This window comes from Streptomyces narbonensis (genome assembly GCF_014649015.1).
Lineage (GTDB): Bacteria > Actinomycetota > Actinomycetes > Streptomycetales > Streptomycetaceae > Streptomyces > Streptomyces narbonensis.
This window is the reverse complement of sequence record NZ_BMSF01000004.1, coordinates 224,413-445,009: the sequence shown is the minus strand read 5'-3', so window position 1 is coordinate 445,009 and position 220,597 is coordinate 224,413. Positions and strand designations below refer to the sequence as shown.

At 71.4% G+C, this 220,597-nt stretch carries 219 protein-coding genes, 2 tRNA genes, 3 pseudogenes and 1 riboswitch (2 of these 225 running past the window's edge); of the genes and pseudogenes, 116 read left to right on the top strand and 108 right to left on the bottom strand.

Annotated features, from left to right (window positions below; all coding sequences use genetic code 11):
* A protein-coding gene (locus IE124_RS10600) for a metal-sensitive transcriptional regulator (protein ID WP_150267860.1) crosses the window boundary here: on the bottom strand, window positions 1–148 show its 5' end (the start). Its footprint begins 218 nt before the window's first position; 148 of the gene's 366 nt are visible here — the first part of the coding sequence; the start codon lies at window positions 146–148; its stop codon lies off the left edge, out of view.
* A 193-nt stretch (window positions 149–341) separates the two neighbouring features.
* Between IE124_RS10600 and IE124_RS10595 the strand changes: the two genes are divergently transcribed.
* On the top strand, window positions 342–962 hold the full coding sequence (locus tag IE124_RS10595) for a DUF47 domain-containing protein (protein ID WP_015035093.1): 621 nt from the start codon (window positions 342–344) through the stop codon (window positions 960–962).
* 5 nt (window positions 963–967) lie between these two features.
* Window positions 968–1,966 (top strand): inorganic phosphate transporter, encoded by a 999-nt coding sequence (locus tag IE124_RS10590; RefSeq protein WP_189507154.1) that lies wholly within the window; start codon window positions 968–970, stop codon window positions 1,964–1,966.
* Window positions 1,967–2,061: 95 nt separating this feature from the next.
* Here IE124_RS10590 and pstB read toward each other — a convergent pair whose 3' ends face one another.
* From pstB to mshD, 11 genes are all read right to left on the bottom strand, one after another.
* Complete coding sequence (gene pstB / locus IE124_RS10585) at window positions 2,062–2,838, bottom strand: phosphate ABC transporter ATP-binding protein PstB (RefSeq protein WP_189507153.1); 777 nt, start codon at window positions 2,836–2,838, stop codon at window positions 2,062–2,064.
* A 24-nt stretch (window positions 2,839–2,862) separates the two neighbouring features.
* Entirely contained in the window at window positions 2,863–3,936 is a 1,074-nt protein-coding gene (gene pstA, locus IE124_RS10580; protein ID WP_189507151.1) for a phosphate ABC transporter permease PstA, read from the bottom strand.
* A complete protein-coding gene (gene pstC, locus IE124_RS10575; protein ID WP_189507149.1) occupies window positions 3,933–4,907 on the bottom strand; it encodes a phosphate ABC transporter permease subunit PstC in 975 nt (324 codons plus the stop codon). Before pstC ends, pstA begins: the two co-directional genes overlap by 4 nt.
* Window positions 4,908–5,011: 104 nt before the next feature.
* Window positions 5,012–6,157 carry a phosphate ABC transporter substrate-binding protein PstS gene (pstS, locus tag IE124_RS10570; RefSeq protein ID WP_189507147.1) on the bottom strand — a complete coding sequence of 382 codons (1,146 nt, stop codon included), beginning with the start codon at window positions 6,155–6,157 and terminating at the stop codon, window positions 5,012–5,014.
* Window positions 6,158–6,541: 384 nt separating this feature from the next.
* Window positions 6,542–6,985 (bottom strand): NUDIX hydrolase, encoded by a 444-nt coding sequence (locus IE124_RS10565; protein WP_189507145.1) that lies wholly within the window; start codon window positions 6,983–6,985, stop codon window positions 6,542–6,544.
* Window positions 6,982–8,025: a CHAD domain-containing protein gene (locus tag IE124_RS10560; protein WP_189507143.1), complete on the bottom strand. Its 1,044-nt coding sequence runs from the start codon at window positions 8,023–8,025 to the stop codon at window positions 6,982–6,984. Before IE124_RS10560 ends, IE124_RS10565 begins: the two co-directional genes overlap by 4 nt.
* The gene (locus IE124_RS10555) at window positions 8,012–10,456 is read right to left on the bottom strand and encodes an RNA degradosome polyphosphate kinase (RefSeq protein WP_370468747.1); all 2,445 of its coding nucleotides are present in this window, start codon (window positions 10,454–10,456) and stop codon (window positions 8,012–8,014) included. The genes IE124_RS10560 and IE124_RS10555 overlap by 14 nt, the downstream gene beginning before the upstream one ends.
* A 118-nt stretch (window positions 10,457–10,574) precedes the next feature.
* On the bottom strand, window positions 10,575–11,495 hold the full coding sequence (locus IE124_RS10550; protein WP_189507140.1) for an ABC transporter permease: 921 nt from the start codon (window positions 11,493–11,495) through the stop codon (window positions 10,575–10,577).
* A complete protein-coding gene (locus IE124_RS10545) occupies window positions 11,492–12,337 on the bottom strand; it encodes an ATP-binding cassette domain-containing protein (RefSeq protein WP_189507139.1) in 846 nt (281 codons plus the stop codon). The genes IE124_RS10550 and IE124_RS10545 overlap by 4 nt, the downstream gene beginning before the upstream one ends.
* Window positions 12,334–12,720, bottom strand: coding sequence for a GntR family transcriptional regulator (locus IE124_RS10540; RefSeq protein WP_141297796.1), 387 nt, complete (start codon window positions 12,718–12,720; stop codon window positions 12,334–12,336). Before IE124_RS10540 ends, IE124_RS10545 begins: the two co-directional genes overlap by 4 nt.
* 124 nt (window positions 12,721–12,844) lie before the next feature.
* Window positions 12,845–13,771 carry a mycothiol synthase gene (gene mshD / locus IE124_RS10535; protein WP_189507136.1) on the bottom strand — a complete coding sequence of 309 codons (927 nt, stop codon included), beginning with the start codon at window positions 13,769–13,771 and terminating at the stop codon, window positions 12,845–12,847.
* A 151-nt stretch (window positions 13,772–13,922) separates the two neighbouring features.
* Between mshD and IE124_RS10530 the strand changes: the two genes are divergently transcribed.
* On the top strand, window positions 13,923–15,773 hold the full coding sequence (locus IE124_RS10530; protein WP_189507134.1) for a bifunctional metallophosphatase/5'-nucleotidase: 1,851 nt from the start codon (window positions 13,923–13,925) through the stop codon (window positions 15,771–15,773).
* Between the two features lie 116 nt (window positions 15,774–15,889).
* Entirely contained in the window at window positions 15,890–16,741 is an 852-nt protein-coding gene (locus tag IE124_RS10525; RefSeq protein ID WP_189507132.1) for a phosphatidylinositol-specific phospholipase C, read from the top strand.
* Here IE124_RS10525 and IE124_RS10520 read toward each other — a convergent pair.
* From IE124_RS10520 to IE124_RS10500, 5 genes are all read right to left on the bottom strand, one after another.
* Window positions 16,706–18,118, bottom strand: coding sequence for a sensor histidine kinase (locus IE124_RS10520; RefSeq protein WP_189507245.1), 1,413 nt, complete (start codon window positions 18,116–18,118; stop codon window positions 16,706–16,708). The two genes, IE124_RS10525 and IE124_RS10520, sit on opposite strands and share 36 nt — an antisense overlap.
* Window positions 18,119–18,192: 74 nt before the next feature.
* A complete protein-coding gene (locus IE124_RS10515) occupies window positions 18,193–18,918 on the bottom strand; it encodes a response regulator transcription factor (RefSeq protein WP_189507130.1) in 726 nt (241 codons plus the stop codon).
* Between the two features lie 32 nt (window positions 18,919–18,950).
* A complete protein-coding gene (locus IE124_RS10510) occupies window positions 18,951–20,030 on the bottom strand; it encodes a S1C family serine protease (protein WP_189507129.1) in 1,080 nt (359 codons plus the stop codon).
* Between the two features lie 107 nt (window positions 20,031–20,137).
* On the bottom strand, window positions 20,138–21,163 hold the full coding sequence (locus tag IE124_RS10505; RefSeq protein ID WP_189507128.1) for a LacI family DNA-binding transcriptional regulator: 1,026 nt from the start codon (window positions 21,161–21,163) through the stop codon (window positions 20,138–20,140).
* A gap of 24 nt (window positions 21,164–21,187) precedes the next feature.
* A complete protein-coding gene (locus IE124_RS10500) occupies window positions 21,188–22,009 on the bottom strand; it encodes a response regulator transcription factor (RefSeq protein ID WP_189507127.1) in 822 nt (273 codons plus the stop codon).
* A gap of 304 nt (window positions 22,010–22,313) precedes the next feature.
* On the opposite strand from IE124_RS10500, the gene IE124_RS10495 reads away from it, so the two are divergent.
* Together IE124_RS10495 and IE124_RS10490 are read left to right on the top strand one after the other, a co-directional pair.
* A complete protein-coding gene (locus IE124_RS10495; RefSeq protein WP_306432389.1) occupies window positions 22,314–23,069 on the top strand; it encodes an alpha/beta hydrolase in 756 nt (251 codons plus the stop codon).
* 45 nt (window positions 23,070–23,114) lie between these two features.
* The gene (locus IE124_RS10490; RefSeq protein WP_189507125.1) at window positions 23,115–23,369 is read left to right on the top strand and encodes a MoaD/ThiS family protein; all 255 of its coding nucleotides are present in this window, start codon (window positions 23,115–23,117) and stop codon (window positions 23,367–23,369) included.
* Window positions 23,370–23,410: 41 nt separating this feature from the next.
* Here IE124_RS10490 and IE124_RS10485 read toward each other — a convergent pair whose 3' ends face one another.
* Window positions 23,411–24,610 carry an RNA-guided endonuclease InsQ/TnpB family protein gene (locus IE124_RS10485; RefSeq protein ID WP_189507124.1) on the bottom strand — a complete coding sequence of 400 codons (1,200 nt, stop codon included), beginning with the start codon at window positions 24,608–24,610 and terminating at the stop codon, window positions 23,411–23,413.
* Between the two features lie 149 nt (window positions 24,611–24,759).
* On the opposite strand from IE124_RS10485, the gene IE124_RS10480 reads away from it, so the two are divergent.
* The 6 genes from IE124_RS10480 to IE124_RS10460 all read left to right on the top strand — a co-directional run bounded on the left by IE124_RS10480 (window position 24,760) and on the right by IE124_RS10460 (window position 28,952).
* Window positions 24,760–25,884: a hypothetical protein gene (locus IE124_RS10480; protein ID WP_189507123.1), complete on the top strand. Its 1,125-nt coding sequence runs from the start codon at window positions 24,760–24,762 to the stop codon at window positions 25,882–25,884.
* A gap of 113 nt (window positions 25,885–25,997) precedes the next feature.
* Entirely contained in the window at window positions 25,998–26,684 is a 687-nt protein-coding gene (locus IE124_RS10475; RefSeq protein WP_189507120.1) for an LmeA family phospholipid-binding protein, read from the top strand.
* Window positions 26,685–27,115: 431 nt separating this feature from the next.
* Entirely contained in the window at window positions 27,116–27,196 is an 81-nt protein-coding gene (locus tag IE124_RS35615; protein ID WP_350497993.1) for a putative leader peptide, read from the top strand.
* Between the two features lie 164 nt (window positions 27,197–27,360).
* On the top strand, window positions 27,361–28,206 hold the full coding sequence (locus tag IE124_RS10470; RefSeq protein WP_189507118.1) for a sulfurtransferase: 846 nt from the start codon (window positions 27,361–27,363) through the stop codon (window positions 28,204–28,206).
* A 45-nt stretch (window positions 28,207–28,251) separates the two neighbouring features.
* Window positions 28,252–28,542, top strand: coding sequence for a DUF1416 domain-containing protein (locus IE124_RS10465; protein ID WP_030693674.1), 291 nt, complete (start codon window positions 28,252–28,254; stop codon window positions 28,540–28,542).
* A 149-nt stretch (window positions 28,543–28,691) separates the two neighbouring features.
* The gene (locus tag IE124_RS10460) at window positions 28,692–28,952 is read left to right on the top strand and encodes a DUF3099 domain-containing protein (protein ID WP_189507116.1); all 261 of its coding nucleotides are present in this window, start codon (window positions 28,692–28,694) and stop codon (window positions 28,950–28,952) included.
* 25 nt (window positions 28,953–28,977) lie between these two features.
* Here the strand turns inward: IE124_RS10460 and IE124_RS10455 are convergent, their stop codons facing one another.
* Entirely contained in the window at window positions 28,978–29,340 is a 363-nt protein-coding gene (locus tag IE124_RS10455) for a DsrE family protein (protein ID WP_189507114.1), read from the bottom strand.
* A 211-nt stretch (window positions 29,341–29,551) separates the two neighbouring features.
* Between IE124_RS10455 and IE124_RS10450 the strand changes: the two genes are divergently transcribed.
* The 6 genes from IE124_RS10450 (at window position 29,552) to ygfZ (ending at window position 34,477) form a co-directional block, all read left to right on the top strand.
* A complete protein-coding gene (locus IE124_RS10450; RefSeq protein ID WP_229832330.1) occupies window positions 29,552–30,295 on the top strand; it encodes a hypothetical protein in 744 nt (247 codons plus the stop codon).
* Complete coding sequence (locus tag IE124_RS10445; RefSeq protein ID WP_189507110.1) at window positions 30,292–31,083, top strand: hypothetical protein; 792 nt, start codon at window positions 30,292–30,294, stop codon at window positions 31,081–31,083. The genes IE124_RS10450 and IE124_RS10445 overlap by 4 nt, the downstream gene beginning before the upstream one ends.
* The gene (locus IE124_RS10440) at window positions 31,080–31,946 is read left to right on the top strand and encodes a hypothetical protein (protein WP_189507108.1); all 867 of its coding nucleotides are present in this window, start codon (window positions 31,080–31,082) and stop codon (window positions 31,944–31,946) included. The genes IE124_RS10445 and IE124_RS10440 overlap by 4 nt, the downstream gene beginning before the upstream one ends.
* Before the next feature lie 240 nt (window positions 31,947–32,186).
* Window positions 32,187–32,759: a heme-binding beta-barrel domain-containing protein gene (locus IE124_RS10435; protein ID WP_189507106.1), complete on the top strand. Its 573-nt coding sequence runs from the start codon at window positions 32,187–32,189 to the stop codon at window positions 32,757–32,759.
* A gap of 165 nt (window positions 32,760–32,924) precedes the next feature.
* Window positions 32,925–33,479 carry a Fur family transcriptional regulator gene (locus IE124_RS10430; RefSeq protein ID WP_229832327.1) on the top strand — a complete coding sequence of 185 codons (555 nt, stop codon included), beginning with the start codon at window positions 32,925–32,927 and terminating at the stop codon, window positions 33,477–33,479.
* A gap of 32 nt (window positions 33,480–33,511) precedes the next feature.
* Window positions 33,512–34,477 carry a CAF17-like 4Fe-4S cluster assembly/insertion protein YgfZ gene (gene ygfZ / locus IE124_RS10425; protein WP_189507104.1) on the top strand — a complete coding sequence of 322 codons (966 nt, stop codon included), beginning with the start codon at window positions 33,512–33,514 and terminating at the stop codon, window positions 34,475–34,477.
* Window positions 34,478–34,517: 40 nt separating this feature from the next.
* Here ygfZ and dtd read toward each other — a convergent pair whose 3' ends face one another.
* Complete coding sequence (dtd, locus tag IE124_RS10420) at window positions 34,518–34,943, bottom strand: D-aminoacyl-tRNA deacylase (RefSeq protein ID WP_189507102.1); 426 nt, start codon at window positions 34,941–34,943, stop codon at window positions 34,518–34,520.
* A 129-nt stretch (window positions 34,944–35,072) separates the two neighbouring features.
* Here dtd and IE124_RS10415 point away from each other — a divergent pair, with 129 nt between their 5' ends.
* A complete protein-coding gene (locus tag IE124_RS10415; protein ID WP_189507100.1) occupies window positions 35,073–35,708 on the top strand; it encodes an RsiG family protein in 636 nt (211 codons plus the stop codon).
* 170 nt (window positions 35,709–35,878) lie between these two features.
* Window positions 35,879–37,126, top strand: coding sequence for a GNAT family N-acetyltransferase (locus IE124_RS10410; protein ID WP_189507098.1), 1,248 nt, complete (start codon window positions 35,879–35,881; stop codon window positions 37,124–37,126).
* Window positions 37,127–37,135: 9 nt separating this feature from the next.
* Here the strand turns inward: IE124_RS10410 and IE124_RS10405 are convergent, their stop codons facing one another.
* The 6 genes from IE124_RS10405 to IE124_RS10380 all read right to left on the bottom strand — a co-directional run bounded on the left by IE124_RS10405 (window position 37,136) and on the right by IE124_RS10380 (window position 42,060).
* Window positions 37,136–38,236, bottom strand: a complete 1,101-nt coding sequence (locus IE124_RS10405; protein WP_189507096.1) for a helix-turn-helix transcriptional regulator — start codon at window positions 38,234–38,236, stop codon at window positions 37,136–37,138.
* Window positions 38,233–39,777, bottom strand: coding sequence for an MFS transporter (locus IE124_RS10400; RefSeq protein WP_189507094.1), 1,545 nt, complete (start codon window positions 39,775–39,777; stop codon window positions 38,233–38,235). Before IE124_RS10400 ends, IE124_RS10405 begins: the two co-directional genes overlap by 4 nt.
* 100 nt (window positions 39,778–39,877) lie before the next feature.
* Window positions 39,878–40,363, bottom strand: a complete 486-nt coding sequence (locus IE124_RS10395; protein WP_189507092.1) for a MarR family winged helix-turn-helix transcriptional regulator — start codon at window positions 40,361–40,363, stop codon at window positions 39,878–39,880.
* Between the two features lie 148 nt (window positions 40,364–40,511).
* Entirely contained in the window at window positions 40,512–40,976 is a 465-nt protein-coding gene (locus IE124_RS10390) for a DinB family protein (protein WP_189507243.1), read from the bottom strand.
* Window positions 40,977–41,160: 184 nt separating this feature from the next.
* On the bottom strand, window positions 41,161–41,580 hold the full coding sequence (locus IE124_RS10385) for a VOC family protein (RefSeq protein WP_189507090.1): 420 nt from the start codon (window positions 41,578–41,580) through the stop codon (window positions 41,161–41,163).
* Between the two features lie 84 nt (window positions 41,581–41,664).
* Window positions 41,665–42,060: a helix-turn-helix transcriptional regulator gene (locus IE124_RS10380; protein ID WP_189507088.1), complete on the bottom strand. Its 396-nt coding sequence runs from the start codon at window positions 42,058–42,060 to the stop codon at window positions 41,665–41,667.
* 302 nt (window positions 42,061–42,362) lie between these two features.
* Here IE124_RS10380 and IE124_RS10375 point away from each other — a divergent pair, with 302 nt between their 5' ends.
* The 5 genes from IE124_RS10375 to IE124_RS10355 all read left to right on the top strand — a co-directional run bounded on the left by IE124_RS10375 (window position 42,363) and on the right by IE124_RS10355 (window position 49,744).
* Window positions 42,363–43,124, top strand: a complete 762-nt coding sequence (locus IE124_RS10375) for a TnsA-like heteromeric transposase endonuclease subunit (protein ID WP_189507086.1) — start codon at window positions 42,363–42,365, stop codon at window positions 43,122–43,124.
* 233 nt (window positions 43,125–43,357) lie between these two features.
* Entirely contained in the window at window positions 43,358–44,971 is a 1,614-nt protein-coding gene (locus IE124_RS10370) for a hypothetical protein (protein WP_306432388.1), read from the top strand.
* Window positions 44,972–45,431: 460 nt separating this feature from the next.
* Complete coding sequence (locus IE124_RS10365; RefSeq protein ID WP_189507084.1) at window positions 45,432–46,697, top strand: TniB family NTP-binding protein; 1,266 nt, start codon at window positions 45,432–45,434, stop codon at window positions 46,695–46,697.
* Window positions 46,697–47,959, top strand: coding sequence for a TniQ family protein (locus IE124_RS10360; protein ID WP_268246713.1), 1,263 nt, complete (start codon window positions 46,697–46,699; stop codon window positions 47,957–47,959). Before IE124_RS10365 ends, IE124_RS10360 begins: the two co-directional genes overlap by 1 nt.
* Window positions 47,960–48,112: 153 nt before the next feature.
* The gene (locus IE124_RS10355; RefSeq protein WP_189507079.1) at window positions 48,113–49,744 is read left to right on the top strand and encodes a hypothetical protein; all 1,632 of its coding nucleotides are present in this window, start codon (window positions 48,113–48,115) and stop codon (window positions 49,742–49,744) included.
* 122 nt (window positions 49,745–49,866) lie between these two features.
* On the opposite strand, the gene IE124_RS10350 is transcribed toward IE124_RS10355, so the two are convergent.
* Window positions 49,867–51,612 carry an AIPR family protein gene (locus tag IE124_RS10350; RefSeq protein ID WP_189507077.1) on the bottom strand — a complete coding sequence of 582 codons (1,746 nt, stop codon included), beginning with the start codon at window positions 51,610–51,612 and terminating at the stop codon, window positions 49,867–49,869.
* 36 nt (window positions 51,613–51,648) lie between these two features.
* On the opposite strand from IE124_RS10350, the gene IE124_RS10345 reads away from it, so the two are divergent.
* From IE124_RS10345 to IE124_RS10330, 4 genes are all read left to right on the top strand, one after another.
* Complete coding sequence (locus IE124_RS10345) at window positions 51,649–52,962, top strand: TniQ family protein (RefSeq protein WP_189507075.1); 1,314 nt, start codon at window positions 51,649–51,651, stop codon at window positions 52,960–52,962.
* 118 nt (window positions 52,963–53,080) lie between these two features.
* Complete coding sequence (locus tag IE124_RS10340) at window positions 53,081–53,521, top strand: helix-turn-helix domain-containing protein (RefSeq protein ID WP_189507073.1); 441 nt, start codon at window positions 53,081–53,083, stop codon at window positions 53,519–53,521.
* Between the two features lie 35 nt (window positions 53,522–53,556).
* A complete protein-coding gene (locus IE124_RS10335) occupies window positions 53,557–54,147 on the top strand; it encodes a hypothetical protein (RefSeq protein WP_189507071.1) in 591 nt (196 codons plus the stop codon).
* Window positions 54,148–54,254: 107 nt separating this feature from the next.
* Complete coding sequence (locus tag IE124_RS10330; RefSeq protein WP_189507069.1) at window positions 54,255–54,596, top strand: DUF2516 family protein; 342 nt, start codon at window positions 54,255–54,257, stop codon at window positions 54,594–54,596.
* A gap of 114 nt (window positions 54,597–54,710) precedes the next feature.
* Here the strand turns inward: IE124_RS10330 and IE124_RS10325 are convergent, their stop codons facing one another.
* The 3 genes from IE124_RS10325 to IE124_RS10315 form a co-directional block, all read right to left on the bottom strand.
* Window positions 54,711–55,952, bottom strand: coding sequence for a PP2C family protein-serine/threonine phosphatase (locus tag IE124_RS10325; RefSeq protein ID WP_189507241.1), 1,242 nt, complete (start codon window positions 55,950–55,952; stop codon window positions 54,711–54,713).
* Window positions 55,953–56,416: 464 nt separating this feature from the next.
* Entirely contained in the window at window positions 56,417–57,466 is a 1,050-nt protein-coding gene (locus IE124_RS10320) for a C40 family peptidase (protein WP_189507067.1), read from the bottom strand.
* A gap of 227 nt (window positions 57,467–57,693) precedes the next feature.
* The gene (locus tag IE124_RS10315; RefSeq protein ID WP_189507065.1) at window positions 57,694–58,488 is read right to left on the bottom strand and encodes a class I SAM-dependent methyltransferase; all 795 of its coding nucleotides are present in this window, start codon (window positions 58,486–58,488) and stop codon (window positions 57,694–57,696) included.
* 357 nt (window positions 58,489–58,845) lie between these two features.
* Here IE124_RS10315 and mshA (IE124_RS10310) point away from each other — a divergent pair, with 357 nt between their 5' ends.
* The 3 genes and pseudogenes from mshA (IE124_RS10310) (at window position 58,846) to IE124_RS10300 (ending at window position 62,456) form a co-directional block, all read left to right on the top strand.
* Entirely contained in the window at window positions 58,846–60,213 is a 1,368-nt protein-coding gene (gene mshA / locus IE124_RS10310) for a D-inositol-3-phosphate glycosyltransferase (protein ID WP_189507063.1), read from the top strand.
* Complete coding sequence (locus IE124_RS10305; protein WP_189507062.1) at window positions 60,206–60,700, top strand: type III secretion system chaperone family protein; 495 nt, start codon at window positions 60,206–60,208, stop codon at window positions 60,698–60,700. The genes mshA (IE124_RS10310) and IE124_RS10305 overlap by 8 nt, the downstream gene beginning before the upstream one ends.
* 86 nt (window positions 60,701–60,786) lie before the next feature.
* Window positions 60,787–62,456, top strand: a pseudogene (locus IE124_RS10300) (glycosyl hydrolase family 28-related protein).
* Here IE124_RS10300 and IE124_RS10295 read toward each other — a convergent pair.
* Complete coding sequence (locus tag IE124_RS10295) at window positions 62,443–63,402, bottom strand: AraC family transcriptional regulator (protein ID WP_189507060.1); 960 nt, start codon at window positions 63,400–63,402, stop codon at window positions 62,443–62,445. The pseudogene IE124_RS10300 and the gene IE124_RS10295 overlap by 14 nt on opposite strands.
* A 107-nt stretch (window positions 63,403–63,509) precedes the next feature.
* Here IE124_RS10295 and IE124_RS10290 point away from each other — a divergent pair, with 107 nt between their 5' ends.
* The gene (locus IE124_RS10290; RefSeq protein WP_189507058.1) at window positions 63,510–64,439 is read left to right on the top strand and encodes an MBL fold metallo-hydrolase; all 930 of its coding nucleotides are present in this window, start codon (window positions 63,510–63,512) and stop codon (window positions 64,437–64,439) included.
* A 47-nt stretch (window positions 64,440–64,486) separates the two neighbouring features.
* Here the strand turns inward: IE124_RS10290 and IE124_RS10285 are convergent, their stop codons facing one another.
* Window positions 64,487–65,878 (bottom strand): MDR family MFS transporter, encoded by a 1,392-nt coding sequence (locus IE124_RS10285; RefSeq protein WP_189507056.1) that lies wholly within the window; start codon window positions 65,876–65,878, stop codon window positions 64,487–64,489.
* 125 nt (window positions 65,879–66,003) lie between these two features.
* Here IE124_RS10285 and IE124_RS10280 point away from each other — a divergent pair, with 125 nt between their 5' ends.
* The gene (locus IE124_RS10280; RefSeq protein ID WP_189507054.1) at window positions 66,004–66,762 is read left to right on the top strand and encodes a phosphoglyceromutase; all 759 of its coding nucleotides are present in this window, start codon (window positions 66,004–66,006) and stop codon (window positions 66,760–66,762) included.
* A 102-nt stretch (window positions 66,763–66,864) separates the two neighbouring features.
* Here IE124_RS10280 and IE124_RS10275 read toward each other — a convergent pair whose 3' ends face one another.
* Complete coding sequence (locus tag IE124_RS10275; protein ID WP_229832323.1) at window positions 66,865–67,092, bottom strand: hypothetical protein; 228 nt, start codon at window positions 67,090–67,092, stop codon at window positions 66,865–66,867.
* Window positions 67,093–67,401: 309 nt separating this feature from the next.
* Here IE124_RS10275 and IE124_RS10270 point away from each other — a divergent pair, with 309 nt between their 5' ends.
* Window positions 67,402–67,755: a hypothetical protein gene (locus IE124_RS10270; RefSeq protein WP_189507050.1), complete on the top strand. Its 354-nt coding sequence runs from the start codon at window positions 67,402–67,404 to the stop codon at window positions 67,753–67,755.
* A 52-nt stretch (window positions 67,756–67,807) separates the two neighbouring features.
* The gene (locus IE124_RS10265; protein WP_189507048.1) at window positions 67,808–68,275 is read left to right on the top strand and encodes a GNAT family N-acetyltransferase; all 468 of its coding nucleotides are present in this window, start codon (window positions 67,808–67,810) and stop codon (window positions 68,273–68,275) included.
* A 44-nt stretch (window positions 68,276–68,319) separates the two neighbouring features.
* On the opposite strand, the gene IE124_RS10260 is transcribed toward IE124_RS10265, so the two are convergent.
* The gene (locus tag IE124_RS10260) at window positions 68,320–68,472 is read right to left on the bottom strand and encodes a hypothetical protein (protein ID WP_189507046.1); all 153 of its coding nucleotides are present in this window, start codon (window positions 68,470–68,472) and stop codon (window positions 68,320–68,322) included.
* Between the two features lie 101 nt (window positions 68,473–68,573).
* Window positions 68,574–69,254, bottom strand: a complete 681-nt coding sequence (gene phoU, locus IE124_RS10255; RefSeq protein WP_189507044.1) for a phosphate signaling complex protein PhoU — start codon at window positions 69,252–69,254, stop codon at window positions 68,574–68,576.
* Window positions 69,255–69,519: 265 nt separating this feature from the next.
* Here phoU and phoR point away from each other — a divergent pair, with 265 nt between their 5' ends.
* On the top strand, window positions 69,520–70,749 hold the full coding sequence (gene phoR, locus IE124_RS10250) for a two-component system sensor histidine kinase PhoR (protein WP_189507042.1): 1,230 nt from the start codon (window positions 69,520–69,522) through the stop codon (window positions 70,747–70,749).
* Between the two features lie 5 nt (window positions 70,750–70,754).
* Window positions 70,755–71,426, top strand: a complete 672-nt coding sequence (gene phoP / locus IE124_RS10245) for a two-component system response regulator PhoP (protein WP_465270246.1) — start codon at window positions 70,755–70,757, stop codon at window positions 71,424–71,426.
* Window positions 71,427–71,647: 221 nt separating this feature from the next.
* Here the strand turns inward: phoP and IE124_RS10240 are convergent, their stop codons facing one another.
* Window positions 71,648–72,295, bottom strand: a complete 648-nt coding sequence (locus IE124_RS10240) for a DUF461 domain-containing protein (protein ID WP_189507040.1) — start codon at window positions 72,293–72,295, stop codon at window positions 71,648–71,650.
* Window positions 72,296–73,018: 723 nt separating this feature from the next.
* On the opposite strand from IE124_RS10240, the gene IE124_RS10235 reads away from it, so the two are divergent.
* From IE124_RS10235 to IE124_RS10210, 6 genes are all read left to right on the top strand, one after another.
* Window positions 73,019–73,501, top strand: coding sequence for a CarD family transcriptional regulator (locus IE124_RS10235; protein ID WP_003953493.1), 483 nt, complete (start codon window positions 73,019–73,021; stop codon window positions 73,499–73,501).
* Between the two features lie 369 nt (window positions 73,502–73,870).
* Window positions 73,871–74,620, top strand: coding sequence for a 2-C-methyl-D-erythritol 4-phosphate cytidylyltransferase (gene ispD / locus IE124_RS10230; RefSeq protein WP_150267747.1), 750 nt, complete (start codon window positions 73,871–73,873; stop codon window positions 74,618–74,620).
* Window positions 74,610–75,116: a 2-C-methyl-D-erythritol 2,4-cyclodiphosphate synthase gene (gene ispF, locus IE124_RS10225; RefSeq protein ID WP_189507038.1), complete on the top strand. Its 507-nt coding sequence runs from the start codon at window positions 74,610–74,612 to the stop codon at window positions 75,114–75,116. Before ispD ends, ispF begins: the two co-directional genes overlap by 11 nt.
* Before the next feature lie 86 nt (window positions 75,117–75,202).
* Window positions 75,203–76,603, top strand: a complete 1,401-nt coding sequence (gene cysS / locus IE124_RS10220) for a cysteine--tRNA ligase (protein ID WP_189507036.1) — start codon at window positions 75,203–75,205, stop codon at window positions 76,601–76,603.
* 80 nt (window positions 76,604–76,683) lie between these two features.
* Window positions 76,684–77,640 (top strand): 23S rRNA (guanosine(2251)-2'-O)-methyltransferase RlmB, encoded by a 957-nt coding sequence (rlmB, locus tag IE124_RS10215; RefSeq protein ID WP_189507034.1) that lies wholly within the window; start codon window positions 76,684–76,686, stop codon window positions 77,638–77,640.
* Window positions 77,641–77,756: 116 nt separating this feature from the next.
* Complete coding sequence (locus IE124_RS10210) at window positions 77,757–79,406, top strand: DoxX family membrane protein (protein WP_189507032.1); 1,650 nt, start codon at window positions 77,757–77,759, stop codon at window positions 79,404–79,406.
* Between the two features lie 131 nt (window positions 79,407–79,537).
* Here the strand turns inward: IE124_RS10210 and IE124_RS10205 are convergent, their stop codons facing one another.
* From IE124_RS10205 to IE124_RS10195, 3 genes are all read right to left on the bottom strand, one after another.
* On the bottom strand, window positions 79,538–80,254 hold the full coding sequence (locus IE124_RS10205; RefSeq protein ID WP_189507030.1) for a nucleotidyltransferase family protein: 717 nt from the start codon (window positions 80,252–80,254) through the stop codon (window positions 79,538–79,540).
* 49 nt (window positions 80,255–80,303) lie between these two features.
* On the bottom strand, window positions 80,304–80,714 hold the full coding sequence (locus IE124_RS10200; protein ID WP_055642202.1) for a hypothetical protein: 411 nt from the start codon (window positions 80,712–80,714) through the stop codon (window positions 80,304–80,306).
* Window positions 80,715–80,947: 233 nt separating this feature from the next.
* Window positions 80,948–82,045, bottom strand: a complete 1,098-nt coding sequence (locus IE124_RS10195; protein ID WP_055646120.1) for an ABC transporter ATP-binding protein — start codon at window positions 82,043–82,045, stop codon at window positions 80,948–80,950.
* 182 nt (window positions 82,046–82,227) lie between these two features.
* On the opposite strand from IE124_RS10195, the gene IE124_RS10190 reads away from it, so the two are divergent.
* A tRNA-Thr gene (locus IE124_RS10190) sits at window positions 82,228–82,301 on the top strand.
* A gap of 46 nt (window positions 82,302–82,347) precedes the next feature.
* Here the strand turns inward: IE124_RS10190 and IE124_RS10185 are convergent.
* Together IE124_RS10185 and IE124_RS10180 are read right to left on the bottom strand one after the other, a co-directional pair.
* A complete protein-coding gene (locus tag IE124_RS10185; RefSeq protein WP_189507028.1) occupies window positions 82,348–83,973 on the bottom strand; it encodes a site-specific integrase in 1,626 nt (541 codons plus the stop codon).
* Window positions 83,970–84,656: a helix-turn-helix domain-containing protein gene (locus IE124_RS10180; RefSeq protein ID WP_189507026.1), complete on the bottom strand. Its 687-nt coding sequence runs from the start codon at window positions 84,654–84,656 to the stop codon at window positions 83,970–83,972. The genes IE124_RS10185 and IE124_RS10180 overlap by 4 nt, the downstream gene beginning before the upstream one ends.
* 94 nt (window positions 84,657–84,750) lie before the next feature.
* Here IE124_RS10180 and IE124_RS10175 point away from each other — a divergent pair, with 94 nt between their 5' ends.
* From IE124_RS10175 to IE124_RS10150, 6 genes are all read left to right on the top strand, one after another.
* A complete protein-coding gene (locus IE124_RS10175) occupies window positions 84,751–84,981 on the top strand; it encodes a hypothetical protein (RefSeq protein WP_189507024.1) in 231 nt (76 codons plus the stop codon).
* A 237-nt stretch (window positions 84,982–85,218) separates the two neighbouring features.
* Window positions 85,219–86,406: a DUF3631 domain-containing protein gene (locus tag IE124_RS10170; protein WP_189507239.1), complete on the top strand. Its 1,188-nt coding sequence runs from the start codon at window positions 85,219–85,221 to the stop codon at window positions 86,404–86,406.
* Between the two features lie 344 nt (window positions 86,407–86,750).
* The gene (locus tag IE124_RS10165; protein WP_189507021.1) at window positions 86,751–87,695 is read left to right on the top strand and encodes a DUF2637 domain-containing protein; all 945 of its coding nucleotides are present in this window, start codon (window positions 86,751–86,753) and stop codon (window positions 87,693–87,695) included.
* Between the two features lie 108 nt (window positions 87,696–87,803).
* On the top strand, window positions 87,804–88,385 hold the full coding sequence (locus tag IE124_RS10160) for a MobC domain-containing protein (protein WP_306432387.1): 582 nt from the start codon (window positions 87,804–87,806) through the stop codon (window positions 88,383–88,385).
* 4 nt (window positions 88,386–88,389) lie between these two features.
* A complete protein-coding gene (locus tag IE124_RS10155; protein ID WP_189507019.1) occupies window positions 88,390–90,096 on the top strand; it encodes a relaxase/mobilization nuclease domain-containing protein in 1,707 nt (568 codons plus the stop codon).
* A 237-nt stretch (window positions 90,097–90,333) separates the two neighbouring features.
* Window positions 90,334–91,380 carry a phosphotransferase gene (locus IE124_RS10150; protein WP_189507017.1) on the top strand — a complete coding sequence of 349 codons (1,047 nt, stop codon included), beginning with the start codon at window positions 90,334–90,336 and terminating at the stop codon, window positions 91,378–91,380.
* On the opposite strand, the gene IE124_RS10145 is transcribed toward IE124_RS10150, so the two are convergent.
* The 10 genes from IE124_RS10145 to IE124_RS10100 all read right to left on the bottom strand — a co-directional run bounded on the left by IE124_RS10145 (window position 91,377) and on the right by IE124_RS10100 (window position 99,287).
* A complete protein-coding gene (locus IE124_RS10145) occupies window positions 91,377–92,408 on the bottom strand; it encodes a glycosyltransferase (protein ID WP_189507015.1) in 1,032 nt (343 codons plus the stop codon). The genes IE124_RS10150 and IE124_RS10145 overlap by 4 nt on opposite strands.
* A 6-nt stretch (window positions 92,409–92,414) precedes the next feature.
* Window positions 92,415–93,029, bottom strand: coding sequence for a hypothetical protein (locus IE124_RS10140; RefSeq protein WP_189507013.1), 615 nt, complete (start codon window positions 93,027–93,029; stop codon window positions 92,415–92,417).
* A complete protein-coding gene (locus IE124_RS10135) occupies window positions 93,023–93,940 on the bottom strand; it encodes a PIG-L deacetylase family protein (RefSeq protein WP_189507011.1) in 918 nt (305 codons plus the stop codon). Before IE124_RS10135 ends, IE124_RS10140 begins: the two co-directional genes overlap by 7 nt.
* On the bottom strand, window positions 93,937–94,668 hold the full coding sequence (locus IE124_RS10130; protein ID WP_189507009.1) for a glycosyltransferase: 732 nt from the start codon (window positions 94,666–94,668) through the stop codon (window positions 93,937–93,939). The genes IE124_RS10135 and IE124_RS10130 overlap by 4 nt, the downstream gene beginning before the upstream one ends.
* Entirely contained in the window at window positions 94,668–95,546 is an 879-nt protein-coding gene (locus IE124_RS10125; RefSeq protein WP_189507007.1) for an aminoglycoside phosphotransferase family protein, read from the bottom strand. Before IE124_RS10125 ends, IE124_RS10130 begins: the two co-directional genes overlap by 1 nt.
* The gene (locus IE124_RS10120; protein ID WP_189507005.1) at window positions 95,543–96,430 is read right to left on the bottom strand and encodes a glycosyltransferase family 8 protein; all 888 of its coding nucleotides are present in this window, start codon (window positions 96,428–96,430) and stop codon (window positions 95,543–95,545) included. Before IE124_RS10120 ends, IE124_RS10125 begins: the two co-directional genes overlap by 4 nt.
* Before the next feature lie 80 nt (window positions 96,431–96,510).
* Entirely contained in the window at window positions 96,511–96,642 is a 132-nt protein-coding gene (locus tag IE124_RS35330; protein WP_268246712.1) for a hypothetical protein, read from the bottom strand.
* A gap of 59 nt (window positions 96,643–96,701) precedes the next feature.
* Window positions 96,702–97,148, bottom strand: coding sequence for a hypothetical protein (locus IE124_RS10110; RefSeq protein WP_189507002.1), 447 nt, complete (start codon window positions 97,146–97,148; stop codon window positions 96,702–96,704).
* Between the two features lie 193 nt (window positions 97,149–97,341).
* The gene (locus tag IE124_RS10105) at window positions 97,342–98,544 is read right to left on the bottom strand and encodes a helix-turn-helix domain-containing protein (protein ID WP_189507000.1); all 1,203 of its coding nucleotides are present in this window, start codon (window positions 98,542–98,544) and stop codon (window positions 97,342–97,344) included.
* A gap of 89 nt (window positions 98,545–98,633) precedes the next feature.
* Window positions 98,634–99,287 carry an HAD-IA family hydrolase gene (locus IE124_RS10100; RefSeq protein ID WP_189506998.1) on the bottom strand — a complete coding sequence of 218 codons (654 nt, stop codon included), beginning with the start codon at window positions 99,285–99,287 and terminating at the stop codon, window positions 98,634–98,636.
* Between the two features lie 270 nt (window positions 99,288–99,557).
* Here IE124_RS10100 and IE124_RS34750 point away from each other — a divergent pair.
* A pseudogene (locus tag IE124_RS34750) lies at window positions 99,558–99,706 on the top strand (NUDIX domain-containing protein); the annotation flags it as partial.
* 26 nt (window positions 99,707–99,732) lie between these two features.
* On the opposite strand, the gene IE124_RS10095 reads toward IE124_RS34750, so the two are convergent.
* Entirely contained in the window at window positions 99,733–100,146 is a 414-nt protein-coding gene (locus tag IE124_RS10095; protein ID WP_189507235.1) for a MerR family transcriptional regulator, read from the bottom strand.
* A 425-nt stretch (window positions 100,147–100,571) separates the two neighbouring features.
* Here IE124_RS10095 and IE124_RS10090 point away from each other — a divergent pair, with 425 nt between their 5' ends.
* Window positions 100,572–102,062 (top strand): SulP family inorganic anion transporter, encoded by a 1,491-nt coding sequence (locus IE124_RS10090; RefSeq protein WP_189507233.1) that lies wholly within the window; start codon window positions 100,572–100,574, stop codon window positions 102,060–102,062.
* Window positions 102,063–102,221: 159 nt separating this feature from the next.
* On the opposite strand, the gene IE124_RS10085 is transcribed toward IE124_RS10090, so the two are convergent.
* From IE124_RS10085 to IE124_RS10075, 3 genes are read right to left on the bottom strand one after another with little or no spacing between them, the layout of a single operon-like run.
* Window positions 102,222–103,457 carry an MFS transporter gene (locus IE124_RS10085; protein ID WP_189506996.1) on the bottom strand — a complete coding sequence of 412 codons (1,236 nt, stop codon included), beginning with the start codon at window positions 103,455–103,457 and terminating at the stop codon, window positions 102,222–102,224.
* A gap of 7 nt (window positions 103,458–103,464) precedes the next feature.
* Complete coding sequence (locus tag IE124_RS10080) at window positions 103,465–103,932, bottom strand: ArsI/CadI family heavy metal resistance metalloenzyme (RefSeq protein WP_189506994.1); 468 nt, start codon at window positions 103,930–103,932, stop codon at window positions 103,465–103,467.
* Between the two features lie 36 nt (window positions 103,933–103,968).
* Complete coding sequence (locus IE124_RS10075) at window positions 103,969–105,348, bottom strand: FAD-dependent oxidoreductase (protein WP_189506992.1); 1,380 nt, start codon at window positions 105,346–105,348, stop codon at window positions 103,969–103,971.
* A 102-nt stretch (window positions 105,349–105,450) separates the two neighbouring features.
* Here IE124_RS10075 and IE124_RS10070 point away from each other — a divergent pair, with 102 nt between their 5' ends.
* The 3 genes from IE124_RS10070 to IE124_RS10060 are packed head-to-tail and all read left to right on the top strand — an operon-like array spanning window position 105,451 to window position 107,400.
* Complete coding sequence (locus tag IE124_RS10070; RefSeq protein ID WP_189506990.1) at window positions 105,451–106,494, top strand: flavin-containing monooxygenase; 1,044 nt, start codon at window positions 105,451–105,453, stop codon at window positions 106,492–106,494.
* Between the two features lie 46 nt (window positions 106,495–106,540).
* Window positions 106,541–106,903 carry an ArsR/SmtB family transcription factor gene (locus IE124_RS10065; RefSeq protein WP_189506988.1) on the top strand — a complete coding sequence of 121 codons (363 nt, stop codon included), beginning with the start codon at window positions 106,541–106,543 and terminating at the stop codon, window positions 106,901–106,903.
* Between the two features lie 11 nt (window positions 106,904–106,914).
* Entirely contained in the window at window positions 106,915–107,400 is a 486-nt protein-coding gene (locus IE124_RS10060) for a GNAT family N-acetyltransferase (protein ID WP_189507231.1), read from the top strand.
* On the opposite strand, the gene IE124_RS10055 is transcribed toward IE124_RS10060, so the two are convergent.
* Together IE124_RS10055 and IE124_RS10050 are read right to left on the bottom strand one after the other, a co-directional pair.
* Window positions 107,393–107,941, bottom strand: a complete 549-nt coding sequence (locus IE124_RS10055) for a DinB family protein (RefSeq protein ID WP_229832322.1) — start codon at window positions 107,939–107,941, stop codon at window positions 107,393–107,395. The genes IE124_RS10060 and IE124_RS10055 overlap by 8 nt on opposite strands.
* A gap of 75 nt (window positions 107,942–108,016) precedes the next feature.
* Window positions 108,017–108,997, bottom strand: a complete 981-nt coding sequence (locus IE124_RS10050; RefSeq protein WP_189506986.1) for an alkylmercury lyase family protein — start codon at window positions 108,995–108,997, stop codon at window positions 108,017–108,019.
* A gap of 85 nt (window positions 108,998–109,082) precedes the next feature.
* On the opposite strand from IE124_RS10050, the gene IE124_RS10045 reads away from it, so the two are divergent.
* A complete protein-coding gene (locus IE124_RS10045; protein ID WP_189506984.1) occupies window positions 109,083–109,481 on the top strand; it encodes a heavy metal-responsive transcriptional regulator in 399 nt (132 codons plus the stop codon).
* On the opposite strand, the gene IE124_RS10040 is transcribed toward IE124_RS10045, so the two are convergent.
* The 6 genes from IE124_RS10040 to IE124_RS10015 all read right to left on the bottom strand — a co-directional run bounded on the left by IE124_RS10040 (window position 109,468) and on the right by IE124_RS10015 (window position 114,214).
* Complete coding sequence (locus IE124_RS10040; protein WP_189506982.1) at window positions 109,468–110,469, bottom strand: arsenic resistance protein; 1,002 nt, start codon at window positions 110,467–110,469, stop codon at window positions 109,468–109,470. The genes IE124_RS10045 and IE124_RS10040 overlap by 14 nt on opposite strands.
* A 59-nt stretch (window positions 110,470–110,528) precedes the next feature.
* Complete coding sequence (merT, locus tag IE124_RS10035; protein WP_229832320.1) at window positions 110,529–110,864, bottom strand: mercuric ion transporter MerT; 336 nt, start codon at window positions 110,862–110,864, stop codon at window positions 110,529–110,531.
* Window positions 110,861–111,652: a MerR family transcriptional regulator gene (locus IE124_RS10030; RefSeq protein ID WP_189506980.1), complete on the bottom strand. Its 792-nt coding sequence runs from the start codon at window positions 111,650–111,652 to the stop codon at window positions 110,861–110,863. The genes merT and IE124_RS10030 overlap by 4 nt, the downstream gene beginning before the upstream one ends.
* Window positions 111,653–111,686: 34 nt before the next feature.
* Window positions 111,687–112,745 carry an ArsO family NAD(P)H-dependent flavin-containing monooxygenase gene (locus IE124_RS10025; protein ID WP_189506978.1) on the bottom strand — a complete coding sequence of 353 codons (1,059 nt, stop codon included), beginning with the start codon at window positions 112,743–112,745 and terminating at the stop codon, window positions 111,687–111,689.
* A 78-nt stretch (window positions 112,746–112,823) separates the two neighbouring features.
* Window positions 112,824–113,909 (bottom strand): ACR3 family arsenite efflux transporter, encoded by a 1,086-nt coding sequence (gene arsB, locus IE124_RS10020; RefSeq protein WP_189506976.1) that lies wholly within the window; start codon window positions 113,907–113,909, stop codon window positions 112,824–112,826.
* Window positions 113,906–114,214 (bottom strand): ArsR/SmtB family transcription factor, encoded by a 309-nt coding sequence (locus IE124_RS10015; RefSeq protein WP_189506974.1) that lies wholly within the window; start codon window positions 114,212–114,214, stop codon window positions 113,906–113,908. The genes arsB and IE124_RS10015 overlap by 4 nt, the downstream gene beginning before the upstream one ends.
* Window positions 114,215–114,293: 79 nt before the next feature.
* Between IE124_RS10015 and IE124_RS10010 the strand changes: the two genes are divergently transcribed.
* The 5 genes from IE124_RS10010 (at window position 114,294) to IE124_RS09990 (ending at window position 117,688) form a co-directional block, all read left to right on the top strand.
* Window positions 114,294–114,932, top strand: a complete 639-nt coding sequence (locus IE124_RS10010) for an arsenate reductase ArsC (RefSeq protein WP_189506972.1) — start codon at window positions 114,294–114,296, stop codon at window positions 114,930–114,932.
* Between the two features lie 50 nt (window positions 114,933–114,982).
* Window positions 114,983–115,402, top strand: a complete 420-nt coding sequence (locus IE124_RS10005) for an arsenate reductase ArsC (RefSeq protein ID WP_189506970.1) — start codon at window positions 114,983–114,985, stop codon at window positions 115,400–115,402.
* A 5-nt stretch (window positions 115,403–115,407) separates the two neighbouring features.
* Entirely contained in the window at window positions 115,408–116,406 is a 999-nt protein-coding gene (gene trxB / locus IE124_RS10000) for a thioredoxin-disulfide reductase (protein ID WP_189507228.1), read from the top strand.
* Window positions 116,407–116,670: 264 nt separating this feature from the next.
* Window positions 116,671–116,780: transfer RNA gene (locus IE124_RS09995), tRNA-OTHER, on the top strand.
* A 398-nt stretch (window positions 116,781–117,178) separates the two neighbouring features.
* Window positions 117,179–117,688: a hypothetical protein gene (locus IE124_RS09990; protein WP_189506968.1), complete on the top strand. Its 510-nt coding sequence runs from the start codon at window positions 117,179–117,181 to the stop codon at window positions 117,686–117,688.
* Between the two features lie 57 nt (window positions 117,689–117,745).
* On the opposite strand, the gene IE124_RS09985 is transcribed toward IE124_RS09990, so the two are convergent.
* A complete protein-coding gene (locus IE124_RS09985; RefSeq protein WP_189506966.1) occupies window positions 117,746–118,294 on the bottom strand; it encodes an SMI1/KNR4 family protein in 549 nt (182 codons plus the stop codon).
* A gap of 246 nt (window positions 118,295–118,540) precedes the next feature.
* Here IE124_RS09985 and IE124_RS09980 point away from each other — a divergent pair, with 246 nt between their 5' ends.
* The gene (locus tag IE124_RS09980; protein ID WP_189506964.1) at window positions 118,541–120,601 is read left to right on the top strand and encodes a restriction endonuclease; all 2,061 of its coding nucleotides are present in this window, start codon (window positions 118,541–118,543) and stop codon (window positions 120,599–120,601) included.
* Window positions 120,602–120,643: 42 nt separating this feature from the next.
* On the opposite strand, the gene IE124_RS09975 is transcribed toward IE124_RS09980, so the two are convergent.
* Window positions 120,644–121,126 (bottom strand): DUF6023 family protein, encoded by a 483-nt coding sequence (locus IE124_RS09975; RefSeq protein WP_189506962.1) that lies wholly within the window; start codon window positions 121,124–121,126, stop codon window positions 120,644–120,646.
* Between the two features lie 153 nt (window positions 121,127–121,279).
* Window positions 121,280–122,671 carry an NAD(P)/FAD-dependent oxidoreductase gene (locus IE124_RS09970; protein WP_189506960.1) on the bottom strand — a complete coding sequence of 464 codons (1,392 nt, stop codon included), beginning with the start codon at window positions 122,669–122,671 and terminating at the stop codon, window positions 121,280–121,282.
* Between the two features lie 105 nt (window positions 122,672–122,776).
* On the opposite strand from IE124_RS09970, the gene IE124_RS09965 reads away from it, so the two are divergent.
* The 3 genes from IE124_RS09965 to IE124_RS09955 are packed head-to-tail and all read left to right on the top strand — an operon-like array spanning window position 122,777 to window position 124,539.
* Window positions 122,777–123,670, top strand: a complete 894-nt coding sequence (locus IE124_RS09965) for an aminoglycoside phosphotransferase family protein (RefSeq protein WP_189506958.1) — start codon at window positions 122,777–122,779, stop codon at window positions 123,668–123,670.
* Between the two features lie 19 nt (window positions 123,671–123,689).
* Window positions 123,690–124,172: a GNAT family N-acetyltransferase gene (locus IE124_RS09960; protein ID WP_189506956.1), complete on the top strand. Its 483-nt coding sequence runs from the start codon at window positions 123,690–123,692 to the stop codon at window positions 124,170–124,172.
* Window positions 124,173–124,206: 34 nt separating this feature from the next.
* Window positions 124,207–124,539 carry a hypothetical protein gene (locus IE124_RS09955; RefSeq protein ID WP_189506954.1) on the top strand — a complete coding sequence of 111 codons (333 nt, stop codon included), beginning with the start codon at window positions 124,207–124,209 and terminating at the stop codon, window positions 124,537–124,539.
* Between the two features lie 169 nt (window positions 124,540–124,708).
* Here IE124_RS09955 and IE124_RS09950 read toward each other — a convergent pair whose 3' ends face one another.
* Complete coding sequence (locus IE124_RS09950) at window positions 124,709–125,713, bottom strand: zinc-binding dehydrogenase (RefSeq protein WP_189506952.1); 1,005 nt, start codon at window positions 125,711–125,713, stop codon at window positions 124,709–124,711.
* Between the two features lie 70 nt (window positions 125,714–125,783).
* Complete coding sequence (locus IE124_RS09945; RefSeq protein ID WP_189507227.1) at window positions 125,784–126,947, bottom strand: NAD(P)-binding protein; 1,164 nt, start codon at window positions 126,945–126,947, stop codon at window positions 125,784–125,786.
* Window positions 126,948–127,217: 270 nt separating this feature from the next.
* On the opposite strand from IE124_RS09945, the gene IE124_RS09940 reads away from it, so the two are divergent.
* Complete coding sequence (locus tag IE124_RS09940) at window positions 127,218–127,886, top strand: pentapeptide repeat-containing protein (protein ID WP_189506950.1); 669 nt, start codon at window positions 127,218–127,220, stop codon at window positions 127,884–127,886.
* A gap of 15 nt (window positions 127,887–127,901) precedes the next feature.
* Here IE124_RS09940 and IE124_RS09935 read toward each other — a convergent pair whose 3' ends face one another.
* The 5 genes and pseudogenes from IE124_RS09935 to IE124_RS09915 form a co-directional block, all read right to left on the bottom strand.
* On the bottom strand, window positions 127,902–128,402 hold the full coding sequence (locus IE124_RS09935) for a hypothetical protein (RefSeq protein WP_189506948.1): 501 nt from the start codon (window positions 128,400–128,402) through the stop codon (window positions 127,902–127,904).
* 13 nt (window positions 128,403–128,415) lie between these two features.
* A pseudogene (locus tag IE124_RS09930) lies at window positions 128,416–128,634 on the bottom strand (response regulator transcription factor); the annotation flags it as partial.
* 235 nt (window positions 128,635–128,869) lie between these two features.
* Window positions 128,870–130,093, bottom strand: coding sequence for an FAD-dependent monooxygenase (locus IE124_RS09925; RefSeq protein WP_189506946.1), 1,224 nt, complete (start codon window positions 130,091–130,093; stop codon window positions 128,870–128,872).
* 79 nt (window positions 130,094–130,172) lie between these two features.
* Window positions 130,173–130,793, bottom strand: a complete 621-nt coding sequence (locus IE124_RS09920) for a response regulator (RefSeq protein WP_189506943.1) — start codon at window positions 130,791–130,793, stop codon at window positions 130,173–130,175.
* Window positions 130,793–131,926 carry a sensor histidine kinase gene (locus IE124_RS09915; RefSeq protein WP_229832346.1) on the bottom strand — a complete coding sequence of 378 codons (1,134 nt, stop codon included), beginning with the start codon at window positions 131,924–131,926 and terminating at the stop codon, window positions 130,793–130,795. The genes IE124_RS09920 and IE124_RS09915 overlap by 1 nt, the downstream gene beginning before the upstream one ends.
* Before the next feature lie 368 nt (window positions 131,927–132,294).
* On the opposite strand from IE124_RS09915, the gene IE124_RS09910 reads away from it, so the two are divergent.
* Both IE124_RS09910 and IE124_RS09905 read left to right on the top strand, forming a co-directional pair.
* On the top strand, window positions 132,295–132,834 hold the full coding sequence (locus IE124_RS09910) for a GlcG/HbpS family heme-binding protein (protein WP_189506939.1): 540 nt from the start codon (window positions 132,295–132,297) through the stop codon (window positions 132,832–132,834).
* A gap of 146 nt (window positions 132,835–132,980) precedes the next feature.
* Window positions 132,981–134,639 carry a M1 family metallopeptidase gene (locus IE124_RS09905; protein WP_189506937.1) on the top strand — a complete coding sequence of 553 codons (1,659 nt, stop codon included), beginning with the start codon at window positions 132,981–132,983 and terminating at the stop codon, window positions 134,637–134,639.
* 85 nt (window positions 134,640–134,724) lie between these two features.
* Here the strand turns inward: IE124_RS09905 and IE124_RS09900 are convergent, their stop codons facing one another.
* Entirely contained in the window at window positions 134,725–135,300 is a 576-nt protein-coding gene (locus IE124_RS09900) for a TerD family protein (protein WP_189506935.1), read from the bottom strand.
* 115 nt (window positions 135,301–135,415) lie between these two features.
* On the opposite strand from IE124_RS09900, the gene arfB reads away from it, so the two are divergent.
* Entirely contained in the window at window positions 135,416–135,856 is a 441-nt protein-coding gene (gene arfB, locus IE124_RS09895; protein WP_189506933.1) for an alternative ribosome rescue aminoacyl-tRNA hydrolase ArfB, read from the top strand.
* Between the two features lie 30 nt (window positions 135,857–135,886).
* Here the strand turns inward: arfB and IE124_RS09890 are convergent, their stop codons facing one another.
* Window positions 135,887–136,453, bottom strand: a complete 567-nt coding sequence (locus tag IE124_RS09890) for a flavin reductase family protein (protein ID WP_189506931.1) — start codon at window positions 136,451–136,453, stop codon at window positions 135,887–135,889.
* A gap of 450 nt (window positions 136,454–136,903) precedes the next feature.
* On the opposite strand from IE124_RS09890, the gene cdgB reads away from it, so the two are divergent.
* Both cdgB and IE124_RS09880 read left to right on the top strand, forming a co-directional pair.
* Entirely contained in the window at window positions 136,904–138,682 is a 1,779-nt protein-coding gene (cdgB, locus tag IE124_RS09885) for a diguanylate cyclase CdgB (RefSeq protein ID WP_189506930.1), read from the top strand.
* 107 nt (window positions 138,683–138,789) lie between these two features.
* On the top strand, window positions 138,790–139,752 hold the full coding sequence (locus IE124_RS09880; RefSeq protein WP_189506928.1) for a CBM35 domain-containing protein: 963 nt from the start codon (window positions 138,790–138,792) through the stop codon (window positions 139,750–139,752).
* Between the two features lie 4 nt (window positions 139,753–139,756).
* On the opposite strand, the gene IE124_RS09875 is transcribed toward IE124_RS09880, so the two are convergent.
* The 3 genes from IE124_RS09875 to IE124_RS09865 form a co-directional block, all read right to left on the bottom strand.
* Entirely contained in the window at window positions 139,757–140,677 is a 921-nt protein-coding gene (locus IE124_RS09875; RefSeq protein ID WP_189506925.1) for a 1-phosphofructokinase family hexose kinase, read from the bottom strand.
* A gap of 133 nt (window positions 140,678–140,810) precedes the next feature.
* Window positions 140,811–141,965: an N-acetylglucosamine-6-phosphate deacetylase gene (gene nagA / locus IE124_RS09870; RefSeq protein WP_189506923.1), complete on the bottom strand. Its 1,155-nt coding sequence runs from the start codon at window positions 141,963–141,965 to the stop codon at window positions 140,811–140,813.
* Complete coding sequence (locus IE124_RS09865; RefSeq protein ID WP_189506921.1) at window positions 141,965–142,915, bottom strand: ROK family protein; 951 nt, start codon at window positions 142,913–142,915, stop codon at window positions 141,965–141,967. Before IE124_RS09865 ends, nagA begins: the two co-directional genes overlap by 1 nt.
* Window positions 142,916–143,201: 286 nt before the next feature.
* On the opposite strand from IE124_RS09865, the gene IE124_RS09860 reads away from it, so the two are divergent.
* From IE124_RS09860 to otsB, 3 genes are all read left to right on the top strand, one after another.
* Window positions 143,202–144,485 carry an extracellular solute-binding protein gene (locus IE124_RS09860; RefSeq protein WP_189506919.1) on the top strand — a complete coding sequence of 428 codons (1,284 nt, stop codon included), beginning with the start codon at window positions 143,202–143,204 and terminating at the stop codon, window positions 144,483–144,485.
* Between the two features lie 12 nt (window positions 144,486–144,497).
* Window positions 144,498–144,758 (top strand): DUF3263 domain-containing protein, encoded by a 261-nt coding sequence (locus tag IE124_RS09855; protein WP_189506917.1) that lies wholly within the window; start codon window positions 144,498–144,500, stop codon window positions 144,756–144,758.
* Between the two features lie 122 nt (window positions 144,759–144,880).
* Window positions 144,881–145,723 carry a trehalose-phosphatase gene (gene otsB / locus IE124_RS09850; RefSeq protein WP_189506915.1) on the top strand — a complete coding sequence of 281 codons (843 nt, stop codon included), beginning with the start codon at window positions 144,881–144,883 and terminating at the stop codon, window positions 145,721–145,723.
* A gap of 30 nt (window positions 145,724–145,753) precedes the next feature.
* Here the strand turns inward: otsB and IE124_RS09845 are convergent, their stop codons facing one another.
* Window positions 145,754–148,069: an immune inhibitor A domain-containing protein gene (locus tag IE124_RS09845; RefSeq protein ID WP_189506913.1), complete on the bottom strand. Its 2,316-nt coding sequence runs from the start codon at window positions 148,067–148,069 to the stop codon at window positions 145,754–145,756.
* Window positions 148,070–148,229: 160 nt separating this feature from the next.
* Window positions 148,230–149,111: an NAD(P)-dependent oxidoreductase gene (locus tag IE124_RS09840; protein ID WP_189506910.1), complete on the bottom strand. Its 882-nt coding sequence runs from the start codon at window positions 149,109–149,111 to the stop codon at window positions 148,230–148,232.
* A 97-nt stretch (window positions 149,112–149,208) separates the two neighbouring features.
* On the opposite strand from IE124_RS09840, the gene IE124_RS09835 reads away from it, so the two are divergent.
* Window positions 149,209–149,550 carry a winged helix-turn-helix transcriptional regulator gene (locus IE124_RS09835; RefSeq protein ID WP_189506908.1) on the top strand — a complete coding sequence of 114 codons (342 nt, stop codon included), beginning with the start codon at window positions 149,209–149,211 and terminating at the stop codon, window positions 149,548–149,550.
* 24 nt (window positions 149,551–149,574) lie between these two features.
* Here IE124_RS09835 and IE124_RS09830 read toward each other — a convergent pair whose 3' ends face one another.
* The 3 genes from IE124_RS09830 to IE124_RS09820 form a co-directional block, all read right to left on the bottom strand.
* Window positions 149,575–151,020, bottom strand: a complete 1,446-nt coding sequence (locus IE124_RS09830; RefSeq protein ID WP_189506906.1) for an alpha,alpha-trehalose-phosphate synthase (UDP-forming) — start codon at window positions 151,018–151,020, stop codon at window positions 149,575–149,577.
* Between the two features lie 136 nt (window positions 151,021–151,156).
* Window positions 151,157–153,004, bottom strand: coding sequence for a DUF7927 domain-containing protein (locus IE124_RS09825; RefSeq protein WP_189506904.1), 1,848 nt, complete (start codon window positions 153,002–153,004; stop codon window positions 151,157–151,159).
* 38 nt (window positions 153,005–153,042) lie between these two features.
* Window positions 153,043–154,011 carry a glucosyl-3-phosphoglycerate synthase gene (locus IE124_RS09820; RefSeq protein WP_189506903.1) on the bottom strand — a complete coding sequence of 323 codons (969 nt, stop codon included), beginning with the start codon at window positions 154,009–154,011 and terminating at the stop codon, window positions 153,043–153,045.
* Between the two features lie 149 nt (window positions 154,012–154,160).
* Window positions 154,161–154,356: riboswitch (SAM riboswitch) on the top strand.
* Between IE124_RS09820 and thrC the strand changes: the two genes are divergently transcribed.
* The 4 genes from thrC to groL all read left to right on the top strand — a co-directional run bounded on the left by thrC (window position 154,350) and on the right by groL (window position 158,527).
* Window positions 154,350–155,660, top strand: a complete 1,311-nt coding sequence (gene thrC, locus IE124_RS09815; RefSeq protein WP_189506902.1) for a threonine synthase — start codon at window positions 154,350–154,352, stop codon at window positions 155,658–155,660. (Overlaps the previous riboswitch by 7 nt.)
* A 14-nt stretch (window positions 155,661–155,674) precedes the next feature.
* On the top strand, window positions 155,675–155,950 hold the full coding sequence (locus IE124_RS09810) for a MoaD/ThiS family protein (protein WP_141297765.1): 276 nt from the start codon (window positions 155,675–155,677) through the stop codon (window positions 155,948–155,950).
* 399 nt (window positions 155,951–156,349) lie between these two features.
* Complete coding sequence (locus IE124_RS09805) at window positions 156,350–156,553, top strand: cold-shock protein (RefSeq protein WP_015035246.1); 204 nt, start codon at window positions 156,350–156,352, stop codon at window positions 156,551–156,553.
* Window positions 156,554–156,898: 345 nt separating this feature from the next.
* Window positions 156,899–158,527 carry a chaperonin GroEL gene (groL, locus tag IE124_RS09800; protein ID WP_189506901.1) on the top strand — a complete coding sequence of 543 codons (1,629 nt, stop codon included), beginning with the start codon at window positions 156,899–156,901 and terminating at the stop codon, window positions 158,525–158,527.
* A gap of 118 nt (window positions 158,528–158,645) precedes the next feature.
* Here groL and IE124_RS09795 read toward each other — a convergent pair whose 3' ends face one another.
* Both IE124_RS09795 and IE124_RS09790 read right to left on the bottom strand, forming a co-directional pair.
* A complete protein-coding gene (locus IE124_RS09795) occupies window positions 158,646–160,349 on the bottom strand; it encodes a hypothetical protein (RefSeq protein ID WP_189506900.1) in 1,704 nt (567 codons plus the stop codon).
* Window positions 160,339–161,964, bottom strand: coding sequence for a hypothetical protein (locus IE124_RS09790; RefSeq protein ID WP_189506899.1), 1,626 nt, complete (start codon window positions 161,962–161,964; stop codon window positions 160,339–160,341). Before IE124_RS09790 ends, IE124_RS09795 begins: the two co-directional genes overlap by 11 nt.
* A gap of 212 nt (window positions 161,965–162,176) precedes the next feature.
* On the opposite strand from IE124_RS09790, the gene IE124_RS09785 reads away from it, so the two are divergent.
* Window positions 162,177–162,647 (top strand): SRPBCC domain-containing protein, encoded by a 471-nt coding sequence (locus tag IE124_RS09785; protein ID WP_189506898.1) that lies wholly within the window; start codon window positions 162,177–162,179, stop codon window positions 162,645–162,647.
* A 16-nt stretch (window positions 162,648–162,663) separates the two neighbouring features.
* Here the strand turns inward: IE124_RS09785 and IE124_RS09780 are convergent, their stop codons facing one another.
* Entirely contained in the window at window positions 162,664–163,401 is a 738-nt protein-coding gene (locus tag IE124_RS09780) for a class I SAM-dependent methyltransferase (protein WP_189506897.1), read from the bottom strand.
* A gap of 387 nt (window positions 163,402–163,788) precedes the next feature.
* Here IE124_RS09780 and IE124_RS09775 point away from each other — a divergent pair, with 387 nt between their 5' ends.
* Window positions 163,789–166,893 (top strand): FG-GAP repeat domain-containing protein, encoded by a 3,105-nt coding sequence (locus tag IE124_RS09775; RefSeq protein WP_189506895.1) that lies wholly within the window; start codon window positions 163,789–163,791, stop codon window positions 166,891–166,893.
* A gap of 64 nt (window positions 166,894–166,957) precedes the next feature.
* Here the strand turns inward: IE124_RS09775 and IE124_RS09770 are convergent, their stop codons facing one another.
* Window positions 166,958–167,686, bottom strand: coding sequence for a transporter substrate-binding domain-containing protein (locus IE124_RS09770; protein ID WP_189506893.1), 729 nt, complete (start codon window positions 167,684–167,686; stop codon window positions 166,958–166,960).
* Window positions 167,687–167,690: 4 nt separating this feature from the next.
* The gene (locus IE124_RS09765; RefSeq protein WP_189506891.1) at window positions 167,691–168,653 is read right to left on the bottom strand and encodes an aldo/keto reductase; all 963 of its coding nucleotides are present in this window, start codon (window positions 168,651–168,653) and stop codon (window positions 167,691–167,693) included.
* Between the two features lie 137 nt (window positions 168,654–168,790).
* Between IE124_RS09765 and IE124_RS09760 the strand changes: the two genes are divergently transcribed.
* Window positions 168,791–170,326 carry an alpha/beta hydrolase gene (locus tag IE124_RS09760; protein ID WP_189506889.1) on the top strand — a complete coding sequence of 512 codons (1,536 nt, stop codon included), beginning with the start codon at window positions 168,791–168,793 and terminating at the stop codon, window positions 170,324–170,326.
* A gap of 79 nt (window positions 170,327–170,405) precedes the next feature.
* Here IE124_RS09760 and IE124_RS09755 read toward each other — a convergent pair whose 3' ends face one another.
* The 3 genes from IE124_RS09755 to IE124_RS09745 all read right to left on the bottom strand — a co-directional run bounded on the left by IE124_RS09755 (window position 170,406) and on the right by IE124_RS09745 (window position 173,904).
* The gene (locus IE124_RS09755; protein ID WP_189506887.1) at window positions 170,406–171,917 is read right to left on the bottom strand and encodes a PTS transporter subunit EIIC; all 1,512 of its coding nucleotides are present in this window, start codon (window positions 171,915–171,917) and stop codon (window positions 170,406–170,408) included.
* A 54-nt stretch (window positions 171,918–171,971) separates the two neighbouring features.
* The gene (gene murQ / locus IE124_RS09750) at window positions 171,972–172,910 is read right to left on the bottom strand and encodes an N-acetylmuramic acid 6-phosphate etherase (RefSeq protein WP_189506885.1); all 939 of its coding nucleotides are present in this window, start codon (window positions 172,908–172,910) and stop codon (window positions 171,972–171,974) included.
* Window positions 172,911–172,986: 76 nt separating this feature from the next.
* The gene (locus IE124_RS09745) at window positions 172,987–173,904 is read right to left on the bottom strand and encodes a MurR/RpiR family transcriptional regulator (protein WP_189506883.1); all 918 of its coding nucleotides are present in this window, start codon (window positions 173,902–173,904) and stop codon (window positions 172,987–172,989) included.
* Window positions 173,905–174,016: 112 nt separating this feature from the next.
* On the opposite strand from IE124_RS09745, the gene IE124_RS09740 reads away from it, so the two are divergent.
* Both IE124_RS09740 and IE124_RS09735 read left to right on the top strand, forming a co-directional pair.
* A complete protein-coding gene (locus IE124_RS09740; protein ID WP_189506881.1) occupies window positions 174,017–174,373 on the top strand; it encodes a DUF8819 family protein in 357 nt (118 codons plus the stop codon).
* 25 nt (window positions 174,374–174,398) lie between these two features.
* Entirely contained in the window at window positions 174,399–174,671 is a 273-nt protein-coding gene (locus IE124_RS09735) for a DUF4031 domain-containing protein (protein ID WP_189506879.1), read from the top strand.
* 28 nt (window positions 174,672–174,699) lie between these two features.
* Here the strand turns inward: IE124_RS09735 and IE124_RS09730 are convergent, their stop codons facing one another.
* Together IE124_RS09730 and IE124_RS09725 are read right to left on the bottom strand one after the other, a co-directional pair.
* The gene (locus IE124_RS09730; protein WP_189507226.1) at window positions 174,700–175,902 is read right to left on the bottom strand and encodes a Cmx/CmrA family chloramphenicol efflux MFS transporter; all 1,203 of its coding nucleotides are present in this window, start codon (window positions 175,900–175,902) and stop codon (window positions 174,700–174,702) included.
* Window positions 175,903–176,150: 248 nt separating this feature from the next.
* On the bottom strand, window positions 176,151–176,825 hold the full coding sequence (locus IE124_RS09725; RefSeq protein ID WP_189506877.1) for an HD domain-containing protein: 675 nt from the start codon (window positions 176,823–176,825) through the stop codon (window positions 176,151–176,153).
* A gap of 176 nt (window positions 176,826–177,001) precedes the next feature.
* Between IE124_RS09725 and IE124_RS09720 the strand changes: the two genes are divergently transcribed.
* The 15 genes from IE124_RS09720 to IE124_RS09650 all read left to right on the top strand — a co-directional run bounded on the left by IE124_RS09720 (window position 177,002) and on the right by IE124_RS09650 (window position 193,793).
* Window positions 177,002–178,438, top strand: coding sequence for an MFS transporter (locus IE124_RS09720; RefSeq protein ID WP_189506875.1), 1,437 nt, complete (start codon window positions 177,002–177,004; stop codon window positions 178,436–178,438).
* 126 nt (window positions 178,439–178,564) lie between these two features.
* Window positions 178,565–179,746, top strand: a complete 1,182-nt coding sequence (locus tag IE124_RS09715; RefSeq protein WP_189506873.1) for a trans-sulfuration enzyme family protein — start codon at window positions 178,565–178,567, stop codon at window positions 179,744–179,746.
* Window positions 179,747–179,844: 98 nt separating this feature from the next.
* Entirely contained in the window at window positions 179,845–180,387 is a 543-nt protein-coding gene (locus IE124_RS09710; protein ID WP_189506871.1) for a MaoC family dehydratase, read from the top strand.
* A gap of 150 nt (window positions 180,388–180,537) precedes the next feature.
* Window positions 180,538–181,380 carry a class I SAM-dependent methyltransferase gene (locus tag IE124_RS09705; protein WP_189506869.1) on the top strand — a complete coding sequence of 281 codons (843 nt, stop codon included), beginning with the start codon at window positions 180,538–180,540 and terminating at the stop codon, window positions 181,378–181,380.
* The gene (locus tag IE124_RS09700) at window positions 181,377–182,420 is read left to right on the top strand and encodes a class I SAM-dependent methyltransferase (RefSeq protein ID WP_189506866.1); all 1,044 of its coding nucleotides are present in this window, start codon (window positions 181,377–181,379) and stop codon (window positions 182,418–182,420) included. Before IE124_RS09705 ends, IE124_RS09700 begins: the two co-directional genes overlap by 4 nt.
* Window positions 182,421–182,498: 78 nt before the next feature.
* The gene (locus IE124_RS09695; protein WP_189506864.1) at window positions 182,499–183,392 is read left to right on the top strand and encodes a diiron oxygenase; all 894 of its coding nucleotides are present in this window, start codon (window positions 182,499–182,501) and stop codon (window positions 183,390–183,392) included.
* A 43-nt stretch (window positions 183,393–183,435) separates the two neighbouring features.
* Window positions 183,436–184,377, top strand: a complete 942-nt coding sequence (locus IE124_RS09690) for a class-II aminoacyl-tRNA synthetase family protein (protein WP_189506862.1) — start codon at window positions 183,436–183,438, stop codon at window positions 184,375–184,377.
* 1 nt (window position 184,378) lies between these two features.
* Window positions 184,379–184,870, top strand: a complete 492-nt coding sequence (acpS, locus tag IE124_RS09685) for a holo-ACP synthase (protein ID WP_189506860.1) — start codon at window positions 184,379–184,381, stop codon at window positions 184,868–184,870.
* 19 nt (window positions 184,871–184,889) lie between these two features.
* Entirely contained in the window at window positions 184,890–185,141 is a 252-nt protein-coding gene (locus IE124_RS09680) for an acyl carrier protein (RefSeq protein ID WP_141297789.1), read from the top strand.
* Window positions 185,138–186,358, top strand: coding sequence for a methionine adenosyltransferase (gene metK, locus IE124_RS09675; protein ID WP_189506858.1), 1,221 nt, complete (start codon window positions 185,138–185,140; stop codon window positions 186,356–186,358). The genes IE124_RS09680 and metK overlap by 4 nt, the downstream gene beginning before the upstream one ends.
* Window positions 186,359–186,361: 3 nt before the next feature.
* On the top strand, window positions 186,362–187,345 hold the full coding sequence (locus IE124_RS09670) for a carbohydrate kinase family protein (protein ID WP_189506855.1): 984 nt from the start codon (window positions 186,362–186,364) through the stop codon (window positions 187,343–187,345).
* A complete protein-coding gene (metH, locus tag IE124_RS09665; RefSeq protein ID WP_189506853.1) occupies window positions 187,342–190,821 on the top strand; it encodes a methionine synthase in 3,480 nt (1,159 codons plus the stop codon). Before IE124_RS09670 ends, metH begins: the two co-directional genes overlap by 4 nt.
* Window positions 190,818–191,681, top strand: a complete 864-nt coding sequence (metF, locus tag IE124_RS09660) for a methylenetetrahydrofolate reductase [NAD(P)H] (protein WP_189506851.1) — start codon at window positions 190,818–190,820, stop codon at window positions 191,679–191,681. Before metH ends, metF begins: the two co-directional genes overlap by 4 nt.
* Entirely contained in the window at window positions 191,674–193,122 is a 1,449-nt protein-coding gene (gene ahcY, locus IE124_RS09655; RefSeq protein ID WP_189506849.1) for an adenosylhomocysteinase, read from the top strand. Before metF ends, ahcY begins: the two co-directional genes overlap by 8 nt.
* Complete coding sequence (locus IE124_RS09650) at window positions 193,122–193,793, top strand: maleylpyruvate isomerase family mycothiol-dependent enzyme (protein ID WP_189506847.1); 672 nt, start codon at window positions 193,122–193,124, stop codon at window positions 193,791–193,793. The genes ahcY and IE124_RS09650 overlap by 1 nt, the downstream gene beginning before the upstream one ends.
* A 142-nt stretch (window positions 193,794–193,935) precedes the next feature.
* Here the strand turns inward: IE124_RS09650 and IE124_RS09645 are convergent, their stop codons facing one another.
* Window positions 193,936–194,436 carry a hypothetical protein gene (locus IE124_RS09645; RefSeq protein ID WP_306432384.1) on the bottom strand — a complete coding sequence of 167 codons (501 nt, stop codon included), beginning with the start codon at window positions 194,434–194,436 and terminating at the stop codon, window positions 193,936–193,938.
* A 91-nt stretch (window positions 194,437–194,527) separates the two neighbouring features.
* Here IE124_RS09645 and IE124_RS09640 point away from each other — a divergent pair, with 91 nt between their 5' ends.
* The 4 genes from IE124_RS09640 (at window position 194,528) to IE124_RS09625 (ending at window position 196,634) form a co-directional block, all read left to right on the top strand.
* On the top strand, window positions 194,528–195,091 hold the full coding sequence (locus IE124_RS09640) for a dihydrofolate reductase family protein (RefSeq protein ID WP_189506845.1): 564 nt from the start codon (window positions 194,528–194,530) through the stop codon (window positions 195,089–195,091).
* 291 nt (window positions 195,092–195,382) lie between these two features.
* Window positions 195,383–195,673: a hypothetical protein gene (locus IE124_RS09635; RefSeq protein ID WP_189506843.1), complete on the top strand. Its 291-nt coding sequence runs from the start codon at window positions 195,383–195,385 to the stop codon at window positions 195,671–195,673.
* Between the two features lie 44 nt (window positions 195,674–195,717).
* Complete coding sequence (locus tag IE124_RS09630) at window positions 195,718–196,026, top strand: DUF2087 domain-containing protein (protein ID WP_189506841.1); 309 nt, start codon at window positions 195,718–195,720, stop codon at window positions 196,024–196,026.
* On the top strand, window positions 196,023–196,634 hold the full coding sequence (locus tag IE124_RS09625; protein WP_189506839.1) for a LysE family transporter: 612 nt from the start codon (window positions 196,023–196,025) through the stop codon (window positions 196,632–196,634). The genes IE124_RS09630 and IE124_RS09625 overlap by 4 nt, the downstream gene beginning before the upstream one ends.
* Window positions 196,635–196,667: 33 nt before the next feature.
* Here IE124_RS09625 and IE124_RS09620 read toward each other — a convergent pair whose 3' ends face one another.
* Window positions 196,668–197,048: a PIN domain-containing protein gene (locus IE124_RS09620; protein ID WP_368858278.1), complete on the bottom strand. Its 381-nt coding sequence runs from the start codon at window positions 197,046–197,048 to the stop codon at window positions 196,668–196,670.
* Between the two features lie 23 nt (window positions 197,049–197,071).
* Window positions 197,072–197,290: a type II toxin-antitoxin system VapB family antitoxin gene (locus tag IE124_RS09615; protein ID WP_189506835.1), complete on the bottom strand. Its 219-nt coding sequence runs from the start codon at window positions 197,288–197,290 to the stop codon at window positions 197,072–197,074.
* A gap of 192 nt (window positions 197,291–197,482) precedes the next feature.
* On the opposite strand from IE124_RS09615, the gene IE124_RS09610 reads away from it, so the two are divergent.
* Entirely contained in the window at window positions 197,483–198,820 is a 1,338-nt protein-coding gene (locus IE124_RS09610) for an amino acid permease (RefSeq protein ID WP_229832318.1), read from the top strand.
* On the opposite strand, the gene IE124_RS09605 is transcribed toward IE124_RS09610, so the two are convergent.
* From IE124_RS09605 to IE124_RS09590, 4 genes are all read right to left on the bottom strand, one after another.
* Window positions 198,774–199,454 carry a TetR/AcrR family transcriptional regulator gene (locus IE124_RS09605; RefSeq protein ID WP_189506833.1) on the bottom strand — a complete coding sequence of 227 codons (681 nt, stop codon included), beginning with the start codon at window positions 199,452–199,454 and terminating at the stop codon, window positions 198,774–198,776. The two genes, IE124_RS09610 and IE124_RS09605, sit on opposite strands and share 47 nt — an antisense overlap.
* A gap of 109 nt (window positions 199,455–199,563) precedes the next feature.
* Complete coding sequence (locus IE124_RS09600; RefSeq protein WP_189506832.1) at window positions 199,564–200,061, bottom strand: cupin domain-containing protein; 498 nt, start codon at window positions 200,059–200,061, stop codon at window positions 199,564–199,566.
* A 105-nt stretch (window positions 200,062–200,166) separates the two neighbouring features.
* The gene (locus IE124_RS09595) at window positions 200,167–201,366 is read right to left on the bottom strand and encodes an MFS transporter (RefSeq protein ID WP_189506831.1); all 1,200 of its coding nucleotides are present in this window, start codon (window positions 201,364–201,366) and stop codon (window positions 200,167–200,169) included.
* Window positions 201,363–202,286 (bottom strand): pirin family protein, encoded by a 924-nt coding sequence (locus IE124_RS09590; protein WP_189506830.1) that lies wholly within the window; start codon window positions 202,284–202,286, stop codon window positions 201,363–201,365. The genes IE124_RS09595 and IE124_RS09590 overlap by 4 nt, the downstream gene beginning before the upstream one ends.
* Window positions 202,287–202,446: 160 nt before the next feature.
* Between IE124_RS09590 and IE124_RS09585 the strand changes: the two genes are divergently transcribed.
* A complete protein-coding gene (locus IE124_RS09585) occupies window positions 202,447–203,067 on the top strand; it encodes an NADPH-dependent FMN reductase (protein ID WP_189506829.1) in 621 nt (206 codons plus the stop codon).
* 106 nt (window positions 203,068–203,173) lie between these two features.
* Here the strand turns inward: IE124_RS09585 and IE124_RS09580 are convergent, their stop codons facing one another.
* The gene (locus IE124_RS09580) at window positions 203,174–203,491 is read right to left on the bottom strand and encodes a hypothetical protein (RefSeq protein ID WP_189506827.1); all 318 of its coding nucleotides are present in this window, start codon (window positions 203,489–203,491) and stop codon (window positions 203,174–203,176) included.
* A gap of 191 nt (window positions 203,492–203,682) precedes the next feature.
* On the opposite strand from IE124_RS09580, the gene IE124_RS09575 reads away from it, so the two are divergent.
* Together IE124_RS09575 and IE124_RS09570 are read left to right on the top strand one after the other, a co-directional pair.
* Complete coding sequence (locus tag IE124_RS09575) at window positions 203,683–204,255, top strand: dihydrofolate reductase family protein (RefSeq protein ID WP_189506824.1); 573 nt, start codon at window positions 203,683–203,685, stop codon at window positions 204,253–204,255.
* 29 nt (window positions 204,256–204,284) lie between these two features.
* The gene (locus IE124_RS09570) at window positions 204,285–204,932 is read left to right on the top strand and encodes a dihydrofolate reductase family protein (RefSeq protein ID WP_189506822.1); all 648 of its coding nucleotides are present in this window, start codon (window positions 204,285–204,287) and stop codon (window positions 204,930–204,932) included.
* A gap of 82 nt (window positions 204,933–205,014) precedes the next feature.
* Here the strand turns inward: IE124_RS09570 and IE124_RS09565 are convergent, their stop codons facing one another.
* The gene (locus tag IE124_RS09565) at window positions 205,015–205,554 is read right to left on the bottom strand and encodes a GNAT family N-acetyltransferase (RefSeq protein WP_189506820.1); all 540 of its coding nucleotides are present in this window, start codon (window positions 205,552–205,554) and stop codon (window positions 205,015–205,017) included.
* A 9-nt stretch (window positions 205,555–205,563) separates the two neighbouring features.
* Entirely contained in the window at window positions 205,564–206,451 is an 888-nt protein-coding gene (locus tag IE124_RS09560) for a helix-turn-helix transcriptional regulator (RefSeq protein WP_189506818.1), read from the bottom strand.
* Window positions 206,452–206,554: 103 nt separating this feature from the next.
* On the opposite strand from IE124_RS09560, the gene IE124_RS09555 reads away from it, so the two are divergent.
* Window positions 206,555–208,033: an MFS transporter gene (locus IE124_RS09555; RefSeq protein WP_229832343.1), complete on the top strand. Its 1,479-nt coding sequence runs from the start codon at window positions 206,555–206,557 to the stop codon at window positions 208,031–208,033.
* A 173-nt stretch (window positions 208,034–208,206) separates the two neighbouring features.
* Here the strand turns inward: IE124_RS09555 and IE124_RS09550 are convergent, their stop codons facing one another.
* Window positions 208,207–208,380, bottom strand: a complete 174-nt coding sequence (locus IE124_RS09550) for a hypothetical protein (RefSeq protein ID WP_189506814.1) — start codon at window positions 208,378–208,380, stop codon at window positions 208,207–208,209.
* A 191-nt stretch (window positions 208,381–208,571) separates the two neighbouring features.
* Here IE124_RS09550 and IE124_RS09545 point away from each other — a divergent pair, with 191 nt between their 5' ends.
* Window positions 208,572–209,216: a LysE family translocator gene (locus IE124_RS09545; protein ID WP_189506812.1), complete on the top strand. Its 645-nt coding sequence runs from the start codon at window positions 208,572–208,574 to the stop codon at window positions 209,214–209,216.
* A gap of 44 nt (window positions 209,217–209,260) precedes the next feature.
* On the opposite strand, the gene IE124_RS09540 is transcribed toward IE124_RS09545, so the two are convergent.
* Both IE124_RS09540 and IE124_RS09535 read right to left on the bottom strand, forming a co-directional pair.
* Entirely contained in the window at window positions 209,261–209,767 is a 507-nt protein-coding gene (locus IE124_RS09540; protein WP_189506810.1) for a DinB family protein, read from the bottom strand.
* 232 nt (window positions 209,768–209,999) lie between these two features.
* A complete protein-coding gene (locus tag IE124_RS09535; protein WP_189506807.1) occupies window positions 210,000–210,599 on the bottom strand; it encodes a TetR/AcrR family transcriptional regulator in 600 nt (199 codons plus the stop codon).
* A 148-nt stretch (window positions 210,600–210,747) separates the two neighbouring features.
* Between IE124_RS09535 and IE124_RS09530 the strand changes: the two genes are divergently transcribed.
* Window positions 210,748–211,752, top strand: coding sequence for a TIGR03620 family F420-dependent LLM class oxidoreductase (locus IE124_RS09530; RefSeq protein WP_189506805.1), 1,005 nt, complete (start codon window positions 210,748–210,750; stop codon window positions 211,750–211,752).
* A gap of 30 nt (window positions 211,753–211,782) precedes the next feature.
* Here IE124_RS09530 and IE124_RS09525 read toward each other — a convergent pair whose 3' ends face one another.
* Together IE124_RS09525 and IE124_RS09520 are read right to left on the bottom strand one after the other, a co-directional pair.
* Complete coding sequence (locus tag IE124_RS09525) at window positions 211,783–212,841, bottom strand: hypothetical protein (protein WP_189506803.1); 1,059 nt, start codon at window positions 212,839–212,841, stop codon at window positions 211,783–211,785.
* Between the two features lie 92 nt (window positions 212,842–212,933).
* On the bottom strand, window positions 212,934–213,674 hold the full coding sequence (locus IE124_RS09520; protein ID WP_229832316.1) for a PIG-L deacetylase family protein: 741 nt from the start codon (window positions 213,672–213,674) through the stop codon (window positions 212,934–212,936).
* A 275-nt stretch (window positions 213,675–213,949) separates the two neighbouring features.
* Between IE124_RS09520 and asnB the strand changes: the two genes are divergently transcribed.
* The 5 genes from asnB to mshA (IE124_RS09495) form a co-directional block, all read left to right on the top strand.
* Window positions 213,950–215,755: an asparagine synthase (glutamine-hydrolyzing) gene (gene asnB / locus IE124_RS09515; RefSeq protein ID WP_189506801.1), complete on the top strand. Its 1,806-nt coding sequence runs from the start codon at window positions 213,950–213,952 to the stop codon at window positions 215,753–215,755.
* A gap of 538 nt (window positions 215,756–216,293) precedes the next feature.
* Window positions 216,294–217,193 (top strand): 2-methylaconitate cis-trans isomerase PrpF family protein, encoded by a 900-nt coding sequence (locus IE124_RS09510; RefSeq protein WP_189506799.1) that lies wholly within the window; start codon window positions 216,294–216,296, stop codon window positions 217,191–217,193.
* Window positions 217,194–217,284: 91 nt separating this feature from the next.
* Window positions 217,285–218,031 (top strand): SDR family oxidoreductase, encoded by a 747-nt coding sequence (locus IE124_RS09505; RefSeq protein ID WP_189506797.1) that lies wholly within the window; start codon window positions 217,285–217,287, stop codon window positions 218,029–218,031.
* 37 nt (window positions 218,032–218,068) lie between these two features.
* Window positions 218,069–219,634 carry a class I tRNA ligase family protein gene (locus IE124_RS09500; RefSeq protein ID WP_189506795.1) on the top strand — a complete coding sequence of 522 codons (1,566 nt, stop codon included), beginning with the start codon at window positions 218,069–218,071 and terminating at the stop codon, window positions 219,632–219,634.
* Window positions 219,635–219,748: 114 nt separating this feature from the next.
* Window positions 219,749–220,597, top strand: the 5' portion of a protein-coding gene (gene mshA, locus IE124_RS09495; RefSeq protein WP_229832314.1) for a D-inositol-3-phosphate glycosyltransferase. It continues 465 nt past the right edge of the window; the window shows 849 of its 1,314 coding nt (coding positions 1–849); the start codon lies at window positions 219,749–219,751; its stop codon lies off the right edge, out of view.

Genomic DNA, 220,597 nt, shown 5'->3' with positions numbered 1-220,597 from the left:
TCTGGCCCTCGATCCGGCGGAGCCGCTTGAGGTGCTCGTCCTTCTGCTTGTGGTAGCCGTGCACGCCGTGGTCGTGGTCGGCAGGCTCGACGGCCCCGACAGCCTCGACGGGCTCGGGGGTGACCTGGTCCGCCTCGGTGGTCGTCATCGCGTCCTCCCGTTGTCCAGAAAGGGGGTGTATACCCCTCGTGGGTATATGGTACCGATCCCCGCCGATCCGGGCGGGGGCCCGTGCAGTTCACTGTGCCTGATGGGCGACACTGAGAGGACGCCGGTTAGCCGTGGCCGGATGATGCGCCTAGCATCAGCCTGACCGAAACCCAGCACCCCGAGGACCTCACGTGCGATTTCGTCTGACCCCCAGGGAGACGAGCTTCTACGACATGTTCGCCGCGTCCGCGGACAACATCGTCACGGGCTCCAAGCTCCTGATGGAACTGCTCGGAGCGGAGCCTTCCGCCCGGGCCGAGATCGCGGAGCGGATGCGGGCAGCGGAGCACGCCGGCGACGACGCCACCCACGCGATCTTCCACCAGCTGAACTCCTCCTTCATCACACCCTTCGACCGCGAGGACATCTACAACCTCGCGTCGTCCCTCGACGACATCATGGACTTCATGGAGGAGGCCGTCGACCTGGTCGTCCTCTACAACGTCGAGGAACTCCCCAAGGGTGTCGAGCAGCAGATCGAGGTCCTGGCCCGGGCGGCCGAGCTGACCGCCGAGGCCATGCCGAACCTGCGGACGATGGCCAACCTCACCGAGTACTGGATCGAGGTCAACCGTCTCGAGAACCAGGCGGACCAGATCCACCGCAAGCTGCTCGCGACGCTCTTCAACGGCAAGTACGACGCCATCGAGGTGCTCAAGCTCAAGCAGATCGTCGATGTCCTGGAAGAGGCGGCCGACGCCTTCGAGCACGTCGCCAACACGGTGGAGACCATCGCGGTCAAGGAGTCCTGAGCTTCGTGGACACCTTCGCTCTGATCGTGACCATCGGTGTCGCGCTCGGCTTCACCTATACCAACGGCTTCCACGACTCCGCCAACGCCATCGCCACCTCGGTGTCGACCCGGGCGCTGACCCCCCGGGCAGCGCTGGCGATGGCCGCGGTCATGAACCTCGCGGGCGCCTTCATGGGCAGCGGGGTCGCCAAGACCGTCAGTGAGGGGCTCATCGAGACCCCGACCGGTGACAAGGGGATGGGCATCCTCTTCGCCGCGCTCGTCGGCGCGATCATCTGGAACCTGATCACCTGGTACTTCGGCCTGCCGTCCTCCTCCTCGCACGCGCTGTTCGGCGGCATGGTGGGTGCGGCGCTCGCCGGCGGCACCGAGGTGCTCTGGGGCGGCGTCCTCGACAAGGTCGTCATCCCCATGTTCATCTCGCCGGTGGTCGGCCTCGTGGCCGGTTACCTGGTGATGTGCGCGATCCTGTGGATGTTCCGCAAGGCCAACCCGCACAAGGCCAAGCGCGGCTTCCGTATCGCGCAGACGGTGTCGGCGGCCGGCATGGCGCTCGGCCACGGTCTGCAGGACGCGCAGAAGACCATGGGCATCGTGGTGATGGCCCTGGTCATCGCCGACGTGCAGCAGTCGGGCGACGACATCCCGGTGTGGGTGAAGATCGCCTGTGCCGTGATGCTCTCGCTCGGTACGTACGCGGGCGGCTGGCGCATCATGCGGACCCTCGGCCGAAAGATCATCGAGCTGGACCCGCCGCAGGGCTTCGCCGCGGAGACGACGGGTGCGTCGATCATGTTCGGCTCGGCGTTCCTCTTCCACGCGCCGATCTCGACGACGCACGTCATCACCTCCGCGATCATGGGCGTCGGCGCGACGAAGCGCATCAACGCGGTGCGGTGGGGTGTCGCCAAGAACATCATCCTCGGCTGGTTCATCACCATGCCGGCGGCGGCCTTGGTCGCCGCCGCGAGCTTCTACGTGGTGCAGCTCCTGTTCGGCTGACGCATGGCCGAAAGTGGTCGGGCCCGGCTCCCCTGTGGGGGAGCCGGGCCCTTCGTCTTACGGTGGCACCGCCATGCAGCACCGCAGGACGAGCCTTATCCGAAGCGGCCCGAGATGTAGTCCTCGGTCGCCTGGACGCTCGGGTTGGAGAAGATGCGCTCGGTGTCGTCCAGCTCGATGAGCTTGCCAGGCTGGCCGACGGCCGCCAGGTTGAAGAAGGCCGTGCGGTCGGAGACGCGGGCGGCCTGCTGCATGTTGTGCGTCACGATGACGATCGTGAAGCGCTCCTTCAGCTCGCCGATCAGGTCCTCGATGGCGAGGGTGGAGATCGGGTCGAGGGCGGAGCAGGGCTCGTCCATGAGCAGGACGTCCGGCTCGACGGCGATGGCCCGCGCGATGCACAGACGCTGCTGCTGACCACCGGAGAGGCCGGAGCCCGGCTTGTTCAGACGGTCCTTGACCTCGTTCCAGAGGTTCGCGCCCTTGAGGGACTTCTCGACGATGTCGTTGAGCGCGGACTTCTTGTACTTGCCGTTGAGCCGCAGGCCCGCCGCCACGTTGTCGAAGATCGACATGGTGGGGAAGGGGTTGGGGCGCTGGAAGACCATGCCGACCGTGCGCCGCACGGCGACCGGGTCGACGTTCGAGCCGTACAGGTTCTCGTCGTCGAGCATCACCTTGCCCTCGACGCGGCCACCGGGGGTGACCTCGTGCATGCGGTTCAGGGTGCGCAGGAAGGTGGACTTGCCGCAGCCGGAGGGGCCGATGAAGGCCGTCACGGAGCGGGGCTCGACGGTCATCGAGATGTCGTCGATCGCCTTGTGGGCGCCGTAGAAGGCGGAGAGGCCGCTGACGTCGATGCGCTTGGCCATGTGAATCACTTCCAATTGCCGCGGTCAGCGGCCGGTCTTCGGGGCCTTCCAGCGGGCGATGCCGCGGGCCACCAGGTTGAGGATCATGACGAAGGCGATCAGGACGAGCGCGGCGGCCCAGGCACGGGCCACCGAGGCGTCGGTGCCGACCGCGTACTGCTCGTACACGTAGAGCGGCAGGGAGGACTGGGCGCCTTCGAAGGGGTTCGGGTTGATGAGCTTCGTACCGAACACGAGGAGCAGGACGGGGGCTGTCTCGCCGGTGATGCGGGCGACCGCGAGCATGACGCCCGTGGTGATGCCGCCGATCGCGGTGGGCAGGACCACCTTCAGGATCGTGCGCCACTTGGGGATGCCGAGGGCGAGGGAGGCCTCGCGGAGCTCGTTCGGGACGAGCTTGAGCATCTCCTCGGTGGAGCGGACGACGACCGGCATCATCAGGATCGCGAGGGCCATCGCGCCGGCGAAACCGGAGGGGCCGAAGCCCAGCATCAGGTTCCAGGTGGCAAGGATGAACAGACCGGCGACGATCGACGGGATGCCCGTCATGACGTCGACGAAGAAGGTGACGGCCTGGGCGAGCTTCCCGCCGCCGTACTCGACGAGGTAGACCGCGGTCAGCAGGCCGATCGGGGCCGCGATCAGCGTCGCGATGCCGACCTGCTCGATGGTGCCGAGGAGCGCGTGGTAGACGCCGCCGCCGGCCTCGGTGTCGAGGACGCCGTTCATCGAGTGGGTCAGGAAGTAGACGTCGAGGACGGCCATTCCCTTGCTGATCGTGACCCAGGCGAGGGAGAGCAGCGGGACGACGGCGAGGACGAAGCAGACCCAGACGAGGCTGGTCGCGACGCGGTCCTTGGCCTGACGGGCGCCCTCGACCTTCGTGGTGACGGCGTACGTCGTGAGGACGAAGAGCAGGGCGGCGAGCATGCCCCACTGGACCTTGCTGTGCCAGCCGGCGGCGAGGCCGATCCCGATGCCCGCGGCGATCGAGAAGGCGGCGACGGCGGCCGGGGTCCAGCGGGGGAGGCGGGCGTGGGAGAGGGGTCCGCGCCGGGGGGCGACGGAGACCGGACGTTCCTGAATGGCGTGGCTCATGCCGCGGCCCCCGAGTACTCCTTGCGGCGGCCGATGATCCAGCGGGCGGCGCCGTTGACCAGCAGGGTGATGACGAAGAGGACGAGACCGGAGGCGATGAGCGCGTCGCGGCCGAACTCGTTGGCCTCGTTGAACTTGGCGGCGATGTTCTGGGCGAAGGTGCCGCCGCCCGGGTCGAGCAGGTGGCCCGAGATGAGGAAGCTGGGGGAGAGGACCACGGCGACGGCCATGGTCTCGCCGAGCGCGCGGCCGAGGCCGAGCATGGAGGCGGAGATGATGCCGGAGCGGCCGAAGGGCAGCACCGACATGCGGATGACCTCCCAGCGCGTGGCGCCGAGGGCGAGGGCCGCCTCTTCGTGCATCTTCGGGGCCTGGAGGAAGACCTCGCGGGTGACGTTGGTGATGATCGGCAGGATCATGATCGCCAGCAGGATGCCCACGGTGAAGAGGTTGCGGGCGACGCCTTCGCCGGACTTGTCGAAGATGTACGTCCAGCCCATGTACTCGTCGAGCCACTGGTTCAGGCCGTCCAGGTACGGGACCAGGAAGATCGCGCCCCAGAGGCCGTAGATGATGCTGGGCACGGCGGCGAGCAGGTCGACCACGTACGCGAGCGGCTTGGCCAGCTTGCGCGGAGCGTAGTGCGAGATGAAGAGCGCGATGCCGATCGCGACCGGCACGGCGATGAGCATCGCGATGACCGAGGAGACGATCGTGCCGAAGGCGAGGACGGCGATGCCGAAGACCGGCGGGTTGCCGGCCGGGTTCCACTCGAAGGTGGTGAAGAAGCTGGTGCTGTCCTTCGAGATCGCGAGGATCGCGCGGTAGGTGAGGAAGCCGGCGATCGCGGCCATGATCACGAGGAGGGTGATGCCGGAGCCTCGGGACAGACCGCTGAAGATGCGGTCACCGGGGCGGGACGCGCTCTTGGCGCGCCTGTTCCTCTGTATGTCTGGTGTGGTGGTAGCCATCTGCTTCTCCGGTCTGCGGTGCTCGTACGGCTGTACGGGCTCCTGGCGGCGGTGCACCGGATGCCGGGGCCGGCCCCTGGGTCGGGGCCGGACCCGGCCGGGGGTCAGGACAGGGTGGGGACGATCGCGCGGACCTTGGCCGCGATCTCGGCCGGGAGCGGGGCGTAGCCGGCGTCGGAGAGGACCTTCTGGCCCTCCTCGCTCACGGTGTAGTTGAGGAAGGCCTTCAGGGTCGGCAGGGTCTCCGCCTTGTTGCCCTTGTCGCAGGCGATCTCGTACGTGACGAGGACGATCGGGTAGGCGCCGTCGGCCTTGGTCTTGTAGTCGAGGGAGAGGGCGACGTCGTTGCCCGTGCCCTTGACCTTGGCGGCGGCGATGGCCTTGGAGGCGTTCTCCGTGGTGGCGGCGACCGGGGCGGCGGCACCGGTGGCGATGCTGACCGTGGAGGACTTGTTGGCCTCGGCGTACGAGAGCTCCATGTAGCTGATGGAGCCCTCGACGTCCTTGACCGCGGTGGCGACACCGGAGGAGCCGTTGGCGGCCTGGCCGCCCTGGGCGGGCCACGACTTCGACTTCGGGTCGTGCTTCCAGTCCGCCGGGGCGGCGGTGGAGAGGTACTTGCCCAGGTTCTGGGTGGTGCCCGACTCGTCCGAGCGGTGGAAGGCCTGGATGGCGGAGTCGGGGAGCTTCGCGCCCGGGTTCAGCTTGGTGATCGCCGGGTCGTTCCACTTGGTGATCTTGTTGTCGAAGATCTTGGCGATGGTGGAGGCGTCGAGGATCAGGTTGTCCACGCCGTCCAGCTTGTACGCGACGGCGATGGGGCCGCCGACCATCGGCAGGTTGACGCCCTTGCCGCCGCCGGTGCAGATCTTCTGGGACTCGGCGACCTCTTCGTCCTTCAGGGCGGAGTCGGAGCCCGCGAAGGCGACCTGGCCCTGGTTGAACTTGGTGATGCCACCGCCGGAGCCGATGCCCTGGTAGTTGATCTCGACGCCCTCACAGGCGGCCTGGAAGTTCTTGACCCACAGGTCCATCGCGTTCCGCTGCGCGCTGGAGCCGGCGGCGAGCAGCTTGCCCTTGGCGCCGGCGCAGTCGATGTTCGACGCGGCGGACGTCTTGGCGGTGCCGCCGTCCTTCGCCGGGGTCTCCGTGTTGTTGTCCGAGCCACACGCCGAGAGGACCAGGGCGCCGGAGACGACGAGGGCACCGATCGCGGAGGCGCGAAGCCCGTTCTTGCGCGAAAGCTTCACTTTCGGGTGTTCCTTCCAGAAGCCGCCTTGCCGCGGACCCGATGTCCTGGTCGTTCTACGGCGGCGCGTGTGGGTTGGTGGTGCATCGCAGTGCTCCGAGCACCGTGTGAGTCCGAAATTAGGCAGAACAGGTGAAGCCGTCGACGGAAGAGAGTGAACGGGAAGTGAACCGTGCCGGAAGTGGCGGTGCGGGGGGTGCTCCGGATCATGGCGGTGGACAGGCGCGGCGCTCCGAGAACGCCGACACGATCGTGGAGCGCGAGCGGTGGGGTCGCCTGGGGGTGCGGGAGGAGCGTGAGGTGATCGCACGCGTACTCGCTTCGGTGCTCGTCCTCCCCGTGCCTGAGGGCGTCAGTGACAGGGCCCCCTTCGATCCCACCCTGCTCATTCCTTCGTGGTGCCGCGAGAAGGCTGTCCGGCTCTCAGGACCGTGAGGAGCATGTCGACCAGCTCTTTGTCGTGGTCCCTGGTGAGACGGGCCTGCGCGGCCGGCGGAGGGAGCCACAGCAGCCGTGAGACTTCACGGTTCGCTTCGAACGACCCGTCCGTGGCCTCGGCCGCCCAGTAGCGGACCTCTTTGGGGCGGCCCTGAGTCACATAGCGGACGGTGGCCAGTTCCATGCCGGGCTCGCAGGTCATGCCGGTCTCCTCCCGGACCTCGCGGAGGGCTCCCGGGAGCGCGCTCTCGCCGCGCTTCAGCTTGCCCTTCGGGTGGGACCAGTCCGACCACTTCGGACGGAAGATCACCGCGATCTCGATGCCGTGGCCGGAAGGCGACGGGCGCCACAGGACGCAGCCCGCCGCCAGGACCGGGGGCTTCCCGTTCATGAGACCGGGGCTGTCGCTCTTCGCCAGGCGTGCTGGAAGGCGAAGCGGGCGGCTTCCACCTCGTGGCGTTGGTCGGCGTGGAGGACCCCGAGGGCGTACGCCGTCGCCGGGGCGATCCGGGGGGTGCGGGCCGCCGCGGCGGCGGCCGCCGCGGCCTCGGCGGCGTCGCGGTGCCGGTCCAGGGCGCGGGCGGACTCGAACAGGACGGGGTCGGGCTCGCCGCCGGTGTGCAGGACCTCGGAGGCGTACCGGTGCAGGCGCAGCAGGTGCCGGGTCCGGTGCCAGGGCGCGTCCTGGGACTCGCCGGCCGCGAGGGCGAGGGCGTCGGAGTTGTACGGGTGGGCCGCCCGGGTCAGGGGGAGCGCGGCCACCGATTCGAGGAGGCGCCGCTCGGCGTCCCCGGCGGGCGCGTCGACGACCTCCGTGGCGGGGGCCGCTCCGGCCGGGCCGAGCGGTACCTCGGAGGCGAGGAGAGCGACGGCGTCGGCGACCGCGTGGAAGCGGGCGGAGCCGAGGGCCTGGAGCGCCGCCGAGTGGGCGCGGGTCCGGGCCAGGGTCAGCTGGCGTTCGAGGAGGGCGCCGGCGCGGGCGGCGCCCACGGTGAGGCCCGCTGCGGCTGCCCCGGAGCCTGTCTCCGTGCGGGCGCCCGGGTTCCTGCTTGTGGCCGTGGCCGTCCCGCCGCCGCGGGCCGCCGGGACCGGGCCGCCCGCGCTCGACAGGCGGGACAGGGCGTCCACCAGGCGGACGAGCCGGGACGTGCAGGCCTGTTCCAGGGCCAGGGTCCCGGAGAGCCAGGCCAGCTCGGTCCGCAGCTGGTCGGCCCAGGCCGCGTCGAGCAGCGGCCGGAAGGTGTGGAGGGTGCCGCTGATCCGGCGGGCGGCCGCCCGTAGCGTGCGGGCGGCCTCCTCCGCCCCGGCCGAGTCGGAGCCGCTCTCGCCGTGGACCCGCAGGCCGCGGAGGAAGTCCGCGGCCCGGGCGTGGAGATAGGGGGCCACGACCTCGCCCGCCGTGACGTCCCGCAGGGGGTCAAGGTTGTGCACGCCGGCGCCTCCGCGCGTCGATGAGCATCTCCTGGACGTGCCGCAGCGGCTTGCCCTCGGGGTCGGTCGCGTGCCGCGTCCAGTTCCCGTCGGGGCCGAGGTGCCAGGAGGAGGTGGTGTCGGACATCCCGGTCTCCAGGAGCCGGGTCAGGGCGGCCCGGTGGGCCGGGTCGGAGACCCGTACGAGGGCCTCGATGCGGCGGTCCAGGTTGCGGTGCATCATGTCGGCGCTGCCGAGCCAGACCTCGGGCTCGCCGCCGTTGCCGAAGGCGAAGACCCGGGAGTGCTCCAGGAAGCGGCCGAGGACCGAGCGGACCCGGACGTTCTCGGAGAGCCCGGTGACCCCGGGGCGCACGGCGCAGATGCCGCGGACCCAGATGTCGACGGGCACCCCGGCCCGGGAGGCCTGGTAGCAGGCGTCGATGATCGCCTCGTCGACCATCGAGTTGACCTTGATCCGCACGTACGCGGGCCGGCCGGCGCGGTGGTGGGCGATCTCCTTGGTGATCCGGGAGACCAGTCCGTCCCGCAGCGACTTGGGTGCGGTGAGCAGACGCCGGTACGTCTCGCGCCGCGAGTAGCCGGAGAGCCGGTTGAACAGGTCGGACAGGTCCGCGCCGACCTGGGGGTCGGCGGTGAGCAGGCCCAGGTCCTCGTACAGCCGGGCCGTCTTCGGGTGGTAGTTGCCGGTGCCGACGTGCGAGTACCGGCGCAGGAGCTCGCCTTCCTGGCGGACGACCAGCGACAGCTTGCAGTGGGTCTTCAGGCCGACGAGGCCGTAGACGACGTGGCAGCCGGCCTCCTCCAGCTTGCGCGCCCACTTGATGTTGGCCTGCTCGTCGAAGCGGGCCTTGATCTCGACGAGGACGAGGACCTGCTTGCCGGACTCGGCGGCGTCGATGAGGGCGTCGACTATCGGGGAGTCGCCGGACGTGCGGTACAGCGTCTGCTTGATCGCGAGGACGTCCGGGTCGGCCGCCGCCTGCTCCAGGAAGGCCTGGACGGAGGTGGAGAAGCTGTCGTACGGGTGGTGGAGCAGCACGTCCCGCTCGCGCAGCGCGGCGAATATGTCCGGCGCGGACGCCGACTCGACCTCGGCGAGGTCGCGGTGGGTGCCGGCCACGAACTTGGGGAACTTCAGCTCGGGCCGGTCCTGCCCGGCGATCCCGAAGAGTCCGGTGAGGTCGAGCGGGCCGGGCAGCGGGTAGACCTCGGCGTCGGAGACCTTCAGCTCGCGGACCAGCAGGTCGAGGACGTAGGGGTCGATGGACTCCTCGACCTCCAGGCGCACCGGCGGGCCGAAGCGGCGCCGCATGAGCTCCTTCTCCAGGGCCTGGAGGAGGTTCTCGGCGTCGTCCTCCTCGACCTCCAGGTCCTCGTTCCTGGTCACCCGGAACATGTGGTGCGCGAGCACCTCCATGCCGGGGAACAACTCCTCCAGGTGCGCCGCGATCACGTCCTCCAGGGGGACGTAGCGCTGCGGGGAGGCCTCCAGGAAGCGGGAGAGCAGCGGCGGCACCTTCACGCGCGCGAAGTGGCGGTGGCCGCTGACCGGGTTGCGTACGACCACGGCGAGGTTGAGGCTCAGGCCGGAGATGTAGGGGAAGGGGTGGACCGGGTCCACGGCCAGCGGGGTGAGGACGGGGAAGATCTGCTGGCGGAAGAGGGTGAAGAGCCGCGCCTGCTCCTTCTCCGTGAGTTCGGGCCAGCGGATGAGGTGGATGCCCTCGTCGGCCAGGGCCGGTGCCACGTCCTGCTGGTAGCAGGCGGCGTGCCGGGCCATGAGCTCGCGCGAGCGCGTCCAGATCTGCTCGAGGACCTCGCGGGGCTGGAGTCCGGAGGCGGAGCGGGTGGCGACGCCGGTGGCGATGCGGCGCTTGAGACCGGCGACCCGGACCATGAAGAACTCGTCGAGGTTCGAGGCGAAGATCGCGAGGAAGTTCGCTCGTTCGAGGAGGGGGGTGGTCGGGTCCTCGGCGAGTTCGAGGACGCGTTCGTTGAAGGCGAGCCAGCTTCGTTCCCGGTCGAGGAAGCGTCCCTGGGGCAGCTCGTCGCCGAGTGCGCCGTCGGCGACGTAGGTGTCGGGGTCGTCGTCCAGGGCGGCGGCGGTGGCCGCGTCGGCCGCGTCCATGCTGAGGGGGCGGTGTGCGGCTATGGAGCCGAGGGCCGCCTGGGGGGACGTCTTCGCGGTCGCCACGGTCTTCGCGGACGACTTCGCGGAGGCCTTCGTCGACGACTTCGCGGGGGCGTTCGCGGGCGTCTGGGCGGACGGCGTGGCGGAGGACTGGACCGGGACCTCGGCGGGCTGCTGGCTCATGGCCCCATTCTTCCGCGCGAAGAGGTCGTCGTGCGCGTCGGAGCGGGCCGTGGGGGAGGGCAGTCTCCCTTTGGGGAGGACCGCCCTGCCGGGCTTGATCACGGATCGCTTCATTGCGTGAGCGTCGCAAGCGCGTCTGAATGGCCGGTAACGACGACATGTCGTACGGGAATCGGGGGCGGGGCCGTGTCAGGGCCCCGCCCCCTTGATCGGTCTCGATCGGTTGAACGCTCTACGGGTGGCGGGCGCGCAGGACGCGGAAGGCGGCGTACAGCGCGACGGCGGCGAGGGCGAGGACGATGCCGGTCTCGATGAGCTGGATCGGCCAGTAGTGGGAGGAGGGGTGGTAGTCCACGTACTGAGCGACGACGTTCATGTCGGCAGGGCAGACGTTCCACACCTCGGTGCGCTGCCAGCAGGCATCGGACGGAAGCCGGTCGCCGGAGGCGGTGACGAGCCCGTACTCGTCCTGCCAGGAGGAGGCGGGCACGTTGGGGATCTCCATCCCCTCGGTGAGCGGTGCGGTCAGGGTCTGCACCGGCATGAGCGACCAGCGCAGCTGCCCGACGAGGAGCAGGACAAGCCCGGTGACCAGGCCGGTGAGGGCCATGGCGGTCACGGTCCGGCGGATCAGCTGGCCGATCAGGGCCCCGAGGCCGAGGGCGAGCAGAGCCTGCGCGACGAGGACGGGGCCGGTGGCCTCGTAGGTCCCCGCTTCGTACCACTGGAACGACCAGGTCCCGGCGACGTTTCCCCAGCCGAGGCGGTAGATGCCGATGAGCGCGACCGTGGCGGGGACGATCACCGCGCCGGCGGTCAGGAGCTTCGAGCCGAGCCAGCGGGAGGGGCTGACGGACTGGGTGAGGGCGAGCTTGTACGTGCCCGACTCCAGCTCCCGGGCGACCATCGGGCCCGCGACGAACGCGCCGACGATCAGGGGCAGCAGGATCATGGCCGAGGAGGCCCAGTCCATGGCGACCCGCAGGACGGTGTAGTCGAAGTTCCGGTCGGTGCCGGGGGTCGGGGTGTCGACGTACATGAGCGCGACCATGCTCGCCAGGCTGAGCAGGACGGCGCCCGCCACCAGCCACAGCGTCCGCCGGTACTGCCGGACCGTCACCCAGTAGGGGCCCTTCAGGGTGAGGGTGCTCATGCCGGGGCTCCTTCGGGGGTGGTGCGGAGGTGGGCGAGGAGGAGGTCTTCCAGGGAGGGTTCCTGGGTCTCCCAGGGGCCTTCGACCGGGCCCTCGTGGCGGATCAGGGCCGTGAGCTGACGGCCTGTCGTGCGGGACTCGACCACCGTGTGCGGGGCGAGGTCGGCGACGGGGCCGGTGAGCAGGGTGTGGGCGGCGAGGAGTTCGTCCACGGTGCCGTCGAGGCGGACCTGGCCGCCGCGGAGCAGGAGGAGGTGGTCGCAGGCGCCCTCCAGCTCGGTGAGGATGTGCGAGGACATGACGACGGTCGTGCCGTTCTCGGCCGCGTCGGCCATGAGCAAGCCCATGAGCTGGTGGCGGGCGAGCGGGTCGAGGTCGGCCATCGGCTCGTCGAGGAGCAGGAGTTCGGCGCGCTTGCCGAGGGCGAGCGCGAGGGCGACCCGGGTGCGCTGGCCGCCGGAGAGGTCGCGGACGAGCGCGTGCGGGTCGAGCTCGTCGGCCATCACGCGCTGCGCCGCGGTCTCGTCCCAGCGGCCCGGGTTGAGCTCGCGGCCCATGCGCAGGGTGTCGGCGACGGACAGCCGGGGGTGGAGCGGCTTGTCCTGGGCGACGTACGCGAGGTGCTCGCGGGGCGGGGCCTGGATCGTGCCCTCGGTGGGGCGCAGGAGCCCGGCGGTGAGGGCGAGGAGGGTGGACTTGCCGGCGCCGTTCGGGCCGACGAGGGCGCAGATCCGCCCGGCGGGGAGGGCGAAGGTGCAGCCCCGCAGCGCCCAGCCGCGGCCCCTCCCCCCGTATTTCTTGCCCAGGAGATCGGCCTCCAGCGCGATGCCGTCTCTCGTCATGCGTCGTCCCCCTCGAAGTGTTCCTTCAGTACGGATGTGAAGAGCGCGGACACGTCCTCGCGGTCCAGTCCGGCGGCGCGGGCGCGGCGGGCCCAGTCGGTGAGTTCGCCGCGCAGGGGCGAGTCGGCGGGGCCTGTGCCGAGCGTGGCGCGGACGAAGGTGCCGAGGCCGCGGCGGGCCTCGACGAGGCCTTCGCGTTCGAGCTCGCGGTAGGCCTTGAGGACCGTGTTGGGGTTGATGGCCGTCGATTCGACGACCTCGCGTGCGGTGGGCAGTCGGTCGCCGGGCTCCAGGAGGCCCATCCGGAGGGCCTGTTTCGTCTGCTGGACGATCTGGAGGTAGGTGGCGACGCCACTGCGCCGGTCGATGCGGTACTCGACCACGTTCCCTTCCACCACCCTTTCACTAATCAAGTAGTGAAAGGGTGGTGGAAAGAAGGGGGCGGTGTCAACCGCCCCCTGAGCAACAGGCGTTACAGAGCCCGTCGCGGAGCCCCTCGTGACCCTCCTACGACTCCGTGCGGTACATCAGGTCCACCTCGTGCGTCGTGAAGCCGAGGCCCTCGTAGACCCGCACCGCCGCCGTGTTGTCCGCGTCCACGTACAGCATCGCCGTCGGCAGTCCCTGCGCCGCCAGGTGCCGCAGGCCGATCGCCGTGAGCGCCTTGCCGAGGCCGCCGCCCTGCGCGTCGGGCAGGATGCCCACCACGTACACCTCGCCGAGCTGCTCCTCGGCGTGCGTCTTCGTCCAGTGGTAGCCGATCAGCTTCCCGTCCCGCTCCGCGAGGAAGAAGCCCTTCGGGTCGAACCACGGCTCGGCCGTCCGGTCGTCCAGGTCCCGCTGCGTGAGCGAGCCCTGCTCCGGGTGGTGTGCGAACGCGGTCGCGTTGACGGCGAGCCAGGCCGTGTCGTCCTGGCCGGGGACGAACGTACGCACGGTGACGCCCTCGGGCAGGACCGGCTCCGGGATGTCGAGCGGGGTCAGGGGCCGCCGCAGCTGGCGGAGTTCGCGGAAGAGCGTCAGGCCGAGGACCTGTGCGAGGTGCCGGGCCGCCGCCTTGCCGCCGTGCGCCCAGACGCGCAGCCGCTTGCCGGAGGCGGCGAGCAGGGCGGTGCCGAGTGCCCGGCCGTGGCCGCGGCCGCGGTGGGACGGGTGGACGACCAGCTCGGCGGCCGGGGCCTCGATCGGGTCGGTCTCCTCCAGCTGGGCGTAGCCGTAGAGGTGCGGGCCGACGGAGAGCAGGAAGTGGCGCACGCCCTCGCGGCGGCCGTGCCGCAGGTAGAGCCGCCCCTGCTCGGACACGGCGTGCAGCCCGTCGGTCCGGTCGGCGGCCTCGAGGAGCTCCAGTACGTCCTGGACCTGCTCGGGGGAGAGCTCGTCATACGTGTGGATCTGCCGTCCCGGTTCGAGGGCCGGCGCCGCGTCGGAAGTCATGGGTACGAGCCTACGGCGACAGCTCGTCAGCAAGAGGCAACTGTCTTGTAACCAGCTACCCCCTGTTGCGCTACGCGCGTTGACTCTAGGCTGCACGCGCAACGGGGAGTAGATCAAGGCCGCGAAACGGGGCAAGGGGACTAGGGGAGAGATGGCAGCGACACCGAGGAAGAACAAGACCGGGCGGCGGATTCTGGCCGCGGGCGCGGGACTGGCGACCGTCGGGGCGCTCTTCGCCGCGATGCCGTCGTCGGCGGGTGCCGCCGGAGACGGGTTCGCCGCCGAGGCCGCGAGCGGGAGCGGTTACGGGAACGGCAAGGGCTGGGGCCGCATGGTCGACGTCCAGCTCCTGTCCTTCAACGACCTCCACGGCAACCTGGAACCGCCGACCGGCTCGTCGGGCCGCCTCACCCGCCTCAAGGAAGACGGCACGACCGAGACCGTCAACGACGTCGGCGGCGTCGAGTACCTGGCCACGCACCTGCGGCAGGCCCGCCAGGGCAACCGGTACTCCGTCACCGCCGCCGCGGGCGACATGATCGGCGCCTCTCCGCTGGTCTCCGGGCTGTTCCACGACGAGCCGACCATCGAGGCGCTGAACAAGCTGAAGCTCGACGTGAGCTCGGTCGGCAACCACGAGTTCGACGAGGGCGCCCGCGAGCTGGCCCGCATACAGAACGGCGGCTGTCACCCGACCGAGGGCTGCTTCGAGGAGGGCAAGCGCTTCAAGGGGGCGAAGTTCCCGTACCTCACGGCCAACGTGACGGACGAGAAGAGCGGCAAGCCGCTGCTCGACCCGTACTTCATCTGGGAGCGCGACGGCGTCAAGATCGGCTTCATCGGCGTGACCCTGGAAGGCACGGCGAACATCGTCTCCGCCGAGGGCATCAAGGGCCTGAAGTTCGGCGACGAGGTCGAGACGATCAACAAGTACGCCAAGGTGCTGGAGCGCAAGGGCGTGAAGTCGATCGTCGCGCTGCTCCACGAGGGCGGCCTGCCCGCCTCCGGCGCGTACAACTACGACTGCGACACCCCGGGCGCCGGCGCCGGCATCTCCGGCCCGATCGTGGACATCGCCAAGAACGTGACCCCGCAGGTCGACGCCCTGGTCACCGGCCACACGCACCAGGCGTACGCGTGCTCGATCCCGGACCCCTCGGGCAAGCCGCGCACGGTCACGTCGGCGGCCTCCTTCGGCCGGCTCTACACCGACACGACGCTCACCTACGACCGTCGTACGAAGGACATCGTCCGCACCGCCGTCGCCTCCGCGAACCACGTCGTCACCCGTGACGTGAAGCCGGCCGACGACATGAGCAAGCTGATCAAGCGCTGGAAGGACCTGGCCGCGCCGATCGCCGGCCGTCCCGTCGGTCACATCTCCGCCGACATCGAGAACCCCCTCGATGCGACGGTGTACGAGAAGCCGCTGGGCAACCTGATCGCGGACGCGCAGCTGGAGGGCATGGCCCCGGCGGACAAGGGCGGTGCGCAGCTCGCCCTGATGAACCCGGGAGGCGTCCGCGCGCCGCTGACCCACAAGCAGTCCGGCGCCGAGGGCGACGGGGTCGTGACCTACGGCGAGGCGTACACCGTCCAGCCGTTCACCAACATGATGACGGCGGTCGACCTGACCGGCGCCCAGCTCGTCACCACGCTCCAGCAGCAGGTCAGCGGCCTCAACCTGGCGGCCCCGAAGATCCTCCAGGTGTCGAAGAACTTCACGTACACCCTGGACATGACGAAGGCCGGTGCCGACCGGATCGTGGTGGACTCGGTGCGGCTCAACGGTGAGGCGATCGACCCGGCGAAGACCTACCGGGTCGCGATGAACGAGTTCCTGTCCGGTGGCGGCGACGGCTTCGCTGTCCTGAAGGAGCACAAGAACAAGCTGGTCGGCGCGTCCGACCTGGACATGTTCACCGCCTACCTGGGGGCGCACTCCTCGGCCACCGCGCCGCTGACTCCGCCGGCGACGGGCCGCATCACGGTCGTCAAGTAGCCCTTCCGGGCCCCTGAGCGAGGGGGCGGCGGACCGTTCCGACGGGCCGCCGCCCCCTTTCGCGTACGTGCGGCAGACCTCTGGTGTGTTTGTCGTGACCCTGACATCATCCGCCCATGGAGCGACGACGTTTTCTCGTGGGGGCTCTCGCCGCCGGGGCCGGAGTGATGCTCGGGGCGCCCACCGCGTCCGCCGTGGACGTACGGGCCTGGATGGCGGCGCACGGGGACGGGACGGCCCTGCGGCAGCTGACCATCCCCGGCACCCACGACTCCGGCGCCCGCTTCGGCGGCCCCTGGTCCGAGTGCCAGAACACCACCATCGCCCAGCAACTGGACAGCGGCATCAGGTTCCTGGACATCCGGTGCCGGGTGACCGGCGGCTCCTTCGCCATCCACCACGGCCCCTCCTACCAGAACATGATGTTCGGCGACGTCCTCATCGCCTGCCGCGACTTCCTCGCCGCCCACCCCTCCGAGACCGTCCTCATGCGGGTCAAACAGGAGTACTCCTCGGACTCCGACGCCACCTTCCGCGCGATCTTCGACGACTACCTCGGCAACCGCGGCTGGCGGTCGCTGTTCCGCATCGGCGACACCCTTCCCGCCCTCGGCGAGGCCCGCGGCAAGGTCGTCCTCATCGCCGACAACGGCGGGCTGCCCGGCCTCAAGTGGTGGGACGGCGGGGCCATCGCGATCCAGGACGACTGGAACGCCCTGCCGAACGCCAAGTACCCCAAGATCGAGGCCCACTTCCGCGCGGCCGTCGAACAGCCCGGCAAGCTGTACATCAACTTCGTCAGCACGTCCGCGTCCCTGCCGCCGCGCTGGAACTCCGACAACCTCAACCCCCGGGTCCACGGCTTCCTGGACGGCACGGCGAACACCTGGAAGGGCCTCGGCATCGTCGCCATGGACTACCCGAACACCCGCTCAGGCCTCGTCGCGTCCCTCATCCGCCACAACTGACGGCGGCGGAGTCGGCGCGCCCGGCAGCCGGAGCGTCGCCACCGTGCCACCGCCCGGGGCCGGGGCGAGGATCGCCGAGCCGCCCGCCTGGTGGACCGTACGGGCGACGATCGAGAGCCCCAGGCCCGAGCCCGGCAGACTGCGGGCCGACGGGGAGCGCCAGAAGCGTTCGAAGACGTGCGGGAGCTCGTCCGGCGGGATGCCGGGCCCGTGGTCCCGGACCTTCAGCTCGCCCCGCATCAGGGTCACCTCGACCGCGCCCCGCGGCGGCGAGAACTTCACCGCGTTGTCCAGGACGTTGACGAGGGCGCGCTCGATCGCCGCCGGCTCCGCCCGTACGTACCAGGGCGCGAGGTCCGTGACGAAGGTCAGCTCCGGGCCGCGCAGCCGGGCCCGGTCCAGGGCCGAGCGGAGGATGCCGTGCAGCGGTACGACCTCCAGGGGCCCGGGCCGCGCCGTGTCCGGGCGGGCCAGCTCCTGGAGGTCGCCGATCAGCGCCGCCAGCTCCGTCATCTGCGCCTTCACCGAGGCCATCAGGGCCCGCCGGTCGTCCGCCGGGATCGCCCGGCCGGTCTCCTCGCTCCGCGCGAGCAGCTCGATGTTCGTCCGCAGCGACGTGAGGGGCGTACGGAGCTCGTGACCGGCGTCGGCGATCAGCTGCGACTGCCGGTCGCGGGAGGTCGCGAGCGCCGCCGTCATCGCGTTGAAGGAGCGCGACAGCCGGGCGATCTCGTCCTCGCCTTCCACCGGGATGCGGACGGTCAGGTCCTCGGTCGCGGCCACGTGCTCGACGGCCCCCGTCAGCCGGTCGACCGGTTCGAGACCGGTCCGTGCCACCCACAGGCCGGCCGCGCCGGCGCCGACGACGCCGATCCCGGAGACCAGGAGCAGCATCCAGCGCAGGGTGGACATCGAGTTGTCGACCTCGGCGAGCGGACGGGCGACGGAGACGGCGAGGGCGAGGCCGGGCGGGACCTGCTGCGGGTAGGTGTAGACCCGCATCTCCCGGCCGTCCTCGTCCTTCACCGTGTGCAGCGCGTACGTCAGCTGCCCGCGCGCCACCGCGAGGTCGGCGGGGCCGGCCGGGATCGGGGCCTGGCCGGAGGTACAGACGCTGCCGTTGGCGAGGATCACCTGCACCGTGTACGAGCCCCCCATCGGGGGCGGCGTCGTGCCCTGGCGGCACAGGGTGATCAGGGTGCCCACCGAGGCGTCGTCCAGCCTGCTGCTGCGCAGCGAGGAGTCCAGCTCGGCCTCCAGCTGGGCCCGCGTCACGAACCAGCAGGCCAGCGAGACCGCCGCCACCGCGACCGCCACCGCGAAGGCGGTGAGCAGCGCGAGCCGCGACCGCAGGGGCCGCGAGCGGAACCAGGCCAGGGGCCGGAAACGGGTCCTGGGAGGCGCTGAGCGGGCGCCACCGGTCCCGCTCACCGCGCCGGTCTCGGGGCCGGTCACTCTCCGCCGCCTCCCCGCAGGACGTAACCGACGCCCCGCACCGTGTGCACGAGGCGCGGCTCGCCGCCCGCCTCCGTCTTGCGCCGCAGGTACATCACGTACACGTCGAGCGAGTTCGAGCTCGGCTCGAAGTCGAAGCCCCACACCGCCTTGAGGATCTGCTCGCGGGTCAGGACCTGCCGCGGGTGCGCCAGGAACATCTCCAGGAGCGTGTACTCGGTGCGCGTCAGCTCCACCGTCCGCCCGCTCCGGGTCACCTCGCGCGTCGCCAGGTCCATCCGCAGGTCCTCGAAGGACAGCACGTCGTCGTCGGCCGGGGCCGCGGCGGCCGAGGCGTACGAGCTGCGCCGGAGCAGCGCCCGGATCCGCGCGAAGAGCTCGTCGAGCTCGAAGGGCTTCACGAGGTAGTCGTCCGCGCCCGCGTCGAGGCCGGTGACCCGGTCGCCGACGGTGTCGCGGGCGGTCAGCATGAGGATCGGCACGGTCGAGCCGGCCGCCCTGATCCGCCGGGCCGCGGTGAGCCCGTCCATCCGGGGCATCTGGACGTCGAGGACGACGAGGTCGGGGGCGTACGCCTCCATCCGCGCGAGTGCGTCGAGCCCGTCGACGGCGTCCTGGGTGTCGTACCCCTCGAAGGCGAGGCTGCGGCGGAGGGCCTCCCGCACGGCGGGCTCGTCCTCGACGATCAGGATGCGCTCGGCTTCGCTCTGCTGGCCAGTCATGGGCTCAGCCTCGCACGACGCCCGTTCGCCGGTCAGTTGTCGCCGCCCGCGCGCAGGCTGTCGAGGTCGGCCTTCACCGCGTCGATCGGAATGGCGAATCCGAGACCGACACTTCCGGCCGTGGAACCGTTCGAAGAACTGGGCGAATACATGGCCGAATTGATTCCGATGATCTCGCCCTTCATATTGATCAAGGCGCCGCCGGAATTACCCGGGTTGAGCGAGGCGTCGGTCTGGATCGCCTTGTACGTCGTCTTCGACGAGCCCGTGTCGCCGTTGAACTGCTGTCCGCCGAACTCGAACGGCCAGCCCTGCCGCGGGTCGTACCGCTGGCCCTGCTGCTGGTCCTGGCTGCCGCCGTCGTCGTCCTTGGCGACGGTCACGTCCCGGTCGAGCGCGGAGACGATGCCGCTCGTGACGGTGCCGGTGAGGCCCTCGGGGGAGCCGATCGCCACGACCTCCTCGCCGACCTTCACCCCGGACGAGTCGCCGAGCGTGGCGGCCCTGAGGCCGGAGGCGCCCTGGAGCTTGATCAGCGCGAGGTCCTTGTCGGGGTCCGTGCCGACGACCTCGGCCTCGTACTTCTTCCCGTCGCTGAGCTGGACGGAGATCGAGGAGGCGCCGGAGATCACGTGGTTGTTGGTGACGATCTCGCCGTCGGAGGTGATGATCACGCCCGAGCCGGTGGACTGGCCGGAGTTCGAGGTCGCGGAGATCTCGACGATGGAGGGGGAGACGGCCTGGGCGACGCCGGCGACCGTGCCGACGCTGCTCGCGGAGACGTTCGTGCCGTTCACGACCGAGGAGGCGGTGACGGGGCTGTCGGCGGTCAGCTGCTGGACGAGGGTCGCCGTGCCGCCGCCGACCGCCGCGGCCGCGATGGCCACGGCTGCGAGGAGCCCGACCCCCCGCTTGGCGCGACGGCGGGAGCCCGGAGCGGCGGCGGCCGCCGCGGTGGCGGCGACCGGGGGCTCGACGGGCGGCGGGACGTGCCCGCCGGACGGCCAGATCGTGGTCCCCGGCTCGGTGGTGATCGGCCGGGTCGGGGGGTACGGGGGCTGCGGCGGGTAGTACGGCTGCTGCTGTGGCTGCTGCTCCTGGAAGTCCGTCATGGCCACGACTCTCGGAGTCGTACATGAGAGCCGTCTGAGGACCGGCTGAGAAGCCCGACAGAACCCTGTATGCCCCATATAAACAGGGGGGTGGAGGGAGGGGCGGGTTACTCTCCGCAGCCGCAGGAGCGGCGGACGACGAGGGCCGAAGGGAAGAGCTTGAGCCGCTCGCGGCGCGAGCCGGCGACGCGCAGTCCGTCGTCCAGGACCAGGTCCACCGCCGCGCGTGCCATCGCCGGGCGGTCCGAGGAGACCGTGGTCAGCGGCGGGTCCGTGAGCGCCGCCTCCTTCACGTCGTCGAAGCCCGCGACCGCCAGCTCCGTGGGCACCTCGATGCGCAGCTCGCGTGCCGCCCGCAAGACGCCGAAGGCCTGGTCGTCGGTGGAGCAGAAGATGGCCGGCGGCCTGTCCGGTCCCGCGAGCAGCTTCAGGGCCACCTGGTAGGCGTCGTAGCGGTTGTACGGGGCCTGGAACAACCGGCCCTCGATCGACAGGCCCGCCTCCAGCATGGCCTGGCGCCAGCCCTCCTCGTGGTCGGCGACGGGGTCGCCGACGGCCGGGGTGTTCGGGACGCCGCCCAGGCAGGCCACGTAGGCGTGGCCGTGCTCCAGGAGGTGCCGGACGGCGAGCTTGGCGCCGTCGATGTCGTCCGTCACGACGGCCACGTCGTCGATCGCCTCGGGCCGCTCGTGGAGCAGCACCACGCGCGCGTCCCAGGCCTCGATCTCGCTCGCGGCCTGCTCGCTCATGCCCTGGCTGACCAGGATCAGTCCGGAGACCCGCATCCCGAGGAAGGCCCGCAGGTAGTGGATCTCGCGTTCGGTGCGGTAGTCGGAGTTGCCGACGAGGACCATCTTCCCGCGCTCGGCGGCGGCCTGCTCGACCGCGTGCGCCAGCTCGGCGAAGAACGGCTGCCGGGCGTCCGGGACGATCATGCCTATGAGGTCCGTGCGCCGGGACGCCATCGCCTGGGCCACCCGGTCGGGGCGGTAGCCCAGCTCCTTGATGGCGGCGAGGACACGCTCGCGCGTGGCCGGGGCGACCGGCCGGGGTCCGTTGTTGATCACGTAGCTCACGACCGCGGTCGAAGTACCTGCCAGTCGAGCTACGTCATCCCGCGTCACCTTGGCCACGCGCGGCAGTCTACGCGGGGTGACCTACCTACCGGCAGGTCGCACTGTGGCGTCCGCCACGTTCCTGTCCTCCGAAGGAGTGGCGTCCCGGTCGGCCTCCTTGACACGGGCGGTACGGGCGGCCTCCGCCGACCGGGTGTCCTTCGCCCGGGCCTCCTCGGCCTGACGCTCGACCTTCTCCGGGGTGACGAAGCGGTAGCCGACGTTCCGCACGGTGCCGATCAGCGACTCGTGCTCGGGGCCCAGCTTCGCGCGCAGCCGGCGCACATGGACGTCGACCGTACGGGTGCCGCCGAAGTAGTCGTACCCCCACACCTCCTGGAGGAGCTGGGCACGCGTGAAGACCCGGCCCGGATGCTGGGCCAGGTACTTGAGCAGCTCGAACTCCTTGAAGGTCAGGTCCAGGACCCGGCCCTTGAGCTTCGCGCTGTACGTCGCCTCGTCGACCGACAGGTCGCCGTTGCGGATCTCCATGGGGGAGTCGTCGGAGACGATCTGCTGGCGGCCCATCGCGAGCCGCAGCCGCGCCTCGACCTCGGCCGGGCCGGCGGTGTCGAGGAGGACGTCGTCGATGCCCCAGTCGGCGGTGACGGCCGCGAGGCCGCCCTCCGTGACGACGAGGATCAGCGGACAGCCGGGCCCCGTGGAGCGGAGCAGCTGGCAGAGCGAGCGGACCTGGGGGAGGTCGCGCCGGCCGTCGACGAGGATCACGTCCGCGCCGGGGGTGTCCACGAGGGCCGGGCCCTCGGCCGGTGCCACCCGGACGTTGTGCAGCAGCAGGCCGAGGGCGGGCAGCACCTCGGTCGACGGCTGGAGGGCGTTGGTCAGGAGCAGCAGAGAGCTCATACCGCGCCACCTGCCATCGGTCGGACGTGGTGCTGCGTTCGCTCGCTCATAACGTCGGTTCCTCCTCGGTCCCTGCGAGGACGTGCACTGCTTCGTACAGATCACTGACGGCTCTCGCGCCCTGAGAGCTTTTGTTCACCTATCCGTAACAACGGTCGGAAAACGCAAAAGGACCCGGGGGCTGCGTCGCCCGGATCCTCTGCCCAGCAGAATAGCCCACATGAGTTCAGAGGGAGAGAGTTGATTTCACATGGTGGATGTCTCGTCGCTCACTTCCGTCCATCCCGCTGATCCGCGGCGTGTGATGTTGCGTACGGATGACGGTGTCCGTATCGAGGCGGTTTACGAACCCCCTGCGGCAAGTGTCACCGATACGGCGGTCACCGGTACGGCCGTGGTCGTCGCGCACGGCTTCACCGGATCGGCCGACCGGCCCGCCGTCCGCCGCGCCGCCCGCGCCTTCGCGGAGCGCGGCGCGGCCGTCGTGACCTTCTCCTTCCGCGGGCACGGCGGCTCCGGCGGCCGCTCCACGGTCGGCGACCGGGAGGTCCTCGACCTGTCCGCCGCCGTCCGCTGGGCCCGCGCGCTCGGCCACGCACGCGTGGTGACGGTCGGCTTCTCCATGGGCGGGTCCGTCGTCCTGCGCCACGCGGCCCTGGAGCGGGGCACGGAGGGCCGGGTGGACGCGGTGGCGGCCGTCTCCGCCCCCGCACGCTGGTACTACCGGGGTACGGCCCCGATGCGCCGCCTCCACTGGGTGGTCACCCGTCCCACGGGCCGGCTGGTCGGCCGTTACGGGCTGCGCACCCGGATCGACCGGCGCGCCTGGGACCCCGTACCCCTCTCGCCCGTCGAGGCCGTCCCGCTGATCGCGCCCGTCCCGCTGCTGATCGTGCACGGCGACCGGGACGCGTACTTCCCGCTCGACCACCCGCGCACGCTGGCCGCCGCCGGGGGCGGCTCCGCGGAGCTGTGGCTGGAGCGCGGGATGGGGCACGCCGAGAACGCGGCCGACGAGGAGCTGCTCGCGCGGCTGGGGGACTGGCTCACGCGCCGATAGCCCATCATGGGGGGCGGCGCGCACACGAACGAAGGGAGCGCCGCTATGGCAGCGGGAACCATCCGCTACTGGGCCGCGGCCAAGGCCGCCGCCGGTGTAGCCGAGGAGCCGTACACCGCCGAGACCCTGGCGGAGGCCCTGGACGCGGCCCGCGAGAGGCACCCCGGCGAGCTCGTCCGGGTCCTCCAGCGGTGCTCGTTCCTGATCGACGGCGACCCCGTCGGCACCCGGAGCCATGAGACCGTACGGCTTGCCGAGGGCGGCACGGTCGAGGTGCTCCCCCCGTTCGCAGGAGGGTGAACCCCAGAGCTTGGCTTCTCTCCTCCGAAGGGAGGAGATTCCTACGGCTTGCGTCGTGGGGTTTTCTGCTTCGTCGCCGACTGCCCGCCCGGAGTTCTCCGTTGAGGTCTGACACCGGCTCCACAGACAGAGACCGCCAGCCCGGCGGCCTTGAGGTTCTTCGCCGCGTTCACGTCCCGGTCGTGGGTCGTGCCGCAGCCTTCGCACTTCAAGGTGCGGACGCGCAGCGGCATGCTCTTGGCGAGTTTGCCGCAGTGGGAGCACAGTCTGGAGGAGGGGAAGAAGCGGTCGACCGCGATCACTTCCCGCCCGTACCAGGCGGCCTTGTACTCCAGCATGCTCCGGAACTCCGACCACGCCGCATCGCTGATGGCGCGGGCCAGGCTCCGGTTCTTGACCATGGTGCGCACACTCAGGTCCTCGATCACGAGCGTTTGGTTCTCACGCACGAGTCGAGTGGTCAGCTTGTGCAGCCCGTCACGCCGCCGATCGGCGATGCGGGCGTGGATCTTCGCGACCTTCCGCCGGGCCTTTCGACGGTTGGCGCCATCACCCGGAGCCTTGCGTACAAGGCTCCGCTGGGCCCTTGCCAGAGCGGCACGATCACGGCGCTCGTGCCGGGGATTGGAGACCTTCTCTCCCGTGGACAGGGTGAGGAGGTGATCCAGGCCTACGTCGATCCCGACCGCTGTGTCCGTTTCCGGGAGCGGTCGCACCGACGTGTCCTCGCACAGCATCGAAACGAACCAGCGCCCCGCTTCGTCCTGCGAGATGGTCACCGTCGAGGGCTCCGCCCCCTCCGGCAGCGGCCGGGACCAGATGATGTCCAGCGGCTCGGACATCTTGGCCAGCGTGAGTCGGCCCTCTCGGAACCGGAACGCGGACGTGGTGTACTCGGCGGACTTCCGAGACCTTTTCCGCGACTTGAAGCGCGGATACTTGGCCCGCTTGCCGAAGAAGTGTGCGAATGCTGTCTGCAGGTGCCGCAGCGCCTGCTGCAACGGCACCGAGGAGACCTCGTTCAGGTAGGCCAGCTCCTCGGTCTTCTTCCACGCCGTCAACAAGGCCGAGGTCTGGTTGTAATTGACCCGCTCCTGCCGCGCCCAGGCCTCCGTGCGGGCCGCGAGCGCCAGGTTGTAGACCTTCCGCACACACCCGAACGTGCGCGACAGCTCGGCCGCCTGCGCCTCCGTCGGATGGAAGCGGTACCTGAACGCCCGCTTCACGTTACTCTCGGTCACGATCACAAGTTAGTGTCACTATGTGTGAACTGCAAATCTGCTGGTCGGAGGAGCGCGGTTCGCCTCAACGGTGAATCGCGGCCCTTGGCCCCGCCCCACGGGAGCCCACTCCCTGCCCTCACCCGGGGTTATCCACGGAGGAATCAAAGATGAGCAACGGCCAGCAGTACGACCCGTACGCGAACGGGCAGCAGGGACCCGACGTCACGCAGACGTGGGAGGGCCAGACCTGGGACACCCAGTTCCAACCCGTCGTCCAGCGGCAGCAGCCGCCCGTGACGTACGAGGCGCCCTACCAGGATCCGTACGCGCAGCCCGCGTACGAGCCCTCCTACGACAACACCGCGTATCTGCCGCCGCAGGGCGCCGTGGCGTACGACCAGCACCGGCAGCCGTACGCGGCGGCTCCGGCTGCTCCCGTGGGGTACGACACGCCCGTACCGGAGCCCGTGGCCGCGCCCGCCGCCCCCGCCACGTCCGCGGGCTACTCCTCGCCGACCACCTCCGGGAACACCCGGATCACCGACGCCCAGCGCGCGCGTGCCGAGGGCCGTTCGCCCGTCATCGAGCCCGGGTTCCAGCCGGCGGTCCTGACCGCCGTCCTCAGCCTCCTCCTCGCCGGCGGGGCCGCCCTCGGCTCGTACGGACTGGTCGTCCCGCTCGTCCTGCTCCAGGGCCTCACCGCCGCCGGCTGGTTCCGGCTCAACGGCATGTGGCCGGCCCGGCAGGGAATCGCCCTCGCCTTCGCCGGCGGTCTCGTCGCGGACGCCGCCCTGCTCGCCACCGGCCGGGAGCACGCGGCCGCCGCGATCCTGGGCACGCTCGGCGCCTGGGTCCTGCTCTGTCTCGTCCTCCAGCTCCGCAGCCACGCCGACCCGGACGAGCGCATGTACGGCCTGATGGCCTCCATCGCCTCGGCCGCGCTGACGGTCGTCGCCGCCGGGCACCTCGGCGCCGACCCGGACACGGTCGTCGTCGGCGGGATCGCGGTCGCCGCGACCGTCGTCGCCCGGGCGCTCCCGCTGCCCGGCCCGGTCTCCCTGATCGTCGCGCTCCTCGCGGGCGCGGGCGCGGGGATCGCGGCCGGCGGCCTGAACGACCTGGGCACCTCCGGGGCGCTGGTCGGCCTCGCGGCCGGGGTCTGCGCGCTGGTCGGCCTGCGGGTCGCGAGCTACGACTACCCGTCGCGCTTCGTCCACATGACCGCGGGCATCGCGCTGCCGCTGACGGCCGCCGCGCCCGCCGTATACCTGCTGGGCCGCGCGCTGGGCTGAGCCCGCCGGCAGCGGCCAGGGAACCAACCGGCCCCCCGACACGTCGATCTTCGTGTCGGGGGGCCGAACACTTATCCAGACACGCAACTGTCTACCGGGGAGACGCACAACCCATGCGAGCACTGCGGATTCTGTTGATCCTGGCCGTCGTGCTGGGCGGGGTGCTCGTCGGGATCGACCGGCTCGCCGTGGCGTACGCCGAGTCGGAGGCGGCGAGCAGGGTGAAGCTCTCGGGGGCGTCGAGTGATTCCTTCGAGGTCGACATCAAGGGCTTCCCGTTCCTCACCCAGGTCGCGGACAAGCGGTTCGGCGAGGTCGACGTGGTGGCGAAGGGCGTCAAGGCGACGGCGGGCAGCAAGCAGATCAAGATCGCCGAGCTGACGGCCTCGCTCCGGGACGTGACCGTGACCGGCGACTGGGCGGGCGCGCGGGCGGGCTCGGCCTCCGGCACGGCCCTCATCTCGTACGCGGACCTCACGGCCGCCTCCGACCGGGAGGCGACCGTCGAGTACGGGGGCGACGGCAAGCTGAAGGTCACGGGCGGGGTCGAGATCATGGGCCGCACGCTGACCCGCTCGGTCCTGTCCACCGTGACCATCGTGAACGGCGACACGATCAAGGTCCGCGCGGACGAGGTGCCGGGCGAAGGCATCCCGGGCGTGGAGGAACTGGTCCGGAAGCGGACCGACTTCGAGCGGCCGATCGGTCTGATCGCCGGGATGAGGGTGGAGAAGGTCGAGGCGACCCCGCAGGGCCTCGCGGTCGCGGTCTCGGGCAAGGACATCGACCTGGCGGGCTGAGAGTCCTGGCGGGCTGAGACGGCCCCGGGAACGCCACAGGACCTCGCTCGGCAGGCTGCTGCCCCGCTCGACGGTCCGGTCGCCCCACGGTGGGCCGGTCGCCCCGCTCGACGGTCCGGTCGCCCCACTCGGGGGGGCCGGCCGTCCCGCTCGACGGTTCCGGCGCCCCGCTCGACGGGCCGCCGCCCCTCTCAGCGGTCCGGTCGCCCCTCCGGGGCGCCCCCGGCGCCCCCTCGCGCGCTCCGAAAACCGCACGGTGATCACATGTTGAGACACCCCCGTCCGATCCGCAGAAACCGAAGCGGACACTGCTGTACGGAGGCGTCCGGAGCCCACTCGTGCGGTGATCGCGTCTCGCATCTCGGACGATCGCGTCTCAAAATACGACACACCGGTGACACGGCCGCCTGTCCGTCCCTACGATCGAGGGCATGAAGCGACAGGCGGATCTCACGAAGCGGCGGGCAGTAGACCTGTGCCGCGTCGCCGCCATGCTCTGTCGTTCAGTCTGAGCGGGAGCGCCGACTCCCGTATTCCTCAGGCCCTTCGACCGCGGTCGGGGCCGACCTGTGCAGCCGTACGTACGTCCGTCGTACGCCACGCGACGACGCGTACCGCATCACGAACCCGCACCAACCGCACCACACCGCCGCACACTGCCCCGGAGGAGAACAGCATGGCTCGCAGCGACGTCCTGGTCGACGCGGACTGGGTCGAGGCCAACCTCGACAACCCGCAGGTCGCCATCGTCGAGGTCGACGAAGACACCTCGGCCTACGAGAAGAACCACATCCGCAACGCCATCCGGATCGACTGGACCCAGGACCTTCAGGACCCGGTCCGCCGTGACTTCATCGACCAGGAGGGCTTCGAGAAGCTCCTCTCGGCCAAGGGCATCGGGAACGACACCACGGTCGTCCTCTACGGCGGCAACAACAACTGGTTCGCCTCCTACGCCTACTGGTACTTCAAGCTCTACGGCCACCAGGACGTGAAGCTCCTCGACGGCGGCCGCAAGAAGTGGGAGCTCGACTCCCGCGACCTCGTCGACGGCTCCGAGATCCCGGCCCGCCCGGCCACCGAGTACAAGGCCCAGGCCCAGGACTCCTCGATCCGCGCCTTCCGCGACGACGTCGTGGCCGCGATCGGTGCCCAGAACCTGGTCGACGTCCGCTCGCCCGACGAGTTCTCCGGCAAGCTCCTCGCCCCGGCGCACCTCCCGCAGGAGCAGTCGCAGCGTCCCGGCCACGTGCCGAGCGCCCGCAACATCCCGTGGTCGAAGAACGCCAACGACGACGGCACCTTCAAGTCGGACGCCGAGCTCAAGGCCCTCTACGAGGACGAGCAGGTCGACCTGGCGAAGGACACCATCGCGTACTGCCGCATCGGTGAGCGCTCCGCGCTCACGTGGTTCGTCCTGCACGAGCTGCTCGAGGTCACGAACGTCAAGAACTACGACGGTTCGTGGACCGAGTACGGCTCCCTCGTGGGCGTGCCGATCGAGCTCGGCGCCAACAAGTAGTACCGGTCGCGCGACCCCCGATTCCTCTAGGACAGGACAGAGAACATGTGTGGAGCTCAGGTCGGCGGCCCCGACGTCAGCACGCTCAAGCCCGGTGAGACGGCCATCCAGGGCCAGGTGACCAAGGACGGCGAGCCCGTCACCGGTTACGTGCGCCTCCTCGACGGCTCCGGCGAGTTCACCGCCGAGGTCCCGACCTCGGCCACCGGCCAGTTCCGCTTCTACGCGGCGACCGGCGAGTGGACCCTGCGCGCCCTGGTTCCGGGCGCCCAGGCCGACCGCAAGGTCGTCGTCACCGAGGCCGGCAGCCTGACGGACGTGGCCATCGCGGTCTGATCCGCGAACGCGGTGACACACCGCACCCGAACGGCCGGAGGGCCGTGCCTCCTGGGGGGTTGGACGCCATCACCAGGACTTGAGGCACGGCCCTCCGGTCTGTTCTCTTCGCTGCGCCCTCTCGCCCTGCCCGGACGTACGCTGAAGGTGTGTACGCACGCCGTCGTCACGTCTACTTCTGGATGATGGGCGCCTGCCTGGTGCTTTTCGTGGGCGCCTGGGCCGTCGTGCGGCTCTTCTCGATGCCGGTGGCGATCGGGATGTGCGTCGTCGCCATGGTCATCCCGCCGGTCGCCGCGATGGTCGCGAACCGCCGGGGCCCGGAGGACCGCTGGTGGGACGACCCCTCCGGGGACCCGAAGTCGGACGAGTGGTGGGACGAACTCGACGGCAAGAAGCGCAGGTCCTAGGGGGCGGAGCGGTACCTGCCCGTCCTCAGTAGACGAGGGCCTGCGTCCCGTCGGCCATGGCCTCCTGGACGAAGACCTGCGCGCCCGCGATGCGGATGCCGTCCAGGACGTCCTCCTCCGTGATCTCGCGACGGGCCGCGCACTGCGTGCACAGCGTCACGCGGCCGGCCGCCAGGATCGAGTCGATCAGGTCCGGCAGGGGCGCGGCGTGCGGCAGCTCGAACTCGGCCGCGCGGCCCGGGAGGGCGAACCAGGAGGACTCGCCGGTCAGCCACAGCGACACCTCGACGCCGCTGGCGACGGCGACGGCGGCCACCGTGAAGGCCTGGGAGCAGCGTTCGGGGGCGTCGGCCCCTGCGGTCACCTTGATCACGAGCTTCTTCGCCATATGCCGAACTGTAATGCGCGGCGCTGCAACCCCCTGCGCCTCTGGTGTGTCAGTTGGGTGCGCGGGTGACGGAATCCGCGCTTCAGGTCTCGTGGGGGGACTTTTGAGCATCGAAGAAAGTGTCCAAAATCCGGATACGGCACCACCGCCGGAGCCGGAGTCCGGGTCGGAACCGTCTCTTCCGGTCTCCCGACGGGACGACGCGCAGGATGTGTCCCCGGACACACCGCCGACCGTACGACCGCGCCGCCGTGCCCTCCGTACGGTCGGGCTGATCGCCGTGGCCGCCGTCCTCGGCCTCGTCGGCGGCACCGCCACCGGCTACGGCATCCAGGCCGAGCGCGAACCGACGCCACTGCCCGCGCTGAACCAGCCGGATCTCGCCTACCCGAAGCCGCTCCCGAAGGGGCAGGAGCCCGAGCCGCTCTCCGCCGCAGAGGACCGTCAGGTGAAGGCGAACGGCGATCTGCGGAAGCTGCTCCTGCCGCGTCCGAAGGGTGCGCGGGCCGACGGCGTGGACGGATGGCAGTCGCTGCCGGAGTACGTCACGGACTTCACCCGTCCTGGCGGAGCGCTGGAGGAACAGCTCGAATCGGGCATCCGGCGCATCGCGACGCGCTCATGGCGGACGGGCGAGCTCAAGTCCGTCACGATCAACCTCATCCAGTACCGCCCCGGCTCGCTGATCGGCGCTCAGGACTACGTGGAGGGCCAGCAGCTCATCGCGACGCGCGAGCTCGGGGCCGGCGCCGAGGGTGTGGAGGTGAAGGGCTCGGGCAACGGCCGGTACTTCGTCTACCCGGTGCACCGCAGGGCGGGATACCTGGACTACCACCAGGCCCGGGCCTTCATCCAGCGCGGGGACATCGCGATCGAGATCCTCATGTCCGACCAACGGAAGATCGCCGAGAAGGAGATTCGTTCTCTGGCCGAGCGGCAGCTGGAGCGCCTGTGACCGACAAGACCGTGAACCGCAAACGCCGGATCCTGGCGAACGTGCTGACCGGGGTGCTGGTGCTCGGGGCCGTCGGCGGCGGTGTCGCGTACACCGCCGTCACCGTCGACGGCGCCGACCGGACCGCCCCCACCGTGGCCTGGGCGGATCCGACCGCGACCGCGACCCCGGCGGACCCCGCCGCCGGCTTCGACAGGGGCCGCGGCTCCACACCGCTGAGCAAGCTCCTGCTGCCCGTTCCGGACGGCTACGCGCTCGGGGCGGACATCGACGGGGAGGGCAACGACCACGAGGTCTCGGCCGAGGAGGCCGTCGCCGTCCTCAAGCGGACGAACAAGGGTTTCTACGGCAAGGAGCGCCGCGCGTACGAGAAGAGCATCGACAAGCTCGGCATCAAGGGCATGGCGATGCGCTCGTACGCCTCGCGGGACAACCTCCTCCACGTCGAGGTGTTCGTCCTGCGCATGAAGGACAAGAAGTCGGTCCGGCAGCTCTTCGAGACGCAGAAGGACCTGGCCGAGGTCCTCGACCTCGCCAAGGGGCCGAAGATCAAGGACCACGCGAAGAACACCGCCTGCTTCGTGCTGCCCGATCCCCCGAAGCCGACGGACCCCGAGGACGAGGAGCAGTGGGACGACCGGCTGAGGGGCCTGACCTGCTCGGCGTACGACGGCGAGGTCCTGGTCTCCGCTTCGTCGGCCGGAGCCGACGAACACCACAGGAGGGCCGTGGCGGACCTCCTGGAGAAGCAGCTCAGCCACATCGAGTCCCCGGGGGAGTACGTATGACCGAGCCGCTGACCGAGACGACGGCGCCGACTCCGGCCCCGGAGCCTCCCCTCCTCGCCCAGGCGCAGGAGGTCCCTTCCGCTGACCCGACCCCGACCGCCCCTGGTCGGACCCGCCGCGTCCTGTGGGCGATCGCCCGCTGGACGGCCGCCGTCGCCGTGTGCGGCGGCGTGGGAGCCGGTACGGCGATGGGGATCACCGCACTCGACCGGACCGAGGTGCCCGGTCTCGCGACCGAGAGCGACGGCCGCTGGGAGTACCCGAAGCTGCGGCTGCCCGCCCTCCCGGCGGACCGGCCGCGGCCCTTCACCGCGGGCAACGAGGCCGAGATCCACTACGCCGACGTGCGGCAGCTGCTGCTGCCCGCCCCCGCGGGCGCCACCGTCGACCCGAAGGTGAACGGCGGCTGGGTCTCCGAGGACGCCTTCCTCGCGGGGTACGGGGAGGAGCAGCGGGCACGGGTGAAGCAGGCCCTCGCCGACACGGCCCTGCGCCACGTCACGGGCCGTGCCTGGACGATGCCGGACGGCACGAGGACCAGCGTCCTCCTGCTGAAGTTCTCCTCCGTCGGCTACGCCGACCAGTTCAGGGGCGACGCCCTGAAGTCCGGCGAGACGGACGAGGCGCTGCCCGTCGGGGTGGCCGAGGGCGAGATCCTCGAAGGGGTGTCGGGAGACGTCCAGGTGCCGGACGTGACGGCGTACGCGTACGGGGAGAAGAAGCCGCACGGTCCGGAGGAGACCCGCTGGGCCCACATCTCGGCAGGCGACACGCTCGGGGTGGTCACCCAGACCCGGAAGGGCGGGGCGCTCACCGTGCCCTTCCGGCAGACCGTCGTCCTCCAGGCGCAGCTGCTCGGCTGAGCCCGGCCGTGACGCCGCGTTGCTAGACCCACCTCACAGAGTGGGCCGGGCCCCCGCCCACTAAGCTGGGGTCCGGCCCGTTACGCCTTCACCGCTCAGTCGAGGAGCACCCCGTGATCATTTTCTTCGAAGCTCTGCTGGCCCTGGTCTGTGTCGGCGTGCTCGCCTTCACCGGTCTGGCCGTGAAGAAGCTGTACCAGGGCCAGCGCTAACCACTTCTAGAGAACGCCAGAGCTGCTCATGATCGAGATCCCGTCCGACCTCAACCCGGACCTCGTCCCCCTCGCGTTCCTGCTCGGTACGTGGGAGGGCGCGGGCGTCTCCGACTTCCCCGGCGCCGAGAAGTGCAACTTCGGCCAGTCCGTGACCTTCAGCCACGACGGCCGGGACTTCATCGAGTACCACTCGCACTCCTGGGTCCTCGACAACGACGGCAACAAGGTCCGTCCGCTGGAGAGCGAGAGCGGCTACTGGCGCATCGACAAGAACCGTCAGGTCGAGGTCGTCATGGTCCGTGACCAGGGCATCGTCGAGATCTGGTACGGCGAGCTCGCCGACCAGAAGCCGCAGATCGACCTCGCGACGGACGCCGTCGCCCGGACCGAGGCCGCCGACCCGTACAGCGGTGGCAAGCGCCTCTACGGCTACGTCAAGAGCGACCTCATGTGGGTCGGCGAGAAGGCGACCCCCGAGGTCCCGCTCCGCCCCTACATGTCGGCGCACCTGAAGAAGGTCGTGACGCCCGAGGAGGTCGCGGAGATGGCCCGTAACCTCGGCGACCTGCCGGACGACGGCATCGCCTTCTTCCGCTAGACCGGTCATCGCTCTCAGGGCGACCCCACGCCTTCCTCCTCCGGGCCCACCGACTGTCGATCGGTGGGCCCGGAGTGGCGTCGGGAGGGGCCATGGCATCGGGGCTGTGGACCGGTGACCGGACGGCCGGTTCGGTCCGGGGCCGTGACTCCTACACTGGGAGGCGTGGTGACCACCGACAGCACCGACTGGAAGAGCGATCTGCGGCAGCGCGGCTACCGGCTGACCCCGCAGCGCCAGCTTGTCCTGGAGGCCGTGGACAGGCTGGAGCACGCAACCCCGGACGGCATCCTCGCGGAGGTCCGCAAGACGGCCTCCGGAGTGAACATCTCCACCGTGTACCGGACCCTGGAGCTCCTGGAGGAGCTCGGTCTTGTGAGCCACGCGCACCTGGGGCACGGGGCCCCGACGTACCACCTCGCCGACCGGCACCACCACCTGCACCTGGTCTGCCGTGACTGCTCCGAGGTCATCGAGGCGGACGTCGAGGTGGCGGCCGACTTCACCGGGAAGCTCCGCGAGACCTTCGGCTTCGAGACGGACATGAAGCACTTCGCGATCTTCGGCCGGTGCGCCGAGTGCGTACGGAAGGCCGCGGACGCCGGGGGCGCCTCGGGCGCCGGGGTCACCGGGGCCACTGGGGCGGCCGGGGTCACCGGGGCCACTGGGGCGGCCGGGGTTACCGGAGCGGCCGGGACGGCCGCGGCCACCGGGACGTAAGGTCCGGCTCGGCGAGTCGTAGGCTGGCTCCTATGAAGAGCCCCCTGCTGTCCCTGCCCGGCGCCGTCGCCGCCGAAGGCCGCGACGAAGGCGTCGCCGCCCACTACGGCGATCTGTTCCGCGAGCAGCGCGCCCTCGCCGACGGCTCCGGTTTCGTCGACCTCTCCCACCGGGGTGTCGTCGCCGTCACGGGTGACGACCGGCTGAGCTGGCTGCACCTGCTCGTCACCCAGCACATGACGGACCTGGCGCCCGGGCGGGCGACCGAGGCGCTCATCCTCTCCGCGAACGGGCACATCGAGCACGCCCTCTACCTCGTCGACGACGGCGAGACCGTGTGGGCGCACGTCGAGCCGGGGACGCGGGACGAGCTCATCGCGTACCTGGAGTCGATGAAGTTCTTCTACCGCGTCGAGGTGGCCGACCGTACGGACGACATCGCCGTCGTCCACCTCCCGGCCGGCTCCATCGCCGAGGTCCCCGAAGGCGCCGTCGTACGGGAGACCCCGCACGGCCGCGACCTGTTCCTGGCCCGCGCCGACCTGGAGTCCTTCGCGGCCTCGCACGGCCCGGCCGCCGGCGTCCTCGCGTACGAGGCGCTGCGCGTCGAGGGTCACCGGCCGCGGCTCGGCTTCGAGACCGACCACCGGACCATCCCGCACGAGGTCGGCCTCATCGGCAGCGCCGTCCACCTCCAGAAGGGCTGCTACCGGGGCCAGGAGACCGTCGCCCGCGTGCAGAACCTGGGGAAGCCGCCGCGCCGCCTGGTCTTCCTGCACCTGGACGGCAGCGAGGTGCTGCTGCCCGCGCACGGCGCGCCGGTCCGGCTGGCCGCCGACGGCGAGGAGGGCCGGCAGCTCGGTTTCGTGACGAGCGCCGTCCGCCACTACGAGCTGGGCCCGATCGCCCTGGCCCTGGTGAAGCGGAACGTCCCGGTGGACGCGCCGCTGCTCGCCGGGAACACGGCGGCCGCGCAGGAGACGGTCGTCGAGCCGTAGGTGCTCGGACGTCCGGCAGTGCTCGGGCGTCCGACGGTGCTCAGACGTCCAGCAGTACGGTGAACGGGCCGTGGTTCGTGAGCGAGACGCGCATGTCCGCTCCGAAGCGGCCCGTCTCCACGTGCGCCCCCAGCTTCCGCAGCTGCGCGACGACCTCGTCGACGAGGGGCTCGGCGACCGGGCCGGGGGCCGCGGCGTTCCAGGTGGGGCGGCGGCCCTTGCGGGCGTCTCCGTAGAGGGTGAACTGGGAGATGACGAGCAGCGGCGCGTTCACGTCGGAGCACGACTTCTCGTCGTCGAGCACCCGGACGGACCAGAGCTTTCTGGCCAATTGGGCCGCCTTCTCGGGGGTGTCGTCATGGGTCACGCCGACCAGGACGCACAGCCCCTCGCCGACGATCTCTCCGACGGTCTCCCCTGCGACGACGACGCTCGCGCCGTCCACTCTCTGCACCACAGCTCGCATGCGTCCCAACGTACCGGCCGGGAACAGTAAGGGGCCGAACGGGTGCAGAGCGCCTGCACGTGCCCGGGTGGGAGTGGCACGATGCCTGTCAGGCGGTGCGGCTCCGCACCGGTCGAGGGGACGATTCTCATGAGTGCACCTGGCACCGGGCCGACACCGTCCGGCCCCGTACCGCTGTTCCGAGCCGGAAGCGTGGGGCGAAGCCCCGGCGGAGGCGTGGGCGGCAGCCCGATCACATCGCGCCCACCCGTGCAGCGGAGCGCGGAGTCCGCCCTCGCGGACCGGGCGCGGCCGGACCTCGGCGCGCTGCGGCTGCCCGAACTGCGCGCGCTGCGGCGCGAGGCGCAGAGCGACGAGGCCGACCTGAGTTACGTACGGCGGATGCTCCAGGGGCGCATCGACATCCTGCGGGCCGAGCTGGCGCGGCGGACCGATCCGGAGGCCCCGGTCCTCGACCGGCTCTCCGAGATCCTCGCGGACGTGCCCTCGCGGCACCGCAGCTCGGCCCGGCACGTGACGATGTCGACCCCGCGCGGCGACGAGTACCGGCGGCTGGCGGCCGAGATGCTGTCGGAGGTCGAGCTGTCGGACCTCACGGCCCGCACGGACGAGGAGCTGCACACGGCGATGGGGCGGCTCGCGGGGTACGAGCAGCAGATCTCGCGCCGCCGGCAGCACCTCCAGCGGACCGCGGACGACTGCAGCGGCGAGATCGCCCGCCGCTACCGCGAGGGCGAGGCGCAGGTCGACGACCTGCTGGCCTGAGGGATGCGGCCTGAGGGATACGGCCTGGGGGAGGCAGCCTCCGGGAGGCGGTGGGACACCCGACCCCATCAGGCCGGGTCGCCGGGCGGGCCCCCGACCCTGAGGGGCCGCCGGGCTGCGGCCCCGAAACCCGGGTGCGGTCGTGGGGCGGTGCTGCGTAGGGTCGGGGGATGAGTGTCGACGTGCGCGCGGTGACGGAATCCGACTTCCCCGGCTGGCTCCTCGCCCTGAAGACGGGGTTCCTCCGACCGCCCCGCGTCACCGACGAACTGGTCGCCGACCGCCTCGCGAACGTGGACCTCCCCCGGACGCAGGGTGCCTTCGACCGCGACCGGATCGTCGCCACCTTCCGGTCGTTCCGGCAGGAGGTCAGCACGGTCGGCGGCGGCAGCCTCACCGCCGACGCCGTCACCCAGGTCACCGTCTCCCCGACGCACCGGCGTCAGGGGCTGCTCAGCCGCATGATGGCCACCGACCTCACCGCCGCGAAGGAGCGGGGCGACGCGATCGCCACGCTGATCGCCGCCGAGTACCCGATCTACGGGCGGTACGGCTTCGGCCCGGCGAGCTGGACCACCGAGTGGAGCGTGGACGTACGGCGGGCCGGCCTCGACCCGCGGCGCACGGGACGCCCGGAGGGCGGGGGCCGGATCGACCTGGCCGACGGCGAGGAGATCCGCAAGATCGGCCCCGAGGTGTACCGCAGGCTCGCCGGGGTCCGCGCCGGGGTCACCGACCGCACCACGCGCGGCTGGGAGAAGGGCACCGGTCTCGGGTACCAGCTCGACCCGTGGACGGAGCCGTTCTACGCGGTCTACCGCTCCGACTCCGGTGAGGTGGAGGGGTACGTCGCCTACACCGCCGACGACAAGTGGGACGACGCCAAGCAGCCCGTGAACACCGCGTCCGTACGGGACCTGATCGCCGTCACCCCGGCCGCCGAGCGCGCCCTCTGGCAGTACGTCTGCTCGATCGACTGGATCACCACGGTCCGCTCCGGCTACCGGGCGCCCGACGAGATGCTGCCGCTGCTCCTTCCGGACCCGCGGGCGGCGAAGACGCTGACCTACGTGGACATGCTGTGGGTCCGGGTCCTGGACGTGGTCAAGGTCCTGGAGAGCCGGACGTATCCGGTGGAGGGCAGCCTCGTCCTCGACCTGCGGGACACGGCCGGCCTGTCGGGCGGGCGCTACCGCCTCGACGCCTCCCCGGCGGGCGCGAGCTGCGTCCGTACCACCAGCGACTCCGTCGATCTCGCCTTCGACATAGCGGAGTTGGGGACGCTGGCCTTCGGTGACGAGTCGGCCGTACGACTCGCCCGCCTCGGCCGCGTGGACGAGATCACCCCGGGCGCCGCGGCCCGCGCCGACCTGTTGTTCCGTACGCCGCTGCGGCCGTTCTCGCCCGACATCTTCTGAGTCCGCGGCTCACCCGGGCGGTGTCGCGGCCGGCACCGGTGCGCGTGGAGGAGCTTCCGGAGCTTCCGGAGTGTCCGGTGTTGGTGCCTGTGCCTGTGCCTGTGCCGGTGCCGGTGTCGGTGTCTGTGCCTGTGCCTGTGCCTGTGTCGGTGCCGGGGCCGGGGCGCCGTACAGCGCGGTGAGTTCGGCGCCGATGCGGGCGAGGGCCGTGCGGGTCTCCGGGGGGTCGAGGAGCTCCACCCGGGCTCCCAGGCCCGCCAGTTGCGCGGCGATCACCTCGGGGGTGGGGCCGTCGATCTCGACGGGGGTCCAGCCGTCCGGGGCAGGGTGCCCGTACCGTATCCGCGCGCCGAGGAGGCCTTCGAGGAGCGGTTCGGTGCCGGGGGCCGCCCGGCCCCGTACCGTCGCGGCGACCATGCGGTCCTCCATGCGGGCGGCGAGCGTGCGCCAGGCGGTGGGCAGGTCGAAGCCCTCCGGGCGTACGGCGGGGGCGCCGGTCTCGGTCGCCGAGGTGACCCGGTCGACGCGGAAGGTGCGCAGGCCGCGGTCGGTGTCCGCGACGAGGTAGCGGGTGCCGGACTTCGTGGCGATCCCCAGGGGGTGGACGGTCCGCTCGCTCGGTGCGCGGCCGGGGCGGGCGTAGCCGATGCGCAGCTCGCGCTCCTCGATCACGGCCCTTTGGAGGGGCGCCAGTTGGGTTTCCTCCGCGTCGGCGCCCGTCCAGTCGGTGCCGTCGGAGGTCCCGGCGCGGGCGGCGGCCTCGGCGCCCTCGCGGAGGGGTGCGGGGAGGGCCCGTACGAGCTTGCGCAGGGCGGTGCGGGTTCGCGGGTCCGTGCTCGCGGCGGCGGTGTCCGGGCCGGTGAGAAGGAACAGGGCGCGGACCTCGGGGGCGGTGAGGCCGGTCAGGTCGGTGCGGGCGCCGCCGACCAGGGACCAGCCGCCGCCCTGGCCGGCCTGCGAATAGACCGGGACCCCGGCGCTCGCGAGCGCTTCGAGGTCCCGGCGGGCGGTCCGTTCGGACACGTCCAGTTCGGCGGCGAGTTCGGCGGCGGTGATGCGTTGCCTGGTCTGGAGGAAGAGCAGGGCGGCGACGAGTCGGTCGGCTCTCATGCGGCCATTGTCATCCTGGGGGTCTGCTCGGAGTCCGGGGTGGTGGTGTCGGTGGTGGTGCCGGTGGTGGTGTCGGTGGTGCCGGTGGTGGTGTCGGTGGTCGGGCCGGTGGTGGTGTCGGTGGTCGGGGTCTTGGCCGGGCGCAGGACCGTGAAGGCGACCGCCAGGGCGGCGAGGACGAGCGCGGTGCCGACGGCGAAGGCCAGGTGGTAGCCGCCGGTCAGGGCCTCGGCGGTGGTTCGGCCGGCCGCCGTGAGCGACTCGGTGCGGGAGGCGGCGAGGGTGGAGAGGACCGCGATGCCGAGGGCCATGCCGATCTGCTGGGTGGTGTTGAAGAGGCCGGAGGCGAGGCCCGCGTCCTTCTCCTCGGCGCCGGACATGGCGAGCGAGGTGAGCGCGGGGAGCGCGAGGCCGAAGCCGGCGGCGAGCAGCATCACGGGGAGCAGGTCGGTGGTGTAGTCGGCGTCGACGGGGAGGCGGGTCAGCAGGCCGAGGACGCCGACGAGCAGGAGGAGGCCGGTGAGGAGGATGTTCCGCTCGCCGAAGCGGGCGATGAGCCGGGCCGAGACGCCGAGGGAGACGACACCGATGACGGCGGCGGCGGGCAGCATCGCGAGGCCGGTCTCGGCGGCGCCGTAGCCGCGGACCTTCTGGAGGTAGAGGGCGACGAGGATCTGGAAGGAGAAGAGCGCGGCGACCATCAGCATCTGGACCAGGTTGGCGCCGGAGACGCTGCGCGAGCGGAGGATCCGCAGGGGCATGAGCGGGGTGGCGGCCTTCGTCTGGCGGACGAGGAAGCCGGCCAGGAGGGCGACGGCGAGGGCGCCGAGGCCGAGGGTGTGCGCCGAACCGGCCCCGTACTCCTCGATGGTGACGACCGCGTAGATCCCGGTCATCAGGCCGGAGGTGACGAGCAGCGCGCCGAGGACGTCCGCGCCGGCCTTGAGGCCGAGGCCACGGTCGGCGGGCAGGGCGGGGAGGGCGAGGAGGAGGGCGGCGACGCCGATGGGGAGGTTGATGAAGAAGATCCAGTTCCAGGCGAGGGCGTCGGTGAGGACTCCGCCCAGGACCTGGCCGAGGGAGGCGCCGGCGGCGCCGGTGAAGCTGAACACGGCGATGGCCTTGGCGCGTTCGCGGGGTTCGGCGAAGAGGGTGACGAGGATGCCGAGGCTGACGGCCGCGGACATCGCGCTGCCGACGCCCTGGAGGAAGCGGGCGGCGATCAGGACCTCGGGGGAGGCGGCGGCGCCGGCGAGGAGCGAGGCGGCGGTGAAGAGGCCTGTGCCGAGGAGGAACATCCGCTTGCGGCCGATGAGGTCGCCGAGGCGGCCGGCGAGGAGGAGGAGCGAGCCGAAGGCGATGAGGTAGGCGTTGACGACCCAGCTGAGGGCGACGGGGGTGAAGCCGAGGTCGCTTTGGATCGCGGGCATCGCGACGGTGACGATGCTGCCGTCGAGGACGGTCATCAGCATGCTCGTGGCGAGGACGCCGAGGGCGAGGTGTCGGGAGGTGCTGGGGCGGGTGGCGGCAGGCGTGGACATGGCTCTCTCTCCTGTTCGGTGGAGGCAACAGGAGAGACGTTAGCAGATGGTTTTGTTGCGGACTATTTTTTACGGGAGGACTTGTGCGGTCCTTCCGCGGTCAGCCGCGCTGGCGCGCCCGGCGGGCGGTCCTCGGGCTCTCGACGGGGGTCTCCAGGTGGCCGGTGGCCAGGCGGTTCAGGGCGCGCAGCAGGGCCTCGCGCTCCTCGTCGGGCAGCGAGCCGAGGGTCTTCTCGTGGACCCCGTCGACGATCTTCTGGCTCTCCTGGGCGACCTTCGCCCCCTCCGCGGTCACGGCGATGATGCGCGCCCGCCGGTCGGTGCTCGACGGCTGCCGCTCGGCGAGCCCGGCCTTCTCCAGTGCGTCGACGGTCACGACCATCGTGGTCTTGTCCATGTCCCCGATCTCGGCGAGCTGCGCCTGCGTGCGCTCCTCCTCCAGGGCGTGCACGAGGACGCAGTGCATGCGAGGCGTGAGCCCGATCTCCCCGAGCTCGGCCGTCATGCGGGTGCGCAGGACGTGGCTGGTGTGGTCGAGGAGGTAGGAGAGGTCGGGCTCGGTGCGGGTGGGCGCCATGGCTGTCATGTCTGCCAGGGTAACCAAACTCGATCCGTGGCGGATTGTAAGGAAGTGGATGAGTTCGGGCCGGGGCAGACCGGACGTGGGTCGCCGCGCGGCACCCGACCCGGCCTGGTGAGCGCTGCTCACGCGGTCCGGGCCGGGTGGGTGGCGCTCAGACACCGGTCGTGCCGTCGATGCGTTCGCGGAGGAGGTCGGCGTGACCGTTGTGGCGGGCGTACTCCTCGATCATGTGGATGAGGACCCAGCGCAGGGAGACCGTTCCGCGCCAGGCGTCGTGGGCCGAGACGTCGAGGTCGGGGGCCTCCGCCGCGAAGCGTTCGGCGAAGTCCACGGCCGCGCGCCAGGCGTCCCAGGCCGCCGTGACGGCCGCCGGGTCGGAGGTCGCTCCGTCGAAGTCCCCGTCCGGGTCGGCGGGGGAGGAGAAGAGCGGGGTCGCGTCGGCCTGTCCGGCGAGGATCTCGCGGAACCAGTGGCGTTCGACGTCGGCGAGGTGGCGGACCAGGCCGAGGAGGGAGAGCGTGGACGGCTCGACGGCACGGTGGGCCAGGTCGTTAGTGATGCCCGCGCACTTCAGGACCAGCGTCGCGCGCTGGTCCGCCAGGAAGCCGGCGAGCATCTGCCGCTCGTCCCCGGTCGCGGGACGGGTGAAGCGGCGAGGCCCCGCGTGCGCCGCCTCTTCGAGGACGTCCGCGCGCCGCCGAGGGCCCGCCGCTTCCGGTGAATGCGTCTCAACTGTCAAGTGATCCCTCCCTGTTGACCTCCCGGCACGCTTGCACGCGGGGGCTCGGGGAGGGAAGCGGTCAGCCCTTGCGCGGCTGGGAGAAGCGGAGCATGTTGCCCGCCGGGTCACGGAAGGCGCAGTCGCGGACGCCGTACGGCTGGTCGACCGGTTCCTGCAGCACCTCGCCGCCGGCCGCCCTGACGTGCTCGAAGGTGGCGTCGACGTCGTCCGTGGAGAAGATCACGCCGCGCAGCATGCCCTTGGCGAGCAGTTCCGCCATGGCCTGGCGGTCGGCGGCGGACGCGTTGGGGTCGGCCAGCGGGGGTTCGAGGACGATCTCCACGTCCGGCTGCGCGGGCGAACCGACGGTCACCCAGCGCATCCCCTCGAACCCGACGTCGTTGCGGACCTCCAGGCCGAGGGCGTCGCGGTAGAAGGTGAGCGCCTTGTCGTGGTCGTCGACGGCGATGAAGCACTGCGAGAGTCTGACGTTGTTCATGGCTTCGACGCTACGGCGGCGGTCCGGAATCCGCTTCTCCGATCGTGACCGCTTGCGGCGCCGGAAGTGCTCAGAGGTTCGTGCTCAGTCGTTCCTGGTCGGGCGGGTGAGGACCTTCGCCACGCAGGCCGGGATCACCGCACCCGCCTCGTGGCACCGGGCCCGGTAGGCGCTCGGGCTCTCGCCCACCAGCTCCGTGAACCGCGAGCTGAAGGAGCCGAGCGAGGTGCAGCCGACCGCGAAGCAGACCTCGGTCACGCTCAGGTCGCCCCGCCGCAGCAGCGCCTTCGCCCGCTCGACGCGCCGGGTCATCAGGTAGCTGTACGGCGTCTCCCCGTACGCCGCCCGGAAGCTGCGGGAGAAGTGCCCGGCCGACATGAGCGCGACCCTGGCCAGCGCCGGCACGTCGAGCGGCAGCGCGTAGTCGCGATCCATCACGTCCCGCGCCCGCCGCAACCGCACCAGGTCCTCCAGCTTCACGCTCCCAGCATCGCACGTGTGACTGAGCACGATGGTTGTCACATGGGAGTCCTCCCGACGTCGGCTCTCACGACGGCGTGAGCGGGATTGTTGTCACTGGAAGTGCAGGATTCTTGTCACGCTGAGATCGTTTGCGGTCTTGTTGTCACCAGTACCGAAGATCGCCTACGGCGTACGCCGGGCTTCGCTTCCCTGGAGTCGTGGCGGACGTTCAAGGATCTGGCAGGCTGCCCGCCCGGACCGCTGACGGTGCGGCGCATGAGCCCTTGTGGTCGCATTCGTGTAGGTGGGAAGACCTGCTCGTGCCGGTCTCCCTCGGCTCGGGGCGTCATACGCTCGACCTGGACGAGGGCTGGACGCGACAGTGGACGGCTACCTGGCGGTACGCCGGGGGCGAGGTCACAAGCGCGGTGGCTGATCTGCCAGCCGTTCCGGTCACCAAGCTGGGGCCGATGCGGGGCTTCACCTGGCGGCGCGATCAGCGCCATCGTCCCGGCCTTGAGTACATGGTCAGTACCGGCCGCCTGCATGGCTTCGAGAGCCTGGAGGAAGCCGGGCTGCTGCTGGTTCTGGATTTCGCCGGCGATGTGGTCGAGGTCCTCTCACAGCCGCTTCGGCTGAAGTTCCGTACCGTCGACGGATGGCGCAGGCACACCCCCGACTTCCTTGTAGTAAGCCGCCTGGGCATCTGGTTGATCGACGTCCGCCCTGCTGATCTGATCGGTGATGAGGACCGAGAGTCCTTCGCCGCGGCGGCTGAGGCGGCGTTGGCCTGCGGCTGGCAATACACGGTGGCTGCGCGGTGGAAGCCGTACGTGCTGATGGCGGTGGAAGAGATGTCGGCCAGGCGTCGGCCGCTCGCGGACCCGCTGGGTGTCAGGCCGGGCCTGCTCGCCGGATCCGGTGCGGCGATGACCTTCGGGGAGATTGCGGCGGGAAGTGCGTTCGAGCCGGTCGCACGTGCCCAGCTGCTGCACCTGCTGTGGCACCGCCGCGTCGGCATCGATCTGGGCCGGCCTCTCGGGGATCGCTCCACAGTTGTCCTCGGATCGGAGTCGTCGTGAGTACCGCTCGCGCGCTGGACCTGTCCGTCGGGGCCGGGCTGGTGCTCGATGACGTCGAATGGATCGTCGAGCGGCGTGAACCGCATCTCGGGCGGGTCCAGTTGGTGGGGCCCGACGGTTCAAGGCAGCACCTGACGTTCCGCTTCCTGGTAAATCACCAGCGCTGCCGTCCTTCGTCCCGGACGTCGGGCTCGGGGGCGGGCCGTGGTCGGCAGCCTGCTTCGGCGGGGGACTTGAAGCCGGACAGGCGTCGGCTGGCCGAGCTGCGCGTGGCTCATCTGCTGGAAGTGAAGACGGGGTTCCGCAGTGGTGACCCGCTGATGCCGGGGCCGGGGGAGCCGAAGCCCGAGTACGACCCGGAGACGACCACGCTGACCGAGCGGCGCTTGGCGAAGGTCGCCGAACTCAAGGCCATGACCCGTGAGGAAGCGAAGCTGCTCGGCCTCGCGGAGGTGGGCTACCGCACGCTGATCCGTTGGGAGATGAACCGCAGCCGCTTCGGTCTGATCGGCTGCGCGGACGACCGATGGCTGCGGGAGAGCGGCGGGCATCCGAGCGTCAGTGAGGAGGTCCGGGAGGCGATCTTCGCGGTGCGGGCGGAGACGCTGCACCGCTCCCGGGTGGACGGCCGCACCCGCGAGGCCATGATCCACCAGTACGTACGGGAGACCTTCGGCCGAGACACCGCGGTCCCGGGCTATCACACCCTGCTGAGGGTCTGGAAGGAGTGGTTCGGCCCGGGCGGGGCACGTCAGCGCTATGAGCGCTCGGCCCAGCTGCCCACCAAGGCAGGTCATGTGGTGGTCCACCGCCCCGGGCAGGTGGTGGCGCTGGACAGCACGGTGCTGCCCGTCATGGTCCGGGAGGGAGTGTTCGGCGATCCGGTGAAGGTCCACCTGACTCTCGCCATGGATGTCTACACGCACTCGCTGTGCGCTTTTCGCCTCACCCTGGTCTCCGACACCTCGGTGGACGTGGCGATGCTGCTGCGGGACGTGATGCTGCCGCTGCCGATGCGGGCAGACTGGGGCGAGGACATGGAGTGGCCCTATCCCGGGCTGCCTGCTGCCGCGGTCGCCGAGTTCGCCGGCTACGAGGTCGCCGGGTTGCCGTTCTTCGCCCCGGAGACCGTGACCACCGACCACGGGTCGGTCTACCGCAATCACCATCTTGTCGACGTCCAGCGGGTGCTCGGCTGCAACATCCTCCCCTCCAGGGTCCTGCGTCCCACGGACAAGCAGGTGGTGGAGAGGGCCTTCGGCAGCATCCGGTCTCTGCTGTTCGAGCATCTCCTGGGCTACACCGGGGTTGATGTCGCCGATCGCGGGGCCGACCCAGAAGGCGACGCGACGTGGACCATCGAGCAGATGGAGCACGTGATCGCGACGTGGATCGTGAAGGTGTGGCAACAGCGCCGTCTGGGCGAGTACGCGCCGAGTTGGGACCCGGGTGGCGACCACAGCCCGAACTCGCTCTTCGCGGCCTCGTTCGCCCAGGGCGGCTTCGCGATGGAGATCCCCTCGCCCGAGCTCTACTACCAGCTGCTGCCTCAGCACTCGGTGACGAAGATCCACGGCCGTCGCGGAGTGAAATCCGTGGGCTCTGGTACGACGGCCCGGCTCTGGATCGCTACCGTGACCAGCGGTCCACCCGCGGCGGCAGACGCAAAGGGCAGTGGATCGTCCACCGCGAGCCCCGTGACCGCCGCACCGTGTTCTTCCAGGACCCGCTCACCCACGCATGGCACCCGCTGCGCTGGACCGGACTCCCGTCGGAGGGCAGGACGCCGGCCTTCGGCGACGCACGGGTGCGCGACCTCTTGCAGCGGGCACAGAAGGCGGGGCTGAAACCGAGGTCGGACGCCGAACTCCTGCCGCTTCTCCTCGACATGATCGGCCTGCACACACCGGTCGCGCACTGGCCGACGCGCCTGAAGAAGTCCCAGCGCACCGAATACGCCCGCGACGTCATCCAGGCCAACACCGCTGCCGCCGACCGTCCGGCTCCGCGGGCCGAGCAGGAGCCTGCCGCCCGGGCAGCAGGAGACACCGTCGTCCACCTGCACTGGCCGGAGCAGGCACGCAGGGCCGAGGAGAGCCTGGACGCCGAGCGTCGCCGACGCAGAGAAGAAACCGGGCCGACCCGACCCGCGCTGCCGCCCCCGCTGGGCCGGGCCGACCCGACCCGCGCTGCCGCCCCCGCTGGGCGCCAGCTACCGCAAGAGGAACTTGTTCATCCTGCCCGACGGGGACGAGAACGACGAGGACGAGCCGGGCGGCAGTTCGCTCCCGGCCGGAGGGGAATGACGTGGCCGATGGCCAGAGCGGACCGCAGGACAGTGTCGTCCCGTTCCTCCGGATCGGCCCCTCGCCGAACCGGGTCACCCACGAGGGATACCAGCAATGGCGGCAAACACGAGGAGCCTTCATCCCGGCACCGAAACTGACGCTGGACCAGTACCGGGCCATGAGCCCCCGCAAGCGCGGACTGCACGACCTGCACAGGGCGGCGACCCACGTGAACCTGCGGATGCAGGAAACCCCGATGAGCGCACAGGTCACCGCGCTGATGCGGGCCAGACTCCAGAACAGCGCACTGAAGCAGACCCCCGGAACCCGCGACGGACTGATGATCAACGGCGGCGGCTACCAGGGAAAGACGGAGACGGCCTGCGAGACCGCCGCCGAGTTCGAAGACTTCTGGCGCGACCTGCACCACCAGCTCAACCCGAACGCGATCCCCGGCACCCGGGACCTCTTCCTGCCGGTGGCCTACTGCCAGACGCCGGTCAAGGCCACGCCGAAGGGACTGTGCGAGGCGATCCTGGACTTCTACGGAGCTCCGCACGCCAAGACCCTGCGCGGGCTGATCCGCAACGTCCGCGAGTCCCTGCACGCGCACTGCACCACAGCGCTGCTGCTCGACGACATCACCCGCTTGAAGATGCACCGGGAAGACGACCAGGACACCCTCGACCTCATCCGGGACCTGATGAGCCTGAACGTCACGCTCGTCCTCATCGGCGTCAACATCCCCGGTTCCGGGCTGCTGCGGGAAGGCCGTCATGACCCGCGCACCGGGCAGACGGTGCTGTCGCCCGTCAGGCGAGGCAGAAGCCACAACGACGAGGCGGCCACCCAGACCGAACGCCGCTTCGACATGATCAACCTTGACCCGTTCCACTACGACACCCCCGACGGCATCGCCGCCTGGGTCAACCACCTCGCCGGCATCGAGGACCAGCTACGGCTCTTCCGCGCGGCGCCGGGCATGCTCACCGACGGCACGATGCCCGAGTACCTGTTCCGCCGCACCGAGGGGATCGTCGGACTGCTGAAACGCCTCATCGAGGACGGCTGCACCAAGGCCATGGAGAACGGCCAGGAGAACCTGACCATCGACCTGCTCCAGGAGATCCCCATCAATCTCGGCAACGTCCCCGGGCGGGACCCGGGCTCCGGTGAGGTCCCCGTGCTGAAGGACGAGGGAAGAGGAGCCGCACCCAAGCGCCGCAGGCGCGGCCGGAACACCGTCTTCGACGACCAGGGCGGCCGCCCCGCCGTCGATGCCTGATGGCAGGCCGACTGCGACTCCTGCCCCGGAGCCTGGACCCGTTGGAGGATGAATCGATCCACGGCTATCTGCTCCGACTCGCGCACCGGTTCGGCGCCGCACCCTTGGAGATCGCCGTCCGAACAGGGCTCGTTGTTCCGGGACGCGGTCGAAACGGCATTCCCGTTCGCCTTCTGCACGACCTGGACGAGCAGCGGCTCGACGCATTCGCCCGCGCCACTCGCCTCACGCATGACGAGGCCCGGGGGCTGCTGACCTCCCCGTTGGGCGAGCGCTACGGTCCGCTGAACGCACGTCTGCTGGCCGAGTTCCGTACGCCCACGGGAATGACCCACAACAACCGCTGGATTCTCACCAAAGCGACCCGGTACTGCCCGCGATGCCTCTCCGGTGACGGAACCGAGATCGAAGAGCGTCATGGCGGGCGTTGGCACCGGTCCTGGAGATTGCCTCCCGTCTTCGCCTGTCTGCGTCATCAGCGCCCGCTGCTGTACGGCTGCCCTCGCTGCGGGCAGGACATCAACGCAGCCCGCGCTGGCAGCCTGATCGCCCGAGCCTCCGAGGCAGGCCTCCACCCCGTTCAGTGCAGAGCCACCCTCCCTGACACGCGAGCGATCTGCGGTGCGGGTCTGGCCGGCGCCGAGGCGGACCGACTTCCCTACGCTCCCTCCGCAGTCGCCGCGTTGCTGAGGCTTCAGCACTACTTCGACAGGCTCTTGGACCCCGATGGGCCGAAGGAAGTGGGCAGCTTCGGATGGCTGATTCCAGCGGCCCAGTACTTCATTGATCTACGCGCTCTGAGTGCGTTGATCTTCATGACGTGGCCCCGCCCCAGGGAACTCGCCGACACGGAGGCCCTGGCCGTGTTGGTCGACCGGGAGGCAGGGAAACGGCACGCTGAGTTCGCCAAGTCCCGTGCTGAGGCCGAGGCCGGCCGACGGCGTCAGGCCTCGCACCACTACAGCGATCCGGCGGCGGATCCCGCCGTCGCAGGCGCGGTGCTGGGCATAGCCGCACGGCTCTTGTCGGCTCCGGACGAGAACGAGACGCACGAGTTGATGGCGCCGATCATTGATGGAGCAAAGGAGCTGAACTTTTCGATGAGTTACCAGTTCCGGCGCCTCAGCGGGACCTCCTACCCGCTCCAGACCATCCTCCTGACCTCGCGCCAGGACCGCGGCTCATTCCAGCGGATGGGGCAGCGGATCGAGAACAAGGGGTTCAGTCGAGTTGGCCAAAGAGCAGGCGGGATAACTGGCTAGGGCGTGACGATGTGGCCAACCTGCCCTTGGAGGGGTCTCCGCGACGAGATGCAGGTAGTTGTCAGCAAAGGGGCTGCGGGCTCCCGACGTTCATAGGAGAATTAAGGGGGCATGCGGGGTGACGGGTGTCAGTTGCTGCTGTAAGGAGCAGGAATGGTGACGAAGAATCGAGTCGACTGGACCGATGAGCGATTGGGGTCCAACGTTTATGAGGACATGGTTTCTGTTCTGATCAGCCGGCTTCACCCTCAAGCTGAACGCATTGATGGGGCGGGCGGCGACAAAGGCCGCGACGTCCAGGTCCCACTTCCTGCAGGACTGGAAATTTTCGAGCTCAAGAGCTTCACCGGGCGCCTGGACGAAAGGTCCGGGAGAAGGCGTCAGGTTGCCGACTCCCTCAAGAGGGCAGCCGAGCGCAATCCCACTGCTTGGCACCTAGTGGTTCCCATCAATCACACTGATGGTGAACTGGAATGGTTCAACGGTCTCGCAGCCAAGTATTCATTCCCATGCGATTGGCGCGGAAAGGATTGGCTGGATAGCCAGATGGCTTCCCACCCGGAGCTCCCGCGTTACTACCTTGAAGGCAGTAATGACGAGATTGTCAACATGATGCGAGAGCTCAATCAGGAGCAAGCTGCTCTTACCCGAGGGGTTTCTGATCTTGTAGAGCGAGTGCGTACCCTCAAGGATCGCCTCAACTCTCTTGACCCGCACTACGTGTTTGGCTTCAATGTTCAGCCCAACGGGTCGGTTAGTGTTACGACACTCCCAAGATACCCAGGCGCGCAAAAGGATCGGCCTATTCGCATCGGTGGAACATTTGAGTTCCCTGACACGGAGGATGGCAAGCAAGCGGCGCGAGCACTGCAGGATAGTTTTGACTATGGGGCGACCAGTGTTGTTTCAAGCGAGTTTGTCAAGAGTTTTGTCGTCGATGCGCCTGCAGAGTTTGGTGGAATTTTTGAAGGTGGTGAACTTCAAGTCGGAGGCGCCGTCGACAATGCACCCCTGATCGGTGCGCGATTCGCTCTGCGTATCCGCGATGCGCAAGGGGTCGTTAGGGCTCATCTGCCACTTGAAGCCAAAGAGAGGACGGCTGGTAAGCGAGGTATTGAACTGAGGCTTGAAGACCTCGGTGGGGTTGCGAGGGTAAAGGCTCGTTTTGATGCGCCAACCCATCGTGCGAAGATTACGTACTCATTCCACCTTCCGGAGGACAGTCTGCCCGGTATTCTGTTGCCGGCGGTCCGCTTCCTGGCTGAGGCGACTGAGGGTCGCGCGGCGTCCATGGTGCTTAACGGCAAGGAAATCGGCCCCCCGATGGATCTGTCTTCCTCCTACCCAGATGCTGGTGACTCAATTAAGCAGCTCCAGATCCTGGATGACATTCAGCGCATCAGTGGTGTGTACTTCCCTGTTCCGCAGTCTCTAACTGACGAAGAATTCGAATCGATCAGGGATGCGCATCGTTATCTGACCAGCGAGACATGCACTTTCCAGTGGAGCCGTGTTTCCTTTGCGATCCAGCGGGCAGGGTTGGATACTCCTGAGCTCCAGCAGCTTCAAGCGGGAGGAGCCGTATCCGATTTCGTCATCAGAAACGACATGATTCTCCGGCTGGGTGATGATTCCTTCAACCTTGGACGCCTCGACATGACGTTTTCCTCCGTGGTACTTGAGGTGATAGTTGATATCGATGCTGCCGAAGGGTCAGGTGGCATGATCAAGGTGACGATTATTCCCGGTGAAGACTCCTCCGTATCGGTTTCCCTGGTGCGGTAGGTAGCGGGAGGAGTCTGTCTGCTCCAGCCTGCTCGGTTGGCTGCTTTGCCGTCGGGCTCGGGCGGGATCGGAGGGCTGTCACCTTGGGTAGCGGTGTCCTGTGGACGGACCGGCGTCTGCGGTTACACGGTGACCCGGTCTGCGAAGAGTTCGTAGGTTTCCCTGTTGTGCTTTCGTGCCGCCACGACCTGCGAGCGGAAGTTGCTCAGTGCCTTGGTCACTGCAGGCCTGTTGCGCAGACTGGACGTCACCAATGGGTTCCGAAGTTGGTCCGGGGCGAAGGCAAGCAGGGTTTCGACGACAGGTTCCCATGTCTGGGTAGCCTTGGGCATGCTGAGGTTCTTCTTGAACCGCAGGGTGTACGGGTCACTGACGGCGGCTCCAATGACGGACTCACGCGCGTGCCCGATGGCTTCGACGGCCAGCATGATCGACCCTCGAAGGCCAAGCCAGTCGAACAGTTCTGCCTGGTCCTCTGTTCTCGCTGACGCGTCGATTTGACCCAGCTTCGTCTTTTCCAACTCGACGGCGCGCAGCAGACTCGCTACGAATACGATGTGCTCAGCTGTGACGCGCTCGGGGAAGACGCTGCTGTAAATGGCGTCCTGTTCCCAGATCTTGCTCTTCTCGTGGTAGGCGACGCCAGACTGCCCGTGAAAGGCGGCGAGCGCCTGGGCCGCGGCCTCGGCAGATAGCTGGTTTTCACCGGGGCGACGGATCACGTCCTCAGAGCCACCGCGCCGGCCGCCGCTGTATCCGACGACGCCCAGCTTCTGGAACTCCTGGACGAGACGCCTCTGGATTCCATCGTTACTGCGGAAGTCCGAGGCCTGCGTCGGATTCTGTCGATTATTGAAACGGACGATATTCCTGACGGTTTCAGGGTCATCGCAGCGAATGAACCGGGTAAGCACATGGCTCTCGTCGCCGATCTTCTCAGCCGGGACGGACCCAATCGCTCCCGTGGTCTGGGCGCCGTTGACGATCCCCAGTCCGGTGATCTCAAGACTGTACGCATCGAGGTTGAAGCTGTGAACTAGAGCCGTAATTCCGTTGTTGTAGGCCCACAGGTTCGCTGGCTCGTTGCGTACCGTCTCTTGGATTCCGTTGTTGATGTTGCTCTGTGACCGACGGCTGCCCAAGTAGTCGCGGACATTCGGGGAGAACAGATCGGCACCGTGCTGTGCATACCGCTCGTAAAGCCAGCTGATCGGGACGCTCGTGCACAAGGCGGTCCACTTATCGCCGCGCTCCACGAAGGCGCCCGGGACTTTGACCTTGAAAGTGTCCGACACAAGGATCGGGGTCTGTGAACTCTCGTAACGTCGGGACAGAACCGCTCGACCCAGCTCAGTCCCAGAGATGTCAATCTCGTTCCCCGGGTAGCCGTGGCCCAACTGGGCGTACGCGGCGTCGCGTGCCGCTTGGATCTCCTCGGCGACCTGCTTTGATTCCGGCAGATTGTGGACGTACCAGATCTCGACGTCGCCAATGGCGTCATCTTCGAGAGCATCGTGGAGCTCACGCCAGGCGCCGAGTAGTGCATCAGGCACCCCCACGGGCTGGCTCTTGTTGAACAACCAATTGACTGCCTGATGGAGGGTGGCGGCCTTGCCCGCAGGCGCCTGCTGCCTCGCTGCGTTCTCAGACTCGTACCCCTGGGCGAGAACAACGCGGCCTGCATTGCGGTCAATATAGAGCAGATCGCAAGCTTTATCATTGGAGGAGTCCGTGAGTGCCGTGGCGGCCACGGTATCGATGTCTTCAATGTCGAATGTGAGCTGCAGGGCGAACAGCAGCCGCTTGTTCGAACCGTATCGATCAAGGTCGACTCGCTGCTGGAGTGCCACTTCAAGGCTGTCTGTCACGCGGACAGGCTACTCGCCCTGCGCAGCAGGCAGGTCGTGTTTCAGCTGCTGCAATCGGAACACCATAAGGTCATGCGTCCGCTGCCCCGCAGCCTCGACCCTCTGACCGACGAGGCGCTGACCGGCTATGTGCTCCGTCTCGCGCACCGTCTTGGGGTGTCTCCCGGAGCGGTGACGATTCGGACCGGCCTGACCGGCGGCCGTAAGGAGAACGCGCTGTTCCGCGTTCCCATGCGGCTGCTGCACGATCTTGATCTCGAACGGATCCGGCACTTCGCCCGGACCGCCTGCCTCTCCCCGGATGAGGTCGGCCGACTGCTGACCTCCTCGCTTGCTGAGCGATATGGGCCGCTGAATGGGAAGTTCACCCCGCGCAGTAGCGCCGCGAGGATGGTCAACGGCAATGCGTGGCTGCTGACTCGCAGGCCCAGGTACTGCCCACAATGTCTCACCGGAGACGGGAGTGAGATCCAACAGCGCCACGGTGGGGCCTGGCGGCTTTCCTGGCGCCTCCCGCCGGTCTTCGCTTGCCCTCGGCATCGTCGTCTCCTTCGGATCAACTGCCCGGCCTGCCGTCAGCCCGTCCACGCGGTCGAGATGAACAGAATCATCGCCCGTCCCTGGGACGAGGATCTTCATCCGACGCAGTGCCGGACCACGATCGCGCCGCGCACCGTCGGGCGCCTCCAGCCGGCCTGCGGCGCGCAGCTCGCGGAGCCAGCCGGGGCTGGTCCGGAGATCGCCCCCGACCCGCAGACGCTGGAGCATCTCCTCGGCCTTCAGCGCCGGCTCCTGAGACTTCTCGACCCCGCCGGCCCTGCCGTGACCCCGAGCGTCGGCTGGCTAATCCGCGCCGCTGACTACTTCGCCGACCTGAGAGCGCTGCTCGGCCTTGTATTCCTCTCCTGGCCTGCGGCTCGCTCCTTCGCCGCGACCCCGGCGCTCGCGGAGGCCCTTGACCGGGAAGCCGAAGAGCGCCTTGCCCGAGCAGCGGCCCTTCGTGACCGGCCCGGGAAGAAGCACAGCTCGCGTCCTTTCACCGACCCACCGCTGGACCCGTTTCTCATGGGCGCGGTGCTCGGAATCGCCGAGCGGCTGCTCGACGCCTCGGACGAGGAACAGGCGCGGGAGCTCATGCTGCCGCTCATCCATCAAGCCGGCCGTGTCGATCAGGCGTTGTCGATCTACCTCCGACGCGAGGCGTGGGTCTCGTTCCCGCTGCGGATCGTCAGCATGAACCGCTCCAAGAGCATGATGGCCATGGGTGCCATCATCGCCCGCGGGCCGATCCCCAAGGGCGGTGGTAGCGGAGCGCGTCCGGAGGGGTATCGCCGACGTGAGCCCCGGTGACAGTTGTCCTGCTCAAGTGACAACCATCGTGCTCAGTCACAGCACGGCCCCTTCCGCGCCACGACACTGTTGCAAGCGCCTGCTTGCAATAGTTAGCAGAGGCTGGCATGGTCGGGGCATGGCATCGCTCAACGTCGGCAATCTCGGTGAGTACCTCCGCGAGCAGCGGAGGACCGCGCAGCTGTCCCTGCGGCAGCTCGCCGACGCGGCCGGCGTGTCGAATCCGTACCTGAGCCAGATCGAGCGGGGGCTGCGGAAGCCCAGCGCGGAGGTTCTGCAGCAGGTCGCCAAGGCGCTGCGGATCTCCGCCGAGACGCTCTACGTGCGGGCCGGGATCCTCGACGAGAAGGAGCGGGACGAGCTGGAGACGCGCGCCGTCATCCTGGCCGATCCCTCGATCAGCGAGCGGCAGAAGCAAGTGCTGCTCCAGATCTACGACTCCTTCCGCAAGGAGAACGCCGCCGAGGCCGCCGAGGCCGCCGAGGCCGCCGCCCAGGCGGCGGACGCCGGTGCCGACGGCCCCGCACCCGCACCCGATGCCGAATCGCCTTCGCGCTAGTCCGTACGTACGTCACACCCGGGAGGACCACCAGCATGGCCATCATCGACGAACTGCGTACCCCTCTCTACTTCGCCGCCGGCACCGCCGACCTCGCCGTGCGGCAGGCCAGGAAGGTCCCCGGCCTGATCGAGCAGCTCGCCGCCGAGGCGCCCGCCCGTATCGAGGCCGTGCGGAAGACCGACCCGAAGGCCGTGCAGGAGAAGGTGACCGCGCAGGCCAAGGAGGCCCAGGTCACCGTGCAGTCGAAGTTCGCCGAGGTCGTCGGCGGTCTCGACACCGACCTCAAGAAGTTCGGCGAGACCGCGCAGGACCTCGCCCTCCGCAGTGTCGGCGTGGCCGCCGAGTACGCGGTCAAGGCGCGCGAGAAGTACGAGGAGGTCGCCGCCCGCGGCGAGGAGGCCGTCAAGGTCTGGCGTGGGGAGGCGGCCGAGGGGATCACGGAGATCGCCGTCGTCGTCGAGCCGGAGCCCGCGACGGAGCCGGCCACGGAGCCCGAGACGGAGCCCGTGGCGGCGTCGGACGAGAGCCCGGTCGCCGAGGCCGAGAAGGCGCCCGCCAAGAAGGCCACCGCCCGCAAGGCCCCCGCCAAGAAGGCGGCCGTCGTCGCCGCCGAGAAGGAGTAAGGGAGCGGGCTGACCCGGGCGGGCACCAATACGGGTATCCGGTGCGTTGTAACGGGTACCTTGACCGCGAGGCGCTTTCTCCACATCACCACTAGGCGGTGCTCAGCATGTTGCGCGCGGGATTCGACTCCCTTCTCACTCTGGTGATCTTCCTGGTCTTCACCGGCTTCGCCGTCGCCGCGCTCGTCTTCGCCGCCATGGCACGCGAGGACGCCTACCGCGCCGCCGAGAAGCAGACGAAGAAGTTCTGGCTGATCCTCCTGGCCGTCAACCTCGTCATCAACCTGCTGCTGCCCATGCTGTTCCTGCAGATCGCCGGGCTGATCGCCGCCATCGTCTTCATGGTGGACGTACGCCCCGCGCTCGCGCAGGTCTCCGGCGGCGGAGGCCGCCGCGGCGGCGGCTCCAGCAGCGACGGACCGTACGGCCCCTACAACGGCGGCCGATAGCGGATCGCCCCGACCGGACAGGACCGGTCGTACGAGAAGTACGAGAAGTACGAGGAGTACGAGGAGTACGAGGAGTACGAGAAGTCGTACGAGAGCGAGTGGCAGGGCCCGGGGTCAGCTCCGGGCCCTGTCCCTTTCCAGGGCCAGGACGGCGACGTCGTCCGTCAGCTCGCCGCCGTTCAGCGCCCGCACCTCGGTCACCGCCGCCTCCAGGAGCTCCTCGCCCCGCAGGCCCTCGGACAGCTGTCGGTTGATCATCTGGACCATCCCGTCCTGGCCGAGCCGCGGCGAGCCGGGGCCTGCCGAGCGGCCCTCGATCAGCCCGTCCGTGTACATGAGCAGGCTCCATGCCCCGCCCAGCTCCACCTGCCGGCGCGGCCATCGGGCGCGCGGCAGCAGACCCAGGGCCGGGCCCCCGTCCTCGTACGGGAGAAGCCGGGCCGCCTGCCCCTGCCGGGCGATCAGCGGCGACGGGTGGCCGGCGAGGCAGAGGCCCGCCCGGCGGCCGTCGGGCGCGATGTCGACGGTGCAGAGGGTCGCGAAGATCTCGTCGCTCTCCCGCTCGTGCTCCAGGACCTGCTGCATCGTCGAGAGCAGCTCGTCCCCGCACAGCCCCGCGAAGGTCAGTGCCCGCCAGGCGATCCGCAGCTCGACGCCGAGGGCCGCCTCGTCCGGGCCGTGCCCGCAGACGTCGCCGATCATGGCGTGGACGGTGCCGTCGGGGGTGCGCACGGTGTCGTAGAAGTCGCCGCCGAGCAGCGCGCGGGAGCGGCCGGGCCGGTAGCGCGACGCGAAGCGCAGGTCCGAGCCCTCCAGGAGCGGGGTCGGGAGCAGGCCGCGCTCCAGGCGGGCGTTCTCCTGGGCCCTCAGCCGGGACTCGGCCAGCTTCACCTGGACGGCGTCGGCGCGCTTGCGCTCGACCGCGTACCGGATGGCCCGGCTGAGCAGCCGCCCGTCGAGCTCCTCGCGGAAGAGGTGGTCCTGGGCCCCGACCCGTACCGCCTCGGCCGCCAGCTCCGCGTCGGCGGAGGCCGCGAGGGCGAGGACGGCGTGGCGCGGGGCGAGCCGCAGGATGTGGCGCAGCGGGGCGAGCGGGTCGTCCCCGGTGGCGGTGCGAGGGCTGGGCAGGGAGAGGTCGACGAGGACGCAGTGGACGTCGTCGGTGAGGAGCCGCTCGGCCTCGGTGAGGTTGCGGGCGGTACGGATGCGCACGCGGGTGCCGGCGGCGTCCGCCGCGTCGAGGAGTTCGGGCACGGCGAGGGCACCCGCCGGGTCGTCCTCGACGACCAGGAGGGTGAGATCGGTGCGATCGCGGTCGGTTCCTGTGCCTGTGCCGGTCATAGCGGTGGCGTCCATAGCGGTGGCGTCCATTGCGGTGGCGTCGCCGGGTCCCGCGTCTGCAGAGACGATTCTCTGGCGCGGTACGGATACGGGCATCGGTCCGGAGCTTCCTTCCCTCCCCCCGAGGGTGCGCAGGGCGCCGGGTGGCGCCCCGCCCGTCCCGGACCCTAGCGGTAGGTCGGTGCGCAACGGAATGGTGATCAGCGGGGGAGTGATCTCCCCGGGCTTGGCATATGCCGCGGATGGGGAGGTAGTTGTCGCGGGAAGGGCCGCGGGCGGCCGTGGAAGGGGCCCGGCGGCAATGAGAAAGGTCACGCCGGGCGGGGGAGGTCCGTCAGGTCGGGGGCGAGATCCGGCCAGAATGGCGGCATCCGGTCAAACGGGGCGGGCGCGGACGCGTCGCCGCGCCAAGTGTGGACCCGTCGCCGCGGCAAGCGCGGACCCGTCGCCGCGGCGGGTGTGGACCCGTCGCCGCGCGCCTATCCGGGCCGGACCACTCCCAGGATCTCCATCGAGCCCGCCCCCGCGATGGTCACGTTCCGGCCCGGGCGCGGTGCGTGCACCATCGCGCCCTTGCCGATGTACATCCCGATGTGGCTCGCGTCCTTGAAGTAGACGATCAGGTCGCCCGGGCGCATGTCCTTGACGGCCACGCGCGGCAGCAGCCGCCACTGCTCCTGCGAGGTGCGCGGGATCGGGGCGCCCGCCTTGGCCCAGGCGAGCTGGGTCAGGCCGGAACAGTCGAAGGAGTCCGGTCCCTCCGCGCCCCACACGTACGGCTTGCCGACCTGCGCCGTCGCGAACTCGACCGCCTTCTTGCCCTCCGGGGTCGCCCCCGTCCTGAGGTCGCCGAGGATGCCGGTGTCGAGCCAGGTCGTCTGGGCCCGGTACTGCGCCTGCTCCTCCAGACGGCGCAGTCGCTCGCGCTCCTCGGCGGCGAGCTCGGACTCCAGCTTCTTGGCCGCGGCGATCTTGTCGTTGATCTCCTTCTTCGCCTGGGCCTGCTTGACCCGGTGGGCCTCCAGCTTGGTCCAGTTGGCGCCGGCGTCCTTGGCGTAGACGTCCAGCTCGGCCTGGGTGCGGGTCATCTCGCCGAGGAGGTCGGTGGTGGCCTTCGCGCCGGCCTTGAGGCGGCCCGCGGCGTCGAGGAAGAGCTGCGGGTCGTCGGTGAGGACGAGCTGAGCCCCTTCCGGGAGCCCGCCGTTGCGGTACTGGGCGCGCGCGGCGGCGCCCGCCTTGGCCTTGAGGTCCTCGACCTTCTCGCGGCCCTCGACGATCATCCGGGCGAGCCGGACGATCTCGGCGGACTGCTCCTTGGTCCTCTCCTCGGCGAGGTTGTACGCGTCGGTGGCGACGGCGGCCTGCCGGTAGAGGCCGTCTATCTCCTTGCGCACCTCTTCCAGGCTCTTCTTCGGAGCGTCCGGGGGGAGGGGTGCGGCGGCGGCCTGGAGGGTCAGTGCCGGTGAGGCCAGCACCGCCAGGGCGCAGATCACGGTGATCGCGGCGGTGGTGTGGCGACGTCGGTTCACAAGCTCCCCCTCGTAAGCGGCCCGCGGTCATCTGATTTACCGTCAGTAACTTGGCGGCGGCCTTGGCGATAGTGCCATGCGAAACCGGAAAGCAACAGGGGAAACCAGGGCCTGTCGGGCCCGTTCTCCTCAAAGGGACGAGTGATGCGGGGGTGGCGTTCCCGAGGCGCGCGGAATTCAGCGGCAGTTGGGGAGACGGAAGGTCGTTCGAGTGGCGGAGGACGTCGTCAGGCCCGGGGGGCCAGCGCCTCCCAGCGCACCGTCACCTCGCCCTGCCGCCACCGCCGCGGACCGTCCGTCAGCGGCCAGTCCGCCGCCAGTTCGCGTACGGAGCGGATCCAGCGCTGCCGCGCGCCGAGCGAGGCGTACGGGGCGGCCGCCGCCCACGCCCGGTCGAAGTCCCGGAGGAAGGCGTGCACCGGCTCGCCCGGCACGTTGCGGTGGATCAGCGCCTTCGGGAGCCGCTCCGCCAGGTCCGAAGGGCGCTCCAGCGAGCCGAGCCGGGTCGCGAAGGTGACCGTGCGCGGACCGCTCCGGTCGAGGGCCACCCACACGTGCCGTCGGCCGATCTCGTCGCAGGTGCCCTCGACGAGCAGTCCCCCGGGCGCGAGCCGCCCGCACAGCCGGGCCCACACGGCCGCGACCTGCTCCTCGTCGTACTGACGCAGCACGTTCGCCGCCCGGATCAGGGCGACCGTACCGGGCACCGGCACCTCGAAGCCGCCGTGCAGGAAGGAGAGGCCCTCGTGCTCGTACGCCCTCGCGGCCTCGACGCGGGCGGGCTCGATCTCGATGCCGTAGAGCCGGGTGCGGGGCTCGGCGGTGCGCAGCCGGGCGAGGAGCTCGACGGCGGTCCAGGGGGCGGCCCCGTATCCGAGGTCGACGGCGAGCGGCGGTTCGGGGGAGCGGCGCAGGGCGGGGCCGTGGACGGCGGCGATCCAGCGGTCCATGCGGCGCAGGCGGTTCGGGTTGGTGGTCCCGCGGGTCGGGGTGCCGACGGGGCGGGTGGTGCGCGGGGCCATGACACGAGCGTAAAGGGTGGGGGTGCGGGGCCGAGGGGGCCCCGTCCCGGCAACGAATTGGCAAAACGCTTCCGCACTTGGAAATGAAAGGAGCCATTCCGGTGTTGTGGGGGCTGGAGGACGTACGCGCCCTCCGAGAGTCATGCCCGACACGACCCAGCACGCCCGGGCATGGTTCGCCACGCCCGACGTGGTGCCGTACGCGCCACCCGGTTCAGTACGCCCGATACAGCTCAGTACGCCCCACACAGCTCAGCAAGCCCGACACACCTCAGTACGCCCCACACAGCTCAGCAAGCCCGACACAGCTCAGCCCCGAGGCCGCCCTCGGGATCCCCGAGCGGAAGGACCGCCGACGTGAGCCAGTACGTGTCCCGGTTCGCCGGTACCCGGCACAGGCATCAGGCACCGACCCGGCTCCGGCTCCCCGGCCGGAACCGCACCCCGCGCCGAGTGGCCATGCTCAGCGTCCACACCTCCCCCCTGCACCAGCCGGGCACGGGCGACGCGGGCGGCATGAACGTCTACATCGTCGAGCTGGCCAAGCGTCTCGCCGCCATCGACATCGAGGTGGAGATCTTCACCCGGGCCACCACCGGCGGACTCCCGCCGGTCGTCGAGCTCACCCCCGGCGTCCTCGTCCGGCACGTCGACGCGGGCCCGTACGAGGGGCTCGCCAAGGAGGAGCTGCCGGCCCAGCTCTGCGCCTTCACGCACGGCGTGATGCAGGCGTGGGCGGGCCACCGGCCCGGCCACTACGACCTGGTCCACTCCCACTACTGGCTCTCCGGCCACGTCGGCTGGCTGGCCGCCGAGCGCTGGGGCGTCCCGCTCGTCCACGCGATGCACACCATGGCGAAGGTCAAGAACGCGGCGCTGGCCGAGGGCGACACCCCCGAGCCCGCCGCCCGCGTCATCGGCGAGACCCAGATCGTCTCCGCCGCCGACCGGCTGATCGCCAACACGGCCGAGGAGGCCGACGAGCTCGCCCGCTTCTACGAGGCGGACCCCGGCAAGATCGCGGTCGTCCACCCGGGCGTGAACCTCGACCACTTCCGCCCCGCCGACGGCCGCGCCGCCGCCCGGGCCCGCCTCGGGCTCCCCCGGGACGCCTTCATCCCCGTCTTCGCCGGCCGCATCCAGCCCCTCAAGGCCCCGGACATCCTGCTGCACGCCGCCGCCCGGCTCCTGGAGCAGGACCCCTCGCTGCGCTCGCGCATGGTCGTGCCGGTCGTCGGCGGCCCGAGCGGCAGCGGCCTGGCCAAGCCGGAGGGCCTCCAGAAGCTCGCCGCGCGGCTCGGCATCTCCGATGTCGTCCACTTCCACCCGCCGGTGGGGCAGGACCGGCTGGCGGACTGGTTCCGCGCGGCCAGCGTCCTCGTCATGCCCTCGTACAGCGAGTCCTTCGGCCTGGTCGCCATAGAGGCGCAGGCGGCCGGCACCCCGGTCGTCGCGGCGGCGGTGGGCGGCCTGCCCGTCGCCGTGCGGGACGACGTGACCGGTTTCCTCGTCCAGGGTCACGACCCGGCGGACTACGCCCGCGCGCTCGGCCGCTTCGTCGCCGACCCGGCCCTCTCGGACCGGATGGGCGCGGCGGCGGCCCTGCACGCCGGGTCGTTCGGCTGGGACACGGCGGCCTCGGGCACGGCCGACGTGTACACGGCCGCCATGCACGACCACCGGGTCCGCGAGAACCGCCGTCGCGTACGCTCGCACCATGGCTGAGGACGTTCGGCGGATCATCGAGGACACCTTCAACGACGCGGAGCTGGACTGGGAGTCCCCGGAGCCCGGCTCGTACGTCGTGAAGCTCCCGGGCACGCGCAAGCTGTTCACCACCCTGTCGCTCCGGGCGGGCCGCCACTCCCTCTCCCTCAACGCCTTCGTCATCCGGCACCCCGACGAGAACGAGTCGGGCGTCCACCGCTGGCTCCTGGAGCGCAACCTCAAGCTGTACGGGGTGAGTTACGCGGTCGACGGCCTCGGCGACGTCTACCTCGCCGGGAAGCTCCCGCTCTCCGCCGTCACGCCCGAGGAGCTGGACCGGCTGCTCGGCTCCGTCCTGGAGGCGGCGGACGGCGACTTCAACACGCTCCTGGAGCTGGGCTTCGCCTCGGCGATCCGGCGGGAGTACGAGTGGCGGGTCTCGCGCGGCGAGTCCACGCGGAACCTCGACGCGTTCAAGAATCTGACTCAGAAACCCACCCGCTGACCCCTTCCGGAGGGTCCTTTCTACTGCCATGCTCACGCTCGGCGCAGATCTGAACACCGTTCATATATGTGAAGGGCTCAGGTTTCATGGCACTCAGTAGAAGGCAGTTCGTCGGCGGCGCGGTGGCCGTCGCGGCGGCGACGGGGACGACGGGGTTCGCACCCGCCGCCTCGACGGGGCCGCACCCGCCCCCCGCCCCGCCGACCTCTGGCGGGAGTTCGAGGCCGCCCCCTACACCCACCCGCAGATCCCTTACGTGGGTCGGGCCGGCGCCCACGCCGGCGCCCGCCGCGCACCCCGCCCGCGGGTCGTGGCGAACGCCGTCACCCACGGGGCGGCCCCCGACGGCTCGCGGGACTCCGCCCCCGCGATCAACCGCGCCCTGGCCGAGGCCGGGGAGCGCGGCGGCGGCACGGTGCTGCTGCCGGCCGGCACATACCGGATCGACGACTACCTCCGGATCGGCCACAGCGGCGTCGTCCTGCGCGGCGCCGGCTCCGGCCGTACGACCCTGCTCGCGACCCGGCACCTCACCGAGCTCATCGGCCCGTACGGCTCCCGCTACGGCGGCGACAAGTCTTCCTGGTCCTGGGCCGGCGGGCTCGTCTGGCTCTCCCCGCACGCCCGGCACGCCTCCCTCGTCGCCGCGATACGGGACCGCGCCTGGCCCTTCGAGGGCTGGACCGGCAACCGCCGCGACGAGTGGACCACGCTCACCGCCCTCCGCCCGGCCCGCCGGGGCGACCGCTCGGTGACCGTCGAGGACCCGTCCGGCCTGATCCGGGGGCAGCTGGTCCTCCTCCGGCTCGCCGACGACCCCGGCCACACGCTCCTGGAGCACATGGCGGGCGGCGGGCCCGGCCCGGAGGCGTACACCTGGGACGACAAGACCAAGCTCACCTCGTACGTCCCCTACGAGTGGCCCGTACGGATCACCGGGATCGCGGGCCGCCGCGTCACCCTCGAACGGCCCCTCCCGCTCGACCTCCGCCCCGAGTGGGACCCCCGGCTCGTCTCGGGGGCCGACCCCCTCACCGACTCGGGGGTGGCCGGCCTGACCCTGGAGGCACCGCTGCTCGCGCAGTCCCCGCACCTCCTCGACAAGGGCTTCAACGGCGTCACCTTCCAGTGCGCGTACGACTGCTGGGCGGAGGACGTCGTCGTCCGGCACGTCGACAACGGCTTCGGACTCGTCGCCGCCTCGGCCTGCACCCTGCGCCGCACGCGCGTCGAGGGGCGCGGTTCCCACCACCCGTACTTCTGCCGGGAGGGCGCGCACGACAACCTCGTCGAGGACTTCCGCATCGCCGCCCGGACCGTCCCCGCCCCGGCCGGAACGCAGCTCCACGGCATCAACGTCGAGGGCCTGTCCAGCCATAACGTCTGGTCGCGCGGGGTCATGGAGACGGGCACCTTCGACACCCACCGGGGCATGCCCTTCGCGAACGTACGGACCGGGATCACCGTCGAGAACGACGGCCGGCACGGCGGCGACGCATCCGCCGGCCCGCTCTACGGCGCCCGGTTCGCGCACTGGAACGTGACGGTGACGAACGGCCGGGCGGGCCTCGTGAAGCTCGACACCGTCGCCCCGTACAGCGCCACGGTCGGCATCAGCGAGGTGCGCGAGTTCGACCAGATCGACGTCCCGGACTTCGCCGGCGACCTCCACGCGCGCGTGGAGGCTTACGGGAGCCCGGAGTCGGTGCGTCCGCGGAACCTTTACGAGGCCCAGCGGGCGCTCAGCGGGAGGTGAAGGAAACGGCGGCGCCGTGGCCGCTCCGGTAGCGGCCCGGTGTCGTGCCGAACTCGCGACGGAAGGCGTGCGAGAAGGCGTACGGCGAGCTGTAGCCGACCCGGTGGGCGACCGCGGCCAGCGGATCCGGGGTGTCCCGGAGCAGCGCGGCGGCGCGCGTCAGCCGCCACCAGGTCAGGTACGCCATCGGGGGCCGGCCGGTCAGCGCGGTGAAGCGGCGGGCCAGGGTGGGCCGGGAGACGCCCGCCTCGGCCGCCAGCAGTTCGTTGGTCCACGGGGCGGCCGGGGCGGCGTGCAGCGCCCGAAGGGCGGCGGCGGTCACCGGGTCGCCGAGCGCGCCCGGCCAGGCGCCGTCGGTGCTCTCGGCCAGCCAGGAGCGGATCATGTAGACGAGCAGCAGGTCGAGCAGACTGGGCAGCGCGACGGCCGACCCGGGCCGTCGCTCGTGCGGCTCGCCGCCCAGTTCGCCGCCCAGCAGGTCGACGGCGGCGCGGAGTTCGGGGTCGCGGCCGGCGCGGTTCGGCAGATGGACGAGCGGGGGCAGCTCCGCGAGGAGCGGGTGCGCGTGGCTGCGGTCGAGCCGGTACTTGCCGCAGAGCATCTCCACCTCGCGCACGCGCGTGCCGAAGGCGGGCAGGGCCGGCTGCGGCAGGGTCCGGTCGGCCCACCGGGCGAACGGCACGGCGCGCGCCACGGTCGCGGCGTCGGCGGGCGAGTCGGCGACGACGTGCCCCGTACCGTGCGGGAGCAGCACGGCGTCCCCCGCGCCGAGCGCGACCGGATCGCCGCCGTCGGGCAGCAGCCAGCAGCTGCCCTTCAGGACGACGTGGAACCCGGCCCCTTCGTACGGGTCCAGCCGGGCGCACCAGTCGCCGCCGACCCGTACGCGGTCGGAGGAGGGCCGCCCGACGCGTACGGCCGAGATCGCGTCGCTCACCACGTCCATGAGGGCAGCGTACGGCCACGATCCTCCACGGCCGTGAGACGCACGCGTATCTGACGGAGCATCCAGGGCATTGAGAGGCTCATGCCCCCTTTCCTAGGCTCGACGACATGAACAGGGAGAGCGCGGAGAGCGCGCAGAGGCTTGTCCTGGGAGAGGTCGAGGTCATCCGGGTCGTGGAGTGGCAGGGCCCGTTCGGCCCGGCCCGCGGCATCGTCCCGGAGGCCGGGGCGGAGCTGTGGAAGAGCAACGAGGAGTGGCTGGCGCCGGACCACTGGGCTCCGGAGAGCGACAGCGCGGTCATGGCGCTGCAGAGCTGGGTGCTGCGCAGCGGCGGCCGGACGATCCTGGTCGACACCGGAGTGGGCGACGGGCGCGAGCGGCCGCACTCGCCGCAGTTCCACCGGCGGCGGGACGGCTTCCTGGGCCGGCTGGAGCGGGCCGGTGTCCGCCCCGAGGACGTCGACGTCGTCGTCAACACCCATGTGCACGCCGACCACGTCGGCTGGAACACCCGCGCCGGCGAGGGGGACGGGGGGTGGGTGCCGACCTTCCCGAACGCCGAGTACCTCGTACCGGCCGCCGACGACTTCCACTACGGCCCGGCGAACGGCTACGGCGGCGGCCTCCAGGAGGAGGACCGGCTCGTGTACGAGGAGAGCGTCGCGCCCGTCCACCGGGCGGGGCAGGTCAGACTGTGGGACGGCGAGCACCGTGTCGACGAGAACCTGACCCTGGAGGCGGCGCCCGGGCACACGCCCGGCTCGGCGGTGCTGCGACTGGCGTCCGGGGGAGACAGGGCGGTCTTCGTCGGCGACCTGGTGCACAGCCCCGTACAGCTGCTCGAACCCTCCTGCGGCAGCTGCTTCTGCCTCGACCCGGGCCGCGCGGCGGTGAGCCGTCGCCGGATCCTCGAACGGGCCGCCGACGAGCGGGAGCTGGTCGTCCCCGCGCACTTCGGCGGGGCCGGAGCCGTGGAAGTGCGCAGGGAGGGGGAGGGGTTCGGACTCGTGCGGTGGGCGGCGTACGGGACGGGGTGAGTGACGGACGGGGCAGGGAGACGGCCGGAGGGAGGGGGCCGGCCGGCTCAGGCGCTGACGGGAGCCTGCTCCGAGGCCCCGGCCGCGTTGTTCTGCCCCTTGACGCTGTCGACGACCTCGACGCTCTCGACGCTCTTGACGACCTCGACGGTCCTGACGACCGCGGGGGTGCCGATATTGCCGCCGTCCTGCTGCGAGGGGACGTCCTGCTGCGTGGGGGCGTCCTCGTCCGCGAGGGCCTTCCGCAGCCGGGTGTAGTAGCCGATGGCGGCGGCGACACCGATGGCGGCGGTCGCCGTCCACAGGACGTCGGGGCCGGGCCCGTCGACGATCGCGCCGGCCGCGATGGGGGCGATGAACCCGGCGACGGCCCAGGACATCCCCATGACGCCCTGGTAGCGGCCGCGGGCGTGCTCGGGGGCGAGCCGGGCGGTGGCGGCGGCGTTCGTCGGGACGTGGATCATCTCGCCGACGGTCCAGACGATCACGGTCGCGGCGAAGGCCACGGGCGAGCCGACGAGGGCGGTGGCGCCGGTGCCGAGGGCGAAGAGGAGCGAGGAGAGGGTCAGCAGGAGAACGGGAGAGCGCTTGTCGGTCAGCTTGTTGACGAGGAGCTGGAAGCCGACGATCACGATGCCGTTGACGGCGATGACCATGCCGAAGGAGGACGGGGAGAGACCCTGGCTCGCCATGGTCAGGGGGAGGCCGATCCAGGGCACGGTGAAGACGACGCAGACGAGGAGGTTGAGGAGGACGAGCGTCCGGAAGGGGGCGTCGCGGAGCACGGTCAGCACGCTGACCTTCTCCTCGGCGACGGGCTCGCCCCGCTTGTCGACGGCGGCCTCGGGGCGGGTCTCGGGGAGCCGCAGGAAGACGATCACGGCGCACAGGACGGTCGCGACGGCGTCGACGACGAAGAGGGTGCGGTAGCCGAGGAAGGCCGCGGCGCCGCCGGCGATGGAGGCGATGGCGAAGCCGAGGTTGAGGGCCCAGTAGTTGAGGGAGTAGGCCCGGCGCACGTCGTGGGCGGGGACCATGTCGGCGATCGTGGCGTTGATCGGCGGCCGGACGGCCTGCATGGCGACGCCCATGAGGAGGACGACGGTGGCGATGGCCCAGGGGTCGGTGACGACGGCGAGGGCGGCGGCGCAGACGGCGGCGCCCAGGTGCATCGTGACCATGGTGGGGCGGCGGCCCCAGCGGTCGGTGAGCATGCCGCCGAGCGGCGAGCCGGCGACGCCGCCGAGGCCGTGGAGGGCGACGACGAGCCCGGCGAACCAGGCGGAGTGCCCGAGCTCCTGCGTCAGGTAGAGGGAGAGGAACGTCAGGACGAAGGCCCCGGTCCGGTTGACGAGGGTCGACAGCCATAGCCACCAGAATCCCGGGGGGAAACCGGAAACCGTCGCGTGTGCTGATCGTCTGAGCGAGTCGATGGACATGTGTGGCCGGCCCCTTGCTGTTGTAAGCCCCTACCTCGGCCTCCGTAACTTACGTATCTCAGGTGCCGGACGCCAGCGAATTGACGACGCGCGTCAATCGTCGGCGGTCGATTAGGCTCGTACGCATGGCCGACGCACCGTACAAGCTGATCCTCCTCCGCCACGGCGAGAGCGAGTGGAACGAGAAGAATCTGTTCACCGGTTGGGTGGACGTGAACCTCACCGCGAAGGGTGAGAAGGAGGCGACGCGCGGCGGAGAGCTGCTCAAGGACGCCGGCCTGCTCCCCGACGTGCTGCACACCTCCCTCCAGAAGCGCGCCATCCGCACGGCGCAGCTCGCCCTCGAGTCGGCTGACCGCCACTGGATCCCGGTCAACCGCTCGTGGCGCCTCAACGAGCGCCACTACGGCGCGCTCCAGGGCAAGGACAAGGCCCAGACGCTCGCCGAGTTCGGCGAGGAGCAGTTCATGCTGTGGCGCCGCTCCTACGACACCCCGCCGCCGGCGCTCGCCGACGACAACGAGTACTCGCAGGCGCACGACGCCCGTTACGCGACGATCCCGCCGGAGCTGCGCCCGCAGACCGAGTGCCTCAAGGACGTCGTCGAGCGGATGCTCCCGTACTGGTACGACAACATCGTCCCGGACCTGCTCGCCGGCCACACGGTCCTGGTCGCGGCCCACGGCAACAGCCTCCGCGCCCTGGTCAAGCACCTGGACGGCATCTCGGACGCGGACATCGCGGGCCTGAACATCCCGACGGGCATCCCCCTGTCGTACGAGCTCGACGAGGACTTCAAGCCCCTCAACCCGGGCGGCACGTACCTCGACCCGGACGCGGCGGCGGCGGCGATCGAGGCCGTGAAGAACCAGGGCAAGAAGTAGCCCTACGCGTGATCATGCCCCTGAGCCGCACTTGGTGCGGATCAGGGGCATTCCGCTGCTCTGGGGCAGGGGTTCGTGGTGTGCGGGGTGAGGGGAGTTACCTCACTTGTTCCGTCCAGGAGGAGCGAAGCCCGAGTTGTTCTGGTTCTCGGTCTCCTGCGTGTGCGAGCTGCCCTTGCACGTCGGCTGCTGGCCGCCGGGAGTCTTGTCGCTCTTGTTGGTGCAGGTGATGTCCACCGGCTCGACCGTGGCCACGGCTGTGCCGGCGGCTCCGAAGCCGAGGGCGCAGGCCGCGACGGCTGCGCCGAGCCCCGTTCCGATTCTCTTCATGGTCATCGTCATGATGTCGTGCGACCTTCCAGGCACAGATGCCGTGCCCGCTGATCACGTTTGTCGCGCGCAGGGGTGAATGTCAAGAGGCTCGGGCAAAGATCGCATAAACGGACGAACTGCCGAGTAGTGCAAGGTCGTTGAAAGGGTCACGACTAACGGAGCGACCCGTCGGTAGTGCGCCGCGAGCGGCCCCGCTCGTCCGGACGGGTGAGGGCGAAACCTTACGGCCCAGGATCGCCGAATGCCGGGTGCGCGGCGCGGTAGGCATGCCGGTGACCTGCTCCGTCTCACGAAACGAGAGTCCCCGTGCGTCTCCGGCACTCCCTCGCCGCCGCCTTCGGTGCCCTTGCCCTCACGGCCACCCTGGCCACCCCCGCCCACGCCGCCACCGGCGACTTCCACTACCGCTTCGTCGGGCTGAGCGGCGAGCCGCAGACCGCCACGCTGTACGACCCGCCGAGCGGCGAGTGCGTCACCATCCCCGAGGCCGCCGACCCGGGCGCCTCCTCGCCGGCCTTCGCGCCGCACAACGACACGGACGAGTACGCGGTCGTCTTCACCGAGGCCGACTGCACCGGCGACTCCTGGACCCTCCGGCCCCACGGCCGCCCGGCCACCGACCGGCTCCTGCTCCGCTCGGTCGTCTTCCTGGGTGGCTAGGGGTGCGAAACCCGCGGGCGGAGGACGCGGGGCATCGCCTAACGTCCAGGGCATGAGCACGTCACTCCGCCTCGCGAAGGTCACCCCCGAGAACATCGACGCCGCACTCGACCTGCGCGTCCACCCCCACCAGGAGCGCAACGTCTCCCCCGTCGTGCGCTCGCTCGCCGAGGCCTATGCCTTCGGGGAGACCGCCTGGCCCCGGCTGATCTTCGACGGGGACGAGCTCGTCGGCTTCCTGATGGCCTTCGTCGACATCCCGTGGAACGAGAAGAAGGACCCCACCGACCGCCGCAGCGGCCTCTGGCGGCTCAACATCACCGCCACGGGCCAGGGCAAGGGGTACGGACGCTTCGCCGTCGAGGCGCTGCGCGACGAGCTCCGGCAGCGCGGCGCGACGCGGATGTACGTGACCTGGGAGCCCGGCGAGGACGGGCCCGGCGAGTTCTACCGCAAGCTCGGATTCCGTACGACCGGCGAGCTCAGCGGCGGTCAGACCGTCGGCGTGCTCGACATCTGAGGAGGTGGGTGGAGGCCGGAAGCCTCCACCCACCCCTCGTCCGGTCAGCCCGAGCAGCCCCCGCACTGGCACGGCGAGCCCGACTGGCAGCCGCAGCCACAGCCCGAGCCGCAGCCGCAGGCCCCGAGGACGGGCAGGAACTCCGTCCCGCGCGGGGCCTCCTGCTGGGGATCGGTCGTCATAGGGGATTCGGCCATGGGGGTCCCTCCCTTTCGAGGCGCGCGTCGCCTCCCCCCATTGCATGCCCACTCGGACCGGCGCATCAACGGCGCACAGGCGCCCGCGCCGTCGGACGGACCTACGCGCCCTCCACCGGCGCGTCCGCCGCCTGGAGCTCGTCCGCGTGCTCACCCGTCACCAGGTACACGACGCGCTTCGCCACCGACACCGCGTGGTCCGCGAACCGCTCGTAGTAACGGCCGAGAAGCGTCACGTCCACGGCCGTCTCGATGCCGTGCCTCCAGCGGTCGTCCATCAGGTGCTGGAAGAGCGTCCGGTGCAGCAGGTCCATCTCGTCGTCGTCCTGCTCCAGCTGGAGCGCCAGGTCGACGTCCTTCGTGATGATGACCTCCGCCGCCTTCGCCATCAGGCGCTGTGCCAGCTGGCCCATCTCCAGGATGGTCGCGTGCAGGTCCCGCGGCACCGCCGTGTCCGGGAACCGCAGCCGTGCCAGCTTCGCCACGTGCTGCGCCAGGTCGCCCGAGCGCTCCAGGTCCGCGCTCATCCGCAGCGAGGTCACCACGATCCGCAGGTCCGTCGCCACCGGCTGCTGCCGGGCGAGCAGCGCTATCGCCCGGGCCTCCAGGTCGTGCTGGAGATCGTCGACCTTCTGGTCCCCCGCGATCACGCTCTCCGCGAGCTTCAGGTCCGCGTCGAGCATCGCCGTCGTGGCCCGCCCGATCGCCGATCCGACGAGTCGGGCCATCTCGACCAGGCTCTCGCCGATCGAGTCCAGTTCCTCGTGGTACGCGTCCCGCATGGATGTCCCTCTCTACGCAAAGCTCCGGGGTCCGGGTGGGGCTTCGGACCCCCACGCTCCCACGTTCGGCCCCCTACGCGTCCGGTTCCACCCCCTCATGTGAATCGCCACTTTCCTCTAGGTGAACTCTGGGCGACACACGCCACCGCCGCCGTCGCAGCAAATGAACCACCCCCGTCTCCACGGTGAACTCTGGGCGACGACTGTTCGAGGAGCCACTCGGACGGCTGGGAGAGTGTCCGTCGCCCCGCATAACCTTGAGGGCATGGACGTGAACGCGGCGGTCGCCGCATTGGCAGCGATCGCCGGCGTGTGCACCGGCGTGATCGCCATGCTGGCGTTCCGCTGGAGCGAGCGCGACCAGGCGCGACCCACCCGGACCTCCCTGCACACCGACGCCGTGCTCCCGCCCGGCGTCGACACCGTGCTGTCCGTACTGCGCTCGTCCGCGGTCGTCCTCGACGACAGCGACTCCGTGGTCAAGGCCAGCTCGGCGGCGTACGCCCTCGGCCTCGTCCGGGGCGGCAAGCTGGCCGTGGAGCCCATGCTCAACATGGCCCGCGACACCCGTCGCGACGGGGAGATACGACAGGTCGAGCTGGACCTGGCCCGGCGCGGCACCGGACGCGGCGAGGCCCTCGCCGTCTCCGCCCGCGTCGCCCCGCTGGGCTCGCGGCTCGTGCTGCTCCTGGTCGAGGACCTCACCGAGGCCCGGCGCATCGAGGCGGTGCGGCGGGACTTCGTCGCCAACGTGAGCCATGAGCTCAAGACCCCGACGGGCGCGCTCTCCCTGCTCTCCGAGGCGGTCATGGACGCCTCGGACGACCCCGAGGCGGTCACCCGCTTCGCCGGCCGCATGCAGATCGAGGCGACCCGCCTCACCAACCTCGTACAGGAGCTCATCGACCTCTCCCGCGTGCAGAACGACGACCCGCTGGAGGACTCCGAGCCGGTGTCCGTGGACGAGCTGGTCGCCGAGGCGATCGATCGCTCCCGGCACACCGCCTCCACCAAGCAGATCGCCATGATCTCCGGCGGCGCCGCCGACCTGCGGGTCTGGGGGAGCCGAGGCCAGCTCGCCGCCGCCCTCGGCAACCTCGTCGAGAACGCGGTCAACTACTCACCCGCCCACACCCGCGTCGGCATCGCGGCACGCAAGATCGCCGCGCCCGGCGGCGACCTGATCGAGATAGCCGTCACCGACCAGGGCATCGGCATCCCCGACAAGGACAAGGAGCGCGTCTTCGAGCGCTTCTACCGCGTCGACCCGGCCCGCTCCCGTGCCACCGGCGGTACGGGGCTCGGCCTCGCCATCGTCAAGCACGTGGCCGCCTCGCACGGCGGCGAGGTCACCGTATGGAGCACCGAGGGTCAGGGCTCCACCTTCACCCTGCGGCTGCCCGAGGCGGGCGCCGCACGGGACCGCCGGCCCGTCTCTTCTCCCACCCCAGATCTCATGACCGAACCGCTTCCCTCCCCGGAGGTCCTTCCGTGACCCGAGTGCTCGTCGTCGAGGATGAGGAATCCTTCAGCGACGCCCTGTCGTACATGCTCCGCAAGGAGGGCTTCGAGGTCGCCGTGGCGGCGACCGGGCCCGACGGCCTCGACGAGTTCGAGCGCAACGGAGCCGACCTCGTCCTCCTCGACCTGATGCTTCCGGGCCTGCCCGGTACCGAGGTGTGCCGCCAGCTGCGCGGCCGCTCGAACGTCCCGGTGATCATGGTGACCGCCAAGGACAGCGAGATCGACAAGGTCGTCGGCCTGGAGATAGGAGCCGACGACTACGTGACCAAGCCCTTCTCCTCGCGGGAGCTGGTCGCCCGCATCCGCGCGGTGCTCCGCCGCCGCGGCGAGCCGGAGGAGGTCACCCCGGCGGCCCTGGAGGCCGGCCCGGTCCGCATGGACGTCGACCGCCACGTGGTGACGGTCTCGGGCGGCAAGGTCGACCTGCCGCTGAAGGAGTTCGACCTCCTGGAGATGCTCCTGCGCAACGCGGGCCGCGTGCTGACCCGTATGCAGCTGATCGACCGGGTGTGGGGCGCGGACTACGTCGGCGACACGAAGACGCTCGACGTCCACGTGAAGCGCCTCCGCGCCAAGATCGAGCCCGACCCGGGTGCCCCGCGCTACCTGGTGACGGTCCGCGGCCTGGGCTACAAGTTCGAGCCGTAGACCGGAGCGCGCTCGGCGAGGCCGGATGGAGTCCGGCGCAGACGGAGTCCGGCGCAGCACGCGGAGAGCGGGTGAGGCCCCCTGGGCCCCGCCCGCCCTCCGCGCTGCTGTGCGCCTGACATGCCCGCTCTCCGAGCTGCTGTACGCCTGACGCGCCCGCTGTACGCGTGAAGGGGCGCCCCCGGCCGGGGGCGCCCCTTCACGTATGTCCTGCCGCTCGGTCAGTGACCGGCGGTCGTGGCCTCGCCCGAGGGCTCGGCGCCGTGCTCACCCTCGGCGGAGCCGTGCTCCTCGCCGTGCTCGCCCTCCGCGGGGGCCGAGGCCGTCGGGGAGGAGCCCGGGGGAGCCGGGACGATCGACGGGCCGAACTCCTTGAAGTAGCTCGCCGCCGGGACGACGAAGGCGTCCAGGCCGACCTCGCCGGTCTTGCTCAGCTTGAAGACGACCTTCTGCGCGTCGCCCTTGCGGGCCGCCTCGGTGCCGTTCTCGATGACGGCGGTGGCGTTGCCCTCGCCGCCGATCACGACGGAGCCGAGCGCCGGGATGGTGATCGGGCCGGCGGCGCCGGCGGCGGCCGTCAGCTTCACCGTCGCGGACGTACCCGGCAGGGTGATCGCGTCGAGGGTCTGCGGCGTGCGGCCGTTGTTGAAGACGGTCGCCGAGACGACGGCCGGGCCCTTCACGCCCTGATGGGGCTGGGTGATGACGAGCGCGTTCTGGATCTTGACGTCGTCCACGGTGACGGCCGCGTTGTCAGGCTTGACTTCGAGCGTCTGCGCGTCGTTGCCCGCAGCACAGGCGGACAGCGCGGCGATCGAGAACACGATGGCGGTGGCGGCGAGGGCGCCGCGTCGAAGGCTGCGGCTCACGGCGGCGGCATCTCCTAGGACGAACGGACAGGTTTGGGGACTAAGGAACAGCTAAAGGTGTGTCAGCGCGCTTAGGTTACCGAGCCGCACTCTCCGTCCCGCACCCGACCCGCCCCTAACCGGCCCTAACCGGCCCGCGGCGCTCGCGGTGGCCGGCGGCGGGGTGATTCCGACGACCGCTCCGAGGGCCGCCTGGGTGACCGCCCCGAGGGCCGCCGGGAGGGCCCCGCCCGCGGACCGCCCGGGGGCCGTCCGGGGTGGTCTCCGCACGACGCCCGGAGCGACTCTCCGTGGCCGGATCGCGACCCATTGACCTGCTGTTCACATAACCGCCTTGATCAATTCGGGGGTCGCCCTGCATTCCCCGGCGGCCCGCTCCGGAAAATCACGGACCGTCGTCGACCTGATCAATTCCGGAATCACCCCGGCATGCATCCGTACGAGTGGTCGATCCTCGAACGGAGTACGTGAAGAAGGGCGCTCCGAACCCGACAAACCGGGACATCGCCCCTCTCTGGAGGGGCGCCAGGTGCGTGTAACGTGCGCGTTTCTCTCCGTCCGCACAGCCGCTCCGACCTGCGAATACCGCCTTCCGGAAGCCCTCCGCAGCACGTTCGTGATGCTGTTGTCAAGCCCCGAGATATGCTCTGACCTGCGAAAACGCCATTCAGAAGAAGCTGTATCCGTGTTACCCTGGATAGCCACGGAAGGGGTACCTGTCACATGACGTTCAAGGTTGGCGACACCGTGGTCTATCCCCATCACGGGGCCGCGCTGATCGAGGCCATCGAAACTCGCCAGATCAAAGGCGTGGACAAGACCTACTTGGTGCTCAAGGTCGCGCAGGGCGACCTGACGGTTCGTGTACCGGCGGACAATGCGGAGTTCGTCGGAGTTCGCGACGTAGTCGGTCAGGACGGGCTGGACCGGGTCTTCGAGGTGCTGCGCGCGCCGTACGCCGAAGAGCCGACGAACTGGTCCCGTCGCTACAAGGCAAATCTCGAGAAGCTCGCCTCCGGCGATGTCATCAAGGTCGCCGAAGTAGTCCGCGACCTGTGGCGCCGGGAGCGCGAGCGCGGGCTGTCCGCCGGTGAGAAGCGGATGCTTGCCAAGGCTCGGCAGATCCTGGTGAGCGAGCTGGCTCTCGCGGAGAACACGAACGAGGACAAGGCCGAGGCTCTCCTCGACGAGGTCCTCGCGTCCTGAGTGAGCGCGCTCTGAATCGCCCCCGGGCGATTCGTTCCGAGCGTGCTTCCAAGTGAAGCGATGCCGCGGTGCCCGCTGGCGCGCTGTGAACCACACAGCGCTGTCGTCGGGCGCTGCGGCATGTTCGCGTACGCATGCGGAGCGTACGCACGGCCGTACGCACCCGGCTCGCGACCGCTCCCTGAAAAGCCGTCGCACCACGCGCACCGCTGAAGAGAACCCGCACCCCCTGTTACGTCCGAACCCCTGTGCTCACGCGCTGAACGCCTCGACCGTCGTCACGGAAAGGGCCCGGTCAAGGCGTCGCGTCCGGCACGGTGAGGCCATACCCATGTCGGCCGCGGAAACAAACCTGCCGGAGTGCAACCGATGTCAGACGAAGCGCGTCCTTCTCGTACCGCCGTGGTGATCCCGGCGGCCGGACGGGGCGTACGCCTCGGCCCGGGCGCCCCCAAGGCGCTCCGCGCGCTGAACGGCACCCCCATGCTCATCCACGCCGTCCGCGCGATGGCCGCCTCCCGCGCGGTCTCGCTCGTGGTCGTGGTCGCCCCCTCCGACGGCGCCGCCGAGGTCAAGCACCTCCTCGACGCCCACGCCCTCCCCGAGCGGACGGACTACCTCGTCGTCCCCGGCGGCGACACCCGCCAGGAATCCGTCCACCTCGGACTCCAGGCGCTGCCCGAGGGCATCACCACCGTCCTCGTCCATGACGCGGCCCGCCCCCTGGTCCCCGTCGACACCGTGGACGCCGTCATCGAGGCCGTACGGGACGGGGCCGTCGCCGTCGTCCCCGCGCTGCCCGTCGCGGACACCGTCAAGGAGGTCGAGCCGGCCGAGAAGCCCGGCGACCCCGAGCAGGTCGTCGCCACACCGGTCCGCGCCCGCCTCCGCGCCGTCCAGACCCCGCAGGGCTTCGACCACGACACGCTGGTCAACGCCCACGCCACGATCGCCCTCACCGGCGAGGGCGCCACCGACGACGCCGGCATGGTCGAGCGGCTCGGCGCGCCCGTCGTCGTCGTGCCCGGCCACGAAGAGGCCTTCAAGGTGACCCGCCCCCTCGACCTCGTCCTCGCCGAGGCCGTACTCGCCCGCAGGAGGGCCAACGATGGCTTCTGACCGACCCGTCCTTCCCCGTACCGGCATCGGCACCGACGTCCACGCCTTCGAGAAGGGCCGCGAACTCTGGTGCGCCGGCCTGCTCTGGGAGGGTGAGGAGTACGGGCTCGCCGGGCACTCCGACGGTGACGTCGCCGCCCACGCCGCCTGCGACGCCCTCTTCTCCGCCGCCGGCATCGGCGACCTCGGCGCCCACTTCGGCACCTCGCGCCCCGAGTGGTCCGGCGCCTCCGGCGTCACCCTCCTCGCCGAGGCCGCCCGGATCGTCCGCGCCGAGGGGTACGAGATCGGCAACATCGCCGTCCAAGTCGTCGGCGTCCGCCCCAAGGTCGGCAAGCGCCGCGACGAGGCCCAGAAGGCGCTGAGCGAGGCGGCCGGCGCACCCGTCTCCGTCTCCGGTACGACCACCGACGGGCTCGGTCTGACGGGCCGCGCCGAGGGCCTGGCCGCCCTCGCGACAGCCCTCGTCTACCCCGTGACGCGCCAGGACGGCTGAGCCCCGGGGGAACCCGGGAGAAAATCGTGCCCCGCGAATCGTCGACAGGTCGCGGGGCACTACCACACGCCCACTACCCTGGAGTGGTGACTATTCGCCTGTACGACACCAGCGCCCGGCAGATCCGTGACTTCACCCCGCTCACACCGGGCTGCGTCTCGATCTACCTCTGTGGCGCGACCGTGCAGGCCGCCCCGCACATCGGCCACATCCGGTCGGGGCTGAACTTCGACATCATGCGCCGCTGGTTCGCCTACCGCGGCTACGACGTCACGTTCATCCGGAACGTCACGGACATCGACGACAAGATCATCGCCAAGGGCAAGGACCAGGGCCGCCCCTGGTGGTCGATCGGCTACGAGAACGAGCGCGCGTTCAACTCCGGTTACGACGCACTCGGTTGCCTGCCGCCCACCTACGAGCCCCGCGCCACCGGGCACGTACCCGAGATGATCGAGATGATGCGCGGCCTCATCGAGCGCGGACACGCGTACGAGGCCGACGGCAGCGTCTACTTCGACGTGCGCTCCTTCCCGGGCTACCTGGAGCTGTCCAACCAGGACATCGACGACCTGCGGCAGCCCACCGAGGACGGCATCACCGGCAAGCGCGACCCGCGCGACTTCGCGATGTGGAAGGCGACCAAGCCGGGCGAGCCCGACTGGGAGACCCCGTGGGGCCGCGGCCGCCCCGGCTGGCACCTGGAGTGCTCGGCCATGGCCCACAAGTACCTGGGCTCCGCCTTCGACATCCACGGCGGCGGCCTCGACCTGATCTTCCCGCACCACGAGAACGAGATCGCCCAGGCCAAGGCCTACGGCGACGAGTTCGCGAAGTACTGGGTGCACAACGCCTGGGTCACCATGGCCGGCGAGAAGATGTCGAAGTCGCTCGGCAACAGCGTGCTGGTGTCGGAGATGGTCAAGAACTGGCGTCCCATCGTCCTCCGCTACTACCTGGGCACCCCGCACTACCGCTCGATGATCGAGTACAGCGAGGAGTCCCTGCGCGAGGCCGAGTCGGCGTTCGCCCGTATCGAGGGCTTCGTCCAGCGCGCCACCGAGAAGGCCGGGACGGCAGTCGCCCCCGCCACCGAGGTGCCGCCGGCCTTCGCCGAGGCCATGGACGACGACCTGGGCGTGCCGCACGCGCTCGCGATCATCCACACCACCGTCCGCCAGGGCAACAGCGCCCTCGCCGCGGACGACAAGGACGAGGCCATCGCCCGCCTCGCCGAGGTCCGCGCCATGCTCGGCGTCCTCGGCCTGGACCCGCTCGACCCGCAGTGGGCCGAGGAGTCCGGTGGCGGCGAGGAGCTCCACGGCGTCGTCGACACCCTCGTACGGCTCGTGCTCCAGCAGCGCGAGTCGGCCCGCGAGCGGAAGGACTGGGCGTCCGCGGACGCGATCCGCGATCAGCTCAACCAGTCCGGTCTCGTCATCGAGGACAGCCCCGACGGCCCCCGCTGGACGCTGGGCAACCGTTAGAAGACGTGCCGCTCGGGGCTCCGGGCGGCACACTTCAGTTACAGACTTATGCACGCAGGCAATAGAGGAAACAGGTAGTCATGGCCGGGAACAGCCAGCGCAGGAACCGTCGCACGTCCAACAAGAAGGGTGCGACGGTCGGCAGCGGTGGCCAGCGGCGCAAGGGCCTCGAAGGCAAGGGCCCGACCCCCAAGGCCGAGGACCGCAAGGGCCACAAGGCGTTCCGCGTCTCCAACGCGATGGCCCGGCAGGCGGCCAAGCGCAAGCCCGTCGCCCGCCGCGGCGGCAAGGGGACGTCCGAGATGGTCGTCGGCCGCAACCCGGTCTTCGAGGCGCTGCGCGACGGCGTGCCCGCCACGACCCTGTACGTGCAGCAGTTCATCGACAACGACGAGCGCGTGCGCGAGGCCCTGAACCTCGCCACCGGCCGCGGCAACATCCACATCATGGAGGCGCCGCGCCCCGAGCTCGACCGCATGACCAACAACCTGAACCACCAGGGTCTCGTCCTCCAGGTCCCGCCGTACGAGTACGCGCACCCCGAGGACCTCGCCGCGGCGGCCTACGACGACCACGAGGACCCGCTGATCGTCGCCCTCGACGGCATCACCGACCCGCGGAACCTCGGCGCCGTCGTCCGCTCCGTCGCGGCGTTCGGCGGCCACGGCGTGGTCGTCCCCGAGCGCCGCGCCGCCGGCATGACCGCTGGTGCGTGGAAGACCTCGGCCGGCACCGCCGCCCGCACCCCGGTCGCCCGCGCGACCAACCTGACCCGCTGCCTGGAGCAGTACCAGAAGGCCGGACTGACGGTCGTCGGCCTCGCCGCCGACGGCGACCACGAGGTCCACGAGCTGGAGGCGCTGTCCGGCCCGGTCGTCATCGTCGTCGGCTCCGAGGGCAAGGGCCTGTCCCGCCTCGTCGGCGAGACCTGTGACTACCGCGTCCGCATCCCGATGCCGGGCGGCGCCGAATCGCTCAACGCCGGCGTCGCCGCGGGTGTCGTGCTGTACGAGGCGGCCCGCCGCCGTATGGCGTAACACCCGGCGTACCACCACTTCGTACGACCAGGCCCCGGCCGTGGCGTTGATCTTGACGGGTCTCGGACATTTGCGAGCTGTCAAGGCAGTGTCCTAAACCCAGATCACTCGGTTAGATGAGTGTGGACACCAGAACGCCCCGGCCGGGGTTCGACGATCAGCCCGCGCTGAGCATGGTCAAAGTGGACTCCGATCCCGCCCAGGTGATCGTGAACCACGCCAGCTTCCGTGTGCGGCTCGCGCCGGCCATGGCGCCGACGTTCGCCGGGAACCCGCGCGTCGCCGCCTTCGCGGGAGCGGGAGCCGCAGCAGCCGCCGGAGCCGCGGCGGCGGGAGGGGGTGCCGCGCGCCGCCGTCCCGTCGTGTGGACGGGGAAGTCCGCGCCGGGCGCGACCGGACTCCTCCAAGCCGTACGCGAGTCCTCCGTCTCCACGCTCGACCCGGCGACCGCCGGTCACGCCGGGCTCGACACGGGCGCCACGCAGGCCATCCCGCGCATCACCGACACCATGCCCACCCCGGTGGTGCCCGCCGAGGCCGCCGGCCCGCTGCTGCCGCCGATGCGCCGCGCCGAGGGCGCCTACGACGACGTGTACGAGCTGCGGCCCGAGACCCCCGGGCCGTACGGCGACGACACGGACGACGGCCGGGAGGGCCAGGCGGGCCGCGACGGCCGCCGCCAGGCCCACGACCCGGTCCGGCACGCGTACTACCCCGGCCGCCGGATGAACCTCGGCGTCGTCCTGCTCCCGCTCCGCGTCTTCCTCGGCTTCATCTCCATCTACGCGGGCATGGGCAAGCTCTGCGACCCCGTCTACTTCGACGGCGGCGAGCGCGGCTCCATGGTGAAGTGGCTCAACTCGCTGCACCCCTGGCCCCTCGCCGAACCGCTCCGGGACTTCGCCCTCCAGCACCCCGTGGGCGCCGGACTCACCGTCGCGTTCCTCCAGGTCGTCGTCGGCGTCCTGACCGTCCTCGGCCTCTGGCAGCGGGTGGCGGCCGTCGTCGGCGCCCTGCTCTCCGCCGCGCTCCTCCTGACCGTGAGCTGGAAGACCGTCCCGGTCTACGACTCGGCCGACATCATCTACCTCGCCGCCTGGTCCCCGCTGATCATCGCCGGCGCCCCCGTCTACTCCCTCGACGGACGCCTCGCCGGAGAGGCCTGGCGCACCCTCGGCCCGCGCGCGGAACTCTGGGCGCTCCGCCGCCGTGTCACGCGCCGCAGCACGCTCCTCGCCTCGGTCGTCGTCGGCCTCACCCTCCTCATCGGCTCCGTCCTCGGCGGCGCGGTCCGCTCGACCGAGATGGTCACCGTCCCGGGCCCCAACGACGACCCGATCAACCACCTGCCCGGCCGGCCGCTCCCCACGGAGCCGACGCGCCGCGCCCCCTCCGGCAGCACCACAAGGGCGCCCGAGCCGTCCGCGACCTCCGAGACGACGGAGGCGACGGCGGGCCGCGAGGAGACCGAGGAGGCGACCCGGCCGCCCGAGACGACCCGGGAGGCCACCCGCACCCAGGAGCAGCAGCGCCCGACGGCCACGCGGGGCAGCGGCAGCACGGGCTCGGCCACGACGACCCGCCCGCCCACGCAGTCGGAGCAGGCGCCCCCGCCGACCACCAGCGACACCCCGACGAGCACGGGCGGCACGTCGAGCGGCGGCTCCACCGGTTCCACGGGCTCGACGGGCGGCAGCAGCACGCCGACGGAGAGCGGCTCGACGACGGGCGGCGCGAGGAACCCGATCGGCGGCCTGCTGGGCTGAGGAGCACTCGTCCCGTACGGAGGAAGGGCGGCACCGCTGAGGCGGCGCCGCCCTTCGGCGTACGTAGCGTGCGTACGGCCCTTCGGCGAGTACGGCCCGCCCGCGTACGTACGCGGGCGGAGGGGGGATTCTCAGACCCTCTGGGCGGCGAGCTCCTTGGCTGCCTCCGTGAGGTCCTTGGCGGTGTCGATGGCCCGCCAGTAGGCCCCCTGGGGCAGCGGGAAGCCCGCCAGGCGGCGCTCGCGGGCGAGGCGCGGGAAGGTGGTCCGCTCGTGGTCGCCGAGGTCCGGGAGGAGCTCGGTGAAGGCGGCGGAGAAGACGTACACGCCGGCGTTGATGAGGAACGGCGACGGCGGCGCTTCGACGAAGTCGGTGATGTGCCCGAAGTTGTCGGTCTCGACGGCGCCCCAGGGGATGCGGGGGCGGGCCAGGGCGAGGGTCGCGACGGCGTCGCGCTCGTGGTGGAAGGCGGCCATCTCGCGGAGCGAGAAGCGGGTCCAGATGTCGCCGTTGGTCGCGTACCAGGGCTGGTCCGGCGAGGGCAGGTGCGTGGCGGCGTACTTGAGACCGCCGCCGCGGCCCAGGGGCTCGGACTCGACGACCGTGGTCACCTTGAGGGGGAGGTCGGCGGTTTCCAGCCATTCCTGGAGGACCTCGGCGAGGTGGCCGCAGGAGACGACCGCGTCGGTCACGCCCTCGGCGGCGAGCCAGGACAGCTGATGGCCGATGATCGGGGTCCCGGTGCCCGGGATCTCGACCATCGGCTTGGGGCGGTCGTCGGTGTAGGGGCGCAGCCGCGAGCCCTGGCCGCCCGCCAGGACCACGGCCTGCGTCGGATTGGTGTGCATACGGGGAACGATAGGCGCCCCGTACGCGTCGAGCCGTTCAGCTCGCGGCTCAGCTCGCGCGCATGACGCCGGTCGCGTACGCGGTGTCGCAGACCGGGCGGGAGAAGGACTGGGCGCGGGAGGGGCCGTAGTGCTTGACGGCGGCGCGGCCGAGGGCGCGGGCGATGGACATGCAGTGGTCGGCGAGCGACGGCCGGTTCTCGACCTCGCGCTGGAGGTGCGTGAGGGCGGTGCCGGGGTCCTTCTGCTGAAGCTCTGCGAGGAGCTGGTCGCGGAGAATATCCTGCGGGGCACGGGACTTGGCGCGGACGGAGACGTCCGTGGAGGAGGCCGTCAGCTGGGTGGTGGAGTCCTGACCGGCCCACGGAACGGCGGACACCGCGAGCGTTCCCGAGAGCACCAGGACGACGGGCAGGACGAGGGCGAGAGAGCGGCCGATTCGGCGGGCAGTGTGCGTCACGCAGGCGAGCGTAGCGGCCGGTAGTGATATGGCGACATTTAGTCACTCTCGCGGGGGATGGTTCGAGGCGGCTTTTCGAATTCCGTGTTGACGCGGGGCCCGGGGGTGGGCCCTGAATGCCGGGGTTTTCCGGGGTAAACCCTGACTTCGTCCTTGTGGGTCCTCTTAGGCGAACGGCCCCGCACCTGCAAGAGGTGCGGGGCCGTTCAGCAAGGCATTCGCCTGGCTTCGGGTCAGTCGCTGAGGCGGGCGCCCGTGGAGGTGGAGAAGACGTGCAGCTCGGCCGCGCGCGGGACGACGTGCAGCGTGGAGCCCTTGGCGGGGACGTCACGGCCGCCGACGCGGACGACCAGGTCCTTGTCCTCGCCGCCGACGCGGGTGGAGCCGTAGATGAAGCCGTCCGAGCCGAGCTCCTCGACGACGTTGACCGTGACGGCCAGGCCCTCGCCGCTCTCCGAGCCCTGCACGTCGAAGTGCTCGGGGCGGATGCCGACGGTGACGGTGGTGTCGCCGGCGGCCGAGGCGGCGGCGATGGCGTCACGGGAGACCGGGACGAGGCTGTTGCCGAACTTCACGCCGCCGTCGGTGATCGGGACCTCGACCAGGTTCATGGCGGGGGAGCCGATGAAGCCGGCGACGAAGAGGTTGGCGGGGCGGTCGTACATGTTGCGCGGGGAGTCGACCTGCTGGAGCAGACCGTCCTTCAGCACGGCGACGCGGTCGCCCATGGTGAGGGCCTCGGTCTGGTCGTGCGTCACGTACACCGTCGTGATGCCCAGACGGCGCTGCAGACCCGCGATCTGCGTACGGGTGGACACACGGAGCTTCGCGTCGAGGTTCGACAGCGGCTCGTCCATGAGGAAGACCTGCGGCTCACGCACGATGGCGCGACCCATGGCGACACGCTGGCGCTGACCGCCGGAGAGCGCCTTCGGCTTGCGGTCCAGGTACTCGGTGAGGTCGAGGATCTTCGCGGCCTCCTCGACCTTGGCGCGGATCTCCGACTTGTTGACGCCGGCGATCTTGAGCGCGAAGCCCATGTTGTCGGCGACGGTCATGTGCGGGTACAGCGCGTAGTTCTGGAACACCATCGCGATGTCCCGGTCCTTCGGCGGCAGGTGCGTGACGTCGCGGTCACCGATGCGGATGGAGCCGGCGTTGACGTCCTCGAGCCCCGCGAGCATGCGGAGCGAGGTCGACTTGCCACAGCCGGAGGGCCCGACGAGGACGAGGAACTCGCCGTCGGCGATCTCGATGTCGAGCTGGTCGACGGAGGGCTTGGTGGCACCGGGGTACACCCGGGTCGCCTTGTCGAAAGTGACGGAAGCCATGGTGATGTTTCCCTTCACCGGCAGGAACGTGCCGGACGATCCGAGTAAAGGAAGGATTGAGGTCTAGTCCACCTAGGTGAACCGTAGGTGACGCTACCTGGCGATGCCCGATCTGTCAGCACTCCAAGGGACCCGAGATTTCCGGCCGCGGCCCGTGCGGGGTTGGTTACACTGCACTGGCTGCCTCCTTAGCTCAGCTGGCCAGAGCACCGCTCTTGTAAAGCGGGGGTCGTCGGTTCGAACCCGACAGGGGGCTCTGCGCGAGGCGTCGCTGACGTGGGATTTCTTCCCCGGGCGGCGCTCTACACGGCCTCGGACTCTTCGTCCGGGGCCGTTTGCGTGCGCGCTGCGTGAGCGGACGGCGTGGCAGACCCCGGCGTTTCCCCCGGGAGACCGGCACGATCTGGCACGGCGGCGTGGGGGGTGTGCGGGGCGCGGGCGCGCGGGACGAGGCGGGCAGTGGCCTCCGCGATCGCGAGATCAGCCTCGGGGAGCAGGCTCGTGTACGTGTCCGCCGTGACGGCGATCGAGGAGTGGCCCAGCATCTCCTGGATGGCCTTGAGGTCGGCGCCGGCCGCGTGGGCGAGGGTCGCGGCGCCATGACGGAGGTCGTGGAGCCGGACCGGCGGGAGGCCGATCTCCTCGTACAGCTCGATGAAGCGGCGGGTGACGTTCGCGGGGTGGAGGAGCTCGCCGTTCTCGCGGGTGAAGACGCGGCCTGTCTCCACCCAGGCGGTGTCCCACTTCTCGCGGTCCGCCTCCTGCTGGACCCGGTGGCGGCGCAGGACCTCGACCGTGTCGGAGTCCAGGGCGATGGTCCGCGCGCCCGCGTCGGTTTTGGGGTCGTCCTCGTAGACCTCCCAGCCGTCGACGACGAGCTGCTTGGCGACGGTGATGAGGCCGGCGTCGAGGTGGGTGTCGGTCCACTTCTGGCCGCATGCCTCGCCGCGCCGCAGCCCCCGGAAGGCGACGAGGTGGAAGAGGGCGTAGAGCCGGTCGTCGGCCGCGTGGTCGAGGAAGAGGCCGGTGTGCTCCGGTGTCCAGACCATGACGGGCGAGGGCCGCTCGCCCGTCCGCTGCCACTGCAGGACGCGTTCGGCGGTCCACACGAGGGCCTTGGGGCGCTTGCCCGCTTCCAGCTCGACGTGGGCGGCCGGGTTGAAGGTGACGAGCTGTTGGGCGATCGCGGCGTTCAGAGCGGCGCGCAGGGTGGAGCGGACGCGCTGGCGCGTGGCGGGGCCGACGATGCGGCGGTACGGATCCATCTCGTCGATCGCGGCCTTCATCGCCTTGCGGCGGGCGCGGTGTTCGCGGCCCTTCCACGGGATCCGGGACAGGTCCTCGAACGCCTTCCGGCGGGCGGCGTTGCCCTCGGCGATCTCGACATTGGCCTCGGCGATGGCCTCGAACATCTCCGAGAGGTGGGAGACGCGGAGACGATCAAGCCGCAGATGCCCGATCCGCGGCTTGAGGTGGACGCGGATGTTGCTCTCGTCGCGGCTGATGGCGCTCTGCCTGCCCTTCTTGGCCGCCAGCCACATGTCCAGCCAGTCGCCGACGGTGAGCCTGCTGGTCAGGTCGATTCCGTGGCTGAGGCGACGTCGGGTCGCCTCGATGTCCGGGAGGGGAGTCTTCTCGGTCGCGACGGTCTCCAGGAGTGCGGCGATCGAGGCCAGGGCCTCCGGGTCGTCGGACTCGGCGAGGCCGAGCAGGGCCCGGATGTGGTCGAGATCGGCCTGTGCGTCCTTGAGGGTCTCGTAGCCGGCGCGGCTGAAGGAACGGCGGGTGCCGTCCTCGCGGGGCGGGAGCTCCTGCCGTATGGAGTAGGAGCCGTGCTTGCGGCTGGAGAGCTTCGGACAGTTCTTGCCGAGCGGCTTGCCGGACTTCGGGTCGCGGCAGTAGCAGCGGCGGTGGGTGGATCCCTTCAAAGGGCGTTCTCCTCGGTGGTGTCGGGGGTGGGCTCGGGGTCTTCGATGTCTTCGAGGCCCAGCGGCAGGCGCGGTGGAACAGCGCCCTTTTCTCTACGGATGGACTCCCGGAGCCAGAGGAGTTCATTCGTGGCGGAGTCGGCTCGGTCGGCGTACTCGGCTCGCTTGCGTTCGGCTTCTTCGCGCTGGCTGGACGTGGTTGCCGTCCTGACTGCGAATGCCGCCAGCCTCTCCTCGTCCCGGGCGGCCTTGATGGTGAGTTCGAGGGTGGCGTGGCGGTTGAACTCGGGGATCAGGCCGGCGTCGCCTTCGCCGTACCGGCTCTCACCGGTGAACCGCCGCATGGCCTCCCAGGTGGGCAGCAGGTGCTGGAACGGATATTCCTGGGTGTCCTCGACGTAGCCGACAGGGAAGATCAGGCAGATCGGGGACGTGTACAGGGCCACGGCGAGGATCATGACGTCCACCAGCGGAAGGTTCGCGCGTCGCCCGGACTCCATGTTGGCGATGACGTTGCGCGGGATCGGGTGGCCGAGTTCCGCACAGCGGTCCGCGAGTTGTTGAGCGCTCCACCCCATCTCCTTGCGTCGTCGTCGGACCTCTCCGGCCACGTTGGCCTTGACGCGGTCCGCCCACTCGGGGAAGTCGTCGTCCTCTTCATCATCGAAGTTGCGCTGTGTCATGAAGACACATTAGCTCGACCATGATTGGTAGTGAACGCCTGGAGCCGGACGTGATGCGCACGTTCGCCGACGGCTGTATCGAGAGGATTGCTGCATGCGCGATGGCGCGATGGCGGGCCAGCCGCTGGGGATGAGTCGGGGCGAGCTGCTGGCCCTTCCTGTTGCCATTGACCTGGAAACGGGCAACCGTGCCTTGGGTCTCGGGCGGAGCAAGGGATACGAGCTGGCCAAGCGGGGTGAGTACCCGTGCCGGGTTCTGCGCGTGGGTAAGGCGTACCGCGTGGTGACCGCAGACCTGCTCGATCTGCTCGGCCTGGCTGCTTAGGGCGCGGCAAGATAGCAGGCCGTTCTGCGCTGAGCTGACACAGAATTGCTGGACTGTGCCGGAGGGTGGTCGTACTGTTCGTGGTCGCCCCGCCCGGCAACGGGCCGAAGAACGGGCGAGCCGTCGACGCGCAGGCGTCGCACAGAGCCAGCGACATCCCCCTTGACCCACCAGCACTGGGTGGCTTGTGCCCGCCTGCACGGCCATCAGAGAAGGAGCCGCCCCTTGGATTCCACGATGCCCGCGCCCTCATCCGACCCCATCTGGCAGCCGACAGCGATCCCCGGCCAGTTGGCCGCCCCCTCACCTGCCCTGGACCCCGAGGGCGAGGAAGTCCTGGACCTGCTCCGGGCTGCCATCCGGCGTTATGTCGTGATGCCGAGCGAGGAGGCCCTTACGGCGACCACGCTGTGGGCGGCGGCAACGCACCTTCAGACGGTGTGGCAGCACGCGCCGCGCCTGGCGGTGGTCGGTCCGGCCAAGCGGTGTGGGAAGTCGCGGCTGCTTGAAGTGCTGATCGAGGCGGTCCATGAGCCGCTGATCACGGTCAACGCGTCCGCCGCTGCGATCTTCCGGTCGATCGGTGAGGGCGACCCGCCCACGCTCCTGGTGGATGAGGTCGACACGATCTTCGGCAGCGCGAAGGTCGCGGAGAAGAACGAGGAGATGCGCGGCCTGCTCAACGCCGGCCACCAGCGCAACCGGCCCACGCTGCGGGTCTCCGGCCCCAACCATGAGGTGGTCAAGTTCCCCACCTTCGCCATGGCTGCCCTCGCGGGCATCGGCGACCTGCCCGACACGATCATGGACCGGTCGGTCGTCATCCGCATGCGTCGCCGAGCCGAGTCCGAGAAGGTCAGCTTCTGGCGCTACGGCCGTGACGACCTGGCGGTGCGTGAGCTCCGCACGCGGCTGGCGGCCTGGCTGGCCTCGGTGCGCGAGAAGGCGCTCGCTCTGGAGCCGAAGCTGCCGGTCGAGGACCGGGCCGCCGACACCTGGGCGCCGCTGATCAGCGTCGCCGACCTCGCGGGCGGTCACTGGCCCGTCCTGGCCCGCACCGCGTGCACGGCCATGACGGACTACGAGTCCGGGCGGGACGAGGACGGCGGGCTGAAGATCCGCATCCTTGCCGACATCCGCCGCGCCTTCGCGACCGAAGGCGACCAGCCGGCACTCCGCACCGGCCGCCTCCTGGACATCCTCAACGCCGATCCCGAGGCGCCCTGGGCCGAGCACAGCCCCAACGGGCTCACCCCGCGCGGCCTGCAGATCCTGCTCCAGGACTACGGCATCAAGTCGGGCAACCGCCGCTTCCCCGGTGGGAACCAGGCCAAGGGCTTCACCCGCGCCCAGTTCACCGACGCCTGGACCCGCTACTGCCCGCCCGAGGCAGCCGCCACGCTCCCCGTCGAGCCCGGCGCCTGACCCTCCACGACTCGTCCCACTCGTCCCCGCGCAGGTCAGCGCGGGGACGAGTCGCCGACGCGCAACGAGTCGACTCGACATCACCGCCCCACCCGTACCTGCCCTGACCAGCGGCGGGACGAGTGGGACGAGTCCCCACCACTCACGGCCGCCCACGCCGGCGGCCACACCCAGCCCTGGAGCCCTCCACCTTGCACCTCCCTGCTCCGAGCGCCCCGGCAGCCATGCGCAGCATCCGCGCCGGTATCGCGCGGTTCGCCTCCGGCACCAAGAACGACGACCTCAAGCGGCGTGCCGCACCTGGCGATGCTTGCCGAGCACCCGCACCCGATGGGGGTCGCCGCGTGAACCGCGCGGGACGCTTCGCCCTCGTCCTCGGTCTGGTGGCCGTCGTCCTCATGGCCTTCCGGGTGTCGTGGAACGCACTGTCCGACGTGGCCCGCGCCACCGGCGCCGACTCCACCGCCGCCCTGCTCTACCCGATCGTCGTCGACGGCCTGATGGCCCTCGCGCTGATCGCCACGCTCGTGCTGACCGGCACCGACCGGACGTTCGCCCTGCGGGTCCTGGCGACCTACACGATCGCCAGCCTCCTGCTGAACTACGTGCACGGCCTCGTACCCGCCCTGCACACCGACTCGATCCGGTGGGGCCGACTGACCGACTGGGACTATGCGAACTGGGCCCTCGTGCTGCTGGCCACCTCACTGCCGGTCGGGTCGATCTACTTCGGCTCGGACCTCGTGGCCAAGGTGCTGCACCACAACCCCGAGTCGGCCGATTCCCCCGAAGCGGCCTCTGCCCAGTCGGCCGGCGACCAGGCCCCACGGTCGACGGCTGACCGGCCCGAATCGGCCTCCGAGCAGCTGAGCGACTCGGCCCCCACGGAGGTCACCGAGGCATCTGCCACGGAGCCGACCGAGGGAGCCGAAGCGGCCCCCGCCACCCGACCGCCTCGACCGACCACGGTGGCGGAGTCGACCGGAGCCGCCCCGCGTCGGGCGACCGGTCGGGTCCCCGACGCCGCCAAGTCGACCGCCGACCGGACCCGCACACCCGCCGAAGTCCTCGACAGGGCCCGACTCCTGACCGCCGACTGGAGCGACGACCAGCTGACCGCCGAGCGTCTGCGCCGCGAACTACGGATCGGCCTGCCCCGGGCCCGCGCCTTGCGCGACCAGTTCCAAGCCGAGCGCACCGGCCAGGCCCAGCCCGCCACGGACGACGGCTCCAAGGCCGCACCGCTCGACGGACTGAACGAAGCCGCCTCCCCCGTCGCCACCGGCTGACCCTCACAGAGCCCTGCCCCACCCTCCGGCGCATCCCGTGTCCCCGTGCGGCCGAGCACGGGGACACGGAGGCCGCACACAGCCAAGCACCCAACGGAGAACCGATCCATGCACGACCCGAACCACGAACTCCCCACACACCAGGAAGAGACGATCAGCGGCCTCAACAGCGCAGCAAGTTGTCGGGTAAGGAGTCCTTACCCGGCCTCCGCCCCAGGGGAGGCGGAGGCATCCGGCGCCGAGGGGGCACCGGTGTCGGCCGGCCCGGGGGAGCCGACTCGGGGAGAAGCCACACAGCCACCCACCCCGCGTCGCCGTCTCCGCGAACCCACGCTGCGCGAGAAGCGCGTCCACCCCCGCTACAGCAACGCCGAGTTCACCCTCCTCACGACAGCCGCTCACCTCAGCCGCATGCCGGTCGGCGGCTACGTCGCCGAGACATCGCTCGCCGCCGCCCGCTCCGACGACCCCACCGCCGCGGTCGCCGACTACCGCGCCATGGTCAAAGCGCTGATGGCCGCCAACCGACAGCTCGCCGCAATCGGCCGCAACCTCAACCAGCTCACCTGGCACCTCAACAAGGACGGCGCGTGGCCCGCGCCGGACATCGTGGTGCGACTGCTGGACCGGATCGAGGCGTCGATCGAAGACGTGGACGCGGCCATCGCCCAGGCGATGACCGGACGGTGACCACGTGATACCGAAGATCATCCTCGGCAAGGGAGCCCGCGCCACCCGCCGTCTCATCGGCTACCTCTACGGTCCGGGCAGCGCCAACGAACACACCGACCCCCACCTGGTCGCGTCCTGGAACGACTTCGCCCCCGACCCCGGCCGCAGCCCCCACCGCCACTCCAGGGACGTCGAGGACCAGCTCGCCTCGCAGCTCGACCAGCCCGTGAAGATGCTCGGGAACAAGGCCCCGACGACCACGGTGTGGCACTGCCCGGTCCGCGCCGCGCCCGAGGACCCGCTCCTGACTGACGCCCAGTGGGCGGACATCGCCCGGCGGATCGTGGCCGCCGCCGGCATCGCCCCCGAAGGCGACGAGGAAGCCTGCCGGTGGGTGGCGGTCCGGCACGCCGACGACCACATCCACATCGCCGCAACCCTCGTACGCCAGGACGGCCGCCGTCCCCGCCGCGACCACGACATCCGCGCCGTCCAGCGCGAAGCCCGCAAGATCGAAGCCGACCTCGGCCTCCGCCGCCTCAACCCGGGCGACGGCACCGCCGCCAAACGCCCCACCAGCAAGGAGCACTTCAAGGCCAAGCGCCAAGGCCAGGACACCACGACCCGCGAGATCCTGCGCATGCGCGTACGCCGCGCCGTGGCCGCCGCGTCCAGCGAGACCGAGTTCTTCGCCCTGCTGGCGGCGACCGGCGTGACAGCGCGGCCGAAGACCGGTCCGTCCGGCGACGTCCTCGGCTACAGCGTTGCCCTGCCCGGCGACATCAACAAGGACGGCGAGCCGGTGTGGTTCTCCGGCTCCACCCTCGCCGGCGACCTCTCCCTGCCCAAGATCCGCCACCGCCTCACCGCCACCGGCCCCGAACCGGTCACCGCCGGTCCGGCCGACCCCTGGCACCAGGCCACCGCCGCCACCGAACGCATCCCCGACCACCTCACACACGGAGACGACCACATCGCCCAGGGCCAGCTCGTCGCCCTCGGCGGAGCCCTGGACCTACTGCCACTCACCGCACCAGCCGCCGCAAGGAGCGACCTCGAACGGGCTGCCGCCCTCTTCGAGCGCGCCACCCGCTCCCGCGTCACCGCCGACCTCGACAGCACCCGCGTCCTGCGCCGCAGCATCCAGACCATCCTGCGCTCCCCCACCACGACAGGAGACGGGGCCGGGCTGGCGATGCTCCTGGACGCCGCCCTCATCGCCGTGGCCTTCGCAAGGCACTGGCACCGCAAGCACCAGCACGCCCAGCAGGAAGCAGCGGCCGAACAGGCCCTCGTCCACCTCCAGAACGCGTACGCGCACGTCGCCGGCCCGGTCCTGAACGACTTCGCTCGCCGCACCCCCGGCATCCAGACCAGGCAGCGCTACGCCCGCCACCTCCAGCTGGCCGTCCCCGAGCACGCCGAACGCATCCTGCAGGACCCCGCCTGGGACGCCCTGGCCACGGTCCTTGCCGATGCTGAAACAGCCGGCCACAACGCGGCCACCGTCCTCACCCAGGCCCTTGGCCAACGCACCCTCGACGACGCCCGCAACCCTGCCCGCGCCCTGACCTGGCGCATTCACCGCCTCGGCCAACGCAAAGCACCCAGCCCCCTCGCCCAGGCAGCCATGGCCCGCAGCACCACACGCCGCCCGCGTCCTCCAATGCACCCCGCGTCAGGCACGCCCGCCGTCGTGCAGCAGCAGCCACAGGTGCGGCGGCGTTGATCAGCCCTCGTGTTCCCCGAGGGAACAGCGAAAGCGTTCCCTCGGGGAACGCCCGATTCGTTCCTTCAGGGAACGGGGCCCGTCCCGTTCATCAAATGAACGCCGGGCATGTACGGAAAATGAACGGGACCGCCATTCATTGAATGAACAAGGTGGCTGGCCCCAGACACACGGCCCACCGATACGGTCCAGTGATCCTTGTGCGCTTGAGCGGCCGACTCCCGTATCGTCGCCTGGGTGACCGACGCGAACGGGGCGGACAGGACGCGCATCCCCGCAGATGATCTTGCCGAGCTGATCACGGCATTCGACGTCGGTGAGGTGCTGGATCGGCAGCACCTGGCCGATGGCCTGATGAACGTGAACTGGCGGCTGGATACCCGGGCCGGGAGGTTCGCTCTCAAGCGGGTCACGGACGTGCCGCTTGATCGACTGCGTCGGAACCTCGCGGTCCTTCCCTTCCTGGCTTCGTACGGCGTCCCCACGTGCGCCCCGCTCTCCACCGTTCACGGCGATGTGATCGCCGAGGTCCGCGGTAGCGGCTACTGCCTGTTCCCCTGGTCGACTGGGGAGCACGTCCGCGGAACCGACCTGTCGCTGGCGCAGACATTCGAGCTCGGCACGCACCTTGCGCAACTTCATACGGCGCTCGGCCGTGCTGCCGATGATGCCGTGCTGCCCAACCTGCCGGCCTCGATTACCGCTGAGGTGACGGAGCCCCGGCGAGCCATCCAGAAAGCCGACCGGCTTGCCGGAGCGGTGGCAGTCCGGGGTGCGGGCGATGCCTTCGACGCGTCCGCGAGAGCCGCCCTCGAAGAGCGCCAGCTCCTCCTCGACAAGCACGCCCACCTGCGCCCTGAGGGAGATGCCCCCGCGGGGCCGCACGGCTGGACGCATGGCGACTTTCAGTACCGGAACCTCCTCTGGGCGGACGGCGAGCTGGTTGCCGTCCTGGACTGGGACCGGCTGGGTGTCCGCCCGTACGCGGAGGAAGTCGTTCGTACGGCGCAGGTGCAGTTCGGGGTGGAGGGCGTGTTCGACTTGGAGCGGGCGTCGGCGTTCGTGGCCGGCTACCGGTCGGTGATCCCGCTGGAGGCAGCCGCACTCGTCGATGGCGCGCGTCGGCTCTGGTGGAAGCGGATGACGGACTTCTGGCAGCTCGAGTTCCACTACGACCGGGACGATCGCTCCTGCGACGACCTGTTCATTGCCGACGAGGCGCTCCTTCACTGGTGGACGGAGTGGCTCGACGAGGTGGAGCGGGCACTCAGCGGGGCTGCCTAGATCCCCAGCTCGTGGAGCTCGGGCAGGCGTGGTCGCGTGTATCGGACCGCCCTGCTCCGAGCCCTCATGCCCAGTGCCTCGTGGTCGGCGTTCCGGATCGCGCCCGCCCACGTCTCGGGGCCGGCGGTGCTGGGCAGGACGATCCCCGCGTCGCCGATGGCTTCGGGGATGCCGCCGCGGTCGGTTCCGATGCTCGGAACGCCGTGGAGTGCGGCCTCGATGATCACGCGGGGGAAGGCGTCCTCCACGGTGGAGGGGACCAGCAGCAGGCGGTGGCTGCGGTATAGGGGCGCCATGTCGTACACGCGGGGCACGTACGTCACGTTCGGGTAGGCGGCGAAGTCGGCGGCGGTGTCCCACCAGCCTTCGACCAGGGTGAAGTGCTGTTCCGGCATGAGCCGGACGAGCTGGTGCAGTAGCCCGGATCCCTTGGCGGGGATGGGGTTGATCATGAGTGCGGACGTGGTGCAGGCCGCGTCCGAACTCGGCCCGGGCAGCGCGAACGGCGGGTACATCACCGAGAGACGCGTCCCGGCGGTATGGGGTGCGCGTGCTCGGACGAACTCCGAGACGGCGAGTCCGTGGTGAGGTCGACCGGCGAGGACACCCAGGCCGGTGGCGGAGACGGAGTGCAGGATGCCGGCGACGAGCGCGGTCGGTCGGGCTTGTGCGGCAAGCTGCGCCGAGCCTTCCTGCGAGGTGAACACGATGTCGGGTCGGAGAGCGCCCAGGAAGCCCCCGAGCGCGTGCTCCACGGTGTTCTGCATCAACGCGGCACACTCGACTCCGTTCCACCGGTAACGCAGGGCGCCGTCTCCCTCGTCGTACGGAACGCCATGCGTGTCCAGGTGGGCGCGCATGGCGGGGAGCTGGGTGGCCCCGTTCCAGGGGGCCTCGTGTGAGCCGAGGTAGGTGACGTGCCAGCCCGAGGCGGCGAGTTCTTCGGCGAGCAGTTGCTGGGTGACCTCGGCGCCACCGATGAGAAACGGGGGTGGAGTGCGGCGCCAGGCGAACAGGGCGGTGGGCATCTTCCGTCACCTCGCCCAGAAGGTGACGAGGGCTTCCACGGCCTGGGCGATGTCGTCCGGACCCGCGTCGGCAGCCAGGACGGTCAGCTCTCGCGTCACGGGCTGCCGGGTCGTGTGGACGAAGTAGTCGCGGGCGTGGTCGAGGAAGCCGGGCTCGTGGAGGAAGTAGTCGGACTCGGCTGCGGTGTGGCCGGCGGTCTTGCGCCGCAGGTGGAGGGCTTCGGCCGGTACGTCGAGGTAGAGGGTGTGGTGGGGACGCAGGAACGGGAGGGCGTGGAGCCGGTGGCGGAGTTGGTGGTGGACTCCGTACCCGAAGAGAGCATCCAGGGCGTACGCGTGGGCGAGGAGAGTGTCCACCGAGCGGTCGAGGATGACGAGCTGCCTGCCGCTCACGGCGGCCTCGGCGACCCGGGTCGCCTCGATCTCCATGAACCTCTCGAAGGCGGCCAGCTGGGCCGCCGACGAGTCGGTACGGGCCGGAGGGATGTCGTCGCGGTGGGCGATGTGCTTGACGTAGCAGTCGGAGACGAACGCCCGCGAGCCGAGAGAGGTGTGGCGGAGGTGGCGTATCGCCGTGGACTTGCCGGCGTAGGAGGGCCCTTCCAAGGCGATGATCAGCACGTCGGCGCCTCCGTCCGGTAGAAGCGCTCGGCGTAGCGGCCGGTCCCGTCGACGAGGTCGGCCGCCGTGGTGAAGGCGTGCCGGATCGGGCGGTACATCTTCCGGGCCGGGTGCATCTGCGAGCCGTGCATCCGCAGGACGGTGACCTTGTCGAGGACGACGTCGGTGATGTCGACCAGCTCGGGCCGCATCGTCGCCCCCGTGCGTGTACGGAAGAGCTGCTGGTCGCAGCCGGCGAGCGCGTACGTCGCCCAGAAGGCGAGGTCCTCCCAGAACCAGGTGCAGCCGAGGCGGACAGCTGCCTCGTGGACGAGGAGGTGGTCGGGGTGGCGGGTGACGGCGGCGGGCGCGAGGAGTTCGGCGCCGGGGTGAGCGGCGGCGATCCGGCGGAGCTCGTCGGTGATCTGGTCGAGCATCTGGGGGTCGTAGGGGCGGTACGGGGGCTCGGCGTCTTTGTGGCCGAGGCGGTGCCGGCGGGCGGCGAACGGCGCGAGCGCGGCGGCTCCCTCGCGGTCACGCAGCTCGGACACGGCGTCGACTGCGGGGTACGTGGTCTCCAGGGCGGGGTGGACGCTCCGGGACCGGGTGAAGACGGTGGCCACGGTCAGCGGTCGAGGGTGCGCGAGGAAGGTGCCCGAGGCCGAGAGGGCGAAATCGTCGTGGTGGGGTTCGATGACGAGGACCGGGCGGCCGGCGGGAGTGCGCGCCTCGATGAAGTACGGGACGCGGGTGTGGGGTGCGGTCACCTCCAGGACGCGGTGGTCGTGGGTCCGGTGGCGGGCGGCGAGATGCTGGTTGTGCGTCTGGTGGGCGCGGTGGAGGTCGTCGGGGAAGGTGTAGATGCCGTGCCCGTCGGGAACCGGCAGGTCGGTGGCCAGGGGCTGGGGCTGCACAGGGGTCTCCTTCGTCATCGCACGGTGGTCTCGTACCAGTGGCGCCACATACGGGGCGACCGGAGGCGCAGGCGGGCGGTCACGGGGTTCTGCCACCAGAGCATCCGGAGGCTCGACCACTGGTCGTAGCGGCGGGTCGACGGGCGTACGCGCAACTCGTCGAGGATCGTCACGGGCCGGCCGGTGGTCTGACCGTGGGCGGTGAGGCGGGCGAAGAACTCCACGTCCTCGCTCATGAACAGGTCGTCCCGGTATCCGCCGACGTGGTGGAAGGCGTCGGCGGTGCAGAACTGGTTGACGCCCTGGGCTCCGCCGCGCCGGGTGCGGTGGTGGTCCCAGTACGCGCACAGGAGGCGGGCGCCGAGCCGTTCGGGCGTGTAGAGGGGCGGGATGGCGCCGCCGATGGCCCCGGCGTCCATGGCTGCAGCGGCGGCGGTGACCGCCTCCAGGGGCAGCGCCACGTCCGCGTCGGTGAAGAAGAGGCGTCCGCTGCGGGCGGCGCTCGCTCCGGTGTTGCGGACGCGGCCGATGTTGCGGACGGCTTCGGTGACGACGCGGACGCCGAAGGAGGCGGCCATGTCGGCGGTGGCGTCGGTGCTGGCGTTGTCGACGACGATCACCTCTCCCGTGCGGCCGGTGATCTCTTCCCAGCGGGCGAGGGAGGCGAGGACGGAGGGCAGATAGCGAGGCAGGTAGGCGGCCTCGTTGAAGGCCGGGATCACTACCGTCAGGGCAGGGGTGCTCATCAGCGCGTCCTTTCCGGGCGGCGTGTGCGGAAGAGGTGCGGGGTCCGTCGGCTGAGGTCGTCCAGGCGGCGGGCCCACAGGGCGCGGTCTTCGCCCGGGGAGGAATGGGCCCAGGAGCGCGTGGTGTGGAAGACGGCCCAGGCGGCCAGCAGGTGGTGGTCGAGGGCGAGGGGGTAGGCGTCGGTGACTGTGCGGGCCCGGAGGGTCGAGAGGGCGTCGGTCATGACGAGGGTCTGGGCGACGTCGGATTCGCGGGGGCCGGCTGCGGCGTCGGTGAAGTCGACCAGGTGGCGGACGGCGCTGGGGCCGGCGAGCACGATGTTGTCGCCGTGCAGGTCGCCGTGGCACCACACGGGCGCCGTGTGGGCGGCGTCGGCGATGGCGGCCAGGGCGGGCGCGATGCGGTCGAGGCTGCTGGGCGGGCAGCGGCGGCCGAGTGAGGTGACCTGCTCGTAGAACGGTCGGCGGGGCGCGAACGACTGGACGGGGGCCCGGTGCAGGCGGCCGAGCAGGCCGGCCAGGTCTTTCAGGGCTCGTTCCTCGGAGATCCGGCCGGAGCGCATGGCGCTGCCGAGGGTGAGTGGACCGAGGTCGGTGGTGATGAGGGCGGTCGCCTCGTGGCCGGGGATGTGGCCGTATCCGAGGACGGCCGGGACGGGGACGTGGTCGGCTACGGCACGGATCGCCGCGCTCTCCGTGATCGCGTTGCGGAGTGCGGTGGCCGCGTACAGCTTGACCACCACGCTCCGGCCGTCGACCAGACCCGCCCGGTACACGGCCGTGCGCGAGCGGGCGGACAGACGGGAAGCGGTGATGGCCGGAGCACCAACCAGGGCGGTGCAGGCGCGCGAGACGGCGGCCGGAACTCCCGCAGTCACCGCACACCCACCGGTTCCATACCGATGGCACCCAGACGCCGAACGTGCCGCATGACGTGCGCCAGATGCCGGCGGTACTCGACGACGTCCACCGTAACGGGGCAGTCAGCCTGCCACGGCTTCTCGGGACCGACGAAATGCACGAGGGCGGCTGCCGGATCGGGCTTCGGCGAGCGCGTGACGACCCGGCGTACCCAGTTCCCGCGCTCAAGGAATCGGCCGACCTCGAACCGGTTGAAGCCGCCGGCCACCGGTCGCACTCGGCCGGATCGCAGAAGCCACAGGTTCAGGGCGTCCTGGTCGTTGTGGAGGATGTGGCGCCGGGCGTGGATCAGGGCCTGCTCGACGCCTCGGCGGATGCGGGGCATGTGGTCGGTGTGGGTCCAGAGCACGCCCGCGTTGAAGTAGGGGCTCCCTTGCAGGTGGGGCCAGCGTTCGGCGGCTCCGGGCAGCGCCGGGCACTCGCCGACGGCCGGGTTGAACTCGTCGCGCACGGCGCCGGTCTCGTACGGCCCGAGGGAGCCCAGCGGGTCGGTGAGGTCGCCCCGGACGAGGACGTCCGCGTCCACGTAGATCAGGTAGGGCCTGCGGACGAATTCCGACGTGAACTCGAAGCGCAGGTAGGTGGTGACGGTGATGTAGGAGGCGTCGGCCATGCGGGAGGTCCGCAGCGGGGAGCAGTGGCGGAGGTCGAAGGAGCCGAATCCGGACCGCTTGGCGAAGTCGGAGAGGAGGAGGGCATGCGTATGGGTGAGGTCGAGGGTGAGCACTCGCACGGCGGCGTTGCGGCGGGCGGCCGGGGTGAGGCTGTCGGCCAGGCCGCCGAGGGTGGCGAGACCGGGGACGAGGTACTGCTGGTCGATGCACAGGCCGAACGCGTACACAGGGGCTTCGCCTTCCGGACGTGGCGCACGGGCATGACGGATGAGGCGGCGGCTGCCAGAGGACGCCGGGTGAGTGGGGATCACTGGCTGTCCCGAGTGCCGGCGCGGGCGAGGATTTCGAGGGTGTCGGGGGCGTCGGTCTCCCAGTTCGGGCCGCCGCCGGTCGGCGGTCGAAGCACCCAGACGGTGCCGCCGGCTCGGACGTCGGTCACGATCGCGCGCCGTCCAGTTCCGTCCCTGACTAGGTCGCCGACCCACGCCCGCTCCGCCGTCACGGGGTGTCGTCCTTGGGCGTATCGCCCTGCGGGGACCAACCGGAAGCCGCGTCCGCGATGTCTCGGCGTCGTCGGCGCTGGTCGGGGGTACGGCGGACCGGCGAGGCGCCCGATGCGTCCACGAGGAATCCTCCCCGCTCGCGGATGAGGACTCTGAGGCTGGCGAACTGGGCCGCGTCGGTGGCGACGTGGGTGAGGGCGCTGACGGCGATGCCCCGGATCATTCCTGCGGAGAGGGCGGACGTGACGGCCTGCCAGCCGGGCCGTTCCGCGAGCGGGAGCGTCGGGTCGAAATCGGACCAGGCACCGGCGACGTGCCAGTGCCGGGCGTCGGCGTAATAGCGGCCGAGCTCCTCACCGGCACGGATGTCGGTTGAGGTGGCGGCGCAGATGTAGACGGCGATGGGCACGTGCCCGAGGCCGCCGGGCGGGTTGATCGGCATGCCCACAAGGCTGCTGCGCTGCCGTGCTCGGGCCCAGGCACGGCCCGTGACGTCGAAGGCAACCCGTCCTCGGCAGCTGTGCCACGCCCCGTGGCAGCGGAAGAGATCTCGCGCCGAGGTGTGCAACGACCCGTGGCAGTCGGGCTGGTGGTGGCCCTACGAACACTACGGATCGTTGCAGTGCTGACGAGGGTCAGCGCACCCCTAGCGGAACGCCCGCGGAGTCGGCGAGACCCCTCAGCCGGTTGACGGACACCCCGGCGAGCCGGCTGATGATGACGCCGGGGAGCATCTGGTGGCGCACCCATCCCGGGGCCATCGCACAGACGGCCTGGAGGGTGTCGGCGGCGGCGTCCCAGCGTCGGCATTCGACCTGGGTGAGGGCGACGTCGAGGCCGTAGCGGGCGCGGGTGGCCAGGGGCACGGTGTCGTCCAGGCGGACGGTGTCCAAGAGGCGCAGCGCTCCGGCCGTATCGCCGAGGGCCACGGCGATGCTCATGGCCTGCGTGGCGGCGTACATCGGTCCGTACGGCTGGGCGTGGGAGCCACGGGCGTGCTCCTCACCTATGCGGGCGGCGACGGCATGGGCCTGGGAGAGGTACTCGCGGGCGCCGTCAGCACTCGCGCCGCCCCGGGAGGCGGCGACGGCGGCGTTCGTGACGAGCTGCCCGTACACGCTGAGCCGGTCCGGGTCGTGCTCGCTCATCTTGGGTTCGATCCGGTCGGCCTGCGCCGAGGCGAGGAGGAACCCCTGCTTGGTACGGCCATCGCGGAGATTGACCCACGCGGTCGTGGCGGCGAGGTGGGCATCACGCAGGTCGTCACCGCCCTGCACGGCGATCTGACGGCCGTACGTCAGCGCCGCATACGCGAGGTCACGGGAACCGAGGACGTTGGCGGCCATGCCCGCGGTCTGGAAGGTGTCGATCAGGACGCCGGAGGCGGCCTCTCGCTCGGCCGTGCCCGAGGCGTCGAACCTGGCTCGCGCCTCGGGGAGAAGCCGGCCCAAGAGGGTGCCGAGCTCGGTGTATCGGCCTCCCCAGTAGGCGGCATCCGCACGCCGGACGACAGTGCGGAGCTCTTCGACAGTGCCAGGATCGACATCGGTGGGAATGCCGATGGCGGCGTCGTGGGTGGCCGCGGAAACCATGCGCAGCGCGGCCCGCTCGTCGCGGTCCATGGACCTGCGGGGCGCCTGCTGGCCGAGGAGCACGGCGATGTCCGTACCGAGCGAGTCGGCAATCGAGAGAAGGGATGGCAGAGACGCCGTCCCGCCGCGTTCGAGCTTGCGGACGACGCCGACGGACACGCCGGCGGCCTCCGCCAACTGCTCCTGTGTCATCCCGCCGCGCAGCGCCTTCAAGCGCTCAGAGGTGGTGTACTCCGACCACTGCATGATCCAGAACCTCCGCGTGATGGGCCCCACACGGACAGTACTGGCAGGAACGGTGAGGTCGACAGCCTTTGATCAGAATGCAGTTGGCCTTACGCGGCGAGCACCGCCGTGACACCGAGGAGGGCCTCCAGCTCGGCCACGGCCGTGTCCTCGTCCGTGACGTGGACGGTGGCGATGCCCAGATCGGCGGCCGGCGGAAGGTTCACCGCGTGATCATCCACGAAGACGCACCGCTCGGCCGGCAACCCGATCTGATCCAGGGTGAGCTCGTAGATCGCGGGATCGGGCTTGGCCAACCCGGCCAGCTCGGACACGACGTGGACGTCGAACAGGTCCCAGATACCGACGTGTTCGTATGGGTTGAACGGGTCGAGCCCGAAGCTGTTGGACAGCAACGCGAGCCGGTGACCGGCGGCACGCGCGGCACGTGCGAGCGCGATCATGCGGCGGGCCGCAGGCACTTCGGCCCAGGCGCGTCCCATCAGGTTCACCGGGTTCACATGCGCGCCCAGGAGGGGCGCGGTGCCCTCGTTCCACTCGGCTTGCCCGATCTCCCCGACCTCCAGGGCCGCGTACAGACGTCGGCCCTCTGGGTGATCGTTGAGAGTGCTGCGCCACGCTCCCGGAGCCAGCCCTTCCGACACGCACCAGGCGCGGTGGACATCGATCGGGCTCGCGGTAAGCACCCCGGCGAAGTCGAGGATCAGGCCGCGCCTGTCGGCGACATCAGTGCTGTACGGCATCCGGTGATCGTTCCTTCCCTGATGGGTCCTCTCGGCGACGCTACCGCGCACTGGCGACGGCAGGACGAAGCCTCCCTGGCCATCCCGGGCTTCCGCCGCCCTGCTTGAGCCACGAAAGCCCCCGTTCTGGTGAGTCGGTCGTGCGTGTCATCACTCGCCTCTTCGGGCGGGCCGGCCCGAGTCGACGCCTACTTGGGAGAGCACGCAGGTTCAGGAGGCGCAGAACATGAAGTCCTTAAGCTTGGCGCCGGTGTCGGCTGGCGAGGGTGTTGGACCGGCGAACCCGAAACCGCGAACCTTGGAAGCACGCTCAGGTCCGCTGGGTCGACGCCGACGCCATCTCCGGGAGCTTCGTCGACGCCACCTCAAGCACCCTCCACCGCTACCTCCACAGCGGGCCGCAGGTATTGCTGGACGGTGGACGGAGGCAATCCTCGGATCGTCCTCAGGCGCGGGCTGCGGGGGTGTTCTGCTCCAGGCGGGCACGGAGGGTGCCTTCGAAATCTTCGGCGCGGGTGAGCTGGATACGCAGCTTCTCGACCTGCTCGGCGGCGGCCTGCTGGTACTCGCGCACGCGCTTCAGCAGGGCCTCGCGCTCGTCCGCGTCGAGGTCGGCCTCGGCGTCGAGATGGTCGGTGGCATCCAGCAGGTCGCGCATCTGGTCCAGGGTGAAGCCGAGCGGCTTCATCCGGCGGATGACCATGAGGCGGGCGACGTCGCCGTCCGTGTAGAGGCGGAAGCCGCCCTGGGAGCGGGCGGAGGGGACCACGAGGCCGCTCTCCTCGTAGTGGCGGATGGTGCGCAGGGACAGTTCGGTCCGTGCGGCGACCTCTCCGATCTGCATGTGCTTGCCGTCCACGCCCGTGATCCTCTGGTCCTTCTCGTCTCGGTCGGCCTCGGCCCGTGTGGGGGCCACCGATCTCTACTCTAACGTTAGGGTAGAGTTGCTGGTGGTGAGGGCGGAACTCTGCTGCCCCGCTGTTGCCGCGTCCGGGCCGATGGCGCCCCGGTGAAGTTCCGATTGTTGCAGGAGGGAAGCGTGCGCGAGCCCATGACGCCCGGCGCCGCCGCCTGCCCGCCGTGACACTTCGCCCCAGGACGTGAGCCCCGGGTTGTCGCGCGGGCGCGCTCCGTCTCTTCCTGGCCTTCCGGCTCCGCTCTGACGGAGCCGCCCGCGGAGTGCCGACCTGGTCCCTCCGCGTCCTCCCGCCTGCCCCGGCCTGCCGATCGGGGCGTGCCCGAGAACGACAGGTTCCTTTCCTCTTGTCTTCTGCTGCTTCCACCGTGTCCCCGGCCGCGCGCCTGCGCGACTTGAAGCCCGACTGGCTGCGTGACCCGAAGGTCTGGCGTACCGAGGTCCTGGCCGGTCTGGTCGTCGCGCTCGCCCTGATCCCCGAGGCGATCTCGTTCTCCATCATCGCCGGGGTCGATCCGGCGATCGGTCTGTTCGCCTCCTTCACCATGGCCGTCGTCATCTCGATCGTCGGTGGCCGGCGGGCGATGATCTCCGCCGCGACCGGTGCCATCGCCCTCGTCATCGCCCCGCTCAACCGTGAGCACGGCCTGGGCTACCTGATCGCTGCCGTCATCCTGGCCGGCGTCTTCCAGGTGATCCTCGGTGCGCTCGGGGTGGCGAAGCTGATGCGATTCATCCCGCGCTCGGTCATGGTCGGCTTCGTCAACTCCCTCGCGATCCTGATCTTCATGGCGCAGGTCCCCGAGATGACCGACGTTCCCTGGCCCGTCTACCCGCTGATCGCCGCCGGCCTGGCACTCATGGTGTTCTTCCCGAAGATCACCACCGTGATCCCGGCACCGCTGGTCTCCATCGCCATCCTCACCGTCATCACCGTCGGTGCGGCCATCGCGGTGCCGACCGTCGGCGACAAGGGCGAACTGCCGTCATCCCTGCCCGTGCCGGGCCTGCCGGACGTGCCGTTCACGCTGGACACGCTGACGACGATCGCCCCGTACGCGTTCGCGATGGCGCTGGTCGGACTGATGGAGTCGCTGATGACCGCGAAGCTGGTCGACGACATCACCGACACCCACTCCAACAAGACCCGAGAGTCCATCGGCCAGGGCGTCGCCAACATCGTCACCGGCTTCTTCGGCGGCATGGGCGGTTGCGCCATGATCGGCCAGACGATGATCAACGTGAAGGTCTCCGGCGCCCGTACCCGTCTGTCGACCTTCCTGGCCGGCGCGTTCCTGATGGTGCTGTGCATCGCCTTCGGCCCGGTCGTCTCCGACATCCCCATGGCCGCCCTGGTCGCCGTCATGATCATGGTGTCGTTCGCGACCTTCGACTGGCACTCCATCGCTCCGAAGACCCTCAAGCGGATGCCCGCCGGCGAGATCGGCGTCATGGTGATCACCGTTGCCGCAGTCGTCGCCACCCACAACCTCGCCATCGGCGTCGTCCTGGGATCCATCACCGCCATGGTCATTTTCGCCAAGCGGGTCGCCCACCTCGCCGAGGTCACCGCCGTGGTCGACCCCGACGGCACGACGGTCGTCTACCGGGTCACCGGCGAGCTGTTCTTCGCCTCCTCCAACGACCTCGTCGGCCAGTTCAACTACGCCACCGACCCTGACAAGGTGATCATCGATCTGAGCTCGGCGCACATCTGGGACGCCTCCTCCGTCGCCGCCCTCGACGCCATCGAGACCAAGTACGCCCAGCGCGGCAAGACCGTCGAGATCACCGGCCTCAACAGCCCGAGCGCCGTCTTGCACGACAAGCTGAGCGGCGAACTCGCAGCCGGTCATTGACAGCCCGCGTCCGCTCTGAAGGGTCCGATCTCCACGCCCCGACCGTGCCCTTCGGAGCCGATGCCCGCCATCCTCCTCCACGAATCCCCAGGTAAGCGACCTGGGGATTCGTGGAGGCGATCGAGGACGCCACCGCGCTCTGTCGCGCGCTGGTGGACCTCAGCCCTCAGGAGTCCGGACAGAACGCCGCGGACCCGTTCGCGTCGCCAAGAGGGTTGCCACGACGGAGCTTCCGGCCAGGGCGAGGAACAGGCCGCTGTATCCGCCGACAGAGCCGGCGAGGACGGATCCGGCCCAGGGGGCCAGAGCGGCGGCGATGGTGGCCGGGGCTGTGAGGAGGGCGGAGAGGCGGCCGTAGTGGGTGGTGCCCCAGCGGTCGGTGACGGCGGTGGCCTGGAGGAGGGTGAGGTTGCCGCGGACGACTCCGGCGAGGACGGAGAGCAGGATCAGGAGCGGGATGGGGCCGGGGACCAGGGCCAGGGCCGCGGTGGTGGCACCGCCGAGGGCGATCAGCGTGGCGGTGCGGGTGGTGACGGTGGTGCGACGGGCGAGGGTGGCGTAGAGGGTGCGGCCGAGGGTCTGGCCGGCGCCGCCGAGTCCAAGGGCCCACGCGGCGGCGGTCGGGCTCGCGCCACGTTCTTCGAGGAGCGGCACGAGGCCGATGACGACGGCGTACATCGCGAAGCCGGAGAGCGTGAACGCGATGGCCAGCAGGACGAAGGTGCGGCTGAGGGCGGTGTCGTCGTTCCCCGTCGTCCTGTCCGGGCGCGGGTCTGGCGGTGCCGGTGGCCAGGGGGCTCGTAGAGCGAGGGCGTGGGCGGGGATGGTGACGAGGGCGAGGATGCCCGCCAGGAGGACGTACGTGGCGCGCCAGGTGAGGTGTTCGGCGAGGGTCGCCGTGAGCGGGGCGAAGACGGTGGACGCCAGGCCGCCGGCAAGGGTGACGATCGTCAGGGCTCGTACGCGATCGGCCCCCCACCACCGGGTGAGAGCGGCGAAGGCCGGCTGGTAGAACGTGGCCGCCATCGCGACGCCCGCGAGGGACCAGGCGGCATAGAAGGCGGCCAGGTTGGGGGCCGCCGCCACGGCGAGCACGGCGGCGACGGCGAGGACGGAACCCGCCGTCATGACGACGTGCGGGCCGCGCCGGTCCAGGATGCGGCCGATGGGCACACCTGCTGCCGCCGAGACGAGAAGGGCCAAGGAGAACGCGCCCGTCGCCGCTCCCGTGGACCAGCCGGTGTCGGCGGTGATCCGGGAGAGCAGGACGGGGAAGGCGTAGTAGACGATGCCCCAGCTCGTGATCTGGGTGGCGCAGAGCGCGGGCAGGACGGCGCGGGGCCGCGACCGGTCCCCTGTTCCGGTCGCGGCCCCGCGCGTGTGAAGGTCGGTCATCGCGAGGTCAGCAGCAGCCGCCGGCGGTGACCGGCTCGCTCGTACCGTTCTCGGCGGTGGCCGACGTGCTGGAGCAACAGGTGCTGCCTTGCTGCTTGGTCAGGGTGTCGGCGTCGGCCTTGACGACGTACACCTCCCACGGCTCACGGCCGGGGCCGGTGACCCACACCTTGTCCTGGACGGCGTAGCAGCAGGTGGTGTCGTTCTCCTCCCTCGTCGGGAGGCCCTCGCCGCTCAGCCGGGTGGTGGCGGCGTGGACGGCGTCGGTGGTCTCGACTTCCACGCCGAGGTGGTCCAGGCGGGTGTCCTCGCCTTCGGTGCCTTCGATGAGGACGAGCTTGAGCGGCGGTTCCGTGATGGCGAAGTTGGCGTAGCCGTCACGGAGCTTGGCCGGTTCGGTGCCGAAGAGCTTGGTGTAGAAGGCGATGGATGCCGCAAGGTCGGGGACGCGCAGGGCGAGCTGTACTCGGGACATCGTTTCCTCCAGCTGTGGGCGGGTGGGTGGGCGGGGTCAGCAGCTGCCGGTGGTGGCCGCCGGGGAGCCGGCGCCGAGCAGGATGAGCGCGGGGGCCGGTGTGTAGCAGCCGCCGCCGTCGGTCGGGGTGTCGTCGGCCGACTGGTCGTCGAAGAGGCCGGCGCCGCCGCAGACCCCGGTCTCGGGGAGGACGAGTTCGACGCGCTCGGCGGACTCGTGGTCGCCGGCGATGGCGGCGACGACGGAGCGGACCTGCTCGTAGCCGGTGAGGGCGAGGAAGGTCGGGGCGCGGCCGTAGGACTTCATGCCGACCAGGTACAGGCCCTCCTCCGGGTGGGAGAGCTCCTTCGCCCCGTGGGGGTAGATGGTGCCGCAGGAGTGCTGGTTGGGGTCGATGAGCGGGGCGAGGGCGGTGGGGGCCTGGAGGCGTTCGTCGAGGCCGAGGCGGAGCTCGTCGAGGAAAGAGAGGTCGGGGCGGAAGCCGGTGAGGACGATGACCTCGTCGACCGGGTCGAGCCGGCGGCCGTCCTCCGCGACCAGGACGAGCTGCTCGCCGTCGCGCTCGAACGCGGCGGCCCGGAAGCCGGTGACGGCGTCGGCGTGGCCTTCGTCGACGGCGGCCTTGGCGGCGAGGCCGAGGGCGCCGCGGGCGGGGAGCTGGTCGGCGGCGCCGCCGCCGAAGGTGGAGCCGGAGATGCCGCGGCGCAGGATCCAGGTGGCGTGCGTGCCGGCCCCGTCTTGTGACTTCGCGAGGTCGGCGAGGGTCGCGAGGGCGGTGAAGGCGGAGGCGCCGGAGCCGATGACGGCGGTGCGCCTGCCCGCGTAGCGGGCCCTGGTCGCCGGGTCCTTGAGGTCGGGGACGCGGTAGGAGATCCGGTCGGTCGCGGCGCGCTCGCCGAGGGCGGGGAGGCCGTCGCCGCCGGCCGGGCTCGGGGTGGACCAAGTGCCGGAGGCGTCGATCACGGCGCGGGCGAAGATCCGCTCCTCGCGGCCGTCCGCGTACGTGACGTGGACGGTGAAGGGCTGGTCCTCGCGGTCGGCGTCGACGATCCGGTCGCGCCCCGCGCGGGAGACCCCGGTGACCCGGGCGCCGAGCCGGACGCGGTCGCCCAGGGTGTCGGCGAGCGGCTGGAGGTACCGCTCCGCCCAGTCGCCGCCCGTCGGGTACGTCTTCGCATCGGGCTTCACCCAGCCGTTGGGGGCCAGGAGCTTCTCGGCGGCCGGGTCGGTGGCCTCTCCCCAGGTGGAGAAGAGCCGCACGTGCGACCACTCGCGCACCGACGCCCCCGCCTGCTCGCCCGCTTCGAGGACCAGGGGCTCAAGGCCGCGGTCGACGAGGTGGGCGGCAGCGGCCAGGCCGGCGGGGCCGGCTCCGATGACCAGGACGGGCAGCTGCTCGCGGGCGATGGCGTTCATGACGATCTCCTTGCTTCGACGTCTGTCGATCTCTTGCGGGTTCAGCATGGCACCTGATTCGATGAGCGTCAACATAGACATTCATCAAAATGGAGGTTGTTCATGGAGCACGTCGACGTCGCCGTGATCGGCGGCGGCCAGTCGGGCCTGGCCGCGGCGTACCACCTGTGCCGGGAGGGCCTGACGCCTGTGGTGCTGGAGGCGTCGGGGCAGGCGGCGGGGTCGTGGCCGCGGTACTACGACAGCCTCACCCTGTTCTCTCCGGCCCGGTACAGCTCGCTGCCGGGCCTGCCGTTCGGCGGGGATCCCGACCGGTATCCGCACCGGGACGAGGTGGTGGCCTACCTGCTCCGGTACGCCGAGCGCCTGGACGCGGACATCCGTACCGGCCGGCAGATCTCCTCCGTACGTGCGGACGGGGAGGGATTCACGCTGCGGACGGTGGACGGGCGGCAGCTCGGGGCGCGGGCGGTCGTCACGGCCACCGGCGGTTTCGGCCGGCCGAACCGGCCCGCCCTGCCCGGGCTCGACACCTTCACTGGCATGGTGCTGCACGTCTCGGAGTACCGCAGGCCGGAGCCGTTCTCGGGGCAGCGCGTTGTGGTCGTCGGCGCGGGGAACTCGGCGGTGCAGGTGGCCGCCGAGCTCGCGCGGGTCGCCCGGGTGAGCCTGGCCAGTCGCGCACCGGTGCGGTGGTTCCCGCAGCGACCGCTCGGGCGGGACCTTCACTTCTGGCTGAACGCCACCGGATTGGACTCGGCGCCGCTCGCCCGCTTCCAGCGCAGGCTGGCCACGATGGCGGTCATCGACGACGGCCGATACCGGGCCGCCCTGGCCGCGCAGGCGCCGGACCGCCGCCCGATGTTCACGGACGTCGACGGCCCGACGGTCACCTGGGCCGACGGAACGAAGGAGGGCGTGGACGCGATCGTCCTGGCCACCGGCTATCGACCCGACCTTGACTACCTCGCCCCGCTTGACGCCCTCGGCGAGGACGGCCGGCCACGCCAACGCGACGGCGCCTCACTCGCACACCCCCGCCTCGCCCACCTCGGGCTGGAGTGGCAGCGGAGCCTGTCCTCCGCCTCCCTCCGCGGGGTCGGCCGCGCCGCACGGCGGCTGGCCGGGCAACTGCGCCGCTCGTGACCCTGCGCGCCTGCCCCTCTGGTTCGACATGTGTCAACATAGACACATGTCGAATATGAGAACGCTGCCGCTGCTGGAGCCCGTCGTCCAGCCGTGCTGCCCGCCGCTGACCGAGCGTCCTCTGACGGCGGAGGAGGCAGAACGGACCGCCGTCATGTTCAAGGCCCTGGGCGATCCGGTCCGGCTGCGGCTGTTCTCGGCCGTCGTCTCGCACGAGGGTGGCGAGGCGTGCGTCTGCGACATCTCCGACGTCGGCGTCTCGCAGCCGACCGTCTCCCACCACCTGAAGAAGCTCAAGGAAGCCGGGTTGCTCTCCTCCGAGCGGCGTGGCACCTGGGTCTACTACCGAGTCGAGCCGGCCGTCCTGGCGGCGATGGGGCAGCTGCTGACCAAGGCCGCCGCCGCGTGACCGCCGCCGCCATGGTGGTGCCGCTCACCGCCGCACACGCTGACGAGGTCATCGCGATCTACCAGGCAGGGATCGACGAGGGCAACGCCACCTTCGAGACCACCGCCCCGGCCTGGGAGCAGTTCGATACGGCCAAGCTGGCCGAGCACCGTTTCGCCGCGCTCGACGAGGAGGGCCGGGTGCTCGGCTGGGTCGCCGCCACCAAGGTCTCGGACCGGTGCGCGTACGCCGGCGTCGTCGAGCACTCGGTGTACGTCCACCCGGACGCCCGGGGCCGGGGCGTCGCCTCCGCGCTCCTGAAGGCGCTCGTCGACTCCACGGAGGCGGCGGGGATCTGGACGATCCAGTCCGGCGTCTTCCCCGAGAACGCCGCCAGCCTCGCCGTCCACGAACGGGCCGGCTTCCGGGTCATCGGGACGCGTGAGCGCATTGGCCGCCACCACGGCCGCTGGCGCGACGTGGTCCTGCTGGAGCGTCGCAGCCCGGCGATCAGCTGAACGCTTTCCCGTCGCCGAGGGTGAGTTGGCGGTGGTGGAAGTCGAAGTGCCGGGTCGGGTAGCGGTAGATGTCCGCGAGGGTCATGTAGTCCTGGAAGAAGGGGTCCCAGCGGACGGGGTAGTGCATGCCGCGTGCCAGACCGGCTTCGGATTCCTCGGCCAGCCTGCGCTCCAGGGTCCTGGTGACCCGGTCGAAGGTTGCGGCCATGCGGCGCGGCCCGTACACCTTCACCGCCCCGCACGGACCTAGGTAGTTGACCAGATCGAACGGCACGGTGGCAGCGTCCAGCACCCGCGCGAACACCTTGCTCACCCTGCGCGGGAGCCGGCCGAATGTGCGGACCAGGATCAGCAGCGCCCGGACGACCATGTAACCGAAGAGCATGTGCCACAGCAGCTGCTCATTGGTCCACTTGGTGCCACGAGTGGGCCGGGCCAGGTCGTCCTTCGAGGCCGTGTCGAGGAGCTGGCGAAAGGTCTGCCGGGCGCGCTCGTAGTCGTCGTGCACGGCCTGCCGGTCCATGGGGTCATCGTTCGTCATGGCCTGCCCGCTCTCGTCGCCCGGGCTTGGATGATGCCCGCTGGGGAGCGGTCTCTCACCGAATGCCGCCGTGTGTCAGTCGTTCTGGAGCAGCGGGCCGAAGGTCTGCTGCCCGATCTGCACAGCACGGTCCTGGCTGACGATCTGACCGCCGACCTCGGAGTTCTCTCGCTGCCACCGCTCGGCCGTGGCGCGGCCGGTGAAGAAGTTCAGCGCGTCACAGCACACCGTGGCAGCGGGCCCGCTGCCTTCGCGGCGACCGATGAAGACGACCGCGTCCACCGGCTCCCACAGCGGGTTGCCATCGGCGAAGGTGACGGTCACCGGCTCGCCGCTGACAGGGTCGGAGGAGGAGATTCGTATGTCCTGGCCGTCGAGCATGGCGCTGATGCCGAGGGCGTCGACGGCACACATCGACCACGCTTCCACTCCACTCGCCAGCCGGACCCGGTGCGGGGTCTCGACCGCCGAGAACGGGTAGGCCGCCCGGATCCGCCCCTCTTCGTCGAGGGCCAGGAAGTCCTCACGGTCCAGCTCCGCCAGTACGTCGGTGGCGGTGCGGCCCGCGAGGGCGGCCGCGGATTCCAGCGCGGCCGGCCGCGGTGCCGTGCCGTGGGTGGCGAAGTGCCGCAGTACCGCCTGGTGGACGGCGCGCAGTCCGCGTTCGGCCGGGGCACGTCGGCCGCGGCCGGCCCGGCCGATCGGATCCAGCAGGTCCGCCTCGCAGCACTCCAGTTCCTCCGTGGCTGGGGCAGGAGTCGTGCCAGACAACGCCTGGCGCAGGGACTGGACGCTGGGCGCCCCGTCCGCGCGGCCGTCCGCATCGCGGTAGAGGCGGCAGGACACGCTCGTCGGGGCGCCGGGTACAGCGAATGGGTCGGCGCCGTCGAGGAGCACTGTCGGCGATCCTGTCATCCCCCAGCGGGCGGCTTCGGCGTCCTCGCGTACCTCGATGAGCTCCACCTCGGCGCTCCGGCCGTCGAGCGCGGCCGTGATCCGCTCGCGTACGACCGGTGCGTTCGGGCAGTCCGGCACCGTCAGAATCGTGATCCGCATGTCCGCCGTCCTCCCGGTCACTGGCCTGTCGCTTCGACCGTAGACCTTCCAGTGCGCTGGAAGGTCAAGGCGTTAGCGTGGAGGTATGCGTATCGGCGAGCTGGCGGCGGCGGGCGGGCTGACCGCCAAGACGATCAGGTTCTACGAGCAGGCCGGACTTCTGCCCGCGCCTCCGCGTACCTCAGGCGGCTACCGCGACTATCCGCAGCAGACGCTCGCCCGGCTCGGCTTCATCCGCGATGCCCAGGCCGCCGGGCTGACGCTCGCCGAGATCCGCTCCGTACTCACCCTGCGGGACAGTGGGCAAGCGCCGTGTGCCCGGGTCGGTAGGCTCATCGACCAGCATCTGGCGGAGATCGACCGGCGCATGACCGAACTGCGCGAGGCTCGTACGGAGCTTCAGGAGCTGGCTCGGCGGGCTGCGGTGACCGATCCCGACTCGTGTTCCGAGGGCGAGATCTGCACCATCCTCAGCCGGCCCTGACCGGCGTCCGGTCCCGGTCCGGGACGAGGCGCGGAACGAGGCGTACGTAGGCGACCATGCCGATGACCTCGACGAGCGTCTGGGTGACCACGACGACCGCGGCCACGGCCAGATCGTCGGGCAGGGCCAGGGCGAGGGGCAGGACGACGAGGGAATTGCGTGTCGCGCCGGTGAAGACGACGGCCCGGGAGGCAGGGACGTCGAGCCGGAAGAGACGGGCCACCAGACGCCCGGCGAAGGCCATGACGATCAGGAAGACGGCGTACACGGGGACGACGGCCGCCACGTCGCCGAGACGGCCGTCCAGCTTGGGGATCTGGGAGGCGACAACCGTGACCAATGTGGCGGCCATCAGCGGCACCATCGTGGTGGTCGCAGCGTCGGAGACCTTCTGGCCGGCCGGACGGCGCGCGGCCCACGCCTGCAGAGCCCAGGCCAGAGCGAGCGGGATGACGATCAGGAAGAGGAAGGCTTCGAGGAAGGGGCCCGCCTCGACGATGTCGCCGAGTTCCGGGCCCATGAACAGGTAGAGGAAGCCGGGTAGGAGCAGCATCTGTGCGACGAGCAGGAGCGGCGTGGCGGCCAGCAGGCGGCGGCTGTCTCCGCCGGCCAGGCCGCTGAAGACGATCACGTAGTCCACGCACGGGCACAGCAGGACCAGCAGGACGCCGATCCGGACCGCCTGGTCGGCGGGCAGGAACGTGAACAGGGCCGCCACGACGAGCGGTACGACGCCGAAGTTCACGGCCATCGCGGCGGACAGGAACCGGCCGTCACGCAGCGAACGGAGTAGATCGGCGGCCGGGACCTGGAGGAAGGTGACGAACAGCAGCGCGCCGAGGACGGGGTTGATGGCGTGCTCCAGGGCGGGGCCGGCGCCGGGCGCCGCCCAGCCGAGGAGGCCGCCGAGGGCCATGGCGGCGAGGTAGATCGCGACCTGGTGGTCTTCCATCCGCTCGAACAGACCGCGCGGTTCCTGCGACACCATGTCCGACCCGTTCCCTCTGGCTGTGCTGACCTGCGTGGTTGCGCCCTGGTGGGCGTGGTTCATTGTGGCAAGCGGTCTGAGCCGGTGCCGGGCGGGATGCGGGTGGGCATGCCCACATCGACGCTGGCAGGCCCGGCATGGCAGGCGGACCTCCGCTTCCTGCGCCGGTGCACCCACACGGCCGCCACGACGGCGGCGACCGCGAGGACGGCGAGCACCGGTGCCCAGAGCGCGCCGATGGCGGACGCGACACCAAGGCTGCCCAGCACGGCCAGGAGGGGCCCCGCGCAGCACACTGCGCAGGCGGCCACAGCGAGCAGGCCGGCACCGAGCACGGACTTGCCGGAGGAAGGCTTCCCGGAGGACGACTTCCCAGAGGGGTACGAGGTGGTCACGAGGCGGCTCCGAAGAGGTCGGCCAGCAGGGATCCGGCGGCCTCGGGGGCGCGCACGGTCAGTTCCAGTGAGGAGGGGGTCAGGTGCAGGGTGAAGTCGAAGAAGGCGCAGCATCCCTGTTCGGCCGCAGCCAGCGAAGCGACCTCGGCGGCCAGCTCAGGGGTTCCGGGGAAGGTTAGGCGCACCCCGTCCGAGACCTCTTCGCGTGTGGTGGCCCGGGCGACGAGGTCCTGCAACTGCGCGGTGCGCTCCCCCAGCTCGTCGCCGTTCAGGGTGCATGCCACCGGCGTCTCGCGCCACGGCTCCCCGGCCTCAGAGGGTACGGAGTCCGGGACCGGTGGACGGGTCGGCGACAGTTCGATCAGGACGGGGCCCGGCACGCTGCTCTCGCTGGTGCAGCCGCAGTCCGGGCCGCAGGCGCCCGCCGGAGCCGGACCGGCCAGCTGCTCGTGCACCCCGGCCAGGTGGGCGGAGAACGCCGCCAGCTCGGCCGCTCGCCGGTCCGCGTCCGCGATCCGGTCGGCGACCATCGGCACCATCCGGGCCCGCACCGCCGCGCACACTCCCTCGTCCCGCACGTCGAGGAGGTCGCGAATGTCCTCCAGCGCGAGCCCCAGCAGTTTGGCGGAGGAGATGAAGGCCAGGCGCTCCACCGACCCCTCGTCGTAGAGGCGGTAGCCGGCCGCGGTGCGCTCGGCCGGCAACAGCCCGGCCGACTCGTAGAACCGCAGCGTGGAGGGGCGAACGCCGGAGCGTTCGGCCAGCTGGGAGATCCGCAGAGTGCTCATGCCTCGAACGTAAACCTTCAAGTCGACTTGAAGGTCAAGCCCCCAGCAGCTCCGAGATCTCACGGGCCGCGTCACGTGCGGGGCGGCCGACGCCGATGAGGGTGGCGGAGGCCGGGCCGGTCCAGTCGCCGTAGCCGAGGAGGTGCAGGCGGGGCTCGCCGAGGGCCTGGGTCCCCGCGGTGGGGATGTGGCCGCGAGGTCCGCGCAGGCCGAGCGGGGCCAGGTGGGAGAGGGCGGGACGGAAACCGGTGCACCAGATGATCGCGTCGGCGTCGGCGCGGTTGCCGTCGGCCCACTCCACGCCCGTCGCCGTCAGGCGGGCGAACATCGGCTGGGCCTTGAGGCGTCCGGCGTCGCGGGCCTCGCGCACGGGCGGTACGGCGACGATGTCGCCCAGCGAGGCGACGCCACCCGTGTCCGTACGGCCGTCGTCGAGGGCGCGGCGGCGGGCGGTGGCGTGGTCGAAGAGGGCGCGGCCGTCGATGTCGTCGGCAAGGTAGCGCGGTTCGCGGAGGGTGACCCAGGTCAGCTCGGCGTCGTACGCGAGGTCGGCGGCGATCTGCGCTCCGGAGTTCCCGCCGCCGACGACCACGACTCGTTGTCCGGCGAAGTCGGCAGGCCGGCGGTACTCGACGGTATGGAGCTGCGCGCCCCGGAACTCCGCCCGGCCCGGGATCGCGGGGATGAACGGGCGCCACCAGGTGCCGGTCGCGCTGACCACCGTACGGGCGCGCCAGGTGGCTGTGTCCGCCTCCACGTGCAGGAACTCGCCGTCACGGTGGACCGCTTCGACCCTGACCGGTCGGACGACGGGGAGTTCGTACCGCTGCTCGTATTCGGTGAGGTACGAGACGACGTGGGCCGCGTCCGGGTAGGTCTCACCCGGCTGCGGGGGCATGAGGCGGCCGGGCAGGGAGGAGTAGGCGGCCGGGGAGAAGAGGTGGAGGGAGTCCCAGGTGTGCTGCCACGCACCGCCCGGGCTGTCCTGGCCGTCGAGGATGATGAAGTCGAGGCCCGCGCGGCGTAGGTGGTAGCCGGCGGCGAGTCCTGCCTGTCCGCCGCCGATGACGACCACGTCCACGGTCTCGTGCATGCCCTGGCCTTCCTCTCTCGGCAGCGGTGTCCCGCCCCGTCCAGGGGCGGGACACCGGATGATGACGCGGGTGGGCTGCTACTGCTGAGCGGGGGCGAACTTCTTGCGCCAGGCCAGCGACACATAGACGAGCGCGACCAGGACGGGGACCTCGATGAGCGGGCCGACGACGCCGGACAGGGCCTGGCCGGAGGTGACGCCGAAGGTGGCGATGGCGACCGCGATGGCGAGCTCGAAGTTGTTGCCCGCCGCCGTGAACGCCAGGGTCGCCGTGCGGTCGTAGTTCAGGCCGATCGCCTTGCCGAGCAGGAACGTGCCGAACCACATCACCGCGAAGTAGACGAGGAGCGGCAGCGCGATGCGGGCGACGTCCAGGGGCTGCGAGGTGATGGTCTTACCCTGCAGCGCGAAGAGGATGACGATCGTGAAGAGCAGGCCGTAGAGGGCCCAGGGGCCGATCTTGGGCAGGAACTTCTGCTCGTAGGACTCGCGGCCCATCTTCTTCTCGCCGATGCGGCGGGTGAGGAAGCCGGCGACGAGCGGGATGCCGAGGAAGATGACGACGTTGAGGGCGATTTTCCACATGGAGATGTCGAGCGTCTCGCCCTCGCCGAGGCCGAGCCATCCGGGCAGCAGGTCGAGGTAGAACCAGCCCAGGAGTCCGAAGGCGATGACCTGGAAGACGGAGTTCAGGGCGACGAGGACGGCGGCGGCCTCGCGGTCGCCGCAGGCGAGGTCGTTCCAGATGATGACCATGGCGATGCAGCGGGCCAGGCCCACGATGATCAGGCCGGTTCGGTACTCGGGCAGGTCCGGCAGGAAGATCCACGCCAGCGCGAACATGAGCGCCGGGCCGAGGACCCAGTTGATCACCAGCGAGGAGACCATGAGCTTCTTGTCGCCGGTGACGGCGTCGAGCTTGTCGTAGCGGACTTTGGCCAGCACCGGGTACATCATGATCAGCAGGCCGACCGCGATCGGCAGGGAGATGCCGCCGATCTCGACCTTGGCGAGCGCGTCGTTCAGGCCGGGGATCAGCCGTCCGAGCCCGAGCCCGAGGCCCATGGCCAGGAGGATCCAGACGGCGAGGAAGCGGTCGAGCGTCGACAGCTTCGCGACCACGGACGTGTCCGGGGCGGTGGTCGCGGGGGTGGTGGGGGTCACGGGCAGGCCCTCTTGGAGTCGGCGGAATCGCGGGCGGTGGCGGCAAGGGCGGCGAACTGGCCGGCCAGGGCTTCGATGACGTCCGGCTTCAGGCGGTAGTAGGTGAACCGGCCGCAGGGCTCGGTCTCCACGACACCCGCCTCGCGCAGCACCTTCAGGTGGTTGGAGAGGTTGGTCTGCTTGGCGCCCGTCTCCTCCACGAGGTGAGAGGTGCACAGCGTCTCGCGGGCGAGCAGGGTCACGATCTGAAGCCTGAGGGGATCGGCCAGAACCCGGATCAGGTCAGTGTCGACTGACGTCATCATGGACTGATACTGTCACATCACCTGCTGCTGATACCAGCTGGGGCTGATCTGTTCGAGTTCGCTGAAAGGGGTTCCCGTGATGGCCGCGTCCTCGCAGCCGGTCCTTCCCGACGAACGCCTGGCGGCGGGTGTCGCCCGCCTCGCCGTGCGCCACCAGGGCCGCTGCGCGGTGGAGACGGTGCAACGCCTGGTTGCCGACTCCTACAAGCAGCTCGCCGCGAACGCGCAGGTCCGCACCCACCTAGTGGTGCTGGCCGAGCGGTTCGCAGCGGAACGCCTGGACGCACTCGCCCACGTCGAGAACCCCGTCGCCAGTGGTGGCCGGCCGCGGGTGCTCTTCGTGTGCAGCCACAACGCAGGCCGCTCCCAGATGGCCGCAGCCCTGCTGGCCCACCGGGCCGGTGACATCGTGACCGTCTCCTCGGCCGGTACCCACCCGGCAGGCGCCGTCGACCCGCACGTGGTCCAGGCCCTCACCGAAGCCGGGGTCGCACTCGACGACGCCTACCCGAAGCCGTTGACCGACGAGGTCGTCCAGGGCGCCGACACCGTGATCACCATGGGCTGCGGCGACGCCTGCCCCGTGGTCCCCGGTCACCGGTACCTGGACTGGCCCGTCCCCGATCCCGATGGCGCCCCGATCGCGGTCGTGCGCTCCATCCGGGACGCCATCGACGCCCGGATCACCGCCCTGCTGGACAGCCTGCCCGGCATCTGAAGCTCCCCCGTACCCGCATCACGCTCCGCCCCTGCCCGAAGGAAGAACCGATGACCACCGCTCCGCTCGCCTCCGTGCTCTTCGTCTGCGTCCACAACGCGGGCCGCTCCCAGATGGCCGCCGGATTCCTCAACCACCTCGCCGGAGACCGGATCGAGGTCCGCTCCGCCGGCTCGATCCCGGGCGACCAGGTCAACCCGGCCGCGGTCGAGGCGATGCGGGAGGTCGGCGTCGACATCTCCGACCAGAAGCCGAAGGTCCTCACGACCGAGGCCGTGCAGGCGTCGGACTACGTCATCACCATGGGCTGCGGCGACGCGTGCCCGATCTTCCCGGGCAAGAAGTACCTCGACTGGGCCCTGGAGGACCCGGCCGGCCAGGGTGTCGAGGCCGTCCGCCCGATCCGCGACGAGATCAAGGTTCTGATCGAGGGCCTCATCGCCGAGATCGACGCGAAGCAGGAGGCGTGACCTCAGTGACCGACCCGACCGCGACCACCGGTGACGACGTCCGGGAGGTCATCGTCATAGGCTCCGGCCCCGCCGGATACACCGCCGCCCTCTACACGGCACGCGCCCAGCTCAGGCCCCTGCTCTTCGGCAGCTCGATCTTCGTCGGCGGTTCCCTCACCACCACGACCGAGGTCGAGAACTTCCCCGGCTTCCCCACCGGCATCGACGGCCCCGACCTCATGGACAACATGCGGGCCCAGGCCGAGCGCTTCGGTGCCGAGATGGTCGACGACGACGTCATCTCCGTCGACCTGACGGGAGACATCAAGGAAGTCACCGACTCCGAAGGCACCGTCCACCGTGCCAAGGCCGTGATCATCGCGACCGGCTCCGGCTACCGCAAGCTCGGCCTCCCGAATGAGGACGAGCTCTCGGGCCGCGGCGTCTCCTGGTGCGCCACCTGCGACGGCTTCTTCTTCCGCGACCGCGACATCGTCGTGGTCGGCGGCGGCGACACCGCCATGGAGGAAGCCACCTTCCTCACCCGCTTCGCCCGCTCCGTGACCGTGGTGCACCGCCGCTCGACCCTGCGCGCCTCGAAGGCCATGCAGAACCGCGCCTTCGCCGACGACAAGATCTCCTTCGCCTTCGACAGCGAGATCGCCGAGATCAAGGCTGACAACGGCATGCTCGCCGGCGTCACCCTGCGCGACACCTTTACCGGCAAGACCCGCGACCTAGCGGTCACCGGCCTGTTCATCGCCATCGGCCACGACCCGCGCACCGAGCTCTTCACCGACCAGGTCGACCTGGACGACGAGGGCTACATCAAGGTCGAGGCGCCCTCCACCCGTACGAACCTCCCCGGCGTCTTCGCAGCCGGCGACGTCGTCGACCACACATACCGCCAGGCCATCACCGCCGCCGCCAGTGGCTGCCAGGCCGCTCTGGACACGGAGCGTTTTCTTGCCGCCCTCGCAGACAGCGCCAAGACCCCGGAAAGCGTCCCGGCCACGGTCTGAGCCAGCCGCAGAGACCGGCTCCGGCGGTGCCCTCGCCAGCGGTCTCTCTCATGAACCCCAGATCCTGTCCGTCGCGTTGGCGGACCTGACGGGCAGGATCTGGCCCCACCAACCCGCTTCCCGGCGGCAACGACGCCAAGCGGGCACAGCGATGCGGATCGTGAACGCGTCGACGTAGACGCTTCCCGCCTCAATGCGTGAGCGATGCGTGAGCGGACGTACCGGCACAGTCGGTTCCCGTCCGGATCGCGCGGCACCGCACAGGCCCTCTGACCTGGCGGTGCCGGACGGTTCAACACCGCCCGGCACCACCCACCCGACTCCGTCCAGGACTTGTAAAGCGGGGGTCGTCGGTTCGAACCCGACAGGGGGCTCTAGGCAGAGGGTCGGCGTCGGGTGTGTTTCCCGGCGTCGGCCCTTTCGCGTGATCATGGTCGTGCCGCCTGCGTGCCGGAAGGCTCTGCCTCGCGGGCTGGGCGCTGCTCGGGCGGATCGGGTGGTGCCCGTCGCAAGGGGTGGTGCGCGGTCGGCGCTGGCAGGTCTCTCCTGGCCATCGACGAAGCCCGACCGTCGGTTAGGTCCCGGACGAGTCTCCGGGCCGCCCCCGGACAGGTCGGGGATGCAACCATTCCCTTCAGGGCTGGAACCCCCGGAAGCCGACCGCGCGTTGCCGACCATAGAGGCCGGCACTGACAACGGCCCCGCGTGTGAGCGCCCGTTGATTCCTGGGCGCCGCCCTGCCTCGCTGATCTCCTGGGCTACGCTCCGCGCCATGAAGTTGAGGAGAGTGGCCGTGCCGGTTCTCGTCGGCGCGGGCGGGATGGCCGTCCTCGCGGCAACGGGGGTGTGGGCGCTGTCGGGTGGGCTCTACGGCTGTACCCGAGCCGACCAGGAACTCGCGCCGACCCTGGCGTCCCTGTCCATCCTCGACGCGCACCCGAAACGGACACAGACGCAGGACGATCGCTACTCCGGATGCGACGAGGATGACGGCTTCGCCTACGCCGGGCAGTACTACCAGTACTCGACATCCCGGGCCGACGTGCTGTCCTTCTACCGCCAGGTCGCCGCGGAAGACGGCTGGCGACTCGCGAGCGCCGATCCTTCGCCGGCCCCGGCGCCCGACAGCCTCGCGGTCGACACCTCATCGCTCTGTTTCGTGAAGCCCGTCGCGGGCACCACCGCCCACCTCTCTGTGTGGTTCCCCAGCGATCTCGGCGACAGCGACGGAAACTACGGCCTGGACATCACGGCCAGCCATGACGGATTCGCCTGGTGCTGACCCGCTGTCGCCACCCCGCTGTCCTGTGGCCTCCATGTCATGCGGGGGTCTTCGGCGTCACCCCGCGATCCGGGCGGCAGCATGCTGCCATGGCGTCGGCTGCGCCACGTCGTCGTGCTCATGGGCGTCCTCCCGGTACCACCCTGTTCCGGTGAGCCAGGTTTCGAGCCATCCGGCCAGGCTCTCGGCGTCGACGAACCAAGCGGTGGCGCCGTCCTCGTCGATGGCGTTCGGCTCGAAGAGGAGCACCGTGGCGGTTTCGCTGAGGCAGTCGACCGCGGCGTACATCGCGCAGCCCCAGTCGAGGATCGGCAGGACGCCTGCCGGCCAGCACGGTGTCTTGTCCCTGGCCGAGGCGGAGCGTTCGGACTGGTACTCGCTCAGCGCCGTGCGTCCCGGTCCGACCAGCGGAAGAAGCTGGTAGTCGGGGCCGTAGCCGCCGTTGGCCACCTCCCGGTACAGGCTCGCCAGCAAGGGCGGGAGCGGGAAGCCGAGGGCTGCCTCTGCCGAAGCCACCTCTTCGGCGCTCGCGGTGGGAGGCAGCGTCGTTGTGGTGGCCCTGGCCTTCGCCGCCACGCGGTGAACGAGATCTTCGATGGCTGTCACGTTCGTGATCCTGTCAGGTGCCTACGACAGGGAGAGCCGTCCGGCAGTTCGAGCCCGACGACATTGCCCGCGGGCGCCCACTCGGGACCGGCGGCGTCGTACGACCCGCCGCGACCTGGCCGCGTTGGCGCGCAAATGGTCTCGGGCGGTGCGGCGTTCGGTGGTCCTGGGGTGCTTTCGTCCGGGACACTTGGGGGTTACGGGGGCGTACAGGTGGCGTGGGGTGTTTCGGGGAGGGGTGCGCGGATGGGTCGGCGTTCCGGTGGGCTGATCGGGATCTGGGCCGAGCAGCAGCGGATTGCGCAGCGGCAGCGGGAGGGGCAGCAGCAGGCGGTGCTGCGGCAGCAGCGGGACGCCGAAGGGGTGCAGCGGGCGTACGAGCGGGACGTCGCCCGGGTGCAGAAGGAGCAGAAGGCCGCCTATCGGAGGCATCGGGACGACGACGCCCTGCGGCGGACCCGTGAGCTGGACGCGCGGGTCGCCGTCCTCGAAGGGCTGCTCGCCGAGGGGTGCCGGGCGCGGGCTTTCAGCGTCGACACGCTGCGGCAGGCCGAGGAGGTGGAGCCGTTCGCGCCGGGGCCGTTGGGGGTTCCCGTGGCGATGCCGGACCAGCGGTACTACCAGGAGCGCGGCGGGCGGGCCCGGTTCGAGCGGGACTGGTACGCGGCGCAGGCCGCCGATGCCCGGCGTCTTGAACAACTGGCCGCCTACCGGCGGGAGTACGACCTGTGGGCGGCGGGTCGGCTCGCCGAGATCCGGCGGCACAACGACGGGCTCGGCGGGGCCGCCGACGCGTTGCGGGCGGGGGAGCCGGACACGGTCGTCGAGTACTTCTCGGCCGTGCTCTTCGCTTCGACCGCTTGGCCGGAGGGCTTTCCGCGGGAGGTGGCCGCCGCGTACGACCGTGCCGGGCGGACGTTCGTCCTGGACTGGGACCTGCCCGGGTACGAGGTCGTGCCCGCCGCCAAGGGCATCAAGTACCTGCCGAGCACGGACCAGGACAAGGAGGTCCCGCGGCCGGTGACCCAGCGGCGGGCCCTCTACCGTGACGTCCTCGCCCAGAGCGTCCTGCTCGCCGTGCGCGAGCTGTTCGCGGCGGACCGTGCCGGGGCCTTGGAGAGCGTCGCGCTCAACGGGTACGTGGGCGGGGTCGATCCTGCGACCGGCCTCGCCGGGAGGGTGTGTGTCGCCTCCGTCGTCGTCGGACGGCGGGACTTCGACCGGCTGAACCTGGAGTTGGTCGGGGCCGTCGAGTGCCTGACCGGAGCCCTGGCCGGCCGGCTTTCGGCGAAGCCCGAGGAACGGATCTCCGTGGCGCCGCTCCGGACGCCCGACCAGGTGGGTTCCGAGGTGGTGGTGCAGGGGGACGGCGAGGAGCCCGATCTGCTCGCCATGGACCCCATCGCCTTCGAAGGCCTGGTCGCCGAACTCTTCCGCGCCCGGGGGCTCCAGGCCGTCACCACGCGCCGCTCGAACGACGGCGGCGTGGACGTCGAAGCGCTGGATTCGGACCCGATCAGCGGAGGGTCGATCGTCGTACAGGTGAAGCGGTACCGGAACACCGTGCCGCCCACCGCCGTCCGCGACCTCTACGGGACCGTCCAGGACGCCGGGGCCAACAAGGGCGTGCTCGTCACGACCTCGAAGTTCGGGCCCGGCTCCTACACCTTCGCCAACGGCAAGCCGCTGACCTTGATCTCGGGGACCGAGCTCGTCGACCTCCTCCACCAGCACGGCCTGCGGGGGCGACTGGGGCCGGGTACGGCGCCGGCGCCCGTCCCCGTCGAACCGGCCGCCGCGGCCGCGCCGGCCGAGGCCGCCGAGGACTTCAACCTGCTCGGCATGGTGTGGTCCGGGTCGGTCGCCCTGGACGTGTGCGCGCTGGTGTGCTCGGGCAGCCGGGTCCTCGGCGACGAGTGGTTCGTCTTCTTCAACAACCACTCCACACCGGACGGTTCGGTCGTCATGGTGGCGTCCACCTCCGGGGACCGCGCCGCCGTCCGCGTCGGCTTCGACGCCCTGCCGGCCCGGGCCGATCGGCTCGTGCTCGTGGCGGCGGTGGACCCCGAGGTGAACCCGGACGCGGACCTGCGCGGGTTCAGCGACGCGGGCATCCGGCTGCGGGACGACGCCGGGACCGAGCTCGACCGCCTTGAGGTGTCCGACGGGCGGCCCGGCGAGACCGCGCTCGTCCTCGGGTCGTTCCGGCGGCGCGCCGGCGGCAACTGGGACTTCGTTCTCGGGGGGAAGGGGTACCGGGGCGGTCTCGAGGAGCTGGTGGGGGACTTCGGCATTCAGGTGGACTGACCGGAAGGCCGACCTCGCGCGTCACCTCGGTGCCGGGGGCCGTCAGGAAGGGATGGAGGTGAGCTGCCATGCCACCATGCCCGTGGCTCCCGGTGTCGCCTCGACGTCGATCGGCAGGTGTGCCGGGGCGTTCTCGACGTTCCGGGTCGCGCGTACTCCGTCGCACGGCACCGGCTCGGGGTCCCCGTCCGCGACGGCGACCTTGACGGTGCCCTTGCCGACACAGGCCACGGAGAGCTTGTAGGCCTTGCCCTTCTTGACGGGGGAGAGGTTGTGTACGCCGTCCTGGACCCGCTCCAGTCCCGATTCCACGAAGTCCGGTTCCAGCTCGCCCAGTGAGCGCTGCCCCAGTGCGGCCTTGGCGCGCTTGCCCTGGGCTTCCTCGGACTCTCCCTGAGGTGACGGTGTCGTGGTCGTCGGTGGCGGGGTGGCCGACGGCTTCGGGTCCGCACTGGTGGTGCAGCCGGTTACCGCGAGGCATATCAGGATCAGGGCGGCGGTCCGTGGCCTGTGGTGCTTCGGCACGTGTTTTTCTCCCCCGTGGTCAGTGGGTGGTTCCACGGGGGAACGTAACCGGGCGCGCGGGGCAACGGTGGTCATCTGAGGAGGAATTGAGGAACAGGGAGAAGGACTGCCGGGCGGGTGGGGCGTGTTCCCGCCCGCCCGGCGGTCGTCGCGTCAGTGCCGGCCCGCCACCTTGTCCGCCAGCGTCGCCACCCGGTCCGTCTCCGCGCTGTGGCCGGTGAGTTCGCGGCGGTCCGCGCCGCGGAAGGCCGCGTACATCGTCTGGACCGCGAGCCAGCGCAGCGGTTCCGGTTCCCACTTGCGGACCTTGTGGTTCACCCAGGGCAGCGCCGTGAGGTCCGTGGGGCCCGACTGGCCCGAGTCCTGCTGGATCAGGTCGCGGAGGGTGCGGGCCGCCAGGTTGGCCGTGGCGACGCCCGAGCCGACGTAGCCGCCCGCCCAGCCGAGGCCCGTGGAGCGGTCGAGGGTCACCGTCGCGCACCAGTCGCGGGGGACGCCCAGGACGCCGGACCAGGCGTGGTCCACCCGTACCCCCGCCAGCTGCGGGAAGAAGCGGACCAGGATCTCGCGGAGCGCCTCGATCGTCTGCGGCTGGGTGCGGCCGTCGTTGTCGGTCTTCGAGCCGTAGCGGTACGGGACTCCCCGGCCGCCCAGCGCGATCCGGCCGTCCGCCGTGCGCTGCGCGTACATGTAGGCGTGCGCCATGTCGCCGAGGGTCTCGCGGCCCGCCCAGCCGATGGACTCCCACTGGGCGTCGCTAAGCGGTTCGGTGGCGATCATCGAGGAGTTCATCGGCAGCCAGGTGCGGCGCTGGCCGGCGAGGGAGGCCGTGAAGCCCTCGGTGCAGCGCAGGACGTACGGGGCGCGGACCGTGCCGTACGGGGTGATCGCGTGCTTCGGCCTGATCTCCGTGACCGGGGTCGACTCGTGGATCGTGACGCCGAGGGCCTCGACGGCCGCCGCGAGGCCCTTGACCAGCTTCATCGGGTGCAGGCGCGCGCCGTGCGGCGTCCAGGACGAGCCGACGGCGCCGGTGACGCGGATGCGGTCGGCCGTCTCGCGGGCGCCGTAGAGCTCGCGGTCGGTCTCGCCGAAGGCCGCCTCGGTCGCGTGGAAGTCCTTCAGACGGGACAGCTGCGCGGGGGAGAGGGCCACTTCGAGGACGCCTCCGCGGTGCTGGTCCGCCTCGATCTTCTCCGTCTCGCAGACGTCGAGGACCTCCTCGACGGTGGCGTTCATCGCCTGCTGGAGGCGGACGGCGGCCTCGTGGCCGTGGAGCTTGGCGTAGCGGGCGCGCCCGGCGATGCCGTTGTAGAGCCAGCCGCCGTTGCGCCCGGAGGCGCCGTAGCCGCAGAACTTCGCCTCGAGGACGGTGATGTTGAGGAAGGGGACGGCCTTCTTGAGGTAGTAGGCGGTCCACAGGCCGGTGTAGCCGCCGCCGACGATGCAGACGTCGGCCGTCGTGTCGCCGGGGAGCGGCTCGCGGGGCGCGGGGGCGCCCTCCTGCCCGTACCAGAACGAGATGCCGCCGTTGACCGTACTCATGTGTATCCCTCTTCCGCGTGCGTGGGCGGGACGTTACCGGGGCCTTGGGCCTGTGGATACGGGTCTTTCGGCGAGGGATTCCCGACACCCCCTAGGCTCGGGTACGTGATCCACGTACCCGAGGAACTCGCGCTGTCCCAGGCCAAGTACAACGGAGAGGCGGGGCGGGCGTTCATCGCCGGGCTGCCCGCGCGGGCCGAGGAGTTCCTCGGCAGATGGGGGCTGAAGGTCACCGGGCCCTCGATGTACGGCGTGGCCTCGCTCGTGCTGCCCGTCGAGCGGGTCGCCGACGGCGCCCGCGCCGTGCTGAAGATGCAGATCCTCGACGACGAGACCGAGGGCGAGCCCGTCGGGCTGCGGGTGTGGGACGGGGCGGGTGCGGTCCGGCTGCTCGATCATGACGCCGGCACCGGGACCATGCTCCTGGAGTGGCTCGACGCCGCCCGGCCCCTGTCCTCGGTCGCCGACACCAGGGAGGCGCTGCGGATCGTGGCGGAGCTCCTCGCCCGGCTCGTGGCCCACCCGGCCCCCGCCGGGCTGCGGACGCTCGGCGACATCGCCGCCGGGATGCTCCGCGACGTACCGGAGGCGGCAGCCCGGCTCGGTGCCGCCGACGCGGCGGTCCTGCGGGACTGCGCGGCGGCCGTACGGGACGTGGCGGGCGAGCCGGGGGACCGGCTCCTCCACTGGGACCTCCACCTGGACAACGTCCTCGCGGCCGAGCGCGAGCCCTGGCTCTCCATCGACCCGAAGCCGCTCGCCGGAGATCCGGGGTTCGATCTGCTGCCCGCTCTGACGGACCGCTTCGATCCCGATCCCGACGAGCTGCTGTGGCGGTTCGACCTGCTGGCCGAGGTCGTCGGCGACCGGCGACGGGCCGCGGCGTGGACCCTCGGCCGCGTCCTGCAGAACGGTCTCTGGGACGTCGAGGACGGCGAGCCCGGCCTGGACGAGGAGCAGGTCGCGCTCGCGCGAATCCTGCTGGCCGGAAGGGCGTGATCCGGGGCAGGCTGGCCCCATGATCCGTACCGCCACGCCCGCAGACGTCCCTGCCATCTTCGCCATGATCCGCGACCTCGCGGAGTACGAGAAGTCCCTCCACGAGGTCCGCGCGACCCCGGAGCAGCTCCGGGAAGCCCTCTTCGGCGACCACCCCGCCGCCTTCGCCCACATCGCCGAGACGGAGTCCGGCGAGGCCGTCGGCTTCTCGATCTGGTTCCTCAACTTCTCGACCTGGCGCGGGGTCCACGGCATCTACCTGGAGGACCTGTACGTCCGCCCGGAGGTCCGCGGCGGCGGTCACGGCAAGGCCCTGCTGGCCGAGCTGGCCCGGATCTGCGTGGACCGCGGCTACGAGCGGCTGGAGTGGTCCGTCCTCAACTGGAACAAGCCGTCGATCGACTTCTACGAGTCCCTGGGCGCCCGCCCGCAGGACGAGTGGACGGTCTACCGCCTCACGGACGGGGCGTTGGCGGAGCTGGGCGGGGCGGGAGCGCCGTAGGGAGCGCCGCGGGACGTGCTGTAGGAAGGGGGGCATGAACGACATCGAGCAGCGGTTCCAGGCGATCACCGACTTCATCGAGGCGCGGTTGACGCCCCTCTTCGACCCCGCGAACGGGAAGGACCACGGCTTCGGGATGGACGACACGTCCCGCGCGCTGCGCGCCCTGCGCTACACCGTGCAGGCCGCCTCGGCCGTCAAGGGCCTCGTGGAGAAGCGGGAGTCGGCGCCGGAGCTGCGGCCCGTGGTCGACCAGGCCCTCGAACACAACTGGGACGTGCTGCGCTCCGCCGCCCGGATGTGGGAGGACCACGCCGACTTCCAGAAGGAGTTCAAGGCGCACTCCTGGGACGTCATCGGGGTCTGAGGCCTCTGCGGGGCGGGACGCCGCCTGTCAGGGGTCAGGGCCCGGGGTGGGATGCCCGCAACGGGATCAGGGCCCGGGCCCGACACCCCGGGCGGGACGCGCGCTACGGGATCAGCACCCCGGGGCGGGACCCCCGCTACGGGATCAGCACCCCGGGGCGGGACCCCCGCTACGGGATCAGGACCACCTTGCCCGTCGTGCCCCTCGTCTCCAGGGCGCGGTGGGCCTCCGCCGCCTTCGCCAGCGGGAAGCGGTGGACCGCCGGGCGGAGCGTGCCGTCGGTCGCGGCGGCGAGCGCGGCGAGTTCGAGGTTGCGTACGTCGCCGCCCGCCTTCTGGATCATGACGGGGCCGAGGACGGACTCCGAGGTGATGCCGCGCTCCGCGAGCTCCTCCGGTGTGAACGTCAGCGGCTCGCCGTCGTGCAGGCCCGCGCCGGACCAGCCGAAGACGACGTGCTGCCCGCCCTCGCCGAGCAGGCCGACGGCGGCGCGGCCGGTGTCGCCGCCGACCGAGTCGAAGACGACGGTCGCGGAGCGCCCGAGCTCGTCGAGGTGCGCGCGGACCTTCTCCGGCCAGTCCGGCTCCTTGTAGTCGACGGCGAGATCGGCGCCGTTCGCCTCGACGAGCGAGACCTTCGCGGGGCCGCCGGCGAGGCCGATGACGGTGGCGCCGGCGTTCTTCGCGTACTGGACGAGCAGGGTGCCGATGCCGCCCGCGGCGGCCGGGACGATCGCGACCGAGTCGGGGCCGAGGTCGGTGAACTGGAGGATGCCCAGCGTCGTGCGGCCGGTGCCGATCATGGCGACGGCCTCCGCCTCGCCGAGGTGCTCGGGGAGGGCGTGCAGGCGGGCCGCGTCGGTGACGGCGAGCTCCGCGTATCCTCCGGGGGCCATGCCGAGGTGGGCGACGACCCGCTTGCCGAGCCAGGACGGGTCGGTGCCCTCGCCGAGCGCGTCGACGGTGCCGGCGACCTCGCGCCCGGGGATCGTGGGGAGCTCGGCGGGGGCGGGGAAGGGGCCGGTGTGGCCGAGCCGCAGCGCGGTGTCGAGGAGGTGCACGCCGGCGGCCGCGACGCGGATACGGACCTGGCCGGGGGCCGGTACGGGGTCGGCCGTCTCCTCGTGGGTGAGGTTCTCGGCGGGGCCGAAGGCGTGGAGGCGGATGGCGTGCATGACGGTTCCCCTGTCGTCTTCGCTGACACTTCAGCGCGATCTCTCGGTGACAGTTCCCGAGCCTTCGCCCTCAAGTGCGCTTGAGGTCAAGCAGTTCCGTGCGGACGGCCAGCGACACCGCCTCGATCGCGCTCGTGAACGACACCTCCGACAGCACACCGGGCGCCGCCACCTGGTCGCCCACCAGGTACACGCCGTCGCCCCGGTCGACCGCGGGCCGGTCGCGCCAGGTGGTGCCCGGCCGGTCCACCGCTCCCGTACGGCCCTGGGACACGGCCTCCCGGCGCCACACCTCCCGCTCGCGCCAGCCGGGGAAGGCGCGGTCGAGGAGCCGCTCGCCGTGGGCGACGCCTTCGGCCTTGGACCCGTCGGGGCCGATGGGCAGCTGGGCCTGGACGAGCTGCTGCCCGGCAGGGGCGAGCGAGGGGTCCTGCGCCGTGAACCGTTCGACCCAGCCGGGCGCGTCCAGGTCCGAGACGACGAACGGGTCGCCCTTCCGGGTCCGCAGCGCCAGGTCGAGCAGGACCGTGCGGCCGCTGTCCCAGGTCAGCGACGGGTCGCCGAGGAGCCGGGCGGCGGCGGGCAGGGCGGTGGCGACGACGACGGGCCCCTCGCCGAGCGGCAGGCTGTCGACGCGGGACGAGGTCTCGATCCGTACGCCCATCTCCCAGGCGCGCGCGACCATCCGCTCGATCAGCAGGCCCCAGCCGCCCCGGATGTAGTGGGCCTCGGGCGGCAGGGAGCCGGCCCGGTGCAGACGCTCCTGGACGAAGCGGGCGGAGAGCGAGCCCGGGTCGTGGTGGAAGAGGGCGACCGCGCTGTAGGCGGCGGCGTCGTGCGCGGTCCGCTCGCCCGCGAGGCCGGTGACCCAGGTGCGGAAGTCCAGGTCGACGGGGGCCTCGCCGGCGCCGCGGAGGGTCTGGCGCAGCAGGCCGAGCGGCGGGGTGCGGCGCAGGGCGTCGTCGCGGTGGAAGCGGAGCCGGAGGGCTTCGGTGGGCGGGAGCGGGGCGAGCGGGCCGAGGAGGCCGCGCTGCTTCAGCCAGGTCCAGTGGGGGCCGCCGGCGTAGAGGGCGTGCGGGCCTTCGTTGGTGCGGTACGGGCCTTCGGCGGTGCGGGCCCGGCCGCCGGGCGTGCGGTGGGCCTCGTGCAGGGTCACCTTGGCGCCGGCCTCGGCGGCGGTGATCGCCGCGGTGAGCCCGGCGAAGCCGCCGCCGATGATGGTGAGCTTGCGCATGTCCGTCTCGTCTCCCTCGTGGGCGGTGCCGTGGTCGGTGCCGTGGTCGGTGCCGTGGTCGGGTCCCGTGGTCGGGTCCCGTGGTCGGGTCCCGTGGCCGGGTCCCGTGGCCGGGTCCCGTGGCCGGGCCCCGTCCTCGGTCCCCGTCTTCGGTCCCCGTCCTCGGTACTCGTCTCCGGTCACCGTTTCCGGTCTCGTGTGGGGGACGGGTGGCGGGCGCGCGTTCGTGACATCGGGGGCGTTGTCAGTGGCGTACATCACCATGGGGTCATGGCGACGGTACGGAAGAAGAAGGTGGCGGGGGCGCGGCGGCCGGAGGTGAGGCTGCCTCCTCTGGTGGCGTACGAGGGCGGGATCGAGGCGGACGGGGACTACGACGGGCTCGAACTGGCCGGGCTCGACCTGACCGGCCAGTCGGGGGCGGGGGCCCGGTTCCTGGACTGCGCGCTGCGCGAGTGCGGGCTCGACGAGGCGCGGCTCACGGGGGCGCGGTTCCTCGACTCGGTGCTGACGGGCGTACGGGGAGTGGGCACCGACCTCTCGGGGGCGCAGCTGCGGGACGTGGAGGTCGTGGAGGCGCGGCTCGGCGGGGCGCAGCTGCACGGGTCGGTGCTGGAGAGAGTCGTGGTGCGGGGCGGGAAGAGCGACTACCTGAACCTGCGGGCGGCGAAGCTGAAGGACGTCGTCTTCGAGGGCTGTGTGCTGAGCGAGCCGGACTTCGGGGGCGCGGTCCTGGAGCGGGTCGAGTTCGTGGACTGCGTGCTGACCGGGGTGGACTTCTCCGGGGCGCGGCTGACGGACGTGGACCTGCGCGGGGTGCAGCGGCTGGAGATCGCGCGCGGGGTGGAGTCGCTGGCCGGGGCCGTCATCTCGACGGCCCAGCTCTTCGACCTGGCGCCGGTGCTCGCGGCGCGTCTGGGGGTGCGGGTGGAGGGGTGATCCGGCGTGCCGGTGTCAGGCCATGCGGGGGAAGCGGGCCTGGAGGGACCAGATGGCTGGGTTGTCGGCGAGGCCCTCGTGCATGTCGGTGAGGTCGGCGATCAGGTCGTGCAGGAAGTCGCGGGCCTCGCGGCGCAGTTCGGCGTGGTTGAAGGTGACGGGCGGCTCGTCGCCCGGCATCCAGTCGGCCTCGACGTCGACCCAGCCGAAGCGGCGCTCGAAGAGCATCCGGTCCGAGGACTCGGTGAAGTCGAGCTCCGCGTACTGCGGCTGCGCGGCGCGGCTGCCGCGCGGGTCCTGGTCGAGCTGCTCGACGATGTCGCACAGGGCCCAGGCGAAGTCGAGGACCGGCACCCATCCCCAGGCTGTGGACACCTCGCGGTCCGCCTCGGTGTCGGCGAGGTAGACGTCCCCGCAGAAGAGGTCGTGGCGCAGGGAGTGGACGTCCGCGTGGCGGTAGTCGGTCTGCGGCGGGTCGGGGAAGCGACGCGAGAGGGAGTAGCCGATGTCGAGCACGGGACCGATGGTGTCACGGCGCCAGGCCCGCCTCGTACGCGAGGATCACCAGCTGCACCCGGTCGCGTGCGTCCAGCTTGGTGAAGAGGCGCTCCACGTGCGCCCTCGCGGTGGCCGCGGTGATGTGGAGCCGCTCCGCGATCTCGCCGTCGGACAGTCCACGGCCCACGAGGGTGAGCACCTCGCGCTCCCGCGCGGTGATCCGGGGGAGGGCGTGCGGCGGGAGGGGCGCCGGCTAGGGGGGTCGTCAAATTCCCGTCGTCGCCCGAAGGGCGGCCGCGGGGCAGACGGGAATTTGACGACACCCCCTAGGGACGGCCCGGTTCCGGGCGGGCCGCGAACTCCGTGCTGCTCCCGCTGCCCGGGCTCGTCGACGGGCGCAGCCGCTGGTCGGCGACGGTCCTGCACGCGCTGCCGCAGGGCGCGTGGAGGCGACTGACGGAGCGACGTGCCGATCCGGGCTCCGCTCAGCGGCGCCCGTGGACCGCCCGGGCCACTCGCGGGCCCAGCCAGCGCTTGAGGCGGCGCAGGGGTTCCAGCTGCTCGGCGGCCCGGTCGATCCGGTAGTACAGCTGCGGCGGGACGTGCGGGAGCAGCGGCGAGTGGCGCTGGCCGAGGAGGGCGAACATCTTGGCCGGCTCCAGGCGCATGTAGCGGGGGAGGTTCTCGTACCACTGGGCGCTGTAGCGGGCCGAGCTCTGGGCCGAGACCAGCTCGGCGCGGCGCCGCTTGCCGTACGTGGTGAGGGCCGCGTCGAGGCCGGCGGGGGTGCGTGTCGCCTCGGGGGCGCGCAGGGCGTCCGCGAGGGCGAGCGCGTCCTCCAGGGCGAGGGTGGTGCCCGCGCCGATCGAGTAGTGCGTGGTGTGGGCGGCGTCGCCGAGGAGGACCACGTTGCCCCGGTGCCAGACACGGTTGGTGAGCGTGCGGAAGGTGAGCCACTGGGCGGCGTCGTCGGACCGCTCCCGTCCGATCAGCTCGTGGCCGTCGAGGAGGTCGTGGAAGAGCTTCTCCAGGAGGCGCAGGCTGTCGGTCTCGCCGCTCGTGTCGAGGCCGAGGCCGGTCCAGGTCTCGGGGGAGCACTCGACGACGCAGGTGGAGCGCTCGCCGCTGAACCCATAGGCGTAGCACCAGATCCAGCCGTGCTCGGTCTCCTTGAAGGCGAAGCTGAAGGAGTCGAAGACCTTGGTGGTGCCGAGCCAGATGTACTGGTTGCGGCCGGCGGTGACCTCGCTGCCGAAGTGGCCGGGGTGCGCCTCGCGCAGCACGCTGTTGACGCCGTCGGCGGCGACGACCAGGTCCGCGCCGGCGAGTTCGGGCGCGTCAGGGCCGGTCACGTCGTGCTCGAAGTCGACCCGTACGCCGAGCTCCTCGGCCCGGTCGGCGAGGAGCGCGAGCATCCGCCGCCGCCCGATGCCGAAGCCGGCGTCGCCGCGGTGGACGGTCCGCTCGTCGCGGACGATCGCGACGCCGTCGTTCCAGGTAACGGAGGCCTCGGCGACGGCCGCGGCGGACTCGGGGTCGCCCGCGCGCAGCTTGTCGAGGAGCCCGGCCCAGTAGGTGACGCCCCAGCCGTACGTGGAGCCCTCGGGGTTCCGCTCGTACACGGTGATGTCGTGGGACGGGTCCTGCCGCTTCAGCAGGATCGAGAGGTAGAGGCCGGCGGGGCCGCCGCCGACGATGGCGAGCTTCACGTGCGCTCCCACGGAGACTGAGACCGCGGCATGACGGCGTGCGGTCGGACAGCCACGCACGGTAGCAGTCGTGGAGGCCCTACGGCAGCAGGCGGCGCTCCTTCGCGACGGCCACGGCGCCCGTGCGCGTGTCGACGCCGAGCTTCGCGTAGATCCGGCCCAGGTGCGTCTTCACCGTCGCCTCGCTGATGAACAGCGCCCGCGCGATCTCGCGGTTGCCGAGGCCGCGTCCGAGCTGGCCGAGGATGTCCCGCTCCCGGTCGGTGAGGCTCGGGCCCGCCGCGCCCCGCATCCGGTCCATGACCCGGCTCGCGACCGGCGGCGAGAGGGCGGTGCGGCCCTGCGCCGCGGAGTGGATGGCGGCGAAGAGCTCCTCGGGCCGCTCGGCCTTGAGGAGGTAGCCGGTGGCGCCGGCCTCGATGGCCCGGGTGATGTCGGCGTCGGTGTCGTACGTGGTGAGGACGAGGACGTGGACGCCGGTGGGCGCGATCTGCCGGGTCGCCTCGACGCCGTCGATGCCCGGGCCGAGCTGGAGGTCCATGAGGACGACGTCGGGCTTGAGCTTGGCGGCCATGGCGACGGCCTCCTCGCCGCTGCCGGCCTCGCCGACGACCTCGATGTCGGGGGTACTGCCGAGCAGGGCGAGCAGCCCGGCGCGGACGACGACGTGGTCGTCGCAGAGGAGGATCCGTACGGACATCACTGCTCCTGGGGCTGAGGGGTCAGGGGGATCGCGGCCGAGAGCACCGTGCCCTCGCCGGGGACGGACTCGACCGTCAGGGTGCCGCCGAGCTGCCGCGCCCGCACCCGCATCGCGGGCAGCCCGTGGCCCCGGTCGCCGCGCTCGCCCGGGTCGCGCGCGAGCGCCGGGTCGAAGCCCTGGCCGTCGTCGGCGATGTCCAGGACCACCTGGTCGTCGAGGTAGGTGAGGGTCAGGGCGGCGGAGTCGGCGCCCGCGTGCTCGCGGATGTTCGCGAGGGCGCCCTGCGCGATCCGCAGCAGCGCCGACTGCGTCCGGTCGGGCAGTGGCACCGCCGTCCCGTCCACGTGGAACTCCGCCGACTCGCGGGCGGCCAATCCGCGCAGGGCCTGTTCGAGACCGCCACCCTCGGCGAGGTCGGCGGGCGCGAGGTCGTGGACGAAGCGGCGGGCCTCGGCGAGGTTGCGCTCGGCGATGGACTCGGCGGTACGGACGTGGCGCCGGGCGGTCCCGGGGTCGCTGTCCCAGGTGCGGTCCGCGGCCTGGAGCAGCATCTGCTGGCTGGACAGGCCCTGCGCGAGGGTGTCGTGGATCTCCATGGAGAGCCGCTGGCGCTCGGCGAGGGTGCCCTCGCGGCGCTCGATGGCCGCCAGTTCGCGCCGGGTGCGGATCAGGTCGTGGATGAGCGCCCGCTGCCGTGCGGCCTGCCGGTCGGAGTAGACGAACACCCCGGTGGCGATGGCGGCGACGGCCGGCGGTGCGACGATCAGGTTCGGGTCCCAGCCGCCGTGCGCGAGCTGGACCTGCGCGAAGACGACGAAGGCGGTCAGCAGGACGACGAGGCCGAGCGCGGCGCGCGGCGGGAGGGTGCGCAGGCCCGTGTAGAAGAGCGGGACCGCGCACCAGGCGAAGCTCGGCGCGAGGACGACGAGGACGATCCAGACGGCGACGACCGTGCTCAGCCAGGCGATCCGGCGCGGGGCCACGCGGGTGCCGACGACGGGGCCGAGGAGGTAGAGGGAGGCGAGGGCGCCGGAGAGGGCGACGATCCAGGGGCTGCGGTCCTCCCAGGGGTGGCGCAGGAGAAAGCGGGCGAGGGAGGCGCCGAGGAGGAGGAAGAACGCGATGTGCATGACGCGCGCGAGCCAGGGGGCGTCCGGGTCCTGCTCGGTGGGCGGCTGTGTCACCTGCCTGCCTTTCCTTCGCTCTCCTCGGCCTGACCTGGGGAGATCTGTCCATCCTGGCCCGGAGGGACCAGCCCGGCATCAGCCGATCGGCTGACCCGGACGTCCTCCAGTGTGCGTGAGCAGGGCAGCCGGACCGTGGACCGAAAGGCCCCGGCTCCGGCCACAGGATGGATGACAGAGCGAAGGAACGAACGGAACGCCCTCCCCGGCACTCCACCCCGATCGCCTCCTCTCCTCACCTCTTTCTCCTCTCCACTGCTCCCTCTTTTCCCTCCCCTCCCCTCCCCTCTTCACCTCACCTCACGGAGTTCCTCATGAAGAAGATCCTCTTCGGTGCCACCGCTGCCGCCGTCATCGCCGCGGGTACCTTCGGCGCGGTCTCCGCGAACGCCTCCGCCCCGGCCGCCGCCCCCGCCGCCGTCGTCCGGGCCGACGCCGGCGACGACAACCTCCAGCAGTCGACGCACCTGACGATCGAGGCCGCCACGAAGGCCGCGCAGGCGACGCTGGACGCCGCCGAGAAGGAGAACCAGCGCGTCTCCGTCGCCGTCGTCGACCGCAACGGCAACACCATCGTGACCCTGCGCGGCGACGGCGCCGGCCCGCAGTCCTACGAGTCCGCCGAGAAGAAGGCGTACACCGCCGTCTCCTGGAACGCCACGACCTCCGTCCTCGCCGGCCGCCTCGCCCAGGCGCCGAACCTGAAGGACATCCCCGGCACCCTCTTCCTCGCGGGCGGCGCCCCGGTCACCGCCAAGGGCGCGCCCATCGCGGGCATCGGCGTCGCGGGCGCCCCGTCCGGCGACCTGGACGAGAAGTTCGCCCAGGCGGGCGTGGCCGCGCTCGCCAACTGAGCTCCTGCTCGGCAGTAGCCCCCAGCAGGCGGTGGCGCCCGGTTCCCCCGCCGGGCGCCACCGCCGTTGCCGCGCCCGGCCGCGCGCATCCGTCCTGCTTAGGATCGATACGTGTATGTGTACGAGTACGAGAACGGGTCGGGTACGTGACCCGGCGACGCACCCGGGCCGGGGCCGCCGCGGCCCTCCTCGCCCTCGCGCTCCTCGCGGGCGGCTGCTCGGACGCCGGCGGCGGGGTGCGGGGCGTCCCGGGGGCCGCCGGGCTGCGCGACCCGTACTTCCCGAAGCTCGGCAACGGCGGCTACGACGTGCGGCACTACGCCCTGTCCCTCGCCTACGACCCCGGCACCGGCCGCCTCGACGGCACCGCCGAGATCACCGCCCGAGCGACGCAGGACCTCAGCGCCTTCAACCTCGACCTGGCCGGCCTCACGGTGTCGGGGGCGACGGTCGACGGCGACCCCGCCGCGTACAACAGGGCGGGGGACGAGCTGACGCTCCGCCCGCGCGAGGACATCCGTGACGGCGCGGAGTTCAAGGCCACCGTCACCTATACGGGCGTGCCGGAGCCGATCACCGACGCGGACGGCTCCGAGGAGGGCTGGCTGCGCACCGACGACGGGGCGGTCGCGGTCGGCGAACCGGCGGGCTCCATGACCTGGTTCCCCGGCAACCACCACCCCGCCGACAAGGCCGTCTACGACATCACGCTCACCGTCCCGGCCGGGCTCGAAGCGCTCTCCAACGGCGTCAGGACGGAGCGGCGGACGGAGGGGGACGGCCGCGTCACCACGGTATGGCGCTCGTCGGAGCCGATGGCGAGCTACCTGGCGACGGTCGCGATCGGCCGATACGAGACGGCAATGGCGACGGCGACGGCGCCCCCCAAGGCCACGGCGCCGACGCCCGAGCCCACGTCCGACGCGTCCGCTTCCGAGTCGCAGCCCGCCTCCGAGTCCGCATCCGCGTCCGACGCATCCGCGTCCACGTCCGACGCATCCGCCTCCGCGTCCGACGCGTCCGCCTCCGCGTCCCAGCCCGCCTCCACGTCCGCCTCCGCGTCCGCCTCCGCGTCCGCGTCCGAGCCCGCCTCCGCCTCCGCGTCCGAGCCGTCCGCCTCCAAGTCGGCGACCGCCCCCCGCTCCCTCCCCGTCCTCACCGCCGCCGAGCCCTCCGTCGCGGCGGGCAGCGCGGCGCTGCGCGGCGAGATCCCCAAGATCCTCGCCCGGCAGGCCGAGCGCTTCGGCCCGTACCCCTTCTCGGCCGCCGGCGCGATCGTCACCGAGGACGGAACCCTCGGCTACGCCCTGGAGACCCAGACCCGGCCCGTCTTCCCGGCCGCCGCCTTCGACCGGACGACCCTCGTCCACGAACTGGCCCACCAGTGGTTCGGAAACTCGGTCACCCCCGCCACCTGGCGGGACCTGTGGCTGAACGAGGGCTTCGCCACGTACGCCGAGTGGCTGTACACCGAGGAGTACGGGGACGTGCCCGCGCGGACGCACTTCGAGCGGGCCTTCGCCCAGGACGCCAACTGGGCCTTCCCGCCGGCCGCCCCGCCCGCCGCCGAGAACCTCTTCGACCCGCCGGTCTACCAGCGCGGCGCGATGGTCCTCCACAAGCTGCGCGAGACGGTCGGTGACGCCGCCTTCGACGAGATCCTGCGCGGCTGGCCCGCGAAGTACCGCCACGCCAACGCCTCCACGGCCGACTTCACGGCCTACGCGGAGAGCGTCGCGGGCCGGGACCTCGACGGCCTGTGGAAGGTCTGGCTCTACGGCGAAGGCAAGCCGGACAAGCCCTGAGCGCCGGGGCTTCGGCGATCATGCGGCAAGGGTCGAGCCCCGGCCGGGAATCCTCCCGGACGGGGCTCGGCTGGTGTGCGACGGGTCAGAGGTTGACGCCGAAGTCGCGGGCGATGCCCTCCAGGCCCGAGGCGTAGCCCTGGCCGACCGCGCGGAACTTCCACTCGGCGCCGTTGCGGTAGAGCTCGCCGAAGACCATGGCGGTCTCGACGGCCGCGTCCTCGGAGAGGTCGTAGCGGGCGAGCTCGGCGCCGCCGGCCTGGTTGACGATGCGGATGTAGGCGTTCCGCACCTGGCCGAAGTTCTGCGAGCGGGAGACCGCGTCGTAGATCGAGACCGGGAAGACGATCTTGTCGACGCTCGCCGGGAGGCCCGCGAGGTTGACGTTGATCTGCTCGTCGTCGCCGCCGCCCTCGCCGGTGCGGTTGTCACCGGTGTGGACGATGGTCTGGTCCGGGGTCGACTTGTTGTTGAAGAAGACGAAGTGGGCGTCGGACGCGACCTTGCCGGCGGCGTCCACACCGATCGCGGACGCGTCGAGGTCGAAGTCGGTGCCGGTGGTGGTGCGGACGTCCCAGCCGAGGCCCACGGTGACGGCGGCGAGGCCCGGGGCCTCCTTGGTCAGGGAGACGTTGCCGCCCTTGGACAGGCTCACAGCCATGGAAAGTCCCTTTCATCGTGGTGTCTTCGCCTGGAGAAACGCGCACGGGCCCCCAGCGGTTCCCGACGGGTTCCCGGCGAAAACAGGATGACTCCAACAGCCCACTGCGGGGAACATGGAGGGCATGTCCGGTCCCTATCCCATCCGCGGCTCCGTCTCACTCCCCGAGGCCGAGCTCCAGTGGCGTTTCTCGCGGTCGTCGGGGCCGGGCGGGCAGCACGTGAACACCAGCGACTCGCAGGTGGAGCTCCGCTTCGACCTCGCGGCCACCAAGGCGCTCCCCGAGGTGTGGCAGGCGCGCGCCCTGGAGCGCCTCGCCTCCCGTCTGGTCGACGGCGTCGTGACCGTCCGCGCCTCGGAGCACCGCTCCCAGTGGCGCAACCGCGAGACGGCCGCGGTGCGGCTCGCCGCCCTCCTCGCCGAGGCGACGGCCCCGCCGCCGAAGCCCCGCAGACCGACGAAGATCCCGCGCGGCATCAACGAACGGCGGCTGCGCGAGAAGAAGCAGCGCTCGGAGACCAAGCGGACCCGGCAGTCCCGGGGCGACTGGGGCTGAGACGCCCCCGGCCCCCGCCCGCCTTCCGCTTCAGCTGAGGTGCCGGTACTTCCCCTGGAAGTACGTCAGCGGTCCGCTGCCGTCCGCCGAGGGCAGGCCGACCGTCAGGACCCGGCCGACGACCAGGGTGTGGTCCCCGGCCACGACACGGCTCTCCGTGCGGCACTCCAGGACCGAGAGCGCCCCGCCGAGCAGCGGCGCGCCGCTCTCCTCGCCGCGCGTGTACGGAAGGTCGGCGAAGAGGAGCCGGTCACTGACCCGGTTCTTCATCGCGAAGCGCCCGGCGACCTGCCGCTGGCCCTCGGAGAGGATCGACACGGCCCAGACCGGGACCTCGGCGAGCAGGTCGTCCATGCGCGAGCCGTTGCGGAGGCTGACCAGCACCAGGGGCGGATCGAGGGAGACCGACATGAAGGCGGTGGCGGTCATGCCGACGTCCTCGCCGCGCGGCCCCTCGTCGGGGTCGTGCGCCGTCACCAGGACCACGCCCGCCGCGAGGCGGGACATCGCCGCCCGGAACTCGTCGTTGCTCACCCCCTCAGCATGAGGGATGGCCAGATCGGAGACGGGGGGCGGGACGGGACTCTTCTGCAGCACACCCGCACGCTAGACCGGCCCCGCGCGGGCCCGCATCGGGCCGGGGGACCAGCCGGCCACCCCCGGGGGTCCTAGGACCCCTGGCCGACTCGCCGACCCGCCGACTCGCGGACCCGCCGACTCGCGGACCCGCCGACTCGCGGACCCGCCGACTCGCGGACCCGCCGACTCGCGGACCCGCCGACTCGCGGACCCGCCGACTCGCGGACCCGCCGACTCGCGGACCCGCCGACCCGCCGATCGCGTGGCCGGAAACCCACTAGGACCGGACCACCCCGAGAGGTTGTGCACGACCCGCCATGACCTGCTGTGACTTGAGTCACAGACGGCAGTATTTGCTGACCCTGTGTACCGGGTGCGCAGCTCGCTGTGATTCAGTGGCAAGGACAGTGCAACACGAAGCCGATGAGAACCCTGGAGTTGCTGTCGAGGTCTCGGGGAGAGCGAGCGATGGAGACCGAGTCGGAGCCGTACGTCCGTCTCTCGACCCTGCGGCAGCTGCATCAGGTCGTGGCGGACCTCAACACTGCACGCAGCCTGGCGGACACTCTGCAGACCGTCGCCGACGGTGTCGTCGCCGGTCTCAACTACGAGCTGGCCTGCGTCAACCTCGTACGCCCCGATGGTGACCTCGTCGTCGCCGCCTTCGCCGGAAGCACCGCCGCCGAGGCCCTGATCACCGGCCGAGTCGGCTCCCGCGCCTCCTGGGACCGCCGTCTCTCCATGGGCTCCACCTGGGGCGACCTCCGTTTCATCCCGCACACCGAGGGCTGGGTGCTGATGGACGACGACGTCCCGCAGTGGCACACCGACGGCCCCGCGCCCCGCTTCGAGGACGAGTGGCACCCCCACGACCGCCTCTACGCCCCCATGTACGCCTCCGGCTCCGGCCGTGAGCTCCTCGGCGTCATATCCGTTGACCGCCCGCGCAACGGCCGGCACCCCGGCCCCTGGGGCCAGGAGGCGCTCCAGATGTACGCCTCGCAGTCGGCCATCGCGATCAGCAACGCCCGCCTCCGCTCCAACATGCAGCGGGCCCTCGTCCGGCTGGAGCGCGAGCAGCAGGCCCTGCGCGCCAGCGAGGAGTCCTTCCGGCAGGCCTTCGAGTACGCCCCCTCCGGCATGGCCATCGCCGAGATGGGCGGCGACCAGCACGGCCGGCTCCTCCGCACCAACGACGCCCTGTGCCGGCTCCTCGGCCGGCCCGCCTCCGTCATGCGGCGCTACTCCTTCGCCGACCTCGTCCACCCCGAGGACATAGGCACCCTGCTCCGGACCTCCGCCGAGGGCGGCCGCGCCGAGCTGCGCCTGGGGCGGCGCGACGGCACCTACGTCTGGGTGTCCCTGCGCAACTCGGTCGTCGCCGACACCGCCGACGGCCCCCGCTTCCTCCTCACCCACGTCGAGGACATCGAGGAGCGCAAGCGCCACGAGCTCCAGCTCGCCCACCGCGCCTCGCACGACGCGCTCACCGGACTCCCCAACAGCGCCGAGCTGCGCTCCCGTCTCTCGGCCCGCCTCTGCGAGCGCCCCGCACAGGTGGGCACCGCCACCGCCACCGTGTACGCCGGGTACGAGAGCGGCGGGCACGACGGCGGCTACGACTCAGCCAGGGACGGAGGCTACGGCCCCGGTGCCGGCTACGAGTCCGGCTACGAACCGGGCCACGGCCCCGGCCACGACTCCGGCCACGACTCCGGGCACGACTCCGGCTACGAGTCGCCGTACGAGCACGAGCACGGCTTCGGTTTCGAGCCGGCGAACGGCGCCGGGCCCTACGACCACCACGTCCACATCGTCGCCCCGTCCAGCGGCGAGGTCGACGACGGTACGAAGGGGCTCGCCGTCCTCTTCTGCGACCTCGACGGCTTCAAGTCGATCAACGACCGCTTCGGGCACCACACCGGCGACGCCGTCCTCATCGAGGTCGCCCGCCGGCTCACCACCGGCGTCCGCGACGGGGACACCGTCGCCCGGCTCGGCGGTGACGAGTTCGTCGTCCTCGCCGACGGCCTCGGCGCGGCCGACGCCGCCGACCTGGCCGTGCGCCTGCGGAACGCGATCATTCCGCCGATCCGGGTGGACGGTCGGGCGGTCCGTGTCGGGGCGAGTTTCGGCATCGGCTGGGCCGAGTGCGGGATGACCGTCGAAGAGGTCCTGAACTCCGCCGACCAGCGGATGTACATCGAGAAGCGCTCCCGCGCCAAGGTCCACCGCCGGGCCGGCTGAGACCACCGCCACCCGTCCGTCTGTCAAGCCCCGCACCGTGCGCTGGTCCGTTCGGGGTAGGCTCGGCCGGTCGGCGACGGCTGGCGAGCATGGAGAGGATGGCCCGGATGGCTGCCGGTAACGACGGCGGGAACAAGCCCGAGGACGACGATCCGTTCGGCTACCTGTACGAGGACGGACAGGCAGCGGGCGCCCGGGCACCGCAGGGCGGTGGCTACGGCTACCCCGGCCCCGCCCCCGCTCAGCCCGGTGTGCCCCGGACCTCGTACAACCAGGTCAGGACGGTCGGCGAGCGCCAGTACGGCCAGCCGCAGCAGCAGCCCTACGTGCCGCCGCAGCAGCAGGCCCCGTACGGCCAGCCGCACGCGCAGTACGCCGCCCCCGAGACGTACGGCGGCCCGCCCACCCGGCAGGTCCCGCCGCAGCCCCCGCGCGGTCGCGGTCCCAACACCCGGGGCATCCTGATCGGCGCGATCGCGGTCGTCGCGGTCGTCGTCGTCGGCATCGCCGCCGCGGTGATCAGCAACTCGGGCGACAAGGACGACAAGGGCAACCAGGCCGGCGGCAGCGGCACGCCGTCGACCGCGCCCTCCCAGTCCTCCGAGGAACCCAGCACCGACCCGAGCACGGAGCCGACCCCGGCCGAACTCCCGAAGCAGGACGCGGCGACGCTGAAGCTGGGCGGCTCGGCCGGCACGGAGAAGACCGTCAAGGGCGCCGAGGGCGTCGACGGCACCTATGTCTCGGGCTTCAACCAGGTCGGCGCCTCGGTGACGTGGAAGGCGAACATGCCCACGGAGGGCGAGTACCGCCTGACCGTGCGCTACGCCATTCCGGCGGTCGACGCCAACGCCACCCTGACGGTCAACGGCAAGGCGAACTCCTCGCCGCTCGGCCTGAAGAACTTCGTCCACTCCACGGATCCGAACCTGGAGAAGAACTGGCAGACCACCTGGGCGCCGGTCACCCTCCAGAAGGGCGACAACGAGATCAAGATCTCGTGCGAGACGGGCAACCAGTGCAACGTGCTGCTCGACTGGCTGGAAGTCACGCCGGGCGGACCGAACTGACCCCTCAGGCGGTCTCCTCGATCACCTTCACGCGGGGCAGCAGCTCCTCGTAGGCCGACGGGTCGTACTCCCCGGCCACCGGGGAGAGGACCGTCGCCGCCGAGAGGGCGACCGCGCGGGTGAGGCGTTCGGGCCAGGGGGCTTCGTCCACCAGGCCCGAGAGCAGGCCGGCGACGGCCGAGTCGCCCGCGCCCGTCGGGTTGCCCTTGACGGCCGTGGGCGGGGCCGCGCGCCAGAGGCCTTCCGGGGTGGCGGCGAGCAGGCCCTCGGGGCCGAGGGACGAGACCACCGCGTGGGCGCCCCGGCGGCGCGCGTCGCGGGTGGCCCGGTGGGGTTCGCGGGAGCCGGTGAGCTGGGCGAGCTCGTCGGCGTTCGGCTTGACCAGGTCCGGGCGGGCGGCGATGCCCCGGCGGAGGGGTTCGCCGCTGGTGTCGAGGAGGACGGGGACTCCGGCCGTACGGGCGAGGCGGACGAGTTCCGCGTACGCGCCGACGTGGATGCCCGGTGGGAGGCTGCCGCAGAGGGCCACCGCCCGGGCCCCGTCGAGGAGTTCGGTGAAGCGGGTGCGGAAGCCGGCCCACTCGGCGGGAGTGATGGCGGGCCCGGGTTCGTTGAGCTGGGTGGTGTCGCCGGTCGCGGTGTCGACGACGGCGACCGTGCGGCGGGTGGGGCCCGCGGTCTCCACCAGCTCGTCGCGGACCGGGGTCGCGGCGAGGAGGTCCCGCAGCATGGCGCCGGTGGCGCCGCCCGCGAAGCCGGTGACGACGGTCTCGTGGCCGAGCGCGGCGAGCACACGGGCGACGTTGAGGCCCTTGCCGCCGGGGCGTTCGATGACCTGGGTGACGCGGTGGGTGGCGTGCGGGGTGAGGGCCGGGACCCGGTAGGTCAGGTCCAGCGCCGTGTTGAGGGTGACCGTGAGAATCACCTTTGCACCCCCGTACTCGGTGGGAAGTCCTGTGGAACGCGCGTTCCGACGGGCACCGATCATGCCAAAGGAACGGCGGTTGGCCCAGAGCTCCGGCCGACCGCCCTTCCGTTTGACGCCGTATGACCCCTGATCAGACCGCCGTGGCGGCCGTCGGGTCGACGATCCACTCGCCCTTGCGCATGACGCCCTTGAGGTTGAACTCGGCGTCGAGGACGACGATGTCGGCGTCCTTGCCGGGCTCCAGGGAGCCGACCCGGTCGTAGACGCCGAGGAGGCGGGCGGGGTTGGCGGAGATGGCCTGGACGACCGACTCGACGGGGAGGCCGTCGATGGTGGCGGCGCGCTGGAAGGCGCGGTCCAGAGTGAGGGTCGAGCCGGCGATGGAGCCGCCTTCGACGAGCCGGGCGACGCTGTCCTTCACCTCGACCTCCAGCGGGCCGAGCATGTAGCGGCCGTCGCCGAAGCCCGCCGCGTCCATGGCGTCGGTGATGAAGGCGACCCGCTCGGGGCCCGCGTGGTGGAAGGCGAGCTCCAGGGCGGCGGGGTGGAGGTGGGTGCCGTCGTTGATGAGCTCGACGGTGATCCGCTCGTCCTCCAGGAGCGCGGCGATCGGGCCGGGCGTGCGGTGGCCGAGGGCGGGCATCGCGTTGTAGAGGTGCGTGGCGACGGTGGCGCCCGCGTCGATCGCGGCGGCGGTCTGCTCGTACGTCGCGTCGGTGTGGCCGATCGCGGCGATCACGCCGTGCTCGGCGAGGAGGCGTACGGAGTCGATGCCGCCGGGCAGCTCGGTGGCGAGGGTGACCATCTTGGCCTGGCCGCGGCCGGCGTCGATCAGCTTGCGGACCTCGGCCGGGTCGGGGTCGCGGAGCAGCGTCTCGTCGTGGGCGCCTTTGCGGCAGGGGGAGATGAAGGGGCCCTCGAAGTGGAGGCCGGCGATCTCGCCCTGCTCGGCGAGCTCGGAGAGCAGGCCGGCCCGCTGGGTGAGGAAGTCCATCTCGCCGGTGACGAAGGAGGCGACGACGGTGGTGGTGCCGTGCAGGCGGTGGGTCCGGACGCCGGTGAGGACGTCGTCGACGGTGCCGGAGGTGAAGGACGCGCCGCCGCCGCCGTGGTTGTGCATGTCGACGAAGCCGGGGACGAGCCAGTGGCCGGTCAGGTCGATGGCCGGGGCGCCCTCGGGGGCACTGCCGGTGATGCGTCCGCCGTCGACGATCACGCGTCCGTTCTCGACGATTCCGGTGGGCAGCACGACGTGTGCGCCGGCGAGAACCTGGTGATCGGCCATCAGGCGGAAACCTCCGAGTCGGTGGGGTGCTGGTCGGCGAGCAGGTCCCAGGCGAGGAGGCCCGCGCCCAGGCATCCGGCGGTGTCCCCGAGGGCCGCCGGGACGATGGCGGGCAGCTTCTGGAACGTGACTCGCTCCTCCACCGCGGCCCGAAGTGGTGTGAACAAGGTTTCCCCGGCCTCGGCCAGTCCGCCACCGATGATCAGTGTGCGCGGGTCCAGCAGGGTGAGCGCGGTGACGAGGCCGTCGGCGAGGGCGTCGACGGCCTCCTGCCAGATCCGTACGGCGGTGGCGTCGCCGGACTCGACGGCCTTGGCGCAGTCGGCGGCGTCGGCCTTGGGGTCGCCGCTCGCCTCGGCCCAGGCCTGGGAGACGGCGGAGGCGGAGGCGTACCGCTCCAGGCAGCCGCGCTGGCCGCAGCCGCAGTCGGTGCCGCCGGGGCGGACGACGATGTGGCCGATCTCGCCGGCGTAGCCGTGGGCGCCGGCCTCGATGCGGTCGCCGATGCCGATGGCGCCGGCGATGCCGGTGCCGAGGGGGACGAACAGGAAGCGGTCGGCGCCGTGGCCCGCGCCGATCCGGCCTTCGGCGAGGCCGCCGGTGCGGACGTCGTGTCCGAGGGCGACGGGGATGCCGTCGAGCCGCTCGCTGAGGAGTTCGCGCATGGGAACGTCGCGCCAGCCGAGGTTGGCGGCGTAGACGGCGATGCCGTTCTCGGCGTCGACGATGCCGGGGACGGCGACTCCGGCGGCCGCGGCGGGCTCGCCGTACCGCTCCTGGCCGAGGGCTCGGAGGTCCTCCGCGAAGCCGAGGATGGTCTCGACCACCGCTTCGGGGCCGCGCTCGCGCCCGGTGGCGCGGCGGGCCTCGTGGAGCAGGGTGCCGTCCGCCCCGACGAGGGCGGCCTTCATGCCGGTGCCGCCCACATCCAGGGCGATGACGTGTCTCACGGGGGACAGTTTGGCGCGCGGGGACCCAAAAGGTCTAGTCCACTGTCGAGGATTGTTGCGTACGGATACAAATTCGGGACCCGTCATGGGTCCATGGTCCCGGCTGTGTTGCGGAAGTGATACCCAAGTGGTGTAGACCTCATGCCCGGCCGCGGGAGAGACTTGCGGGCCTGCGGAGAGCGAACATGCAGCTCACGGCAGTGCGAATAGCGTGCGAAAACCGCGCGAATGCAGAGCAAATCCCGCGCGAATCCCGCGCACAAGCAGCTCAACGACGAGCGAAGGGGTGGATGAGGCCGTGCAGCGGCGACGATTCCTGGGACTGACCGCGGCTGCCGCCGCCCTCGGACTGACCGCCACGGTCAGCGGATGCGGCGTCCTGGGGGGCGAGTCCGGCGACGTGACCCTCCGGCTGGTCGCCGCCGACTACGACCTGACCGGCGGGGACACGACCAAGAAGTACTGGGCCGACCTCGTCACCGCCTTCGAGGCGAAGCACCCCGGCGTGAAGGTCGAGGTGCAGATCGAGTCCTGGGACGACGTCGACCGCAAGGTCGCCGAGATGGTCAAGGCCGACGAGGCCCCCGACGTCGCACAGATCGGCGCCTACGCCGACTACGCGGCCGCCGGCGAGCTCTACGCCGCCGACGAGGTCCTCTCCATCCCCGTCCAGGCCAACTTCCTCCCGCCGCTCGCCGCCGCCGGAGAGACCAAGCGCACCCAGTACGGCCTGCCGTTCGTCGCCTCCACCCGGCCCCTCTTCTACAACAAGGCCCTCTTCGAGAAGGCCGGCGCCGAGGCCCCCACCACCTGGGACGAGCTGGCCGCCGCCGCCGAGAAGCTCAAGGACAAGGGCGTCACCACCCCCTTCGCGCTGCCGCTCGGCCCCGAGGAGGCCCAGGCCGAGGCCCTGATGTGGCTCCTCAGCGGTGGTGGCGGCTGGACCGACGCGTCCGACCACTACGCCGTCGACTCCGAGGCGAACGTCCGCACCTTCGACTGGCTGAAGAAGAACCTCGTCGGCAAGGGCCTCACCGGGCCCGTCGCCCCCGGGAAGCTCAACCGCAAGGCCGCCTTCGCCGCCTTCGCGAGCGGCGAGGTCGGCATGCTCAACGGCCACCCCTCGCTGGTCAAGGAGGCCGAGAAGAAGGGCGTCGAGGTGGGCCAGGTGCCGCTGCCCGGCGTCGACGGCAAGGCCAAGACCTCCATGGGCGTCGCCGACTGGATCATGGGCTTCAAGCAGAACGGTCACCGCAAGGAGATCGGCGAGTTCCTGAACTTCGTCTTCAGCGACGAGAACGTCCTGAAGTTCGCCGGGGACAACGACCTGCTGCCGGTCACCGTCAGCGCCTCCACGATCATGGAGACCGACCCCGAGCACGCCAACCTCCGCCAATTCCTCAAGGGCCTCCCGGACGCCCAGCTCCCGCCCGTCGGCAAGACCTCGTGGGCCACGGTCAGCGAGAACGTCAAGCAGAACATCGGCAAGGCCGTCACCCCCTCGGGCCGGCCCTCCGAGGTCCTGGGCACGATCGGTCGGGCGGCGACGACGGCGGAGAACGCCGAGTAATAGGTTGTTCGTATGACCGAAGAGCAGGGAGCAGCGGGCGGCGGCGACGGCGGGCTCGGTGAGCGCGAGCGGGCCGTCCTCGCCGTCGAGCGCCGCTCCTGGCCCGGCCCCGGCGCCAAGGAGCGGGCCGTGCGCGAGGGCCTCGGCCTCTCCCCGACCCGCTACTACCAGCTGCTCAACGCCCTCCTCGACGACCCGCGCGCCCTCGCCCACGACCCGGTGACGGTCAACCGGCTGCGGCGGGTGCGGGAGGAGAAGCGGCAGAGGCGGTAGAGGCGCGCAAGGGTCGGCACCCGAGGGCCTGGGGGCGCAGGGTCCGGAACCTGCGCAAGGGTCCGGTACCCGTGACCCCGGCCACGCTGACGCGGACGCCCCGCGTCGGTAGGGTCGTGAACATGGTCAGCAGCCTTCCGCACCCGACCACCTCCGCCGGCCGCGACGGTCTGGCCGCGCTCCTCGCGCGGCCCGCGAAAGCCGTCGTCGCCCTCGATTTCGACGGGACGCTCGCCGAGATCGTCCCCGACCCCGAACAGGCCCGCGCCCACCCCGGTGCCGTGGCCGCCCTCTCCGCCCTCGCCCCCCAGGTCGCCTCCGTCGCCGTCGTGACCGGCCGGCCCGCCGGGGTCGCCGTCCGCTACGGCGGCTTCGCCGGAGTCCCCGGCCTCGAACACCTCGTCGTCCTCGGCCACTACGGTGCCGAGCGTTGGGACGCCGTCAGCGGCACCGTCCGGGCCGCCGCCCCTCATCCGGGGGTGGCCTCGGTCCGTGCCGAGCTCCCCGGCTTCCTCGACCGGGCCGGCGCCTGGCCGGGCGTCTGGATCGAGGAGAAGGGCCGGGCGGTCGCCGTCCACACCCGCCGCGCGCTCGACCCGGAGGGCGCCTTCGAGGCCCTCAAGGGCCCGCTCGGCGACCTCGCCACCCACCACGGCCTCGTCCTGGAGCCCGGCCGCATGGTCCTGGAGCTGCGGCCCCCGGGCATGGACAAGGGCATGGCGCTCGCCGAGTACGTACGGGAGGTGGGTGCCGGGTCCGTGCTGTACGCGGGCGACGACCTCGGCGACCTGCCCGCCTTCGCCGCCGTGGAGAAGCTCCGCTCCGACGGCACCCCCGGCCTCCTGGTCCGCAGCGGCTCCTCCGAGGTCCCGGAACTCGCCGAGCGTGCCGACCTCTCGGTCCAGGGGCCGCCGGGCGTGGTCGCGTTCCTTACGGAACTGGCGAGGGCGGTACGGGAGGGCTGAAGCCCCTCCGCACCGCCCCCGTCGGGTCGGTCAGTGCGCGGCCGGGTTGGTCACGCCGACCGTCAGGTCGTCGCCGGCGTCACCGGTGACGGTGACCCGGACGCCGTGGCCCGCGACCTTGACGCTGGCCTGCGGGGCCGAGGTGTCGTAGTACGCGTTCGGGTCGGTGTCGTCGAAGACCGGGATGCCCGGGACGGAGGGGGCGCAGGCCGCCTGCGTCTCGACGGTCTTGTTGCCGCCCTTGCCCACCAGGACCTCGCGGTGCAGGCAGGTCGCGTCCGTGGCCTCCAGGCCGAAGGTCGCGTCGAAGGGCTGGCGCCGGTTGGTGGGCGCGGTCCCGTCCGGGTAGGTGAAGGGGGCCGGGCGGGCGTCGACGGCCATGGCCTGGCCGCCGCCGGGGTGGTTGCTGACGTTGTTGTCGTCGAAGGACCGGTCGACGTACCAGACGAGCAGGCCGTTCTGGTAGCGGAACCACTCCACCCAGTCCGGCGCCGTGACGCCCTTGCTGAACTGGTACGGGCCCTCGGCGAGGAGCGCGTCGGCGCCGACGTACTCGCGGTTCTCCAGGAGGTAGTAGCGCGGGGTGGTGGCGGTCTCGGTGCCGGTGGAGATCTTCCAGCGGCCCGTGGACGTCCAGCCGCCTGCGCCCTGTTCGACGTCGTCGGCCGCCAGGCTCGTACCGCCCGAGGTCAGGGTGATGTCGTCGAGGAACGCGCCGGCGAAGTGGATCCCGCCGTCGGTCTGGTAGCGGAAGCGGAAGAGGGACGGCTTGCCGGCGGAGTCGTAGGAGTACCGCAGGGTCGTCCACTTGCCGGCCGAGGAGCCGTCGACGGCCTCGCCCGCGCGGGCCCAGGTGGCGCCGCCGTCGAGGGAGTACTCGGCGAAGAGGTAGTCGAAGTCCGCCTCGATCTCGTACCAGGCGCTCGCCTTGACGGTGACGCGCGGGGCGGCCGGCACCGAGCGGGTGAGGGTCTGGTTGAGGCCGTCGGCCGAGCCGGTCCACCAGGCGTGGGTGCCCGAGGTGGGGGTGGCGTAGGCGGTGCTGCTCGTCTTGTCCGGGAGCGCGACGCGGACCGCCTGGTCCTTGCCGGTGACCTGCAGCTGGGCGGGGTTGAGGGTGTACGTGCCGGAGGCGCCGAGCGGGGCGTCGGTGTAGTCCAGCCAGCCGAGGAAGAGCTTCTCCTCGGCGCCCATGAGACCGGGGTGGGTGCCGATGCCCGCGTCGGCGGCGGCGCCGTGGCTCAGCCACGAGCCGGAGCTCATGAGGGTCCAGAAGGCGGTGGAGTTCTCGCCGCCGTCGGTGTCGTAGTAGTCCGGGAGGCCGAGGTCGTGGCCGAACTCGTGGCAGAAGACGCCGAGTCCGCCGTTCTCGCCCTCGGTGGTGTAGTCGCCGAGCCAGTACCTGGACTGGCCGATGCGGGCGCCGCCGGCCTTGTTCTGGACGCCGCTGACGTCCGGGCCCGTCAGGCCGTAGTCGTCGCCGTTCACGTACCAGCGGTGGGACCAGATGGCGTCCTCGCCCTGCGCGCCGCCGCCGGCGTCCTCGCCCATGCCGGCGTGGACGGCCTGGAAGTGGTCGATGTAGCCGTCGGCCTCGTCGAAGTTCCCGTCGTGGTCCCAGTCGTTGCGGTCCCAGACGTCGAACTGGGCGAGGTGGGCGTCGATCTCGGCGGGCGACTTGCCGGCCGCGAGCTGCGCGTTCCACCAGGCGTCGCCGGTGTCCTGGACGAAGGCCCACGAGCCGCCGGTGTCCTCGACGGCGTTGTCGCCGTAGAAGGAGGCGTTGTGGGGGACCTTGACCCAGTCCTCGACGACGTTGGTGACCGAGTAGCGGCCGCCCGACAGCTTCTCGTAGTACGTCTTCATGGACTCGCCGGAGCCGTTGAAGAGGTTCTCGTAGTACGCCTTGTCGAAGTCGGCCGTCCAGGCGTTGGAGTTGTCCACGCTCCGGTCCGGTCGGGCTATCTCGTTGTGCAGGGGTCCGGGGGCGGTGCCGAGCTTGCCGGAGCCGTCCGTGCCGAACTCGGAGAGGATCGTGAAGATCTTCTCCTGGCGGTCGGCGGTGGTCGTCAGGGTCTCGGCGAACTTGCCGTCGGCCACCTCGACGACGCCGTCGGCGTTCGCCCGCGCCTTCCCCTTGGCGATCTTGTCGATCGCCTGTTCGCGTAGCTCGGTGCGCTGCTTCGTGAGCGGTCCCGGACGGTTGTCGGACCGGTGCGAGGCCGTTCCCGAGCCTGCCGGTGCCGTGTCCTGGGTCTCCTGCGCGGCGGAGGCGGGGGTGAGCCCCGCGGCGAGGAGTGCGGTGAGCGCCGACCCGAGGGTCATGCCCACGACAATCTTCTTCACTTGCGATCCCTTCGCTCACATGCGGGTGTGCCGCATGGTTCGCGTGGTTCCGTTTGAGGCTGACGGATCGCCTGGGGGAACGATCGCGGCAGAGTCTGACACGGGAGGGGCCGCTAGGAGGAGGGGTCGGACCGGGTAAAATTTCACTGCTTCCCGAGCGTCAGCGCACCAGCAGCTCCACGACGCCCGTCAGGTCCTCGTCGCCGTCCGCCTCGGCCAGGCGGCGGGCCATCAGGTCGAAGTACGGGCGGAGCAGTTCGGTGCTGACGCCCTGCTGTTCGGCGGTGGCGAGGAAGGTGGGCGTGCCGGCGACCTGCATGCCGAGGCTGGAGACGACGCCCTTCGTGTAGTCGCCGCTCCGCAGCTGGTCGGCGGTCAGGTGGACGCCCTGTGCCATCGCGGCGAGCCAGTCCGCGAGCAGCGGGGCGAACTCGACCGGGTCGATGTCCTCCTTGCGCAGCAGGGCGAAGGCGTGGTGGACGCCGGCGAACATTCCGTACATCCCGCTGAGCAGCGCCACGTCATGCAAGGCCGCGTGGCCCGCGTCCGCGCCGACGTACCGGGTGCCGACGGGGACGGCCAGGGTCTCCCGGTGCTCCTCGAACAGCCCGGCCGCGCCGCTGTAGAAGACGTACCCGCCGGCCTCCGGGACGCCGACCATCGGCGGTACGGCCATGATCCCGCCGTCCAGATAGCGGGCGCCGCGCCCGGCGGCCCACTCGGCTCGGGCGCGGGCCTGGGCCGGGGTCGTGGTGGTGAGGTTGACGAGGTCCTTCCCCGTCAGGTCGACCCCGTCGAGCGCCTCGCCGACGGACGCGTCGTCGAGCAGGCAGACGACGACGAGGGTGCTCGCCGCGACGGCCTCGGCGACTGCGCCGGAGGCCTTCGCTCCCGCCCCGACGAGCGCGTCGGCGCGGGCGGGGGTGCGGTTCCAGACGGTGAGGGGGTGCCCGGCGGCGAGCCAGGTGCGGGCGAGGGCGGTGCCCATGGCGCCGAGGCCGAGGAGGGTGACGGGGGTCTTCGAGGACGTGTTCGCTGCCATGCCGACAAGGCTGCTCGACCGCTCTGACCTGCTCAAGTACCCACTTGGAAGTGGGTGGTTACCCTGAGGTGAGTGAACAGGTCAGGAGGGTGGGCACATGGCGACGGCAAACCGGCCCTGCGTCGGGGGCGGGCACGTCTGCGGGATCGACGTGTCGATGGAGGTCATCGGTGGCAAGTGGAAGGTGCTCATCCTCTGGGCGCTCCACGAGCACCCGCGCCGGCGCTTCGGTGAACTGCGCCGGCTGGTCCCGGGCATCACCGAGAAGGTCCTCGCCTCCCATCTGCGGGAGATGGAGGCGGACGGCATCGTGGACCGCGTGGCCTACGACGAGGTACCGCCCCGCGTCGAGTACGGCCTGACCAAGGACGGCATGCGACTCAACGTCGCCCTCGAACCACTGGCGGCGTGGGGGCGCGAGCGGAGCCAGTCCGCGTAGGGGGCCTGATCCAGAGGAAAGGTCCTAGTCCCGGAGCGCCTCCAGCTGGGCGAGGAACCAGCGCTGCGGCGGGAGGGCCGTCGCCGCCGCCGCGAGGCGCTTCGTGCGCTCGGAGCGCTCCGAGGGGGACATCGACAGGGCCGTGTGCAGGGCCTCCGCCGTCTGCGACACGTCGAAGGGGTTCACCGTGAGGGCGTCGTCCCTCAGTTCCGTGTACGCGCCCGCCTCCCGGGACAGGACCAGCGCGCAGCCGGCCTCCGAGACCACCGGTATCTCCTTCGCGACCAGGTTCATGCCGTCGCGCACCGGGTTCACCAGGGCCACGTCCGCGAGCCGGTAGGCGGCGAGGGAGCGGGGGAAGTCGTCCTGCACCGAGACCAGGACCGGCTGCCAGTCGGCCGTGCCGAACTCGGTGTTGATCTCCTCCGCGAGCGTGCGCACGGCCGCCGTGTACGAGCGGTACGACTCCAGGTCCTGGCGCGAGGGGTACGCCGAGGCCAGGTGGACGACCCGGTCGCGCCACTCGGGGTGGGTGGTGAGGAGCTCGCGGTAGGCCAGGAGGCCGCGCAGGATGTTCTTGGAGAGCTCGGTCCGGTCGACGCGGACGATGGTCCTGCGGTCGCCGATCTCGGCACGGAGGGCGGCCAGCTTCTCGTCCACCTCCGGCCGGTGGGCCAGGGCGCGCAGCTCCTCGGCGTCGACGCCTAGCGGGTACGCCCGGACCCGGGTGCGGCCCTTCCCGGCCCCGTAGCGCAGGTGCTCCACGCCGCGCCAGGAGTCCCCGGTCGGCGACAGGCCCTGGGCCACCCCGCGCTCCGTGTCCATGGACGCGCCCATGACGAACGCCATCGCCCAGGTCCAGGTGTGGAAACCCAGCTCGTCCGCGCCGAGCATCCCCCAGAGCAGCTCCTCGCGGATGTCGTCCGGGAGCATGCGCAGGTAGTCGGGGGAGCCCCACGGCGTGTGCGTGAAGTGCGCGATCCGCAGGTCCGGGCGGAGGTCGCGGAGCATCCCCGGGACCAGGGCCAGGTGGTAGTCCTGCACCAGGACCGCCGCGCCGTCCGCGGCCTCGGCGGCCAGGGCCTCGGCGAAGGCGCGGTTGTAGGCGCGGTACGACTCCCAGCGGCCCCGGAACTCCGCGTCGAAGACCGGCTCGCGGGAGATGTCGTACAGGTGGTGGTGGAGGAACCACAGGACCGAGTTCGCGATGCCGTTGTACGCGTCGGCGTACACCTCCGGGGGGATGTCCAGCATCCGCACGCCCGGCTCGCCGACCCCGCGCCGCACCGCCTCCCGGTCGCCCTCGCCGAGCGCCGCGCACACCCACAGGCTCTCCTGCGAGTCGTCGGCGGAGACGGCGCTCAGACCCGAGACCAGGCCTCCGCCGCCCCTGCGGGGGGTGAGCGAGCCGTCCTCGCCGAGCTTGTACGAGACGGGTCCCCGGTTGGATGCCACGAGCACAGTAGCCATGTGGCGAACCTAGCCCGTCCCGTAAACGCTCAAACGTACGTATACGAGACGGGCCGATTCGGCCACGAAGAGTCAGCGCAGGTGAGCGCGGGTCAGCCGGCGCTGTCCAACGAGGCTCAGCGCGGGTCGGCGCGGGTCAGCGTTCGTGGCGGTCGCGCATCGCCGCCTTCGCCACCAGGCCCGTCGCCGCGAGTGCCACGCCGAGCGCGCCGAGCAGCCACAGCCGCTCACCGCTGCTGCCCGTGTCGGCCATCGAGCCGGAGCCGCCCTGCGGGCCCGGCGCGGGCGGGGGCGGGGAGGTCGGGGCGGCCGCGCTCGCCGTGGGGGAGGCGGGGGCCGAGGGCGAGGCGGACGGGTCCTCGGTCCCGGCCGGCGGAGTCGGCTGCGTCGCGCTCGCCGACGGCTCGCCCGGCGCCGGGGTCGTGGGGGCCGGGGTCGTCGGGCTCGGGCTCTCCGGCCGGTCCAGCACCGGGGCCACCGCGCAGGACGGGTCCTCGCTGCCGTCGCCGCAGTTGGAGCGCGGGGTCGCCACCTCGACGCTGTTGCGGAGCTTGCCGTCCCCGGTCGCCGGATCCTTGATCGTCACCGAGTACGTGACGGTGGCCGTCTTCCCCGCCGGGATGGTCCCGACGTATCCGATCCTCGGCTTCTCGTACGACACCGTGCCGAGGTCCGCCTTCGCGTCGCCGTTGTAGGCGGCGTCGTCGAGGTTCCCGGTCAGGTCGTCGCCGAACCTGGCGTTCGGGTGGTCGAGCGGGCCGACGTTCTTCGCGGTGATCGTGTACGTGAGGGTGTCGCCCGGCTTCACCGTCCGCGGGCTCGCCGTCTTGGTGATCTCCAGGTCGGGGACCGGCACGGAGAAGGCCAGCCCGGACGGCACGTAGGTGTCGCCGTTCGTGGAGAAGGTCAGGTCGGCCGAGGTCGCGCCCTGCGGGACGGCGCCGTCCGGGACGGCGAAGGCCTTGGCGTCGATGCTCAGGTTGTTTCCGAGCTCGGGAGCGACCGCGCCGTCGTCCTCGCTGACGAAGAAGTTGTTCGTGTTCCCGGTGTGGGCCTCGGTGACGTTCCTGCCGTCGACGAGGAACTTGTCGCCCGGGGTGTTCCAGTCGCCCTCGTACGCCGTCACGCTCGCCCGTACCGTGCCCGGGCCGCGGTGGAAGCCGTCGACGGTGACGGTGGTCGCGGGGGAGGTCGACCGCTGGAGGACGTGGCCGCCGTAGACGTACACGTTCCGCCGCTCCGGGGCGCGGGCCGGGTCCGGGCCCGGGAACCTGTGGACGACGGTCAGGGACCAGCCCGCCACGCAGCCCTTGCCGTCCGGCGCCCAGACGTTGCCCACCGAGACCCGCGCGTCCGTCCCCGAGACGCCCGCGAAGGCGGCCGTCACGTCCGACTCGCCCGTGTAGTAGTGCGGGCCGCCGGTGTCGGCCGGGTCGGCGACCATGCTGTCGATCGTGACCGGCGTCGCCGCCCCCGTCCCGACCCTGATCACCGGCGCGGTCGTCGCCGGATCGCCGGGCGAGGGCGTGACGTCGGCGCCCGAGATGTCGCAGCGCCGGAGCTGCGCCCCGCTCGGCCCCTTGTACGTGCCGTCGTTGCCGCCCCAGAACAGCCGGGCGTACGCGACCTCGGCGCCCGCCGGGATCTTCACGTGACCGGTGCTGGAGCCGAAGTCGGGCGCCCCGCCCCCGGTCGCCGGGCCGGCGGCGTCGATCTTCCGCATCACGAACGTGTTGTTGTTGTCGGAGCCCTCCCCCTCCGACGCGGCCGCGCAGCGCGCGGCCATGTCGGAGGGCCCGGTCGGACAGCCCATGACCGTGTTGCCGATCGTGGTGAAGTCGCCGTACAGCGATGCGTCGTACCGCTTGCCGAAGGGCTCGACCACGTCAGCCGTGGCGGGACCGGCCGCCGCGAACGCGAGGGTGCCCGCGGTGAGGCCGACGGCCGCCAGGACCCTGCCCAGGTGATGTTGTCTGAAGCGCATAAAAGGGCAATGTAGGCAAAGCGGATCATCTGACGGTGTTACGCCACGCGGCGGCGCGTGTACTCCGTGATGTCGGCCATCGGCGGCCGCTCCTCCGTGTCCACCGCGTAGGTCCGGGGGGTGAACCCGTCCTCGCCCCGTTCGAACTGCGTGAGCCGGGGCCGCACCAGGTGTCCGCGCGAGAGCCGCAGCTGCGCCGTCCGGTAGATCGCCGCGGCCATCCGGCCCAGCGCCCGCTCGTCCTGGTGGCGGTGTTTGCGTACGCCCACGTCCACCTGCGCGAGTGCGTCCAGGCCCACCGTGTGCAGGGCGTCGACGAGCAGCCCCAGCTCCACTCCGTAACCGACCGGGAAGGGAAGGCGCTCGAGGAGCGAGCGGCGGGCCGCGTACTCGCCGCCGAGCGGCTGCACGAAGCCGGCCAGCTGCGGCCAGTGCAGATTGAGCAGCGGGCGCGCCACCAGCTCGGTGACCCTGCCGCCCTGGCCCGGGGTCTGGCCGGAGGCCGGCTCATCGGACCCGGTGTCGAAGGGGCGGTCGTAGGTCGCCTTGACGAAGTCGATGTCCGGGTCGGTGAGCAGCGGGCCCACGATCCCCGTCACGAAGTCCGCGGAGAAGTCCCGCAGGTCCGCGTCCACGAAGCACACGACGTCCCCGCTCGTCACCATGAGCGAGCGCCACAGGACCTCGCCCTTGCCGGGGACGGCCGGTATCCGGGGCAGGATCGCGTCCCGCGGGACGACCCGCGCCCCGGCCGCCGCGGCGACCTCCGCCGTGCGGTCGGTGGAGCCCGAGTCGATGACCACGAGCTCGTCCACGAGCGGCACGGCCTCGGTCATCAGCTCGCGGCGGATCACGGCGACGATGTCACCCACCGTCGCCTCCTCGTTCAGCGCGGGAAGCACCACGCTGACCTTCGTGTTCCGCTTTGCGGCGAGGATCCGCTCCATCGGCCGGTCGGCCACGGACCAGGACCGCCGGTCCAGCCAGCGCTCCACCTCTTCCAGCACGTGATCTCCATCTCGCGGTACGGACGGCCCGTCCAAGCTTCGGGGCCTTCGGTTACAGTCTTGAACAACGCGGATGCCCGATGCACGTCGGGGTGCCGCCCGCGTCGGAGCGCAGGAACGAAAGTCCACCGCGCTTCACAATCGAATACCGCTCATCCAGAGGGGCAGAGGGAAACGGCCCGTTGAAGCCCCGGCAACCCTCCAGTCGGTTACTCGCCCACCCGTCTCCCGGCCACCACCCCAGGTGGAGCCCTGACGGGCACAGCATTCATGCGCGAGGCTCCCGGCTAGGGAAGGTGCCAAATCCGTCTCATGGCGAAAAGTTCGTCATGGGAAAGATGAGGAGAAAGGGCCTCGCCTCCATGGCTGTACAGACTGTTACCCCCGCCACTTCGGTCGACCTCGGTCCCGCGTCCGGGCTTTCCTGTCGGGAATGCGGTGAAGTCTTCGCACTCGGCCCGATTTTCGCCTGCGAACTCTGTTTCGGACCGCTGGAAGTCGCGTACGACCTTCCCACCGGTGACCCCGAGGCGCTGCGCAAGCAGATCGAGGCCGGCCCGGCCAACATCTGGCGCTACGCCCCCCTGCTGCCCGTCCCCGCCGACGTCGCCGAGAAGCCGAACCTGAACCCGGGCTGGACCAAGCTCGTCCAGGCCGACAACCTCGCCCGCGAGATCGGTGTCGCCCCCGGCAAGCTCTTCGTCAAGGACGACTCGGGCAACCCGACCCACTCCTTCAAGGACCGGGTCGTCGCGCAGGCCATCGAGGCCGCCCGCGCCTTCGGCTTCACCACCCTCTCCTGCTCCTCCACGGGCAACCTGGCCGGCGCCGTCGGCGCCGCCGCCGCCCGCGCCGGCTTCCGCTCCTGCGTCTTCATCCCGCACGACCTGGAGCAGGGCAAGGTCGTCATGGCCGGTGTCTACGGCGGTGACCTCGTCGCCATCGAGGGCAACTACGACGACGTGAACCGCTTCTGCTCGGAGCTCATCGGCGACCCGCTCGGCGAGGGCTGGGGCTTCGTGAACGTCAACCTCCGCCCGTACTACGGCGAGGGCTCCAAGACGCTCGCGTACGAGATCTGCGAGCAGCTCGGCTGGGTCATCCCCGATCAGCTGGTCATCCCGATCGCCTCCGGCTCGCAGCTCACCAAGATCGACAAGGGCCTGCAGGAGCTCATCAAGCTGGGCCTCGTCGAGGACAAGCCGTACAAGATCTTCGGCGCCCAGGCCGAGGGCTGCTCCCCGGTCTCCGCCGCCTTCAAGGCCGGCCACGACGTCGTCCGCCCGCAGAAGCCGAACACGATCGCCAAGTCGCTCGCGATCGGCAACCCGGCCGACGGCCCCTACGTCCTCGACATCGCCCGCCGCACCGGCGGCGCCGTGGAGGACGTCGACGACGAGCTGGTCGTGGAAGCGATCAAGCTGCTCGCCCAGACCGAGGGCATCTTCGCCGAGACCGCGGGCGGCGTGACCGTCGGCGTCACGAAGAAGCTCGTCGAGGCGGGTCTGATCGACCCGAACCTCACCACGGTCGTGCTGAACACCGGCGACGGACTCAAGACCCTGGACGCGGTGGCCGACACCTCTCAGGCGACCGTCACCATCCGCCCGAGCCTCGACGCGTTCCGCGACGCCGGCCTGGCCCACTGAAAGGTTCCGAAGACATGGCCGTGAACGTCCGCATCCCCACCATCCTCCGCACCTACACCGGCGGGCAGTCCGAGGTCCCGGCCGAGGGCGCGACCCTCGCCGAGGTCATCGCCGACCTGGAGAAGAACCACACGGGCATCGCCGCCCGCGTCCTGGACGACCAGGGCAAGCTGCGCCGCTTCGTCAACGTCTACGTGAACGACGACGACGTGCGCTTCGAGCAGGGCCTGGAGACGGCCACCCCGGCCGGCGCCGGCGTCTCGATCATCCCGGCCGTCGCCGGAGGCTGACGCTTCCTCTCTTGTCCCGTCTTTCTTGAATTGCCCCTTCCGCGTCATAAAGCGGAGGGGGCAATTCTGCATGGTTGAGCGGGGTAGAGTTGGGGAAGTCCCCGCCGCTGCTCATGCCGAGCGCATATGAGAATGCGCCGCCGCGCGACAGGAAACAGCCAAACTGCGTGTGCGTTGTGTACGTTCTGCGCGGTTTGCCGGGCCCGACTTGCCCCGGAACTCCGGGGATTCTCCCTAATTCCCCTTTCCGCCATGCCCAGAATTCTCGGTCGAATGACCTGTTGCAGAGGGCAGTTGGGCAGATACATTCAGCGGCGGTCGACGCGTTCCGGCGCAGGGTCTGACCCGGGTCCGCGAAGTGCGGGTCCCGCGCAAGGGCCAGTAATAGGGGAGTTAGGCATGGCTCAGGGCACCGTCAAGTGGTTCAACGCGGAGAAGGGCTACGGCTTCATCGCGGTCGACGGTGGTGCGGATGTTTTCGTCCACTACAGCGCGATCCAGATGGATGGCTACCGCAGCCTCGAAGAGGGGCAGCGGGTCGAGTTCGAGATTTCGCAGGGCCAGAAGGGTCCGCAGGCGGACATGGTCAAGCTCGCCGTCTGAGCGCGGCGCGATCGGCCACCGACGCAACGCCGTCGAGGGGCCCGCATCCCTGAGGGGACGCGGGCCCCTCGCGTGTTCCCGGGCGGGGGTCGCAGGCAGGCCTCGGACGCGGTCCCGGACGTGGCGGAGAGATGCCCGAAACCCGAGAGTCGCTTGCACTCTCCTAGGGCGAGTGCTAATCATTGGCGTTAGCACTCGGAAGGTGAGAGTGCTACTACGAGGATCGGGCAGATGAGGCCCGCGGCCAGGTGGGGCAAGGAACCGCCGGGCTCGCAGGCCGTCCGTCGCGGGCGTCGGCGCGGTCCTGGAGCGTTATCCACCCCATGTCCGGGAGGACCACTTCACATGGCCAAGATCATCGCGTTCGACGAGGAGGCCCGGCGCGGTCTCGAGCGCGGCATGAACCAGCTCGCTGACGCCGTCAAGGTCACCCTCGGCCCCAAGGGCCGCAACGTCGTCCTCGAGAAGAAGTGGGGCGCCCCCACGATCACCAACGATGGTGTCTCCATCGCCAAGGAGATCGAGCTCGAGGACCCGTACGAGAAGATCGGCGCCGAGCTGGTCAAGGAAGTCGCCAAGAAGACGGACGACGTCGCCGGCGACGGTACGACCACCGCCACCGTCCTCGCCCAGGCGCTCGTCCGCGAGGGCCTCCGCAACGTCGCCGCCGGTGCCAACCCCATGGCCCTCAAGCGCGGCATCGAGAAGGCCGTCGAGGCCGTCTCCGGCGCCCTCCTCGAGCAGGCGAAGGATGTCGAGACCAAGGAGCAGATCGCTTCGACGGCCTCCATCTCCGCCGCCGACACCCAGATCGGCGAGCTCATCGCCGAGGCGATGGACAAGGTCGGCAAGGAAGGCGTCATCACCGTCGAGGAGTCCCAGACCTTCGGTCTGGAGCTGGAGCTCACCGAGGGTATGCGCTTCGACAAGGGCTACATCTCGGCGTACTTCGCCACCGACATGGAGCGCATGGAGGCGTCGCTCGACGACCCCTACCTCCTGATCGTCAACTCCAAGATCTCCTCCGTGAAGGACCTGCTCCCGCTCCTGGAGAAGGTCATGCAGTCGGGCAAGCCCCTGCTGATCATCGCCGAGGACGTCGAGGGCGAGGCCCTGTCGACCCTGGTCGTCAACAAGATCCGCGGCACCTTCAAGTCCGTCGCGGTCAAGGCCCCGGGCTTCGGCGACCGTCGCAAGGCCATGCTGAACGACATCGCCATCCTCACCGGCGGCACGGTCATCTCCGAGGAGGTCGGCCTCAAGCTGGAGAGCGCGGGCCTCGACCTGCTGGGCCGCGCCCGCAAGGTCGTCATCACCAAGGACGAGACCACCATCGTCGACGGTGCCGGTGACAGCGAGCAGGTCGCCGGTCGCGTGAACCAGATCCGCGCCGAGATCGAGAACTCGGACAGCGACTACGACCGCGAGAAGCTGCAGGAGCGCCTGGCGAAGCTCGCCGGCGGTGTTGCGGTCATCAAGGCCGGTGCCGCGACCGAGGTCGAGCTCAAGGAGCGCAAGCACCGCATCGAGGACGCCGTTCGCAACGCGAAGGCGGCCGTCGAGGAGGGCATCGTCGCCGGCGGTGGCGTGGCCCTGCTCCAGGCGTCGAACGTCTTCGAGAAGCTCGAGGCCGACCTCGCGGGTGACGAGGCCACGGGTGCGAACATCGTGAAGCTGGCCCTCGAGGCCCCGCTGAAGCAGATCGCCGTCAACGCCGGCCTGGAGGGTGGCGTCGTCGCGGAGAAGGTTCGCAACCTGCCCGTCGGCCACGGCCTGAACGCCGCGACCAACGAGTACGTCGACCTCATCGCCGAGGGCATCATCGACCCGGCGAAGGTCACGCGCTCCGCGCTGCAGAACGCCGCGTCGATCGCCGCGCTGTTCCTCACCACCGAGGCCGTCATCGCCGACAAGCCGGAGAAGGCGTCCGCGCCGGCCGGCGGCGGCATGCCGGGCGGTGACATGGACTTCTGATCCTCCGGGATCGGTGGTTCATCGCAGTACCGCGGTACTGCTGAACGCGACCGAGGGCGGCACTCCCCAGCAGGGGGGTGCCGCCCTCGGGCGTTGTGGTGTGTCGCGGTGCGCTCGGTCAGCGCATGTCGACGTAGTCGCCGCCGGCCGAGGCCGGGGTGTTGAAGTGCCTGGCGTCGCCGTAGTGGCGGATGCGCCAGGTGCCGTCCCCGGTCACCTTCGCCTTCAGGGAGACGTTGCCGCTCGCGTTCGACCGGCCGGTCGCCATCTGCTTCCAGGTCGTGGAGCCCCGCGGCTGGAACTGCAGGACGACCGGAGCGTTCGCGTACGCGCGCCAGTTGAAGTCCGCGTAGTGCTGGAGCCCGCCGGTGACCGTCACGTACCCGCCCTTCGCGACCGGCTCGGGGCCGGCGTTCAGGGAGACGATCCGGGTGTCGAGGCGCGTGAGCCGGAAGGAACCGGTGCTGGACTCGGCGAACTGGTCGGTGGTGAGGTGCCGGAGACGGAAGTAGCCGCCACGGCTCGCCGCCGAGGCCGTGAAGTCGTTGTAGTAGGACGAGTTCACGCTGCCCCAGGCGATCGCCTTCCAGCCGCCGTTGACGAGCTGCTCCAGCCGGATGGACTGGGACGTCGGGAAGCTCGCGTTCGCCTCGTACCGGGCGCGGAAGGTTCCGGAGACCGTGACCCGGCCGTCGGCGGAGAGGCCGATCGACGTGAGGTCGGTGCGGGACTCCAGGGGGATGGCCAGGGCGCCGGAGCGCGTCGGGAAGTCCAGGTACCGGTCGGGGGATTCGACGGTCCAGCCGTCCGAGCCCAGGCCCGCGGCGGCGACGACCCGCGCGGTGAAGCGACCGTCCGTGCCCGTCCGGACGGTCGTGGTCGGGCCTGCGGGATAGGCGCCGCCGAGCCGTACGCGGACCGGGTGGTTCGCGACCGGGGCGTTCGCCGCCGCCGGGTCGGTCATCCGGCCGCTGACGGTGACGGTCTGGCCGTCGAGCGCCCGCTTCTTGTCGGCGGTGGCGGTGACGGCCACCCTGCGCGGCACCCACTCGAAGAGATCACGGTGGTCCTCCACGGAGCCGTGGACCTCGGCGGAGTCGCCGGTGAACGCCGCGTGGAACCTGGTCCCGGCTTCGATGTCCGTGCTGGGCACCGGGTACGGGGTCGCCGTGAACCGTCCGGCCGCGTCGGTGACCGCCTGCTGGGCGGCGGTCTTCACCGGGGTCAGACGCTCGACGGAGACCGGCAGGCCGACCAGCGGGACGCGGTCCCCCGAGCCGGGCTGGATGCCGACGAGGGTGCCCGAGGGTCGGGTGCTGCGGTCGGCGTAGGTGGGCTTGCCGGGGGAGAAGGTGAGCTGCGGGCGGAGCCGGAAGTCGAGCTGTCCGGCGTCGGTCCGGGTCTGCTTGTTGCCGCGGGAGTCGGTGGCGGTGACGTCGATGGCGTACGTACCGAGGGCCGGGATGCGGCCGCCGTCCTCGACGAGCTTCAGCACGGCCGCGTCGGGCAGCCGGAAGGTGGTGGCGGGGGCCGACGGGTTCCAGGGGTCGGTCACCCCCGGGAGCGTCGGGATGTCGACGAGGACGGTGTCGCCCTGGCGGACCTTGGCCGAGACGCGGGTGATCTTCGCCTGCGGGGCGTCGGTCCAGGCGGTGACCTGGAAGAGGCCGCGCTGGGCGTCGTCGGTGACGGCCCGGCCGATGCCGACGAGCGGGTCGGCCGCCGTGGCGGGCGCGGCGGTGACGGCCAGGGTCGTCGCGGCGAGGGCGGCCGCGGCCAGGCCCGCCGTGAGGGCGCGGGAGGGGCGGAGGTCAGCGCGCATCGATGTAGACCGCCTTCGTCTCGCTGTAGAAGTACGTCCCGGTCGTGTTGAGCAACGCGGCCCAGGAGCCGTCTGCGTAGGCGGTGGCGCGGTAGCTGAACCGGCCGCTGCTGTCGGTGGTGATGGTCTTGGTCACCCAGTACCACTGGCTCTCGTTCCTGGGCTTGAAGACCAGGGTCAGCTTGGCTCCGGCGAGCGGCTTCCAGACGCCGCTCACCTTGCGCTGGACGGTCCCGGAGACGGTCATCTTCCCGTTCACCGTGGGCCGGGTGGGGCTGATGGTGAAGGCGGAGAAGCGGGTGTACGTGCGGGCCCGCTTCAGGGACGTGCCGGACTTGGCGACGAACTGGTTCGTCTCCGGGTGGTGGACCCGGTAGAGCGCGCTCTCGTAGCCCTGCGCGACGAGCTTGTAGCCGCAGTACGTGTCGTTGGTGCCGGAGCGGAGGACGCGCCAGGTGCGGCCGTTGTCCAGGGAGGCCTGGAGCTGCACGGGCTGCGTGACGGTGCAGTAGCCGTTGAATCCGCCCGTGGCGGTGACCGTCCCGTGCTCGTCCAGGGTGATCGTGTACGGCGAGAAGGTGAACTGCTGCGGGACGACGATGTCGCTGCGGTCGAACGCGCGGGAGCTCTGGAAGTACGCCGACGGCCGCAGCGAGGTGTACACGAAGTCGGTGCTGTACTGGGCCTTCGCGGCGAACGAGAAGGTGCCGGTCGCGGAGGAGGTGGCGCCGCCCAGGACGTTCACCGCGGTCGAGTCGTTGTAGCTCGGCTCGGTGCCGGTCCCGACGACGGGGGCGCCCGCGAAGGGCTTCCAGCCGCTCGGGGTGTACCGCTCCACATGCCCGCTGACCTGGACGTTCGTACCGGCGAGCACGCGGTACTTGTTCACGTTCGCGCTGATCCGGTAGAGGAGCGGGTCGACGCCCAGGGAAGGGACGTAGACCTCGGCGTCCGGGTCGTTGACGGTGCCGGCGGTGACCACGGTCGCGGTGCCGCCCTGCACGGTGCCGTTCGGCGTGACCGGGAGCGAGAAGGTGCCGTCCGCGCGGGTGGTGGCCGTGGCGGTGATGGTGCCGTAGTTGTTGGTGGCGTACGTGTTGAGCTTGAGCGCCACCTTCGTGCCCTGGGGCGCGGAGGTCCGGGTGCCGGTGGCCGGGTCCCAGAGGGTCGTCGTCCCGGAGAGGACGGCCTGGCGCTGGTCGTAGCTGGTGGTGGCACGGTTCCAGGACAGCCCGGAGACACCGATGTGCGGCCGGAACGAGTAGGTCCCGCCGGTCCACTTCTTCGTGGTCTCGCCGGGCAGCCGGTAGTCGACCCGGACCGGGTAGTCGCCGAAGGCGGTGCCCGCCGGGAGTGTGATGGGAGCGTCGGTGTCCCAGGCGCTCGAGTCCGTCGTGAGCTCCTCCGTGGAGGCGAGGACGGCCGCGCCCGGAGCGGTGGAGGCCAGCACACTGACCTTGATCCACAGCGCGTTCGCCGGCAGGTACAGGCGGTAGCGTCCGTCGTCCCGCGTCATGCCGGACGTGTTCGTCCAGTCCGCGTGTGCGGCCGGGGCGTGGATGACGGCGGGCACGGTGACGCCCGCCGAGAGAGCGAAGACGGCTGCGGCACGCACAAGGGCGTGCGGAAGCCTGCGCGTTGAGCGCGGCAAAGGGACCCCCCACAGGTCTGTGATGGCGGCGTCGCCCGTGATCGGGGGCGGCCGCGTGGCAGAACTTTAGCGCTCACCTGTTGAACGTGTTCACTCCCTTTCCGGGAGTGGCCGGCCGGGCGTGCCCGAGTAATCCTGGAAGGGACCGAAAGGGACACGGTGGAAGGGCCGAGGCCATGGTCACCCTGCTGACGACACCCGCCGACCGCGAGCTGGTCATCACCCGGACCTTCGACGCCCCGCCGGGCCGGCTGTGGGAGGCCTGGACGCGCCCCGAGCACGTGCGGGTCTGGTACGGGGTCTCGGCGCTGACGACGACGGTCGTCGACATCGACCTGCGGGTGGGTGGCGCGTGGCGCTGGGGCCAGACCGCGCCGGACGGCCAGCAGATCGTCTTCTCCGGCACGTACGAGGAGGTCGTCCCGGCGGAGCGGCTCGACTACACGGAGCTCTTCGAGCAGATGCCGGACGCCGATCCGGTCCGCGTCACCCTCACCTTCGACGCGACCCCGGACGGCGGCACGGCCCTGACCAGCACCTCGCTCTGGCCCTCGAACGAGATCCGGGACCAGGCGCTGGCGGCGGGCATGGAGGCGGGGGTACGGGAGCAGTACGACCGCCTCGCGGAACATCTGCGGACCATGTGAGTAGGGGCCCCGCGTCTCAGCGGCGGAAGAGGGCCGTCCAGAGGAACGACTCCCCGAAGTTCGGGGACGTGGGGGGCTCGTCGTGCATGCGGCGGACGTCGATCTCCGTCAGGTCGCGGAAGATCGCGCGCAACTCCGTGTCGCTGTAGGCGAGTCCGCCTTCCAGCTTGCCCCGCCGGTAGAAGTCGGCGTCCGGCAGCTCCGAGCCCATGCCGCCCTCCCCGGCGGCGAACGCCGTGAGCGCGAAGTGCCCGCCGGGCGCGAGGACGCGGTCGAGCAGCGCGAGGTAGCTGACGCGGCGGTGCGGGGGCAGGTGGTGGAAGCAGCCGGAGTCGTAGACGAGGTCGTACGGGCCGTCCGGGGCGGCGACGAAGGCGTCGCCGTTCACGAACCGCACCCCCGCCGCACCGGCTTCGGCGGTGCGTTCCTCGGCCCAGCGGATCGCGGTGGCGGAGAGGTCGACGGCGTCCACCTCGTACCCGAGCGACGCGAGGTACAAGGTGTTCCGCCCGGGCCCGCACCCGAGGTCGAGGGCCCGCCCGCCGGCCGGGAGCAGGCCCCGCTCGACGTACGAGACGAGGTTCTCGTCCGGCTTCGCGACGAAGAACGGCACGGGCTTGTCCCGGTCCGCGTAGAAGCCGTCCCACCAGTCGGCACCCCCTGCCGTCCACCGGTCGGCGTCGGGCGCGAAGAGTCCGTCGAGCAGCTTCAGGACGTCGTCGAGCGTGCGGATGTCACGGTTGTTCAGGTCCATCGGGATCCCCCTCCGAGTTGATCTCCAGGATAGGGGGATGGAGAGTAAAAGCCCAGGTCAGATGGGGTGTTGGGGGCTGTTGTGCGGGCACGGGACGGCTGGTCGGCGAGGTGGCGGACCCCGGGGGTCCTGGGCGGGGTCCGGGGCCCTGAGAAGCCCCGTACAGGGGCGGGAAGAGGCCATTTCGCGCCCCCCGACAGGAACTTTCTGGCGCGGTTCGATCGCGCATGGGTACGATCCCGCTGCCGACAGGGGGGGTCCCGCCGGCCCCCGGCCGCGCGCGGTCCGCACCGCGCTGCCCTTCCTGCCGTGCCCACCCTCCCGTGCATGCCGCTTCCGTTTTTCTGTCGTTCCGCACGAGCCTGTCACGCACGAGGGGACCCGTACTTGTCCGTCCGAAGAGTTGTCGCGCTCGCGTTGAGCACGGCCCTGGGGGTCACCGGCCTTGCCGCCGTCGCCCCCGCCGCCGTGGCCGCGACCGTCGCACCGTACGAGCTGACGATCGACGCGCCGCCGAGCGTCACCCCGCCGGGCCAGGAGGTCCATGGCGTCGGGACCGGCGTCCAGACCACCGACCCCGTGACGCGGGAGCTGCGCTGGCAGAGCCTGACGGACGGGCGGGTGGAGCGCCGCCCCAACTGCGATGTCTCGATGCGCGCGGTCTCCGGAGACCGGTTCGGTTGCCCCTCCGTCTACCGCGAGCAGATCTCCGTCCACGACTGGGCCACCGGCGTCACCACGACGAGGCCGAAGCCCGAAGGCCACCACCCCATGGCGGCCTTCGGTATGAACCGTCACCTCAGCTTCACCACGGACGCCGAGCGGTCCGCGACTCTGCACCTGCTGGGCCTCGGCGAGAACGCCCCGGCGGACGCCGTGGTGCAGACGGCCGAGGGCATCAAGGATCCGGAGGTCCGGGGCTTCGACGAGGCCGGTGCCCTCCTCCTCTACCGGAACGCCGCCGATGCGGCCTGGGCGCTCGGGTACGTGGACTTCGCCACCGGTGTCTTCGCCCCGGTCGCGACCCCGCCCGGCGGCGCATATGCGGCCAGGGCCGCCTTCACCGCCGACTCGATCCTCGTGTACACCGCCGACGGCACGGCGGAGGGGCTCGTCGTCCCCCGTGCGAAGCCCTCCGCACCCGGTACGACCGTCAAGCTGCCCGACGACTCCTACAACTCCGAGGTCCGCCTCGGGCTTCTCGGCGACTGGGTCGTCGGCTACCACGGCTATGGGGGCCAGCCGCATCCGCTCCAGGCGACCTCGCTGATCAGCGGCGAGACCGTCGCCCTGGGCGTCTCCGCCAACAGCGAGGTGCGGACCGGTCCGGACGGTTCCCTGTACGTCGCCGGCGGCACCGACTCGACCCACTGGGGCATACGGCGGATCACCCTGGGCGCCACGGGTGTGCCCGTCACCGCGCAGGTCCTCGCGATCCCGCCCCTGCCGAAACAGCGGACCGGTCTGACCCTGGCCAACGGCCGGGTCACCACCGAGCACGAGGACGGATACCGTGACCTCCGGGGCTACGACGTGTCGCTCGCCGAGCCGCGTACGGCCGCCCCCGTCTGGAACTGCGCCGTGACCTCCGCCGGCACGTCGCCGTGCGCCGAGCCCTACCTTCCGGGGTCCGTCGGCGCCCGCTGGGCCGACACCGGGGACGGGCGTCTCGTCAGGCTCGGGGCGGACGACCGTCCGGGGGTCCGCGGGGAGTGGCCCTGCGGCTGGTGCGCCCCGACGGTGCACGTGACCACGGCCGCGCCGGGCGCGACCACGCGCAAGATCACGCTGGACACCACGCGCAGGCTCACTCCCGCCCGCATCTCCAGCGCTTACGGCCGCTATGTGCATTTCCTCGCCTACGAGAACAGCATGACCCGTTCGGTCGTCGCGGACATCGAGACCGGCAAGGTCCTCTCGGTTTCCGACACCGGGAACCAGTCCCTGTGGGGCACCTGGCTCTGGACCGCTTCGGTGGAGAACGACACCGTCTCTGCCGTCGACCTGCGCACCGGGTCCACCGTCGCGACGGTGGACCTCGGGACGAACTGCGGCACCTTCGACTTCGAGGTCGTCGGCAAGTGGATCTACGCTCAGTGCCAGGACAACACGTCCACCGTCGTGTACGACCGGGAGACGAGGACATCGGTCCGCTTCCAGACGTCCTCGTACGCCCGGCCGTCTCTGGGTGACGGCTTCATCGCCTACACCGAGTCCAACGGGAACGGCGGCCACTCGCTGAGGGTGATCGACGTCCGCTCCGGCGCGCCCGTCGTGCGCACCGCCGGAACCCTCACACCTGGCGTTTCCGACGATGTCCGGAGCTGGGCGATCGACCGCTTCGGCGGGGGCATCGCCTTCGTCGACTCCCAGCAGCGGATCCACGTCGTCGGCCTCGGTGGTGTCACCAGCCGCGTGACGGCCCTCGACTCGTCGGTGCCGTCGTCGGTGAACATCAAGTCCGGCTCCTGGAAGCCGCGTTGGAACCTGTCCAAGCCTGGCAAGTGGTCCCTCGCGCTCAAGCGCAAGGCGACCGGCGCGACCGTCCGCACCCTCACCGGTGAGGGCCGTGGCATCGTCGCTCCTGTCTGGGACGGCAAGGACGCGGCCGGGAAGTTCGTCGCGAACGGTGCCCACACCTGGACCCTGACGGTGAAGCCGGCCGATGGCCACGGCGCCGATCTCGTCCAGTCCGGGGCCCTCTCCGTGACGGGCGGCGCCGCCGTGCGCCGCGACCTCGCCGGGGACGACGGGTTCGGGGATCTGCTGGTGATGGACACGGCCGGGCTCGTGTCGATGTACCGGGGTACCGGTACGGGCGCGCTGTCGGCGCGGATCGCCGGTACGGGCGCGAAGTTCGCGACCTCGTCGGTGTTCGTTCCCACCGGTGACCTGAACGGCGACCGCTGCGCGGACGTGTACGTGCGCGTCGGCGACCAGCTGCGGGCCTACCGGCCGGGCTGCGGGAAGGTGCTGTCCGCCTCCTCGCCGTACACGGTCGTCGGTTCGGGCTGGGGCCAGTACGACGTGCTGACCTCGCCGGGCGACGCGAACGGTGACGGACACGCCGACCTGATCGCCCGCCAGGCCTCCACCGGTGACATGTACTTCTACGGCGGCACCGCCGACCACCGGGTCAAGAGCCGGGTGAGGATCGGGACGAACTGGAAGCTGTACAAGAAGATCGTCGGCGCCGGGGATCTCAACGGCGACGGTCGTGGTGACCTGCTGGGGATCGACGCGACCGGAGTGCTGTGGCGGTACCACGGCACCGCGACCGGCGGCGTCACCGCCCGGGTGAAGGTCGGCGGCGGCTGGGGCGGGTACTCCTCGCTCGTCGGCGTCGGCGACCTGTCCGGCGACGGGCGTGCCGACCTCCTGGCCCGCGACACCGCCGGGAAGCTGTGGCGCTACAGCGACACCGGGACCGGGGGCTACGGCGGCCGGGTGGCCATCGGCAGCGGATGGAGCGTCTTCAAGGGGCTCTACTGATCCGGACGTTCCCGAGTCCCGAGGGCCCGGCCGCCGTGGTGCGGTCGGGCCCTCGGGCGTCCCCTCACGCCGGCGGCGCCACGAGCGCGGGGTCCTGGCCCGCGTGGGCGAGGGAGGTGGTGACGAAGCCGTCGGTCTTCAGGGTTTCGATCGTCTCGCGGAGGAAGGCGATGGTCTCGGGGCGGCGGCCGACGGTCGTGCCGACCGCCTGGCGGATCTCCATGAAACGGCCCTCGATCAGCCGGACGTCCGGGTGCGCGGCGGCGTGGGCCGTCATCGGCTGCCGGATGCCCGCGCCCGCCTCCAGGCCCTCGGCGCGGAACACGTCGACGCCCTCGTCGCCGCGCACGACCGTCGCGTGCGCGAGGGAGCGGGAGAGGAACAGGTCGTACGCCGAGCCCTGCTTGACGCCGATCCGGACGCCGGGGGCGTCGACGTCCTCGACGGTGGCGAGGCCGGAGTCGCGGGGGACCGCGTACACGCCCTCGATGACGACGTACGGGGCGGTGAAGGCGACCTCCTTCTCGCGCGCCGGGTCGACCGCCAGGAAGCAGAGGTCGGCGCGGCCCTCCGCCATCGCCTCGAAGGACTTGCGCGCCGCGTCGAAGCAGAGCAGTTCGACGGGGAGGCCGAGGCGGGCGCCGATCTCGCGCGCCAGGTCGACCGTGATGCCCGTCGGTGCCTCGGGCGTGCCCTGTGCGAGGACCGGGTTCCCGAGGTTGATCGAGGCGCGCAGGGTGCCGGTGGGGGCCAGGTCGGCGGCGATGTGCGCGGAGTTCGGTGAGGTCGTCATGGGGTCAGCCTGCCTCAGGCGCGTGGTGGAGGCCGTTCAGGAGGGCCAGGTCCTCGGGGGTCAGCCGGAGGGCGCCCGCCTCGACGTTGGCGGCGAGGTGGGCGGGGTCGCCGGTGCCGGGGATGGCGAGCAGGTGGGGGCCCTGGTGGAGGGTCCAGGCGATGCGGACCTGGGCGGCGCTCGCGCCGTGGGCCTCGGCGACGGCGAGCACCTCGGGGATCTCGGCGGCGGTGGCTCCGCCCTGCCGGCCGGCCGCGGCGATCGCGTAGAACGGCACGAAGGCGATGCCCTGTTCGCCGCAGAGGCGCACGAAGTCCTCGTACTCGGGGCGGACGCCTATCCCGTACATGTTCTGCACGCAGACGACGGGGGCGATGGCCTGTGCCTCGCCGAGCTGCTCGGGGGTGATGTTGGAGACCCCGAGATGGCGGATGAGGCCGGCCTGGCGGAGCTCGGCGAGGGCGCCGAAGCGGTCGGCGATCGAGTCGGTGCCGACGATGCGGAGGTTGACGAGGTCCAGGTGGTCGCGGCCGAGCTGGCGCAGGTTCTCCTCGACCTGGCCGCGCAGGGCTTCGGGGGTGCGCGCGTGGGTGCCCCAGGCGCCGGAGGCGTCGCGGCAGGGGCCGACCTTGGTGGCGATGACGAGGTCGTCGGGGTAGGGGCCGCCGAGGGCGCTGCTGATCAGCTCGTTGGCGGAGCGGGTCGGGGAGAAGTAGAAGGCGGCCGTGTCGATGTGGTTCACGCCCAGGTCGACGGCCTTGCGCAGGACGGCGATCGCTTCCGCGCGGTCCCTCGGTACGGCGGTCTCGACGAGCGCCTCACCGCGCTGGGGCAGCCGCATCGCGCCGAACCCGATCCGGTTGACGGTGAGTTCGCCGCCCAGGGTCCAGGTGCCGGATGCCGAGGCGGCGGGGAGGGGGGTGGAGAGGGGAGGGGTGAGGGGTGTGGGTGTGGGTGTGGAGGTCATGGGCAGGATGATCTCCCGGGGCGGGGGTGGCCGCCAGGAGATTCCGAACACCCCCTTTCTTTACGGGGGTTGCCCCTACCCGGGAGTCGCGTGCCTGCCGGATGGGGCGGGCGCGCGCCGGGCGCGAGGCTGTGCGCATGACAACGAACCGTGGACGCAAGACGCTTCTCCTCGCCCTCTCCGCCGCCGCCGTCGCCGGTGCCGCCCTCACCGGGGGCGGTGCCACCGCCGCCGCCGCGACCGCCGGTGCGGCGGGGCTGACGTGGGGCGACTGCGCCCCGGCCGTGCGGCCGCTGCCCGGGCAGCAGTGCGCCACGCTCTCCGTACCCCTGGACTACGCCGATCCCCACGGCGAGCAGATCGGGCTCGCCGTCTCCCGGCTGCCCAGCACCCGGCCCGAGGCGCGGCGCGGCACCCTGATGGTGATCCCCGGCGGGCCCGGCAGCTCCGGGGTGCAGCGGCTGGCGCAGAAGGGCGCCGCGCTGGCGAAGGAGACGGCCGGGGCCTACGACCTCGTGGCCTTCGACCCGCGCGGCATCGGCGGCTCCGCCAAGGCCTCGTGCGGGCTCGACGAGGCCGACCGGTGGATGATGACGCTGCGGTCGTGGCCGGACGCGGACGGCGGGATCGGGGAGAACGTGGCCCGGTCGAAGCGGGTCGCCGAGGCCTGTGCCCGGAACGGGGGTGCCATGCTGCGCGGGCTGACCACCGCCAACCAGGTGCGGGACCTGGAGCGGCTGCGGCAGGCGCTCGGCGAGCGGAGGCTGTCGGCGTGGAGCGTGTCGTACGGGACGTACGTGGCGGCCGCGTACGCGGAGAAGTACCCGCACCGGACCGACCGCTGGGTCCTCGACAGCAGCAACGACCCCGACCCGAGGCGGGTGGCCCGGGGCTGGCTGGAGGGCATGGCGCGGGGCGCCGAGGACCGCATGCCGGACTTCGCGGCCTGGGCGGCGCACCCGGACCGGGCGGACGCGGGGCTGCGGCTCGCGGAGCGCCCCGAGGACGTACGGGGTGTGCTCATGGACCTGGCGGCCCGCCTCGACCGCGAGCCGCACGCCTCGGTGGTCCCCGGGGCGCCGGGGGAGCCCGTGAAGGCCGGGCCTCCGCTCACGGGGTCGATGCTGCTCCAGGCCTTCCACCTCGCCCTCTACTCCGACGGGTACTTCCCGGCCTTCGCGCAGCTCGTGACGGAGGCGCTCGACCCGGAGGGCCGGCCGGTGCTGCCGCGTGAGCTGGCGGGCGCGCTGCCGGACGACGCCGCGGCCATCACCGTGGGCGTGATCTGCAACGACGTGAACTGGCCCGGGTCCGTGCCGGCGTACGAGCGGGCCGTGGCGAAGGACCGGGCGCGGTACCCGCTCACGGCGGGGATGCCGGCGAACATCACGCCCTGTTCCTTCTGGAAGGGCGGAGCGGTGGAGAAGCCGGTCCGGATCACCGACCGGGGGCCCTCGAACATCCTGATGATCCAGAACCTCCGCGACCCCTCGACGCCTTACGCCAACGGGCTGAGGATGCGGGCGGCCCTCGGCGAGCGGGCGCGTCTCGTCTCGGTCGACCACGGAGGGCACGGCGTCTACCTCGGCAACGGCAACGCGTGCGGCGACGCGGCGGTGACCCGCTACCTGACCGAGGGCGTGCGGCCGTCCGGGGACGTGCTCTGCCGCTGACGGCGTGGGGAGGGGATACGGGGAAGGGCCCGGGCAGCTGGTGCTGCCGGGCCCTTCCCCGTACCGCCGACCGGGTCGGTCAGACCTTCGCCGGTTCCGGCTCCAGGGCCGGGGGCGGAGTGCCGGCCGGGGTGTCGGCCGGGGTTCCCGCCGTCACCGGGACCTCCGCAGGGGCCTCCGTGTCGACGTCGAACTCCTCCAGGAGCTCCTTGCCGAAGCCCCAGAAGTACGTCGCCACGAACCCGACCGCGTAGCCGACGAGCAGCCCGCCCGCGTAGATCGCGATCGTCTCGCCGAGGCCCTTGTTGCCGTCGAGGAGCGGGAAGAGCGCCCAGCCCGACGGGCCGATCGCGGTCGAGCCGACCGAGTCGCCCAGCATGCTGAAGAGTCCGACGAAGCCGCCGCCGAACGCTCCGCCGACGCAGGCCGTGACGAAGGGGCGGCCCAGGGGGAGCGAGACGCCGTAGATCAGGGGCTCGCCGACGCCCAGGAAGCCGGCGGGGAGGGCGGACCTGATGGTGCGGCGGATGGAGCCGTTGCGCGGGAGCTTCAGGTAGACCGCCATGGCCGCGCCGACCTGGCCGGCGCCCGCCATCGCGAGGATGGGGAGGAGGACCGTGTAACCCTGCTGCTCGATGAGCGTGGTGTGGATCGGGATGAGTGCCTGGTGCAGGCCGAGCATGACGAGCGGGAGGAAGAGGCCGCCGAGGAGGAAGCCGGCGCCGGCGCCCGCGTTCGCCAGGAGCCAGTTCGCGAACTCGCCGATCGCGGTGGAGACCTCACCGGCGACGAACATCAGGCCGAAGACGGTGACCAGGCCCGAGATCAGGACGGTCAGGGTCGGGGTGACCAGGACGTCCAGGGACTCCGGCACCCAACGGCGGCACCACTTCTCCACGTACACGGCGAGGACCGCCGCTCCCAGCGCGCCGAGCACACCGCCCTGTCCGGGGGAGAGCGTCTGGCCGAAGACGTCGATCTTCGCGACGCCCGCGAAGACGATGATGGACGCGACCGCGCCGCCGAGGACCGGCGTACCGCCGAACTCCTTCGCCGTGTTGTAGCCGACGAAGACCGCGATGAGCGCCATGAAGCCGCTCGCGATGGCGGCGAGTGCGGGGGTGACGCCCGGCAGCCAGCCGAGGTTGATCAGCAGGCCGTTGAGGCCGGCGATGATGCCGCAGCCGATGAGGGCGGGGATCAGCGGGACGAAGATGTTCGCGATCCTGCGCAGGAAGAGCTTGAACGGGGTGGCGTTCTGCTGCTTCTGCGCGGCCTTCAGGGCCGCTCCCTGCGCCGCCAGGTCCTCGGCGGAGTGCGCGGGCTTCGGGGCCTCGGCCACCAGGGCCTCCAGCTCCGGGGTCACGCGGGCGACGGTGCCGGGGCCGAGGACGATCTGGTACGTGTCGTCCTCCACCACGCCCATCACGGCCGGCAGGGCCTTGAGGGCCTCGTCCTGGACGAGCGAGCGGTCACGCAGCCCCAGCCGGAGGCGGGTCATGCAGTGGGCCACGGTGCTGATGTTCCCGGCGCCGCCGACGAGGGGGAGGATCGCGGCGGCGATGGCGCGGTTCTTGTCGTCTGTGCTCATGGTGCGGTGGGCCTTGCTGTCGCTGTGAGGGGATGCCTTGCTGCGTCGCGGGGGCTACGCGGTGGGCTCGGTCGCGTGCAGGGCCGCGCGCAGGTGGCCCTGGGAGACGGTGAGCCGACGGGCTGCGGTGGGGGCGTCGAGGTCGGCGAGGATCATGAGGATCGCGTTCTTCACCTCTCCGTCGGCGGCGGTGAGCGCGGCCTCGATCTGCTCGTCCGGGGCGCCGGTGGCCAGGGCGACGATCCGCCGCGAGCGCGCCTGGAGCTTCTCGTTGGAGGCGCGGACGTCGACCATCAGGTTTCCGTAGGTCTTGCCGAGGCGGATCATCGTGATGGTCGAGATCATGTTGAGGACGAGCTTCTGGGCGGTGCCGGCCTTGAGGCGGGTGGAGCCGGTGAGGAGCTCGGGGCCGGGGACGACCTCGATGCCGTGCTCGGCGGCGGCGGCGAGCGCGCTGTCCGCGTTGCACGACAGGCCGATGGTCAGCGCCCCGTGCGCGCGGGCGTGTTCGACGGCGCCGATGGCGTACGGGGTGCGGCCGGAGGCGGAGATGCCGACCACGGTGTCGTTCTCGGTGAGGCCGAGCGCGGTGAGGTCCTCCACCGCCAGTTCCTTGGAGTCCTCGGCGCCTTCGACGGCCTTGACCATGGCGGTGGGGCCGCCCGCGATCAGGCCGACGACCTGGGAGGGGTCGGTGTTGAAGGTGGGCGGGCACTCGCTGGCGTCGAGGACGCCGAGGCGGCCCGCGGTGCCGGCGCCCAGGTAGATCAGCCGGCCGCCGCGCGCCATGCGCTCGGCCGTCGCGTCGATCGCGGCGGCGATGGCGGGGAGCTCGCGGGCGACGGCAGCGGGGACGGTCCGGTCCTCGCCGTTCATGGTCCGGGCGATCTCCAGCGTCGACAGCCGGTCGATCTCGGCGAGCTCGGGACGGAACGCCTCGGTGGTGAGGGTGGCCAGCTGGGCGCGGAGCTCGGAGTACGTGGAAGTGGGCATGGGCTGCTCTTTCGATGCGTGGACGTCGTCGGCGTCGTTGGCGGTCGACGTGTGACGCTCGGCTGACCGGGGGGTGTCAGCGGGTCCGGGGCGAGTGGCGGTGGGCGAGGGCTTCGTACGAGGCGGCGAGGGCAGGGGCCGCCGTCTCGTACGTACGCTGGGTGACACAGGTGAACAGACAGTCCACGACCAGGAGTTGGCTGGTGCGGGACGACATGGCCGCGGGGCGCAGTTCGCTCTCGCGGGCGGTGGAGGTGGTCAGGACGTGGTCGGCGTACTGCGTGACCGGGCCGTCCGGGCGGCCGGTGATCGCGACCGTGGTGGCGCCGTGGTCGAAGGCGACCCGCAGCGGTTCTATGACGTCGCCGGTGGAGCCGGAGTGGGTGATGGCGATGGCGACGTCGCCGGAGCGGAGCTGTACGGCGTTGGTGACGGCGAGGTGCGGGTCGCTGTGGGCGTGCGCGATCAGGCCGATGCGGAGCAGCTTCTGGGCGAGGTCCTGGGCGACGAGGCCGGAGGCGCCGACTCCGTAGATGTCGACGCGGCGGGCGGTCGCGAGGGCGGTGACGGCGGCGCCGAGCTGGACGGTGTCGAGTCCGGCGGCGGTGTCGGCGAGGGTCTGCTGCTCGTCGTAGGCCAGCTTGGCGACGACGTCGGCCACCGGGTCGTCGACGGCGATGTCGGCGGTGACGGCGGGCGCGCGGCCGGACTGCTGCTGGGCGGCGAGGCCGGCGAGGGCGAGGCGCAGGTCGCGGTAGCCGGGGTAGCCGAGGAGCCGGGCGGTGCGGACGACGGTCGCCTCGCTGGTGCCGGTGAGCTCGGCGAGGCCGGTGACCGTGAGGGCGGCGCAGCCGGCCGGGTCGCCGGCGACGGCTTCGGCGACCCGCTGCATGGAGCGGGTCATGGAGGGCGCGAGGGTCCGCACCTTGGCCGCGAGGGCGGCGGGTGCGGGGGGCGCGTCGCTCGTGAAACTTTCCTTCACTTCATTGGTCACACCTGAAAGATACTTTCGGGCGGGTGGGTCGACAAGCCCCCTTCGGTCCCGGATCGGTCCCGGAAACGGACGGGACCTTCGTCCTTCCGCGGTGCCGGGTGACAATGAGTGCATGGACGAGATCGACCCGGTGGAGCAGGCGCTGCACACTGCTCGCGCGCTGGTGATGGCCGACCTGGTGGCCCGAGAGGTGGCCGCCGCCGAGGTCGTGTCGATGGTGGAGGACTCGGTGACCCACCGTCGCTGGTGGGTCGAGCAGTGGCCCGAGGGGGTGGAGTACGTGGCGGGGCTCGTCGCCCAGGACGTCCAGGACGCCCTGCTCGAGCGGTACGGGCGCTGGCCGCTCTGCCCCGTCTGCTCCTCGGGCGACCCGCACGCCCTCGACGTGGAACCGGAGCTGGGCCCGGACCCGCACTGGGTCTGCGGCAAGCAGGGAGTGGTGGTCGCGAGGGTGGGCGGTCTGACGTGAGACGCAGGCCGGAAGGAGTCCCCGCGTGAGCCTCTACATCGACCCGCCGACCTGGCCGGGGCACGGCCGCATGTGGTCGCACCTGGTCAGCGACGTCTCCTTCGACGAGCTGCACGCTTTCGCCGCCTCCATCGGCGCCCCGCCCCGCGCCTTCGAGCGCGACCACTACGACATCCCGTCCGAGCGGTACGCGGACGCGGTGGCGGGCGGCGCGGTCGAGGTCGGCTCCAAGGAGCTCCTCCGCCGCCTCACGGAAGCGGGCCTGCGCCGCCCGAAGAGCCGGCCTCCGGCTGCGTGATGCTCGGGGGTGTCGGCGCCGCGGGACGTCAGCTCGGCGAGGTCACCTTCTTCTGCTGCGGAGCCCCCGACGTCACCACGCGGGACGGGGACTTCCCGACCTTCAGCGCCAGGGCCGTCGCGCCGAGGGCCGTCGCCGTCATCGCCGCGCCCGCCCAGGCCGGGGAGGCGTAGCCGAGGCCCGCGTCGATGACCGTGCCGCCGAGCCAGGGGCCGCCCGTGTTGCCGAGGTTGAAGGCCGCGGTGGTGGTCGCTCCCGCGAGGGTGGGGGCGGCGCCGGCGACGTTGAACATGCGGGCGTTGAGGGCCGGGGCCGTGTAGAAGGCGGAGACGCCGAGGAGGAAGGCGAGGGCGATCGCGGCGACCGGGCTGGACGCGAGGAAGGTCAGGGCGACCAGGAAGACGGTGGAGGTGGCGATGCCGGTGAGCAGGACGCCGAAGAGGTGGGCGTCGGCGAAGCGGCCGCCGATCGCCGTGCCGACCAGGGCGCCGATGCCGAAGAGGGCGAGGACGCCCGAGACCCACTTCACGTCGAGTCCGGCGACGTCCGTGAGGAGCGGGGCCAGGTAGGAGAAGGCGCAGAAGACGCCGCCGGCCGCGAGCGCGACGATGACGACCTGGAGCAGGACCTGCGGGTCGCGGTAGACGGCCAGCTCCCGCTTGAGGCTCGGCTTCGTCTCCGGGAGCGGGATGCGGGGGATGCGGGTGACGACGCCGGCCAGCGCGATCGCGGAGGCGGCGGCGACCGCCCAGAACGCGGAGCGCCAGCCGAGGTGCTCGCCGAGGAAGGCGCCGGCGGGGACGCCCAGGACGTTGGCGATGGACAGGCCGCCGATCATGACCGCCATGGCGCGGGCGCGCGAGTTCACCGGGACCATGGCGATGGCGACGGCCGCGCCGACCGCCCAGAATCCGGCGCAGGCGAAGGCGCTGATGATCCGCGAGGCGAAGAGGATCTCGTAGGTGGGGGCGAGCGCGCCCGCTATCTGGCCGAGGCCGAAGACGGTGATGAGGGCGATCAGGGTCGTCTTGCGGGGGAGCCGGAGGGTGGCGACGGCGAGCAGGGGCGCGCCGATGACCATGCCGATCGCGAAGGCGGAGATGAGGAGCCCGGCGCGGGGGATGGAGACGTCCATGTCCCCCGCGATGGCCTGGAGCAGCCCCGAGAGCATGAACTCGCTCGTGCCGAGCGCGAAGACGGAGAGGCCGAGGATGTAGACGGCCATGGGCATCCGGGTGGGTGCCGGGTCGGGGGCGGGCGTCGCGGCTTCGACGGAGAGGGAGGGCATGACATGGGTGAACGCCTATTTTGTGCCTGTCATTCCGTCTGCGGTGAATGTCTCGTGATGCGAGACGCGCACCTCGTGCCCCGCTCCCTTACGGCCGGTAACAACATGATCGACCAGTGGTCGGTGCCGGCCGGCCGTACCGGCGGTAGGGGTCGGCTCTCATTACGTTTTGACGTCGGATCGGGCCGGACTCAATTCGCGTCGGAAACGTCCGTCAGCTCCTCGAGTTCCCTTTCCATGTTGTCCCGCGCCTTCCCCTCCCACACCGCCGCCCCGTACGGCGTGTGGAAGAGGCGGGGGAGGGAGAGGAGCTGGCGGAGGACCGCCGCGCGGCCCTTCCGGAAGTCGTCCTCGGGGACGAAGGCGTACTCCTCGCGGACCGCCGCCACATACCCCCCGTACGTATCGGGTGAGCCGGCCAGGATCGCGAGGTCGGCGTCGCAGAGCGTCTCGCCGTTCAGGTCGCCCGCGGCGGGGTCGTGGGAGACCGTCAGGCGGACCAGCCGGGCCACCTCCCGTGTCTCATGCTCCGTCAGACCCGCCTCGAACAGGGCCCGTTCGGCCAGCGCGGCCGAGCGCTCCTCGTTCTCGGAGCGGTCCGGGCGGTAGACCGCGTCGTGGAACCAGGCGGCCAGGCGGACGAGTTCCAGCTCGCCGCCCTCCCCGCCCTGGTCGGCGAGTTCGTCGATGCGGTCCAGGACCGCCCGCAGGTGGTCGACCGTGTGGTAGCGGCGCTGCGGCTCGGCCCAGCGGGAGAGCAGGTTCCGGCCGTACGGGGCGGGGTCCGGGCCCTCGCGTCCGGCGCGGGCGGCGAGCAGGGTCCTGTTCCAGCGCTGGAGCAGCTCGGGGTGTTCCTCGGCGGTCATGGGGGCATTCTGCCCGGCGGGTCAGCCGGAAGGCTCGATTCCCTGGCGCTCGGGCCGCGCCCTCATCTCACTCTTACATACCCCCCATGGGTATGCTACGGTGCTCCGCGAAGGTACCCCCTAGGGGTATGCCTCGGGGATGACTCGGGGCTCGTCGCGAGTGAAGGGTCAGGGCAATGTCAACCGTCAATCCCCGGCGCTGGTGGGCACTTGTCGTGCTCGCCGCCGCACAGTTCATGGTCATCATGGACACCTCGATCATCGGGGTCGCGCTCCCCGAGATGCAGAAGGACCTGGGCTTCTCGCAGAGCGAGCTCCAGTGGATCTTCAACGCCTACGTGATCGTCTTCGGCGGCCTCCTGCTCCTCGGCGGACGCCTCTCCGACCTCGTCGGAGCCCGCAAGATCTTTGTGGCCGGCTGGGCGGTCATGATCGCCGGCTCGGTCCTCGCCGCCGCCGCGCAGACCGCCTGGGTCGAGATCGCGGGCCGCGCCGTCCAGGGTGTCGGCGGTGCGCTCATCGCGCCCTCCGCCATGACCCTGCTGATGATCCTCTTCATGCACGACCCGAAGGAGCTCGGCAAGGCGATGGCGCTCTACGGCGCCGCAGCCCCGGCCGGCGGCACCGCGGGCGTCTTCCTCGGCGGTGTCTTCACCGAGTGGATGAGCTGGCAGTGGGTCTTCATCATCTACATCCCGATCGGCCTCGCGACCCTCGCCGCCACCAAGCTCCTCCCGAACGTCGAGTCCCGCCGCGGCTCCGTCGACATCCTCGGCGCCGTCGCCGTCACCGCCGGTCTCGCGCTCGCCGTCTTCGCCGTGGTCCGCGCTCCCGAGGTCGGCTGGGGCTCCACCGGCACGATCCTCCAGCTGGTCGGCGCCGCCGCCCTCCTGGCCCTCTTCTTCGTGATCCAGAAGAGCATCGGCGAGCCGCTCATGCCGCTCAGCGTCTGGCGGGTCCCGCGCCTCGGCTCGGCCAACCTCGCGATGACGCTGCTCGGTGCCGCGTGGATCCCGATGTGGTACTTCCTCAACCTGTACCTCCAGCAGGTCCTGGGCTTCGGTGCCTTCGAGTCCGGTGCCGCCCTGCTCCCGATGACCGTGCTCCTCATGATCTTCATGACGGCCATCACGGCCCGGCTCATGATGAAGGTCGGCGCCAAGCCGCTCATCGCCGGCGGTCTGCTGGTTCTCGCCGCCGGTCTGGTCTGGCTCGCCGCCGTCCCGCCCACCGGCTCCTTCCTCGTCGACGTCCTCCCGGCCTCGCTGGTCGCCGCGCTCGGCATGTCCCTCGCCTACATCCCGACGATGATGTCCGCCATGTCCGGCGCCCCGCAGGAGCAGGCCGGTCTCGCCTCCGGCATCGTCAACACCACCTACAACGTCGGCTCCGCGCTCGGTCTCGCCGCGCTGACCGCCGTGGCCATGTCCCAGGGAGCCGACCAGCTCGGCAACCTGCCCGCCCTCACCGACGGGTTCTCGTCCGCCTTCATCGGCGCCGCGATCATCGCCGCCGTCGGCGGTGTGATCACCCTCCTCGTCATGAAGAGCGACAAGGCCGTCGCCGCCGAGGCCGCCGCTCCCGCCCCGCAGGGCGAGAAGGTCTCCGCCTGAAGCGCCTGAAGCGCCTGAAGCGCCTGAAGCGCCTGAAGCGCCTGATCGGCACCACACCCGAAGGGGCCGCCCGATGTCCGTCCCGGACGTCGGGCGGCCCCTTTTCCGTATCCGGAAAGGAAAGCCGTGGAACTGAACACCCGCGCCGTGCATGTCTTCAACGAGCCCTTTCCCAGCGGCAGTTGGCCGCTCTCCGTGCCCCTCGTACAGTCTTCCGCCTTCGCCTTCGACTCGGCCGCCGAGCTCGCCGACGCGATGGCCGGGCCCGACGGGCGGTACGTCTACAGCCGCCGCGGCAATCCGACCGTGCGGGCCCTGGAACAGACCCTCGCCGGCCTGGAGGGCGGCGCCGGGGCCATCGCCTTCGCCTCCGGGATGGGCGCGATCAGCGGCGTACTCCTCGCACTCCTGCGGCCCGGCGACCGGGTCGTGGCCCAGCGCTGCCTGTACGGGGGCACCCACGCCGTCCTGTCCGACCTGGCCGGGCGGTACGGGATCGAGGTCGTCCGGATCTCCGGCGACGACCCGGCCGAGCTGGAGGCGGCGGCCGTCCACCCCGCCACCCGGCTCCTCGTCCTGGAGACCATCGCCAACCCCACGGGTCAGGTCCCCGACCTGCCGGGACTGCTCGCCGTCGCCCGCGCGGCCGGTGTGACGAGCCTCGTCGACAACTCGCTCGCCTCGCCCGTGCTGTGCCGCCCCCTGGAGCTCGGCGCCGACATCGTCGTCCACTCCACGACCAAGTACCTCTCGGGGCACTCCGACGTCCTCGGCGGCGCCGCCGTCTTCGCCGACGACGAGCTGCGCTCGCGGGTGTGGCCGCGGACCGTCGAACTCGGTGCCTGCGCCGACCCGTTCGCCGCCTGGCTGACCCTGCGCGGGATGGCCACCCTGCCGCTGCGGATGCGCGAGCACTGCGCGAACGCCGTCTCGCTCGCGGCGGCGCTCGCCGAGCGCGCCGAGGCGCGCGGCGACGTCACGGCCGTGCACTACCCGTGGCTGGCGGGCCACCCCTCGCGTGAGAACGCCCGCAAGGTCCTCTCGGGCGGCGGTGGGCTCCTCTCCTTCGAGCTGGCCGGCGGCCGGGAGGCGGGCCGGGCCTTCGTCGAGCGCGTGCGCCTCGCGAAGCTCGCGCTCTCCCTCGGGGGCGTGGAGACCCTGGTGACGCACCCCGCCTCCACCTCCCACCGGGAGCTGGACGAGGCGGCGCTGGAGGCCGCCGGGATAGGCGCCGGCCTGGTGCGGATGTCCGTCGGGATCGAGGACGTCGAGGACCTCTGGTCCGACCTCCAACAGGCCCTCGCCTGAACGGATTCCGGCCTTCTTTTGGGTTGACAAAATAAACGAACGATTCGTAGATTGGATGTCGCCAGGGAAAGACACTCCTAGGTCAAGGGGGGCGCGTGATGCGCTACTTCGAGGACTTCCGGCCCGGCGACGTCCACGAGCTGGGCGCCGTCACCGTCACGGTGGAGGAGGTGCTGGAGTTCGGCAGGCGCTTCGACCCGCAGCCCTTCCACACGGACCCCGAGCTCGCGGCGGGTTCGCAGTTCGGCGGTCTGATCGCGAGCGGCTTCCACACGCAGTCGATGTTCATGCGGCGGTACGTGGACGGCCTGCTCGCCTACAGCGCCTGTATGGGCTCGCCCGGCATCGACGAGGTCCGCTACCTGCGGCCCGTCCGCCCGGGCGACGTCCTCACCGCGCGCGTCGAGATCCTCGGCTCCACCCCGTCGCCGTTCAACCCCGCCACCGGCACCGTCAAACCGCGGTGCACCCTGGTGGCCGCCGACGGGACGGCCGTGTTCAGCATGATCCTGCACAGCATCTTCCGCCGGCGCCCCGCCGACTCCGAGGCCGGCCATCTGTCGTCGATGCCCGCGGCCGAGGACCCCGTCGCCTGTGGGCGACCGGCCGCGAAGAGCGCTGTCCCGGCCATGAGCTCCTGACGGACCGTCCTCCGCCGGGCCCTGAACACGGCCGTCCGCACCTCTCCGACGGCACTTCCCCACCCGACTCTTCCCCACCCGACTCTTCCCCACCCGACTCTTCCCCACCCGACTCTTCCCACCCTGTTCGCCAGTGAAGGGGGACCTCCTGTGGAGGCCGTATCCCGCACCGCCCAGTGGACCGCCGCCGCGCGCGCCCTGGAGACCGAGCGCGAGGACCGGCTGTTCGCCGATCCCTACGCGCGGACGGTCGCCGACCAGATCGGCTTCGAACTGCTCGACCGCTACGACGGGGGCGGCATCGTGCCGTTCCTCGCCATCCGCACCACCTACCTCGACCGGGCCATCGTCAAGGCGGTGGAGGAGCGCGGCATCCGCCAGGTCGTCTTCCTCGCCGCCGGCATGGACACCCGCTTCTACCGCCTCCCCTGGCCCGACGGCGTCACCGTCTACGAGCTGGACCGCCCCGCGCTCCTCGCCGCCAAGGCGGAGATGCTGGCGGACGAGCCGCAGCCCGCGGGCCGCACCCGCGTCACCGTCCCGGTCGACCTGACCCAGGACTGGACCGGCTTCCTGAAGGAGGCGGGCTGGAAGAGCGAGGAGCCCGTCCTGTGGGTCGTCGAGGGCCTGCTGTTCTTCCTCCCCGAGCAGGCGGTCCGCGGCCTCATCTCGACGCTCTCCGCGCACTCCGCCCCCGGCTCCGTGCTCCTCGGCGACGTCATCTCCCGGGCCGCCCTGGTCAACCCGCTGGCCCGCACCTTCCTCCAGGCCCTGAAGGACGACGGCAACCCGTGGCTCTTCGGCACCGAGGAGCCCGAGGCGCTGCTCGACGACTGCGGCTGGGCCGTACGGGAGGTCAAGCAGCCCGGTGAGGAGGGCGCCGACTTCGAGCGGTGGCCCTACCAGGTCGCGCCGCGCGCCCTCCCGGGCGTACCGAGGTCGTTCCTCTTCACGTGTGACACGCCCACCCACAGCGAGGAGCCGGCCGCATGAGCGCCCACGACTTCCACCAGCGGGTCATCACCGACGCCGGCGCGGCCGTCCGCGGTCTGACCGTCGCCCTCGGACAGCGCCTCGGCCTCTACGCGGCCCTGGCCGAGGCGGGGCCCCTCACCGCGGGGCAGCTCGCCGAGAGGACCGGGACGGACGAGCGGTACATCGAGGAGTGGCTGCACGCCCAGCTCTCCGCCGGGTACGTCGAGCGGCACCCCAGCTCGCTCACGTACACGCTCCCCGCCGACCACGTCGAGGTCCTCGCCGACCCGAAGGCCGTCACCTACGCCGCCGGGTTCTTCACCGCCCTCAAGGCGCTGTACGCCACCGAGGACCTGCTCGTCGAGGCGTACCGCACCGGTGACGGCGTCGGCTGGGCCGAGCACGACGCGGCCCTCGACACCGGCATGGGCTCCTTCTTCCAGCCCACGTACGAGCACAAGCTCGTCCCGGACTGGCTGCCCGCCCTGCACGAGGTCACCGGAAAGCTCGCCGCCGGCGGCACCGTCGCGGACGTCGGCTGCGGCGTCGGACACACCACGCTCCTCATCGCCAAGACGTTCCCGCAGGCCACGGTCCACGGCTTCGACTACTCCGAGGAGGCCATCTCGATCGCCCGCGAGCTCGCGGAGGAGGCCGGCCTCTCCGACCGGGTCGTCTTCGAGGTCGCCTCGGCCGACGACTACCCGGGCTCCGGCTACGACCTGGTGTGCTTCTTCAACGCCCTGCACGACATGGGCGACCCGGTCGCCGCCGCCCAGCACGTCCACAAGTCCCTGGACGCGGACGGCACCTGGATGCTCGTCGAGTCGAACGTCTCCCCGCAGGACATCGAGACGCAGACCCCCGCCGCCCGCATGTTCATGGCCCTGTCGGCCGTGATGTGCCTGCCGGTCGCGGTCGCGCAGCGCGGCCCGCACGCCCTCGGCAACCACTCCGGCGAGAAGGCCTTCCGGTCCATCGCGGAGGAGGCCGGCTTCACCCGCTGGCGGCGCGCCACGGAGACCGCGGTCAACGCGGTGTACGAGGTCCGGCCCTAGGGCCTGTCCGGCGGATCAGGGTCGGACAGGCCCTGACCCACCGCAACCCACCGCCCCCATCGTCAGAGGAGCACCCTCATGGGCGTGACCGCCCCCCTGCCCGTCACCGACCGGTTCATGGAGGTCCTGGAGCGGCTCAGCGAGCGCTCCGTGGAGGACTACTACAACCCGTACCAGACCTTCCAGTGGCCCGAGACGCTGGAGGAGAACCGTTTCTGGATGACCCCCGAGCTGCTCACCGTCTACGGCACCGAGCACTACGACACCCTCGGCGAGGAAACGCTTCAGCGCCTGTCGAAGTGGGAGTCCATCAACTTCTACAGCCTGAACGTCCACGGCATCCGCGAGCTCCTCATCGAGGTCGTCGGCCGCATCCACATGCCGGGCTTCGAGGTCCCCTCGGACTTCTTCCACCACTTCATCGGTGAGGAGAACGAACACATGTGGTTCTTCTCCGAGTTCTGCCGCCGCTACGGCCACAAGATCTACGGCTCCACCGCGATGCGCGCCGACGCGGCCTGGGAGCCCGAAGTCGAGAACTTCCTGGTCTTCACCCGCATCCTCTTCTTCGAGGAGCTGGTCGACCACTACAACTCCCGGATGGCGAAGGACGACTCCCTCTGCCACACCATCCGCGAGGTCAACCGCATCCACCACCAGGACGAGTCCCGCCACATCGCCTTCGGACGCGAGCTGGTCTCCCTCCTGTACGGCCGGATGTGCCAGGCGGTCGGTGCCGAGCGGGTGCGGGAGGTGGAGGCGTACCTCAAGCGGTACGTCGTCTACAGCACCAACTCCCTCTACAACCCCCACGTCTACCGCGACGCCGGCATCCCCGACCCGCTGGCCCTGCGCAACTCACTGGTCGCCGACGAGCGCCGCCGCCCGCACGAGCGCAAGGCCATCCGCAAGCCGCTCGCCTTCTTCCTGAAGACCGGGATCTTCTCCGACGACACCCTGCCCGTCGTCTGAGCGCGCCCCTCCCGAGACCTCCCACCCGAGAGGTGAAGAGACCATGACCGTGACGACCCCCGCGCAAGCCGGGGCCCCCGAGACAGTCGGTGACAGCCAGGGCCGGCCGAGGAGTGACCGGCCCGGCACCACCCGGGGCCTGCCCTCGCTCGGCCCGGAGGGGACCCGCCTCCTGCGGCTCCTCGACGACACCTTCGAAGGCTGGGGCACGACCGCGGGCGCCCGCCCGATGACGATGCCCCCGCTCCTGCCGGCCGCCGACCTGGCCAGGCTGGACTACTACGACAACTTCCCGCACCAGGCCGTCGTCGCCGCCCCGCTCGACCTGGAGCGCCGCGCGACCACGCCCTTCTGCGAGGACACCGGCTGCTTCCCGAGCGACGCCCTCGAACCGGCCGCGCTCGGACTGCCCTCGGCGTCCTGCTACGCGGTCTACCTCGACCACCAGGGCACCCGGGTCGCCGACGACACCCTCGTCACGATCTGCTCCTGGTGCTTCCGCAAGGAGACCCACTACGAAGGCATGCGGCGCCAACTCGGTTTCCGCATGCGGGAGATCGTCGCCATCGGGGCGCGCGAGCACGCCGAGGCGCACCTCGCCGACTTCACCGCCCGCATCCAGGCCTTCGCGACGGCGCTCGACCTGCCGCTGCGCAAGGAGGCCGCCTGCGACCCCTTCTTCGACAAGGGCAGCTCCAAGGCGGTCCTCCAGCGGCTCACCCCGGTCAAGTACGAGTTCCTGTACGAGGACCTGGCCATCGCCTCCGTCAACACGCACCGGAACTTCTTCGGGGACCGCTGCGACATCACCCTGGAGTCGACCGGCGGACCGGCCTTCACCAGCTGCGTCGCCTTCGGCCTGGAGCGCTGGCTGTCCGCACTGACCCGACGGCACGGCAGCTGGGAGTCCGCCACGCAGGCGGTGCGCGACGCGGACGCCCGTATGCGGGCCGGTGCGAGCGGCACGGCCGGGCCGGTGATCTGACGTGCCGGCCCGTCCCGCCGCCCCGCCGGCGGGCGGCCTGGGGTGGGCGAACCTCGGCATGGACATCGTGTCCGTCAACCGTGTCCGCAGGCTCCTCGCCGAGTACGGCGAGCGGTTCTTCGAGCGGATGCTCACCCCCGGCGAGCTCGCCGACTGCCGTACCTCCTCCGGGCTCGACGTCCTGAGCCTGTGCGGGCGGATCGCGGCCAAGGAAGCGGCCTTCAAGACCTTACGGGTCAGGGGCAGGTTCCTGCCCTGGCCGGACATCGTCGTACGGCGCTCCGAGGGCGGCTGGCCGCTCGTGGAGCTGCACCGGGCCGCCGCCGAGATGGCCGCCGAGTCCGGGATCACCGAGATCACCGTGTCCATCAGCCACGACGTGGACTACGCGGTGGCGGTGGCCGCCCCGATCATCGCTCCCGCTCCCGCCCCTGTCCCCGCTCCTGCCCCCGGCCCCGTCCCCGTCCCCGCTCCCGCCACACCCATCCAGTAGCAGCTAAAGGAGATCAACCATGGCCGACGGCCTGCAGACGGTGAAGAACTGGATCCTCGACCGTCACCCCGAGCGCGACGACATCGCCTCCGACCTCGACCTGATCGAGAACCGGCTCATCGACTCGCTGTCCTTCGTCGAGTTCGTCTTCCTCCTGGAGCAGGAGAGCGGCACCGCCATCCAGATGGAGACCCTGGAGGTCGAGTCGATCCGCACCCTCGGCGCGATCGAGCAGCACTTCTTCAAGACCCCGGCGGAGGCCCAGGCATGAGCCGCCGCCTCTTCACCTCGGAGTCCGTCACCGAGGGGCACCCCGACAAGATCGCCGACCGGATCAGCGACACGATCCTCGACGCCCTGCTCACCGAGGATCCGTCCTCGCGGGTCGCCGTAGAGACCCTGATCACCACCGGTCTCGTGCACATCGCCGGCGAGGTCACCACCACGGCGTACGCGCCGATAGCGAAGCTGGTGCGCGAGGCGATCCTCGACATCGGCTACGACTCCTCCGCGAAGGGCTTCGACGGCGCCTCCTGCGGCGTCTCGGTGTCCATCGGCGCGCAGTCTCCGGACATCGCCCAGGGCGTCGACACGGCCTACGAGTCCCGGGTCGAAGGCACCGGTGACGAGCTCGACGCGCAGGGCGCCGGCGACCAGGGCCTGATGTTCGGCTACGCCTGCGACGACACCGCCGAGCTGATGCCGCTGCCCATCGCACTGGCCCACCGCCTGTCGCGCCGGCTGACCGAGGTCCGCAAGAACGGCACCGTGCCGTACCTGCGGCCCGACGGCAAGACGCAGGTCACCATCGAGTACGACGGGGACCGCCCGGTCCGCCTCGACACGGTCGTCGTCTCCTCGCAGCACGCCGCCGACATCTCCGTCGAGGGCCTGCTCACCCCGGACGTCCGCGAGTACGTCGTCGAGCACGTCCTCAAGGAGCTCGTCGAGGAGGGCGTCACCCTGGAGTCCGACGGCTACCGGCTCCTGGTCAACCCGACCGGGCGCTTCGAGGTCGGCGGCCCGATGGGCGACGCCGGACTCACCGGCCGGAAGATCATCATCGACACGTACGGCGGGATGGCCCGGCACGGCGGAGGCGCCTTCTCCGGCAAAGACCCGTCGAAGGTCGACCGCTCCGCCGCGTACGCGATGCGCTGGGTCGCGAAGAACGTCGTCGCGGCCGGCCTCGCCCGCCGCTGCGAGGTGCAGGTCGCCTACGCGATCGGCAAGGCCGAACCCGTAGGCCTCTTCGTGGAGACCTTCGGCACCGGCACCCTGCCGGACGTCGCGATCCAGGAGGCCGTCAGCGAGGTCTTCGACCTCCGCCCGGCCGCGATCATCCGCGACCTGGACCTCAAGCGGCCCATCTACGCCGAGACGGCCGCCTACGGCCACTTCGGCCGTGAGCTCCCCGAGTTCACCTGGGAGCGCACGGACCGCGTGGAGGCCCTCAAGAAGGCAGCGCAAAAAGAGGGAGGGGTGTAGGCCATGCGTATCGCTGTCACGGGATCCATCGCGACCGACCATCTGATGACCTTCCCCGGCTGGTTCAGCGAGCAGCTGCTCGCCGACCGGCTGGACCGGGTCTCCCTGTCGTTCCTCGCCGACAACCTGGAGGTCAGGCGCGGCGGAGTGGCAGCGAACATCGCCTTCGGGCTCGGCGTCCTCGGGCTGCGTCCCGCCCTCGTGGGCGCGGTCGGGGCCGACTTCGAGCCGTACCGGGTCTGGCTGAAGGACCACGGCGTCGACACCGACTCGGTGCGCGTCAGCGAGAGGCTCCACACCGCCCGCTTCGTCTGTACCACCGACCGGGCCCAGAACCAGATCGCCACCTTCTACGCGGGGGCGATGGCCGAGGCGCGCGAGATCGACCTGCGGGACGTCGTCGCGCGCACGGGCCGGCTGGAACTGGTCCTGGTCTCCCCGGACGACCCCGAGGCCATGCTCCGGCACACCCGCACCTGCCGTGACCTGGGGATTCCCTTCGCCGCCGATCCTTCGCAGCAGCTGGCGCGGCTGGACGGCGGGGAGGTGCGGGAGCTGGTGGACGGGGCGCGGTTCCTCTTCACCAACGAGTACGAGACGGCCCTGCTCCTGGAGAAGTCCGGCTGGAGCGAGGCCGAGGTGCTGCGCAGGGTCGGCGCCTGGGTCACGACGCACGGCGAGGCGGGCGTCCGCGTCCACGGCGCGGACCGCGCCACGCTCGCCGTCCCCGCGGTGGAGGTCGCGGGGGTCGTCGACCCGACCGGCGTGGGCGACGCCTTCCGGGCGGGCTTCCTCGCCGGGACGCTGTGGGGCGTGCCCGAGCGGTGCGCGGCCCAGCTGGGCTGTGCGGTCGCGGCGACCGTCCTCGACTACGTGGGGACGCAGGAGTACCGGTTGCACCGGGACTCCCTCCTGGACCGGATCAGGACGACGTACGGGGTGGGCTGCACGGCCACGCTCGTCACGCACCTGAGGGGGCTGACATGAGTGCCGCACGGCGGTCCCTGCGGGAGGAGCTCGCCACCCGGGTCGTGGTGGCCGACGGGGCGATGGGCACCATGCTCCAGGCCGCCGACCCGACGATGGACGACTTCCGGCAGCTGGAGGGCTGCAACGAGATCCTCAACCTCACGCGCCCCGACATCGTCGCCTCCGTCCACGACGCCTACTTCTCGGTCGGCGTGGACTGCGTCGAGACCAACACCTTCGGGGCGAACCTCGCCGCGCTCGCCGAGTACGGCATCGAGCACCAGGTGTACGAGCTGTCGGAGGCCGGCGCCCGGATCGCCCGGACGGCCGCCGACGCGCACACGGCCACGGACGGCCGCCCCCGCTGGGTCCTCGGCTCCATGGGACCCGGCACCAAGCTGCCGACCCTCGGCCACGTCACGTACGAGCCCCTCCGGGACGCCTTCCAGCAGAACGCGGAGGGCCTGATCCGGGGCGGCGCCGACGCCCTCCTCATCGAGACCTCGCAGGACCTGCTCCAGACGAAGGCGGCCGTCATCGGTGCCCGCCGGGCCCTGGACTGGGTCGGCGTGGACCTGCCGGTGATCGTGCAGGTCACGGTCGAGACGACGGGCACGATGCTGCTCGGTTCGGAGATCGGCGCGGCGCTGACCGCGCTCGAACCGCTCGGCATCGACATGATCGGCCTGAACTGCGCCACGGGCCCCGCCGAGATGGCCGAGCACCTGCGGCACCTCTCCCGCCACGCCCGGATCCCGATCTCGGTCATGCCCAACGCGGGCCTGCCCGTCCTCACCTCCGACGGTGCGCACTACCCGCTGTCCCCGGCCGAACTGGCCGACGCCCAGGAGGCGTTCGTACGGGACTACGGCCCCTCGCTGGTCGGCGGCTGCTGCGGGACGACCCCGGAGCACCTGCGGGAGATCGTGGAGCGGGTGCGGGGCGCGGCGGTCCTCGACCGGAGCCCGGCGCCGGAGCCCGGCGCCTCCTCGCTCTACGGCCACGTGCCGTTCCGGCAGGACACCGCGTACCTGGCGATCGGCGAGCGGACGAACGCCAACGGGTCGAAGAAGTTCCGCGAGGCCATGCTGGAGGGCCGCTGGGACGACTGCGTCGAGATGGCGCGGGACCAGATCCGCGAGGGCGCGCACATGCTCGACCTGTGTGTGGACTACGTGGGCCGGGACGGCACGGCGGACATGGCGGAGCTGGCGGGCCGGTTCGCGACGGCCTCCACGCTGCCGATCGTCCTCGACTCGACCGAGATCGGGGTGCTGCGGGCCGGCCTGGAGAAGCTCGGCGGCCGGGCCGTCGTCAATTCGGTGAACTACGAGGACGGTGACGGTCCCGAGTCGCGGTTCGCGCAGGTCACGGCCCTCGCGAAGGAGCACGGCGCGGCGCTGATGGCGCTGACGATCGACGAGGAGGGCCAGGCCCGGACGGTCGGCGCGAAGGTGGCGATCGCCGAGCGGCTCATCGACGACCTCACCGGGAACTGGGGGATCAGGGAGTCGGACATCCTGATCGACACCCTCACCTTCACCATCTGCACGGGCCAGGAGGAGTCGCGGGGCGACGGCGTCGCGACGATCGAGGCGATCCGCGAGCTGAAGCGCCGCCACCCGGACGTGCAGACGACCCTGGGTCTGTCGAACATCTCCTTCGGTCTGAACCCGGCCGCGCGCATCGTCCTCAACTCGGTCTTCCTCGACGAGTGCGTGAAGGCCGGCCTGGACTCGGCGATCGTGCACGCCTCGAAGATCCTGCCGATCGCCCGCCTGGAGCGGGAGCAGGTGGAGGTGGCGCTCGACCTGATCCACGACCGGCGGCGGGAGGGCTACGACCCGCTCCAGCGGTTCCTGGAGATGTTCGAGGGCGCGACGGCGAAGTCCCTCAAGGCCGGCAAGGCGGAGGAGCTCCTCGCGCTGCCGCTCGACGAGCGCCTCAAGCGCCGGATCGTCGACGGCGAGAAGATCGGTCTGGAGGCGGACCTCGACGAGGCGCTGACGGCCCGGCCCGCCCTGGAGATCGTCAACGAGATCCTCCTCGACGGCATGAAGACGGTCGGCGAGCTCTTCGGCTCGGGCCAGATGCAGCTGCCGTTCGTGCTCCAGTCCGCCGAGGTCATGAAGACTGCGGTGGCCCATCTGGAGCCGCACATGGAGAAGTCGACAGATCCATTGTCGGGGGGGTCGGGCAAAGGCACGATCGTGCTCGCCACCGTCCGCGGCGACGTCCACGACATCGGCAAGAACCTCGTCGACATCATCCTCTCCAACAACGGCTACAACGTCGTCAACATCGGCATCAAGCAGCCCGTCTCCGCGATCCTGGAAGCGGCGGAACAGCACCGCGCCGACGTCATCGGCATGTCCGGTCTCCTCGTGAAGTCCACCGTGATCATGAAGGAGAACCTCCAGGAGCTGAACGGCCGCGGCCTCGCCGCCACCTACCCCGTGATCCTCGGCGGCGCGGCCCTCACCCGGGCCTACGTCGAGCAGGACCTCCACGAGCTGTACGAGGGCGAGGTGCGGTACGCCCGTGACGCCTTCGAGGGCCTGCGCCTCATGGACGCGCTCATGGGCGTGAAGCGCGGCGTCCCCGGAGCCGTACTCCCGCCGCTCAAGCAGCGCCGGGTGCCGAAACGCCCCGCGCCCCTGGCGGAGGTGCGGGAGCCCGAGCCGGCCGGCCGCTCCGACGTCGCCGCCGACAACCCCGTACCCGAGCCCCCCTTCCTCGGGACGCGGGTCGTCACGGGCATCCCCCTCGCCGAGTACGCCCCCTGGCTCGACGAGACCGCCCTCTTCAAGGGCCAGTGGGGCCTGAAGGACGCCGGGACGATCGAGACGGAGGGCCGGCCGAGACTGCGGGCGCTCCTCGACCGGATCGAGCGCGAGGGCCTCGTCGAAGCAGCCGTCGTCCACGGCTGGTTCCCCTGCGTGTCCAAGGGTGACGACCTGATCGTCCTGGACGAGGACGGAGGCGAGCGGACCCGCTTCTCCTTCCCCCGCCAGCAGCGGGGCCGCCGCCTCTGCCTGGCCGACTTCCACCGCGCCGAGGACTCCGGCGAGGTCGACGCGGTCGCCCTCCAGGTCGTCACCGTCGGCTCCCGCATCGGCGAGGAGACGGCCCGGCTCTTCGCCGCCGACCGCTACCGCGACTACCTCGAACTCCACGGTCTCTCCGTCCAGTTGGCGGAAGCCCTCGCCGAGTACTGGCACGCCCGGGTACGGGCCGACTGGGGCATCGCGGAAGCGGATCCCTCCGGCATCGACGGCATGCTCCGCACCGAGTACCAGGGCTGCCGCTACTCGCTCGGCTACCCGGCCTGCCCCGACCTGGAGGACCGGGCGAAGATCGCCGCGCTCCTGCGCCCCGAGCGGATCGGGGTCGAACTGTCGGAGGAGTACCAGCTGCACCCCGAGCAGTCGACGGACGCGATCGTCGTCCACCACCCGGAGGCGAGCTACTTCAACGCCGGAGGCCGCAGGTGAGCCCCACGTACTCCTTCGAGTTCTTCCCGCCGAAGACGGACAGGGGCGAGCGGACCCTGTGGGACGCGATCCGCCGGGTCGAGGCCCTGTCGCCGGACTTCGTCTCCGTCACGTACGGCGCGGGCGGTTCGTCCCGCGACCGGACCATCGAGGTCACGAAGCGGATCGCGGCCGAGACGACCCTGCGCCCGGTCGCGCACCTGACGGCCGTCGGGCACTCGGTCGCCGAACTGCGGGCGATCATCGGCGCGTACGCCGATGCGGGGGTGCGGGACGTGCTCGTGCTGCGCGGGGACCCGCCGGGCGACCCGCGCGGCGCGTGGGCTCCGCACCCGCGGGGCTTCACGTACGCGTACGAGCTCATCGAGCTGGTCCGCTCGTTGGGCGACTTCCGGATCGGGGTGGCCGCCTTCCCCGAGGGCCATCCGAGGTCGTCGGATCCGGCCGCCGACCTGGCGCACTTCGTCGCCAAGTGCCGGGCGGGCGCGGACTACGCCATCACGCAGATGTTCTTCGACCCCGAGGACTACCTGCGGCTGCGGGACCGGGTGGCCGCCGCCGGCTGCGACACCCCGATCATCCCGGAGATCATGCCCGCCACCGACGTGCGCCAGATCCGGCGCTTCGCCGAACTGAGCGACGCGGCCTTCCCTGAGGAGCTTGCGCACCGCCTGGAGGCGGCGAAGGACGACCCGGCGGCCGCGTACCGCATCGGCGTCGAGCACGCGACCGCGATGGGTCTGCGGCTGCTCGACGAAGGCGCGCCCGGCCTGCACCACATCACGCTGAACAAGTCGACGGCGGCCCTGGAAATCCACCGAACCATCCTGAGCGCAAGGAGAGTTGTCGCACATGTCTGACACCACGACCTTCACCGACTTCAAGGTCGCCGACATCGGTCTGGCGGAGTTCGGCCGCAAGGAGATCACTCTCGCCGAGCACGAGATGCCCGGCCTGATGGCTATCCGCCGCGAGTACGCGGAGGCGCGGCCCCTGGCGGGGGCGCGGATCACGGGCTCCCTCCACATGACCGTGCAGACCGCGGTCCTCATCGAGACGCTCGTCGCGCTCGGCGCCGAGGTCCGCTGGGTGTCCTGCAACATCTACTCGACGCAGGACCACGCGGCCGCCGCGATCGCCGCCGCCGGGATCCCGGTCTTCGCCTGGAAGGGCGAGACCCTGGAGGAGTACTGGTGGTGCACGGAGCAGGCCCTCACCTGGCCCGGCGCCGGCGGCCCGGCTGCGTCCGACGGTCGGTCCTCGTCCCTCGGCCCGAACATGATCCTCGACGACGGTGGTGACGCCACGGTCCTCGTCCACAAGGGTGTGGAGTACCAGAAGGCCGGCGCCGTCCCGGACCCTTCGACCGCCGAGAACGACGAGCACCGGGTGATCCTGGAGCTCCTGCGGAGCACCACCCTCGACTGGGGCACGATCGCCGCCGGGATCCGGGGCGTCACGGAGGAGACGACGACGGGCGTCCACCGCCTGTACGAGATGCACCGCGAGGGCGCGCTGCTCTTCCCGGCGATCAACGTGAACGACGCCGTGACGAAGTCGAAGTTCGACAACAAGTACGGCTGCCGCCACTCCCTCATCGACGGCATCAACCGCGCCACCGACGTCCTGATCGGCGGCAAGACGGCGGTGGTCTGCGGCTACGGCGACGTCGGCAAGGGCTCGGCCGAGTCCCTGCGCGGCCAGGGCGCGCGCGTCATCGTCACCGAGATCGACCCGATCTGCGCGCTCCAGGCGGCGATGGACGGCTACCAGGTGGCGACCCTGGAGGACGTGGTCGAGACGGCGGACATCTTCATCACGACCACCGGCAACAAGGACATCATCATGGCGTCCGACATCGCCCGCATGAAGCACCAGGCGATCGTCGGGAACATCGGCCACTTCGACAACGAGATCGACATGGCCGGCCTGGCGCGGATCCCCGGGATCGTGAAGGACGAGGTGAAGCCGCAGGTCCACACGTGGACGTTCGAGGACGGCAAGGTCGTCATCGTCCTCTCGGAAGGCCGCCTCCTGAACCTCGGCAACGCGACGGGCCACCCCTCCTTCGTGATGTCGAACTCCTTCGCGGACCAGACGCTCGCCCAGATCGAGCTGTTCACGAAGCCGGAGGAGTACCCGGTGGACGTCTACACGCTGCCGAAGCACCTGGACGAGAAGGTGGCGCGACTGCACCTGGACGCCCTGGGCGTGCGCCTCACGACGCTCCGCCCCGAGCAGGCGTCGTACATCGGGGTCCCGGTGGAGGGCCCGTACAAGCCGGACCACTACCGATACTGATGTGTACGGACGACGACGGGCGTGACCCGTGGCTCCCCGACCGGCTCCTCCGCACGGAGCGGGACCTGCTGATGCCGCTGCTCCGCCGGACGCCCGAGGAGGCGTACGAGCTCCGCACGGCGTGCCCCGGGTGGACGGCGAGGCAGGTCCTCGCCCACTGCGGGGCGGCGCTGGTCAGGATCGTCGAAGACCGCCTGGAGGAGGGCGTGTTCCTGCCGGAGGCGAACGCGTGCGACGTGGCGGAGCGGGACGACTGGCCGCTGGCCCGGATCCTCGACGAACTGGAACGCGGCCTGACGGAGGCCGGACCCGTCATCGCCGACCGCGAGGACGGCCGCCTCGACGCGGTCGCGCTGGGCGAGTGGGTGCACGCCGGAGACGTCCGGGAGGCCTTCGGCGAACCGGGGGCGTACTGCGGCGAGAGCCTGGACCTCGCCCTCCCGCTCCTCTCGGTGACGAGCCGCCGGCGGGAGACCCCCCGCCTGGTGGGCGTCCTCGCGGACCGCGGGGACCACCCGGTGGCACTCGGCAACGCGATGGAGGGCCGCCCGGAGGCCCGCTTCCACGGCGACGCGGCCACCCTGATCCGTATCTACGCGGGCCGCCCCCTGGTCCGCACCCGCTACGAACTCACCGGCGCCACAGAACAAGAACTCCTCATCTACCGCTGACCCCCGGCCCGCGCCGGGACGCTGCCCACCTGCCCCCGTGTGGGCAATCGTCCCGCAGGGCTGGGGGGTTCCCCCTCCGGGGGAGGGTGGGCCCACGGGACGGCGCCCTCTGCGGGCGCCTCCGCCCCCTGCGCTGTCGGCGTCAGCGTTCCTGCCTCCGGCTCTTGCGGTTCGGCCGGTGGGGGCGCACCAGGCTGTCGAGGGCGCCGACAGCGGCGCGGACGTGCGCCGGTTCGCCGGTCGATCGCCCGCCCCCGCAGTGCCACACGGTGTGCCCGTCCTCCTCGCGCAGGTGCATGCCCATGCCGTGCTCGCCGCACACGGGCCAGGCCTGCCAGAGGAGTTCGGAGACGGTCTCCTGTGCTGCCTCGGCGACGGCCGCCACGGCGTCGGCGGACGAGTCGTCCGGATCGGGCTCCAGGCAGTTGCCCTGCCACTCGCCATTGGGCATGGTCACGTAGACGTCCTCGTCGCGTTCCTCGTGCCAAGAGGGCAGCGCCAGGAGTCGCAGCGGCTCCCGGTCCGGCAGGGTCGCCGCGAGGTCCCGGTTGACGAGGACGAGCGCGCCCTCCCACAGCGGGTACTCGCCGGGCAGGACCCAGCGGCGGTCGGGGGGGTCGAAGATGTCGCTCATGGGGGTCATCCTGCCTCCTCGCCCGGCCGCGTGAGGAGCCTGCGGCGGCCGGCGGTCGTACTGTCGTTCCCGATCCCGGCACCGAGCAGGAGGGCTTCCGATGCGTAGCGTGACCTATTCGATGGGCGTCTCGCTCGACGGCTACATCGTCGGACCGGACGGCGGCTTCGACTGGACGGACCCCGACGACGAGGTCTTCCGCTTCTGGATCGAGGACATCCGGCACGTCGACGTCCACCTGATGGGGCGCAAGCTGTACGAGACGATGCTGTACTGGGAGACCGCCGACCAGGATCCGACGCTCGACGAGGCCAACCGCGAGTGGACCGCCCTCTGGAAGCCGCTGCCGAAGGTGGTGTTCTCCACCACGCTGTCCGAGGTGCAGGGCAACGCCCGCCTGCTCTCCGGCGGCCTCGCGGAGGAGATCGAGCGGTTGCGGGCCGAGCCGGGTGAGGGCGACATCGCGATCGGCGGCGCGACGCTCGCCGCCGGGGCTGCCGAGGCGGGTCTGATCGACGAGTACCAGGTCATGGTCCACCCCGTGCTGGTCGGCGGCGGCATCCCGTTCTTCGCCCGGAACGAGCGCCGTGTCGATCTCGAACTCGTCGAGACCCGCACCTTCCCCTCGAAGGTCGTCTACCTCCGCTACCGCGTGGTGCGCTAGGGGGTGTCCGGAAAGTAGCGCCGTCTGCCCGCCGGGCAGGGCCCGCGGCGTCTGGTGCGTGCGATCGCAAGGCGCCGGGATGCCCGCGTAGCTCGCTACGTGGGCATTCTGGCAACGCGGCGAGCGTGCGTGCCAGACGTCGCGGGCCAGGCGGGACTTTCCGGACACCCCCTAGGGTGTCGGCAGGTCCTGGGGGCTCATTCGCTCGTTCGGGGCCCGCCGTCGTGCGGGGCGAGGGGTCAGCTGGTCAGCTGGTCGGGACCTCGCCCCGCACGACACAGGAGCAGCGCCATGGCCGTCATCGTCACCGTCGAGATCCCCGGTCGCACCCGGGCGGAGTACGAAGAGACCCACGCACAGCTCCTCGGCGCCGAGTGGTGGCCGCCCCAGGGGTTCATCGCCCACGCGGCCGGGCCCGACGGGACCGGGGGGTGGCGCGTCGTCGACTTCTGGGAATCCGAGGACGACTTCCTCGCCTTCGTGGAGAAGGCGATGCCGATCTTCGAGCGGACCGGCATGCCGCCGGTCCTGCCGAAGGTGCAGGAGGCGGTGAACGTCATGGTGCGGCCCGAGCCGAAGTGAAAACCCTTTGCGGGGCGGGGCCGGGGGCCGCCAGGCTTCCCTCCATGACCAGTCATTCCCTCCGCCCCGTCGCGGACCTGTTCTCCGCCGACGGGCGCCTCAAGGCGATCCCGCGCAAGCCGGCGCGCCGCGAGGCGCTCCTCGCGCACCTCGCCGAGACGCTGTTCGAGGCCGATCGTGAGTACCGCGAGCCCGAGGTCAACGAGGCCCTGCTCACCGTGCACGAGGACTTCTCCGCCCTTCGCCGGTACCTCGTGATCGGCGGCTTCCTCGGCCGGACCAAGGACGGCTCGGCCTACCACCGACAGCAGCAGCCCTGCTCCGCCGGAGGCGCGATCCCCGCCGTCGCGTGACGGCCGCGGTGGTGGCCGGCCTGCTGGCCGGCTACGGCATCGCGATCCCGGTCGGCGCCGTCGGCGCCCACCTGGTGGCGGTCGCGGCGCGTTCCCCCTGGCGTACGGGGGCGGGCGCGGCGCTCGGCATCGCCGCCGCGGACGGGCTGTACGCCCTGCTCGCGGTCCTCGGGGGCGCGGCCCTCGTCCCCCTCCTCGCCCCCGTCGCCACCCCCCTGCGCTGGGTCTCGGCCGTGGTCCTCGTGATCCTGGCCGCCCACTCGGTCCGGGCGGCCGTCCGTGCGTACCGCGCGGGCCCGAAGAGCACCGAGGCCCCGCCGCCGGCTCCCCGGCGCGCGTTCCTCACCTTCCTGGGGATCACGATCCTCAACCCCATGACGGTCGTCTACTTCACGGCCCTCGTGCTCGGCGGCCACTCGACGACGGGTGCGACGGAGGCCTCGGTCTTCGTCGCCGCCGCCTTCGCCGCCTCGGCGAGCTGGCAACTCCTCCTCGCCACCGGCGGCACCCTCCTGGGCCACCTCGTCACGGGCCCCCGGGGCCGCCTGACGACAGCCCTCGCCTCGGGCGCCCTGATCGCGGCCCTGGCGGTGGGGCTCGTGGTGTGAGCGGGCAGGCCGAGCCGGTGGTCCGGGCCGGGCTCAGAGGTCGGGCAGCAGCCGGATCATGTCGATGCCCGGGCGGACCTTCGCGATGGCGGTGAAGTAGTCGTCCACGTGTAGCAGGGTCAGGTGGTGCTGCTCGGCGGTGAGCGCGATCAGGATGTCCACCGGTGAGGGGCCGCGGTGGTGCCCGATGCGCAGCAGGTCACGCTGCACCGCCACGACCTTCGGCCACGGGTCCTCCGGCGCGGGAACCCGGGCGAAGGTCTGGCTCAGCATCGTGGTGAACGGCTCGTGGTCCCGGTCGGCGCGCAAGCTCCGCATCAACTCGGCTTCCACCGGCGGGCAGATGGATACCTGGCCATGTGCCACGCGGCCCGGCCAGGGCGGGCCGATCTGCCGGCGCAGGAGCCGCCACACGGCTGACGTATCGGCGAGGTGGTTCACCGGCCGGACCGCTCCTGCTCTTCGAGGAAGTCGAAGTCGATGAAGTCCTCGGCGTTGTCCTGCAGCCAGCTGAGGGCCCGGGCCCGGTCGTCCGCACTGATCGCCGCCGCTATGGTCAGTGCGCGGTTGATGGTGTCCCGCTTGGTCTTGGTGCCCAGCTGCTGCTGTGCGAAGGCGAGCATGTCGTCGTCGATGTCGACCAGGGTCTTGGACATGATCGCCTCCAGCAGGCTGTATATCTCGACTTGCGGAGTATCTATCGCGCCCGCGCTCCCTGTCCGGAGTTCCCGGGCCTTCCCGGGGGCCCCGGCCCCTCCCGGAGCCGGTCGGCGGCCTGAACCGGCTTACCCTCAGCGGGGATCAGTGGGGAAGCTCCCGCGCTGATCATGTGGAATTCGGGGGGAAGCATGACAACACAGGCACTCGGTGCGGGGCTGCGGCAGCGGCATCTGGCCATGATCGCTATGGGCGGAGCCATCGGTGCCGGGCTCTTCGTGGGGTCCGGGTTCGGGATCGCGGCGGCCGGGCCCGGGATCCTCGTCTCGTACGCCCTCGCCGGCTTCCTGACCGTCCTCGTGATGCGGATGCTCGGAGAGATGTCCGCCGCCCGCCCGGTGACCGGCTCCTTCGCGGAGCACGCGCGCTCGGCCTTCGGGCCGTGGGCCGGGCTCCTCGCCGGGTGGATGTACTGGGCGCTGCTCGTCGTCAGCGTCGCGGCCGAGGCCGTCGGCGCGGCGCACATCGTCGAGGGCTGGGTCCCTGCCGTGCCCGGCTGGGCGTGGGTCGCCCTCTTCATGAGCGTGTTCACCGTGAGCAACCTCGCCGGCGTACGCCACTTCGGCGAGCTGGAGTTCTGGTTCGCCGGCCTCAAGATCGCCGCGATCGCCGGCTTCCTCGTCCTCGGCGCCGTCGTCCTCGCCGGCCTGCTGCCCGGGCAGCCCTCACCCGGCGTCGCGCACCTCACCGGCGACGGCGGTTTCCTCCCGCACGGCTGGTACGGCGTCGCCGTCGGCATGGTCGCGGCCGTCTTCGCCTTCGGCGGCCTGGAGACCGTCACCATCGCCGCCGCCGAGTGCGACGACCCGGCCCGCGCGGTCCGCACCGGCGTACGGGCCGTCATGTGGCGGGTCGCCGTCTGCTACCTCGGCTCCATGGCCGTGATCGTCGCCCTCGTCCCGTGGAACGACCCGGCCGTCGCCGACGGCCCCTACGCCGCGGTCATGGCCCGCATCGGCGTCCCCGGCGCGGCCGACGTCATGAAGGCCGTCGTCCTCGTCGCGCTCCTGTCCGCGATGAACGCCAACATCTACGGTTCCTCGCGCATGCTGTACGCCCTCGTCGGGCGCGGCGACGCGCCCCGCGCGCTGGGCCGGCAGCGGAAGGGGACGGGAGTCCCGTACGCGGCCGTCCTCGCCTCCGCCGCCTTCGGCTTCGTCTCGGTCGTCCTCAGCCTGCTCTGGCCGCGCACGGTCTTCCCGTTCCTGCTCAACTCGATCGGCGCCGCGATCCTCGTCGTCTGGGCCCTGATCGCCGCCTCCCACCTCCGCCTGCACGGCCCGTCCGTACGGTCGGTGGCGGCCCTCACGGGGATCGGCGGGGTGCTGCTCTTCATGCTGGGCGCCGAGGCGAGCCGTACCCAGATCCTCACCACCGGCGCATGGGCGGCGGCCCTCCTGGTGGGGGCCCGGATCAGGACCGTCAGGCGGGCGCGTACCGCGCCAGGAACAGATCCACTCCCGAGCTGATCACCCGCGTCAGCTCCGCGTCCTCGATCACCGCGTCGGGCGAGAACGTCCGCACGAGCTGCGGCACCCCCACCGTCACCGCCACGAGCTGCTGCACGGCGAGCTTCGGGTCCGGCGCGTCCAGGGTGCCGCGCGCGTGCAGCTCGGTGAAGGCCTCGACGAGCGGGCCGTTGTTCATGTCGTAGCTGACCCGGTACCAGAGCTGCCCGAGCTGCGGGAAACGGTCTATCTCGCCGATCACCAGCCGCCGCAGCGACATGATGTCGGGCCGCAGCAGGATCCGCGCCCAGTCCGTCGTGAGCCGGACGAGCGCGGCCCGCAGGTCGGGGGCCTCGGCGATGGTGGAGTTGGACGGCTCCAGATCGGCGTACGTCTTCGGCAGCACGCCGCCGATGACGGCGAGGAACAGGCGCTCCTTGCTGCCGAAGTGCTTGTAGATCGTCGCCTTGGACACCCCGGAACCGCGGGTGATCGCGTCCATCGACGCCGCGGAGTAGCCCTCGGCGAGGAACTCGGCGAGCGCGGCGTCGATGATCGCCTGCCGCTTGCGCGAGGCCGCGTCGGCGGGGTCCGGGATGATCGGGATGCCGTACTCGTCGGTGGCGCCCTGGGCGTCCTGTGTCTCGGCTCCCATGGGACGTGTCCTTAACTGTGGTGACGGGGGTGACGGGGTCGTCCAGTATATGAACTGAACGGTTTGGTCTGCAAAGGTCCGAGGGGTCGAGGGGCCGGGACACGGCCTCTCAGACGAAGAAGCTGTCGTGGCGCTCACAGAACTCCACCCGCTCCGCGTCACTGAGGTCGGCCAGCTGGGCGATCGACTCGAAGTACTCCTCACGGGGCGCGCCGGGGGCGAACAGCATCAGCATCGAGGCCGGGTCGGCGGAGTCGTTGCGGAAGGCGTGCAGCCCGCCGACGGGGACGTAGAGGTGGTCGCCGGAGCGGGCGGTCACCCACTGCTCCCCGTCGAAGAGCCGCACGCTGCCGGAGAGCACGAAGAACGCCTCCGACATCGCCTTGTGGAAGTGCGTGCTGGGACCGCCGGCCTCGGGCCCCATCTCCACGCGGTACAGCCCGTACTCACCGTCGGTCGAGGTGGCGGTGGACAGGTAGTGGTACGTGGTGCCGCCGGGCTCCGAGACGAACTCGGGCTCGGTGGCGGCGGGCCGGAAGCGGGCGCTGACCTCGCCCTTCTCGCCGAAGTAGCGGGGGGCGGGGTAGGAGGGGTGGAGGAGGGACATGGGGAGAGCTCCTGTGAGTGAGGACGGGAAAGGGAAGAGGGAAGAGGGAAGAGGGAAGAGGTGGGTGTCGGGCGGGTGCGGGCCCGGATGCCCCGCCGGCGTCCGTCAGGTGGTGGCCGTCAGCGCCTCCGCCACGGCCGGGCCCGCCGCCACCCCGATCAGGAAGGCGAGGTTGAACAGCCCGATCGCCGTCCCGTGCCGCGTCTCCGGGAGCCGCTCGGTCGCCGCGCCCGTGAGCAGGCCCTGACCGCCGGCCGTGACGAGGGAGCTGGTCGCCGAGCCGATCAGGACCACCACCGTCCAGGGCGCGAGCGAGGCCAGGGTGGCCGCCGCCAAGGAGCCGGCCGCGAGCAGCAGCCGCATCCGGTGCATGCCCAGGGCCGGAGCCACGCGGATCAACTGCCAGGACAGCAGGGCGCCCACGAGGGTCGCGACCGAGGCCGCCGCGCCGGTCTCCATGCCGTTCCAGCCGGTGAGGGCGCCGACGCGGCGCGGAGCCGCGTACAGCAGGGCGAAGTTGACGGTCGAGAGCGCCAGCATGAGCCCGGCGGCGGTGCGGAAGCCGGGGTCGCGCAGGACGTCGAGGGGGAGCGGGAGGGACCGGCGCGGCGCGGTGGCGGAGGGGGTCGCGGCGGTACGGGTCGCGGGCCCCGGCTGCGGTGCCGTGCGGGCCGCGAGGCGCAGGGCCGGTACGAGGGCGAGCAGGCTGAGGAGCGGGAGCAGCAGCGTCGCGCGCCAGCCGAGCGTCCCGGCGACGGCCGCGCCGATGAAGAGGCCCGTGGTGCCGCCGACCGCGCTGCCGATCGCGACGAGTCCGGGCGCCCGGCCCGAGCGGTCCCGGCCGGCGATCTGGAAGGCCGCGACGTTGAGCCCGGCCGCGCCCGCCGCCTCCAGGGCGCGCCCGGCGACGGTCAGCGGAAGGTTCGGGGCGACGAGGGTGAGGGCCGCGCCGAGGACGAGCACGGCCGCACCGGCCCGGACGGTCCCGGCGGGGCCGCGGCGCCCGCCGGCCGCGGTCAGCAGGGGAGTACCGACCGTCATGCCGATCCCGTAGGCGGTGAGCAGCCAGGCCGCCGTCCCGGGGGAGACGGCTAATCCGCGGGCGGCTTCGGACAGTGCCAGGGTCGGGCCGGACACGCCCATCGCTGCGGGTGCGGCGAGCAGGGCGAGGACCGGGCCGCCATGGGCCTGCCGGGGGGCGCTCTTCGCGGGTGCGGGGGTGGGGGCGCTCTTCGCGGGGGAGTGGGAGGAAGGGGTGCCGGAGGCCGGGGGTGTGTCCGCGCCCGTGCCGGTCTTCGCGGTCATATCGACATCCGGCCCATGAGCCCGCGCGCGAAGTCCTCCTCCGCCTGCCGGATCTCGGCATCGGTGTTCATCACGAACGGGCCGCTGCGGGCGATCGGCTCCCCGATGGGCTCGCCCGCGAGGACCAGCACGTCGGCCGCCGCCGCGGGCCCCGCCGTCCCGACGGTGAACCGGTCGCCGTCCCGGGCGAGGACGGCGAGGTGCCCGTCACGCAGCGGCTCGCCGCTGACGGTGGCGGCGCCCTTCATCGCGTACACGGCGACGTTGTGGCCGGCCGGGACGGTGAAGTCGGTGCGGCCGCCGGGCGTGAGGCGGGCGTGGGCGACGAGTACCGGCGTACGGGTGGTGAAGGGGCCGATCACACCGTGGCTGCTGCCCGCGAGGACGGTGACGGTGGTGCCGTCCGGGGTGGTGGCCACGGGGAGTTCGGAGGCCTCGGCGGTCTGGCTGTAGGGCGGGAGGTCCTTGAGGTGGGCGGGCAGGTTCACCCAGATCTGGAACATGTGCTGGCGGCCGCCCGCGGCGAGGAACTCGGGGGTGGGCAGGGACTCGTGGACGAGCCCGGAGCCGGCGGTGAGCCACTGCACGCCGCCCGCGCGGACGACGGTGCTGTCGCCGCGGGAGTCGGTGTTCGCGATGGCGCCGTCGAGGACGTACTCGATGGTCTCGAAGCCGCGGTGGGGGTGGGCCGGGGCGCCCTTGGCCTCGCCGGGCCCGAGCTCGGTCGGACCGACCTGATCGAGCATCAGGAAGGGGTCGAGGAGAGGGAGTTCTTCGGTGGGGAAGGGCCGCCGGACGGGGAATCCGGCGCCTTCATAGGTGTGCAGGGAGCGGATGACGCGGGCGACGCGCCGCGTCGCGGAGGCGCCGCCGGCGGTGTCCGTGGCGGCGGCCGTGGGTGTGGGTGCGGCTGGGGGCATGCGAAGAATGAACTACACCATTCAGTTCACTGTCAAGACTGAACCGTTCCGTTGACAGACTGAACCGATCGGTTTAGCTTCTTCCTCGTCGAGGTGCGGCGCCGACCGCCGGCCTCGCCCCTTCCTCCTTCCCCCCCCCGCCCTCTCCCGAGGAGTCACCATGTCCACGTCCGCCTCCGCCCCCACCTCCGCCGCCGCGTCCTCGGCCCGGTCCACGGTCCTCGCCATCTCCGGCTCGATCCGCACCGACTCGCACAACACCCGACTCCTGCGCGCCGCCCAGAAGTTCAACACCGGCCAGGACATCGAGATCTACGACGGCCTGCGCGACATCCCGCCGTACGACCAGGACCTCGACACCCCCGAGCTGCGCCCGGCCGCCGTCAACGACCTCCGCCGCCGCGTCACGGAGGCGGACGGGCTGCTCATCTCCACCCCGGAGTTCAACTACTCCATCCCCGGAGTCCTCAAGAACGCCCTCGACTGGCTGAGCACCGACTGGACCCGCACCGAGGGGCTGCCGATGAACCGCAAGCCCACCGCGATCCTCGGCGCCGCGCCGACCAACTTCGGCACGGTCCGCGCGCAGCTCGCCCTGCGTCAGGTCTTCGTCTGGACGGACAACGACGTCGTGGTCAAGCCGGAGGTGCACGTCTTCCGCTCCCACGAGCGCTTCGACGCCGAGGGCAACCTCACGGACGAGGTCACCATCGAGCTCCTCCAGCTCCTCCTGACCAACCTCCAGGCGAAGATCGACGAGGCGAAGTCGCCCCAGGCGTGACCGCGAAGAGCGGAGATCGCCTGATCGCCGTCCCCAAGATCCGGCAGAATGACACCACTTGGGGGTCCAGGCTCCCCGTCCTGCACGGAGGAGGTCGGACGTGTCCTCAGCGGCCGCGCCGGGCCGCCCCGGACGTCAGGGCGACGGCGCCCGCGACCGTCCCCGCGACCGCGAGGGCCACGCCCGTGACGAGGGCTCCTCGCCGGGAGCGGTAGGAGAGGATCGACCAGCACGAGCGGGCGGACAGCAGCGAGCCGGCGCTCGCCCAGGAGCCGACGGAGCCGGCCGACAGGGCGGAGCCGACCGAACCGATGGAGAGAAAAGATCCGACGGATCCGACCGAGAGGGCCGATCCGACGGATCCGACGGACAGGAACGAGTCCCGCGACCACAGGGACAGTGTGGAATTGCACTGATTCGCCATACTTCGATCCTAGGCTCGGACCGTGACCGGAGCCTGATCCGAGAGCGACCGATGAGTTTCGCGGCGGCCCACGGTCAGAACCCACAGAACACGAGACACCGAGACAGACACCGGGACACACCCCGCGTCACACCCCGCGTCACACCCAGCGCCACCCCCCGCGACACACCGAGCGATCGAGGATCCGACACATGCGCACTCTCATCACCACCGCCTTCATCTCCCTCGACGGCGTCGTGGAGGCGCCGGGCGGCGAGCCCGGCTACCGGAACTCCGGCTGGACCTTCAAGGACATCGAGTTCCTCCCCGAGGCCTACGAGATCAAGGGCCGGGAGCAGAAGGAAGCGAGCGCGATGCTGCTGGGCCGGACCAGCTACGAGGTGTTCAGCCCCGTGTGGCCCGGCATGGAGGACTTCGCGGACTACAAGTCGATGCCGAAGTACGTCGTCTCCACGACGCTCACCGAGGACGACCTGGTGTCGAACTGGGGCGAGACCACCATCCTGCGCACGCTCGACGAGGTCGCCGCGCTGAAGGAGACCGAGGGCGGCCCGATCATCGTCCACGGCAGCGCCACCCTGAACCGGGCCCTGTCGGACGCCGGCCTGATCGACCGCTATCACCTGCTCGTCTTCCCGCTCCTCCTCGGCGCCGGCAAGCGGCTCTTCAGCACCACCGACAAGGACGCCCAGAAGCTGGAGCTCGTCGAGCACGAGGTCTATGCCAACGGTCTGCAGAAGCAGGTCTTCGACGTCGTCCGCTGACGGCCGGGTCGGCAGGAGGAGGAGAGCAGATGGTCCAGTTGCTGCGGGTGCAGAACTTCATGGTGTCCGACGACGGATACGGCACCGGTGAGGGCCAGAGCCTGGAGAAACCGTTCGGCCACGCGGACCCGGGGGAGCTGTTCGCCTGGGCGGGTGCCACGGCGAGCTGGCCGATGCGCGCCGACCCCGGGGGGAGCCGCGGCCTCGACGACTACTTCACGCGCGCCTACGGGCTCAACATGGGCGCCGAGATCATGGGCCGCAACAAGTTCGGACCCCTGCGCGGGCCCTGGCCCGACGAGGAATGGCAGGGCTGGTGGGGCGACGAACCCCCGTTCCACACACCCGTCTTCGTCATGACCCACCACAAGCGTCCGTCGTTCACGCTCTCCGACACCACCTTCCACTTCGTCGACGACGACCCGGCGACGGTCCTCGCCCTGGCGAAGGAGGCGGCGCGGGGGAAGGACGTCCGGCTCGGCGGCGGTCCCACCACGATCCGGGAGTTCCTCGACGCGGACCTCGTCGACACCCTGCACGTGGCGGTCGCACCGGTGCGGATCGGTGCCGGGGTACGGCTCTGGGAATCGCCCGACGAGCTGAACGACCGGTTCCACCACGAGACCGTCCCCAGCCCGAGCGGCGGGGTGACGCACCACCTGTTCTGGCGGCGCTGAAGGAAGAACCGGCCGACAGCCAGGCCCTGTCGTCAAACTCCCGCCTGCCCTCGGGCGGACGACGGGAGTTTGACGACAGGACCTAGGGGGCCTTCGGCTTCCACTCCTGGGCGAGGAGACCGAGCAGCACCTCGTCCAGGAACTCGCCCATCACCCAGGCGGAGGAGCGCAGCACGCCCTCGCGGACGAAGCCGTTGCGCTCGGCGGAGCGCAGCATCGCGTGGTTGTCGGCCAGCGTCTCGATCTGCAGCCGGTGCAGGCCGCGCACGACGAAGCCGTAGTGGCAGAGCACGGCGACGACATCGGTGCCGTAGCCCTGTCCGCGGCAGGCCGGCAGCAGCCCGAGGCCGATGTGCGCGGCCCGGCTGTGGTTGTCGATGCCCCACAGCGTCGCGGTGCCGAGCAGCGTGCCGCCTTCCAGCTCCACCACGGAGAACGGGACGTGCCCGGGCTCGCTGTCGTCCACGACGAGCCGCGGATCCTTCGACCCGGGCGTGATCGGCCGCCAGGCCGCGCTCCCGGCCCGCGAGCCGTTGACCACGTCGTCGTAGAGCTCGGTCCGCAGGACCGGGATGTCCTCGTCGTGCCGGGCGCGCAGCCCGACCTTCTTACCCCTCAGCATGCGAGCTTCCTATCCGACAGGTCCCGGCGTCGGCAATCCGATTACGGCTCGCTCGGCGACCTGGTCGGCCAGCAGGCGCAGGGCGTCGGCCGAGGCGGTGTCGTTGGGGGTGTAGACCTCCAGGCGGTGGTCGGGGCTCTCGGGCTGGAGCCACACCTGGTAGTCGACGTCGACGCAGCCGACGGTCGGGTGGCGCAGGCGCATGGTGCCGACCGTGCAGTCCGCGACCTCGCCCTTGGCCCAGAGCCCGGCGAAGTCACGGCTGCGCATGGAGAGTTCGCCGATCAGCTCGGCCAGCCGGGCGTCGGTGGGGTAGCGGCCGGCGGTGAGGCGCAGATAGGCGACGTGGGTGCGGGCGAGCTGGTCCCAGTTCCGGTGCAGGTCCTGGGCGAGGGGGTCGAGGAAGAACATCCGGGGGACGGAGGGCCGTCGCGCCGGGTCGTCGGGCGCGTCGAAGGCGACGTGCTCCGCGACGAGGGCGTGTCCGGTGCGGTTCCAGGCGAGGACGTCGCCACGGCGGCCGAGCACGACGGCGGGCGTCGTCTCGCCCAGGGACGCCAGGAGCGCCAGGACGCGGGGGTGCGGCCTCTCGGGGCGGGGGCGGGTCAGGCGGGGTGCGGCGGGCCGGCGGGCGAGGTTGTGCAGGTGGGCGGTCTCGGCCGGGTCGAGCCGGAGCACACCGGCGAGGGCGTCGAGGACCTGCTGGGAGGCGGTGCCTGCCTGGCCCTGCTCCAGGCGCGTGTAGTACCCGGCGCTGACTCCGGCGAGGTGGGCGAGCTCCTCGCGGCGCAGGCCCGGTACGCGGCGGGTGGAGCCGTACGTACGCAGTCCGACGTCGCCGGGCGTGACCCGGTCGCGTCGGGCCTTGAGGTAGGCCCCGAGGCTCTCCAGTTCCATGGCGTCGAGCGTAGGCGCCGGGGCCGGGGCGAGGGTGCCCCTGTCAGGTGTACCCATGGGACGGGGATGGCTGCGGCGGAGCCGGCGCAGCACCGTCGACGGCATGAACGAACAGTGCGAGGTGTACGTGTCCTCCCCGGACCGGCGGGCATGGCTGGGCCTCCTGGTGGTGCTCGGCCCGGTCCTGCTGGTGGCGATGGACGGTTCGGTCCTGTTCCTGGCGATGGCCAAGGTCTCCGAGGCTTTGTCGCCGACCGCCGATCAGGCGCTGTGGATCCTGGACGTCTACGGCTTCGCCGTCGGGTCCCTGCTCATCGCCTTCGGGAACCTCGGTGACCGGTACGGCCGGCTGAGGCTGCTGATGGCCGGTGCGGCGGTGTTCGGCGCGGCCTCGGCGGGCGCGGCGTTCGCGCCGGGGCCGGAACTGCTGATCGCCTTCCGGGCGTTGATGGGCGTGGCCGGTGCCACGCTGCTGCCTTCGGCGCTGGCGGTGCTCAGCGGGCTGTTCACCGACCCGCGCCGGCGGGCGAAGGCGATCGGCGTCTTCGCCGCCACCTTCGCGGCGGGCTTCGCGATCGGACCGGTCGTCGGCGGGCAACTGCTGAACACCTTCTGGTGGGGATCGGTCTTCCTGATCAACCTCCCCGTCGTCGCTCTGTTCCTGCTCCTGGCCCCGGTCCTGCTCCGCGAGGTGCCCGCGACCCGCACGGGCCGCGTCGACGTCCTGAGCGTGCTGCTCTCCGCCGGGGGCATCCTGTCGACCGTCCACGCGATCAAGCACGCGGCCACGGAGGGCCTGACGGTCACCGCACTGGCCACGGGCCTCGCGGGCGCCGCCACTCTGACGTGGTTCGTGAGGCGCCAACTCCACCTGGAGCAGCCTCTGATCGACATCCGTCTCTTCCGGGACCGGGTCTTCACGATCGCGGCCGTCACCGGCCTCCTGCCCCTGGCCGCCTGGTCGGCGACGGCCTACCTGGGCGGCGTCTACCTCCAGTCCGTCCTCGGGCTGACCGTCCTGGACGCGGCGCTCGTGGCGCTCCCCGGCGCCGCCGTGCTCACGGTCACCTGCGTCGTCACCCCGTCCGCTGTGGCGCGTATCGGCACCAGGGCGGCACTCGTCACCTGCCACTTCCTCATCGCGGCGGGGATGCTGCTGCTCCTCGCCACGACCGTCTCCGACGGCATCGGCTGGTACGTGACGTCCACCGTCGTCGCGGGGGTCGGCTACGGCATCTCCTTCAGCGTGGTCGCCGACACCGCCGTCGCGGCGGCGCCCGCGGAGCGCGTCGGGGCGGCGGCCGCGATCGCCGAGACGAGCAACGAGATCGGCAACGCCCTCGGCATCGCCCTCCTCGGCTCACTGGCCGCCCTGGTCTTCCGGCTCCAGGGCCCCGACGCCGCGGGCACCCTCACCGAGACGCTCCGGGTCCCGGGCCTCGCGGCCACGACGGTCACCGAGGCGAAGTCGGCCTTCGTCACCGGCCTGCACGCGGCGGCGGCCGTGGCGGCCTCGCTCCACGCGGCCCTGGGCTCCTTCTCCTTGCGCCATCTGCCGAAGGCCCGCGGGGGCACCCGCTAGGCCCTGTCGTCAAACTCCCGCCTGCCCTGCGACGCCATGCATGCACTCTCACCGCACCGGGCACAGACCCGCGTACATCCAGTACGCGGGCCCGCGCCCGGCACGCCGAGAGCACGCACCTGACGCCGCAGGGCCCGCCCTTCGGGCGGACGACGGGAGTGTGACGGCAGGACCTAGCCACCGCAGGCCGGCAGGAACTCCAGCCCCTCCGGCGTACCGAAGCGGACGACCGCGAGGTACGCCTCCGGGTAGTCGCAGCCCAGGTCGGTCCACTGGAGCGCGAAGACGGTCCAGACGACGAACCCGGCCAGAAGAAACCAACGCCAGCCCTTTGACATGCCCGCCACGTACCCGCCGTCCCGCCGGAGGAACCGCTTCCCCGGTCGGCCGGGCTCAGGGGGCGCGGAGGCGCGGAGAGGCAGGACCGTATCCTGGGGCGGAGGCCGCAGGGACCGCCGATGCGGCGCACCGTTCCGTCGCAGCCGGGCGGCGTCCACTCCGGGTACCAAGCGCCCGGCAAACGATCAGGAGTTGACCAGTGATCAGTCTGGCCGCAGCAGGGGGAGTGGCCCTGGTCGAACTCGGCATGGCCCTGACTCCGGGACCGAACATGATCCACCTCGCCTCCCGTGCGATCACCCAGGGCCGCAGGGCGGGCCTGGTCAGCCTGAGCGGGACCGCCGTGGGATTCCTCTGCTACCTGGTGGCCGCGGCCGCGGGCCTGTCCGCGCTGTTCGCCGCCGTTCCGCTGGCGTTCACGGTGGTCAAGCTCGCCGGGGCCGCCTACCTGGCCTACCTGGCCTGGGACATGCTCAAGCCGGGCGGCCGCTCGCCCTTCGCCCCGGCCCAGGACCTGCCTCCGGTCTCCGACGTCCGCCTGTTCTCGATGGGGCTCCTGACCAACCTGCTCAACCCCAAGATCGCGCTCATGTACGCCGCTCTTCTGCCCCAGTTCATGGACCCGCAGGCGGGTCCGGACTGGGCGCAACTGCTCCAGCTCGGGGGCGTGCAGATCGCCGTGGGACTCTCCGTGAACGCGCTGATCATGCTGGGCGCGGCGCGCGTGTCGGGGTTCCTGGCGGCCCGGCCCCGCGTGATGACCGCCCAGCGGTTCGCGTCGGGCGGCCTGCTCGGCTTCTTCGCGCTGCGCACGGCCCTGTCCCGTACGCCTGTCGCGGCCTGACCCGGGTCCGGGCGAGACCGGCCTGACCGGGTCCCGGACACCCCCTAGTTGCCGGTCGTGCCGTCGAGCAGCTCGCGCAGGATGTCCAAGTGGCCGTTGTGGCGGGCGGTTTCCTCGGTGAGGTGGAGGAGGATCCAGCGCAGGTCGACGTGGACTCCGCCGCGGATGGGGCGCTTGGCCTTCTCGTCCAGGCTGCTCGCGGCGACCAGTTCGCGGTAGGCGGCGCTCTGTCCTGTGTACTCGTCGAGCAGCTGCGCGAGCGGGAAGTCGACGGCTATGCGCATCTCGCGGTCGGGGTCCTCCTCGGTCCAGGGGCCCCGGTCCTCCTCACCGAGGAAGACCATCTGGAACCAGTAGTACTCGACCCAGCGGAGATGGTTGACCAGTCCGCTCAGGGTCATCAGCGGCGAGCCCGGCAGGAGCGCCTTGCGGGCGTTCTCCTCGGAGACGCCGTCGCACTTGGCGCGGGCGGTGTCGCGTGCGTAGTCGAGAAACGTGGTGAGCTGGGTGCGCTCGTCCCACGCGGGCGGTGTGTCGTCGATTCTGGTCATCGCGCGAAGCGTCCCCGATCACCCGGGGCGGTGTCGAGGCATTTGATCGCGCTCACGAGCGGAGCACGGCGTCCGCGAGTGCGATCACCACGCCGTCGGGCTTGCAGGAGGAGCCGTCGCCGATGTCGGCCTGGATGGCGAGCCTGGTCACGCCGGTGAGGTCGGTCACGGAAGGCCCCTGCTCGTCGTCGGAAGGGCATGGAACCCGATCACCCCTCCGCGCAGCGGAGTTCTAGCCGCGCGACGGCGCGTGGGCGGCGTCCAGGATCAGGGCGAGGAGGCGGGCGGGCTGCTCCTCGTCGTCGCGGTGGGCCGTGGACAGGGCGATCCCCACGGTGAGTTGGACGAGGTCGTCGGCGGTCAGGTCGGGCCGCGCCGAGCCCTGGAGCTGGGCCCGGGTGAGGACGGCCGCCGCCGCGTCCAGGATCAGCCGGTGGCAGTCGGTCGATTCCGGTGCGGCGTCCTGGTCCTCGGTGAGCAGCGCGCCGGCCATGGCCTGGCTGGCGCGGGCGTGGTCCAGGAAGGCGTGGAGCCAGCGCGCGAGCGCCTCGTCGGGTGCGGCCGTGGCGGCCAGGTGCTCCGCCTGTCCGCGCAGCGCCTCGATCCGGTCCGTGAGGACCGCCGCCAGGAGTGTCGAGCGGTTCGGGAAGTGGCGGTAGAGGGTGCCGGGGCCCACTCCTGCGCGGCGGGCGATCTCGTTCAGGGACGCCTGCGGTCCCGCGTCGGCGAACACGTCCCGCGCCGCGGCGACGAGCCGCTCCCGGTTGAGGCGCGCGTCCACGCGCCGGCCCGGGCGGGAGGCGGCCGGGCCGGCGCTTCCGGTCGTCGTCATCGTGCTGTCCGCCCTTCGTCCTGCGCCGTACTCGTCGCCTTCGCGGACCTCCCGGAATAGTTAAGCGGAGAGGTTCTCCGTATCGTAGCGCCATCGGGTAACCGGAGAACCTCTCCGTTTACTTGCTCGGCTCGTTCCAGGGGGATGCATGACCGACACCACCAACACCGCCGCCCTCACCGACGCCGCCGGCGTCACGGACGTCACTGCGATCACCGATACGGCAGGCGCCGCCGATCACGGTGCGCGTGGCGGGTTCGGGAAGGTGGGCATCTGGACCTTCGCCTTCGAAGGGCAGCCCGCCGGGCGCGTACGGGAAGTGGCCGCTGAGATCGAGGAGTTGGGATACGGAGCCATCTGGTACGGGGAGGCCTTCGGCCGTGACGCCGTCGGCCAGGCGTGGCTGCTCCTGTCGGCGACCCGCCGGATCCGTGTGGCCTCCGGGATCGCCAACATCGGCTTCCGGGACCCCATCGCCACCGCCACCGCGACCCGGACCCTCGGCGAGGCCTTCCCCGGGCGTTACCTGCTCGGCCTGGGTGGGCACCGGGTCGACGACGCCGTGCACGAGGTCGACGGCTATCCCGTACGGTCCCTCGGCAAGGCGGTGGCCACGATGCGGGCCTATCTGGACGCGATGGACGCGGTACCGGCCCACGGGCCCGTCCCCGACCCCGCACCGCCCCGCGTACTGGCCGCCCTCGGCCCGAAGATGCTCCGGCTGGCCGCCGAGCGGTCCGCGGGCGCCCACCCGTACTTCGTCCCCGTCGAGCACACCGTGGAAGCCCGCCGGATCATGGGGCCGGACGCCTTCCTCGGCGTGGAGCAGGCCGTCGTCCTCGACACCGACCCCGCGAGGGCGCGGGAGGTCGCCACGGCGCACGTCGCCATGTACCTTGCCGCGGCGGCGCACCAGGAGGCGAACGTCCGGCGGCTCGGCTTCGGTGACGAGGACATCGTCGGGGGCCCGAGCCGCCGCCTGGTGGACGCGATCGTCGCCCACGGGGACGCGGAGTCGATCCGCCGGCGCGTCCGGGAGCACCTCGACGCGGGCGCCGACCACGTCTGCGTCCAGGTCCTCACCGCCGACCCCGACCCCACGGCCTTCCCGGACCGCGAGTGGCGCGAGCTGGCGCCGGCGCTCGTGCCCTGACCCGCTGCCCTCCGGGCAGGCTCCGGTGCTTCAGCGCAGCCGGCCGAAGCGGTCCCTGTTGTCCTCGTCGGTCTTCTGCTGGTCGGTGGACATGCTGAGGACCAGGTCCCGGAGCGGACCGTTCAGATGGTCGGCGAGGGCGCGGGTGGCGCTGTCGAGATGGTCGAGGAGCGGGGCGTAGTCCGCGGCCACGGAGGCGCCCAGGGATCCGCTGGCGGCGAGCGTGTCCAGGTCGTACTGGGCGCGGGCGAGCACCGGGGTCGTCGTGCCGTAGATGAGCTCGGCGGCGGCGGAGAGGCCGTCGGCGGCGCGCTTGTGCTCGTTGTGATCGACGAAGATGTTCCAGTTCCCCGCGTTCGTCCCCACCTGAGGGTTTCCCTGCGCGGGTCCGCCGGCCGCGGCGATCCCCCGCCCCATGCCGCCGGACGCGCCGCTCGCCCCGCCCCCGGCGATCCCGTCCAACCCGCCGGCCCCTCCGATCCCGGCGCCCGCGATTCCCGGGGCGACCCCCGTCCCGATGCCCCGGCCGATGCCCCCTCCGGCGCCGCCGAGCAGGCGGGCGACCGTTCCGGGGACGGTCGCGAGCGTGGCGACGTCCGGATCGGCCTGTGCGCGGGCCGCGCCCGCCTCGGTCTCGGAGAGGGTCGTCGCCGCGTTCTGCCGGAGGTCCTGCCGGGTGATGTCGGCCTGTCGCTGCTGGAGCAGGGTGAGCTGGGAATCGGTGGAGGCGCCGGCGGGCGGGGAGGCGAGGGGCACCATCAGATCCTGGGCCCGGTGCTTCCCGATGGCGATGGTGTCGCCGCAGGCCTGGATCTCGGCGGTGATCGCGAGGGCGGCCCTGGTCGTCTGGTCGAAGCAGCCCTTGACGCGGGACCAGTGCTCCTCCAGAGCCGTCAGCGCCTCGCTCCGCCCGCTGGAGAGCAGCCGTTGCACGGCCTTCGTCCCGCGGATCCCGTCGGCCTCCAGGGACGCCGCATAGGAGCGCAGGTTGACGTCCGTCGCCGAGGACCTGTCCTCGTTCGCCTCGATCCAGGGCAGGGCGTACTGGTCGATGAGTGCTTGCTCCGCAGGTGTCGGTTCGATCGCCATGGCGGTAACTCCCCCTGTTATGCCGTGCGTTGGGCGAAAACCGTCTCATGCGGTCCGTGGCCCCACAAGAACGCTGCGTGAGGCCGTCCGGCTCAGTCGATGTGCACGATCTGGAAGGCCTCCGCCATCCGGCCCGGCGGCAGTCCGCCCGCCGTCGCGTGCTCGCCGAGCCAGTCGCGGAGCAGGCCGGCCAGGTCGTCGAAGTGGGCCGTCTGGGAGGTGTGGATGCGCAGCGCCTGGACCTTGCGGTCGAAGACCGGGGTGACGTCGACGTACTGGTTCGGGGTGGGTCCGGTCATCAGCCACAGCTCGTGGACCGTCCACGGCTCCAGGCCCTCCTCCTTGAGGAGTTGGGCGTGTGCGAAGGGGTTGCGGGCCTCGGGATAGACGGCGCGCAGGCAGGCGTCCCCGACCGCGCGGTGGTCGGGGTGGAGGTCGGCGACGCGGGCCCAGTTGATCTCGGGGGACGGGATGATGGCCCGCTGCGGGCGCACTTCGCGGATGACCCGGCAGAGATCGCGCCGCAGCTCCACGGACGCCTCGACGAAGCTGTCGGGGTAGCCGAGGAAGCGGACGTCCGCGACGCCACTGAGCTTCGCCGAGTGGACCTGCTCGGCGCGGCGCAGGTCCGCCATCGCCTGCCGGGGGAGCTGTTCGTCGTAACCGCCGGCGCCGCCGTCCGTCACGATGCAGTACGTGACGCGGGTGCCGCGCTCGATCCACTGCATGACGGTGCCGCTGACGCAGAACTCGATGTCGTCCGGGTGCGCGGCCACGACCAGCAGTGACTCGGGCGCGCCGCGGTCCTTCGCGACTTCCTCCATGTCCCTCATGGGGTCAGCCTGTTGGGGCGGCGAGGGCGTCGCAAGGCCAAGCCGTGGCGTGAACTGGACATGGCACTTACGCGCCATTCAAAAACTTGGTAGATTCAAATCATTGGGCTTAACCAGCGTGAGGCGGGCCCTGTCACGAGACGGCCCGTCACGAGACAGACCCTCGTGAGACGGCCCGTCGTGGGACGGACAGTGACTTCCGAGGCGTGACTTCCGAGGCGTGGCTTCGGAAGCGTGGCTTCGGAAGCGTGACTTCGGAATCGGAGGCGACCGCCATGTGCAGGATTCTCGGCACCATCGCCGCGGGGGCGGACCGCCCGGACCCCGCCGAACTCGCGGCGGTCTCCGCCCGCCAGCGCCACGGTGGACCCGACGAGCACCACGTGCTCAGCGGCCCCGGCTGGTCGCTCGGCTGCGACCGGCTCGCGGTGACCGACCCGTGCGGCGGACAGCAGCCCTACCGGCTGCCGCACCTCCCCGGCATCCTCGCCGTGCTCAACGGCGAGATCTACAACCACGCCGAGCTGCGCCGCGTGCTCGCCGCCCGGGGCCACCGCTTCCCCGACCGCTGCGACGGCACCGTGCTCCCCGCGCTCTACGCCGAGTACGGCCCGGCCTTCGCCGAGCACCTCGACGGCATGTTCGCCGTCGCGATACTCGACCTGCGTCCAGGCTCCGCCCAACTCGTCCTAGCCGTCGACGACATGGGCATGAAGCCGGTCTACGTCCACCACGATCCGTACGACGGCTCCACCCGTTTCGCCTCCGAGATCCCCGCGCTCCTCGCCTTCGAAGGGGTACGGATCTCCCCGCGCGACGACGCACTCGACACGGTCCTCGCCACCCGTACGCCCTTCTCCACGCACACCGCGCTCGACGGCGTCAGCGTCCTGCCGCCCGGCGCCACCGCGCTCGTACGCCCGGGGGCGGCCCCCGTCGTCCGGCGCCGGGGCCCCCGGGTGCCGACGGGGCCCGGGGACACCCAGGACCTCCTCCGCCACGAGGTCCGGCGGCTCGCCCACGCCGAGGTGCCCGTCTGCGCGATCACCAGCGGCGGCCTCGACTCCGGGCTCGTCACCGCGCTCGCCGCCGAACACGCCCGCGAGACCGGCGCCCCGCCGTTGCACACCTTCCACCTCACCTACCGGGGGAAGTGGCCGGACTCCGAGGCCGCCTACGCCCGTTCGGTCGCCCGCCGGGCCCGGACCGTCCACCACGAGGTCTCCGTCGACCCCGACGAACTGCCCTCGCTGCTCACCCGGACCGTCCGCCACCTCGGCCAGCCCAACGCCGACCCCATCACCCTCTCCACGTACGCGCTCTTCCGCGCCGTCCGCCAGAACGGCTTCACCGTCGCGCTCGCCGGCGACGGCGCCGACGAGCTCTTCGGCGGCTACGACCGGATGCGCGCCGCGCTCGGCGCCCCCGCCGGAGCCGACTGGGCCGGCGCCTACGCCGACGCCCTCTCGGCCGCCCCGCGCCTCCTCCGCGACCACCTCTACACCGCCGACTACCGTGCCCACATCGCCGATCAGGGTTCCGCCGCCGACCGCATCGAGCAGGAACTGCGCTCCGCCGAGGCCGTCGGCGCGGACCGGCTCACGGCGATGACGGCCTTCGAGACGCGCTGGCGGCTGCCCGCGTACCACTTGCGGCGCGTCGACCACCTGTCCATGGCCTGGGCCGTGGAGGCCCGCATGCCCTTCTGCCAGCCGTCCGTCGTCGCCCACGCCCGCGGTCTGCCTGCGGCGGCGCGGACGGGGAAGAGGGCGCTGTACGAGGCCGGGGCCGAGCTGCTTCCCGCAGGCGTCCTCCGCCGCCCCAAGCAGCCCTTCACGCTCCCGCTCGCGGCGATGCTGGCCCCCGGGAGCCCGCTCCTCGACACCGTCCGCGACCTGCTGTCGCCGGCCAGGCTCGTCCTCGGCGGCAGGGTCCGCGCCGACCGGGTGCGGAAACTCCTCACCCGCCACCTCGAACGCCCCTCGCACCAAGACGCCTTGGCCCTCTGGGCCCTCGCCGTCCACGAGCTGTGGACGGAGGTCGTACAGGGCATGCGAATCCCGGTGGGCTGTGCGGCCTGAACACCCGGAACCTCCCCGTCCCGAACCCGCCACACCCCCCGAGCACGCCCCGACGCCGCGGCCTTCCGGCGCCGAGCCGGGCCTGCGCCCCTCCCCGTGTGGGCGATCGTCCCGCTGGGCGGGACGGGTGGGCACACGGGACGGCGCCCCTGCGGGCGCCTTCGCTTCCCGCGCCTACGGCCCCCACGACGCCGGTGCCGTTTCGGTGCGGGGTGCGCGTGCTCGGGCCGGGGCAGTCGGGGCGGAGGCGCCCGCAACGGCGCCGTCCGTTGTGCCCACCCTCCCCCAGAGGGGGGACCCCCACGCCCCAGCGGGACGAATGCCCACAACGGACGGCGGCGGGGGCAGCCCCGCAGGCGACGGGGCTCGCCCCACGGGTGACGGGGGCGGCCCCACCGGCGGCGGGGCCGGCCTCACGGGCTACGGGGCCCGCCCCCCGGGCAAAGGGGGCGGCCCAGCGCCCGGAGGGACCCGCCCCACCCCCGTCCCCACCGTCGCCCGACCCGCCGCCGTCGTTCGTGCTGTCGTCGTTCGGGCCGTGGATGCCCCCGGGCCCACCCTCGTCGTGCGGCTCGACCAGTTGCCCGTCGGGGCGCTCGCGCTCGGTGTCGAGCTGGCGCGGTTGCGCCAGGCGCTGGCCGGCACGGCGTACGCCGAGCTCAACAAGATCGCCCTGTACGGTCCCTCCACCCGCGCGGGGCACACCCTCGACTACCGCTTCGTGCAGGCCCTCCCCGGCGGCGGTTTCGACTTCCGGGCCGGCTGCGGCCACTCCCTCCTCGCCTGTGTCGTCGCAGACGGCCGCCCCGGGCCCGTCACCGTCCGGGCCCTGACCACCGGCGACACGATCCGTTGCGAGGGCGAGGGCGAGGGCGAGGGCGAGGGCGAGCGCGTCGCCGAGCGCGAGCCGCACGGCGACCGCGGCGCCTTCACGCTCAGCTTCCTCCGCGCCCCCACCGCCCCCGGCACCCTCCCCACCGGACGCCCCGTCGACGTCCTCTCCGGCGTGCCCGTGTCCCTCGTGCGGTACGGCAACCCGTACGTCTTCGTCGACGCCCGCCACCTCCCCCGGCACGGCGACGACGCCCTCCGGGACCAACTCCTCGCGCTCCGCGCCGACGCCGCCCGGATCCTCGGCCACCCGCCCGGCTCCGCCCTCCCCAAGATCGCCGTCTTCGCCGACGGTCCCGAGGGGCTCTCCGTCCGGGCCCTCACCGTCGGCGGCTGGCACCCCCGGCTCGCGCTCACCGGGGCCGCCGCCCTCGCCGCCGCCGGCGCGCTCGACGGCACCGTCGTCCCCGCGCCGGCCGGCCCCGTCCGCACCCCCGGCGGCACCGTCACCGTCTCCGCCGCGGCCGACCGAATCCGGGTCCACCACAAGCGCGCGGAGGTTCTGGGGACGTTGGAACTGCCGTGGCGTGTCCACGCAACGGCGTGAATGCGCACCCCTCCCGGCGGGCCCCCGGTGTCCTTTCTCTGCCACGCTGAAATGGACCGGCAATCGGTATCCGTGGGGAGAGCAGACGCACATGAAATTCGAGAATCTGCGTGTCGTCGTGACCGGAGCGTCCCGCTATTTCGGTCGCGCGCTCGCCGTCGGATTCGCGCATCTCGGCGCCGAGGTCTACGTCTCGGCGCGGACCGTCGAAGCCGCCGAACGCACCCGCGCCGAAGTCATGGGCTCGGCCCGTGACCGTATCCACGCCTTCGGCTGCGACCTCAGCAGGCCCGCCGAGATCAGGGAGTTCGCCGCCCGCGTCGGCGAACGCACCGACCGCGTCGACCTGTTGGTCAACAACGGCGCGCGCTGGCTCGACGGCATGGACCTGGAGGCCGCGAGCGACGCCGAGATCGTCGAGACGATCGAGTCGACCGCCGGCGGCACCGTCCTCATGGTGAAGCACTTCCTGCCGCTGCTCCGCGGCTCGCTCCGCCCCGACATCGTCAACATGGTCGCCGTCCGCGACGCCGAGGGCGCCTCCGCGGCGGCCGCCGGCGCCGCCCACGAGGCCTTCTGGGCGGCGAAGAGCGCGCAGGCCGGATTCGCCGACATCCTCTCGCGGCGGCTGCGGCCCTCCGGGGTCCGCGTCTTCTCGCTCTTCCCGCCGGACTTCTCGACCTCGGACCCGCGATTCGCGGAATGGGACGGATCGAATCCGGACGGAATTGCGCCCGACGAGAAGCTGACCACCCAGGCCCTTTTCGAATGCATCGTCTACGCAGTCGAGCAGCCGCGTGACTGCTTCATCCGCTCCTTCCACTTCGAACCGCGCTGAGCCCACCGCACGACAGCGTCAAGGAGGTTCCAGCCCCATGAGCACCCCCGTCTGGATCACCGCGACCCCTCCCGCCACCCACGGCGAACTCCACATCGGCCACCTCGCCGGGCCGTACGTCGCCGCCGACGTCCTCACCCGCTATCTGCGGGCCGAGGGGGAGGCGGTCCGGTTCACCACCGGCACCGCCGACCACGCCAGCTCCGTCGAGGTCCGCGCGCTGCGCCACAACCGCAAGCCGGAGGAGGTCGCGGAGGGCTACCGCGCCGCGATCACCGCCGACTGGCTGCGCTCGGGCGTCGAGTTCGACCACATCGTGCGCCCGCGGCGCGACAAGGGCTACGGGCGCTGGGTGCAGGATCTCTTCAGCAGGCTGTACGCGCAGGGGGTCATCGCCCCCCGCACCCGGCTCCTGCCCTACTGCGAGCCCTGCGACCGCTGGCTGTACGGGGCGCACGCCACCGGCAGCTGCCCGCACTGCGGCGCGGACAGCGACGGCGGCATGTGCCACGAGTGCGCCCGCCCCAACGACGGCGGGGACCTCGTCTCGGCGCGCTGCGCGGTCTGCGACACCCCGGCGGTCGCCCGCCGCTGCCGCCGGCTGTACGTGCCCCTGGAGCCGTTCCGGGACACGCTCGCCGAGTACTGGGCGACGGCCGGGCTCCCGCCCCGGCTCGCCGCGCTGTGCGAGTCGCTCGTCGAGGACGGGCTGCCGGACATCGCGGTCGGCCACCCCGCCGAATGGGGGCTGCCGGTTCCGGTCGACGGCTTTCCCGAGCACCGCATCGACGGCTGCTTCGAGGCCGCGGCCATGCACCTCTTCGGTTACGACACCAAGGGCCCGCTGCCCCGCCGCGCCATCCACTTCTGCGGCTTCGGGCACGCCTTCTGCCATGCGGTGCTCCTGCCGGTACTGCTGCTCGCGCAGGACATCAAGCTGCCGCAGGACTTCAACGTCAACGAGTCGTACGTGATCGAGGAAGGCGTCCAGGAGGGCAACGTCTGGGCGCTCGACCTCCTCACCGAGTACGGCTCCGACACCCTGCGCCGGCACGTCCTCCAGGCCCGCCCGCTGGGCCGCCGGACCGTCTTCCGGCGGGAGCGCCTCGCGGCCGCGCGCAGGGAGCTGGACGAGAACTGGAACAGCTGGCTCGCGCGGCTCTTCTCCTCCGTGCGGGAGGAGTGCGGCGGCCGCGCGCCGCAGGCACTGCCGGGCGGCACCGGCTGGGAGATCCTGGAGCGGCGGCTCCACCGGGGCGTGGACGACCTGCGTGAGGCGTACGGCCCCGATGCCTTCGACCCGCGCCGTGCGGTCGCCGTCCTCGACGAGATGGTCCGCTCGGTGGCCGACTTCGGCCACGTCAACGCCCACGAGCGCTGCCGTCCCAGCACGTCGTGCCGTCATCTGCCGGCGCTCGCCGCCCAGTTGGCGGTGGCCTCGGCGCTCTCCGCCTGGGCGCGGCCGGTGATGCCGGAGGGGGCGGACCGGCTCGCGGCGGCGCTGCACGTGGAGGCGGGCCGGCCGGTCGACTGGCACGCGCTGACGGGCCCCCTCCCGGGGACCCGGCTGGCTCCGCCGTCCGGCCCGGTCTTCGGCTTCTGACCGGGCCGACCCCTCCGCCTTTCACTACTAAGCAACTAAGTAGCCATGTAGTCGAGCAGTCCCCGCATCCCTCCCTGTCGCGTGACCGTGCGCGCGAGCTACGCGCAGGGACACGTGGCCCCACTCCTCAGGAGCCCCCACGTGTCCCTGCGCGTCGCCATGCTCAGCGTCCACACCTCCCCGCTCCACCAGCCCGGGACGGGGGACGCCGGCGGCATGAACGTCTACATGGTCGAACTCTCCCGGGCCCTCGCCGAACTGGGCGTGGAGGTCGACCTGTTCACCCGCTGCCGGGGCGAGGGCCTGCCCCCGCTGGTCGAGCTCTTCCCGGGGGTCCGGGTCCGCCATCTGCACGCCGGTCCGCGCGGGCCGCTGCCCAAGGAGGCCATGCCGGACCTGGTCGTGCCCTTCTCGCTGGCCCTGCTGAAGGAGGACCGGCGCTACGACCTGGTCCACTCGCACTACTGGCTCTCCGGCCAGGCGGGCCGGATCGCCTCCGTCGGCTGGCGTGTCCCGCTCGTGCACACCGCCCACACCCTGGCCCGGGTGAAGAACGCCTCGCTCGCCGAGGGCGACACCCCCGAACCCGAGCTCCGCGTCCGCGGCGAGCTCCAGGTCGTCGGCTCCGCCGACCGGCAGATCGCCAACACCACTGACGAGGCGGAGGCGCTGCGCACGCTGTACGGGGCGCCGGCGGAGCGGACCGAGGTCGTCCACCCCGGGGTGGACCTGCGGACCTTCCGCCCCACCGAAGGCGGCCGGGCCGCCGCCCGGGCCCGCCTCGGCCTGCCGGCCGATGCCTTCGTCCCGCTCTACGCCGGCCGCATACAGCCCCTGAAGGGCCCGGACGTGCTCGTGCGGGCCGTCGCCGAGCTGCTGCGCCAGGAGCCGGGGCTGCGTCACCGCCTCCTGGTCCCGGTGGTGGGCGGCCACTCGGGCGCGACCCGGGAGGGGACGGCCTGG

Excerpts from the sequence above, each read along its gene's own strand:
- pstB (WP_189507153.1), bottom strand. The coding sequence starts at position 2,838 with ATGGCCAAGCGCATCGACGTCAGCGGCCTCTCCGCCTTCTACGGCGCC.
- pstA (WP_189507151.1), bottom strand. The coding sequence starts at position 3,936 with ATGAGCCACGCCATTCAGGAACGTCCGGTCTCCGTCGCCCCCCGGCGC.
- pstC (WP_189507149.1), bottom strand. The coding sequence starts at position 4,907 with ATGGCTACCACCACACCAGACATACAGAGGAACAGGCGCGCCAAGAGC.
- IE124_RS10565 (WP_189507145.1), bottom strand. The coding sequence starts at position 6,985 with ATGAACGGGAAGCCCCCGGTCCTGGCGGCGGGCTGCGTCCTGTGGCGC.
- IE124_RS10555 (WP_370468747.1), bottom strand. The coding sequence starts at position 10,456 with ATGAAGCGATCCGTGATCAAGCCCGGCAGGGCGGTCCTCCCCAAAGGG.
- IE124_RS10550 (WP_189507140.1), bottom strand. The coding sequence starts at position 11,495 with ATGAGCACCCTCACCCTGAAGGGCCCCTACTGGGTGACGGTCCGGCAG.
- IE124_RS10545 (WP_189507139.1), bottom strand. The coding sequence starts at position 12,337 with ATGACGAGAGACGGCATCGCGCTGGAGGCCGATCTCCTGGGCAAGAAA.
- mshD (WP_189507136.1), bottom strand. The coding sequence starts at position 13,771 with ATGACTTCCGACGCGGCGCCGGCCCTCGAACCGGGACGGCAGATCCAC.
- IE124_RS10530 (WP_189507134.1), top strand. The coding sequence starts at position 13,923 with ATGGCAGCGACACCGAGGAAGAACAAGACCGGGCGGCGGATTCTGGCC.
- IE124_RS10525 (WP_189507132.1), top strand. The coding sequence starts at position 15,890 with ATGGAGCGACGACGTTTTCTCGTGGGGGCTCTCGCCGCCGGGGCCGGA.
- IE124_RS10515 (WP_189507130.1), bottom strand. The coding sequence starts at position 18,918 with ATGACTGGCCAGCAGAGCGAAGCCGAGCGCATCCTGATCGTCGAGGAC.
- IE124_RS10510 (WP_189507129.1), bottom strand. The coding sequence starts at position 20,030 with ATGACGGACTTCCAGGAGCAGCAGCCACAGCAGCAGCCGTACTACCCG.
- IE124_RS10500 (WP_189507127.1), bottom strand. The coding sequence starts at position 22,009 with ATGAGCTCTCTGCTGCTCCTGACCAACGCCCTCCAGCCGTCGACCGAG.
- IE124_RS10495 (WP_306432389.1), top strand. The coding sequence starts at position 22,314 with ATGTTGCGTACGGATGACGGTGTCCGTATCGAGGCGGTTTACGAACCC.
- IE124_RS10490 (WP_189507125.1), top strand. The coding sequence starts at position 23,115 with ATGGCAGCGGGAACCATCCGCTACTGGGCCGCGGCCAAGGCCGCCGCC.
- IE124_RS10480 (WP_189507123.1), top strand. The coding sequence starts at position 24,760 with ATGAGCAACGGCCAGCAGTACGACCCGTACGCGAACGGGCAGCAGGGA.
- IE124_RS10475 (WP_189507120.1), top strand. The coding sequence starts at position 25,998 with ATGCGAGCACTGCGGATTCTGTTGATCCTGGCCGTCGTGCTGGGCGGG.
- IE124_RS35615 (WP_350497993.1), top strand. The coding sequence starts at position 27,116 with ATGAAGCGACAGGCGGATCTCACGAAGCGGCGGGCAGTAGACCTGTGC.
- IE124_RS10470 (WP_189507118.1), top strand. The coding sequence starts at position 27,361 with ATGGCTCGCAGCGACGTCCTGGTCGACGCGGACTGGGTCGAGGCCAAC.
- IE124_RS10465 (WP_030693674.1), top strand. The coding sequence starts at position 28,252 with ATGTGTGGAGCTCAGGTCGGCGGCCCCGACGTCAGCACGCTCAAGCCC.
- IE124_RS10455 (WP_189507114.1), bottom strand. The coding sequence starts at position 29,340 with ATGGCGAAGAAGCTCGTGATCAAGGTGACCGCAGGGGCCGACGCCCCC.
- IE124_RS10440 (WP_189507108.1), top strand. The coding sequence starts at position 31,080 with ATGACCGAGCCGCTGACCGAGACGACGGCGCCGACTCCGGCCCCGGAG.
- IE124_RS10435 (WP_189507106.1), top strand. The coding sequence starts at position 32,187 with ATGATCGAGATCCCGTCCGACCTCAACCCGGACCTCGTCCCCCTCGCG.
- ygfZ (WP_189507104.1), top strand. The coding sequence starts at position 33,512 with ATGAAGAGCCCCCTGCTGTCCCTGCCCGGCGCCGTCGCCGCCGAAGGC.
- dtd (WP_189507102.1), bottom strand. The coding sequence starts at position 34,943 with ATGCGAGCTGTGGTGCAGAGAGTGGACGGCGCGAGCGTCGTCGTCGCA.
- IE124_RS10415 (WP_189507100.1), top strand. The coding sequence starts at position 35,073 with ATGAGTGCACCTGGCACCGGGCCGACACCGTCCGGCCCCGTACCGCTG.
- IE124_RS10410 (WP_189507098.1), top strand. The coding sequence starts at position 35,879 with ATGAGTGTCGACGTGCGCGCGGTGACGGAATCCGACTTCCCCGGCTGG.
- IE124_RS10405 (WP_189507096.1), bottom strand. The coding sequence starts at position 38,236 with ATGAGAGCCGACCGACTCGTCGCCGCCCTGCTCTTCCTCCAGACCAGG.
- IE124_RS10400 (WP_189507094.1), bottom strand. The coding sequence starts at position 39,777 with ATGTCCACGCCTGCCGCCACCCGCCCCAGCACCTCCCGACACCTCGCC.
- IE124_RS10395 (WP_189507092.1), bottom strand. The coding sequence starts at position 40,363 with ATGACAGCCATGGCGCCCACCCGCACCGAGCCCGACCTCTCCTACCTC.
- IE124_RS10390 (WP_189507243.1), bottom strand. The coding sequence starts at position 40,976 with ATGCTCGCCGGCTTCCTGGCGGACCAGCGCGCGACGCTGGTCCTGAAG.
- IE124_RS10385 (WP_189507090.1), bottom strand. The coding sequence starts at position 41,580 with ATGAACAACGTCAGACTCTCGCAGTGCTTCATCGCCGTCGACGACCAC.
- IE124_RS10360 (WP_268246713.1), top strand. The coding sequence starts at position 46,697 with ATGGCAGGCCGACTGCGACTCCTGCCCCGGAGCCTGGACCCGTTGGAG.
- IE124_RS10355 (WP_189507079.1), top strand. The coding sequence starts at position 48,113 with ATGGTGACGAAGAATCGAGTCGACTGGACCGATGAGCGATTGGGGTCC.
- IE124_RS10340 (WP_189507073.1), top strand. The coding sequence starts at position 53,081 with ATGGCATCGCTCAACGTCGGCAATCTCGGTGAGTACCTCCGCGAGCAG.
- IE124_RS10335 (WP_189507071.1), top strand. The coding sequence starts at position 53,557 with ATGGCCATCATCGACGAACTGCGTACCCCTCTCTACTTCGCCGCCGGC.
- IE124_RS10330 (WP_189507069.1), top strand. The coding sequence starts at position 54,255 with ATGTTGCGCGCGGGATTCGACTCCCTTCTCACTCTGGTGATCTTCCTG.
- IE124_RS10325 (WP_189507241.1), bottom strand. The coding sequence starts at position 55,952 with ATGGACGCCACCGCTATGACCGGCACAGGCACAGGAACCGACCGCGAT.
- IE124_RS10315 (WP_189507065.1), bottom strand. The coding sequence starts at position 58,488 with ATGGCCCCGCGCACCACCCGCCCCGTCGGCACCCCGACCCGCGGGACC.
- IE124_RS10305 (WP_189507062.1), top strand. The coding sequence starts at position 60,206 with ATGGCTGAGGACGTTCGGCGGATCATCGAGGACACCTTCAACGACGCG.
- IE124_RS10295 (WP_189507060.1), bottom strand. The coding sequence starts at position 63,402 with ATGGACGTGGTGAGCGACGCGATCTCGGCCGTACGCGTCGGGCGGCCC.
- IE124_RS10290 (WP_189507058.1), top strand. The coding sequence starts at position 63,510 with ATGAACAGGGAGAGCGCGGAGAGCGCGCAGAGGCTTGTCCTGGGAGAG.
- IE124_RS10285 (WP_189507056.1), bottom strand. The coding sequence starts at position 65,878 with ATGTCCATCGACTCGCTCAGACGATCAGCACACGCGACGGTTTCCGGT.
- IE124_RS10280 (WP_189507054.1), top strand. The coding sequence starts at position 66,004 with ATGGCCGACGCACCGTACAAGCTGATCCTCCTCCGCCACGGCGAGAGC.
- IE124_RS10275 (WP_229832323.1), bottom strand. The coding sequence starts at position 67,092 with ATGAAGAGAATCGGAACGGGGCTCGGCGCAGCCGTCGCGGCCTGCGCC.
- IE124_RS10265 (WP_189507048.1), top strand. The coding sequence starts at position 67,808 with ATGAGCACGTCACTCCGCCTCGCGAAGGTCACCCCCGAGAACATCGAC.
- IE124_RS10260 (WP_189507046.1), bottom strand. The coding sequence starts at position 68,472 with ATGGCCGAATCCCCTATGACGACCGATCCCCAGCAGGAGGCCCCGCGC.
- phoU (WP_189507044.1), bottom strand. The coding sequence starts at position 69,254 with ATGCGGGACGCGTACCACGAGGAACTGGACTCGATCGGCGAGAGCCTG.
- phoR (WP_189507042.1), top strand. The coding sequence starts at position 69,520 with ATGGACGTGAACGCGGCGGTCGCCGCATTGGCAGCGATCGCCGGCGTG.
- IE124_RS10235 (WP_003953493.1), top strand. The coding sequence starts at position 73,019 with ATGACGTTCAAGGTTGGCGACACCGTGGTCTATCCCCATCACGGGGCC.
- ispD (WP_150267747.1), top strand. The coding sequence starts at position 73,871 with ATGTCAGACGAAGCGCGTCCTTCTCGTACCGCCGTGGTGATCCCGGCG.
- ispF (WP_189507038.1), top strand. The coding sequence starts at position 74,610 with ATGGCTTCTGACCGACCCGTCCTTCCCCGTACCGGCATCGGCACCGAC.
- rlmB (WP_189507034.1), top strand. The coding sequence starts at position 76,684 with ATGGCCGGGAACAGCCAGCGCAGGAACCGTCGCACGTCCAACAAGAAG.
- IE124_RS10210 (WP_189507032.1), top strand. The coding sequence starts at position 77,757 with ATGAGTGTGGACACCAGAACGCCCCGGCCGGGGTTCGACGATCAGCCC.
- IE124_RS10205 (WP_189507030.1), bottom strand. The coding sequence starts at position 80,254 with ATGCACACCAATCCGACGCAGGCCGTGGTCCTGGCGGGCGGCCAGGGC.
- IE124_RS10195 (WP_055646120.1), bottom strand. The coding sequence starts at position 82,045 with ATGGCTTCCGTCACTTTCGACAAGGCGACCCGGGTGTACCCCGGTGCC.
- IE124_RS10180 (WP_189507026.1), bottom strand. The coding sequence starts at position 84,656 with ATGACACAGCGCAACTTCGATGATGAAGAGGACGACGACTTCCCCGAG.
- IE124_RS10175 (WP_189507024.1), top strand. The coding sequence starts at position 84,751 with ATGCGCGATGGCGCGATGGCGGGCCAGCCGCTGGGGATGAGTCGGGGC.
- IE124_RS10170 (WP_189507239.1), top strand. The coding sequence starts at position 85,219 with ATGCCCGCGCCCTCATCCGACCCCATCTGGCAGCCGACAGCGATCCCC.
- IE124_RS10160 (WP_306432387.1), top strand. The coding sequence starts at position 87,804 with ATGCACGACCCGAACCACGAACTCCCCACACACCAGGAAGAGACGATC.
- IE124_RS10145 (WP_189507015.1), bottom strand. The coding sequence starts at position 92,408 with ATGCCCACCGCCCTGTTCGCCTGGCGCCGCACTCCACCCCCGTTTCTC.
- IE124_RS10135 (WP_189507011.1), bottom strand. The coding sequence starts at position 93,940 with ATGACGAAGGAGACCCCTGTGCAGCCCCAGCCCCTGGCCACCGACCTG.
- IE124_RS10130 (WP_189507009.1), bottom strand. The coding sequence starts at position 94,668 with ATGAGCACCCCTGCCCTGACGGTAGTGATCCCGGCCTTCAACGAGGCC.
- IE124_RS10110 (WP_189507002.1), bottom strand. The coding sequence starts at position 97,148 with ATGCCGATCAACCCGCCCGGCGGCCTCGGGCACGTGCCCATCGCCGTC.
- IE124_RS10105 (WP_189507000.1), bottom strand. The coding sequence starts at position 98,544 with ATGCAGTGGTCGGAGTACACCACCTCTGAGCGCTTGAAGGCGCTGCGC.
- IE124_RS10100 (WP_189506998.1), bottom strand. The coding sequence starts at position 99,287 with ATGCCGTACAGCACTGATGTCGCCGACAGGCGCGGCCTGATCCTCGAC.
- IE124_RS10085 (WP_189506996.1), bottom strand. The coding sequence starts at position 103,457 with ATGACCGACCTTCACACGCGCGGGGCCGCGACCGGAACAGGGGACCGG.
- IE124_RS10080 (WP_189506994.1), bottom strand. The coding sequence starts at position 103,932 with ATGTCCCGAGTACAGCTCGCCCTGCGCGTCCCCGACCTTGCGGCATCC.
- IE124_RS10075 (WP_189506992.1), bottom strand. The coding sequence starts at position 105,348 with ATGAACGCCATCGCCCGCGAGCAGCTGCCCGTCCTGGTCATCGGAGCC.
- IE124_RS10070 (WP_189506990.1), top strand. The coding sequence starts at position 105,451 with ATGGAGCACGTCGACGTCGCCGTGATCGGCGGCGGCCAGTCGGGCCTG.
- IE124_RS10065 (WP_189506988.1), top strand. The coding sequence starts at position 106,541 with ATGTCGAATATGAGAACGCTGCCGCTGCTGGAGCCCGTCGTCCAGCCG.
- IE124_RS10060 (WP_189507231.1), top strand. The coding sequence starts at position 106,915 with ATGGTGGTGCCGCTCACCGCCGCACACGCTGACGAGGTCATCGCGATC.
- IE124_RS10055 (WP_229832322.1), bottom strand. The coding sequence starts at position 107,941 with ATGACGAACGATGACCCCATGGACCGGCAGGCCGTGCACGACGACTAC.
- IE124_RS10050 (WP_189506986.1), bottom strand. The coding sequence starts at position 108,997 with ATGCGGATCACGATTCTGACGGTGCCGGACTGCCCGAACGCACCGGTC.
- IE124_RS10045 (WP_189506984.1), top strand. The coding sequence starts at position 109,083 with ATGCGTATCGGCGAGCTGGCGGCGGCGGGCGGGCTGACCGCCAAGACG.
- IE124_RS10040 (WP_189506982.1), bottom strand. The coding sequence starts at position 110,469 with ATGGTGTCGCAGGAACCGCGCGGTCTGTTCGAGCGGATGGAAGACCAC.
- IE124_RS10030 (WP_189506980.1), bottom strand. The coding sequence starts at position 111,652 with ATGAGCACTCTGCGGATCTCCCAGCTGGCCGAACGCTCCGGCGTTCGC.
- IE124_RS10025 (WP_189506978.1), bottom strand. The coding sequence starts at position 112,745 with ATGCACGAGACCGTGGACGTGGTCGTCATCGGCGGCGGACAGGCAGGA.
- IE124_RS10015 (WP_189506974.1), bottom strand. The coding sequence starts at position 114,214 with ATGATGACGTCAGTCGACACTGACCTGATCCGGGTTCTGGCCGATCCC.
- IE124_RS10010 (WP_189506972.1), top strand. The coding sequence starts at position 114,294 with ATGGCCGCGTCCTCGCAGCCGGTCCTTCCCGACGAACGCCTGGCGGCG.
- IE124_RS10005 (WP_189506970.1), top strand. The coding sequence starts at position 114,983 with ATGACCACCGCTCCGCTCGCCTCCGTGCTCTTCGTCTGCGTCCACAAC.
- IE124_RS09990 (WP_189506968.1), top strand. The coding sequence starts at position 117,179 with ATGAAGTTGAGGAGAGTGGCCGTGCCGGTTCTCGTCGGCGCGGGCGGG.
- IE124_RS09980 (WP_189506964.1), top strand. The coding sequence starts at position 118,541 with ATGGGTCGGCGTTCCGGTGGGCTGATCGGGATCTGGGCCGAGCAGCAG.
- IE124_RS09970 (WP_189506960.1), bottom strand. The coding sequence starts at position 122,671 with ATGAGTACGGTCAACGGCGGCATCTCGTTCTGGTACGGGCAGGAGGGC.
- IE124_RS09960 (WP_189506956.1), top strand. The coding sequence starts at position 123,690 with ATGATCCGTACCGCCACGCCCGCAGACGTCCCTGCCATCTTCGCCATG.
- IE124_RS09955 (WP_189506954.1), top strand. The coding sequence starts at position 124,207 with ATGAACGACATCGAGCAGCGGTTCCAGGCGATCACCGACTTCATCGAG.
- IE124_RS09950 (WP_189506952.1), bottom strand. The coding sequence starts at position 125,713 with ATGCACGCCATCCGCCTCCACGCCTTCGGCCCCGCCGAGAACCTCACC.
- IE124_RS09945 (WP_189507227.1), bottom strand. The coding sequence starts at position 126,947 with ATGCGCAAGCTCACCATCATCGGCGGCGGCTTCGCCGGGCTCACCGCG.
- IE124_RS09940 (WP_189506950.1), top strand. The coding sequence starts at position 127,218 with ATGGCGACGGTACGGAAGAAGAAGGTGGCGGGGGCGCGGCGGCCGGAG.
- IE124_RS09920 (WP_189506943.1), bottom strand. The coding sequence starts at position 130,793 with ATGTCCGTACGGATCCTCCTCTGCGACGACCACGTCGTCGTCCGCGCC.
- IE124_RS09915 (WP_229832346.1), bottom strand. The coding sequence starts at position 131,926 with ATGCACATCGCGTTCTTCCTCCTCCTCGGCGCCTCCCTCGCCCGCTTT.
- IE124_RS09910 (WP_189506939.1), top strand. The coding sequence starts at position 132,295 with ATGAAGAAGATCCTCTTCGGTGCCACCGCTGCCGCCGTCATCGCCGCG.
- IE124_RS09900 (WP_189506935.1), bottom strand. The coding sequence starts at position 135,300 with ATGGCTGTGAGCCTGTCCAAGGGCGGCAACGTCTCCCTGACCAAGGAG.
- arfB (WP_189506933.1), top strand. The coding sequence starts at position 135,416 with ATGGAGGGCATGTCCGGTCCCTATCCCATCCGCGGCTCCGTCTCACTC.
- cdgB (WP_189506930.1), top strand. The coding sequence starts at position 136,904 with ATGGAGACCGAGTCGGAGCCGTACGTCCGTCTCTCGACCCTGCGGCAG.
- IE124_RS09880 (WP_189506928.1), top strand. The coding sequence starts at position 138,790 with ATGGCTGCCGGTAACGACGGCGGGAACAAGCCCGAGGACGACGATCCG.
- nagA (WP_189506923.1), bottom strand. The coding sequence starts at position 141,965 with ATGGCCGATCACCAGGTTCTCGCCGGCGCACACGTCGTGCTGCCCACC.
- IE124_RS09855 (WP_189506917.1), top strand. The coding sequence starts at position 144,498 with ATGACCGAAGAGCAGGGAGCAGCGGGCGGCGGCGACGGCGGGCTCGGT.
- otsB (WP_189506915.1), top strand. The coding sequence starts at position 144,881 with ATGGTCAGCAGCCTTCCGCACCCGACCACCTCCGCCGGCCGCGACGGT.
- IE124_RS09840 (WP_189506910.1), bottom strand. The coding sequence starts at position 149,111 with ATGGCAGCGAACACGTCCTCGAAGACCCCCGTCACCCTCCTCGGCCTC.
- IE124_RS09835 (WP_189506908.1), top strand. The coding sequence starts at position 149,209 with ATGGCGACGGCAAACCGGCCCTGCGTCGGGGGCGGGCACGTCTGCGGG.
- IE124_RS09830 (WP_189506906.1), bottom strand. The coding sequence starts at position 151,020 with ATGGCTACTGTGCTCGTGGCATCCAACCGGGGACCCGTCTCGTACAAG.
- IE124_RS09825 (WP_189506904.1), bottom strand. The coding sequence starts at position 153,004 with ATGCGCTTCAGACAACATCACCTGGGCAGGGTCCTGGCGGCCGTCGGC.
- thrC (WP_189506902.1), top strand. The coding sequence starts at position 154,350 with ATGAGGAGAAAGGGCCTCGCCTCCATGGCTGTACAGACTGTTACCCCC.
- IE124_RS09810 (WP_141297765.1), top strand. The coding sequence starts at position 155,675 with ATGGCCGTGAACGTCCGCATCCCCACCATCCTCCGCACCTACACCGGC.
- IE124_RS09805 (WP_015035246.1), top strand. The coding sequence starts at position 156,350 with ATGGCTCAGGGCACCGTCAAGTGGTTCAACGCGGAGAAGGGCTACGGC.
- groL (WP_189506901.1), top strand. The coding sequence starts at position 156,899 with ATGGCCAAGATCATCGCGTTCGACGAGGAGGCCCGGCGCGGTCTCGAG.
- IE124_RS09795 (WP_189506900.1), bottom strand. The coding sequence starts at position 160,349 with ATGCGCGCTGACCTCCGCCCCTCCCGCGCCCTCACGGCGGGCCTGGCC.
- IE124_RS09785 (WP_189506898.1), top strand. The coding sequence starts at position 162,177 with ATGGTCACCCTGCTGACGACACCCGCCGACCGCGAGCTGGTCATCACC.
- IE124_RS09780 (WP_189506897.1), bottom strand. The coding sequence starts at position 163,401 with ATGGACCTGAACAACCGTGACATCCGCACGCTCGACGACGTCCTGAAG.
- IE124_RS09770 (WP_189506893.1), bottom strand. The coding sequence starts at position 167,686 with ATGACGACCTCACCGAACTCCGCGCACATCGCCGCCGACCTGGCCCCC.
- IE124_RS09765 (WP_189506891.1), bottom strand. The coding sequence starts at position 168,653 with ATGACCTCCACACCCACACCCACACCCCTCACCCCTCCCCTCTCCACC.
- IE124_RS09760 (WP_189506889.1), top strand. The coding sequence starts at position 168,791 with ATGACAACGAACCGTGGACGCAAGACGCTTCTCCTCGCCCTCTCCGCC.
- IE124_RS09755 (WP_189506887.1), bottom strand. The coding sequence starts at position 171,917 with ATGAGCACAGACGACAAGAACCGCGCCATCGCCGCCGCGATCCTCCCC.
- murQ (WP_189506885.1), bottom strand. The coding sequence starts at position 172,910 with ATGCCCACTTCCACGTACTCCGAGCTCCGCGCCCAGCTGGCCACCCTC.
- IE124_RS09740 (WP_189506881.1), top strand. The coding sequence starts at position 174,017 with ATGGACGAGATCGACCCGGTGGAGCAGGCGCTGCACACTGCTCGCGCG.
- IE124_RS09730 (WP_189507226.1), bottom strand. The coding sequence starts at position 175,902 with ATGCCCATGGCCGTCTACATCCTCGGCCTCTCCGTCTTCGCGCTCGGC.
- IE124_RS09725 (WP_189506877.1), bottom strand. The coding sequence starts at position 176,825 with ATGACCGCCGAGGAACACCCCGAGCTGCTCCAGCGCTGGAACAGGACC.
- IE124_RS09720 (WP_189506875.1), top strand. The coding sequence starts at position 177,002 with ATGTCAACCGTCAATCCCCGGCGCTGGTGGGCACTTGTCGTGCTCGCC.
- IE124_RS09710 (WP_189506871.1), top strand. The coding sequence starts at position 179,845 with ATGCGCTACTTCGAGGACTTCCGGCCCGGCGACGTCCACGAGCTGGGC.
- IE124_RS09700 (WP_189506866.1), top strand. The coding sequence starts at position 181,377 with ATGAGCGCCCACGACTTCCACCAGCGGGTCATCACCGACGCCGGCGCG.
- IE124_RS09695 (WP_189506864.1), top strand. The coding sequence starts at position 182,499 with ATGGGCGTGACCGCCCCCCTGCCCGTCACCGACCGGTTCATGGAGGTC.
- IE124_RS09690 (WP_189506862.1), top strand. The coding sequence starts at position 183,436 with ATGACCGTGACGACCCCCGCGCAAGCCGGGGCCCCCGAGACAGTCGGT.
- IE124_RS09680 (WP_141297789.1), top strand. The coding sequence starts at position 184,890 with ATGGCCGACGGCCTGCAGACGGTGAAGAACTGGATCCTCGACCGTCAC.
- metK (WP_189506858.1), top strand. The coding sequence starts at position 185,138 with ATGAGCCGCCGCCTCTTCACCTCGGAGTCCGTCACCGAGGGGCACCCC.
- IE124_RS09670 (WP_189506855.1), top strand. The coding sequence starts at position 186,362 with ATGCGTATCGCTGTCACGGGATCCATCGCGACCGACCATCTGATGACC.
- metH (WP_189506853.1), top strand. The coding sequence starts at position 187,342 with ATGAGTGCCGCACGGCGGTCCCTGCGGGAGGAGCTCGCCACCCGGGTC.
- ahcY (WP_189506849.1), top strand. The coding sequence starts at position 191,674 with ATGTCTGACACCACGACCTTCACCGACTTCAAGGTCGCCGACATCGGT.
- IE124_RS09650 (WP_189506847.1), top strand. The coding sequence starts at position 193,122 with ATGTGTACGGACGACGACGGGCGTGACCCGTGGCTCCCCGACCGGCTC.
- IE124_RS09645 (WP_306432384.1), bottom strand. The coding sequence starts at position 194,436 with ATGACCCCCATGAGCGACATCTTCGACCCCCCCGACCGCCGCTGGGTC.
- IE124_RS09640 (WP_189506845.1), top strand. The coding sequence starts at position 194,528 with ATGCGTAGCGTGACCTATTCGATGGGCGTCTCGCTCGACGGCTACATC.
- IE124_RS09635 (WP_189506843.1), top strand. The coding sequence starts at position 195,383 with ATGGCCGTCATCGTCACCGTCGAGATCCCCGGTCGCACCCGGGCGGAG.
- IE124_RS09630 (WP_189506841.1), top strand. The coding sequence starts at position 195,718 with ATGACCAGTCATTCCCTCCGCCCCGTCGCGGACCTGTTCTCCGCCGAC.
- IE124_RS09615 (WP_189506835.1), bottom strand. The coding sequence starts at position 197,290 with ATGTCCAAGACCCTGGTCGACATCGACGACGACATGCTCGCCTTCGCA.
- IE124_RS09610 (WP_229832318.1), top strand. The coding sequence starts at position 197,483 with ATGACAACACAGGCACTCGGTGCGGGGCTGCGGCAGCGGCATCTGGCC.
- IE124_RS09605 (WP_189506833.1), bottom strand. The coding sequence starts at position 199,454 with ATGGGAGCCGAGACACAGGACGCCCAGGGCGCCACCGACGAGTACGGC.
- IE124_RS09600 (WP_189506832.1), bottom strand. The coding sequence starts at position 200,061 with ATGTCCCTCCTCCACCCCTCCTACCCCGCCCCCCGCTACTTCGGCGAG.
- IE124_RS09595 (WP_189506831.1), bottom strand. The coding sequence starts at position 201,366 with ATGACCGCGAAGACCGGCACGGGCGCGGACACACCCCCGGCCTCCGGC.
- IE124_RS09590 (WP_189506830.1), bottom strand. The coding sequence starts at position 202,286 with ATGCCCCCAGCCGCACCCACACCCACGGCCGCCGCCACGGACACCGCC.
- IE124_RS09585 (WP_189506829.1), top strand. The coding sequence starts at position 202,447 with ATGTCCACGTCCGCCTCCGCCCCCACCTCCGCCGCCGCGTCCTCGGCC.
- IE124_RS09580 (WP_189506827.1), bottom strand. The coding sequence starts at position 203,491 with ATGGCGAATCAGTGCAATTCCACACTGTCCCTGTGGTCGCGGGACTCG.
- IE124_RS09575 (WP_189506824.1), top strand. The coding sequence starts at position 203,683 with ATGCGCACTCTCATCACCACCGCCTTCATCTCCCTCGACGGCGTCGTG.
- IE124_RS09570 (WP_189506822.1), top strand. The coding sequence starts at position 204,285 with ATGGTCCAGTTGCTGCGGGTGCAGAACTTCATGGTGTCCGACGACGGA.
- IE124_RS09565 (WP_189506820.1), bottom strand. The coding sequence starts at position 205,554 with ATGCTGAGGGGTAAGAAGGTCGGGCTGCGCGCCCGGCACGACGAGGAC.
- IE124_RS09560 (WP_189506818.1), bottom strand. The coding sequence starts at position 206,451 with ATGGAACTGGAGAGCCTCGGGGCCTACCTCAAGGCCCGACGCGACCGG.
- IE124_RS09555 (WP_229832343.1), top strand. The coding sequence starts at position 206,555 with ATGAACGAACAGTGCGAGGTGTACGTGTCCTCCCCGGACCGGCGGGCA.
- IE124_RS09540 (WP_189506810.1), bottom strand. The coding sequence starts at position 209,767 with ATGACCAGAATCGACGACACACCGCCCGCGTGGGACGAGCGCACCCAG.
- IE124_RS09535 (WP_189506807.1), bottom strand. The coding sequence starts at position 210,599 with ATGACGACGACCGGAAGCGCCGGCCCGGCCGCCTCCCGCCCGGGCCGG.
- IE124_RS09530 (WP_189506805.1), top strand. The coding sequence starts at position 210,748 with ATGACCGACACCACCAACACCGCCGCCCTCACCGACGCCGCCGGCGTC.
- IE124_RS09525 (WP_189506803.1), bottom strand. The coding sequence starts at position 212,841 with ATGGCGATCGAACCGACACCTGCGGAGCAAGCACTCATCGACCAGTAC.
- IE124_RS09520 (WP_229832316.1), bottom strand. The coding sequence starts at position 213,674 with ATGAGGGACATGGAGGAAGTCGCGAAGGACCGCGGCGCGCCCGAGTCA.
- asnB (WP_189506801.1), top strand. The coding sequence starts at position 213,950 with ATGTGCAGGATTCTCGGCACCATCGCCGCGGGGGCGGACCGCCCGGAC.
- IE124_RS09505 (WP_189506797.1), top strand. The coding sequence starts at position 217,285 with ATGAAATTCGAGAATCTGCGTGTCGTCGTGACCGGAGCGTCCCGCTAT.
- IE124_RS09500 (WP_189506795.1), top strand. The coding sequence starts at position 218,069 with ATGAGCACCCCCGTCTGGATCACCGCGACCCCTCCCGCCACCCACGGC.